The organism is Streptomyces sp. NPDC127197 (genome assembly GCF_042672405.1).
Classification (GTDB): domain Bacteria; phylum Actinomycetota; class Actinomycetes; order Streptomycetales; family Streptomycetaceae; genus Streptomyces; species Streptomyces flavusporus.
The window spans coordinates 1-175,878 of sequence record NZ_JBHXVG010000020.1 but is presented as its reverse complement, the minus strand read 5'-3'; the positions used below and the strand labels follow the sequence as shown (position 1 = coordinate 175,878).

The window sequence follows — 175,878 nt, the reverse complement described above, 5'->3', positions numbered from 1 at the left end:
GCTGGCGCAGATCGGGTTCCAGCAGTCGTACACGTACTTCACCTGGCGCACCGGCAAGCAGGAGCTGACGGAGTACCTGACGGAGCTGTCGGGCCAGGCGGCGGCCTACATGCGGCCGAACTTCTTCGTCAACACGCCCGACATCCTGCATGCCTACCTGCAGCACGGCGGCCGCCCGGCGTTCGAGGTCCGCGCGGTCCTCGCCGCGACCCTGTCGCCCACGTGGGGGGTGTACTCGGGCTACGAGCTGTGCGAGAACACGCCGCTGCGCGAGGGCAGCGAGGAGTACCTGGACTCGGAGAAGTACCAGCTCAGGCCCCGCGACTGGGAGGCCGCCGAACGCGAGGGACGCACCATCGCCCCCCTCATCACCAAGCTCAACACCATCCGCAGAGAGCACCCGGCGCTCCATCGGCTCAGGAACCTCCGCTTCCACCGGACCGACAACGATGCACTCATCGCGTACAGCAAACGCACGGGCACCGACATCGTTCTGGTGGTCGCGAACCTCGACCCCCACCACACCCAGGAGGCCACGGTCTCGTTGGACATGCCGCAACTCGGCCTGGACTGGCACGAGTCGGCGCCGGTGCGCGACGAGCTCACCGGCGAGACCTATCACTGGGGCAGCGCCAACTATGTGCGCCTGGAACCCGGCAGGGCCCCGGCCCACGTGTTCCACGTCCAGCGGTCGCCCGCCGCGCCGCAGAACGGAGGGCCTGCAGCGTCATGACTGTCAACGAGCCCGTCCCGGACACCTTCGAGGACACGCCCGCCAAGGACCGTGACCCGGAGTGGTTCAAGCGCGCCGTCTTCTACGAGGTCCTCGTCCGCTCCTTCCAGGACAGCAACGGCGACGGCATCGGCGACCTCAAGGGCCTGACCGCCAAACTCGACTATCTGCAGTGGCTCGGCGTGGACTGCCTGTGGCTCCCGCCGTTCTTCAAGTCGCCGCTGCGCGACGGCGGTTACGACGTGTCCGACTACACCGCCGTCCTGCCCGACTTCGGTGACCTGGCCGACTTCGTGGAGTTCGTCGACGCCGCCCACCAGCGCGGTATGCGCGTCATCATCGACTTCGTCATGAACCACACCAGCGACCAGCACCCGTGGTTCCAGGAGTCCCGCAAGGACCCCGACGGCCCCTACGGCGACTACTACATGTGGGCCGACGACGACAAGCAGTACCAGGACGCCCGCATCATCTTCGTCGACACCGAGTCCTCGAACTGGACGTACGACCCGGTCCGCGGTCAGTACTTCTTCCACCGGTTCTTCTCCCACCAGCCGGACCTCAACTACGAGAACCCGGCCGTCCAGGAAGAGATCCTGGCCGCTCTCCGCTTCTGGCTGGACCTGGGCATCGACGGCTACCGGCTGGACGCCGTGCCCTACCTGTACGCCGAGGAGGGCACCAACTGCGAGAACCTGCCGGCCACCCACGAGTTCCTCAGACGGGTCCGCCGCGAGATCGACGCGCTGTACCCGGACACGGTCCTGCTGGCGGAGGCCAACCAGTGGCCCGAGGACGTGGTCGACTACTTCGGCGACTTCCGCGCCGGCGGCGACGAATGCCATATGGCGTTCCACTTCCCGGTCATGCCGCGGATCTTCATGGCCGTCCGCCGGGAGTCCCGCTACCCGGTCTCGGAGATCCTGGCCAAGACCCCGGCCATCCCGTCCGGCTGCCAGTGGGGCATCTTCCTGCGCAACCACGACGAGCTCACGCTCGAGATGGTCACCGACGAAGAGCGCGACTACATGTACGCGGAGTACGCCAAGGACCCGCGCATGCGCGCCAACATCGGCATCCGCCGCCGACTCGCCCCCCTGCTGGACAACGACCGCCACACGATCGAACTGTTCGCCGCTCTGCTGCTGTCGCTGCCGGGCAGCCCGATCCTGTACTACGGCGACGAGATCGGCATGGGCGACAACATCTGGCTCGGCGACCGCGACGCGGTCCGCACCCCGATGCAGTGGACCCCGGACCGCAACGCGGGCTTCTCCACCTGCGATCCGGGCCGCCTCTACCTGCCCACGATCATGGATCCGGTCTACGGCTACCAGGTCACCAACGTCGAGGCGTCCATGGCGTCGCCGTCGTCGCTGCTGCACTGGACCCGCCGGATGATCGAGATCCGCAAACAGAACCCCGCCTTCGGTCTCGGCTCGTACACCGAACTCCAGTCCTCCAACCCCGCGGTGCTCGCCTTCCTGCGGGAGTACGAGGACGACCTGGTGCTATGTGTGAGCAACTTCGCCCGTTTCGCCCAGCCGACCGAGTTGGACCTGCGCGAGTTCAGCGGCCGCCATCCGGTCGAGCTGTTCGGCGGGGTCCGTTTTCCCGCCATCGGCGAACTGCCCTACCTGCTGACCCTGGGGGGCCACGGCTTCTACTGGTTCCGGCTCGTCCGCGTCGCATCTCGCATCGGCAGACGGCTGTGAGAGTGCGCCGACGAAAGGAGGCGTCACCATGACGAAGACCGCAACTCTCCGCCCCAGCAGGTATGAGCTCACACAGTCCATGGCCTCGCTGGACGGGCTGCTGCGCGAATGGCTGCCCCGGCAGCGCTGGTTCGCCGGCAAGGACCGGCCCGTCACCGACCTGCGCCTGCTGTCGCTGACGGAGCTGTTCCCGGGCTGTCTGCATCTTCTGGTGCACGCCGGTCACACGGGCGGCCACCCCGGTCTCGCGGGGGTGCCCGCCCCCGGCGGCACTCCCCCGCCCGGCGACTGCTACCAGCTGCTCCTCGGGATCCGCGAGCACGCCTCACCACGCCTCGGCCGGGCCCTGATCGGCCGCGTCCACCAGGGCTCGCTGGCCGACATGACGGTCTACGACGCCCTGCAGGACCCCCGGACGGCGCAGCTGCTCCTGGAGCGGCTGCGGCACCCCGGCACGGCGGGGCCCCTGCGCTTCGAGGCCGACCCGGCCAAGCCGGTCCCGGCCGGTCTGGTGCCCCGCGTGCTGGACGCCGAACAGTCGAACTCCTCACTGGTGTACGGCGACGAGTTCATCCTGAAGGTCTTCCGACGCATCCAGCCCGGCGTCAACCCCGATCTGGAGGTGCCGGGCGCGCTGGCCGGGCAGGGCTGCGACCGGGTCCCGGCTCCCGTGGCCTGGTTCCGGACGACCCAGCCGCAGAAGGCGACACTCGGTGTGCTGCAGCCCTTCCTGCGGGACGCCTCCGACGGCTGGACGCTGGCCCTGCACGCGCTCGGCACCGGCGACGACTTCACCGCCCAGGCCCGTGAGCTGGGCCGGGCCACCGCGGAGGTGCACCTCGCGCTGGCCGCGGCCTTCCCCTCCGGCGGGCGCTGCGAAAACGGCCGTACGGCGGCCGCGATGACCGACCGGCTGGACGACGCGGCGCACAGCGTCCCGGGGCTGCGGCCGTTCGTGCCCGGGCTGCGGTCCGCGTTCAGCGCCCTGCTGACCTGCGATCCGGGGCCGCCCGCCCAGCGGATCCACGGCGATCTGCACCTGGGGCAGGTGTTGCGGGCGGGCCGTGAGTGGTTCGTCATCGACTTCGAGGGCGAACCGTCCCGCCCGCTCGCCGAGCGGCGCAGCGCCCAGTCGCCCGTCCGGGACATCGCGGGAATGCTGCGCTCCTTCGACTACGCGGCCCGCCAGCGCCGCCCGTGGCGTCCGCGGTGGGCGCGCCGATGCCGGGAGGCCTACTGCGCGGGCTATGCCGCCCGGGCCGGCTGGGACCCGCGAAAGAAGCACGGCCTGCTCCGGGCCTACGAGACCGACCGGGCCGTTTACGAGGTGCTCTACGAAGCCAGGCACCGTCCGGACTGGCTCCCCGTACCGATGGCGGCGATCGAACGACTCGCCGTGAGAGGAGACTGAAGCCGTGGCGCTGCGCGACATCTCAATCCCGGAGCCCTCGGGCCCGCTCCCGCCCGCACGGAAGGCGGGCGGGAGCGCCCCGCCGCTGGACCCGGCCGACCGGGAGCGCCTGCTGGCCGGCTCCCACCACGACCCGCACGCCCTGCTCGGCGCGCACCCCGTCCCCGGCGGGATCGCCGTACGGGCGCTGCGGCCGTTCGCCCGCGCGGTGAGCGTGCTGGTCGACGGCAAGCGCATCGGCCTCGTCTCGGAGGGCGACGGCCTGTTCTCCGGCGTACTGCCGACGGAGACGATCCCCGACTACACGCTTCTGGTGGCGTACGAGGACGCCGAGCACGAGGTCCATGACCCGTACCGCTTCCTGCCCGCCCTGGGCGAGCTCGATCTGCATCTGATCAGGGAGGGCCGGCACGAGCAGCTGTGGCAGGCGCTCGGCGCCGAGCCGATGACTCATCAGGGCGTCACCGGCACCCGCTTCACCGTGTGGGCACCCAATGCCCGCGGCGTCCGCGTCACCGGGGACTTCTGCTGCTGGGACGGGACGGCGTTCCCGATGCGGTCGATGGGCGCGTCGGGTGTGTGGGAGCTCTTCCTGCCGGGCATCGGCGAGGGCACCCGCTACAAGTTCGAGATCACGTCCCAGTACGGCGGCCGGTTCCTGAAAGCCGACCCGATGGCGCGCCGCACCGAGGTGCCGCCCGCGACGGCGTCCGTCGTGACGGCCTCGCACTACGAGTGGGGCGACCAGGAGTGGCTGGCCCACCGCGCGGACACCCCGGTCCACGAGGCGCCGTTCTCCGTCTACGAGGTCCACCTCCCGTCCTGGCGGCCGGGGCTGACGTACCGCGAACTCGCCGAGCAGCTGCCGCCGTACGTCAAGGACCTCGGCTTCACGCATGTGGAGCTGATGCCGGTCGCCGAGCACCCCTTCGGCGGCTCCTGGGGCTACCAGGTCACCTCGTACTACGCGCCGACCGCGCGGCTCGGCAGCCCGGACGACTTCCGGTTCTTCGTCGACTCCCTGCACCGGGCGGGCATCGGCGTGATCATGGACTGGGTTCCGGCGCACTTCCCGAAGGACGACTGGGCGCTGGCCCGGTTCGACGGGGATCCGCTGTACGAGCCGGGGAACGCGCAGCGGGCCGAGCATCCGGACTGGGGGACGTACGAGTTCGACTTCGGGCGGACCGAGGTGCGCAACTTCCTGGTCGCCAACGCCGTGTACTGGTGCGAGGAGTTCCACATCGACGGGCTACGGGTGGACGCCGTCGCCTCGATGCTGTACCTCGACTACTCGCGCGAGCCCGGCCAGTGGACGCCGAACGAGCACGGCGGGCGGGAAGACCTGGACGCGATGGCGTTCCTGCAGGAGATGAACGCGACCGTGTACCGGCGGGCGCCGGGCGTGGTGACGATCGCGGAGGAGTCCACCGCCTGGGGCGGGGTGACCCGGCCGACCGACAGCGGCGGCCTGGGCTTCGGGCTGAAGTGGAACATGGGCTGGATGCACGACTCGCTGGAGTACATGAGCAAGGAGCCGATCCACCGCAAGTACCACCACCACGAGATGACCTTCTCGATGATCTACGCCTACAGCGAGAACTACGTGCTGCCCATCTCGCACGACGAGGTCGTCCACGGCAAGCAGGCCCTGGTGTCGAAGATGCCCGGCGACTGGTGGCAGCGGCGCGCCAACCACCGCGCGTATCTGGGCTTCATGTGGGCCCATCCGGGCAAGCAGCTGCTCTTCATGGGCCAGGAGTTCGCCCAGGGCGGGGAATGGTCCGAGGCCCATGGCCCGGAGTGGTGGCTCCTCGACCCGGACTACTGCGCCGCGGGTGATCACCGCGGGATCCAGGACCTGGTCCGCGACCTCAACGCGCGCTACCTGAGTATCCCGGCCCTCTGGCAGCGCGACACCGACCCGGCCGGTTTCCAGTGGGTGGAGTGCGAGGCGGCCGACGACAACGTCTTCGCGTTCCTGCGGTACGACGCCGCGGGCACGCCCCTGCTGGCGGTGTCGAACTTCTCCCCGGTCGTCCGCCACGACCACCGTCTCGGCGTCCCCGGCGACATCCCCGCCTGGCAGGAGATCCTCAACACCGACGCCGCCCGCTACGGCGGCAGCGACATCACCTGTCCCGACCCGGTCAAGGCGGAGGCGGAGGGCTCGCACGGCCGTCCGGCAAGCATCCGGCTGACCCTGCCGCCGCTGGCCACGGTCTGGCTGCGGCCGTCCTGACGGGGCGGTTTCCGGGCGTACAGGTGTCCGGTCGGCCTTCCGGGGCAGTCGGGGGACGTACGACGGGATGTCCCCCGTGGTCGTAGAGGGTCGTCGAAGGGCCGCTTGACGTGCGCACGGTCGGAGTGGAGGAGGAGCTCCTCCTGGTGGACCCGGAGACCGGAGAGCCACGGGCCCGGTCCGGCGCGGTGCTCGCCCGGGTCGCTCAGGACGACGTGGACCAGGACGTGTTCGAGAAGGAACTCCATGAGCAGATGCTGGAGTTCGCCACACACCCGCAGTCGGACATGGGCGACCTGGGCGCGGAGATCGTCCGCTGCCGCAAGGAGGCAGCCCGGCACGCCGGGAAGATCGGGTGCGCGGTCGCGGCGCTCGCCACGTCGCCGCTGCCGGTCAGCCCCGCCGTCGGCACCCACCGCCGCTACCAGTGGATGGAGGAGCAGTACGGGATCGCCACCCAGGAGCAGCTCGTCCTCGGCTGCCACGTCCATGTCTGCGTCGAGTCCGACGAGGAGGGCGTCGCGGTCGTCGACCGGGTGCGGCCCTGGCTCGCGGTGCTGTCGGCGCTGAGCGCCAACTCCCCTTTCTGGCAGGGCAAGGACACCAGCTACAGCAGTTATCGCAGCCGGGTCTGGCAGCGCTGGCCGTCGGCCGGACCGACCGAGATCTTCGGCTCGGCACAGCGGTATCACCAGCGGGTCGCGGACATGCTGGCCACCGGAACCATCCTCGACGAGGCGATGGCCTACTTCGACGCCCGCCTGTCCCGGAACTACCCCACGGTCGAGATCCGGGTCGCGGACGTCTGTCTGCACGCGGAGACCGCCGTCCTCGTCGCGACCCTCGCCCGAGGGCTCGTGGAGACGGCGGCGCGCGAGTGGCGGGCGGGCCGGGAACCGGCCGATCTCAGCGTGAGTCTGCTGCGGCTGGCCGCCTGGCGGGCCGCCCGCTCGGGGCTGACGGAGGTGCTGCTGCACCCGGCGGTGATGCGGCCGGCGCCCGCCGAGACGGTCGTACGGGCGCTGCTGGAACACGTCGGGGAGGCACTCGCCGACAGCGGTGACCTCGACCGGGCGCAGAAGTCCTGCGCCCGGCTGCTGCGGCGCGGCAACGGCGCCCGGGTGCAGCGTGAGCTGCTGAAGCGGACGGGCAGCCTGCGGGACGTCGTCGTCGAGTGCGTACGACACACGCAGGCGTGACAGGCCCTACAACATCAGCGCCAGGCCGTACGCCAGGAAGAAGGCCGCGACCAGCACGACGAGAACGATGATCAGTGTGAGCGGGCCCTTGGCCCAGCCCTTGGTCGGGTTGTGCGTCTCCCGGGGTCCCGCGCCGGGCATGCTGCTCTCCGCGGGTGGGGTTTCCCCTGGGGGTACGCCACCGCCCGGTTCCAGGCCTGTCGTGCGCTCGGGCTCCGGATCGGGATTGGTGTGAGTCATGCCCTCCGAGTCCCCCGAACACGCCGAGATCATCAGGACGGGTTCAGTTCTCCGTTCCCGGCACGAACCGGTCTCAGCTGGGCTAGATTCGACCAGCGTCGATAACAGTTCTCGTCGGCGAGGTCACAGCCCGTACACCTCAGGAGCAGCGCATGCGCGACTTCGCCCTCGCTCCCCCGAGCGTCTCGCCGCTGACCGGCGGGCTCGCCGACAGCCTCTTCGAGACGGCGGCCCGCAATCCGACCCTGCCGCTGATCGCACGCCGCCCCGACCCGGCCTCCGCGGTCTGGGAGGAGATCACCGCGGTCGAACTGCGGGACGAAGTGGTCGATGTGGCCAGGGGCCTGGTCGCGTCCGGCATCTCGCCGGGCCATCGCGTAGCCATCATGGCCCGGACCCGTTACGAGTGGACGGTCCTCAGCCACGCCCTGTGGGCGGTGGGCGCGGAGGTCGTGCCGATCTATCCGACGTCGTCGCGCGACCAGGTCGAGTGGATCCTCCGGGACGCGGGCTGCGTGGCCGTGGTGGTCGAGGACGAGCAGGGCGTGATGACCGTCGGGTCCGTGTGCGCGTCGCTCGGGTCGCTGCGGCACGTGTGGCAGCTGGACGCGGGCGCGCTGGAGGAGCTTGCCGCGCGCGGTGAGTTCATCCCCCCGGCGACGGTCGACTCCCTGCGCCGGATCGTACTGCCGGACTCCACCGCGGTGATCGCCTACACCTCGGGTACGTCGGGCCGCCAGCTGGGCTGTGCGCTGAGCCATCGGAACCTGGCCAGCCCCTGCGACACCCTCCTCGCAGGCTGGGGCCACACGGCGGCACCCCCCGGGGAGCAGGGACGGATCCTCGTCTTCCTCCCCTTCTCCCATGTGTACGGCCTGATGATCCAGGGCCTCTGCATGCGCGGGGGCCTGCTGATGGGCCATGAACCCGATGTGAGCCCTCAGTCGCTGTCGTCGGCGCTGCGCTCGTTCCGGCCCACGTACTTCTACGGCGTACCGTCGCTCTTCGAGAAGATCTACAAGAACTTCCTGCGAACGGCCCAGCAGGCGGGCCGCGGCGCGCTGTTCGAGCGGGCCGCGGAGACCGCCCGGGACTTCGCCGCGGCCACCGAGCGGCAGCGGCTGGGCCGGGGGTCGGGACCCGGTCTGGACCTACGGCTGCAGCACGCGCTGTACGAGCGGACGGTGTACCGCAGGCTGCGGGCCGCGCTGGGCGGAAGGGTGGTCCGGGCCACGTCGGGAGGCTCGCCGCTCAGCCGTGAACTGTCCCTCTTCTACGAGGGCATCGGCATGTACGTGCACGACGGGTACGGGCTGACCGAGACCAGCGCCGCGGTCACCATGCAGCCGCTGGGCCGGGAGAAGTCGGGCACGGTCGGGCAGGCGCTGCCGGGCATGGAGATCCAGGTGGCCGCGGACGGGGAGATCCTGGTGCGCGGGCCGTCGGTGTTCCAGGGCTACGTCAACGACCCGGCCGCGACGGCGGCTGCGCTGGCGAACGGCTGGCTGGCCACCGGCGACCTCGGACGGCTGGACTCCGAGGGCTATCTGACGATCACCGGCCGCAAGAAGGACGTCATCATCACCAGCAGCGGCAAGAGTGTCGCGCCGGCGGCGCTGGAGCAGCGGCTGCGGATGCATCCGCTCATCCACCAGGCGGTCGTCGTGGGCGACAACCGTCCGTGCGTGGGGGCTCTGATCACCCTGGACCCGGAGTTCCTCGTGCACTGGCGGGCCGGGCTGTTGTTGCAGGGCGACGCGCCGGTGCGGGAGGCCCGGGAGGAGAACGCGCTGCGCGAGGAGGTCGCGCGGGCGGTCGCCGCGGCGAACAGCACGGTGTCGCGCTCGGAGTCCATTCGGGTGTTCCGCGTGCTGCCGGAGCCGTTCGACGTGGCGAACGGGCTGCTGACGCCCTCGATGAAGCTGCGCAGGGACGCGATCGTGCAGCGCTACGCGGTGGAGATCGACGCGATGTACCAGGCGCGCTCGCGACCGCCCCGGCTGGGCACGGCAGACGATCTGTCGGCCTTGGACGACTCGGACAACGTCTTCCGATGAGTTCGCCGGTCGGCCCGCCGTCGGACGCGTAGGGTCGGCGCCCGCCGGGAACTCGCGGAGCTGGGGGCACAGGAGACACGGGGACAGCCCTGGAACGGGAAGGGCTGGAAAGGCGACATGGCAACCGAGCCGCGTTGGGACGACACACTGGCTGCCCAGGGCATCCCGAGCCGCACGACGGGCTTCGCGGGTGGGCCGCACGACGTCACGGGTGCGCGCCTGGCCGCGGAGAGGTTCCTGAGCGACCTCGCGCGTGTCGTGCCGCCGTCCTCCCGCGAGCAGTGGGACGACGTCCTGCTGGTGGTCACCGAGCTGGCCGCCAACGCGGTCCAGTACGCCCCGGGTCCGTTCCAGTTGCGGATGCGCCGCACCTACGACGGAGTGCATGTCACCCTGCACGACACCAGCACCACGCGGCCCGCTCCGCGTCCGTTCCGGCCGAGCCAGGGCGGCGGAGGCATCGGCTGGCATCTGATCCACGCGCTGTGCGACCAGGTCAGTGTGGTGACCGCCGATCAGGGCAAGGACGTGCACGCGTTTCTGCCCTGGTGAGCGTCCGCCCGGCGCGATTCACGGTCCGAACGGGCATGCTGGTCTCCAGCCGTTCGTCTGCCTGCTGCGCCCCACTGGCGCAGCGGCTGAGGGCACGGTGGGATCGATGAGGTGCGAAGCCACGATCCAGGGCACGCGCATGGCGTCGAGGCAGACCGCCCCGGAACCGCGGAAGGGATGGACATCGTGACACGACCCAGGATCCTGGTGGTGGGCGCGGGCTTCGCAGGAGTGGAGTGCGTACGGCGCCTGGAACGCCGGCTCTCCCCCGACGAGGCCGCCATCACCCTGGTGACACCGTCCGCCTACCAGCTGTATCTGCCGTTGCTGCCCCAGGTCGCCTCCGGTGTGCTGACCCCGCAGTCCATCGCCCTGTCCCTGCGCCGCAGCCGGAAGTACCGCACGCGGATCATCCCGGGCGGAGCGATCGGCGTGGACCTGAAGGCCAAGGTCTGCGTCATCCGCACTGTCACGGACGAGCTCGTCGACGAGCCGTACGACTACATCGTGCTGGCTCCCGGGAGCGTCACCCGCACGTTCGACATCCCGGGGCTCGTCGACAACGCCTTCGGCATGAAGTCGCTCGCCGAGGCCGCCTACATCCGCGACCACGTCATCTCCCAGCTCGACCTCGCCGACGCCAGCCATGACCCCGCCGAGCGGGCCTCCCGGCTGCAGTTCGTGGTCGTCGGCGGCGGTTACGCAGGCACCGAGACGGCCGCCTGCCTGCAGCGCCTCACCCACAACGCCGTCAAGCGCTACCCCCGGCTGGATCCGCACCTGATCAAGTGGCACCTGATCGACATCGCCCCCAGGCTGATGCCCGAGCTGGGCGAGAAGCTCGGCCGCAGCGCGCAGGAAGTGCTGCGCGGGCGCGGCATCGACATCTCCCTCGGCGTCTCGATCGCCAAGGCGGGCCCCGAGGAGGTGACCTTCACCAACGGGCGGGTGGTCCCCACCCACACACTGATCTGGACGGCGGGCGTCGTCGCGAGCCCGCTGATCGCCACGCTCGGTGCGGAGACGGTGCGCGGGCGGCTCGCCGTGACCGCCGAGATGAACCTGCCGGGACACGACGGCGTGTTCGCGCTCGGCGACGCCGCCGCGGTGCCCGACAAGGCCAAGGGCGAGGAGGGCGCGATCTGTCCGCCCACGGCCCAGCACGCCTTGCGCCAGGGCAAGAAGGTCGCCGACAACATCATCGCGACGCTGCGGGGCGAACCGATGCAGCCGTACGTCCACAAGGACCTGGGCCTGGTCGTCGACCTCGGCGGCCGCGACGCGGTCTCCAAGCCGCTCGGCGTCGAACTGCGCGGCCTGCCCGCCCAGGCCGTCGCCCGCGGCTACCACTGGTCGGCACTGCGCACCAACGTCGCCAAGACCCGCGTCATGACCAACTGGCTGCTCAACGCGGTGGCCGGCGACGATTTCGTCCGCACCGGTCTCACGGCCCACCGGTCCGCCAAGCTCAAGGACTTCGTGTACAGCGACTCGTATCTGACGCAGGAGCAGGTCCGGGCGCACCTCGAGGGGAAGGACACGGCGGCGGGGTGAGAGCCCGCCGCCGTTGCCTCGCGGGCGCCCGGCCGGCGACGCGTCGGTCAGGCCGCCGCCGCGGAGCGGTGACGGGTCCTGCGCCGGGGAGTCCCCCTCCGGTGCCCGAGGGCCTCGTTGCGCACGCGGGCGCAGCTGCGGCTGATCAGGCGTGAGACATGCATCTGGGAGATGCCCAGCCGGTCGGCGATACGGCTCTGCGTCATGTCCTCGAAGAAGCGCATGTAGAGGATGGCGCGCTCGCGTTCCGGCAGATTGCGCAGACTCTCCTTGGCCGACTCGCGGTCGACCACGACGTCGTACGAGCCGTCCGGCGCGCCGAGCGTGTCGGCGAGGCTGTAGCCGTCGTCCTCGGTGGAGAGTTCGGCGTCGAGCGAGAGGGTGCTGAAGCTCTCCAGCGCCTCCACTCCGGTGGAGACCTCGTCCTCGGTCAGCCCGCTGTGCGCCGCGATGTCGGCGACGGTGGGCTCGGGTGAGCCCGGGCTCTGGGCCAGTTCCCGGCGGGCGGCCCGTACCTTGTTGCGCAGTTCCTGGACCCGGCGGGGCACGCGCAGGGCCCACATCCGGTCCCGGAAGTGCCGCTTGACCTCGCCGGTGATGGTGGGCACGGCGTAGCTCTCGAAGGCGCCCCGGGCCGGGTCGTAGCGGTCGATGGCCTTGACCAGCCCGAGCGCGGCCACCTGGCGGAGGTCCTCGAGGGACTCACCGCGGTCGCGGAACCGGCCGGCGATGCGGTGGGCCATGGGCAGCCATGCGCTGACGAGTTCATCGCGGACGGCGTCCCGCTCGGGGCCGTCCTCCAGGGTGTGCAGTTGGGTGAAGAGGTGGGTGGTGTCGGGAGCGTCGTCATGGCGCCGCCGGTGGTGCTCGGCGGGGTGGTCGGACGTGCCAGAACGGCTTGTCGACATGTCTGTGAGCATGCGGAATCGCTCCTGAACGGTCTTTTCAGGGACTTCAGGGACTACCGCGGGAAGGGCGCCGACCCGGATCCCGGAGACCCGGGAGCGCATACCGCTCCCGCTGGTGCGCCTCCGGTCCGAAGCACGAGGATGCGTCTGCCCTGCCACCGCGAGAACAAACGCCACAGCGGCGAAGACCGGTCAGCCCAACGGCACCACAGCGGTGATGCGTTTACCGCCCGAGGGCAGTCCCGCCACCCGCACGTCCCGCGCCAGCCGACACACGATCGGCCAGCCACGGCCCCCTGACCGACGCCGTCCCTGCGCGTCGATCGGCGCCGTGACCACCGGCAGCCGGTCACTGCGGTCGCTGACGGAGACCCTCACCTCCCGCCCGTCCACATCGACGGCGACGCCGGTGACACCGCCGCCGTGCAGGATGGCGTTGGACGTCAGTTCCGACGCCACGAGCAGGGCGTCCTCGAGGGCGTCCTCGTCGCACGGGATGCCGGTGGCCCGGCAGCGACTCGCCACCGCATGCCGTACCGCCCGGCGGACATCGGCCGGACGGCACGTTGCGCTGCCTGCGGGCTCGGTCCAGTGCTGCGCGCTCACGTCTTCGCTCCCTGACTGATCGACCGGGAAGGACACCGCCGAGTCGAAGAAAACGGGCTTTCGTCCGGCCGCGTCGCCCACACTGTTCGGCTCACCGCAGAAGAGCCCGCCAAACCAGCCGGAACAAGTCGCCGAAGCCCGCACACCCGGCCATCGAAGCGGAACACGGGGGTACGCGGAGGGCATGACCGACGTCGTGGACTCAGACGAGCTGTTGCGGCGCATCCAGCGCGGCAGGGCCTGCGCGGAACAGGAGGAACGCGCGTGGCGGGCGCGCAGCGACGCCCTGGCGGCGCACGACCCGGACGGAGCCCGGGAGGCGGCCGTACGGCGGCTGGCGTACGAGGTGGTGCTCAGGGTGCTGGACGAGATCCTCACCCCCGGCAGGCACGCCGAGGCCGGCCGAGCGGGCACCGGGGCACGATCCGCGTCGTGACCTCACAGCAGCAGTGAGGGCGAAGTGAAACAGCTCACGGGACCCGGTCCCGTGTTCGGACAACGCCCGGTGATGGTTTATTGTTCATTCATACGTGGTGACGGAGTCGACCTCATCGTCCTCCGTACACCACCGCTTACGGCCCTGGCTGGCCTCCCCCGTCCAGCCAGGGCTCTTTCATGTCCGCGTCGCGGCCACCGCCGGACCGGGTGCGGAACCGACGGGATCGCCGAGGTGCTCCGCGCGCCCTCAGCGGCTGAAATGGGCATAGGAACAGCACCGGGACCGATCGCCGGCGAGGAGCTCCGCGCCATGACCAAAGCGACGAAACTGCTGACCGCCCTTCCCCCGCCCCAGCGCGGACGACTGATGGCGCTCGGCCGGGAGGTGTCCTTCCCCGAGGACACCCGGATCTTCGAGGCGGGCGGCACGGCCGACCGTTTCTGGGTCATCCGTTCCGGGGCGGTCTCGCTCGACCAGCAGGTGACGTCGCTGCAGCGGGTGACCGTCGCCACTCTCGGCTCGGGCGATCTGCTGGGCTGGTCCTGGCTGTTCCCGCCGCACCAGTGGGACTTCGGCGCGGTGGCCTTCAGCCCCGTACGCGCCTACGAGTTCGAGGCCCAGCCCGTGCTCGAGCTGTGCGAGGAGGATCCGCAGCTCGGCATGACGCTGGTGCGGATCGTCGCCGAGATCCTCGCGTACCGGCTGGAGATGACCCGCGGCCAGCTGATGGAGCAGTACTCGCTCCACCGGCGCAGCGGCGGCCTGTAGAGGGCCCGGGCGGTCAGCTGCCGGCGATGAGTGTGACGCCGAGGACGAGCATGGTTGCGGCGAGGAGTCCGTCCAGCACCCGCCAGGCGGCGGGCCGGGCCAGCCAGCGGCCGAGCAGCCGGGCCCCGAAGCCGAGCGCGGTGAACCAGCAGAGGCTGGCGACCGCGGCTCCGACACCGAACGTCCAGCGCAGCGGACCCTGGTCGGCGGCGACGGAGCCGAGCAGGAACACGGTGTCGAGGTAGACGTGCGGGTTGAGCCAGGTCATCGCCAGACAGGTGAGCACCGCCCGCCGACGCGACCCGGCGGCCTCGCCCTCCGCGCGCAGGGCCTCCGCCCCGGGCTTGAGGGCACGGCGGGCGGCGAGGGCTCCGTAGCCGAGCAGGAACGCCCCGCCGATCCAGCCCACCACGGTCAGCGCACCGGGCCAGGCCACCACCACCGCGCCGACACCGCCGACGCCCAGGGCGATCAGGAGGGCGTCGGACAGTGCGCAGATGGCGACGACGGCGAGGACCGCCTCCCGGCGCACGCCCTGGCGCAGGACGAAGGCGTTCTGGGCGCCGATGGCGACGATGAGCGAGAGGCCGGTGCCGAATCCGGCGGCCGCGGCGGTCAGGGTGTGGGGCATGGCATCGACGCTACGGAAGCGGCGTCTGAAGGTACAGCTAATGATTCTTACGTATCCTTAGCTCTCGTAATGCCTCGTACTGGCCCTCGTAATGGCCCTCAGGAGCGGAGCAGGCGATGACGGAGCTTCCTGTCGACCAGGTGCAGACCCTGCTCGCGGTCGTGGACGAGGGCACCTTCGACGCGGCGGCGGCCGCCCTGCATGTGACGCCGTCGGCGGTCAGTCAGCGGGTGAAGGCCCTGGAGCAGCGCACCGGACGGATCCTGCTGATGCGGACGAAGCCGGTGCGGCCCACGGAGTCGGGCGAGGTCGTGGTGCGGCTGGCCCGCCAGCTGGCCCGGCTGGAGCGGGACGCACGCGCCGAGCTCGGTCTGAGCGGCGCCGGGGAGGCGACCCGTGTGTCGATCGCGGTGAACTCCGACTCGCTGGCGACCTGGTTCCTGCCGGCGCTCACCCGCGTCCCCGAGAAGCTGCGGCTCTGCTTCGAACTGCGCCGCGAGGACCAGGACCACACCGCGGCGCTGCTGCGCGAGGGGCTGGTGATGGCGGCGGTGACATCGTCGTCGGTTCCCGTGACGGGGTGCTCCGTGCGCGCGCTCGGCACGATGCGCTATGTCGCCGTGGCCCGCCCGGACTTCGCCGGGCGGCATCTCGACGGAGAGCTGCGGGAGACGCTCGCTCAGGCGCCGGTCGTGGTCTTCGACCGGCGCGACGACCTCCAGGACGGTTTCGTCCGCCGGCTGCGGCGCGGCAGGGGCGGGGCGAGCCCGGTACGGCACTTCGTGCCCACCTCGGACGGCTTCGTCGAAGCCGTCGCCGCGGGCCTCGGCTGGGGTGTGGTGCCCGAGGTCCAGGCCGACCCGCTGCTGCGCTCCGGCCGCCTGGTCCAGCTCGCCCCCGACCGCGCGGTGGACGTCCCGCTGTACTGGCAGCAGTGGAAGCTGGACTCGCCCGCCCTGGCGGCGGTGGCGGACGCCGTGACGGCCACGGCTGCACAGACCCTGCGTTCGGGTCCAGTCGGGTGAGGCGGCCCCGGGTTCCACGGCTGCCTCCACCCGCCCGGCGTACGCTCCCGGCACGAGCCGCCACGAGAAAGGCCCGAACGTGAGTGTCCGTGTGCGCCGCATCTACGAACCGCCGGAAGCCGAGGACGGCGTGCGCGTCCTGGTCGACCGGCTCTGGCCGCGCGGTCTGGCGAAGGACGCGGCGCGGGTGGACGAGTGGCCGAAGGGCCTGACCCCGTCCACCGAGCTGCGCCGCTGGTACCACGCGGGCGAGGGGTCGTACGAGGAGTTCGCGCGCCGCTACGAGGCGGAGCTGGCCGAGCCCGAGGCGGCCGAACTCCTCGATCACGTACGTGACTTGGCCCGCAAGGGGACGGTGACGCTGCTGACCTCCGCCAAGTCGCCCGAGGAGAGCCACGCCGCCGTGCTGGCCCGCCTCCTTCAGGCGTGAGGAGACCTCACCCGGTCTGCCGCGCCGCCGCCCGGCCCGCCGCGCGCCCCGAGAAGAGGCAGCCACCGAGGAAGGTGCCCTCCAGCGCGTTGTAGCCGTGCACGCCGCCACCGCCGAAGCCGGCCACCTCACCCGCCGCGTACAGACCGTCGATCGGCCGGCCGTCGGTGCCGAGGGCGCGGGAGTCGAGGTCGGTCTGGATGCCGCCGAGGGTCTTGCGGGTCAGGACGTGCAGCTTGACGCCGATCAGCGGTCCGGCGGCCGGGTCGAGGATGTGGTGCGGGGTGGCGACCCGGCCGAGGCGGTCGCCGACGTAGCGGCGGGCGTTGCGCAGGCCCTGCACCTGGGCGTCCTTGCTGTAGGGGTTGGCGATCTGCAGATCGCGGGCCTCGATCTGGCGGCGGAGCGCGGCCGCGTCGAGGAGCGGTTTGTCGGTGAGGCCGTTCATCTTCTCCACGAGCTGGTCGAGGTTCGGCGCGGTGACGAAGTCGGCGCCGTTGCGCAGGAAGGCCGCCACCGGGCCGGGCGCGCCCTTGCCGAGCACCCGTTCGCGCAGGAACGCCTTGCGGTCCTTGGCGGTGATGTCGGGGTTCTGCTCTGAGCCCGACAGTGCGAACTCCTTCTCGATGATCTTCTGGGTGAGGATGAACCAGGAGTGGTCGTACCCGGCGATGTCCTGCGTGGTCCGCAGGTACTTCAGGGTGCTGAGGGTGTCGTATCCGGGCAGGCACGGTTCGGGCAGGCGGCGGCCGAGGGCGTCGAACCACATCGAGGACGGTCCGGGCAGGATGCGGATGCCGTGGCCGGGCCAGATCGGGTCCCAGTTCTGCAGGCCCTCGGTGTAGTGCCACATGCGGTCGCGGTTGACCAGCCGTACGCCCGCCTCCGCGCTGATGTCAAGCATCCGCCCGTCGACGTATGCGGGGACGCCGGTGACCATCTCGGCGGGCGGCGTGCCGAGGCGCTCGGGCCAGTAGCGGCGGACGATGTCGTGGTTGGCGCCGATGCCGCCGGTGGTGACGACCACGGCCTGGGCGGTGAGTTCGAACTCGCCGACACGGTCACGGTTGGAGGCGACGCCGCGGGGCGAGTCGTCGGCGGCGAGTACCGTGCCGCGCACCCCGCGTGCCGCGCCGTCCTCGATGACGAGCTCGTCCACGCGGTGCCGGTGGTGGAAGGTGAGCAGTCCGTCGCGCGCGGCCTGCTCGGCGTACCGGACGAACGGCTCGACGACCCCTGTGCCGGTGCCCCATGCGATGTGGAAGCGGGGTACGGAGTTGCCGTGTCCGTCGGCGCGCAGGTCGCCGCGCTCGGCCCAGCCGACCGTCGGCAGGAACTTGATGCCGTGCCCCTCCAACCAGGACCGCTTCTCGCCGGCCGCGAACTCGACGTAGGCGCGGGCCCAGCGCACCGCCCAGGAGTCCTCGTCGTCCACCCGGTCGAACCCGGCGCTGCCCTGCCAGTCGTTCCAGGCCAGCTCGAAGGAGTCCTTGACGCCGAGGCGCCGCTGCTCCGGGGAGTCGACGAGGAACAGCCCGCCGAAGGACCAGAAGGCCTGGCCGCCGAGGTTGGCGGCGTTCTCCTGGTCCACCAGGGCGACCCTGCGGCCCCGGCTGGTGAGTTCGTGCGCCGCGACCAGGCCTGCGAGACCGGCTCCGACGACGATGACGTCCGCGTCCGTGGCGTCCATGGGGACCGTTGCCCTTCTCATTGGGGTCTCAGTTCGGGTGTGCCGCTGCCGTCGGTCAGCAGCGCGGTGAGCAGTTGCTTGAGCCACGCGCGCGCGTGCTCGACGTCCTTGTCCAGCAGCAGTTGGGTGGTGACTCCGTCGTAGGCGGCGACCACCGCGTGGGCGGCGGCGTCGATGTCGCCCAGTACGGCGGGCAGCGCAGTGTGGCCCTGGACGGCGCGGGCGAGTCGCTGCGCGATGGCCCCGCGCAGCCGGGCCCGGTGTTCCAGGAGGGTCTGCGCCACGGCCGGGTCGCGGGCGGCGTGCACGAGGAAATCCGTCTTGACCAGGAGCCAGTCCAGGTCGAGCAGCAGCACCTCGGTGACCCGGTCGACGGCGGCGGGCACGTCGAGGTCCGGTCCGTCCAGGGCGAGCGCCCCGGAGACCTGCTCGGCGATGAGGTCGGCCCGCTGCCGGTAGAGGGCGAAGAACAGCTCGTCCAGGCTGGCGAAGTTCGAGTAGAAGGCACCGCGGCTGTAGCCGGCGGCCTCGCACACCTCCTCGATCGAGACCCGCCCGAATCCCTTGGCCGCGAACACCTCGAACGCGGCGTCCAGGAGGTTCGCGCGCGTGCGGACGCGGCGCCTGGTCACACGCCCGGTCGTTCCCTCCGCCACCATGTCCGCCCCTCCGTTCGATACGTGAATGTATCCGATACAGGAATGCATCCAAAGGGTCGGGACGGCGTCAGTTCAGCCCGCTACACCAATGGAACAAACATTCGAATCAACGGTACGCTGGATCCATGGCCGTGCACCTCCAGGGTTCGCTCTTCGACCAGACCGACGAGCTCCGGCTCGGCTCCCTCGACGGGCTGCGCCGCACCGCACTCGGTTCCCGCGCCTGGACCGACGTACTGCCCGGGTGGCTGAGCGGGTCCGACGCGCTGTTCGAACAGCTGGCGACCGAGGTGCCGTGGCGGGCCGAGCGCCGCACGATGTACGACCACGTGGTCGACGTACCCAGGCTGCTGGCGTACTACAAGGCGGGCGCCCCGCTGCCGCACCCGGTGCTCACCGAGGCGCGCGACGCACTCACCGCGCACTACGCCGACGAGCTGGGCGAGCCGTTCGCCACGGCCGGGCTCTGCTACTACCGCGACGGACGGGACAGTGTCGCCTGGCACGGTGACCGGATCGGCCGGGGCGCGCGCGAGGACACCATGGTCGCCATCCTGTCCGTGGGCGCTCCCCGGGACCTCCTGCTGCGTCCGATGCGGGACGGCGACACCGTGCGGCGCCCCCTGGGTCACGGCGACCTCATCGTGATGGGCGGTTCGTGTCAGCGGCGTGGGAGCACTGCGTGCCGAAGACCACGCGGGCCGCGGGGCCACGTATCAGCATCCAGTTCCGCCCGCACGGCGTGAACTGAGCACACGGCGCGCGGGCGGGCAGGCCCCGTGAGCAAGGGGCACCCTCCGAAGAAGGCGGTCTCGTGATCTGCTTTGCTGTCCCCGTCGGGCGCGGACCTCACCATGCGGGACGATCATGCGGGCAGATGTGCAGCAAGTCGCCGACGGCACCTACCTGGTGCACGGCAGCAACACCAACTGGGTGATCCTCCGCGAGGGGGACGCCGTCACACTGGTCGACACCGGGTACCCCGGGGACCGGCAGAAGGTCCTCGGCTCCCTTGCCGAGGTGGGGAGTTCGCCTCGGGCGGTGGCGGCCGTGCTCATCACCCACGCCCACAACGACCATCTGGGATCCGCTCAGTACCTGAGCACCACGTACGGCACGCCGGTGTACCTGCACGAGGCCGAAGTGCCGCACGCGCGCCGGGACTTCCAGCACCAGGTGTCCGTCGGCCGGGTGCTGCGCAACGGCTGGCGGCCGGGCGTGCTGCCGTGGGCGGTGCACGCGATCCGCTCCGGGGGCACCGCCCATAACCCGGTGACCTCGCCCCGGCCCTTCCCCACGGCGGGCCCGCTGGACCTGCCGGGGCGTCCCGTGCCCGTCCACACGCCCGGCCACACCCTCGGGCACTGCGCGTTCCACCTGCCGGACGCCGGAGTGCTGATCTCCGGTGACGCCCTGGTCAGCGGACACCCCACGGCACGGCCGAAGGGTCCGCAGCTGCTGCCCGACATGTTCCATCACGAGCGCACCCGGGCCCTGGCCTCGCTGGAGCTGTTCGACGGGCTGGACGCCGATGTGCTGGCGCCCGGGCACGGGCCGGTCCACCGAGGCCCGGTGCGGGACGCCGCCCGACAGGCCAGGGAACGGGCCGTCTAAGGTCGGGCCATGGCATTGCAGATCAGCGCCACCAACCCGGAGCACCCCGCCCTCCTGCTCGAGCTGCCGTGGCACCTGCCGCTGGAGGAATGGCCGGAGGACCACCTCGTCCCGCTGCCCCGCGGCATCTCCCGCCACGTCGTGCGCTACGCCCGGGCCGGCGGCGAGGTGGTCGCCGTCAAGGAGCTCGCCGAACGCCCCGCCCTGCGCGAGTACGAGCTGCTGCGCGACCTGGACCGCCTCGGTATCCCCGCGGTGGACCCACTGGCCGTGGTCACCGGTCGCAGCGACGCGGACGGCGGCCCGCTGGAGTCGGTGCTGATCACCCGGCACCTGAACGGCTCGATGCCGTACCGCTCGATGTTCGAGACGACCATGCGCCCGGCGACCATGCACCGGCTGATGGACGCACTGGCGGTGCTGCTGGTGCGGCTGCACCTGGCCGGGTTCGCCTGGGGCGACTGCTCGCTGTCGAACACGCTGTTCCGGCGGGACGCAGGCGCGTACGCCGCATATCTGGTCGACGCCGAGACCGGCGAACTGCACCCGCGGCTGAGCTCCGGGCAGCGCGACTACGACCTGGACCTCGCCCGCGTCAACATCAGCGGCGAACTGCTCGACCTGGAGGCGTCGGGGGCGCTGCACCCCTCCGTCGACCCGGTCGAGTTCGGCACCGAGATCTGCGCCCGCTACGACGACCTGTGGAAGGAGCTGACCCGCACCTCCGTCTACCCGGCGGGCAAGTACCACTACATAGAGCGCCGGATACGCCGCCTCAACGACCTCGGTTTCGACGTGGCCGAGATGCAGATCGAGCACTCCTCGAACGGCGACACGGTCACCTTCGTGCCCAAGGTCGTCGACGCGGGCCACCACCAGCGGCAGCTGCTGCGGCTGACCGGCCTGGACACCGAGGAGAACCAGGCCCGCCGGCTGCTGAACGACCTGGAGAGCTGGATGGCCACCCAGGACGACTACGCGCCGGGCGACCCCCTCGCAGCCCGCCCGGAGGTGCTCGCCCACCGCTGGGTGCGCGAGGTGTTCCGGCCCACCGTGCGTGCGGTGCCGCCGGAGCTGCGCGGCGGCATGGACCCCGCCGAGATCTACCACCAGCTGCTCGAACACCGCTGGTACCTGTCCGAGCGGGCCCAGCACGACATCGGCCTCGACACGGCCGTCGAGGACTACGTCAGGAACATCCTCCCCCACGCACGGCAGACGGTTCGGACCGCGTCGGCGGAGTGACTCAGGCGGGCGGGACCACGGCCACCGGGCAGTCCGCGTGGTGCAGGACGCCATGGGCGACCGAGCCGATCCGGGCACCGACGGCGGTACGGCGGGCACGGCGGCCGACGACCATCAGCTGGGCCCGCCCGGCCATCGACAGCAGCACCTGACCGGCGCTGCCCATCTCCACGTGCTCGACCACCGGAACGTCCGGGAACCGGTCCCGCCACGGCTGCACCGCCTCGGCCAGCGCCTTCTTCTCGAACGGCACGGGGCCGCCGGCCTCGTCGAGCAGGTGCAGCGAGCCGGGACTGTAGGCGAACGCGGGCGGCAGCGTCCAGGCCCGCACCGCGCGGACGGTCGCCCCGCGAGCCGCGGCCGTCTCGAACGCGAACCCCAGCGCGGCGGCGCTGTCCTCCGGGCCGCCCTCCTGACCGACGACGACCTCACGGCCGTCCACCTCGGCCGCGGGCCGGTCCCCGGACCTCACCAGCACCACCGGCCGCGTGGTCGCGGCGATCACCTGCTGGCCGACGGAGCCCAGCAGGAAGCCGACGACCCGGCCGTGGCCGCGCGAGCCGAGCACCAGCAGTTCGGCCTCGGCCGCCGCGGCGACCAGCGTGTCGACGGCGTCACCCTCCAGGACGTCGGCGGACACGTCCAGGCCGGGGTGCCGCTCGGTGACGGTCCGGACGGCGCCGGCCACGGTGCCACGCACCCACCGGTCCTGGGTGTCCCGGTCCCCCTCCACCGCCGCGTGCGGCTCGTACCGCCAGGCGTGCACCACGCGCAGCGCCAGCCCGCGGCGGACGGCTTCGCGTCCGGCCCAGGCCAGCGCCGCGAGGCTCTCCTCCGATCCGTCGACCCCTGCCGTGATCGGGCGCGTCATGCGGCTGCCTCCTCGTGTCGCGATCACATCGTCGGCTCTCAGTCTTCCCTACGCTGCCGGCATGGGCCTCGCAGGGGAGCACGTCGCGCTGACGAGCGGCCTGCCCGCGGCACAGCAGAGCGAAGCGGGGCGATCGAACATACGATGGGCGGAGCCGGCGCGGTGACGAAGGGGACGCCGTGCCCTGATTCCGACCGCTCGGGGTGGGAGACGTATGGCACAGACCGCCGACACAGCGCGGACCGTCATCATGACCGTGGACGACGACCCGGGTGTCTCCCGTGCCGTCGCCCGGGACCTGAGGCGGCGCTACGGCGAGTCGTACCGGATCGTGCGCGCGGAGTCCGGCGAGTCCGCGCTCGAGGCGCTGCGGGAGCTGAAGCTGCGCGGCGACCTGGTGGCCGTGATCCTGGCCGACTACCGCATGCCGCAGATGAACGGCATCGAGTTCCTCGAACAGGCCCTGGACGTGTATCCGGGCGCGCGGCGGGTGCTGCTGACCGCGTACGCGGACACGAACGCGGCGATCGACGCGATCAACGTCGTGGATCTCGACCACTATCTGCTCAAGCCATGGGATCCTCCCGAGGAGAAGCTGTACCCGGTGCTGGACGACCTGATCCAGGCGTGGCGCTGCAGCGACTTCCGGCCCGTGCCCAGCACGAAGGTCGTCGGGCACCGCTGGTCGGCGCGCTCGTCGGACGTCCGGGAGTTCCTGGCCCGCAACCAGGTGCCGTACCGCTGGTACTCGGCCGACGAGCCGGAGGGCCGGCGGCTGCTGGCCGCCGCCGGTGCGGACGGGCAGCGGCTGCCGCTGGTGATCACCCCGGACGGCACTCCGCTGGTCGCGCCCGAGGCGCCCGAGCTCGCCGCCCGGGTGGGGCTGGCGACGACTCCGACGGCTGACTTCTACGACCTGGTCGTCATCGGCGGCGGCCCGGCCGGTCTCGGCGCGGCCGTGTACGGGGCCTCGGAAGGGCTGCGGACGGTGCTCGTGGAGCGGTCCGCGACCGGCGGGCAGGCCGGCCAGAGCTCACGCATCGAGAACTACCTCGGCTTCCCCGACGGTGTGTCGGGCGCGCAGCTCACCGACCGGGCCCGGCGGCAGGCGGCGAGGTTCGGCGCCGAGATCCTCACCGCGCGCGAGGTGACCGGGCTGGAGGTCAACGGCGCCGCGCGGGTCGTACGGTTCTCCGACGGCTCGGCGATCGCCGCGCACAGCGTGATCCTGGCGACCGGTGTGTCCTACCGGGAGCTTCCCGCGCCGGGCGTGGACGAGCTGAGCGGCTGCGGGGTGTTCTACGGATCGGCGCTGACCGAGGCCGCCTCCTGCCAGGGCCACGACGTGTACATCGTGGGCGGCGCCAACTCCGCGGGGCAGGCGGCGATGTACCTGGCCCGGGGCGCCAAGTCGGTGACCCTCCTGGTGCGCGGGGAGTCGCTGTCGGCGTCGATGTCGTACTACCTGATCCAGCAGATCGAGGAGGCGCCGAACATCTCGGTGCGCTGCGGCACCGTCGTCGAGGCCGCGCACGGCTCCGACCACCTGGAGCAGCTGACGCTGCGCGACGCGGCGACCGGGCAGACCGAACTCGTCGACGCGCAGTGGCTGTTCGTGTTCATCGGCGCGGCCCCGCTGACCGACTGGCTGGACGGCACGGTGCTGCGCGACGAACGCGGGTTCATCCTGGCCGGCCCCGACCTCACGCCGGACGGGCGGCCGCCCGCGGACTGGGAGCTGGACCGGCCGCCGTACCACCTGGAGACCAACATTCCCGGCGTGTTCGTGGCGGGCGACGCGCGCGCCGAGTCCGCCAAGCGCGTCGCGTCCGCCGTCGGAGAGGGAGCCATGGCCGTGATGCTCGTCCACCGTTACCTGGAGCAGTCATGAGCGGGCAGCTCCTGCCGTGCAACCCCCAGGAGATCGGTTCACTGTTCCTGTTCGAGAAGCTGAGCCCCGAACAACTCGGACGGCTGTGCGCCGGGGGACGCGTGGAGGGGTTCGAACCCGGTCCGGTGTACACCGAGGGTGAGCCCGCCACCTGCTTCTACGTGATGATCGAGGGCACGGTCGTGCTGTCCCGGCGGGTCGGCGCCGACGACGTCGAGGTCACCCGGACCTCCCAGCCCGGGGTGTACGCCGGGGCCATGCAGGCGTATCTCGGCGACCGGGTGCGGCAGGTCTACAACAACTCGATGCGCGTGACGGAGCCGACACGGTTCTTCGTGGTGCCCGCGGACACGTTCGCGAGCATCATGCGGGAATGGTTCCCCATGGCGGTCCATCTCCTGGAGGGGCTGTTCTTCGGCTCGAAGAACACCCAGCGGATGATCGGGCAGCGGGAACGGCTGCTGGCGCTCGGCTCGTTGTCCGCCGGGCTCACCCACGAACTCAACAACCCCGCCGCGGCGGCCGTACGGGCGACCTCGACGCTGCGCGAGCGGGTGGCGAAGATGCGGCACAAGCTCAGCATCATCGCCTCGGGCCCGTTTCCGCGCGAACAGCTGGCGCACCTCATCGAGATCCAGGACCGCACGGCCGAACTGGTCGCCAAGGCACCGACACTGAGCCCGCTGGAGGCGGCGGACCGCGAGGACGCCCTCACCGACTGGCTCGACGACCACGGCATCCCGGACGGCTGGCGGCTCGCGCCCACCTTCGTGCAGGCCGGACTGGACATCGACTGGCTGGACCAGGTCGCGGCGGCCGTCGACGAGGAGATCCTCCCCGGAGCGGTCGGGTGGCTCAACTACACGGTCGAGACCGAGCTGCTGATGGACGAGATCGAGGACTCCACCACCCGCATCTCCCACCTCGTGGACGCGGCGAAGCAGTACTCGCAGCTCGACCGCGCCCCGTACCGGATGGCCGACGTGCACGAACTCCTCGACAGCACGCTGCTGATGCTGTCGGGAAAGATCGGACAGCAGATCAAGGTCGTCAAGGACTACGATCATACGCTCCCGAAGGTCCCCGCCTACCCGGCGGAGCTCAACCAGGTGTGGACCAACCTGATCGACAACGCGGTCTCCGCCATCAACAGCGCAGGCGGCGACGGGACGTTGACGGTGCGGACGGCGCTCGACCACGACCGGATGCTGGTGGAGTTCCGCGACACGGGGCCCGGGGTGCCGCCGGAGATCCGGAACCGTATCTTCGACCCCTTCTTCACCACCAAGCCGGTGGGCGAGGGCACCGGGCTCGGCCTGGACATCTCCTGGCGGATCGTCGTCAACAAGCACCACGGCAGCCTCCAGGTCGAGTCGGTGCCGGGCGACACGCGTTTCCAGGTGCTCCTTCCGCTCACCGCCACGGACGACGAAACGGCCCCCGAGGAGTCGGCATGACCAGTGACACCGGAATCGACCCGACCGTCCCGCCCAGCGGCACGGGCTGCGCGGAGTGCGACGAGGTCGGCGGGTGGTGGTTCCACCTGCGGCGCTGTGCCCAGTGCGGCCACATCGGCTGCTGCGACTCCTCTCCCGCCAAGCACGCCACCGCGCACTACGAGGCCACCGGGCACCCCGTGATGCGGAGCTTCGAGCCGGGCGAGGAGTGGTTCTGGAACTTCGCGACGAAGGAGATGTACGAGTCCGGCCCCGACCTGGCCCCGCCGGAGAGCCACCCCCTGGACCAGCCGGCGCCGGGTCCGGCGGGGCGGGTTCCGGCGGACTGGGCGAGGACGCTGCGCTGAGCGGGGCAGCCGACGGCCGTCCGTGAACTACCCGGATGCGCAGTCCAGGCTCTCGATGTCGACGGCGTCGGCGAGCGCCTGCATCCCCTTGTCGTTGGGGTGCAGGTGGTCGCCGTTGTCGAAGAACGGAAGGATGCGCTCGGGGTCGTAGGGGTTGCGCAGGATGCGGTCGAAGTCGGTGACCGCGTCGAACTCCCCGCTGTTCCGTATGAAGGCGTTGACCTCCTGACGTACGGCTTCGGCGGCCGGATCCCATTCGGACCAGCCCTTGAAGGGCCCGACGGTGGCGCCGACGACACACTTGCCCGCCGCGTGCGCCCGGTCGACGATCTCGCGGTAGCCGGCGATGAGATCCTCGGCGGTCACGCCGGTGTGGGCCTTGATGTCGTTGACGCCCTCGAAGAGGAACACGGTCCGGACGCCGGGGTGGGACAGGACGTCGCGGTCCAGCCGGTTGAGGGCGCTCTGCCCGGCGCCGTCGGCCAGGACCTTGTTGCCGGAGATCCCTTCGTTGGCCACGCCCTTGACGGTCGTACCGGTCGCGGCACGGAGTCGGCGGGCGAGGTAGTCGGGCCAGCGGCGGTTCAGGTCGGTGCTGGACTGCCAGCCGTCCGTGATGGAGTCGCCGAGCGCGACGACCGCGCCGGTCGACGCGCTCGTCCGGACGGTGACGGCGTCGAGGTAGAACCAGGAGCCCACGGTGTCCGTCCAGTTGGTGGCGCCCTCCTCCGCGGTGCGGTCGCCCTGGGCCGCGTACGACGTCTGCATGGCCATCCAGTGGCCGGTCGCCGGTCCCGCCGCGTCCGGACTGTGCAGGCTGATCACCAGGTCCGTCGCCGCGGGCAGCCGGCCGGGCAGCGGGTCGCTGTAGGCGGTGGCGCCCGCGGGGACGGTGACGGAGCGCGCGCCGTCGAAGGTCAGCCGCCGGTTGCTGCCGGGTACCAGTTCGGCGCCCGTCCGCCGCACACCGGCGTAGACGCTGTCGAAGGTCACCGGCCGGTCGCCGAAGGCGTTGGAGAGCCGGATGCGCAGGTCGTCGCCGCCGACGCTGGTGCGTACGACGAGCCGGTAGCTACGGTCGGGGATCCCGTCGCCCATGCGGTCGGCACTGGCGCCCCAGGTGATGACGTCGTGCCTGGCCGTCGCCGCCTGCGCCGACGTCGGCGTGCCCTGGAGGGCGAGGGCGACGGCCAGGACCGCGATCAGGCGGCCCGGTCGGGCGAACCGGGCGGTCATCGGACGAAGTCCCGGAGCGTGACGGACTCGCCGGGTTCGAGCGTGACCGTGTGGTGGACGCCCGCGTACGCCACGGTCGTGGTCCGGCCGCCGACGCTGCGGATCCGGGCCGAGGTCGGTTTCCCGTCCCGCCAGTCGAGGTCCACGACGAAGCCGCCTCGTGCGGCGACGCCCGTGACGTGACCGGACGCGGCCCAGGCGTCGGGGAGGGCGGGGAGGAGTTCCAGGTGGCCGGGGCGGGAGTGGAGGAGCATCTCGATCATGGCGGCCGGGGTGCCGAAGTTGGCGTCGATCTGAAAGATGCCGCGGCCCTGTTCCACCTCGTAGATGTCGAAGAGGTTGAACGCGGTGCCGTTGCTGCCGCCGGTCGACGGGCGGAGGTTGTTGACGATGAGCTGGTAGGCCCTGTCCGCGTTCTTCAGACGGGCCCAGCACAGGCTGCGCCAGGCGTTCGCCCAGCCGAAGCTCTCCATGCCGCGGGCGGTGAGCTGGGCGGTGGCGCCGTCGACGATGTCCTTCGGGGTGGAGCCGTCGGGGCGGATGCGGTCACCGGGGAACAGCCCGACCAGTCCGGACAGGTGCCGGTGGGTCGTCTCGCCCAGGTTGTCCGGCGACATCCACTCCTCGAGCCAGCCCGTCTTCGGACTCACCTGCGGCAGGTAGAGCTTCCTGCGCAGGCCGGCGATCGTGTCGGCATAGCCGGTGTCCTTCTTCAACTCGGCGGACGCGGCGCAGAAGTTGCCGAACAGCGACCACACCAGCTCCTGGGCGTAGGTGATGCCCTTGGCGTCGAGCGGGCCGTGCTCGGGCGACCAGTCGCTGTCGGCGATGAGCACCTCCGTCGAGGTGCCGGGGAGCGTTGTGGTGAGCAGCCGAGCCTCCCAGAACTCGCAGGCGCCCTTCAGGAGTGGGTAGATCCTCGCCAGGTGCTCCCGCGACTGGGTGTACTCGTAGTGCTCGTACAGGCTGTTGCAGAGCCAGGCGTTGCCCGCCGGGTGCCACCACCAGCCGTTGCCGCCGTAGGGGTTGGTGGAGATGGCGACGGTCCAGCCAGCGATCTTGCCGGTGGAGTTGCGGTAGCGGTTGCGCGGGTCGTTGAACAGGGTCTGGGTGAGCCTCGTCCAGGACGGGAGCTGGTCGACGCAGTAGTCGGTGAAGGCGTCGAAGCACTGGGACAGGCCCGCGCGGTCGGCCATCCAGTAGTTCATCTGGATGTTGATGTCGGTGTGATAGTCGCCCATCCAGTCCGGGTCGTTGCCGTCCAGCCACAGGCCCTGGAGGTTGAGGGGCAGGCTGCCGCGCGAGCCGGAGATCATCAGGTAGCGGCCGAACTGGAGGTAGGCAGCCTCCAGTTCGGGGTCGGGCATGCCGTCGCGGGCGCGGGCCTTGAGGCGTTCCCAGGTGTCCAGCTCGCGCTGGGCGGCCGTGGAGGCGCCGAGCGAGAGGCCGAACTGGTCATAAAGGGCACGGTAGTCGGCGACGTGCGTGCGCAGCAGGGTGTCGGCCGAGTGCCGGGCGGCGTTGCGGACCTTCGTGCGGGCCAGTTGCTCGGGGTCGAGGGACGGGTTGCGGTAGTTCGCCGCCGCGTCGGGCGCGTAATTTGTGCCGCCGCTGACCACCACCGTGAGGTTCCTGCACCCGGAGAAGTCGATCCGTGTGCCGTTCACGGCGACCTTGCCGCCGGCGCCGTAGGCCTTGACGGCGGCGCCGTAGCGTAGCCCGTTGACCAGGGAGGCTCCGAACGACTCGGCTTGCGAAGGCTTTTCGCCGTGTGTGCCGCCGAGGGTGACGGAGCCGGTGTACCGGCCGCCGCCGCTCTGCGTGAAGTGCAGGACGATCACGTCGTCGGGCCGGCTGGCGAAGATCTGCCGGCTGTAGGTGACGCCGGAGCGGACGTAGGAGCTGGTGACCAGGCCCTGGGAGAGGTCTAGGGTACGGCGGTAGCCGGAGACGGCGGACAGGTCGTGGTCGGGGATGTCGACCGTCAGCCGGGCGAGCAGGGTGAAGGAGCCGAAGTCGGCGCGGCTGTAGGGGAACTGGCCGTCCGCGTCCAGGGTGTCGTTGAGGCCGCCGGTCCACATGGTGGCGTCGGTGATGAGCAGCAGTTCGCGGCCGGGATCGTTGCTCGCGAGGGCGCCGAGGCGGCCGTTGCCGACCGGCAGGCCCTGTTCGATCAGCGAGCCCTCGTCGCTGGGGGCCTGCCACCACAGTTCGTTGCGGGCCGAACCGGTGAGGAGCGGCGAGGTTGCCGGGCGCTGCGGGGCTGCGGAGGCGGTGAAGGCGGGCAGGCCGCCGAGAGCGGCGGCGAGCGAGCCCGTCGTGGCGAGGGAGAGCAGGGTTCTTCTGCTGGGGTCGGGAGAGCGCGGGTTCATGTGCGGCTCCGGAGAACGTCGGGGCGGGGCCCGGCGCAGGGCCGGGCCCCCGGGGGAGGGTCAGGAGGAGGACTTCGGTACGTCGACCCGATCGATGTCCGGCGCATAGCCCGAACCGCTGTCGAAGGTGATCGTGTTGGTGCCCGCCTTGAGCGTCACGGGTACGTAGACGCTGTTCACCGTCCCCCAGTCGCCGGTGGACGGGAACTTGTGACGGGTGGCGCCGCCGCCATTGGCGGAGACGTCGGCCGAGCGGGAGTCGCCGCTGATGTAGGCGACCTTGATCTGGTAGGTGCCGGCCTTGTCGACGACGACGTTGTTGAGGGTGAGCTTGCCGCCGAGGTAAAGGTTGCCGACCTTGCGGCCGTCGGAGCAGGCGGAGCAGTCGGCGACCGAGGCGTTGCCGCTCAGGGTGTTTGCCGAGGCCTCGGCCTCGTAGGCGGTGGAGGTCAGGGCGGTGCCGCGCGGCGTGACGGTGAACAGGCGGGAGCCGTGGGCGGGCAGCGCCTGAGTGACCTTGTTGGTGTAGGTGCCGAGGTTCTCCTTGTTCCACAGGTCGCGCACCGAGGCCTTGCCGGTGAAGCCGAGGGTGGCCCAGTTCGCGCTCACCGAGGCCGGGGAGTCGGCCAGGTTGAACAGCGCGACCGTGTACGTCCCATTGGGGTTCTTCGCCGCCCACACCTGCTGCGGGTCGGACGGGGTGACCGGCTTCGCGGGCGGGGTGTTGCCCTGGTTGATCGCGATGACCTCGCGGTTGGTCAGCAGGGAGAGGCCGTAGGAGTCCAGCTTGGTGAGGTCGTCGCCGGTGTAGAGCGGGGACTTGGCGATCGCCCACAGGGTGGCATAGCTCTGCCGTTCGGCCTTGGTGAGGCCGTCCATCTCGCCGTTGCCGACGTTGAGGGTGTCGAGGTCGTTCCAGCCGCCGGGGCCGGCGTGCCGAGTCCAGGCCGGCGTGTCGTCCCAGCGGTCGTCGACGGAGTTCTCCCAGGTGACGAGGGTGTTGCAGTAGCACTCGACGTCGGTGTCGATGCGCCAGCCGTTGGAGTACTTCTTCCAGTCCTCGGCGTGTCCGATGTCCAGGGACCAGGACAGCTCCAGGTGGATCGGACGTCCGGTCGTGGCGATCGCCTTCTGCCAGGCGGCCACGTCGGCGACGTTGTTGTACTGGTCGCCGCTCTTGAAGGAGCCGGGGCCGACGCCGTCGAGCTTCAGGAAGTCGTAGCCCCAGTCGGCGAACAGCTGCGCCTGGGAGTCGATGTACTTCTGCGCGCAGGGGCCGGAGAAGTCGATCTTGTACGCGCTGTCCCAGCCGTTGGTGGTGCGCAGGTCGTCGTACACGATGTCGGCGGTGGTGCAGCCCTCGGCGTTCCGGATCGGTGTCTTGCCGTCGTTGTACGCCTCCTTCTCCAGACCGACGGGGAGGTAGATGCCGGCCTTGAGACCCTTGGCGTGGATGTCGTCGGCGACCGCCTTCATGCCCCTGGGGAAGCGGTCCGGGTCGGCCTTCTGACGGCCGTACTCGTCGAACCCGGGCTTCCAGGCCTGGTCGCGCCACCAACCGGCGTCGATGTTGACGTACTCGTAGCCGTACGGCTTCAGCTTCTTGGCGAGGGCGTCGGCCTGCTTCAGGACGTTCGCCTCGGTGAGGTAGCTGTAGTCGCCGTCCGGGTTGAGTCCCGGGTACTTGGACGACTGCATGCTCCAACTCGACCAGCCCATGTAGGGCTTGGCCGCGAGCGCCGGGCCGGCGTCGGTGTCCGGGGTCGCGTGCGCGGCCGGGGCGGCCGTCGCGAGGGCCGCGGTGACGGCCAGGACGACCACGGCTCTCAGACCGCGTTCGGGCAGGACGGAGTACGAGGATGACCGCATGGGTCGTGCCTCCTGGGGGTCGGTTCAGCTGCGAGTGGGGTAGGGCTGGTTCCGGTCCGTGGTGATGAAGCTCTGGATGGCGGTGGCCGCGGCGCCGCGGGCCCATTCCTCGAAGGGCAGCGGGCGGGTCCGTACGTCGCACCGGGCGGCGGAGCCGAACGCGGCCGCGGCGAAGGCGTCGCGGATCTGCTCGGCGAACAGGTCGTAGGCGGCCAGCCCCTCACCGGAGATGATCACCAGCTCGGGTCCGAGGAGGTTGGCCACCGTGGCGATGCCACGGCCGATCGCCTCCCCCGCGCGCGCGTACACCGCGCGGGCCCCGGCATCGCCGCGGTGGGCGAGGGCCAGTGCCTGCGCCGAGTCGGCGACCTGCACGCCGGTCGCCTCCCTGATCCCGGCGAGGATCGCCGTGTCCCCCGCGATCGCCTCCACGCAGCCCCGGTTGCCGCAGTGGCAGGGCGGCCCTGCCGGGTCGACGGCCACATGGCCGATCTCACCGGCCACACCGTGCGCGCCGGCGACCACCTGACCGTGCACGACCAGACCGCAGCCGATGCCCGCGCCGACGGTCACCACGGCGAAGTCCGACAGCCCCACTCCGGCCCCGAACCACTGCTCGGCGACGGTCAGGGCACGTACGTCGTTGTCGACGGTGACCGGCAACCCGGTCGTCATGGCGGCGAGTTCGGCGAGCGGCACGTCCCGCCACTCCAGGAAGGGCGAGTAACGGACGGTTCCTGCGGCCCGGTCGACGTCACCGGAGACGGCGAGGCCGAGGCCGAGGACCGGTACCCCGAAGCCGTCCGCCTCGGTGAGCAGTTCCCGTACCAGGTCCGCGATCGCCGCCAGCACCGGCTCGGGGGCACGGTCGGGCAGCGGCACGTGCCAGGCGACGCGGATGCGGCAGCACAGGTCCGTGAGGACGCCGATGAGTTCGTCGCCGGTCACCTTGACGCCGATGAACAGGGCCCGACCGCCTTCCACCCGCACCGGGTTCGCGGGCCGGCCGAGCGCGCGACGGGCCTCTTCGTCCGTGTCCTCGACCAGGTATCCGGCCTCGATCAGCGGCCGGACCGCCTTGGTCACCGCCGCCGCGGACAGCCCGGTCCGCTCGGCCATCTCCGAGCGGGTGAGAGGGCCGTGGGACAGGACGGTGGTGAAGATCTGCGAAGCGGCGGGCGTGGCGGCCGGGAACGTCTCGGCGGGAGAGGTCGAGCGCATGGCCGAGAACCTAGGGGCCTTATTTTCTACTGTCAATGAAAGAAGCAGAACTCGTCGGAGCATCGACGAGAAGAGCATTTACTCTTCAAATACGAGGCAAAATTAACGACATGTCGAATGATCTAAGGTGAGCAGCCTGTCGGGAACCGTCGTCCGACGATGGACGTTGTCCGAGCAACCCCACCAGACCTCGGCCTACAACAGGGCGGCACCATGAGCGAGTTGGTCCCCGGGGGCAATCTGCCCCTTCCGGGGGGCGCCCTGACCGTGCGGGTTCCCGGTCCCTTCGACGTGTCGGCACTCATCACGGACGACGGCGGCAAGGTCAGGGGCGACGGTGACTTCGTCTTCTACAACCAGCCGGCCGCCCCGGGAGCCCGGCTGCGCGGCGACACGCTCACCGTCGATCCGCCGCGGCTGCGCGCCGGGGCCACCCGGGTCACCGTGGTCGTCAGCCCCGCCGACCCCGGCACTGAGCTGGGCCGACTGCCCGCGCCCACGCTGTACGTCACGGATCCGGCCGGCCGCACGCTGGCCCGGTTCGCTCCTGCGCGCCCCGGCCAGGAGACCGTCCTGCTGCTCGCCGAGATATACCGGCGCGGTGCGGGCTGGAAGCTGCGAGCGCTCGGGCAGGGGTACTCCGACGGACTGGCGGGCCTGGCCCGCGACTTCGGTGTCGACGTGCTGGACGACACGCCACCCCACCCCGGACCACCCTCCGGCCCGGTGCGCGACGCCCCCGACCCGGACGGATTCCTCAGCCTGGTCAACTCCGCCCGCGCCCGCGTGGGTTCCCCGCCCGTCTCCCCGGACCCCCGCCTGACCACCGCGGCCCGTGAACACGCCGCGGCCATGGCGGCGGCGGGACGGCTCGGCGTGGAGAGCCGGGACGGCGTCTCGGTCCACCAGCGCGTCACCGCCGCCGGGTACGCGTACATCACCGTCGGCGAGCATCTCGTCTCCGGACCGCGCACGCCGGCGGAGTTCGTGGACTACTGCCTGCGCACGGACGGACCCAGCCGCACGCTGCACGACCCGGCCTTCATCCACACCGGCCTGGCGTACGTGGGCGGCGGCCGCTCCGGGGACACGTACTGGACCGCCCTGTGGGCCAGGCCCCTCACCCCGGCCGATCTGACCCGCACGGCGGCCGAGGTCGTCGAGCTCACCAACCGTGAACGCACCCGGGCCGGTCTGCCGCCGCTGACCGTCGACCCCGTGCTGACCACGGCCGCACAGGCGCACAGTGCGGACATGGTGACCCGGGACTTCTACTCCCACACCGCGCCCGACGGGAGCCAGCCCTGGGACCGGGCCGCCGCCGCGGGGTCCACCCGGCGCTCGATCGGCGAGAACATCGCCTGCGGTCAGCGCTCCCCCGCCGAAGTCGTGACCGGCTGGATGAACAGCCCCGGCCATCGCGCCAACATCCTCAAGCCCGGCTTCACCCACATCGGGATCGGCTTCGCCGGCGGCGGCCGGGCGGGGACGTACTGGACCCAGCTCTTCGGCGCATGACGACACACCACCCCGACCGGCCCGCGACCTTGGCGAAACCACATCCTCCGGACAGGATGCCCCCATGAAGGGTGACCTCTTTTCCAGCGAGCACATGGTGCAGCCGGCCACGGCGCCGGGCATGACTGTCGAGAACGCCAAGTGCATCAGATACGCGGTCGACAGCGAGATGTTCGCCCGCCAGGGCGCGATGATCGCCTACCGCGGCAACCTCGCGTTCGAGCGCAAGGGCCAGGGCGTGGGCGGCATGCTCAAGCGCGCGGTCACCGGCGAAGGGCTGCCCCTTATGGCGGTGCGCGGACAGGGCGAGGCCTGGTTCGCGCACGAGGCGCAGAACTGCTTCATCGTCGAGGTCGAGCCCGGCGACGAGTTCACCGTCAACGGCCGCAACGTCCTGTGCTTCGACGCCTCGTTGGCGTACCGGATCGCCACGGTGAAGGGCGCGGGGATCACCGGCGGCGGCCTGTTCAACAGCGTCTTCACGGGGCACGGCAGGCTCGGGCTGGTGTGTGACGGCAACCCGCTGGTCATCCCGGTCTCGGCGCAGTACCCGGTGTACGTCGACACGGACGCGGTGGTCGGCTGGTCCGCGGGGCTGCAGACCTCGCTGCACCGTTCCCAGTCCATCGGCTCGATGCTGCGCGGCGGTTCCGGGGAGGCCGTCCAGCTGATGCTGCAGGGCGAGGGGTACGTCGTGGTGCGACCGAGCGAAGCGACACCGCCCAAGGCGCAGCAGCACTGAGCGCCACTGACGTGATCTGCGCCTCACGGGCAACTTCGCCGCACGCGCCGACGTCTTGATCCACAGCAGGTGAGGCCCTGGCCCTCTCCGGGGGGCCAGGGCTTCTTTCCAAGGCGCTATACACGCCATGTATACACACAGTGTAGAGATGGTGTGTACAGCCGTGACGGCGAAGGGCATCCATGTACGGCAAGGCAGTCGCCCCGGAGTATCAGGGCGCACTCACCACCCTGTCCGTGAACTCCTCACTGGTCGACGTACTGGCCACCGGCACCGAGCAGTTGAGGGCCGCGGAACGGGCCGGGCAGCCGGGCGAAGTGGCCCGCTGCGGCCTCGCGGTCGCCGAGGCGCACCGGCGGCTGGGACAGGTGCGGGACGCGGACCGGGCATGGAAGGCGAGTTACCGCGCGGCCCGGGACGCCGGGGACACCGCCGCGATGGCCTGGGCGCTGTGGAGCGGCGGGACCCTGGCCCGGCAGCGCGGCGCGTTCGCCCTGGCCCGGCGGCTGCTGGGGCTCGCGGCCGAACTCGGTGAGCGGGGCGGCGACATCGTGGTGCGTGGTTACTCGCTGGCGGGCCTGGCCGAGACCGGCCGCATCCAGGGCGACTACGAGGCCGTCGGCAGGCTGCACGAGCAGCTTCTGGCGGAGGCCCGCAGGCGCGGCGAGGCGCGGCACACCGTGTGGGCGCTGGAGGGCATCGCGCAGATGCACCGCAACTCCGGTGCCTACGACCGGGCGTACGCCCTGTTCGAGGAGGCGGCACAGATCGCCGCGCGCGCCGACGACCGGCGCGGCCACGCCTGGGCACTGCGCGGACTCGCCGACGTCGTCTCCGTGCGGGACGGCGACACGGAGCGGGCGCTGGCCCTGCTGTCCGAGGCGGAGACGACCTGCCGCGCGATGAACCTGACGAGTGCGCTGGCGTACAACCACAAGATGCGCGGCAACGTCCACTACCGCGCCGGGCGGTACACCGAGGCCCGGGACCTGTACGAGCAGGCACTCGCCGAGTTCCGCGCCATGAGCGAACCGCGCGGGGAGGCGCTCGCCCGGCTGGGCCTGGCCAAGTCCCTGGCCCGGCTGGGCCGCGACCGCACCGAGACCGCGGCCGAACTGGCCGACCTGGCCCGGACGTTGGAGCGGATCGGGCTGCGGCATGCGCGGGAGATGGTGGCCCGGGCCGAGGAGGAGCTCGGTCTCGACACGCGCCGGGCGCTGGAGGCCGTACGGTGACGGCGCTGCACACGGCCGTCCAGGCGCCCGCCTCGGCTCCCGAAGTCCTCGTCCGCTGCCGGGAGTTGGTGCGGCCGGCACTGCAGGAGGCCGTCGGGCGGATGCATCCGTGGGTCGGCGAGATGGCCGCGTACTCCTTCGGCTGGTGCGAGGTGGGCGGCACTCCGGCCGGCGCACCGGGCGGCAAGGGGGTCCGGCAGGCCCTGGCCGTGCTCGGCGCCGAGGCCGCGGGCGCACCCGGGCTGTGCGGGGTGCCCGCGGCGGTCGCGGTGGAGCTGGTGCACGCCTTCTCGCTGCTGCACGACGACATCATGGACGGCGACGCGACCCGGCGCCGCCGCCCCGCGGTATGGAAGGCGTACGGCACGGGCCCCGCGGTCCTCGCGGGCGACGCGCTGTTCGCGCTGGCCGTCGAGACGCTCGCCGGGGCACCGGCCGGCCCGGACGCCCTGCGTCTGCTGTCCGGGGCGCTGGGCGATCTGGTGCGCGGCCAGGCCGACGACCTGCTGTTCGCCGAGCGGCCCTGGAGCGGTCCGCGGCGCGTGCGGCCCGCGGAGTACCGGGCGATGGCCGAGCACAAGACGGGCTCACTGCTCGGCGGCGCACTCGCCCTGGGTGCCCTCCTCGGCGGCGCGCCACCGGCCGCGGTGGCCACCCTCGACCGCGCCGGACGGCAGCTGGGCATCGCCTTCCAGGTCCTGGACGACGTGCTGGGCATCTGGGGCGACCCGGCCGTCACCGGCAAGCCGGTGCTCGCCGACCTGCGGGAGCGCAGGAAGACGTTCCCGGTGCTGCTCGCCCTGCAGTCCCCCGATCCGGCCGCCGCCCGCCTCGCCGCGCTGCTGGAATCGGCCGGGGACCCGGCCGAGGCGGCCGCGCTGATCGCCGAGGCGGGCGGCCGTACCTCAGCGCTGGCCGAGGCGCACCGGCACATCGCCGCAGCCGACGCGGCCCTCACGGGCATACCGCTTCAGCCGCGGGCCGTCGCCGAGCTGCGGGCGCTGCTGGACTTCCTGGTACGGCGCGATCTGTAGCAGGAGCCGTCCGGTCACCGAAACGCTGTTGACCAGCGGCCCCGGCCGCGTCAGGGTTCAGAACGGCGCGGCCCCACCACCGACGCTGCCGCGCCGGAAGGGTGAGCTCCTTGATCGGCATCTCGGACATCGAAGCCGCCGCCGAGCGGATCGCCGGACATGTCATTCACACCCCCACGGTGCCGAGCCCCGGCCTGTCCGGACTGCTCGGCGTCCCGGTGACCGCGAAACTGGAACTCCTGCAACGCACCGGCTCCTTCAAGGCGCGCGGGGCGGCGGCCAAGCTGCTGTCGCTGAGCGAGGCCGAGCGGGCCGCCGGCGTCGTGGCGGTCAGCGGCGGCAACCACGGGATCGCCCTCGCGGTCATGGCGGCCGCCCTCGACGTGAAGGCGACGGTGGTCATGCCGCGCTCGGCGCCCGCACGGGCGGTCGAGATCGCCCGCGACACCGGTGCGACGGTGCGCCTGACCGACGATATGGGCGGCGCGTTCAGCCTCGTGACCGAGCTGCGGGACGAGGGCCTGACGCTGGTGCACCCCTTCGACGACCCCGTGGTCGTCGCCGGACAGGGCACCGTGGGGCTGGAGTTCGCCGACGACGCGGACGAGGTCACCGACGTGCTGGTCAGCGTCGGGGGCGGCGGGCTGATCTCCGGTGTGGCGGCGGCCCTGCGCGCACGCCGCCCCGAGGTGCGGATCTGGGGCGTGGAGACCGAGGGCGCCGAGGCCATGTCCGAGGCACTGGCGGCGGGCGGCCCGGTGCCGGTCGCGCTGTCGTCGATCTCGTCCACGCTCAGCGCTCCGGCGGTCTCACAGCTGACGTACGACCATGTGTCCGCCCTGGTCACCGATGTCCTCGTGGTCCCCGACCGGGACGCCGTACGGGGCTGTCTGGACCTCGCCGAACACGCCAAGGTGTGGACGGAACCGGCCGCCGGCTGTCTGCTGCCCGCCGCCCGCCGGGTCGTGGAACGGATCGGCGACGGCTGCCGGCTCGGTCTGGTGGTGTGCGGGGGCAATGCGTCGACCGCGGACGTGATGACCTGGGCGGGCCGCTTCGGGCTTCTTTGACGCATCGTCAAAAGTTCCGGCCGGCGCAAATATGCGCCCGCCGCGTTGAACGCCTGCCGTCGCGCCCCGCGTACCAGTGGCCAAGGTGAGAGCCAGGCGTTCAACGAGGGATGACCATGGGCAAGGCGTACGTCTCCGCACACGAGTTGGTAGCCGGAAGGTACCGGCTCCTCGAGGCCGTCCATCGCGAAGCCAACCGGGTGTGCTGGTACGGGGAGGACGTCGAGGCCGGGCGGCCCTGTCTGGTGACACAGGTCGGGCTGCCGGACGAGCCCGGCGCCGAGAGGGCGCGCCGGACGGTCGGCCGCATCATGCGCACATCGGAGACGATGGGGCGACTGTGCCCCGGCCGGGTCGCGCCCGTCGTCGACGCCGTGGAGGAGGCGGGCGCGCTGTGGACGGTCACCGAGTGGGTGGGCGGCACGCCGCTCGGTGAACTCCTCACCGAGCAGGGCCCGTTCAACTATGTGCGGGCGGCGCGGATCGGGCTGGAGCTGCTCGAGGTGCTGGAAGCGGCGCACGGTCATGGCATCACACACGGCGAGCTGAGCCCCGGGCAGGTGTTCGTCCGCGAGGAGGGCCCGGTCGTCGTGGCGGGCTTCGGACTGGCCGGCGCGACGCTGGCACCGCGGCTCGCTGCACCCTCGTACGCCTCCCCCGAACAGGCCCGTGACGAGCGGATCGGCCCGGCGGCCGATCTGTGGGCGCTCGGCGCGATCCTCTACACCATGGTCGAGGGGCGCCCGCCGTTCCGGGACCGGGACCGGCCCGAGGCCACGCTGAAGGGCGTGGACCGGCTCCCGCTGCGCACACCGCAGCGCGCCGGACCCCTCACCCAGGCCGTGCAGGGGCTGCTGCGCAAGGACTCCCGGGAGCGGCTGACCCGGCCGGTGGTGCGCGAGGCCCTCACCCGGGTGGTGAACGAGGACCCCGACGCGGCCCTGCCGACGGCGCCGACGCCCCGTCTGCGCCGCGCTTACGCCGCCGCCCGCGAGGCCGCCGGACCGGGGTGGAGCAGACGAACCATGCTCGCCGGAACGGCGCTCGCCGTCGTCACCGTCACCGTCGCCGTCCTCGCGGTGACCCGCGACCTGCCCGGCGACGACACCTCCGCGTCCGGGGCACAGCCCAGTCCCCCCACCTCGGCCGCGCCCTCGCAGACGGACCGCCCGTCCGCGCCGTCGACACCGGCGCCGACCCCGACCCCGACGGCACCGCCCACCACCGCGACCCCGTCGGCCCCGGCGACGGCCCTCCCGCAGGGTTTCCGCCGTTACGACTCGCCCGAGGGCTTCTCCATCGCCCTCCCGGACGGCTGGCAGCCGCTGCGCACCAGCCGCGCGTCCGACCTGGCGTACCGCGTGGTCCTCGGCGCGCCGGACGACCCGCGCACGCTCGCGGTGACCTACAGCGAACGCGTGGGCGACGACCCGGTCGCCGTCTGGCGCGACGACGTCGAACCGGATCTGAAGCAGCAGGCCGACGACTACCGGCGGATCGGCGAGATCCAGGCGACGACCTACCAGGAGCGCGAGGCCGCCGACATGCAGTGGGTCGCCGAGGCCGACGGCACTGTGGTGCGCACCTTCGGACGCGGCTTCCTCATCGGAGCCGGCCGCGGCTACTCGCTGCGCTGGACCACGCCCGCCGACGACTGGGCGGACGCCGAGAACCAGCAGGCCCTGGACACCTTCCTGCGGACCTTCCGGACGCCCTCGGACTGAGCCCCCCGTTTCTGCCGACCCGACGCGGAAACTCGCCCTTCATGGTGCAAATCGGATACACGATGATGACCGAACAGGCCGGCCCCCGTGAGCTCGTCGACCATGTGGTGCGCGCCGAGGAGGCGGGCTTCGACTTCTCGGTGACCTCGGACCACTACTTTCCGTGGCTGCGCTCGCAGGGTCACTCCCCGTACGCGTGGAGTGTGCTGGGCGCGGCGGCGCAGGCGACGTCCCGCATCCCGCTGATGACGTACGTGACGTGCCCGACCTTCCGCTACCACCCGGCGGTGGTCGCGCAGAAGGCGGCGACCGTGCAGCTGTTGTCGCAGGGCCGGTTCCGGCTCGGCCTCGGGTCGGGTGAGAACCTCAACGAGCATGTGGTGGGCGGCGGTTGGCCGTCCGTGGACGTGCGGCACGAGATGCTCGAGGAAGCGGTCCACATCATCCGGGAGCTCTTCGCGGGCGGCCATGTGACCCATCGCGGCACGCACTTCGACGTGGAATCGGCCCGGCTCTGGGACCTGCCCGACGAGCCGCCGCCCATCGGCATCGCCGTCTCCGGAGAACGTTCCTGCGCGCTGGCCGGCAGGCTCGCCGACCTGGTCATCGCGACGGAACCGAAGCCGGGGCTGCTGGACGCCTTCGACCGGCACGGCGGTGCGGGCAAGCCGCGCGTGGGCCAGCTGCCCGTCTGCTACGACCCTGGCCGCAACACGGCGGTGAAGCGGGCACATGCGCAGTTCCGCTGGTTCGGCAGCGGCTGGAAGGTGAATTCGGAGCTGCCGCACCCGGACTCCTTCGAGTCGGCCACCCAGTTCGTCACACCGGACGACGTCGCCGACTCGATCCCCTGCGGTGACGACCCGGAGGACTTCGTCGCAGCCGTACGCCCGTACGCCGAGGCCGGGTTCACCGAGATCGCCCTGGTGCAGATCGGCGGCGAGTCGCAGCCGGACTACCTGGACTGGTCGGCGAAGACCCTGCTGCCCGCACTGCGCGACGCCCTTGACTGAGCATCACGCGTACAACGGGGTACCTGGGCTCTCCAGGACCGCTCTCCTCGGAGGCCCCTCGTGAACCCCTACGTGCACAGGACTCTGGTCATGCAACTGCAGGCGGGCGCCACAGACCGCTTCCCCGTGCTCGCCCACCTGAGCTACGACGCGGACGACCCGTTCGCCGTCACCGTGGTGTTCAGTCACGACGGCCAGGTGCTCGCCCGGTGGCGGCTGGACCGGGAGATGCTCCGGGACGGGCTGCGCCGGCCGGTCGGAACGGGCGACGTGCGGTTCCGTCCGGTGTCGACGGGGGCGTGGGAGGAACTGCGGATGGAGTTCTTCGGCGCCGCCCGGCCGGACGGCGGACGGCACCACGCGGTGGTGTTCGCCTGGGCCCCGGCGGTCGAGGCGTTCCTGCGCCGGACCCATGACGTGGTCGCGCCCGGTCAGGAGCGCTTCCGCGTCGACGACTTCCTGGCGGAGGTCATCGCCGAGGCGGAGCGGGGCGGTGGCTGAGCAGCCCCGGTCGGTGCCACCGCCTCGCTGTCCGTCACCGGCTCGTATGGTGGTGCCGCGTCCACAGCGGCAGGGCGTACCAGCACAGCAGGTACCACACGAGCACAGCGGTGACCAGCCACGGCACATAGGGGTTGTGGGTCGCCACCCTCAGGATGAGCAGCAGCGAGCAGGTCATGGTGGCGAGCAGCAGGACCAGCCCCACGAAGGTCAGCCGGGACGCCCACGTCACCGCCTGCGGTTTCACCCTTCGGCCGGAGACAAGGCGGTGCAGGGAGACCGGTCCGATCAGTGCGCCGGTCGCTGCGGCGCCCAGGACGACGGTCACGATGTAGATCGTCTGGTCCGTGTCCTCCAGGGTCCGGTACGTGGGGGTGAACACGACGGTGAGCAGGAAACCGAACAGAATCTGCACGCCCATCTGCGCAACGCGGACCTCCTGGATGAGCTCCCCCCACATGCGGTCGGCTCTCTCCTCCTCGGTCTCGTTGCGCCCCCTGGGCCTGCTCGGACTGCCTTCCGTGATCGACACTGTTCCTCCCGGTGCGAACGACCGACGTCCTTCCCACCCGGGTTCCCCGTGCGCGCCAGAAGTGTCCGGGCAACCGACGGTCCGCCGTGCGGTCACCCGGACACCCGCCGGACAGCGGCTACCAGCGGCCCTCCACCTGGTCCTTGATCCGCCGGTCGTAGAGGTCCTGGATCGCGGTGAGCGTGGCGTCGGGCAGGGCGGGCAGCCTGGCGGCGGCCGCGTTGGCGCGGGCCTGCTCCGGTGAGCGGGCCCCGGGGATCACCGTGGTCACGCCGGGCTGCTGGACGATCCAGCGCAGTGCCAGTTGGGCCGGGGTGTATCCGTCGGGGACGAGGGCGGCGAACTCGGCGGCGGCCTCGACGCCGGTGGCGTAGTCGACGCCGGAGAAGGTCTCGCCCTGGTCGAAGGACTCGCCGTGCCGGTTGAAGGTGCGGTGGTCGTTCTCGGGGAAGACGGTGTCCTTGGTGTACTTGCCCGACAGCAGGCCCGAGGCCAGCGGCACCCGGGCGATGATGCCGACGCCGGCCTCGCGGGCGGCCGGGAGCACCTCGCGCAGGGGCTTCATGCGAAACGGGTTGAGGATGATCTGCACGCTCGCCACGTTCGGGCGGGAGATCGCGGTCAGTGCCTCGGCGCAGGTCTCCACGCTGACGCCGTACGCGGCGATGCGCTCCTCCTCGACGAGGGTGTCCAGGGCGTCGAAGACCTCGTCCGAGGAGTAGAGGGGGGTGGGCGGGCAGTGCAGCTGGACCAGGTCGATGCGGTCCACGCCGAGGTTGCGCCGGGACCGGTCGTTCCAGGCGCGGAAGTTGTCGAGGACGTAGTTCTCGGGGATCTGGTCGACGCGGCGGCCCATCTTGGTCGCGACCAGCACGTGCAGATCCGGCCGGCTGCTCAGGAGCGTGGCGATGGTCTGCTCGCTGCGTCCGTCGCCGTAGACGTCGGCGGTGTCGAAGAAGGTCACTCCCGACTCCGCCGCGGCCTCCAGTACTGCGAGGGCTTCCTTGTCGTCGACGTCGCCCCAGTCGGCACCCAACTGCCAGGTGCCGAGGCCGACGACGGACGCATGCTGACCCGACCTGCCGAATTCACGTTCATCCATGGCGTCAGTCTGTCACCCGGCACACCCGCGCAGCTGACGTCACCGCACTTGGTTTCAACCGATACCGTATCGAATGAACAGATAGCTGTAGTGTGACCTCATGACCGCCGACGTCCCTCGCCGAACCACCGCCTCGAGTGCGACCGACCGCCCCGGGGATGCATCGCCTTTCGCGCTCGGGTTACTGCTGCGCCGGGCACACTGGCGCGCGGCCACGGTGATGACGGAGGCGCTCCGGCCGCTCGGCATCGAGTTGCGGCATTTCGCCGTGCTGATCGAACTGGTCAACCACGGACCCACGATGCAGCGAGACCTGGCGACGGTGACAGGGTCGGACAAGGCGGGAATCATGCGGGTCGTGGACGACCTGGAGCGCAGGGGGCTGGCCGTACGCAAGGCCGTTCCCGGGGACCGGCGGGCGCGGGCGGTGGAGATCACGCCTCAGGGACGCGAGCTTTTCGATGCAGCTCATGTGGCGGCGGAGCCGCTGGCTGAGCGTCTGGTTGCCGAACTGGGGCCGGGCGAGGCCGAGCAGCTGACGGATCTGCTGACCCGGTTCGCCCATCCCGCAGGCGGTGAGGCGTAAGCGCGCCCGCGCGACGGTTGCCTGTCGCGCGGGCGCGCTTGCGCCTCATGCGGCTTACGCGGCGAGACGCTCCGCGAGCTCCTTGGCCTTGGTGGCCGCGTCCTCGAAGGCGCGCTCGCGGGAGGCCTTGTAGAGGGGGACCAGTTCGGACATGGCCGGGTTGCGGGGGGCCAGGGTGAGTTCCGGGACGATGAAGTCGACGTCCAGGCCGAGCATGCCCTCGAGGACGGCCTCCAGGTAGTTCTGCACGTACTCGTAGGGCTCCTTCGGTGTGCCGGGCGCGTAGGAGCCGCCGCGGCTGGCGACGACGGTGACCGGGGTGCCCTTGGCAGAGGGGTTCTCGCCCGAGGTGCGGCCGACCATGATCACGTTGTCCAGCCACGCCTTGAGGGTCGACGGGATCGAGTAGTTGTACATGGGGGCGCCGATCAGGACGGCGTCCGCCTGCTCCAGCTCCTCGATGAGCCGCACCCGCGCGGCGAACGCGGCGGACTGCTCCGGGGTGTGCTCGGACGGGGCGGCGAAACCGGCGGACCAGGCGTCGGCGGTGATGTGCGGGACAGGGTCGGCGGCGAGGTCGCGGTAGATCACCGCGCCCTCGGTGTGCTGCTCCTCCCAGGCCTTACGGAAGGCGTCCGCGACCGATCGGGACGAGGACGCCCCGCCGGGGAACACGGACGAGTCGATGTGCAGCAGCGTGGCCATGGGCTTTCTCCAAAGAGCGGTGCCCCGGGCGGGGAACCAAGGGCTGGGGATTCGCACTCGACGATAGTTAAGCACGAGATGGTATTGAGTGATACTATCGCAGATGAAACGAAAACAAGAAGGGGAGGGGCGCGTTGAGCAGATGGGAGTTAGGCGATCATGGACGTTTATGAGGCGGTCACGAGCCGACGGGCAGTGCGCGGATTCACCGACCGACGTGTTCCGAGGGAGACGCTGGAGCGCGTGCTGTCCGCCGCGGCCTGGGCGCCGTCCGCATCGAACATCCAGCCGTGGCACGCCTACGTGCTGACCGGCGCGCCGCTGGCCGAACTCAAGAAGCTCGTCGGCGAGCGCCTGGCCGCAGGCGACCCCTGGGACGAGCCGGAGTACGAGCAGTACCCGCCCGCACTGAAGTCCCCCTACTGCGAGCGCCGATCCGCCTTCGGCGCTCAGCGCTACGGCGCACTCGGTATTGCGCGCGAGGACCTGGAGGCGCGCCAGAGGGCCGCGTCCGCGAACTGGGACTGTTTCGGCGCACCCGCCGCCCTGTTCTGCTACATCGACCGTGGCATGGGCCCGGCCCAATGGTCCGACGTCGGCATGTATCTGCAGACCGTCATGCTGCTGCTCCGCGGCGAAGGGCTGCACAGTTGCCCGCAGATGGCGTGGGCGAAGTACCGCAGGACCGTCGCGGAGGTCCTGTCACCCCCGGACGATCTCATCCTCTTCTGTGGCATGTCGATCGGGTTCGAGGACGTCACGGTGGATCATGCCCGTACAGGCCGGGCGCCGCTCGACGAGACGGTCACGTTCGTCGACGGTTACTGACACCGCCCGCCCTCAGCCGACGTGGCGAGACCCTTACAGCAACGGGTCGTCCGTCGCCGCCGTCGCGCCGTGGCGGGCGCGGATGAGCGCGATCACGGTGTCGGTGGTGCGGTCGAGGTAGCTGCGGCCGTCGGGCAGCCGGGCCTCCCGACTGATGTAGCTGCGCGGTCCGAGGTGAGTGGCCGGGTCGAGCCGATGCACGGTGATCTTCCCGGCGCGGCGGGCGCGGTTCCATCCGCTGCGGCGGAACAGCCGCCACCGCTGAGGGAACATCCAGGTGCCGACCCACTCGATCCGGTCACTCGCACTGGTGAGTTGGTGCACATGCTCGGCTTGAGTGACGTCGTTGGCGCCGTTGTGGAACCCACCGAGTGTGATCACCATGAGCGGGCAGCGCAGCAGCGTGTGCAGTTCGTCGACCGCGCCCGTGGCGACCTGGGCGCCGCCGCTGTAGCTGAGCAGCACCACCGGGATACCGCTGTCGGGCTGGTAGCCGGCGAGCCGGAGCTGCGTGGCGATCTGGGAGCCGACGGCCCGGTTGTACAGGGGCCGGTACCGGTGGTCGGCGGCGACGAAGATCTGCATGACGTTGTGCAGGAACAGCAGCAGCCCGATGTGACGGCGCAGCCACCCCCACACCGGCCGATCGGCGAGCGGGTCGGCCAGCGGCGAGTAGGGCTGCACCTGACCCAGCACCCGCAGCTCCGGCGCTCCGGCGATCACGGCCTTGACCAGCTGGCCGCCGTCCCGGGTGTCGCGGAAGCGGCGTTTGCCGATGCCGTCCAGGTAGACCAGGTAGGCATCCGGGGGACTGTCAGGGGCCGCACCCCGGGCATAGGGCAAGCCCTCCGGGAGCTCGGTGACAGGAGCCCGCCAGCCGGCGCTGTAGGCCAGGACCTCGTAGCGGGCCAGCAGTCCTTCGGCGAGCAGAACCGGCCCCAGCGCGCAGACCCAGAGCAGGAAATCATTCATGCGATCGACTCCGGTACCCGGGCCGCACTGATCCTCACGACCAGGCGGCGAACACCCTCCACAGCAACACCAAGACCAGCCCCGGCAACGGCCACGCAACCGGCGGCGCCCCACCAGCCGAGCCCGGTCGCCGCCCCGAGCGGGCCGGCCAGACTGGCCCCGACGCCCACAAGGAGCAGCAGGTGGAGCAGGGGCCCGAGCAACGGGAAGGCAAGGACGGCAGCGAGCACCAACGGGGCGACCAGGCCCGGCGTCCACTCCAACCCGGTGCCTGGCGGTGGGGAGGACAGCACCAGCTCGGCCAGGGTCCACGCGGTCAGCGGCCACAGCGCGAACACGGCACCCTCGACGAGACCGGCGGGCAGCAGCAACCCGGCCACGAACGTCCGGGACATGCCAGGCCGGCGCGCTACCAGCGGGAGGATGCGCCCGGCGGCCTCCGACAGCCCGGCGAACAGCAGCAGGACAACGACGAGGGGGGACATCGCTCAGCCTCGCTGTGACGGATCGACGGGAGCCGACCGACGGACCGAACCGGCCGCTTGCAGGTACCGCTCGAGTTCGTCGGCGGCGCGCTGATATCCCCCCGCCTCGTGCTGGGCGACCTTCAGGGTGGCCGCGGCTGCCCGGAACCCGGGGTCGTGCAGCAGGCGCCGGGCGAGGGCACGCACGGAGCCCCTGGCGACGTCCTGGGTACGGATCGACAGGCCGGCGCCGAGCTCGACGACCCGCCGGGCCACCATCGGCTGGTCGGCGCCCTGCGGGACCACCAACATCGGAACCCCGGCATGCATGGCCTCGTTGACGCTGTTCATCCCGCCATGGGTGATGAACAGCGCCGCGCGGGCCAGCACCTCCGGTTGCGGCACGAAGCGGCGGGTGAGCACGTTGGCCGGCAACGGACCCAGTGCGTCGGGATCGGTCTGCCCGGTGGAGACGATCACGGTGCCGCCCAGCGGGGCGAGCTCGGTGGCGAAAGTGCGCAGCAGCTGCGGGTCGGCGTTGAACACCGTGCCCAGCGAGGCGTACAGCACCGGGTCCTGGAGCCGGTCGGCCGGGAACGACGGGTCGACCGGCCGGGCGCCGATGCTCGGGCCGACGAACCGGTAGGACTGGTCGAAGTCCTCGACGGCGGGCTGGAACTCCCGCGACGTGTAGACCAGGTTGAGCGGCTGGCGGATGTTCGCCAGATCGAGCAGGGGCAGCCCACCCGTGTCGAAGCGTCGGCGCAGCTCCCAGCGGGACCGCAGATAGCCCTGGACGCTGCGGGGCCGGGCCGCAGCCGCGGCCAGCAGCTCCCAGGAGCCGCGGGTGGGGCTGGGGACATGCCGGTTGAAGGCGAAGGTGGTGAACGACGAGGCCGCCGGAACGCCGAGTTCGCGGGCGGCGACCGCGCCCCACAAACAGGCGTTGTCGTGGACGATCAGGTCGGGCCGGACGCGGCGCAGGTCGGCGAGCACGGCGGGCAGCAAGCCGACGGCGGTGCGCGCGAGCCCCTCCATCAGCGTGACCGGCGTCGGCGGATCGGGAAGCGGCTGGTCGCCCCCGGGGTAGAGGCACACGGTCGCGCCGGCGGCCTCGATCTCCGCACGGAACGCGGGCGAGGTGTGGTACGTGACGTTGTGGCCGCGCCGGACGAGCTCGGCCACGACCGGCAGCGTCGGGTTGACGTGCCCGTGCATGCCGATGTTGAGGAACGCGATGGTACTCACAGGTCGGTCTCCGATAGGGAAGAAGTCGACGCCTCGCCCGGGCCGGCGGATGTCGCCGAAGGGCCGTGAAGCCGATACAGGCCCGGCCCACTGATACGCAGCCCGTCGAGAAAGCGCCCCGCCGTGAGCTCCGCGGTGCTGATCAGCCGCTGGGAATGCCCGAAGTCCCACGGGGCGGGCCAGGCCTCGATGCCGGTGGGCAGCACGACGGTCGGGATGTGCCGGGACACCTCGTGCAGGTCACGCTCGATCTGATGGTGCAACAGCAACAGCCCGGCCCTGGCGGCGATCGCACCGGCACGTCGGCGCGGGACGACCGGGCTCAACGCCGAGCTCTCCGGCCCGGTCGACAGCACCACCACGCTGGCCGCCCCGGCCTGCTGGGCCGCCAGTACCGGGACATAGGCGATCACCCCGCCGTCGACGAGCGTGCGGCCGTCACGATCCACCGGGGGCAGGATCCCAGGAATGGCGGTGCTGGCCAGCAGCGCGGACTCGAGGTCTCCCTCATCGAGCAGCGCCGGAGCGCCGGTGACCAGGTCCATGGCCACCGCGGTGAACGGGACCGCCAGCTGCTCGATCCGCGACGGCAGCCCAGCCCGGGCGATCAGTCGGCGCAGGCCGCGATCGGTGAAGACGCTGGCCCGTGAGGACAGGTAGCCGAGCGGATACACCTCACGGCGACGCAACTGGGTCCACACGTTGTCCAGCCACGGCGCGGCCCTGTCGGGGTGGGCGGCCGCGATGGCCCCGTTGAGGGCACCCACCGAGGTTCCGATGATCATGTCCGGGTGGAATCCGCGCTGCTCCAGCGCGTACCCGACACCGACATGCGCCGCGCCGAACACTCCACCGGCGCCCACCACCGCGGCCACCGGACGGGGAAGGGCGCACAAGCCCACCGATGCCGGGTCCTCCTGGTCGCGCGTCACGGTTCGAGGCCGCCTCTCATGGCCACGACCACTCGCCGAGTGGCCCCCGCTGACGCCCAAGCGTGCCCATGAGACTGGCCCCCGACCGGTACCCCTCATGATGATCGACCTTTCTCACCACGGCACTGAATCGGATTGATCCCTCAACTAGGACCAGGCAGCCACCCGATCTGTGACACCGCAAGCGAAGATCAACGACACAGGCCCCGGCAGCGCCCCAAAGGGACGCGGGGTTGTATCGATATGCGGCTCCGCCGCGACCAGCCCCCACCGGCCCGCAGCGTCATCACCGCACTCCCAGCGGAGCGCTCAGGCGTCGACCGTCCGGCACTCCGGGTGGCCCCAGCCCTGGGCGTTCTTGGCGATGGGGTCGCCGGCCGCGTAGGGGCGACCGCAGACGCAGCGGCCCGGGAACCTGGCCTTGATCGTGCGGGCGGAGCCGGAGCGCGGCTTGGCCGTCGCGGACCGGCGGCGCGGCGCGGTCGGCGGGACGTCCGGCGCGGGCGGCGGCTCCGGTGAGCCGAGGCCGCTGCCCGCGGGCTCCTGCACGGTCGCCGCCTGGCTGGCGGCGCGGTCGGCGAAGTCGTTCAGCGGGTCGCCGTCGACCTGGTGGGCGGGTACGTAGCGGAACTCGACCGAGCGGCCGTCGAGCAGCTCGTCGATGCGCACCACCAGGTCCTGGTTGGCGACCGGCTTGCCGGCGGAGGTCTTCCAGCCGTTGCGCTTCCAGCCGGGCAGCCAGGTGGTGACGGCCTTCATGGCGTACTGCGAGTCCATCCGGATCTCGAGCGGCACTCCGGGATCGGTCGCCGCCAACAGCCGCTCCAGAGCGGTGAGTTCGGCGACATTGTTGGTGGCCCTGCCGAGCGGCCCCGCCTCCCAGCGGGTCGGCGTCTCGCTCTCGTCGGCGACGACCCAGGCCCAGCCCGCCGGTCCGGGGTTTCCCTTCGAAGCCCCGTCGCACGCGGCCACCACTCGTTCACCCATGGCCCGATCATGCCATGTACGGGCCGGTCGCCCGGTCGCCGGAGTCGGTCAGGAGATGTCGGTGAGCTTCGGCATCTCGCCCTCGGTCGTCGTGGTGTCGATCACCGAGAAGCTCGCGCCCTGCGGGTCGCTCAGCGCGGCGAACCGCCCGAACGGGCTGTCCATCGGCCCGAAGCGCAGGATGCCGCCGAGCTTGGTGGCCGTGGCGACGGCGTCGTCGCAGTTGGTGACGCTGAAGTAGAGGTTGATGTACGGCGGCACGTCGGGCGGGAAGTCCTCGGTCATCTTCATCCGGCCCAGGACCGGGTTCCCGCTGAGGTTGAAGATCCGGAAGTCGATGCCGTTGTCGTCCATCTGCTGCGCCGTGTACGGGAACACGGCGGGGAAGAACGCGTCCGATTTCTCCGGATCGCGGGTGAAGACCTCGGCCCAGCAGAACGCGCCCGGCTGTTCCATGGGCGCCTCGAACCCCTCGTGGCTGCCCGCCTGCCACACGCCGAACACGACGCCACCCGGGTCGCGGGCCAGGCACATGGTGCCGAAGTCGCCGACCTGCATCGGGTCCATCACCAGCTCACCGCCGTTGTCGCGGATCTTGCCCGCGGTGGCGGCGGCGTCCGGCGAGGCGAAGTAGAGGCACCACTGCGGCTGTTCCTCCTGGCCGGACATGGGCGGTACGACGGCGGCGACCGCCTTGCCGTTCACGTAGGCCTGGGTGTAGTTGCCGTACTCCGACGACGCCTCGCCGAAGGTCCAGCCGAGAACCTCGCCGTAGAAGGTCTTGGCTCCCTCGACGTCCGTGAACATCGCGTCGGCCCAACAGGGCATTCCCTCAGGTTTCACGGCCATGGCTGCGGCCCTTCCGGGATTGGTGGGGTTGTCCGCTTCCTCACGCTAGTCATCCGAAGGGCGGCCCGCGCGCCGAACATGCCCTTCCGTTTCAGACTGGAGAGCGGAAGGCGGGTGGGGGCCGGCGAAGCGGGGCGCGGGATGGCGAACGGGACGATGCGGGCATGGTCGGTGGTGGCGCCGGGGCCCGTGGAGGAGGGCTCCCTGAGGCTGCTGGGGAAGCCGGTGCCGGTGCCCGGGGACGATGAGCTGCTGGTGCATGTGCGGGCTTGCGGGGTGTGCCGTACCGACCTGCATGTGGCCGAGGGGGATCTGCCGGTGCACCGGCCGGGGGTCACGCCCGGGCACGAGGTGGTCGGCGTGGTGGCCGGGTTCGGGGCGTCGGTGCGCGATTTCCTGGTCGGCGAGCGGGTGGGCGTGGCCTGGCTGCGCCGCACCGACGGCAGTTGCGTCCACTGCACGCGCGGCGCCGAGAACCTGTGCCCGGCGTCGCAGTACACGGGCTGGGACGCCGACGGCGGTTACGCGCCGTACACGACCGTTCCGGCCGCGTTCGCTCACCGGCTGCCCGGCGGCCTCGACGACGTGGCGGCGGCGCCCCTGCTGTGCGCCGGCATCATCGGCTACCGGGCGCTGCGCCGGGCCGCGCTGCCGCCGGGCGGACGGCTCGGTCTGTACGGGTTCGGGGGGAGCGCCCACCTGTGTGCGCAGATCGCCCTGGCCGAGGGCGCCAGGGTGCACGTCCTGACCCGGGCCGCGGCGGCACGACGGCTCGCACTGGAGCTGGGGGCGACCTCTGCGCGGGACCCGAACGACCTCCCTCCGGAACCGCTGGACAGCGCGATCCTGTTCGCCCCGGTCGGCGACCTGGTCCCCGTGGCGCTGCGGGCGCTGGACCGGGGCGGGGTGCTGGCGATCGCCGGTATCCATCTGAGCGACGTGCCACCGCTGCGCTACGAGAGCGAGCTGTTCTACGAGAAGGAACTGCGCAGCGTCACCTCCAACACGCGTGAGGACGCCCGGGAGTTCCTGGCGCTCGCCGCCCGCCACGGGGTGCGCGCCACCACACACGCCTACCCGCTGTCGGAGGCGGCGCGGGCCCTCACCGATCTGAAGGCGGGCCGTTTCGACGGGGCGGCGGTGCTGGTGAACGACCTGTCCTGACCCTGCGGTGACCAACACGCCGACACCGGTGGACGATCCCGCACACACGTACGGCACGGACGGGCGTCCGCGGCTCCCGTGGCCGACGCGTGTCTTCCCCCTGCCGCCGGGGTGTGCTTGCCTGGGCAGCCCTGTCGGTGGCGGGGTGGGGGTGGCCGTATGCACAGGCGGTGGGTGGCCGGGCTGCTGGTGGTCGGCGTGGCGCTCCTCGGCGGCTGCGGGGATCCGGCGTCCGGGCCGGATGCCGCACCGCCCGCGCCCTCCGTACCCGGTGCCTCGCCCACCACGCACCAGCGGGCCGCCGCCTCCCCCACCGCGGCTGCGAAGGCGCCCACGGTGCTGTATCTCGGGGACTCGCTGGCGATGGAGAACCAGAAGGTCCTCGGCCGGGAGCTGCGCCGGGACCTGGGAGCGCGGTACACCAGCGCCCCGTACTCGGGCACCACCCTGTGCGACTACCTCGAGGGCACGGGCGAGCGGTCCCTCGTGCCGGACGCCGACAAGGCCGCCGCCCTGGTGCGCTCGGTGCGGCCGGACTTCGTGGTGCTGCAGTTCTGGGGGAACGCCTGGGGCTACACACCGTGCATGGACGGGATCACCTACGACGCCTCCCGCGCCCGGTACTTCGAGCGGTACGCCGCCGACGCGCGCCGGCTCGCCGAGCAGATCACCGCGGCCGGCGGTACCCGGCGCCCGCGGATCGTCTGGGTGCTGCAGGGCCCGGACCCGATCACCCCCGACCGGGTCCGGCGCGTGAACGCCCTCTACGAGGAACGGGCCGCGGCCTCCGGCGACCTGGTCGCCGACGCGGGGCGGGCGGTGAGCCCCGCATCGGCCCGCTACACCTGGACCCAGTACCTGCCGTGCACCGCGTACGAGCGCGCCCACCCCGACTACTGCACCCAGCCGGGCAGTGACCGCACCGCCCTCCACCGCGACGACGACTACCTGCACTTCTGTCTGGCGCCCACGACGTCCACCCCGAAACCGTGCCCGGTACGCTCGCCCGGCATCCTGCGCATCGCACGGGAGATCACGCGGGTGGTGGACGAAGGGACCCGCTCTCACTGACCCGGCGTCAAAATCGTTCGACAAAGGCCGGGCCGGGCCGCTGGGATGGCCCTCATGTGTGCCGTCAAGATGCATGCGGACGAGGTCGACGTCGACGCCTCGCTGGTCCGCCGGCTGATCGCCGGACAGTTCCCGCAGTGGGCTCGGCTGCCCGTGCGCCGGCTGCAGTCGTCGGGCACCGAGAACGCGATGTTCCGGCTCGGCGCCGACCTGGTGGTGCGGCTGCCGCGGCATCCCCGTGCCGTCGAGGGAGTGGAGCACGAGATGCGGTGGCTGCCCCGGCTGGGGCCGCTGCTGCCCCTCCGCACGCCCGAGCCGGTGGGGCAGGGCGAGGCTGGTGCGGGGTTTGCGTGGCCCTGGTCGGTGTACCGGTGGCTGGAGGGGCGCAATCCGGCCGTCGAAGCGCTCCAGGAGCCGGAGTTGCTCGCCAAGGACCTGGCCGAGTTCGTCGGTGCACTGCGCCGGATCGACCCCGTGGACGGGCCACCCGCCTCGCGGGGCGTCCCGCTCGCCACCCGGGACGCGCCGACCCGGTCGGCCATCGAGCAGCTGGCGGGAAGGACGGACACGGCCGCGCTGACGGCGCTGTGGGAGGAGGCCCTGCGGGTCCCGGCGCGGTCAGGGCCGCCCGTCTGGGTGCACGGCGACCTGTCGCCGGGGAACGTCCTGGTCACCGAGGGACGGCTGACCGCCGTGATCGACTTCGGCACGGTGGGCGTGGGAGATCCCGCAGTCGATCTGATCGTGGCCTGGAATCTCCTGCCCGCCTCGGCCCGCCCCGTCTTCCGTGACGCTCTGGGTGTCGACGACTCCGAGTGGGCGCGCGGGCGTGGCTGGGCGTTGTCGATCTCGCTGATCCAGCTGCCGTACTACTGGGAGACCAATCCGCCGCTGGCGGCGAACTCCCGGCATGTGATCAAGGAAATCCTGGCCGAGGCCGGGTAGGGCGTGTCCGGCCGCCGGGTCCGTGGCGGCCGGTCACCGCGAGGTGTGCCCTACTTGCCCGCGTACGCCTTCTCCAGGGCGGCGATGTCGAGCTTGTGCATCGACAGCATCGCCTGGGTCGCACGTGCCGCCTTCGCCGGGTCCGGGTCGCTCATCATGTCGTCGAGGCTGTCCGGGATGACCTGCCAGGACACCCCGTACTTGTCCTTGAGCCAGCCGCAGGGGCCGGGCTCGCCGCCGTTCTCGGTGAGCTTGGTCCAGTAGTAGTCGATCTCTTCCTGGTTCTCGCAGAAGATCATGAAGGAGATCGCCTCGTTGAACTTGAACTCGGGGCCGCCGTTGAGCGCCAGGAACTTGTGGCCGTTGGCCGTGAATTCCACGGTCAGCACGGTGCCGGCGGGGCGAGGGGCTCCCTCGGGGTAGCGGGCGACCTTGCCGACGCTGGAGTTCTTGAAGATCGAGACGTAGTAGTGGGCGGCTTCCTCGGCCTGGTCGTCGAACCAGAGACACGTGGTGAATCCGTCGGTGGCCATGAGTACCTCCTGGGGGCGCGGAACGCGGTCACCTGTATCGACCGATCCTCGCCCTGGAACTCATCGGCCGGGCCGCTGATTAATCCGGGTGGCCCCTGCACCGCCCCGGCATAGCATCGCGGCCATGACGTCCTCGCCCGCCGATGGCATCCGGCCCTTCCGCCTCGACATCCCGCAGAGCGACCTCGACGATCTCCACCACCGGCTCGACCGCACCCGGTGGCCGGACGCGCTGCCGGGGGTGGGCTGGTCGTACGGCGTTCCGCGCGACTATCTCCAGGAGCTCGTACGGTACTGGCGGCACGAGTACGACTGGCGTGCGGCCGAGGCGCAGCTCAACGAGTGGCCGCAGTTCACGACCACGATCGACGGGGCGAACGTGCACTTCGCGCACATCCGCTCCCCGGAACCGGACGCCACGCCGCTGATCATCACGCATGGCTGGCCGGGCTCGATCGTCGAGTTCCTGGACGTCGTCGGCCCGTTGACCGACCCGGCCGCCCACGGCGGCGATCCGGCCGACGCGTTCCATGTCGTCGTACCGAGCATTCCGGGCTTCGGACTGTCCGGGCCCACGTCCGACACCGGCTGGGAGGCGGGGCGCATCGCCGGCGCATGGGCCGAGCTGATGACGCGGCTCGGCTACGAGCGGTTCGGCGCGCAGGGCGGCGACTGGGGGGCGGCCGTCTCCCGCGAGCTGGGCCGCGCCTGTCCGCACCGGTTGATCGGCGTGCACCTCAACCTGCTGCCGGGCGCGCAGGCGACCCATGAACCGACGGATGAGGAGCTGGCCGAGCTGAGCCCCGAGGAGCGGGAGCGCACGCTCGCCTCCTGGCGCAGCTGGAGCGCGTGGTCGAGCGAAGGCATCGGGTACGCCGTCCTGCAGTCCACCAGGCCGCAGACCCTGGCGTACGGACTCACCGACTCGCCCGTCGGTCAACTCGCCTGGATCGTCGAGAAGTTCCAGGAGTGGACGGACTCGCGGGAGCTGCCCGAGGAGGCCGTCGACCGGAACCGGCTGCTGACCAACGTGATGCTGTACTGGCTGACCGGGACCGCCGGTTCGTCCGCCCGCGTCTACTACGAGCGGGCGCACGCCCCGGCCGACCGGGCCGGAGCGCCCAAGCAGCCGTCGACCGCGCCGACGGCGCTCGCTCTCTTCCCGGCCGAACCCCAGATCCCCTTGCGGCACAAGGCGGACCGCACGGAGAACATCGTGCGGTGGACGGAGTTCGACCGGGGTGGGCACTTCGCGGCGATGGAGGAGCCGGATCTGCTGGTCGAGGACGTACGGGCCTTCTTCCGGCAGCTGCGCGAGAAAGGCGCGGGGGTGAGGAACATCCGCGTCGGATGACCCTGCGGCGACGTCGGCGGGCCGCTGCGCGAAGTGGCCGCCGGACTGCTGCTGGTGGCGTTAGCTCTGCGGGACGTCCTTGACGAAGACGATGCCGTCGCTGTCCGCCAGATGGGCCGGGTCGAGCGGGGAGTAGCCGAACCAGGGGGATACGCGGGGCGCGGGCCGCGTGTCGCCGAGGGCGGTGGCCAGCCGCGGGGCGTCGATGACGCAGTGGTCCTCCGGGAGCGCGTACAGGAGTCCTTCGAGGGTGTCCGGCGGCGGCGTGTCCACTCCCTGGTGCCGGATCGTGCCGAGGGCCGTGGCCAGGAAGGCGTACCTCTCGCCGAGCTGGGCGCTCACGAGCGCGCCGGCGCTCCACCACTCCACCGGCCCCTGCCACATCTGCATCGTGCTCTTCTCCCGCTGGAGATGGGAGTTGTGGGCGTGGATGAGTGCCGGGCCCCGAGCGGCAACGGCGAGGAGGTTGTGGGCCATCATCAAGTCCCGCAGCGCGCACAGCCGGGTCATGCGGGCCGGTGAGGTGTCGGCCATCCAGTAGTGGTAGCGCAGCAGACCGGTGGCGGTGCGCCCGTACAGGCGCGCCCGGTCCCAGTCGTCCCGCGAGGTCGCCGCGAGCAGGTGTGGCGTCTGCGCGTCGAGCAGCGCCACCAGATCGTCGGCGAGCAGCCGCAGCTCCCCGGCCTCGGCCGACTGCCCCACGGACTGGGCCGGGTCCGTCATCGCGGCGGAATTGGTCCATCGGTCGTCGGTGCCGAGCAGGCGGTCGAGTGTTTCCGCGGTGCAGGGGAGCAGGTCCGCGTCCACCCGGGCCGCGAGGTAGCCGTGGAGTGCGGTGAGGGCCTGCCGGGGGCTCGCGGCGCCGGTGATCTCCAGCGGGCCGTCGAAACCGGCGAAGCGGAGCCGCTCGGACGCGGGTCGGCCGTCGTTGTCGGCGCGGACGTTGTAGGCGCGCATCCAGCGCACGAGCTCGCGGTTGGCCGCGGAGGTGCCCCAGCCGTGGCTGATTCCCTGCTCCATGACTTCGTCGAGGGTGCCCGTTCCCGAGGTGACGTAGTCGTCCACGACCAGGCCCATCATGCAGTCGCTCTCGATCGCGATCGTCCGGTAGCCCTCCTGCTCGACGAGCTGCCGGAACAGCTCGTTGCGCAGGTCGAGCAGAGTGTCCTCGCCGTGGGTGGGCTCGCCCAGGGCGAGCAGCCGAGGCCGGGCCGGGAGCAGCCTCATGACGGCGGCAGCCTCGACGGCATGGACGGTGTCCTTGATGTCAGTAGCCATGCCTTCAACGGTATCGTTGAACCTTCGGTTGAAACTTTTCCGCGGTATCGTCAGCCCCGTGGGACGAAACCTTCAAAACGGCGAGCGGCTCAGGCCGGTTGATCTGGCGCGCGGGCACGGTCTGTCCACGCAGGCGATCAGGAACTACGAGGAGGCCGGCATCCTTCCGGCCGCCGGTCGCACACCCCATGGCTACCGCACCTATACCTCGCTGCATGCGGGGGCCCTGCGCGCGTTTCTTGCCCTGGTGCCCGGCCACGGCCACCAGACGGCGACGTCGATCATGCGGGCTGTGAATCAGGGCGCGGTCGATGAGGCGTTCCGCCTCATCGACGAGAGCCACGCCCAGCTCCTCGACGACCGGCGGACCCTCCAGGCCGTGGAGAGCGCCCTCCGCGACCTGGAGTCCACCACGGCGCCCGAGCCCGGTGTGGGATCGGAGCCGGCCGCGGTGTCCGGGCCCGGCGGCACGTTCATCGGGCCGCTGGCAGACAAGCTCGGAATCCGGCCGGCGACGCTGCGCAAGTGGGAGCGCGCCGGGCTGGTGTGCCCGCGCCGCGACCCGCGGACCGGGTACCGCGTCTACGACGAGGCCGATGTACGGGACGCCCGGCTGGCCCACCAGCTCAGGCGGGGTGGCTACCTGCTGGAGCAGATCGCCCCGCTGATCGCCCAGGTGCGGGCGGCCGGCGGGCTGGAGCCGCTGGAGGCCGCACTGTGTGACTGGCGCGGTCGGCTGTCCGCCTGCGGGCGGGCGATGCTGACCGGGGCCGCAGAGCTGGAGGCGTACCTCCGCGAGCGCGGATGAGACTTCGGTCGCCGGCCGAGGAGAACAAGAGTCATCACAGGCGGGCTGAGCCTTACTCCACATCGACCGCAGCCGGATCACTCAGGGGCCGCAGGCCACCGGGCAGATCGGGATCCCGGTCCGCATCGTTCAGGAAGAAGAACCGCTCCAACTCCGCCCGCGACGGCGCCCCGCGAAACGACCCGTACCGCCGACCGCTCTGCCCATGGCGAATCTGCCGCGGGCAGAGAAAACACCTTCGACGACTGTTCCCGGCCCAGAGTGGAGATCGCGGCGATGCCGGCCGCGTCATGACGACTCACGACAACGACGACAAGGAGCGCCGATGTCTCCACTCACCGCCCTGCCGCCCCGGGCCGAGGAGGGCGACACCCCGCCCACCCGATTCGACGACCATCTGGCCGCCCAGCTGCTCGGGCAGCGGATCGTCCTGCTCGGCACCCAGGTCGACGAGGTCTCCGCGAACCGGGTCTGCTCGCAGCTGCTGATCCTGTCCGCGGAGGATCCGCGCACCGACATCAGCCTGTACATCAACAGCCCCGGCGGTTCGGTGCACGCGGGCCTCGCGATCTACGACACGATGCGTCTGATCCCGAACGACGTCTCGACGCTCGCCATGGGCTTCGCGGCCAGCATGGGCCAGTTCCTGCTCTGCGGCGGCACGCCCGGCAAGCGGTACGCCCTGCCGAACGCGCGGATCATGATGCACCAGGGGTCGGCGGGCATCGGCGGTACCACCGCCGACATCGAGATTCAGGCGGAGAACCTGGAGCACACCAAGCGGACGATGGAGCGGCTCATCGCCGAGAACACGGGCCAATCCCCGGAGACCATCGCCCGGGACGGCGACCGCGACCGCTGGTTCACGGCCGAGGAGGCCAGGGAGTACGGCATGGTGGACCGGGTCGTCGAGTCGCTGGCCGACGTCCGCCCGGCCGCCTCGAAGCGACGGATGGGGCTGTGACATGGGGAACTACACGATTCCGTACGTCGTCGAGCGGACCGCGCACGGCGAGCGCTCCTCCGACGTGTTCAGCCGGCTGCTGTCGGAGCGGATCATCTTCCTCGGCACCGAGATCGACGACGGCGTCGCCAATGTCGTCATCGCGCAACTCCTGCATCTGGAGTCGTCGGCCCCGGAGAACGAGATCGCGATCTACATCAACTCCCCCGGTGGCTCGTTCACTTCGCTCATGGCGATCTACGACACGATGACGTTCGTGCAGGCGCCGATCTCGACGTTCTGCGTCGGCCAGGCGGCCTCCACGGCAGCCGTGCTGCTGGCCGGCGGGGATCCTGGTCGGCGGTTCGTGCTGCAGCACGCGCGCGTGCTGCTCGGTCAGCCCGCCACCGGGGGCAGCCGGGGCATGATCTCCGACCTCGCCCTCCAGGCCAAGGAGATGGTCCGGATCCGCTCGCAGGTCGAGGAGGTGCTGGCCCAGCACACGCAGCACGACATCGCGACTCTGCGCGCGGACATGGACCGCGACAAGGTGTTCACGGCACCGGAGGCGGTGGCGTACGGGCTGGCCGACGAGGTGCTGAGCCGGCGTCTCGTGACGGTCTGAGACGCCGGGCCCGAGGGTGTCGTCAGGCGACCAGACAGAGCCCGTTGTACGGCGAAGTGGACGTGGCACGGCTGCGATTGGCGTGTCGCGTGAGCTCGCTCTGCGCCAGCGACAGCAGGTCGCCGAGGCCCAGGCCGAGGGCGTGGGCGGCGGCCGCGAGGACCTCCGAGGAGGCCTCCTTGCGGCCGCGCTCCACCTCCGACAGGTACGGCATGGAGATCCGCGCCGCGTCGGCGACGTCCTTGAGCGTGCGTTCCTGCGCGAGACGCTCACGGCGCAGGACGTCACCGACGAGGTCCCGCCAGAGCGGCTCCTTGGGAGCGGGGGCAGAGCGAAGCGGCTCGTGCGGAGCGGGTGCCGGCCGAAGGGGTTCGTGCGGAGCCGATCCGGGCCGGGGCGGCGAACCGGCGGGTCGCTCGGACGCTGGGCGGGCCGTCCCGGGGCGCGCGGCGGGCGGGCGCAGCGGGATGACGCGGGCTTCGTTCGGCGCTTGGTTGGTCACCGCTCCAGCCTAGGAGCGACCGCCGCCACGGGAAGGCCCCGACGTTCCGCCCTCGGTGGAATCGGACGAAACGCCCGGCCCGGTGACCCGCCCGGGAGAGACTGGTCGGGGATCCGAGGGGAAGGGATGCGGTGCCGTGCTGCGGGACACGTTCAACGAGGCCGCGGAGCTGTACGACAGGGCACGGCCGCGGTATCCCGGCGCCCTGGTCGAGGACTTGGCCCGAATGACAGGTCTGGGCCCGGCCGACCGGGTCCTGGAAGTGGGGCCCGGAACCGGCCAACTCACCGTCCCCCTCGCCACGTTCGGCTGCCGGATCACGGCCGTGGAGCTGGGACCCGCCCTGGCGGCCGTGGCCCGGCGTCGGCTGCGGGGGTTTCCGCTCGTGGACGTGGAGGTGGCGGAGTTCGAAGGATGGGAGCCGCCGCGGGAGCCGTACGACGTGGTGGTGAGCGCGACCGCGTTCCACTGGATCGATCCCGCCGTCCGCGTACAGAAGGCGGCGGACGTCCTGCGCCCCGGAGGAGGTCTCGCCCTCGTCACCACCCACCATGTGGCCGGCGGCAGCACGGACTTCTTCGCCCGAGCCCAGCGCTGCTACGAGCGCTGGGATCCGGCCACCCCACCCGGCCTGCGACTGCTCGACGAGACCGAAACCGCCTCGGACACGGATGAGTTGACCCGGTCCGCGCGCTTCGAGCACGTCACCGTGACACGTCACGCCCAGGAGATCACGTACTCCGCCGACCAGTACATCGATGTGCTGCTCACCTACTCGGGCCACCGCGCACTCGACGACCGCGCTCGGCACGGCCTGCTCGCGTGCATCCGGGAGTTGATCGACACGTATCACGGCGGCAGCGTCACCAAGCGATACCTCCACGAGCTCATCTCCGCGACCCGAACCGGCAATTGACGGCGCATGACCCGCTACGCCCCGGGTACCCGCCCGAAGAGGCAGACGTCGCACCGGACTTTCGTGGGAGAGGCAATGGACACCGCCGTGATCGTGGACCCCAGGACCGTGGCTCCGCGCGACGCGCGCGAGTTGTCCCGCCAGTTCTTCGAGCGGATGGCGGCTCTCGAGGAGGGCACGCACGCATACCAGTACGCGCGCAACACGCTGATCGAGATGAACATCTCGCTGGTGCGGTTCGCCGCCGGGCGGTTCCGCAACCGCGGGGACGACATGGAGGACATCGTCCAGACCGGGATGATCGGCCTGATCAAGGCCATCGACCGGTTCGACCCGGCCCGCGAGGTCGAGTTCACGTCGTTCGCGCTGCCGTACATCATGGGCGAGATCAAGCGGTTCTTCCGCGACACGACATGGGCGGTGCACGTCCCACGTCGCCTGCAGGAGCTGCGTGTGGAACTGGCCAAGGCGCGTGAGGAGCTCTCCAGCCGTCTGGACCGCGAACCGACGGTGGCGGAGCTCGCCACGCTGATGAACATCTCCGAGGACGAGGTGGTGGAGGGTCAGTTCGCCGCCAACGGCTACAACTCCGCGTCGCTGGACGCCGCGCTCACCGGCAACGGACCCGAGCACGGCGAGGCAGTGCTCGCCGACTACATCGGCGTCGAGGAGCACGGGCTGCGACTGGTCGAGGACTTCCAGTCGCTCGCCCCGCTCATGGCCGAGCTGGACGAACGCGACCGTCGGATCCTGCACCTGAGGTTTGTGGAGGAGGCCACTCAGGCCGAGATCGGCGAGCGGCTCGGCTGCTCGCAGATGCATGTCTCCCGGCTGCTCAAGCGGATCATCGTACGGCTGCGGCGGGGCATGCTCGGGGAGCTCGACTGCGCCTGACCGCGGCGTCACGACATCGCGTCCAGGGCGCGCTCAGCCGCTCAGCTCGACGACGGCGCTCACCCGCTTGCCGACCGGCACCCGTTCGACGGTCACCTTCGTCGCCAGCGCATGGACTATCTCCAGACCGTGCCTGCCGACCCGTGCGGGATCGCGGGGAAACCGCAGGGGCAGTGCGGCGCTGCTGTCGCAGACGCACACCGTCATGGAGCTGTCCGTGCCCTCCAGCTCCAGGATGTACGGACCGTTGCTGTGCCGGTCCGCGTTCGTCACGAGCTCGCTGACGACAAGGAGCACCGCCTGTTCGGCGCGGGAGCCGATCTCGGCGCACCACTCGGTCCTGAGCTGCTCGAGGAAGAGTGCGGCGAGGGAGCGTGCCTCGGCGATGCATCCCGGCTCGCCGGTGTAGTGCGCCGCCCGCCGCAGCGGTTCCACGGGCACGTCGAAACCAGTCGGTACGACGGACCCGTCCCGGTACTCGATCATGCGTGTCTCTCTCCGAAGCCGGCCGTGCCGGACGTTGCTGCACCAGTCCTCGTACCCCGAGCCGGGCGCCGCAGTCCATAGTGCAGGACGCGTCACACTGCCGGAGCGGGAGCGGGCGCCTCGGGAACACGGTCCGTGAACGACGACCGGGCGGTCGGCCCGGATGCAAGCGGGGGTTGCGGCGGCGAGGGCGCAGGGGACTCGGGGGCCTCAGGAGACTCTGGGGGCTCAAGGGGCTCAGGGGATTCCGGCGGTTCGGGGGACCTCGGGGACTGAGGGCTCTCCGGCTCCGGGGCCGGCGGTTCCGGCGCGGACGTCCGGGGCCTCGGGGACGGCGAGGGCGGAGAGTCCGGGGCCGGTGACGGCGGTGTGGACGGGGTGAGCGAGGGTGTGGGCCGGGTCGCCGGCGGCTCGGTCTTCTGGTCCTTCCCACCCGTGTCGCCGGGCCGGCGGGCGATCCACTCGCCGCGGTCGGGGTCGTAGAGAACGAAGACGTCGACGGCCTTCGGCGCGGGGGTGACCACAACGACGTTCGAGGAGCGATACGACGGCCAGGCCTCGCCGGTCGGTTTCGGCGTGGTCCGCTGGGCGACCGGCGGGGTCAGCGGGTTTCCGCAGGCGCACCGCACGCGGGGCACCCCGCGGTCGTCGACGAGGACGGCCGTACCCGCCTGCAGGACGGCCTGGTAGCTGGTGGCGGCGCCGGCGCGGTAGCCGTGGTTGGTGACGCGGGTGTCCATGCGGAGCTGTACAGGAGTGAGCGAGCGCAGGTGGGCCGGGACCTGGGACGGGGCGACGCCGGCCACCGAGGCGAAGGCCCTGTTCTTGGCCTCGTCCGCCTGGAGGAACCTGATCTGTTTCTCCACGTCGCACGTGGCGACGTTGCGGGTGCCGCCGTAGAGCCCGGGGGCGCCGCCGGCCACGCCCCGTACGGCGTTCGGCGGCGGCGACCCGGTCGCCGGACTCGGCGTGGCCGGTGGGGCGGAGCTGTCCGTCGCGGTGGACTCGGTGAAAGGGTCGGGGCCCGTGCTGCCCGCGGGCTGGAGGAAGACCTCGCCCTGTGAGCCGGTGCCCCCGCCGTCGGGCCGGGTCAGGACGACGGCGACGACCACGGCGGCCACCACGACGGCGGCGAGCACGGCGATCCGGGGTGCAGAACGCCACCACGGCGGGCGTGGCTCGGGGGGCTCGGCTCCCCCACTGGGCGGCTGGGAGGGCGGTCCCGGGGGCGGCTCGGGCGGTCCCGACAGCGGGCCGGAGGGTGGGCCGGCGGGACGGCCGGACGACGGCGGTTCGACGCTCACGAGCTCTGCTCCCGTTGTGGAGTGCCGGCGGCCCTCAAACTCACTTTCGCCGCTTTTCTCAGCTTTCTTCCGTGTTCCGGTCATTGTGCGCTTCGGTCGGGTACGGCCCGCAAGCCGACGCGGACGGACCTCCCGGCGCGCGCCCGGTGCCGGTGCTGCTTAGCGTGACAAGGTGAGCCCGCGCATCCCCTCCGAGCAGGCCGCCGCCCGCCACGGCTGGGTGCAGGCCGTCGCCGTCGTGCTGGCGGGAATGATCGCCATGGGGATCACCGCCACGCTGGGCCTGTGGGCGGCGGGGGCCGCCGACCTCCCGGACGGCGCGTTCCCGCGGGTGGCTGCCGCGACCGTCGTCACGGCGGTGGGCGGCGCCGTCGAGCTGTCGGGCGACGTCGGGGGCCTCGCCGAGACCGAGGCGGGGCTGACCGTGATTCCGCTGTCGGTGACGCTCGCCGGGGCCCTGGTGGTCGCCGTGGGATTTCTGCGACCGCTGCGGCACCGGGCGGTGGCCGGTGCCGGGGAGCTGGGCGGGTGGGCCGCCAGAATCGCCGTCCTGTGGCTGCTCGCGCTGCTCGGACTGGCCCTCGGGGCCCGGCAGACGTTCACCATCTCCGTCGGCGAGGACGCGATCAGCGACATCACCGATCTGTTCGGCGTCTCGCCCGAGGTGGGCTTCACCACGGACGTGCCGGTGACGCTGGTCTTCGGGCTGCTGTGGCTGGCCGGCGTGCTGGTGCTGGCACTGCTGGTGGCGCCCGGAGCTCCGCTGCCGGGCAGGCTGCTGCGGTTCCGGGAGTCGGTGCGCCCGGCCGCGTACGCCATGGTCGCTCTCCTCCTCACGTACGTCATGCTCGGCGTCGTCATCGGCCTGGTCGTCGCGGCGACGCGCAGGCACCCGGCCGAGACGTTCGCCGTGATCCTGCTGGGTCTGCCGAACCTGGTGTGGCTCGCGTTCACGATCGGCCTGGGCGCCACCTGGGACGGCCGCGTGGAGGGGCCGTTCGAGCTGCCGATGCCGCATGTCCTCGACGAGGTGCTGCGCTCCTCGGACGTCGCCGTGCTCAATGTGGGCACGCTCGCCGAGCACGACGGCCGGGTGTGGTGGCTGGTGGTGGCCGACGCGGTGCTGGTGCCGGCGGCCGCGTTCGTGATGGCGGCGCGTTCTCCGGCCCGGCTGCGGGCCTGGCGGCACGCCGTGCACATGGCGGTCGCGCTGGCCCTCACGGTGCTGATGATCTGCCTGGTCGGCCGGATCGTCGCGTCGTACGGCCTGTCCGTGCTCGGCATCGGCGACCTGGGCGGATTTCTCGCGGGAGAACTGTTTCTGCGGCCCCGGATCTGGACGGCGCTGGGCCTGGCCGTGCTGTGGGGTCTGGTGACCGGCTTCCTGGGCGCGCTTCTGGCCGCAAGGGTGCAGCGGCGGGGTGCGGCCACCCAGGCTCCGTCGTCACCTTCCCGTCGTCCGCCCTGAGGACGAGCCAGCCGGCGATGAGGGTTCCCTCGCCAGATGGCCACGGCCGACGACGGGCTCGGCCCAGCGCGGTGGCGGCTTCGGGGGGACCCTCAGGTCGACCTCTGTCTGCGGGTGGCCGCCGTTCCTGACACCGGCCAGGGCGGTGCGCAGGTCCGCGACGAAGGCGAGGCAGGAGTCGTACCGTTCGTCGGGGATCTTGGCCAGGGCGCGGCCGAAGACCGGGTCGACAGGTCCGGCGAGTTCGGGGCGGGCCCCGGTCAGGGGCGGCGGCGGGTCGTACTGGTGGGCCCACAGCAGCGCCATGTCGTCGTCACGGCGGAACGGCGGGTGGCCGGCCAGGCACTCGTAGACCACGCAGGCGAGGCCGTAGACGTCGCACCGGCCGTCGACGGGGCGGCCCGCGATCTGCTCGGGGGCGACGTAGTCGAGGGTGCCGACGAACTGTCCCACCGTGGTGAAGCCGGTCAGCGACAGCGACTTCTTCGTCAGACCGAAGTCGGTGAGGTAGACGTGCTCGGGGTGGTCGCTGTCGGTGCCGCGGGCCACCAGGATGTTGCCGGGTTTGACGTCCCGGTGGACCAGCCCGTGCTCGTGGGCGGCGTCCAGCGCGGAGGCGACCTGCGCCGCGATGCGCACGGCGGTCGCGGGCGGCAACGGGCCCTGCCGGTCGAGCAGATGGCGCAGGTCGCTGCCGGCGACATAGCGCATGGCGATGTACAGGATCCCGTCCGTCTCGCCCGCCTCGAAGACCGGCACGATGTGCGGATGGTCGATCGCGGCGGCCACCCGGGACTCATGGCTGAAGCGCCGCCGGAAGGTGTCGGTGCGGGCGAGTTCGGGGGCGAGCAGCTTGAGCGCGACGGTGCGGTCCAGGCGCAGGTCGCGGGCGCGGTAGACGACGGCCATGCCGCCGCGGCCCAGTTCGTGCTCGATCCGGTAGCCGGCGACCTGCCGTCCGATCAGTTCGGAGGGCCGCCCGGAGAACAGGCCGGTGTCGCCCACCATCAGGTCTCACCGTCGGGTGTCACGACCCGAGTGGGGACGTGGCCGGGATCCTCGGTGGCGCGCGGCGCCTCGTCCGCCGCGTAGGTGCTCAGCCGCGCCCCGTCGCTGTACGCCCACTGCCCGCCCTCGGCGTCGTACAGCCACACGGACTCCCCGTCGACGACCACTCCGATCCGCGCTCCCTGTGTCCGGTCGCGGAAGGACTCGCCGTCGAGCCCGCCGGCCGCCAGGTCCTCGACGGCCGCCCGGTAGCGGGCGAGTGCCCGCTCCGCGCGGGCGAGCAGTGGCCGGGGGTCGGCGGTGGTGGCGAGCGGCTCGTGCTCGGTGGGCGGGTCCTCGGGTACGGCGACCAGGTAACGGCCGTCGACCCAGGCGGACCAGCCGTTGGCGCACAGGATCCGCCCCCAGTCGCCGCGCCGCTCGACCAGCTGGACCGGCAGCAGCGGATCGAGGGGCACGGTGGGCCGGGCGGGTTCGGGCGACTCCCAGGCGGGCATCCCGTGCCGGGGGACGACGTGGGTGGGCCGGAACCCGGGGCTCGCCATGGCCGGAACCTACTTCCGCATCACGACGGGCTCGCGGCGGCGCAGCAGCCGGGACACCACGTAGCCGAACACCACCGACAGGACGACGAGCATGCCGATGTCGAGCAGCCACACTCCGACCGCATGCTCGAACAGGGGATCGCCGGTCAGGTCGCCGGGCGAGACGCGGGCCAGGTCGATGGTGGCGGCCATCGCGCCGAACGCCCAGCGCGCGGGCACCAGCCAGGCCACCTGCTCCAGTCCTGGCACACCGTCCAGCTGCAGCAGGGCACCGCAGAAGACGACCTGGACGAGGGCGAGCAGCACGAGCAGCGGCATCGTCACCTCCTCCTTGCGCACCAGCGCGGAGACCACCAGACCGAGCATCATCGCCGTGAAAGCCAGCAGGGCGACGGCGATGGTGATCTCCACAAGGGGCGGCATCACCACGCCCTGTCCGCCCGGTGCGTTGAGATCGACGCCGAGCAGGCCGACCAGGGTCAGCACGACGGCCTGCAGCACGGTGACCGTGCCGAGCACGACCACCTTGGACATCAGGTACGCCGATCTGGACAGCCCGACGGCCCGCTCGCGCTGGTAGATCACACGTTCCTTGACGATCTCGCGCACGGCGTTGGCCGCGCCGGTGAGCACGCCGCCGACGCAGAGGATGAGCAGGGCGTTCATCGCCGACCGCCGGGTCAGCTCACTGCCCGCCAGGGCGCGGGCCATGCCGCCCATGACGAAGGGCAGGGCGATCATGACGAGGAGGAAGGTGCGGTCGGCGCTGAGCGCGGCCGTGTAGCGGCGGACCAGCGTGATGAGTTGGGCGCCCCAGTGGCGCGGCCTGGGCGGCGGGCCGACGATGACCGGGCCCTCGCGGGGCCGCCGGGGCTGTGCGGTGGCGTCGGCGATGTACTGCCGGTGGAAGGGCGATGCGCGGTACTCCCCCGCCCAGTCCCGGTCACGGTCCCGCTCGAACGCCTCGAAGGCCTCCGGCCACTGGGTGAAGCCGAAGAAGGCGAGGGCGTCGCCGGGCGGGCCGAAGTAGGCCACCGTGCCGCCCGGCGCGAGAACGAGCAGCCGGTCGCAGACATCGAGGCTGAGGACGCTGTGCGTGACGACGATGACGGTCCGGCCGTCGTCGGCGAGGCCGCGCAGCATGTGCATCACCGAGCGGTCCATGCCGGGGTCCAGGCCGGAGGTCGGCTCGTCGAGGAAGAGCAGCGAGGGCTTGGTCAGCAGCTCGAGCGCCACGCTGACCCGTTTGCGCTGGCCGCCGGAGAGGCTGTGCACGGGCTGGTTCGCGCGCTGTTCCAGACCCAGTTCGCGGATCACCTCCTCGACCCGCGCGCGGCGCTCGGCCCTGGCGGTGTCCTGCGGGAAGCGCAGCTCGGCGGCGTAGGTCAGGGCGCTGCGGACGGTCAGCTGGGCATGCAGGATGTCGTCCTGCGGGACGAGACCGATGCGCTGCCGCAGCTCTGCGTAGTCGTGGTACAGGTCGCGTCCGTCGTACAGGACCGTGCCGTGGTCGGCGGGGCGCTGTCCGGTCAGGGCGTTCAGCAGCGTGGACTTTCCCGCGCCGCTCGGGCCGACGACCGCGAGCAGGCACTTCTCCCCCACCGGGAACGACACGTCGTCGAGGAGCGTCTTGCTGCCCCGGTCGACGGCGACGGTGAGGTCCTGTACGTCGAGGGAGATCTCGCCGGTGTCGACGTATTCCTGCAGCTGGTCGCCGACGAGGCAGAAGTCCGAGTGGCCGATGCCGACGATGTCGCCGGGGTTGATGAGGGCGGCGGTGACCTGCAGCCCGTTGAGGTACGTGCCGTTGTGGCTGCCGAGGTCGACGATCTCGTACGTCCCGTCGGTGTGCGCACGCAGCTCGGCGTGCCGGCGCGAGACGAGCAGGTCGTCGACGACCAGGTCGTTGTCCTCGTCGCGGCCGATGCGGACGGTCCGGTGGGGCAGCGGCCGCACGCTGGCGGGCTCCCGGAAGGTGTGGGTGAGGGCGGGGCGGGAGACCGCCGACGGGCGCTCCGGGGCCGGGTCGGCGAGGCCGACGAGGACGGCGCGCGGGCCGTCGGTGGGGTTGCCGAAGCGGATGACGCTGCCGGGGCCGACGTCCCATGCGTCAATGCGGCGGCCGTCGGCGTAGGTGCCGTTGGTGCTGTGCTCGTCCTTCAGGGTCCAGTGGCCGCCATTGGGCCGCAGCACCGCGTGGTGCCAAGAGACCCGGTCGTCGTCGAGGACGATGTCGCACAGCGGATCGCGTCCGACGCGGTAGTCGCGGACGGGGGTCATCACGGTGGAGCCCGTCTCGGTTTCCAGGACGAGTTCGGGCGCTGTCGACGCGACCGGCTGCTCCACCATGGCGGAAATTCTACCGATTCGTCCATATGTGCGCTGTCAGAGCGTCGTCCGCGCAGCCACCGGCACAGGTCAGGCGACGGGCACGACCAGCGCCGGAATCGTGCGCTGCATCCGCAGGGCGTCGACGGATTCGGCGAGCAGTTCGTACTCCGTGGTGTCGTCACTGGTGGCGATCCTGACCAGCCGCCCGGCCGCCAACTCCTCGGCGACCAGCTCCTGCCGGCGCACGTCCGCGCACCAGGCGCGGAGCACGGCGGGCACATCGGCCACGCCGTCGCCGACCGGGACGAGCGCGTGCGGCGGGTAGGGCCCGTCGCCGGGCTGCGGGTCCAGCCGCTCGGCGATCCAGGTGGCGCGGTCCCGCAGCCACCACAGCGCGAGGGCGAGGGTGGGGGCCCGGTAGGTGCCGAGCGGTACGCCGATGCGCCGGCCGCCGCAGGTGCCGTACGCCGTGACATGACACAGGAATTCGTCGTGCACGTCCGCCTCCCCCGTTGCATTGCTCGCTTGCCGGTGGCGCCTCGCTTTCGGTGCGGCTCTTGTGCTGGGAAACTGTCCCTGGCGTTCGAGTATCTTCACTCTTGAACCACTGTCACCATGCCTTTCCGGCCAGTCTCTTGGCATATTCACCGCGCGTATTGGCCGGAATGCGACGGGTGAGGGAGGGCAGGCCGCAGGGCCCGATCTTCGGCTGCAGCGGGGGCCGAACGGGTGACCGCGACGAGTTTTCCCGTTGACGAGGTCTCCGGCGGGAAGGCAGTGAGATCACCGCGAGCGGGGCACCACCGGAAACGTGGATGCGGAATTCGCCGCAGTCCTGTGTGAGCAGCCGATCGAAGGCGGCTGGACATATCTCGCCTGGCGCGAATCCGTCGCCCATTTCAGCATCCGCGGACGGGTCAAGATCCGCGGGACCATCGACGGGCACTCTTTCCGGAATTCCGTTACGGCAAGCCGGTGCCCGGAGGCGATGGGTCACCTCCGGGCGCCGGATCGGTGGGTCAGGCCTTGACGGCGGCGTCGATCCTGGCCAGTTCGTCCGCGTCGAAGTCGAGGTTACGGATCGCCGAGACGCTGTCCTCCAGCTGGCGCGGGCTGCTCGCACCGACCAGCGCGGAGGTGACCCGGCCGCCACGCAGGACCCAGGCCAGTGCCATCTGGGCGAGGGACTGTCCGCGGGACTTGGCGATGTCGTCCAGGGTGCGCAGCCGGCCCACGAGCTCCTCGGTCACCGCGTCGGAGTTCAGGAACGGGCTGTCGCTCGCGGCCCGCGAGTCCTCCGGGATGCCGTCGAGGTAGCGGGCGGTCAGCAGACCCTGCTCCAGCGGCGAGTAGGCGATGGAGCCGACCTGCAGCTCGTCCAGCGCGTCCAGGAGCCCCTCCTCGGGGCGCCGGTCGAGCATCGAGTAGCGCGGCTGGTGGATCAGCAGGGGGGTGCCCAGCTCGCCCAGGATCCGGGCGGCTTCCCGGGTCTGCTCCGGGAAGTAGTTCGAGACGCCGACGTAGAGCGCCTTGCCCTGCTGGACGGCCGAGTGCAGCGCGCCCATCGTCTCCTCCAGCGGAGTCGCGGGGTCGGGGCGGTGCGAGTAGAAGATGTCGACGTAGTCCAGGCCCATCCGCTTCAGGCTCTGGTCCAGCGAGGACAGCAGGTACTTGCGGGAGCCCCACTCGCCGTACGGGCCGGGCCACATCAGATAGCCGGCCTTGGTGGAGATGACCAGCTCGTCCCGGTACGGCGCGAAGTCGGCGCGCAGCGCCTCGCCGAGGGCGGACTCGGCCGCGCCGGGCGGCGGGCCGTAGTTGTTGGCCAGGTCGAAGTGGGTGACGCCGAGGTCGAAGGCGCGCCGCAGGATGGCCCGCTGGGTCTCGACCGGCCGGTCCGGGCCGAAGTTGTGCCACAGTCCGAGCGACAGCGCGGGGAGTTTCAGGCCGCTGCGTCCGGTGCGCCGATAGGGCATGTCCGCGTAGCGGTCGGGGTGTGCGGTGTACAACGCGACTCCAGAGGGGTTGGCCCACGAGGAAACGGTTCCGGAAAAAAACCGGTCTCCATCCTTCTCGGCCCAGGGGCAGCAGTCCAACAGAAGAGTCCGATGGAATTCAGCGAGTACGCTTCTCAATCATGGAACTGCGCCACCTCCAGCACTTCGTCGCGGTCGCCGAGGACCAGCACTTCACCCGGGCCGCGGAACGGCTGATGGTGTCCCAGTCGGGCCTGTCCGCCTCGATCCGGGCGCTGGAGCGGGAGTTGCAGACCCCGCTGTTCGTGCGGACGACCCGGCGGGTGACGCTCACGGAGGCGGGCCGTGCACTGCTCGGCGAGGCGGAACGGATCCTGGCACAGGTGCGCTCGGCACACGAGGCCGTGGCCGCCGTGCAGGGCGTGCTGCGCGGCACGCTCGCGCTGGGCACCGAGCAGTGCATCGCCGGGGTGGATGTCGCCGGGCTGCTCGCCACGTTCCGGCGCCGTCACCCGGACGTGGAGATCCGGTTGCGCCAGGCGGGTTCCGGAGCGCTGGCGGAGGAGGTCGACGCGGGGCGGCTGGACCTGGCGTTCGCGGTCCGTACGCAGCCGGACTCCGACCAGCTGCGCTCCGTACCGCTGACCAGCGAGCCAATGACCGTCCTGTGCCATCCGACCCACCGGCTGGCCACAGCCGGCGCGGCCGTCACTCCGGAGGAGCTGGGGGGCGAGGTGTTCGTCGACTTCCATCCCGACTGGGGGCCACGTCGCATCACCGACGCCGCCTTCACCGCGGCGGGCGTGCGGCGGACCGTGGCGCTGGAGGTCAACGAGGTGCACAGCCTCCTCGACCTGCTGGACGAGAACCTGGGCGTCGCCGTCGTACCGCACCACTTCCGGTACAAGCGGGAGTCGCTCACCGCCCTCCCCCTCAAGGGCACCGGCGAGGCGCTCTACGAGACGGTCGCCCTCCTCCCGCCCCCGCAGGCCACGAGCCCCGCAGCCCGAGCCCTGATGACACTGCTGGAGGCATGAACGCCACCGATGGGCGATGGTGGGACGTATGCATGCCAAGGACATCCTCAGCGACGGATACAGCCGCATCCAGGAAGAAGTCCACGCCGTCGTCGACGGTCTGAGCGCCGACGACCTCAACGCCCGCCCCTCCGCCCGCGCCAACTCGATCGCGTGGCTGGTCTGGCACCTCACCCGTGTCCAGGACGACCACATCGCCGACGCCTCGGGGCTCGACCAGGTCTGGCCGGCCCAGGGCTGGGACAAGCGCTTCGGGCTCGGCCTGCCGCGCGGCGACACGGGGTACGGGCACAGCTCGGCGAAGGTCGCCAAGGTGCGGGTCGACTCCGGTGACCTGCTGACCGGGTACTACGACGCCGTGCACGAGCAGACGCTCGACTTCGTGCGCGGGCTGACCGCAAAGGACCTCGAACGCATCGTGGACGAGCGCTGGGACCCGCCGGTCAGCCTCGGCGTACGGCTGGTGAGCGTCCTGTCCGACGATCTCCAGCACGTCGGACAGGCCGCCTATGTGCGGGGGCTGCTTCAGGCCGGGTAGCCCGGCAGGACGACGTCCCGAATGAGGGCGACCCGCTCGTCGAACGGGATGAAGGCGCTCTTGACGGCGTTCACGGTGACCGTACGCAGGTCCTCGACCGTCCAGCCCGCCTGCTCGACCAGCAGGAACATCTCCCGGGTCATCGTGGTGCCCGACACGAGCCGGTTGTCGGTGTTGAGGGTGACACGGAAGCCGAGGTCCTTCAGCGCGGTGATCGGGTGCTCGGCGATGGAGGTGGCGGCACCGGTCTGCAGGTTGGAGGTGGGGCACATCTCCAGCGCGATCCGGCGGTCGCGGACCCAGCCGGCGAGGCGGCCGAGCTTGCCGTCCACGATGTCGTCGGTGATGCGGACGCCGTGGCCGATGCGCTGGGCGCCGCACACCTGGAGGGCCTGGTGGATGCTGGGCAGACCGTGCGCCTCACCGGCGTGGATGGTGAACGGCACGTTCTCGCGGCGCAGGTGCTCGAAGGCGGCGAGATGGTCGGCGGGCGGGAAGCCGTCCTCGGCGCCCGCGATGTCGAAGCCGACGACACCGGCGTCCCGGAAGGCGACCGCCAGGTCGGCGATCTCCCGGCTGCGGTCGAACATCCGCATGCCGCACAGCAACGTGCCCACCCGGACCGGCGTCCCGGCGGCGGCCGCCTTGGCCATGCCCGCCGCCAGCCCCTCCTGCACGGTCTCGACGACCTCGGGCAGGGTCAGCCCGCCCTTGAGCATCAGCTCGGGCGCGTAGCGCACCTCGCCGTAGACGACACCGTCCGAGGCGAGGTCCAGGACGTACTCCTCGGCGGTGCGCAGCAGTCCCTCGCGGGTCTGCATCACGGCGAGGGTGTGCTCGAAGGTGGCGATGTAGCGGACCAGGTCACCGGAGTTCGCGGCGTCGTAGTACCAGGCGGCGAGCGCGTCGGGGTCGGTGGCGGGCAGGGTGTGGCCGACCGCGTCCGCGAGCTCCACGACGGTGGTGGGGCGCAGACCGCCGTCGAGGTGGTCGTGCAGCACGGCCTTGGGCAGCCGGCGGATGGTGTCTGCGTCTACGCGCGTAGCAGTCATGGCGGGTCTTTCCTTGGCGGGAGGTTCGAAGGGGCGCTCCGGAGGGAGGCGCAGGTCAGTCGACGGGCTGGAGCAGGTCCCAGCGGTTGCCGTACAGGTCCTGGAAGACGGCGACCGTGCCGTACGGCTCGTGCCGCGGCTGCTCCAGGAAGGTCACGCCCGCCGCGAGCATGCGGGCATGGTCGCGGGCGAAGTCGTCGGTGTGCAGGAAGAAGCCGACGCGCCCGCCGGTCTGGTCACCGACCCGGTCGCACTGCGCCTCGCCCTTGGCGCGGGCCAGCAGCAGGGCGGTGCCGGTTCCCTCCGCCCCGGGTCCGACGACGACCCAGCGGGAGCCGTCCGGGCGCGGCGCGTCCTCGACGAGCCGGAAACCGAGGGCCTCGGTGTAGAAGCGGATCGCCTCGTCGTAGTCGTCGACGACGAGGGTGACCAGGGCGATGCGTCTCATCGGGGCCTTTCCGGACGTGCGATTGACCGGAGAGGTTATACGTAAAACGCGACGCGCGCCAGTCGTGGCCGGGACCGGAGTCCTGCGGGTGCGGGCCCCGCCTGCCGGGACCCGCTCTCGCGTCACGGATACGCGTGTACGTTCAGGGCGTTGACCACGGAGGCCGGATCGCCGAGCTCGCTGCTGGCCAGGGCATGACACCAGCAGCGTCAGCAATAGAGATTGCCGCCCGGTGAAACCCCGAGAATCTGCGTGAACCGTTGGTAGTTGGACACGCGGCTCTGCACCTGCGCGGGGTTCTTGCCGTCGCATTCCAGGGCGCCGTTGATGCTGCGGATCGTCTGGCCGAAGCCCGCTTGGTTGACCATGGCGTGGTGGCCGGTCATGGTGCCGGGGCCGGTCTGGGTGTTCCAGTACCACAGGCCCGTCTTCCAGGCGACGGAGGCGTTGTTCTGCACCATCCAGGGGTCGTTCAGCAGGTTGAGGCCGAGCGCGTCACCCGCGGCCTTGTAGTTGAAGTTCCAGCTGAGCTGGATGGGACCGCGGCCGTAGTAGGCGGCCTGGCCGGCGGGGCAGCCGTACGACTGGCTCCAGTCGCAGTAGTGCGGGTAGTTGGCCTGGTTCTGCTCCACGATGTGCACCAGACCGCCGGTCTCGTGACTGACGTTGGCGAGGAAGGCGGCGGCCTCCTGCTTCTTCACCGTGTCGCTGCCCGAGTTCGCGAAGGCGGGATACGCGCTCAGGGCCGCGGTGAGGCCGCTGTAGGTGTAGAAGGAATTCCGGTTCGGGAACATCTGGTTGAACTGCGCCTCGCTGACGACGAATCCGGCGGCGGCCGCGGTCGGTGCCGGCTGGAGGGCGAGGGCGGTGCCCGCGAGGGCGAGCGAGCTCAGGACTGCGGAGATACGGCGCCTCGACACAGGGTCAACTCCTTTGCGGTGCACGGCCGCTCCCGGTCGAGGGCAGGGCGGAGCCGGTCCTCGTGCGCACATGCCGGTGATACCGGCCACGGCGTGGGGGCGGCCGTGGTGGGGGGTGTGGAGGCACACTCAACCGCGTTGGTCTGTACCAGTCAAGGGTGTAGACCAGTCAAGGAGTTTGGAGAATCAGAAGAGTTGACGTCCAATCAGATCAGGGACGTGTTGGTCACGCCGTCCGGCCCTTGCGCAGGAACCGTTGCAGTCGCGCCTGGGGCCAGGTATTGATCACGTCGTCCTTGGTGATCCACCCGCGTTGCGCCGTGCCCACGCCGTAGCGGAGGTGGGCCAGGTGGAGGACGGAGTGGGCGTCGCTGTCGATGGCGAACTTCACCCCGTGCCGCTTGGCCCACAGGATGTGTTCGTCGCACAGGTCGAGCCGGTCGGGATGGGAGTTGATCTCCAGGGCCGTGCCGGTGCGTGCGCAGGCGGCGAAGACCGCGTCGAGGTCGGCGTCGATGCCGGGCCGCTTGCCGATGATGCGGGTGGTGGGGTGGCCGATGATGTTGACGTACGGGTTCTCGCAGGCCCGGACGAGCCGGCGGGTGAGCGCCTCGCGCCCCTGGTTGAAGTGCGAGTGCACCGAGGCCACGCACAGATCGAATCCGGCCAGGAAGTCGTCGGGCCAGTCCACGCCGCCGTCGGGGTCGATGTTCAGCTCCACGCCGTGCAGCAGCCGCATGCCGCGGCGCTTGCCGTGCCGGCCGTACTCGCCGTCGAGCTCCCGTACGCGCTCGCGCTGGGCCAGCATCCGCTCGTCGGTCATCCGCTGCATGTAGAGGTTCGGCGCGTGATCGGTGATCGCGTAGTAGGAGTGTCCGCGTTCGGCGGCCGCGGCGACCATTTCCTCCAGCGGGGCAAGGCCGTCGGTGAGGTCGGTGTGGGTGTGCAGGTCGCCCCGGATGTCCGACTCCTCGATCAGGTCAGGGAGTTCGCCTTTCAGCCCGGCCTCGATCTCGCCTCGGTCCTCGCGCAGGGGCGGCGGGATCCAGGGCAGGCCGAGCCGGTCGTACACGTCCTCCTCCGTCTCGGAGACGATCTTCTCCCCGCTCTCGACGTCGAACAGCCCGTACTCGGAGAGCTTGAGTCCCTGGTGCACGGCCAGTTCCCGGGTGCGGATGTTGTGCGCTTTGGAGCCGGTGAAGTACTGGAGTGCCGCGCCCCAGGAGTCCGGGGGCACGACGCGCAGGTCGACGGCGAGGCCCTTGGTGGTGCGGATCGACGTCTTGGTCGTGCCCTGCGCGATGACCTCCATGACGTACGGCAGCTCGGTGAAGGCCCGCATCAGCGGCTCCGAGTCCTCGGCCGCGGTGAGGATGTCGATGTCGCCGATGGTCTCGCGGAGGCGGCGCAGCGAGCCGGCGTACGTGCACCGCCGGCAGCCGGTCACCCGGGACAGCTCCGCGACGACACCTTCGGCGACGTCCATGGCGGCGTCGATCAGCACGCGGTCCCCGGAGGACTGCAGGAGCGCGATACCGTGCAGGATCTTCTCCTCCGTCCTGGGGCCGAAGCCCTTCAGGTCCCGCAGCCGCTCCTCGTGGATGGCGTCGGTCAGTTCCTCGACGGAGGAGATGCCCAGCTCCTCGTAGAGTGCCAGGGCCTTCTTCGGGCCGAGCGTGGGGATGGCCGTCAGCCGCCGGACCCCGGCGGGGATCTTCGCGCGCAGTTCCTCGACCACGGAGACACGGCCGGTACGGAGGTACTCGACGACCTTCTCCGCGATCGACTTGCCGACGTTGGGGATCTCCTTGAGGCCCTTGGCGTCGAGCGTGGAGACATCGGCGTGGTAGCCGCCGATCGAGCGCGCGGCCTTCTCGTAGACGCGCGCCTTGAACGCGTCTCCTCCGGTGATCGAGATCAGGTCCGCATACTCGGCCAACAGCGCGGCGACCTCGTCGTTCGCACGAGCCACACCTCCAGGGTAGGCAAGGTCCGACGTCCGTGTGCTCGGCTCAGCGGCTTGCCCGAGGCCGCCTGGCTACGTGTCGTGACGCACCCGTCACACGCGGGACGCCTTCCGGTCCAGCTTGGAGGCGAGGCGCTCCAGCAGAGCGCGCAGCAGTTCCTCGTCGCCGTCCCCGAGTGACGGCCAGTCCGCGCGGACCGCCCGGTCGACGCGCCGCCAGTACTCCCGGCCGCGCGGGGTGAGGTGGGCGAGGATGCGGCGGCGGTCGAGGGGATCGACCCGACGGTGGACGAGGTTCTGGTCGACGAGGTGGTCGACGAGCTTGGTCAGGCTCGGCGCCGGCAGGAAGGCCGCCTCGGCTACGGCCGTCATGTGGTGCCCCGAGCCGTCGGAGAGCAGGGCGAGAACCCGCCAGGCCTCCACCGAGCAGCCCTCCTCCTCCAGGACGGCCTGGAGGCGGCGCGCGGCCAGCCGCTCGGCCCGCGTCAGGAGCTGCATCAGATCGTGGGGCCGACGCGAAGAGGTGGACATCCTGCTCCTAGTTCACCGGGTGTGCACATCGTATGAGACGGGCTGGAGTTCACCTGGTGGACCCGAAATCATGATGCCATGTTCCGGCACGATCCTCCCGCTCCCGAATGGTTCACGGCCGACGCCTCGGCGCTCGGGGTGGCCCTCGTGTTCCCCATGCAGGGACCGGCGGGGATCTTCGGTCCGGCCTGCGAGCTGTGCGCCCAACTGGCCGCGGAGCGGGTGAACCGCGCGGGCGGGGTCCTCGGCCGGGAGCTGCGGCTGGTCCCCGTCGACGGCGGCGTGTCGCCGCGGCAGATCGCCGACCATGTCGAGGCCTTGGTGGACCTGGGCGTGGTGCAGGGTGTCACGGGCTGGCACATCTCCTCGGTGCGACAGGCGCTGGCGCCGAGAATCGCCCATCGCGTGCCGTACGTCTACACCGCGCTGTACGAGGGCGGCGAGCACACCGCGGGCGTGTTCCTGACCAGCGAGACCCCTCGCGACCAACTGAGGCCTGCAATGGGCCTGTTGGCGCTCGAACGCCGGGTGCGCCGATGGTTCGTCGTCGGCAACGACTACGTCTGGCCGCGGCGCACGGCACGGGCGGCCCACTCGTTCGCCCGCGAGTCGGGCGGAAGCATCGCCGGTGAGGTGTATCTCCCGCTCGGCACCCACGACTTCGATCCCGTTCTGCGACACATCGAGCGGTCGGACGCCGACGCGGTGCTGATGCTGCTGGTCGGCAGCGACGCGGTGCGGTTCAACCGGGCGTTCGCGGCCTGCGGTCTGGACGCGCGCTGTCTGCGGCTGAGCACGCTGATGGACGAGAACATGCTGATGGCGAGCGGCCCTTCGGCCACCGCCGACCTGCACAGCACCGCCGGGTTCTTCGCCTCGCTCGCCAACCGGGACACGCTCGACTTCCACGGCGAGTACGCGGACCGCTACGGCATCGAGGCGCCCGCACTGGGCAGCCTCGGCGAATCCTGTTACGAAGGCGTGCTGTTGCTGGCCGCGCTCATCGGCCGGGCGGGAACGCTGGAGGTGTCGGCGATCGGGGCAGCGGCCGAAACAGTGTCGTACGAGGGGCCACGCGGGCTGCTGCATCTGCGGGGCAGCCATGTGCGGCAGCGGATCTACCTGGCGCGCGCGGACGGTTGCGACTTCGACGTTCTCACCGAGCTCGATCTTCACGGTTCCCGCCCTTGACATGCCTGCGGCGACCCCAAGATACTTCCCACAGAAAGTAACTAGAATGCCTCGGGCGCATTGTGAATTCGGTTTCCGAATGCAGGGAACAAGCCCCCGGGGCGTTTTTTGTTGCCTTGGGGAAAGTCGCGCGAAACACCCCGGAAACAGCGCGACTTGAGGCTGTGGACCGCACTTCAGGAGGTTGTCGTCCTCCACACCCGAGGGGGTCCATTTGTCCAGCGGTTCCAGTATTCTCCGTCGCCGTTTTCTGGTCGGCGGCGCCGCGCTCGCGGCGGTCGTGGCACTGTCCGCGTGCGGGGCGAAGACCGACGCGGCCGGCTCGTCCGACAAAGCCGCGAAGGCCGACGTCAGCGGTGACACGGTCAAGGTCGGTCTGCTCAACTCGCTGTCCGGCACCATGGCCATCAGCGAGGTGACCGTACGCGACTCGCTGAAGCTGGCGATCGACGAGATCAACGCCTCCGGCGGGGTGCTCGGCAAGAAGATCCAGCCGGTCAGCGAGGACGGCGCCTCCGACTGGCCGACGTTCGCCGAGAAGGCGCAGAAGCTGATCCAGGAGGACCGGGTCGCCGCCACGTTCGGCTGCTGGACCTCCGCCAGCCGCAAGGCCGTCAAGCCGGTGTTCGAGAAGAACAAGTCGCTGCTGTTCTACCCGGTGCAGTACGAGGGCCTGGAGCAGTCGCCGTACATCTTCTACACGGGCGCGACCACCAACCAGCAGATCGTCCCGGCGCTCGACTACCTCAAGAGCAAGGGACTGAAGAAGCTCTACCTGGTCGGCAGCGACTATGTCTTCCCGCGCACCGCCAACAAGATCATCCAGGCGTATGCGAAGGCCAACGGCATGACGATCCTCGGCGAGGACTACGCGCCGCTCGGTTCCACGGAGTTCAGCACCATCGCCAACAAGGTGAAGGCGTCGAAGGCGGACGCCGTCTTCAACACCCTCAACGGCGACTCGAACGTGGCGTTCTTCAAGGAGTACAAGTCGGCTGGACTGACCGCGAAGTCCATGCCGGTGGTGTCGGTGTCGATCGCCGAGGAGGAGGTCAAGTCGATCGGTTCGCAGTACCTGGCGGGCCAGTTGACGGCCTGGAACTACTACCAGACCACCGCGGGCGCCGCGAACGAGAAGTTCGTGAAGGCGTACAAGGCGAAGTACGGCGCGGACAAGCCGACCAGTGACCCGATGGAGGCCGCGTACACCTCGGTCCACCTGTGGAAGGCGATGGTCGAGAAGGCCGGCTCCTTCGACCCGGAGAAGGTGAAGGCCGCCTCCGACGGCATCACGTTCGAGGCGCCCGAGGGCAAGGTCACCGTCGACGGCACCACCCAGCACATCCACAAGACCGCCCGCATCGGTGAGATCGGCACCGACGGTCTGATCAAGGAGGTGTGGGACTCGGGCAAGCCCGTCGAGCCCGATCCTTACCTCAAGGGCTACTCCTGGGCCTCCGGCCTGTCCTGACCGACCGTCACCGCCCGTGGGCCCTGCGTGGCCCACGGCGGCCCCTCTCCCCGGAGCCGCCGTATGACCGTGATCCTCGGTCAGACCTTCACCGGCATCAGCATCGGTGCCGTCCTGCTGCTCATCGCGCTCGGCCTCTCGCTCACCTTCGGCCAGATGAACGTCATCAACATGGCCCACGGCGAGTTCATCATGGCGGGCGCCTACACCACATATGTCCTGCAGAAGTCCATTTCCGGCGCGGGAATTTCGCTGCTGGTCTCCCTGCCCGTCGCATTTCTCGTCTCGGGCGCCCTCGGCGCGCTGCTCGAATGGCTGCTGATACGACGTCTGTATCTGCGGCCACTTGACACGCTCCTCGTCACCTGGGGCGTCTCGTTGATGCTCCAGCAACTCGCCCGGGACATTTTCGGTGCGCCGAACGTGCAGACCCGGGCGCCCGACTGGCTCACCGGGAACGTCACGCTGATCGGCGGCGCGAACCCGCTCACCGTCGCCAACAGCCGGCTGTTCATCCTGGGCCTCGCCGTCGCGGCGGTGGTCGCGCTGACGCTGACGCTGCGGCTGACACCGCTCGGCCGCCGGATCCGGGCGGTCGTGCAGAACCGGGACCTCGCCGAGGTGTCCGGCATCTCGACGGCCCGCGTCGACCGCACCGCCTTCTTCCTCGGCTCCGGGCTCGCGGGCATCGCCGGGGTGGCGCTGACCCTGGTCGGTCCGATCGGGCCGACGATGGGCACCAACGTCATCATCGACGCCTTCCTGGTGATCGTGGTCGGCGGGATCGGGCAGCTCAAGGGCACGGTGATCGTCGCCTTCGTGCTGGGTGTGCTGCAGTCCGTCCTGGAGTACTCCACCACCGTCAGCGTCGCCAAGGTGCTGGTGCTCGTCGCCATCGTCGCGTTCCTCCAGTGGCGGCCCCAGGGGCTGTACACGCTGCGTACGAGGAGTCTCGTATGACCCTTCTCCACGGGCGCGCCCGGACTTGGGCCGGCTTCGCGGGCGCCGCCGTCCTGCTCTTCGCCCTCGCCCCGCTCGCGCTGACCGACTTCCGGCTCGGGCTGCTCGCCAAGTACCTGTGTACGGCGATGGTCGCGGTCGGCATCTGCCTGGCCTGGGGCCGCGGTGGCCTGCTGACCCTGGGCCAGGGCCTGTTCTTCGGGCTCGGCGGTTACGCCATGGCGATGCACCTGAAGATCACCGACGCCGGGCCGGGCAACCTGCCCGACTTCATGCAGCTGTACGGCACGGCCACCGAACTCCCTTGGTGGTGGCGGCCGTTCGCCGACCCCGTGTTCGCGCTTGCCGCCACCGTGCTGCTGCCGATGGCCGTCGCGGCGCTGCTCGGCTCGTTCATCTTCCGTCGCCGGGTCAAGGGTGCCTACTTCGCGATCCTCAGCCAGGCCCTCGCTGCCGCCTTCGCCATCTGGCTGATCGGCCAGCAGGCCACGACCGGCGGCACCAACGGGCTCACCGACATCCAGGGCTTCTTCGGCTACGACCTCGACGACCCGGTCAACCAGCGGACCGTGTACTTCGTCATCGCCGCCGCCCTGCTGCTCCTGATCGCCCTTGCCCGCCAGCTGATCCACAGCCGCTACGGCGAACTCCTCGTCGCCGTACGGGACTCGGAGGAACGGGTGCGCTTCCTCGGCTACGACCCGGCGAAGGTGAAGCTCGTCGCGTACGTCGTCGCCGCGGGCATGGCCGGGCTCGCGGGCGCACTGTTCGTACCGGCCGTCGGCATCATCTCCCCGGCGATGATCGGCATCGTGCCGTCCATCGAGTTCGTCATCGGCGCCGCGGTCGGCGGACGTGCCAGCCTGGTGGGCGCGGTGCTCGGCGCGATCGGCGTCGCCTGGGCGAAGACGGCGCTGTCGGAGGAGTTCCCGGCAGCCTGGACGTACTTCCAAGGGCTGCTGTTCATCGTGGCACTGGCGTTCCTGCCGGGCGGCCTGGCCTCGCTCGGTGGGGTCCTACGGCGGCGCAGGGCCCGACAGCGGAAAGCAGCCGTCGTTGCGGTGGGAGAAGCGGCATGAGTGAACCGGCAGGGCTCGAGATACGTCAACTGCGCGTGTCGTTCGACGGGTTCACCGCCGTCGACGGGGTGGACCTCGATGTGCGGCCCGGGGACCTGCGGTTCCTCATCGGGCCGAACGGCGCCGGCAAGACGACCCTCGTCGACGCCGTCACCGGTCTGGTGAAGGCGGAGGGCTCGGTGCGCTTCGGCGGCGCGGAGCTGCTCGGGCGGAGCGTGCACCGGATCGCCCGGTCGGGCATCGGACGGACGTTCCAGACGGCCACCGTCTTCGAGGAGTTGACGGTCCTGCAGAACCTGGACATCGCGGCGGGCGCCGGCCGGAGCGTGTGGACCATGCTGCGCCGCCGCAAGGACGTTCCCGAGCCGGTCGCCCGGGCCCTGGAGACGATCGGGCTCACGAAGCTCGCCGGCTCCCCCGCCGGGACGCTCGCGCACGGGCAGAAGCAGTGGCTGGAGATCGGCATGCTGCTGGTGCAGGACGTACGGCTGCTGCTGCTCGACGAACCGGTGGCCGGGATGAGCCACGACGAACGGCAGGCGACCGGTGAGCTGCTGGAGCGGATCAGCGCGGAGCGGACCGTCGTCGTCATCGAGCACGACATGGACTTCATGCGGTCCTTCGCGCGCAGCGTGAGCGTGCTGCACGCGGGCCGGCTGCTCAGCGAGGGAACGGTGGCCGAAGTACAGGCCGACCCGAAGGTGCAGGAGGTATACCTCGGGCACGCGGCCGCCGAGACAGTCACCGACGTGGCGGTACAGGAGGCGTGATGCTGGAGATCGAGGACATCCGCGTCGGTTACCACCGCAGCACCGTCCTGCACGGGGTGAGTGTCGACGTGCCGAAGGACGGGGTCGCCGCGGTGCTCGGGCACAACGGCGCGGGCAAGAGCACGCTGCTGCGTGCCGCCGTGGGGCTGCTGACGCCTCTGAGCGGAACGGTCCGCCTCGACGGCGAGGACATCACGCGCCGCAGGCCGCACGAGCGGGTGGCGCGCGGGATGGCGTACGTCCCACAGGGCCAGCAGGCGTTCCCCCACCTCACGACCGCCGAGAACCTCCAGCTCGTCGCCGACGGACGCCGACGTGGAAAGGCCGCGATCGACGAGGCGCTGGACCTCTTCCCGGCGCTGCGGGCCCTGTCGACCCGCCGCGCCGGGCTGCTCTCGGGCGGGCAGCGGCAGCAACTGGCCATCGCCCGCGCCCTGGTGACGGAGCCTCGGATCCTGCTCCTCGACGAGCCGACCGAGGGCATCCAGCCGTCGGTGGTGGCCGAGATCGAGGAGACGATCCTGGCGCTGGCCGCGCGCGGCGGGCTCTCGGTGCTGCTGGTCGAACAGCACGTCGGCTTCGCGATGCGGGCGGCGCAGCGGTACTACGTCCTGGAAGCCGGGCGGGTCACGTCCTCCGGCGCGGGCGGCAAGGAGTCGGAGCTCGCGGTGCGGGAAGCGCTCAGCGTGTGAGTTCCCGGTGGCGGCGTTCCAGGCAGGCGCGTTCTCGTACGGCCTCGGTGTGGCGGTCGTCGAGGGGGTCAGCCGCCGGTGGGCAGGACGAACTCGGGCTGGTCGAGCAGGCGCAGCCAGCTTCCATCAGGCTGGCGCCGGACGACCTGTGCCCGGGCGCCGGCACCGTCCTTCGGCGGGGTCGAGGTGAGGGCGATGTCCCCGCTGATCAGCGTCGGCAGTGGCTGTTCCGGCTCGAAGTGGGGACGGTTGGCCAGCACCTTTTCCCACAGCGCACGAATTGCCTCCCGGCCCACCGTCTGATCGCCGGGTGGGTAAGCCATCACCGCATCCTCCTCGTACAGTGCGGCGACCCCGGCCGCGTCACCGGCGTTGGACCGTTCGACGAACAAGCGGGTGATGTCTTCGGGCCGCATTGCCTTCTCGTACTCCGGCACGGGTTCCTCCTGACGTCGGACTTCAGCGCCTCCCAGCCTGGCCGTCCACTGATCAGAAGTCCAACAGATGTATCTGATGGAAACTAGAATTTCCAGTCATGGAACTGAGGCAGCTGGAATACTTCGTCGCAGTCGCCGAAGAGCAGAACTTCACCCGGGCAGCCGAGCGGGTGCACATCAGCCAGTCCGGCGTCAGTGCCCAGATCCGGCAGTTGGAACGTGAACTCGGTGCCGAGTTGTTCGACCGGTCGGCGCGCACCGCCACCCCTGACGGGCTGGACGCACTGACGATCATCAGGGAGCGGCTCGTCGTAGCAGTTCCGGCCGGGCACCCCTTGGCGAGACAGCGTCGGGTCACTCTGCGCGACCTGGTCGCCTACCCGATCGTGTGCATGCCACCCGGTACCGGCCTGCGCACGGTCTTCGACCACGCCTGCGCCGCACAGAGCCTCCAGCCCGCGATCACGCTGCAAGCCAGCGCCGCGGACGCTGTTGCCGACCTCGCCGCCCGCGGACTCGCCGTCGCCATCCTCAGCAACTCGATGGCCGCGAGCTACCGCGACCGGCTCACCGCCCGCACCATCGACGACATCGACACACCAGCGTTGCTCGCCCTGATCTGGAAGAGCACGCACAGCCCCGCCGTGCGCGAGTTGCTCGTACACAGCCGGCAAGCATTCACCGATCCCGACCCTGCTCAAGAGCTGTCCCGTGGCCGCTGGTCGCGGTGAGCCGTAACGCCGGCCATGGCAAGATATCGGCGCACCGGGCAGGCGTGAGGTCGGGGAACTGCGCTTCCCGTAGCCCGGGGTGAGCGGTCTCACCGCGACCGGGAGCGTTCAGTCCTCCTCGCCCGCCGGCACCACTACGAGGAACGCGTCAGACTTCAGGTCCATCACGACCGTCGCGGGCTCACCCTCGGCGCGCAGCGCCGCCGCGTACTCCTCGGCCGGCCACGATCCGCGCGGAGCCCCCGCCGGAAACCGCTCCAACACCTTCGCGCCCATAGCGGCAGGCACCTCCCAATTGGTTCATCCGGCTGGCTCATCCGGTTGTTCAACGTGAAGTTCTTGAAGGAACAACTCCCGTACGGTTCGCCTGCCCCGGATCCGCGCGCCCATGTGCAGACGGGCGGACTCCACGCCACCGGCTGTCGACGAGGGTGACGAGGCCGGACGCTTCCTCACCTCCCGGAGGATTTCTTCAAGGACAGCTCCTCGTTCATCGCCGCGAGGAAGCGCAGCGCCACCGCGAGTTCGGCCTCGCTGAAACGGGTCCGGGCGGCCGGCGTCGCCTCGGCGAGCGGGCGCAGGGAGGACCGGGCATGCGAGCGGGCGTCGACGGTTGATCTCGATGCTCATCCGCCGCAGTTGCACGGCGATGGTGTGTGGGTCGATGCTCGCGGGGCCCGCCGACGGCTTCCGTAGCAGCGCCGCCTGCCGCTGCCGGTCGTGTGCTGTGGTCACAAGATCAGCGTATGGATGTCTCCGGATCCGGCATCCGGGCCGCCGCCGAGCGGGGCAGCCGTGGCGGCCCTCCGACCTCTACACATAAAGACTGAATAAGCGCAAAATGAACTTACGTCGCGCTTACCGCATACCGCACCAGACGCGGTCAGGCCTGCACAGTCAAAGGAGACGAGTCATGGCCAACGTCTCGCCCACCAGAGGTGACATAACCGGCCACCCTGATGCATCCGAAATGCGGGCACGGTACGCCCGTATGCTCGGCGGTCGTGATGTGGCGCTCGTGGACGGACCGGTGTTCCTGCTCGGTCTGTACTGCGCCGCATCCCCGTGGATACTCCACTTCACCACCAGCCAGCCCGCGCTCGTGACCCACAATCTGATCGTCGGGATCGCGATCGCCCTGCTGGCTCTCGGGTTCACCAGGGCCCCCGAACGCATGTACGGCCTCAGCTGGGCCATGTGCGCGCTGGGCGTATGGATGATCATCTCGCCGTGGATCGTCGGCGAGAGCCCGGACGCCGGCGTCGTGTCGAGCAACGTCGTCATCGGGGCCCTGGCCGTGATCCTGGGACTCGTGTGCGCCGGTACGGCGGCGAGGAGCGCCCCCAGGCCGTAGACAACGTCGGGAAGGGAGAAACGGAACGGCCGGTCCGCAGCGTGGCGGACCGGCCGTTCCCCCGTTCGCTCAGCGGTTCGGCACCAGCCACGGCTCCTCGGGCAGCGGGCTGCCGGTCTCCAGGAGGGACTTGAGGTTGGACAGCACGGCCGCCCAGCCGGCCGCCGCGTCGGCGCGCTCGGCCTCGTCGGCGAGGTTCTCGTGGGTGACGGTGAGTCGGACGATGTCGCCGTGCGGCTGGATGTCGAAGGTGACGCGGGAGTGTTTGTCCGCGTCGGATTCGTCCTCGGGTGCAGCCCAGGTGGTGACCAGGCGGGTCGGACGCTCGCTCTCGGTGACGGTGCCGACCACGTCGGCGATGCCGGAGCCGTCCGTACGGACGTGCTCCCAGCGTGATCCCAGCTGCCAGTCGGAGACGTTGCTGTGGCCCCAGTAGGCGGCGGTGAGGTCGGCGTCGGTGAGCGCGTCCCAGACCTTCTCGGGCGTGCTCGCGATGTACGTGACGTACACGAATGTGGGCTTGTCGGTCATGGCTTCCTCGGCTCGTCGCTTCACGGCACCGAGCGCGCTGAGGCGTGGGCGCTCGAACTTGTCGATCCATCGCTCCTGGATCTCGTGGAGCGGGACCGGGTTGAGGTAGTGCAGCTTCTCCCGCCCCCGCCGCACCGTGCTGACCAGGTTGGCGGCCTCCAGGACGGCCAGATGCTGCGTCACCGACTGGCGTGCCATGTCGATGCGCTCGCAGAGCTCTCCCAGCGTCTGCCCGTTCTGCTCGTGCAGCCGGTCCAGCAGCCGTCTGCGGGTGTCGTCGGCCAACGCCTTGAAGACCCTGTCCATGCTCGAGTCGCCCTCTGATCGCACACTCAACGTTATGCAGGCAATTACCTGCATGTCAACGCCGGGCGGTCGCCGGCGATGGGGCCTCGAGCCTCAGCGCGGTGCTGACGGAGCGGAGTGGCTTCATCTCCAGCGGGCACATGGAGAGCAGCGGGGATCGCGACGAAGAGGGGCGGAGATGGAGATCTCGGGCATCATCAGTGCCATCGTCATCGGCATCATCATCGGTGTGCTGGGGCGGCTCGTCGTACCAGGCCGCCAGCGCATAGGAATCCTGTGGACGATCCTCGTCGGCATCGCGGCCGCACTCGTCGGCACGGCGATCGCCGGCGCCCTCGATGTCGCCGACACCGACGGCGTCGACTGGGTCGAGTGGCTCATCCAGATCGGCCTCGCCGCACTGGGCGTCGCCGCACTGGACCGGGCACGGGCACGTCGCTGACCCGGACCACGGGTGCGGACGCCGGTGGTCGGCCCCGCGGGCGAACGCAGGCTGCGAGCCGGCGATCATGTCGGCATGATGGCCGTACGCCGGAAGGAGGGCCGCACGTCATGGTGGAGGACGCCGAGCTGCCGTATCTGCGTCGCTGTGTGGAGCTGGCGACGGAGGCGCTCGAGGCCGGGGACGAGCCGTTCGGGTCGGTGCTGGTCGGCGCGGACGGCGCCGTGCTCGCCGAGGACCACAACCGGGTGGCCTCCGGTGACCGCACCCGCCACCCGGAGTTCGAGCTGGCGCGCTGGGCCGCGGCCCATATGACGCCGGAGCAGCGGGCGGCCGCGACCGTGTACACGTCCGGCGAGCACTGCCCGATGTGCGCGGCCGCCCACGCCTGGGTGGGCCTCGGCCGCATCGTGTACGTGGCGTCCTCGCAGCAACTCGCCTCCTGGTCGGACGAGTTGGGCGTGCCGGCGCCTCCGGTACGGACACTGCCGGTGAACGAGGTCGCGCCCGGTGTGCTGGTGGACGGCCCGGTACCGGAACTGGCCGACGAGGTGCAGGCGCTGCACCGGCGGTTCCATCGGCGCTGAGCATCGCGCCGGTCCGTGAGCCGGCGTTGCGTCTGCGGGCTCACGGACCGGGCGTGGGACGAGAACGCCCCGGTCAGCGCCCCCCTTGGACGCGGGAGCGCCGGTACAGCACCGCCCCGCCCAGGACCAGTGCCGCGGCTCCGACGGCGGCGGGCAGGGTCGCGTCCGCTCCCGTCTCGGCGAGGGCCGTGGTGGGCGGCGGGGCGTACGGCGCCGGCTTCGGTGCCGGGTGCGTCTTGGGCGGGGTGGACGGCCTCGGCTCGGGCGCCGGGCGGGCCGGCCGGTCGTCGGGCGTGTTCACGGACTCGTTGCCGACGGCCGAGTTGCCGACGCCGACGACGTTCACGGAGTTGCCGCTGACGTTGACCGGGAGGTCGACCGGCAGCTGCACGCCGTTGCCGGAGAGCACTCCCGGCGAATCGTTTGCGCTGCCCTCTGCGGTTGCACCGCCACTCTCTGTTTCCCCGCGCGTCGGGCTCTCCTCGTCCGCCCCGCCCTCGTTGGCGCAGCGGTTGCCCGCGGCGGGGTTGAGGAGGCCCACCACGTTCACCGTGTTCCCGCACACGTTCACCGGCGCATGCACCGGGAGCTGAACGGTGTTGCCGGCGATCAGGCCGGGCGAGCCGACCGTGGCGCCGTGCGCCCCGGAGTCGGCGTACGCCGGCAGCGTCACGGCCATCGCGCCCGAGGCGGCAGCGACGGCGATCACACCGTTTCGGGTAACCCGTCTCATAGGTTCCCTGCCTTCCAGACTTGGTCGCGGGCACTCGCCCGCATCGGATAAAACGCAGGCGAACCATCCGAGTTATGGCTTATCTGCCTTTCACCCCATCGAGTGGCAGGGTTGTCGAACTAGCAGTAAAACCGTCCGAAGCCTCCGTCGCCTCCGGCCCGGAACCGAGGCGGCGGAGGGTACGGCACTCCAGCCGGTCCCGCTCGTCCGGAGGCGTGTCCTCCGGCATCCGCCTATCGTGAGCGAGGGTGCCGTTCACCCGTCCGCAACGGGGCGCTCCTGGAGGCATCGATGCTGGCCAAGCTGTCACCGCGGCACACGGCCCGGCGCTGGACGCTCGCCGGCACGGTCGGCCTGGCACTGCTGGGCGCCGGGCTGCCGGCGACGACTGCCGAGGACCGCGCCCAGCCCGATCTGACCCGGTTCTACCGCCAGAAGATCGCCTGGACGGCGTGCGACGGCGCGGAGACGCCCACGGACCTGCAGTGCGGGAAGGTCACCGTGCCCCTCGACTACGCGCGCCCCGGCAAGGGAACACTCGAACTGGCCCTGGCCCGCTACCGGGCGACCGGCGACAAGCGCGGCTCGGTGGTGCTGAACTTCGGCGGTCCGGGCGGCGCGGGTGTCACCGAACTCGCCTACAGCGGCGACGACTTCATGGGCCTGAGCGACGGCTACGACGTGGTGAGCTTCGATCCGCGCGGCGTGGGCCGGTCCTCCCCGGTCAGCTGCGGCGACGGCTCGTACGAGGACTCCGCCGTCCTGCAGAAGACCGACGCGGCGCTGCGTGATCCGCAGTCCGTGCTACGGCAGTTGAAGAAGACGGCCGACGAGTGTGCCAAGCACTCCGGGCCCGTCCTCCCGTACATCGGCACGGTGAACGCCTCGCGGGACCTGGACGTCATACGCGACGCGCTCGGCGACAACAAGCTCAACTACCTGGGTTTCTCCTACGGAACCCGCCTGGGCGCGGTGTATGCGGCGCAGTTCCCCGACAAGGTGGGGCGGCTGGCGCTGGACGGGGTGGACACGCTGACCGAACCGCTGACCCAGCAGGGTGTGGCGGGTGCCAAGGGTCAGCAGACCGCACTGGAGGACTTCCTCGACTGGTGCGTGCAGGACATCGCCTGCCCGTTCGGGCAGGATCCGCGCCGTGCACGGGAGGACGTCGAGCGTCTCGTCCGCTCCGTGGACAAGGATCCCGTACCGAGCGCGTTCGGCGGCGAGTTCACCGGCCAGGACCTGGTGGTCGCCCTCAGCCAGGGGCTCTACAGCAGGAACCTGTGGCCGTCGCTGGAGCGTGCCCTCGCCTCGCTGGTCGAGGACGGCGAAACGCACGGTGTCGAGGCCTTCGCCACCGGCGGCTTCGCTCCTCCCGGCAGCCCGGAGCCGCGGCCGGAGACCACCCCGGCCGGCGACAGCGGCCTGGCCGACGAGGAGGACGTCCCACTCGACAACCTCCCGGCGGCGCTCATGGCGATCAACTGCGCGGACGATCCCGATCGTCCCACGGCCCAGCAGATCACCAGAGAGCTCGGCCGGCTGCGCGCCGCGTACGAGGAGGCATCCCCGGTCTTCGGCCGGCACCGGCTCACCCAGGTGCTCATGTGCTACGGCCGTCCCAAGGGCACCGACTTCATCCGCGACGAGGTCAAGGACGTCGACACGCCCAGGATGCTGCTCGTCGGCACGCGCGGCGACCCGGCGACGCCGTACCGCTGGACCACGCAGACGGCGAAACGGCTGGGCCCGTCGGCCGTGGTGCTCGACAACAAGGGCGAGGGCCACACCGGGTACGCGTCGTCCACCTGCGTGCAGCGCAAGGTCGATGCCTTCCTGCTGTACGGCTCTCTGCCGGCGAGCGGCAGCTCCTGCGGTCCCGAGAGCCCCGAGGCCCCCGAGGACGGCGAATGAGGGCCGCACAGCGCGACGTACTCACACCAAATGCCCGATACGTGAATCGGTCCTATGGTTCTGTCATGGAGCACGCACTCAGTCCCACGACCCTCGCCGAGCTGCGCCGCCCGCGCCCCTACCCGGCGGTGTCCGTGCTGACGCCGACGCACCGGCGCGAGCCCTACCACGAGCAGGACCGGGTCCGGCTGCGCAATGTGGTGGCCGAGGCCAAGAAGCAGCTGGAGTCCGATCCCGCGGTAACCCGGGAGCGGCGCGCCGATGTCGTGGCGCAGCTCGACCAGGCCCTCACGGAGGTCGACCTGACGTATGCCGACGACGGCCTGGTGATCTACGCCGCGCCGGGTGAGCACCAGGTGTGGTCGCTCACTCGCACCGTGCCCGAACGCGTGGTTCTCTCGGACACCTTCCTCACTCGCAACCTGGTCTCCGCACAGGCCTCCGAGCGGCCGTTCTGGGTGCTGTCGGTCTCGGCCGACCGCGCCAGGCTCTGGAACGGCGGCGGGGACCGCGTCACCGAGGCGCGCACCGGCGGTTTCCCGCTGACCAGGCGCGCCGACAACTTCGATCCCGAGCGGATGGAGCAGATCGGCGACATGCCGAGCACGTACCGCGACGAGGGCACCCGCCACTTCCTGCGCGATGTCGACACCGCGATGGGCGCGGTGCTGCGGGAAAGCCCGCGCCCGCTGTACGTGACCGGTGAGCAGGCCGCCCTGTCCTGTCTGGACGAGGTGGGCGACGTCGCCAGGCGCGGAGTGCACGTCCCGCACGGCGGCCTCACGCACGCCACCCCGGACGCCGTCTGGCAGGCCGTGCGGCCGGTGATCGATGCCGAGGCCCTGCGGACGGTCGAGGCCGTGACCAAGGAACTCGAAGCGGCCCGTGGGCGCAAGGAGTTCGCGGCCGGTGTCGACGAGGTCTGGCAGAACGCCCGGCAGGCCCGGGTGCGGCTGCTGGCCGTCGAGGAGAACTTCCGGGTGACCGTGCGCGACGACGGCGCCCACCTGGTTCCCGCGTCGAGCGACGACCTCGATGCCCGCGAGGACATCGTGGACGAGATCGTCGAGCAGTGTCTGGAGACCGGCGCCGAGGTCCGCTTCGTCCCCGACGGCGCGCTGGGCGACGCGAACGGGATCGCCGGCGTGCTGCGCTACTGACGGCACCCGCGGGCCGCCCCTTACGCTACGCCGGGACAGCCGGCGACGAGGGGGTGCGCACGTGGGTGACCTGCTGGGCGTGGCGGTACTGGGCGCGGGACGCATGGGAGCCGACCACATACGGCGGCTCGACCAGGTGGTGAGCGGCGCCAGGGTCGCCGCTGTGGCCGATCCCGACACCGCCCGGGCCAAGGAGGCGGCGGCCGGAATCGACGGGGTCTCGGTGCACGCGGAGGCGGAGGCCGCCCTGGACGCCCCTGGCGTCGCGGCCGTGCTGATCGCCTCCCCCGACCCGGCGCACGAGGAGGCCCTGCTCGCGGCCTACGCGCGCGGGCTTCCGGTGCTGTGCGAGAAGCCCCTGGTCCCCGACTCCGCGGGTGCGCTGCGCGTACTGGAGGCGGAGGCGCGGCTCGGGCGGCGGCTGGCGCAGACCGGGTTCATGCGGCGCTACGACGCCGAGTACCGGCAGCTGAAGTCCCTGCTGGACAGTGGCCGGTTGGGGCGTCCACTGATGCTGCACTGCACCCACCGCAACGTCTCCTCGCCGCCGGTCTTCACCAGCGCGATGCTGGTCAGCAGCTCCGTCTCGCACGAGATCGACGCGGCACGCTGGCTGCTCGGGCAGGAGGTGACGGCGGTGACCGTGCTGCGCCCCAGGTCCTCCGCACACGCCCCCGCCGGCCTGCTCGACCCGCAGTTCGTGCTGTTCGAGACCTCGGCCGGCGCCCTGGTCGACGTGGAGGTCTTCGTCAACTGCGGCTTCGGCTACCAGGTGCGCTGCGAGGCCGTGTGCGAGGCGGGCAGCGCCCGGATCGGCGACGGGCACACCATGGTCGTCACGGCGGAGGGCGGCGCCCGCGAGGAGGTGCCGCAGGACTACCTGGTGCGGTTCGCGGACGCCTATGACCGTGAGGTGCAGGCCTGGGTCGACGCCACCCGGCAGGGCCGGGTCACCGGCCCCGGCGCCTGGGACGGTTACGTCGCCTCCGCGGTCGCTGAGGCCGGCGTCCGGGCGCTGGAGAGCGGGCACCGCACGACGGTCGAGCTCGCCCCGCGCCCGGAGCTGTACGCGGGCGTCGATCGGCAGGCTCACCCACCTCGAACACATGCGCATCGAACGCGCGGATGACCGCGACAGGAAACGCCGGACGGTCCGTCAAGTCGCGTACGTGACCTACGACTTGCCCTATGCGGCGACGTACGCCCCACCTACGCCGGAACCACTCCGTGAAGACTGTGGCATATGCCGGAAGCACCACCGTATCGTGTGTTGCCAAATCCCTTACAGGGCGTCGCGGGCTGTGCAACAGTCATAACGGTCCCTCCGTCAGCCTTGGCCGTACCGTCCCCCTCATCGGAGTGCGTCATGCCGTCCCATCTCTCTGCGGACCGCCCCGCCGCCCAGCCGCCAGGACGCGGCCCGGTCGACGCGCTGATATCGCAGACGCGGCGGCTCAAGGGCGACATGGACGCCGTACGGCGGGAGGCGCAGAGCGACGGAACGGACCCGCAGGACCGCTGGCAGCGCGCGCTCTACGACCTCGCCCTGCACCAACTCAACGACCTCGACGAGCACCTGGCACAGCTGCGGGACGGCCCCCCGACCGCCGAACCGGCCGCCGCGGAGCCGCCTGCCGCCCCTGGGCGCGGCTCGCTGCTCAGCCGGGTCGGCAGTGCGGAGTGGAATCTACTGACCGACGAAGCCAGTTGGTCCTCAGAGCTGTACGAGATCCTCGGCCGCGACCCCGCTGCTCCCCCGCTCACCCTCGACGAGTTGCCCTCGCTGGTGCTCGACGCGGACCGGCCCAAGCTGACGGCGATGGTCACGGACTGTCTGGTCGACGCCAAGCGCATCGACGGCGAGTTCCGGATCGTGCGCCCGGACGGCGAGGTCCGGACCGTGCACATGATGGGCGAGCCCGTGCTCGACACTGACGGCAGCACCGCCTCGATGTGGGCCGTACTGCGGGACGTCAGCGAACTGCGCCGCAGCCAGCAGGCGGTCAGCGAGACCCGTGACTCGCTGCAGCGCCACCGGCACCGCGCACAGACCGAGCACCGGCTTGCGGTCGAGTTGCAGGAGGCCGTGCTACCGCCGTGGCGCGGCACCCTGCGGCTCCCGCACCAGGGCCCACGAAGCCTGGATCTGGCCGCCCGCTATCTGCCGTCGTCGACCAGCGCACTGGTGGGCGGCGACTGGTACGACGCACTCGAACTGCCGGGCGGCGAGACGCTGTTGAGCGTCGGCGACCTCACCGGACACGGAGTCACGGTGACATCGGGCATGGCGATGCTGCTCGGCGCGCTGCGCGGCATGGCGATGGCGGGCACCCGCCCGGGCCAGTTGATGGCCTGGCTCAACCAGCTGCTGGACACCACCGTCCAGCCGGCCCTGGGCAGCGCCGTCTGCTGCCGCTACCGCCCCGAGACCCGCACCCTGGTCTGGGCGCAGGCAGGACACCCCGCCCCGCTGCTGTTCCGCAACGGGACGGGGCGCAGGCTGAACACGCCGGACGGCGTCCTGCTCGGCGCGACCTCGGGTGCCACCTACGGCGAGGCCGAGGAAACCCTCGAGGCGGGCGACCTGATCGTGCTGCACACCGACGGGCTGGCGCCCGAGCGAGGGGAGTCGCCCGGAACGGCCGCCGTGCACCGCCTCCTCGACCTGGCCCCGCGCTTCGCCGAGGCGCACACCGCGCAGGACTGCGTACGGACGGTCGTGGAGGAGTTCGGCGAGTCGGAACGCGAGGACGACGCCTGCGTGCTCATCGCCAGGGTTACGTCATAAACGGCCGCCGGACTACACCTGTGAGCTGTTGCCGCCCTTGCCCTTCGTCTTGGGCAGCGCCAGTTTGATCTCCTCCCGCAGTTCCTGGATCTTCGGGTAGCCGGCGTACTCGGCGGTGAGCCGGTACATCTGGCGCAACCGGTCCCAGGTGCGGTGGGAGGAGTTCGACCCCATCGACACCAGGGCGAGGCGTGCGTACCGGTCCGCCTGTTCGGGATCGTCCGCGATGAAGCAGGCGGAGGCCATGGACAGGAAGTCGAAGATCTTCGAGCGCTGCCGCCCGTCGATCCTCAGGGCGAGGGCCTTCTCCGCGAAGTGCTGGGCGTGCACGGCCGCGCCCGGCTCGAACTCGGCCAGCGTGCGGTAGGCCAGGGCCTGCATGCCGTATAGGTCCTCCTCCTTGAACGTCTGCATCCAGCTCGGCGGTGGCACATCGCCCTTGTCGGAGACGAAGAGGTCCTCCGCCTGCCCCAGGGTGCGGCGCATGGCCTGCCCCTTGCCCATCGACGCCTGTGCCCAGGCCTCGATGGTGTGGAGCATCGCCTGCGTGCGGGGCAGCACCTGGTCGCCGGAGCCGGACTTGGCCAGCTTCATCAGGTCGAGCGCGTCGTCGGGCCGGCCCAGGTGCACCATCTGGCGGGCCGCTCGGGAGAGCGCCTCGCCGGCCCTGGGCCGGTCGCCGCCCTCTCGCGCGGCATGGGCGGCGATGACGAAGTACTTCTGGGCCGTGGGCTCCAGACCGACGTCGTGCGACATCCAGCCCGCGAGGACGGCGAGGTTGGCGGCGACGCCCCACAGGCGCCGCTGCAGATGGGGTGGGTGACGGTAGGCGAGCATGCCGCCCACCTCGTTGAGCTGGCCCACGACCGCCTTGCGTTGCAGCCCGCCGCCGCGGGCCGCGTCCCAGGCACGGAACACCTCGACCGAGCGCTCCAGTTCCTCGATCTCCTGGGACCCGATGGGGGCGGCCTCATAGCGGTCGAACCCGACGGGGTCGGCGTGCAGGGGGTCGGCGTGCAAGGGGTTGTCGAGGTGGGGAGCGTCGGCGGTCAGGGCCGGATCGGTGTGCAGCCACTCGTACATGGCGCTGCTGAGTGCGGATCCCGCGGCGAGCGCGGCACCCGCGCCCACCAAGCCGCGTCGGTTGAGCATGAGGTCCATTCCCGTGAATTCGGTGAGGACCGCGGCGGTCCGCTCGGGCGCCCACGGCACACCGTCGGGATGTTCCACACTCCCGCCGTCCTGCCGTTTCCCCGTACGCCCGTGCCGGACCAGACCGAGGTCCTCAATGGTCACGACACGGCCGAGACGCTCGGTGAACAGGGCCGCCAGCACCCGCGGCACGGGATCGCGCGGGATCTCTCCCATGTCGATCCACCGCCGCACCCGCGAGGTGTCGGTCGCCAGCTGGGGGTGGCCCATGGCCGCCGCCTGCTTGTTGACCAGCCTCGCGAGCTCTCCCTTGGACCAGCCGGCCAGGCCGAACAGGTCCGCAAGGCGGGTGTTGGGTTCTCCGCTCACATCAAGCCCCCAGGTTCTCGGCTGAGTTGACAGTAGCCCGGTGAGAGTTGCCGGGCGACTATTCGCCAGGGTTCGCCAGGGCACGCCAGATGGTGTGCCACTGCACATCGGGTGTCAGGTAGGAACGCGCCACCCCGACCCGGTCGCCTTCTAGATACGGCTGGTGCATTCCCCAGGGTGCACCCGGGCATCCGGGCCGGGTGGCGCAATGACGTCGCAGGCACACGAAGGGATCTGTCTCGCCCATGTACGCAGCATCGTCCTCCGTGTCCGCCCCGCCCCGGCCGCTGCGCCCGCGTCCCCCGGCTCCCGCCTCCCCCAGGCCGGGTGAGGCGCCCCTGTCGGGCGGCGGCGGCCCCTACCTCGCCCCGGCGCGCCCGTCGGCCCCCGCGCTCGGTGCCGGCCGGTCGCGGCGCCCGGCGGGGCCCGGCACCCAACCGCTCAGCGGGAGGCTCGACCTGTCCGGCCCTCAAGGCGCCCAGCTGCGTACGGCGATCGCCTCGGTGCACCGGATCTGCCCGGAGTTCGCGCCGGTGCAGGTGCTGCGGCGCAGCGGACGGTCGGTGCTGGTGGTCGGCACCACAGGACGCAGTACGGCCGTCGCCAAGTGTTTACTGGACCACTCCCCGGCCTGGGCCGATCGGATCCGGCACGAGATAGCGGCCTACCGCTCGTTCGTCCGGCACCGCCCACCGGTGCGGGTGCCGCGGCTGATCGCGGCGGACCCGGACAACTGCACGCTGGTGATCGAGCGGATGCCGGGACGGGCGGCGGCACTCCAGCGGCACCCGGCGGAGGCGCCACCGCGCGCCGACATCCGGGCGGCGCTGGGCGCGATCTGCCGACTGAACGCCTGGCGCCCGCCGGCCGGGACGTTCGACGCTCCGCTGGACTACGCAGCCCGCATCTCCCGGTACCACGAGCTGGGACTGCTCACCGACCGGGACATGGGTGACCTGCAGAAGCTGCTGCACGGCATCGCGCTCGCCGCGGGCCGGCAGGGCATGGGGCAGTTCTGCCACGGCGACGCGCTGCTGTCGAACATCCTGGTCTCCCCCGCGGGTCCGGTGCTGGTGGACTGGGAGCACGCGGGCTGGTATCTGCCGGGCTACGACCTGGCCGTCCTGTGGTCGGTGCTCGGCGACGCTCCGGTGGCGCGGCGGCACATCAGCCAGATCGCCCAGTCCGCGGGCCCCGCCTCACGGGACGCGTTCCTGGTGAACCTGATGCTCGTGCTGACCCGTGAGATCCGTACGTACGAGACGGCCGTGCAGCGTTCGATGCACGACGCGACCCCGGCGGCACCGGGAGTGGCCCAACCGGGTGCTGCGCCGTCCGGCGAGGAGCAGCGGCTGCTGCTGCGGCGGCTGCACGACGACTGCCAGCTGGCCCGGCGGGCCGTGCGCGCGGCCGTCGGCACTCGCTGACGGGGATGACGGACCGCGGCGCGCCGCAGACAGCGGCGCACCGCGGTCGTCGTCGTGCCGGGATCAGGACCATTGGTGTACGCCACTGACGCCCTGCAGGCCCGCACGCCCCCCGCCGCGAAACTCCTCGCGCCCCGCCCTGACATGGGAAATCTCCTCGTAGGCAGCATGATTGACGGATCGTCGGAGAGCCGGTACCACTGACACGCCCGGCCCCGCACGGCTCATCGCGCCCGACCGTCACAGGAGGCTGCTTTGCGAGGATCCGCCACCGCCCCCACCCGAGCCGCCGGGCCGAAACGCGTACGCCGGGTCGTCGGCGCCGTGGCCTCGGCGGCGCTGCTGCTGCCGCTGCTCGGCGCAGCCCCGTCCGAAGCCGGGTCGGCCGGCCGGCTGCAGCAGGCGTTCGCCGCGGCGGCCGCCGAGTACGACGTGCCGCAGAGCGTGCTGCTCGGCGTCTCCTATCTCCAGTCCCGTTGGGACGGGCACGGCGGTGCGGCGAGCGTGACCGGCGGCTACGGCCCGATGCATCTCACCGACGCCCGCACGGCCCTCGCCACGGCGCCACCGCATCACAGCGAGGGCACCGAGGACCCGCGCGGCGACAGCGCCCGCCCGCCGCTGCTCCCCGACGTGGAGCTGCCTCAGGACGCCGAACTCCCGGCCCGCCTGCGGACGTTGACCAGGGCGGCGGAGCTGACCGGTATGAGTGCCGAGGAGTTGCGCACCGACCCCGCGGCGAATGTGGCGGGCGGGGCCGCGCTGCTCGCCGCCGCGCAGCAGGACCTGGGCGAGCCGCTGAGCGAGGATCCGGCTCAGTGGTACGGGGCGGTGGCCCGTTTCTCGGGCGCGGACGACACCGCGACGGCGGCGGCGTACGCGGGCGACGTGTACGACGTCATCCGCACCGGCGGGGAACGCCTCACCGACTCCGGACAGCGCATCTCCCTGGCGGCGCAGCCGGACCTCGTCCCGGACACCGGGCAGTTGAGCCGGACGGGCCTGCGCCGGGCCGCCGCCGAGGGCACCGAGTGCCCGGCGACCGTGTCCTGTGAGTGGATCCCGGCGCCGTACGAGGAGTTCGGGGAGGGCGACTACGGCAACCACGACCTGGGTGAGCGACCGGCGTCGCAGAGCATCGAGTACATCGTCGTGCACGACACGGAGGGTGCCTGGGAGGGCGTCCTCGACCTGGTGCAGGATCCCACCTACGTCTCCTGGCAGTACTCCCTGCGCTCCACGGACGGCCACATCGCCCAGCACGTCAAGGCGAAGGACGTGGCGTGGCACGCGGGCAACTGGTACGTCAACGCCAAGTCGATCGGCCTGGAGCACGAGGGCTTCCTCGCCTCGCCGGACGCCTGGTACACGGAGGCGATGTACCGCTCGTCGGCCCGCCTGGTGAGGTACCTCGCCAGGAAGTACGGCATTCCGCTGGACCGGCAGCACATCCTCGGCCATGACAACGTGCCCGGCCCGACCACGTCGACGGTCCCGGGCATGCACACGGACCCGGGCCCGTACTGGGACTGGCAGCACTACTTCACGCTGCTCGGCCGGCCCTTCGGCCCCACCGCCGGGCCGGGCAGCGGCATGGTGACGATCCTTCCGGACTACGCCTCGAACCGGCCGGCGTTCACGGGCTGTGCGTCCGCGGGCACACCGTGCGCGGTGCACGGTTCGAGCGCGGTACGGCTGTACTCGGGGCCCGGCGAGGACTATCCGCTGATCAAGGACATCGGCCTGCGCCCGGGCGGCGGGGACTCGACGATCGGCGTCAACGACATCGGATCACGGGTCTCCACCGGCCAGCAGTACGCGGTGGCGGGCCGCGAGGGCGACTGGACGGCGATCTGGTACCTGGGCCAGAAGGCCTGGTTCAAGAACCCGGAGAAGGCCCCGACGGCAGTGCCCGCGAAGGGTCTCCTCGTCACGCCCAGGGACGGCCTGGAGAGCATTCCGGTGTACGGCCGCGCCTACCCGGAGGCGGCCGCCTACCCGGCGGGAGTGCCCGCCCAGGCGGTGTCCCCGCTGTCGTACCGGCTGCTCAAGGGCCAGAAGTACGTCGCCGGTGACAAGGTGCCCGGCGAGTACTACTACGCGGTCACCTTCACGACCGACGCGCACCAGGTCGTGGTGGGCGAGGACCTGTACTACGAGATCCAGTTCGGCCACCGGGTGGCGTTCGTGCGGGCCGCTGACGTGACGGTGTCGTCGGCGACGTCGTAAGGCCTCAGCCCTGCTGGAACAGTTCCGCGGGCAGCGGCTTCAGCAGGGCGTACAGGTCGTCGGTGATGGGGCGGTCCCAGGCGGCGATGGTGACCAGGACGTTGTCGCTGCGGTCGAACTGCACGCAGGAGATCCGGCTCTCGGAGAGCTTCACACGGCGCACGATGAGGAGGTTGTCGCCCTGCATCACCGGCACGTCCTCGGTCCCGACGACGGTCACCTCCTCGTCGTTCTCCAGGGCCAGCAGCAGCTGGGCCACCTCGAAGGGGATCTGCCCCTCGGCGATCTCGCGGGCCGGGGAGCCCTCCGGCAGATTGCCGATGATCATTGCGGGGCCGCGGCCGCCGAACAGGTCGTAGCGCAGGAACACGCCCTGGCAGGTGCCGTCGGGGGCGGGCAGCAGGCCCGCGCCCAGATTGCCGGGCCAGTCGCCCGGGTCCATGGCCAGCACGTCGAAGTCGGGCCCTGCGGGGGTGGCGCTGCGGCGGCGGAGGAACGACATGCCGCCATGGTACGTGCCCGCAGGTCGTCGGCGTCGGCCGGGCGGCCGCACGTGCGGCGTTCGGGCCGGCCTACGCGGGCTTCCGGTGCCGTTCGTGGTGTCGGGCGACGCGGGCGCGGTTGCCGCAGGACGGTGTGCACCATTCCTGGCGCGGGTGCTCCTTGAGGAAGTAGCGCACACAGCGCGGGGCGTGGCAGGCGCGCAGCCGCTGCCGGTCGGGGCTCGCGAGGAAAGCGACGGCGGCCTGCGCGAGCACCGCGGTGAGCTCCGGGTCGCCGTGCACGGCCTGCCGGTGCAGGGCGGGGTCGGCGTCGTCCGGCCAGTGCAGGACGGGGACGGCGGGCGTGCGGGCGGCCGCGGCGTTGAGGCGGGCGAGGGCTTCGGGCACGGGCAGCAGGCGGGCCGCGTCGGCCGGGCTCGGCGCGGCGGGGCGTACGGCGCGGGCGAAGAGGGCGCGGACGGCGGCGCGCAGCTCGCGGACGGCGGTCAGGGCCTCGGCGTCGGCGGTGTAGGCGGCGGCATCGGGGACGGTGTCGGGGTGGGCACGCACCCACGTGGTGAGGCCCGCCGGGTCGGTGAGGTCGTCGGCGACCCCGCCGTGTCCGTCGTGCCGGACGGTCAGGGCGAGATCCAGGGTGATCCGGGCGTCCCTGCTGAGCGAGTCCTGCATGGCGCTAATGATACGTTCGCGGGCATCCATTAACGAACGGGAGTGGTGAGGGTTCAGGGACGCGCGGGGGCCTGGTCATTCCTCCGGCGGCGCGGGGGGCACCACGGCCACGGGGCTCGCCGCGTGCAGGAGTACGGCGTGCGCGACCGAGCCCATCATGCGGGCGGGCGCGAGCAGCCGGCGGCGGTGCCGGCCCACGACGACCAGCTCGGCGTCCTTCGAGTTGGCGACGAGGTGGCCGGCCGCGTCGCCCGGGACCACGTACGGTTCGGCCCGGACCTCGGGGTGGCGCCCGCGGTGCGGGGCGAGGAAGCCCTCCGCGAGGGCCCGCGTCTCGTTCTCGACGGCGTCCTGGTCGATCCCGGTCGGGACCAGCTCACCGACGGCTCCCGCCCACAGCTGCACCGGCCACGGGTACGCGGCGATCACCTGGAGGCGGGCGTCGCGCAAGGCGGCCTCGGTGAAGGCGAAGGCGAGAGCGGCGTCGTCGGGTCCGTCCACGTTGAGGCCGACGACCACCCGGGGTCCCGGCTCCTGCGGCGGTGCGTCGTCGACCTCGCGGCCGGGCCGGGGCACCACGACGACCGGGCACTCGGCGTCGCGGGCGGCGGCCAGGCCGTTGGAGCCGAGCAGCAGCCGGGCGAAGCCGCCGCGGCCCCGGGAACCGAGCACCATCAGCTGGGCTTCGGCGCCCAGGCCGGGCAGTACGGCACTGGGGGTGCCCTCCGGACCGCGGTACTCCACGACCGGCCCGTCGGTGCGCCCGGCCAGGTGCGCACGGGCCCGGGCGAGCACCGGGTCGTCCTCCGGCTCCGGCAGCCGGGCGACCTCGACACCGGCGGGTACCCGTACGGCGTACTGCCGGACATGGACCACCCGCAGGGGTACCGCGCGTCTGCGGGCGGCGTCGAGGGCCCAGTCCAGGGCCCGCAGACTGTCGTCCGAACCGTCGAACGCCGCGATGACCGGCAGGGTGCTCATGGGGTCCTCACCTCCGGACGGCGACCCGCATCTTCCCGGGGCCAGCCTGGCTCAGGCGTGGGCCCTGTCCGGGTTCACCGGGCCGCGTGTCCGGAAACACGGGCGGAGCACCCCCGGTTCGGCCCGTCGACGTGGCTCCCGGGGTTCAGGTCAGGTCGAACTCGCCTTCCCGTGCCCCCGACACGAACGCACCCCACTCGGCGGGGGTGAAGATGAGGGAGGGGCTCTCCGGGCGGTCGCTGTTGCGCATGGCGATGAAACCCTCGACGAAAGCGATCTGGACATCCCCCAGGCCGCGGCTGCTGGACTGCCATTCGGCCTTGCTCAGGTCCAGTTCCGGCTTGTCCCAGCCCATGAGCGGCTTCTGCTGGGTGGTGGTCTCGGCCACGTCCGTGCTCCTCCCGACTCGTCGTCCGCGGCCAGCCTAGCGATCGGTTCCCATGGCCAACAGGCCACGTGAGGGGGACCTTTCAGGAGTGCGGGGGCGCGGATCCCACGAGCCACATGGAGAAGAACTGGGAGCCGCCGCCGTAGGCGTGCCCGAGCACCCTGCGGGCGCCCTCCACCTGGTGCTCGCCCGCCTGTCCGCGCACCTGGAGCGCGGCCTCGGCGAAGCGGATCATGCCGGAGGCGCCGATCGGGTTGGTGGACAGCACGCCGCCCGACATGTTGACGGGCAGGTCCCCGTCCAGTTCGGTCACCCCGGACTCGGTGAGCTTCCAGCCCTCGCCCTCCGCGGCGAAGCCGAGGTTCTCCAGCCACATCGGCTCGTACCAGGAGAACGGCACGTACATCTCGACGGCGTCGATGTCCCGGCGCGGGTCGGCGATCCCGGCCTGCCGGTACACGTCGGCGGCGCAGTCCTGGCCGGCCCGCGGCGACACGAAGTCCTTGCCGGCGAACAGGGTCGGTTCGCTGCGCATCGCCCCGCCCAGCATCCAGGCGGGCGGCCGGGGCGCGCGGGCCGCGCCGGCACGGTCGGTCAGGACCATGGCGCAGGCGCCGTCCGAAGAGGGGCAGGTCTCGGAGTAGCGGATCGGGTCCCAGAGCATGGGCGAGGCCTGGACCTTCTCCAGGGTGATGTCGTGCTCGTGAAGGTGGGCGTAGGGGTTCTTCAGGGCGTTGCGCCGGTCCTTGTAGGCGACCAGTGAGCCGATGGTGTCGGGCGCGCCGCTGCGCCGCATGTACGCACGCACATGGGGGGCGAAGAAGCCGCCCGCGCCGGCGAGCAGCGGCTGCTGGAAGGGGATCGGCAGGGACAGGCCCCACATGGCGTTGGACTCGGACTGCTTCTCGAAGGCGAGTGTGAGGACGGTGCCGTGCACACGGGCCGCGACCAGGTTCGCCGCGACGAGTGCGGTGGACCCGCCGACCGATCCGGCCGTGTGGACGCGCAGCATCGGCTTCCCGACCGCGCCGAGCGCGTCAGCGAGGTACAGCTCCGGCATCATGACGCCCTCGAAGAAGTCGGGCGCCTTGCCGATGACGACGGCGTCGATGTCGGCCCAGGTCAGCTCGGCATCGGTCAGGGCACGTCGGGCGGCCTCGCGGACGAGGCCCGCGATCGACACGTCCCGGCGGGCGGCGACGTGCTTGGTCTGGCCGATCCCGACGACGGCCACGGGCTCCTTGCTCATCGTGGATCCCCTTCGAGTACGGCGACCAGGTTCTGTTGCAGACAGGGACCGGACGTGGCGTGGGCGAGGGCCCGGTCGGACGCACCGCGGTGGATACGGGCGGCCGCCTCGCCGATGCGGATGAGCCCGGCGGCCATGATCGGATTGGCGGCGAGCGGTCCGCCGGACGGGTTGACGCGCACCGTGTCGTCGAGCCGCAGCGCCTTGCGCAGGACGATCTCCTGCGCGGTGAACGGCGCGTGCAGCTCGGCCGTGTCGACCGCCCGGTCGAAGGCGCCGGCCCGCTCGGCGGCCAGGCGGGTGGAGGGCGAGTCGGTCAGGTCGCGCACACCGAGGCCGTGTGCCTCGATGCGGTGGTCGATGCCGCGGATCCAGGCGGGCCGTGCGCACAGGGCGCGGGCCCGCTCCCCGGCGGCGAGGATCACGGCGGCGGCGCCGTCGCCGACGGGCGGGCAGTCGCCGGTGCGCAGGGGCCGTACGAGGTAGTCCCCGTGCGGCACCGAACCCTTCAGCTGGGCATGGGGGTTGTCCCGACCGGCCTCGCGGCTGCGGGCGGCGACGGCCGCGAGCGCGGGTTCGTCGGTCTCGCCGGCGTCGATGAGGGCCTGCGCCTGGAGGGCGGCGAGGGCCACGGAGTCGGGCCACAGGGGCGCGACGTAGTACGGGTCCAGCTGGCGGGTGAGCACGTCGCGCACCGAGCCCGGTGAGGACTTGCCGTACGCGTACACGAGGGCGGTGTCCGCCTCGCCGGTGAGCAGCTTGGTCCACGCCTCGTACAGCGCCCAGGCCCCGTCCGTCTCGACGTGCGACTCGGAGATCGGCGGCCAGGCGCCCACCCCGTCCAGGGCGAGTGTGAAGGAGAAGGCACGGCCGGCCAGGTAGTCGCTGGAGCCGGAGCAGGTGAAGCCGATGTCGGCGGTCTGCAGGCCGGTGTGGTCGAGCACCTCGTGCAGGACCGGCATGAGCATCTCCACCTCGGAGAGCTCGTCGCTGGTGCGCCGGTGGTCGGTCTGCGCGAAGGCGACGACGGCGATGTCCCGGGTCACAGCAACTCCTTGTACGTGTCGTAGTCCGCGTCGGGTTCGCCGGTGGGCCGGTAGTGATCGGGGTAGCGGGACCCTTGCGTCCACACGGGTTCGACGCGCAGCCCCATACGCACCTGGTCGTAGGGGATGCCGCCGATACGGCCGTGCAGGGCGAGATCGGCGCCGTCGAGGGCGATGTGGGCGTAGACGTACGGCACTTCGATGTCGAGGTTCTTCGCCTTGATGTTGACGATGCAGAAAGTGGTGACGGTGCCGCGCGGGCCGACCTCGACCTGTTCGCTGGTGGCGACGCCGCAGGTGGGGCAGGCGCCGCGGGGCGGCACGTACACTTTGCGGCAGGCCGGGCAGCGTTCGCCGACGGTGCGGTGCCCGGACAGCGCGTCGATGTACGCGGACTGGGCGCGGCCGGGGCTGTAGGTGTAGTCGAGGCGGGCGGGGGCGACGATGCCGGTGACGGCGTTGTCGAAGTGGCCGTCGTGACCGGTGAGTCGGGGTGCTGCGCCGTCGTACGGCTCGAAGCAGGTGATGTCGGTGATGGCGCCGGTGCGTTCCCCGGCCCAGCGGATGCGGACGCGCATGCCGGTGCGGACGGTGTCGGGGCCGGGGGCGTCGAGGGCGTGCAGGAGGGCGGTGTCGGCGCCGTCGAGGCGGACCAGGGCCCAGGCGAAGGGGGTGTCGAGGGGCTGGCCGCGGCGCGGGGCGTGGTTCCAGGCCCAGGTGGTGACCGTGCCCGTGGGGGCGACCTCGACGAGGTCGCGGAGTTCCTCGGCGGTGACGGGGTCGTACTCGACGGGCGGGACGAGGGTGCGTCCGTCGGACGTGCGGACGCCGAGGACGACACGTTGGCGCAGACCGGTCAGAAAGGCGCTCTGGACGGGGCCGAGGGAGCGGGTGAAGGGGAACTCGACGACGAGGGGGGCTTTGAGGACTTCAGGCACCGGGGCTCCTCAGGCTCGTTTGTAGACGGGCGGCCGCTTCTCCGCGAAGGCACGGGCGCCCTCCTTGGCGTCCGCCGTGTCGAAGATCGGCCAGCCGCGGGCGAGTTCCGCGGCAAGCCCGTCGGCCTCGGTCATCTCGGCCGTCTCGTAGACCGAGGCCTTGACGGCCTCGACGGCGAGCGGACCGCAGGCGTTGATCTGTGCGGCGATCTCCAGGGCTCTGCCGAGCGCCGTGCCGTCGGGGACGACCTGCCCGATCAGGCCGATGTCCGCGGCCTCCCGGGCACTGTACGGGCGTCCGGTGAGCAGCATCTCCAGGGCGTGGGTGCGCGGGATCTGGCGTTGCAGCCGGACCGTGGAGCCGCCGATCGGGAACAGCCCGCGCCGGACCTCGAACAGGCCGAAGGTCGCCGACTCGCCCGCGACCCGGATGTCGGTGCCCTGGAGGATCTCGGTGCCGCCCGCGACGCAGTGGCCCTCGACGGCGGCGATCACGGGTTTGCGGGGGCGGTGGTGCCGCAGCATCGCCTTCCAGTGCAGGTCGGGGTCGGCCTCGAGCCGGTCCCGGTACTGCTGCCCGGCCATGCCCTTCCCGGCCAGGGCCTTGAGGTCCATGCCCGCGCAGAACGCGCCGCCCGCTCCGGTCAGCACGATCGAGCGGACCGTCTCGTCCTCGTCGGCCTCGACCCAGCCGTCGTACAGGCCGACGAGCATCGGAAGCGAGAGCGCGTTCTTGGCGTCGGGCCGGTTGAGCGTGAGCACCAGCGTGGCGCCTTCGCGCTGCACGGTGAGGTGTTCGGTGCCACCCATGGGTGTCCTCCGTCCGCAGGAACGAGAACAGGTTGCAGGAGGCGGGGAAGCACTTCAAGGGTTTTCTGACAGTCAGTCAGATTTCTGTGCGCGGACCCTTCACAGTTGTGCCGCCCTTTGCTCTGATGACCGGCAACCGCGGGGCAGCGAGGTCAGGAGGAGCGGTGGAGTACAACCTTGCCGACCTGTTCGAGTCGGTCGTGGACGTGGTGCCGGACCGCGAGGCGCTCGTGTACCTCGACCATCCCGGCACGGGTGCGGAGCGCCGTCTGACGTACGCCGCACTGGACGCCGCCGCCAACCGCATCGGCCACCACCTGCTCGACAGCGGGATCCGCCCCGGCGAGCACCTCGGACTCCACCTGTACAACGGTGTCGAGTACCTCCAGACGGTGCTCGGCTGCCTCAAGGCTCGGATCGTGCCGGTCAACGTCAACTACCGCTACGTGGAAGAGGAGTTGGTCTACCTCTACCGGGACGCCGATCTGGTGGCCCTGGTCTTCGACGCGGAGTTCACGGACCGGGTGGCGGCGGCGTTGCCACGGGCGGAGAAGGTGCGGCATCTGGTGCGGGTGGGAACCGGGGGCTCGCTGGGGGTGCCGTTCACCGAGGCCGAGGCCGCCGGCTCACCGGAGCGCGGGTTCCCGGCGCGCTCGGGCGACGACCAGTTCATCATCTACACCGGCGGCACGACCGGGATGCCCAAGGGTGTGATGTGGCGGCAGGAGGACCTGTTCTTCTCCGGGCTGGGCGGCGGAGCGCCGACCGGTGAGCCGGTGAAGAAGCCGGAGGAGTTGGCCGAGCGCGTCGCGGCGGGCGGTTCAGGCATCACCTTCTTCCCCGCTCCTCCGCTGATGCACGGCACGTCCACCCTGACCGCGTTCATCGGCTTCAACTTCGGACAACGGGTCGTGCTGCACCGCAAGTTCGTGCCCGAGGAGGTGCTGCGGACCATCGAGCGGGAGAAGGTCACCAGCATGTCGCTGGTCGGCGACGCGATGCTGCGCCCGCTCATCGACGCGCTCGCCGGACCCATGAAGGGGACGGACTGTTCCTCGATGTTCAGCGTGTCGTCGTCCGGCGCGGTCATGTCGGAGACGGTCCGGCAGCAGTTCCTCACCCTCGTCCCGCAGGTGATGCTGCTGAACAACTTCGGCTCCTCGGAATCCGGCTTCAACGGCACGGCCACCGACGACTCCGGCCCCGAGCGCGGCTTCCGCATCCGCGTCAACTCCCGTACGCAGGTGGTCGATCCGGCCACGCACGAGCCGGTGGCCGTCGGCGAGGTGGGCCGGATCGCCCAGTGCGGCCATGTGCCGCTCGGCTACTACAACGACCCGGCGAAAACCGCCGAGACCTTCTTCGAGAAGGACGGCGAGCGATGGGTGCTCCTCGGCGACATGGCCACCGTCGACGAGGACGGCGTGGTGACCGTGCTGGGCCGTGGCTCGCAGTGCATCAACACCGGGGGCGAGAAGGTGTACCCGGAGGAGGTCGAGCAGGCCCTGAAGTCCCATCCGGACGTGTACGACGCGCTGGTGGCCGGCGTTCCGGACGCCCGGTGGGGCAGCCATGTCGCGGCGGTCGTCCAGCTGCGCGAGGGCGCGCCGACCCCGTCCCTGGAGGACATCCAGACCCACTGCCGGGACCATCTGGCCGGGTACAAGATCCCGCGTCAGCTGGTGATCACGGAGTCCATCCGCCGCTCACCGAGCGGCAAGGCGGACTACCGGTGGGCGCGCGAGGTGGCGGTGGCGGCGGACTGTTAGGGCGTCAGGCGCCGTCGAAGAAGGCGGCCGTGCGTCGGACGAACCGTTGCGGGTCGTCGAGCCACGGGAAGTGCCCCGCTCCCGGCTGGACGGTGAACTCGGCGTTCGGGAAGACGTCGGCGGCGCAGCGCGCCAGCTCGGGGCGGGGGCCGCCGTCGAGTTCACCGGCGTACACGAGAACGGGGGCGGTCACTGCGGCGAGGGCGGCGCGGGTGGCGGGCGGGTCGTAGGCACCGTCGGAGCCGTACGTCTCCCCTGCCTCGTCGTTGGTCTGCTCCTCCTCGAGCGCGGCGTGCGCGGCGGCCGTGTCGTCCCAACGGCCGTAGAAGAAGGGCAGGAACACCGGGTCGAAGTCGCCGTCGCCCGCCAGCCAGCGCTCGAACACCGGGAAGGCCTCCGCGAACCACGGCTCGCCCTTCCGCAGCCGCGCCGCGGTCAGCCGGTCCTCGTCCGTCGCGGGCAGGCCCAGTGCCCACGGCGTCGCGGTGATCAGCGCCAGCCGTGCCACCCGTTCGGGATGACGGGCCGCGTACAGCATCGCCAGGCTGCCGCCGGCCGAGTGGCCGAGCAGGTCCATCCGCTCCAGCCCCAGGTGGATCCGCAGCGCCTCCACGTCGCCCACCAGCCGGTCGCAGCGGTACGTCGCCGGATCCGCCGGCACCGCGGAGTCCCCGGTGCCGCGCAGGTCGAGCAGGACCAGCCGACGGTGCGCGGTGAGCCCGCCCAGGTCGCCGAGGTAGGTGGAGGCCCGCATGGGCCCGCCGGGCAGGACGACGAGCGGCTCGCCGTCACCGCGCGAGTGGTAGACGAGCCGGGTGCCGTCGGGTGCGGTGAAGGTGGGCATGGTGCCGATCATCCGGGCCTGGGACCGATCTCCGCAACACACTTCCGCTTCCGCCGCGACGCGCCACCGAGCGTGGCCCCGCGCTGAGCCTCAGTCGTCGGCGAGACGGTCCCGCAGGTCCCGCTTGAGGATCTTCCCGCTGGCGTTGCGTGGCAGGGCGTCCACGAACACCACGCGCTTCGGCGCCTTGAAGGAGGTGAGCCGCTCGCGGGCGTGGGCGATGAGTTCGGCCTCCGTGACCTCACTGCGGGGTACGACGACCGCGGTGACGGCCTCGACCCACTTCTCGTCGGGCAGGCCGACGACGGCGACCTCGGCGACGGACTCGTGGGTGTAGAGGGCGTCCTCGACCTGGCGTGAGGCAACCAGGACACCACCGGAGTTGATGACGTCCTTCACCCGGTCGACGATCGTGAAGTAGCCGTCCTGGTCGCGTACCGCGAGGTCGCCGGAGTGGAACCAGCCGTCGCGGAAGGCCTCGGCGGTCTCGTCCGGCTTGTTCCAGTAGCCCTCGCACAACTGCGGGGAGCGGTAGACGATTTCGCCCGGCGTGCCGTCGGGCACGTCCTTGCCGTTCTCGTCGACCACCCGGGCGTCCACGAAGAGCACCGGCCGACCGCAGGAGTCCATGCGGCCCTTGTGCTCGTCGGGGCCGAGGACGGTGGCGAGGGGGCCGATCTCGCTCTGGCCGAAGCAGTTGTAGAAGGCGAGCTTCGGGAGGCGTTCGCGCAGGCGTTCCAGGACGGGGACCGGCATGATCGAGGCGCCGTAGTACGCCTTGCGCAGCCCGCTCAGGTCGCGGGTGGCGAAGTCGGCACGGTTGGTCAGGCCGATCCACACGGTGGGCGGGGCGAACACACTGTCCACGCGCCCGGCCTCGATCAGGTCGAAGAGCCGGTCGCCGTCCGGCGCGTCGAGGATGATGTTCGTCGCACCGACCGCCAGGTAGGGCAGCAGGAAGACATGCATCTGCGCCGAGTGGTACAGCGGCAGCGCATGCACGGGCCGGTCGCCGGCGCTGAGGTCGAGGGCGGTGATCGCGCTGAGGTACTCGTGCACCAGGGCACGGTGCGTCATCATCGCGCCCTTAGGCAGGGCCGTCGTACCGGAGGTGTACAGCAGCTGCGTCAGGTCCTCGCTGCGCGGTTCCGGCCCGTCGTACGGCGCCGCCGCGGGCAGCAGGCTCAGCAGCGAGTCGTCCGCGTCCCGCAGCGGCAGCACGTCCACGGTGTCCGGCAGGCGGCCTGCCAGGTCGGGGTCGGCGAGGACCAGGGAGCTCTCCGACTGGCCGACGATGTACGCCAGGTCGTCGCCGGTCAGGTTCTGGTTCACCGGCACGTGCACCAGGCCCGCGCGGGCGCAGGCAAGGAAGGCGATGAGGTAGGCGTCGGAGTTGTGGCCGTAGGCGCCGACCCGGTCGCCGGGGGTGAGTCCCCGGTCGAGGAGGACGCTCGCCGCCCGGGAGACGGCGCCGTCGAGCTCCTCGTACGTCCAGCGGCGGTCGCGGAAGTCGACCGCGACGCGTGCCGGGGTGCGGTGGGCGCTGCGCCGCAGCACCCCGTCGACCGTGCTGCCGTGTCCGGGCGTCATGGCACCCGATCCTCGGGCGACCGCCGAGGGAGGTCAAGCCGCCCGCCCGTCGATTCTGCCCTCACGATGACTGCCGGCACCTTGATCGCTCACGGCCACGAGGCATGACCCGCGCCGTACGTGGGACACGTGGTGAGCATGAGCACCACCGAAGTACGGCGGGGCGAGCCGGTCACCACGGTCCTCACCTGGGAGGTGCGCCCCGGTCGGGAGCAGGAGTTCGAGGAGTGGGCGCACGGAATCACCCGCTGCGCCAGACGGTTCCCGGGCAACGAGGGCGTCTCGTGGCTGCGTCCCGAGAAGGGGCACCGCTTCCACGCGGTGCTGCGCTGGTCCGATCCGCATCGGCTGGCCGCGTGGCTGGGGTCGGACGAACGGGCGGAATGGCACGCACGGATCGCGGACGTCGCCACGGAGATCAGCAGCGAACGGCAGTCGACGTCCGGGATGGAGACCTGGTTCAGTCTGCCCGGTACCACCGTGCAGGCCCCGCCCCGCTGGAAGATGGTGCTCACCACGTTCCTGGGTGCCTATCCGTTCACAGTGCTGATCCAGTGGCTGGTGACGCCCCACACGGACGCCTGGCCCCTGCCACTGCGGGCCGCCGTCTTCCCGCTGGTGCTGCTGCCGACGCTGACGTACCTGGTGATGCCACGGCTGAGCCGCCTGCTGCGGCATTGGCTGTATCCTCCGCCGGATCAGTGAGTCCGCCCGGAGCCTTCTGCCACCGCTACTGGGATGCCGCTCCGCCGAGAAAAATGTCATCGACGATGACCCTGGCGCCTGCACGGGCCGTCGCCGTTCACACGGGACGCGTACGCCCCTCCCAGTACGGCTCCCGCAGCCGCCGTTTGTACAGCTTGCCGTTGGGGTCGCGGGGCATCTCGGCGATGAAGTCGACGCTCTTGGGCCGTTTGTAGCCGGCGAGGTGTGCGGCGCAGTGGTCGAGCAGGGCGGCGGCCAGGGCGGGGCCCGGCTCGTGGCCCGGGGCCGGTTCGACGACGGCCTTCACCTCCTCGCCCCAGTCGTCGTGCGGGATGCCGAAGGCGGCGGCGTCGGCGACGGCGGGGTGGGCGAGCAGGGCGGACTCGATCTCGGCGGGGTAGATGTTGACGCCGCCGGAGATGATGAGGTCGATCTTGCGGTCGCGGAGGAAGAGGTAGCCGTCCTCGTCGAGCACGCCGAGGTCGCCGACGGTGAAGAAGTCGCCGATGCGGTTCTTCCGCGTCTTCGCCTCGTCCTTGTGGTAGCTGAAGCCGCCCGTGGTCATCTTCATGTAGACGGTGCCGAGTTCACCGGGCGGGAGCCGGTTGCCGTCGTCGTCGAAGATCGCGAGTTCGCTGATGGGCCAGGCCTTGCCGACGGTGCCGGGTTTCTTCAGCCAGTCCTCGGTCGTGGCGAAGGCGCCGCCGCCCTCGCTGGCCGCGTAGTACTCCTCCACGCAGTCGCCCCACCAGTCGATCATGGCCCGTTTCACATGGTCGGGGCAGGGCGCGGCGCCGTGGATGGCGTGCCGCATGGCGGAGACGTCGTAGCGCGCCTTCACGTCCTCGGGGAGGGCCAGCAGCCGGTGGAACTGGGTCGGGACCATGTGGGTGTGCGTGCACCGGTGGGCGTCGATGAGGCGGAGCATCTCCTGCGGGGTCCACTTGTCCATGAGGACCAGCTGGTGCCCGATATGCAGGGACGCGCCCGCGAACTGGAGGACGGCCGTGTGGTAGAGCGGCGAGCAGACCAGGTGCACGTTGTCGTCGAAGGGCCTGATGCCGAAGATGCCGAGGAAGCCGCCGAGGTAGGCCTCTTCGGGGAGCTTGCCGGGCAGCGGGCGCCGGATGCCGCGCGGGCGGCCCGTCGTACCGGAGGTGTAGTTCATGACCCAGCCGAGGGTGCGGTCGGCGGGTGCCGACTCCGGTTGCCCCTCGAGGAGTCGGTCATACGGGAGGAAGCCCTCGACCTCGCCGACGGCGTACCGGTGGGTGGGCGGGAGGCCGGCCTCGTCGGCGGCGCGGCGGGCCTGTCCGGCGAAACGCTCGTGGGCGAGGAGGACCTTGGCGCCGGAGTCGGAGACGATCCAGGCGATCTCGGGGCCGACGAGGTGGTGGTTGACTGGGACGAGGTAGAAGCCGGCCTGGGTGGCGGCCAGGTACGCGGTGAAGAACTCGGCCGAGTTGGGGAGGACGACGGCGAAGGCGTCGCCGCGTTCCATCCCGGCCGCGCGCAGGCCGTGGACGAGGCGGTTGGCGGCGGCGTGCAGACGTCCGGCGGTCCACTGCTCGCCGTCCGGCGCGATCAGGACCGTGCGGCCGGGGTCCTGGGTGGCCTGGGCCCAGAAACCGGCAGGGGGTGTGCTCGTCACTGGCCGCTCCTTCCGGCGATGCGGTTGATGCGGTCCACGGCCTGCTCGAAGCCGCGGGTGAGGTCGTCGAAGACGGCCTGGACGCTGCGCTCGCTGGTCATCCGGCCGACGATCTGACCGACCGGCGTGCCGAGCAGCGGTTCCACCTCGTACCTCTGGATGCGCGACACCGCGTCGGCGACCAGCAGGCCCTGCAGCGGCATGGGCAAGGTGCCCGGTCCGGCGGGGTCGTCCCAGGCGTCGGTCCACTCGGTGCGCAGCTGGCGGGCGGGCTTTCCGGTCAGGGCGCGGGAGCGGACGGTGTCGCCGGACTCTGCGGCGAGCAGTTTGCGGGTCAGGGCGGGCGAGTGGAGGTCGGCCTCGGTGGTGGTCAGCCAGATGGAACCCGTCCACACTCCCTGGGCGCCGAGGGCGAGCGCTGCGGCCGCCTGCTGTCCGCTGCCGATGCCGCCGGCGGCCAGCACGGGCAGCGGGCCGACGGCGTCGACGACCTCGGGGGTGAGCACCATGGAGGCGATCTCGCCGGTGTGGCCGCCCGCCTCGTACCCCTGGGCCACGACGATGTCGATGCCGGCGTCCTTGTGCTTGCGTGCGTGCCGGGCGCTGCCCGCGAGCGCGGCGACCAGCACGCCCCGGTCGTGGGCGCGGGCGATGACGTCGGCGGGCGGTGAGCCGAGGGCGTTGGCGAGCAGCCTGATCGGGTAGTCGAAGGCGACGTCGAGCTGGGTGCGGGCGACCTGCTCCATCCAGCCGGTGATGCGCCATCCCGATGCCTCGCCGTCCGGGAGTTCCGGCACTCCGTACTTGGCGAGGGTGTCCGCCACGAACTGCCGGTGCCCCTGCGGGATCATCGCCTCGACGTCGGCCTCGGAGACGCCCTCCACCTTCTTCGCGGGCATGACCACGTCCAGGCCGTAGGGCCTGCCCTCGGCGTGGGCCTCGATCCAGTCGAGGTCGCGCTTGAGGTCGTCGGGGGCCGTGTAGCGGACCGCGCCGAGCACTCCGAAGCCGCCGGCCCGGCTGATGGCAGCGGCGACGGCGGGGAACGGCGTGAAGCCGAAGACGGCGTACTCGACTCCCAGTTTCTTGCTCAGCTCCGTCTGCATGGGCGCAGGATGCCGCAGCCCGGCGGACGACGGAAGAGGTTTTCTGACGTGGCGTCAGATTTCTGGTCACCCCACAGGGACCGCACGCCCCATTGACACATCCCGCGCCTGACAGGAAAGTTTCACTCCGCAAGGCGATCCCGGAAAGATACTTTCAGCCTGCGTACGGGAGGGTCCTCGATGGGCGAAGAGATGACGACCGGGCTCACGCGCCGTCAACTGGGAACGCAGGCCCTCGCCTTGGGCGGCGCCCTCGCCCTGGCACCCTTCCCGGCGGGACCGGCCGCGGCCGCCCTGGCGGGCTCGAGCCACCCGACCCTGCGCCACGGCTCGCCCGAACGCGCGGGGCTGCTGCCCGCCCACCTGCGCCAACTCGTCGCCGACGCCGAGAAGTCCCTCGGCCCCTCGCCCAAGTACCCCTGGTACGCCGGTGCCGTGCTGCTCGCCGGGCGCGGCGGGGTCGTGGCGCTGCACGAGCCGATCGGGATGGCGGTGCGCTATGCCGCGTACGACGAGAAGACCGACACCGGCGTCGAGTTCCCGGCCGGGGAGCAGATCCCGATGGCCGAGGACACCGTCTTCGACCTCGCGTCCGTGTCCAAGCTGTTCACCTCCATCCTCGCCGTGCAGCAGATCGAGCGGGGGACGCTGGAACTGGAGGCGGCGGTCGCCTCGTACCTGCCGGACTTCGCGGGCGGGGGCAAGCAGGACATCACGGTCCGTCAACTGCTCACGCACACCTCGGGATTCCGTGCGTGGATACCGCTGTACAACGCGCCGAGCTACGAGGAGAAGCTCCGGCTCATCTGGAACGAGGCGCCGCTCAGCGCACCGGGGACCACCTACCTCTACTCGGACCTCAACCTGATCTCCCTCCAGCTCGTCCTGGAGAAGATCACCGCTCGCACTCTGGATGCCCTGCTCCACGACGAGATCACCGCTCCACTCGGGATGCACCGCACTCGTTTCAACCCGCCCGCCTCCTGGAAGCCGAAGATCGCCGCCACGGAGGACGCCCGAAAGCCCTGGTCGGGGCTGGACCGTGGCCTGGTGTGGGGCGAGGTGCACGACGAGAACGCCTTCAGCCTCGGCGGTGTCGCGGGCCACGCGGGGGTGTTCTCCAACGCGTGGGACCTGGCCGTGCTGGGCCGCACGCTGCTCAACGGCGGCCGCTACGGCCGGGAGCGCATCCTGCAGCCGGAGTCCGTGGAGCTGATGTTCACCGACTTCAACACCGCCTTCCCCGGGGACGAGCACGGCCTCGGCTTCGAGCTCTACCAGCACTGGTACATGGGCGCGATGGCCACCCCGCGCACGGCGGGACACACCGGCTTCACCGGCACCTCACTCGTCCTCGACCCGACGACCGACTCGTTCCTCGTCGTCCTCGGCAACTCCGTGCACCCCGTGCGCAGTTGGCGCTCCGGTTCCGCGCCCCGGGTCGCCGCCGCGAACAACCTGGCGCGCGCCGTACCGGTCCGCCCGGCGCGGGGACGTACCGCCTGGTACTCCGGGATGGCGAGCGCGACCACCGCAACCCTCACGCTGCCCGCACTCGACACGTCCTTGGGCGGGGCACGGCTGCGCTGCGCCCTGTGGTGGGACACGGAACCTCGGGCCGACGCGCTCGTCCTCGAGTCCTCCGCGGACGACGGCGACACCTGGCAGCCGGTCCCGTTCACGACGGCACGCCACGGCGAGGAACCCGAGGCCCACCCGGCCGGGCTGGCCACCGGATGGTCGGGACGCGTCTGGCACCGGCTCACGGCGGACCTCCCGCCGGCCCCACGGCTCGCGCTGCGCTGGCGGTACACCACCGACCGGCTGTACGTCGGCCGTGGCGCCTACGTCGACGCCCTGCGGGTCGAGGCCGGCCGCACCGTCCTCTTCGACGAGGCGCGCCCTGCCGACGCGGCCCGCATCACGGCGACGGGCTGGGCCGCTTCCGCAGACTGACGGCCCGGGAAGGTCCCGGCTCACCCCGTCGGCAGTGCCTGTTCCGCCCAGATGGTCTTGCCCGTGCCGCTCGGGCGGGTGCCCCAGCGTTCGGTGAGCTGCGCGACCAGCAGCAGTCCTCGGCCGCCCTCGTCGTAGATGCGGGCCCTGCGCAGATGCGGTGAGGTGCTGCTCGCGTCGGAGACCTCGCAGATGAGCGTGCGGTCGCGGATGAGGCGCAGCTGGATGGGGGCGCCGCCGTAGCGGATGGCGTTGGTGACCAGTTCGCTGACCACCAGCTCCGTGACGAACGCGGTCTCGTCAAGCCCCCAGCGCGTCAGCTGTTCGGTGGCTCGCTGCCGCGCGGTGCCGACCTGAGCCGGGTCGGCCGGCAGGTCCCAGACGGCCACCTGGTCGGCGTCCAGGGCACGGGTGCGGGCGACCAGCAGGGCCACGTCGTCGACGGGGGTGTCGGGGAGGAGCGAGCGCAGCACGGTGTCGCAGACGTCCTCCAGACTGTCGGCCGGTGCCGCCAGCGCGGCGCACAGTTCGGCCGTGCCCGCGTCCACGTCGAAATCACGGGCCTCGACGAGCCCGTCCGTGTACAAGGCCAGGATGGCGCCTTCCGGCAGTTCCAGTTCGGTGGCCTCGAACGGCAGTCCGCCCACGCCGAGCATCGGCCCGGCCGACATCTCGATCACCTCGACGGTCCCGTCCGGGCACCGCAGGACGGGCGGCGGATGCCCGGCGGCGGCGACGGTGCAGCGCCGGGACACCGGGTCGTACACCGCGTACAGGCAGGTCGCCGCGATCTCTCCGGCGGCCTGGTGCTCGTCGCCCGCGAGATGGCCGACCAGGTCGTCCAGGTGGGTGAGGAGTTCGTCCGGCGGCAGATCGACGTCGGCCAGCGTCCACACCGCCGTACGGAGTCGTCCCATGGTCACGGAGGCGTGGATGCCGTGGCCGACGACGTCCCCGACGACCAGCGCGACCCGGGTCCCGGACAGCGGGATCACGTCGAACCAGTCCCCGCCGACGCCCGCCTGGGACAGCGCGGGCAGATAGCGGGAGGCGGCCTCGACCGCGGCCTGTCCCGTCACTACCTGCGGCAGCAGACTGCGTTGCAGCGCGAGCGCGGTGGTCCGCTCCCGGGTGTAGCGACGGGCGTTGTCCACGCACACGGCCGCGCGGCTGGCCAGCTCCTGCGCGAGCGACACGTCGTCGCGGTCGAAGGCGTCGGGAGCCTCCGGGGTCAGCGTGCGGACGAGGACGGCCACCCCCAGCGTCGTACCGCGGGCGACCAGCGGTACCGCCATCAGCGAGAACTCGGCGGTCCCCGCGTCCTGCAGGGCGGCGTGGCGTGCGTCGTGCCGCGCGAGCCATGCGTCGAGATCGCCCTCTCCGGTCCGGCTGACGACGGGGTCGCCCGTGGCGAGCGCACGAGCCGGAGGTGACTGCGGTGGATAGACGTCCACCGCGCCGAGGTGGATCACCGCCTCCGGCACCCCGGTGGTGAGGGAGTGGTGTGCGACCCGGCGCAACTCCACCGCGGAGTCCACCGCGCCCACGGCGGGTTCCTCGCCCTGGATCACCGAGTCCAGCAGGTCGACGCTGGCGAAGTCCGCGAGCCGGGGCACGACCAGTTCGGCCAGTTCGCGGGCGGTGTGGACGACGTCCAGTTTGGTGCCGATGCCGGCCGCGGCCTCGTTCAGCATGGCCAGCCGCTGTCGCGCCCAGTGCTGCTCACTGCTGTCCAACGCCGCGAGGGCGGTGCCGATCAGTTCACCGGAGTCATCCCGCACGGGCCACATTTCGATGTTCCACGCGTGCATGCGCCGTCCGGACGGAGCGCGCGTCCAGCTCTCGTAGTGGACCGGCTGTCCGGTGTCCACCACCTTCTTCAGATGGTGCAGGAATCCGCGGCTGTGCTCGGCGTCCTCGACGGTGTCCGGGAAGTAGCGGTGCAGGAACTCCGCCTCCGGCCTGCCCATGACCTGACAGGCCACGTCGTTCATCCGCAGGTACCGCTGCTGGGTGTCGAAGACGGACATCGACACGGACGCCTGCCGGAACACCAGCTCGCCCAGCGTCCGCGCCTGCTCGTCCGGCGTCGCGGTGATCACATGCTCCTGCGGCTGTCCGTCGGCTCCCGCCAGTGCACAGATGCGCAGCGCCAGCTCCGTGCGGCGCCCGTCCCGGTGCCGTACGGCCATCACGGCGGCGCCCGTGCGGCGCAGGTCGCGCCAGGCGGAGCCGGCGTCGCCGTCCACGAGGTCGGCGGCCGGCCGGCCGGTCACCTCCTCGGCGGTGTACCCGGTGAGCAGGCGTGCCCCTTCGCTCCAGCCCGTGACGATGCCGCGCGTATCGACCACCGCCATGGCGTCACCGGCTGTGGCCGCTCGCGCTTCGTCGCGCGGCGACGTCACCATGTGTACGAGCATCCCGCGCTCCGCGACCGCCATCAAGCCCGGTCCGTTCCGCCCCGTCCGCCCCGGGCATCACACAGCGCAGCCGTCGCGGCCCTCTCTGCATCGGGCGTCACCCGGCGAAGCCGTCGGCTCCCTCCAGCACCGCCATCGCCGCGTTGTGCCCGGGCACCCCGCTGACCCCGCCGCCGCGCACCGCGCCCGCCCCGCACAGCAGCACGTTGGCGTGCCGGGTCTCCACGCCCCAGCGGCCGGTGCCTTCCTGGGCGTACGGCCAGGACAGTTCGCGGTGGAAGATGTTGCCACCTGGCAGCCGCAGGTCACGTTCCAGGTCGAGCGGGGTCCTGGCCTCGATGCACGGCCGGCCGTCGGCGTCGGTGGCCAGGCAGTCGGCGAGGGGCTCGACCAGGTGGGCGTCGAGCTGGTCGACGGTCGCCTTCAGCAGCGCGTCGCGCACGGCGTCGTTGTCCCGGGCGAACAGGCGGGCGGGGGTGTGCAGGCCGAACAGGGTGAGGGTCTGGTAGCCCTGCTCGACCAGGTCCGGGGCGAGGATCGTCGGGTCGGTCAGGGAGTGGCAGTAGATCTCGGACGGCGGGGCGGCGGGCAGTTCACCGGCCGCGGCCTGGGCGTACGCGGTGGCCAGCTGCTCGTATCCCTCGGCGATGTGGAAGGTGCCGGCGAACGCCTCGCGCGGATCCACCGACGTGTCGCGCAGTCGTGGCAGCCGCTTGAGCAGCATGTTGACCTTCAGCTGGGCGCCCTCTGCGGGGGCGGGCGGGGTGTCGCCGGTGAGCGCGGCCAGTTCCTGCGGCGAGGCGTTCACCAGGACATGGCGGGCGACGGCGACGCCTTCCCCGTCGTGGGTGCGGTAGGTGACCTCGGCGGTGCTGCCGTCGGTGGCGATCCGCAGCGCCTCGTGCCCGGTGGCGATGACGGCGCCCGCCCCGCGGGCCGCGTCTGTCAGCGCGCCGGTCACGGCGCCCATGCCGCCGACCGGTACGTCCCAGTCGCCGGTGCCGCCGCCGATCACGTGGTACAGGAAGCAGCGGTTCTGCCGGAGTCCGGCGTCATGGGCGTCGGCGAAGGTGCCGATCAGTCCGTCGGTGAGGACCACGCCCCGGACCAGGTCGTCGGCGAAGTGGTCCTCGACGGCGACGCCGATCGGCTCCTCGAAGAGCATCCGCCAGGCATCCGCGTCGTCGATCCGGCGGCGCAGCTCGTCACGGGTGGGCAGCGGCTCGGTCAGCGTGGGGAACACGGCTCGGGCGACGCGTGCGGTCCTGCCGTAGAAGCGCTGCCAGGCCTCGTACTCGCGCTCGCCGCCGGTCAGCCGGGCGAAGGCCGCCCGGGTCCGCTGCTCGCCGCCGCCCACGAGCAGGCCGCTCGGGCGGCCGCCGCGCTCGACGGGCGTGTACGAGGAGATCGTGCGGGTACGCAGGCGGACGTCCAGGCCGAGGTCCCGGACGATCTTCTGCGGGAGCAGGCTGACCAGGTACGAGTAGCGCGACAGCCGGGCGTCGACGCCGGGGAAGGGGCGGGTGGAGACGGCGGCGCCCCCGGTGTGGTCCAGCCGTTCCAGCACCAGGACCGACCGGCCGGCCCGGGCCAGGTAGGCGGCGGCGACCAGGCCGTTGTGGCCGCCGCCGACGATGACGGCGTCGTATGCGCGATGTCCCTCGTGTGCAGGCATGGCTCTTCGTAACACGGGGTGATCCGCCTCGGCCAGAGCGGGCCAGAGCGGGCGGTGCGGATCAGGCGTCGCCGGCCGCCCCCTGTCGGCGCAGAACCGCGACCCTGCGGTACAGCTCGACCGCCTCCTGTCCGCGGCCGAGCTGTTCCAGGCAGTGGGCCTCGTCGTTGCGGCTGGCGAGGGTGTCGGGGTGGTCCGGGCCGAGGACGCGTTCGCGGGCGGCGGCCACCGCGCGGTACTCCGCCAGCGCGTCCGCCCAGCGGCCGAGCCAGCCCAGGCCGACCGCGACCTCACGGCGGCTGACCAGGGTGTCCGGGTGGTCCGGGCCGAGGACGCGTTCGCGGATCGCACACACGTCGCGGGACTCGGCGAGGGCCTCCTCCCAGCGTCCGAGGCGGCCGAGGTTGACGCCGAGGCCGTGCCGGGCGCGCAGGGTCTCGGGATGGTCGGGGCCGTGCACACGGGTGCGGTCGTCGATCAGGTCGCGGTACAGCTTCAGCGCGTCCGTGCTGCGGCCGAGGCGGCCGAGACTGATGCCGATCTCGTAGCGGGCGGCGAGGGTGTCGGGGTGGTCGGGGCCGAGGGCCTGGGCGCGGGCCTCGGCGACCTCGCGGTAGGTCTCCAGCGCCTCCGGCCAGCGGCCCAACTGGCCCAGTGCGTAGGCGACCTCGTAGCGGGTGACCAGGGTGTCGGGGTGGTCGGGGCCGAGGACCCGGGCGCGGGCGGCGGCGACATCCGACGCCATGCGGTACGAGTCCTCCAGGCGGCCCAGCCTGCTGAGGTTGAAGGCGAGGTTGTGCCGGCAGCGCAGGGTGTCGGGGTGGTCGGGGCCCATCGTGCGCTCCCGGGCGGCGAGCACCCGCGTGTACTCCTGGTGCGCGTCGAAGGGCCGCCCCAACTGGCCCAGTACGTAGGCCGTTTCCTGCCGGGCGGCGAGGGTGTCGGCGTGGTCGGCGCCGAGCACGCGTTCCCGGGCCCGGGCGACGTGCGTGTACTCGCGCAGCGCGTCCGCCGCGCGTCCGGTGCGGCTGAGGGCGAAGGCGATCTCGTAGCGGCTGGCGAGGGTGTCGGGGTGGTCCGGGCCGAGGAGGTGCTCGCGTTCGGCGGCGACCGCTCGGTGCACTTCGCCCGCCTCGGCCCAGCGGCCCAGCCGCCCCAGGCTCAGACCCGCGTTGTGCCGGCCGGCCAGCGCGGTGAGCACCTCGGTGGACGGGGTCGGTGGTGTGGCCGGGACGCGGGTGGGGATGCGCTCCGTGCCGGGGCGGGCGATCCACTCGCTGGTGAGCGCGGCACCGGCGTCCGGCGGTGTGGTGCGCAGCGCGGCGCCGGCCGCCTTGTGGCCGGTGGTCATGCCGCGGGTCCAGGACGGCAGCCGCGGTTCGGAGGCCGCCGGCTCGGGCTGCGCGGTGACGACCGTCGGCACGTAACCAGGCGTGCTACGGCCCGCGCTGATCCTGCGCCCCAGCTCGGCGGCGTCGCGCGGACGTTGCTCCGGAAGCTTGGCCAGCAGGTCCAGGATGATCTGCTCGAGGTAGGCCGGCAGCTCGGCACGGTGGGTGCGCGGTGGCGCGGGCGGCGTGTCGCGGTGGCCGACGAGGATCGCCCAGGCGTCGTCGAGGTCGAACGGCGGTACGCCGGTGGCGAGTTCGTACAGCACGCACCCCAGTGAGTACAGGTCGCTGCGCTGGTCGACCTCGTCCCCGCCGATCTGCTCCGGCGACATGTAGTGCGGGGTGCCCATCGCGACACCGGTGCCGGTCAGCCGGGAGGTGAAGCCGATGTCGGCCCCGAGGCGGGCGATGCCGAAGTCGCAGATCTTCACCGTGCCGTCGGTCAGGCGCACGATGTTGGCGGGTTTCAGATCCCGGTGCACGATGCCCTGCCGGTGCGTGTAGGCGAGGGCCGCGGCCACCTGATCGGCGATGTCGACGATGTCGGGTACGGGCAGCGGATGGTGCTTGTTGTCCTCCAGGAGCTGGCTGAGGTTGCGGCCCTGCAGCAGTTCCATGACGAGGAAGAGGACGCCGTCGGACTCGCCGAAGTCGTGGACGACGGTCACGCCGCGGTGCTGAAGCGCGGCGGCCACCCGGGCCTCGCGGCGAAACCTTTCCCGCAGCACCCGGGTGAAGGACTGGTCGTGGTGCGGGCCGAGGGGTTTGAGGCACTTCACGGCGACGTGCCGGCCGAGCGACTCGTCGCGCGCCCGCCACACCTCGCCCATGCCCCCGCGCCCGATCAGGTCCAGCAGCCGGTACCGGCCCTGGATCAGCCTGGTCTCCCCCATCGCGTGCCGTCGCCCCCGTCGCTGTCCGCCGCGCCCTCCCCTGGCCCGTCCAGTATGGCGACCTGTGGTTCGAGTTTGTACGGTGCCGGGCGGGCGTCGGGGCCGAGTCGCGCCATCGCCCGCAGGATGTGCTGGGGCGGGAGTTGCCAGCGCACCCGGGCGGGAATGGCACGCAGCAGGGTGCCGGTGAGCCGCAGGTGGCGGGTGACGGTCGCGGGTGCCGGGGCCGCACGCCCGTACAGCTCGTGGGCGTACGACGGCAGGGAGGCGTACGCCAGTCCGGCCACGCGCCGCCACAGCAGCTCGCGCGCCGGTACCAGCAGCGGGTGCGTCGGCGGCCGGCGCAGAAAGTCGTCGACGTCCCGCGCCTCGGGTCCGGCGGTGAGTTCGGGCCGCACCTTCACGAAGTAGGCGGCCATCTCCGCCCGGTCGGCGGGTACGGCGGCCGGGTCGAGGCCCACCAGGCGGGCGCTGACCCGGTGTTCGGCGATGTAGCGGTCGGCCTGGGCGTCGGTGAGCGGGTAGCCGGAGCGGCGCAGGACGTGCAGGTAGGAGTCGATCTCGGCGCAGTGCACCCACAGCAACAGGTCGGGTTCGTCGATCCCGTATTCCTGACCCGTCTCCGGATCGGTCGCCGTGAGCATGCTGTGGATCTTCCGGACCCGGGCGCCCGCCCGCTCGGCGGCCTCGGTGGTGCCGTACGTCGTGGTGCCGACGAAGTTCGCGGTGCGCATGAGCCGCCCCCAGGCGTCGCGCCGGAAGTCGGAGTTCTGCATGACGCCGCGCACCGCGCGCGGGTGCAGCGCCTGGAGGTAGAGCGCGCGGATTCCGGCGACCCACATCATGGGGTCGCCGTGCATCTGCCAGGTCACCGACCGTGGAGTGAACAGCCCCGGATCAGCCGCCATGCCGGCAGGTGTGACCACGGCCACTGGTTGTCACCTCTTGTTGCTGTCGACCTGTGCTTTTGCCAACCAGCGGCAGCATCACACTGAGCCGACTACCAAGCCTTCTACCAGTCCCTGCCCAGGTTGACAGTGGATCATTCACTCGAAACTGTGCTCAGTTGCAGACGCTGCACGACTTCACCCGCTGGAAGCGCGAGGGGCGGCTGCTGCAGTTCGGCGGCGACGACACGGAGCGCCGCCCCCCCCTGCTCGATCACGAGATTCGGTGAAGCCGACGCTCGTGCAGGGCCGCCGTGTACACATCCGCCGTCGCCGCTGCGGCCGTGGCCCAGCCGAAGGAACGGGCATGCCGGACCGCGGCCTCGCTCATGCGGGCGGAGCGGGCCGGGTCGTCGGCGAAGCCGCACAGCGCCCGCGCGTAGTGCGCTGGATCGTGCCCTGGTACGAGAACGCCGCTCACCCCGTTTCGTACTGCCACCGGCAGGCCACCGACCTCTGCGGCGATCACCGGGGTGCCGCAGGCCTGCGCCTCGACGGCCACCAGACCGAAGGACTCGCTGTGGGACGGCATGACCAGGACGGACGCCGCCCGGTACCAGTCGGCGAGCTGGTCTTGGACGACCGGTGGCCGGAACAGCACGACGTCCGAGATGCCGAGGCAGGCCGCCAGCTTCTGCAGCCCTTCCGGCTTGGCCAGGCCGCTGCCGCTCGGCCCTCCCACGACCGGCACCACGATCCGCTCACGCAGCCACGGCCGCTCCTCCAGCAGCCGGGCCACCGCGCGCAGCAGGACGTCCGGCGCCTTCAGCGGCTGTATGCGGCCCACGAACAGCGGTATGAGCGCGTCCTGCGGCAGCCCGAGGCGGGATCGGGCCGCGGACCGGCCGGCCTCGACACCACGGGCGTCGGGCCGGAAGCGCTCCAGGTCGACACCGGGGTGGACGACGGCGACCCGGCCGGTGTCGGCGTCGTAGTGCCGGAGCAGTTCGTCCGCTTCCTTCTCGGTGTTCGCTATCAACCGGTCGGCGGCCCGTACGACTTGTGTCTCGCCGAACACACGGGCCGTCGGCTCGAGGGTGTCGCCCTCGGCGAGGGAGGCGTTCTTGACCTTGGCCATGGTGTGCATGGCGTGGACGAGCGGGACGCCCCAGCGCTCGGCGGCGAGCCGGCCGACGTGGCCGGAGAGCCAGTAGTGGGAGTGGACCAGGTCGTAGTGGCCGGGGTGGTGGCCGGCCCAGGCCTGCGTCACGCCGTGGGTGAAGGCGCACAGCTGGGCGGGGAGGTCCTCCTTGGCGAGGCCCTCGTAGGGTCCGGCGTCCACGTGCCGTACCAGGACGCCGGGCGCGAGTTCGACGCTGGGCGGGAGCGCGGCCGAAGTGGCCCGGGTGAAGATCTCCACCTCGATGTCGATGGCGGCGAGGCGCTTGGCGAGCTCGACGATGTAGACGTTCATTCCGCCGGCGTCGCCGGTGCCGGGCTGGTGCAGCGGTGAGGTGTGCACGCTGAGCATCGCGACGCGGCGGGGGCGGCCGTGGGCGTCGGGTGGCCGCACCCGGGGCGGGCCGACGAGCGTGCTGCCGTGGGCACGGCTGTCCTGCAGCCCTTCGAGCCGGGTCATGTACTGGTTCACCTCGCCGGCCCTCCGGCCATGGGCTCGGCATGCAGGTCGAGGCGGTGCTCGCCCGCGTACACGTTCATGGAGCCGCCGCGCAGGAAGCCGACGAGCGTGAGCCCGGTCTCCGCCGCCAGGTCCACGGCGAGGGAGGACGGCGCCGAGACCGCCGCCAGCACCGGAATGCCCGCCATCACCGCCTTCTGCGCCAGCTCGAAGGACGCCCGCCCGGACACCAGCAGAATGCTCCGGGACAGCGGCAGTTCGCCGGACTGCAGCGCGCGGCCGATCAGCTTGTCGACGGCGTTGTGCCGACCGACGTCCTCCCGCAGGTCCAGCAGTTCGCCCTCGGGTGAGAACAGTCCGGCGGCGTGCAGCCCACCGGTGCGGTCGAACACCCGCTGCGCGGCCCGAAGTCGGTCGGGCAGGATCGCCAGCAGTTCGGGGGCGACTCGGACCGGGGGTGTGTCGGCGATCGGCCACCACGCCGTGGTCCGTACGGCGTCCAGGCTGGCCTTCCCGCACAGGCCGCACGACGACGTGGTGTACACGTTTCGCTCAAGCGTGATGTCAGGTACCGGCACGCCGGGGGCAAGCTGCACGTCGACGATGTTGTACGTGTTCGAGCCTCCCCCACTCTCGACTTCGCTCGAGCGGGAGGGACCCCCACGCGTGGCGCCCGCGCAGTACACGATGTTCGCCACATCCGAGGCCCGGCCCACGACGCCCTCGCTCACCAGGAATCCGGCGGCGAGCGCGAAGTCGTCCCCGGGCGTGCGCATGGTGATCGCCAGCGGCTTGCCGCCCAGCCGGATCTCCAGTGGCTCCTCCGCGACCAGCGTGTCGGGGCGCGTGCTCAGCGCACCGTCCCGGATCCGCAGCACGCGCCGTCGCTCGGTGACCCGCCCCATGGCCTCACTCCCGGTTCTGTCGGTGGACGTCGTTCCGCTCCTCGTCCGGCGCCCCGGAGCTCCGTCCGCCGCCTCAGCACTCGATGACGTTGACGGCGAGGCCGCCGCGGGCGGTCTCCTTGTACTTGACCTTCATGTCAGCGCCGGTCTCCTTCATGGTCTTGATGACCTTGTCGAGGGAGACGTGGTGACGGCCGTCGCCGCGCAGGGCCATACGGGCGGCGGTCACGGCCTTAACCGCGGCCATGCCGTTGCGCTCGATGCACGGGATCTGGACGAGGCCACCGACGGGGTCGCAGGTGAGACCGAGGTTGTGTTCCATGCCGATCTCGGCGGCGTTTTCCACCTGTTCGGGGCTGCCGCCGAGCACCTCGGCGAGACCACCGGCGGCCATGGAGCAGGCGGAGCCGACCTCGCCCTGGCAGCCGACCTCGGCGCCGGAGATGGAGGCGTTCTCCTTGAAGAGCATGCCGATGGCGCCCGCGGCGAGCAGGAAGCGGACGATGCCGTCCTCGTCGGCGCCCGGCACGAAGTCGAGGAAGTAGTGCAGTACGGCGGGGATGATGCCCGCCGCGCCGTTCGTGGGGGCCGTCACGACCCGGCCGCCCGCGGCGTTCTCCTCGTTCACCGCCATCGCATAGAGGGTCACCCACTCCATCGCGCGGCCCGCCGCATCGCCCTCGCTGCGCAGCGCCCGGGCCGCCGCCGCGGCCCGGCGACGGACCTTCAGTCCGCCGGGGAGGATGCCCTCGCGGCCCAGGCCTCGGGAGACGCAGGCCTCCATGACCCGCCAGATCTCCAGCAGACCCGCGCGGATCTCCTCCTCGGTTCGCCAGGCCTTCTCGTTCTCCAGCATCAGCGCCGAGATCGACAGACCGGTCTCCCGGGAGAGCCGCAGCAGCTCGTCACCCGTGCGGAACGGATGGGGCAGCACGGTGTCGTCGAGCTTGATCCGATCCGCGCCGACCGCGTCCTCGTCGACGACGAAGCCGCCACCCACCGAGTAGTACGTCTTCTCCAACAGCGGCACACCGTCGGCGTCGTACGCGAAGAGGATCATGCCGTTGGCGTGGTACGGCAGCGAGCGCCGGCGGTGGAGAACCAGCTGGGTCGAGACGTCGAAGTCGATCTCGTGGGCCGGGCCGATCTCGGCACCGAGGAGACGGATGCGCCCGGTGCTGCGGATCCGCTCGACGTCCAGGTCGGCCTGCGCGACGTCGACCGTGTGCGGTTCGTTGCCCTCAAGACCGAGCAGCACCGCCTTGGGGGTGCCGTGGCCGTGGCCGGTAGCACCGAGGGAGCCGAACAACTCCGCCCGCACCGCTGCGGTCTGGGCGAGCACGCCGTCCTGCTTCAGCCGGGCGACGAACATCCCGGCGGCACGCATCGGGCCGACGGTGTGCGAACTGGACGGGCCGATGCCAATGGAGAACAGGTCGAAGACGCTGATTGCCACGCCATACTCCGAGGGATTGGAGGGGCGTGCCGAGCGGTCACGGGCACGCCCCTGCGGGAGGTGTCGGTTACAGGCCGGGGTAGAGGGGGTGCTTGTCGGCCAGGGCCTTCACCCGGGCCTTCAGCGCCTCCGCGTCGTACGACGGCTTCAGCGCCTCGGCGATGACGTCCGCGACCTCGGCGAAGTCCTCGGCCTGGAAGCCGCGGGTGGCGAGGGCGGGCGTGCCGATGCGCAGGCCCGACGTGACCATCGGCGGGCGCGGGTCGTTCGGGACGGCGTTGCGGTTGACCGTGATGCCGACCTCGTGCAGGCGGTCCTCGGCCTGCCGGCCGTCCAGCTCGGACTCACGCAGGTCGACCAGGATCAGGTGGACGTCCGTGCCGCCGGACAGGACGTTCACGCCGGCCTCACGGGCGTCGGCGGCCGTCAGCCGCTCGGCGAGGCTCTTCGCGCCCTCGACCGTACGGCACTGACGCTCCTTGAACTCCTCCGAAGCGGCGACCTTGAAGGACACCGCCTTGGCCGCGATCACGTGCTCCAACGGGCCGCCCTGGAACCCCGGGAACACGGACGAGTTCAGCTTCTTCGCGAAGTCCTTGCTGCGGGCGAGGATGATGCCGCCGCGCGGCCCGCCCAGCGTCTTGTGCGTCGTGGACGTCACCACGTCCGCGTACTCGACCGGGTTCGGGTGCAGACCCGCCGCGACCAGACCCGCGAAGTGCGCCATGTCCACCCACAGGTACGCCTCGACCTCGTCGGCGATCCGGCGGAAGGCGGCGAAGTCCAGCTGCCGCGGGTACGCCGACCACCCGGCGATGATCACCTTCGGGCGGTGCTCCTTGGCCAGCCGCTCCAGCTCCGCCATGTCGACCAGACCCGTCTCGGAGTCCACGTGGTACGCGACCACGTTGAACTGCTTGCCCGAGAAATTGATCTTCATGCCGTGGGTGAGGTGGCCGCCGTGCGCCAGGTCCAGCCCCAGGATCGTGTCACCGGGCTGGGCCAGCGCGAACAGCGCGGCCTGGTTGGCCGAGGCGCCCGAGTGCGGCTGGACGTTGGCGTACTCGGCGCCGAACAGCTCCTTGAGGCGGTCGATGGCGATCTGCTCGGCGACGTCGACGTGCTCGCAGCCGCCGTAGTAGCGGCGGCCGGGGTAGCCCTCGGCGTACTTGTTGGTCAGGACCGAGCCCTGCGCCTCCAGAACCGCGACCGGCGCGAAGTTCTCGGAGGCGATCATCTCGAGGGTGGACTGCTGGCGCTCCAGCTCGGCGTCGACCGCGGCGGCGACCTCGGGGTCGAGCTCGTGCAGGGGCTGGTTGAACAGGGTCATCGGCGGTCTCCTTGTGTGTGGGCGCAGTGGGCGGCATAGGCATCTGCGGACAGTGCGCCGGCGATGTTCTCGACCCGTAGCCGGAACAGCCAGCCGACGGTGTAGGGAGCGGCCGTGACGATGCCGGGGTCGTCGGCCAGCGCGGCATTGACTTCCAGGACCCGGCCCGAGGCGGGGGCGTACAGGCCGCTGACGGCTGTCAGTGACTCGATCTCGCCACAGCTCTCCCCCGCCTCGACCCAGGTGCCGACTTCGGGCAGTCGGAGGTGGACGACGTCGCCGAGGGCCTGCGCCGCGAACGCGGTGATGCCGACGGTGGCGTTGCCCTCGTCCACGACCAGCCACTCGTGATCCCAGGTGTAACGCAAGTGCCGCGGAATGCTCATGGCGGTCTCCCATGCGGATTGCGTGAGGGGGAGTTGAGGCGGGGAACTCATGAGACGGCGGCCGCGGCGGCGGGGACGAGGGTGCGGCGGAGCCGGTTGAAGAACTTCGGCTGGTTGAGGGAGAGCACGGCGACGGGGGTGCCCTCGCGCCGGTAGACGGCCGTGAAGGTGCGGCTGTCGACGTCACCTTCGACAACTTCGGGCTCGGCGCCGGGGGCGACGTGTCCGGCGAGCTGGATGCGCACCTGGTACTGGTCGGACCAGAAGTACGGCGCGGTGAGCGGGGCGGGGGCCGACACACCGGTCAGCAGCGTACGGGCGGCGGTCTTCGCCTGCTCGGTGGCGTTGCTCCAGTGCTCGATGCGGGCGTGCCGTCCGGTGAACGGGTTGGGGCAGCGGGCGACGTCACCGACGGCGACCACGCCCGGGACACCGGTCGAGCAGCCGACGTCGCACACCACGCCGTCGTCCACCTGCACGCCGGAACCGGCGAGCCAGTCGGTGGCGGGCCTGACACCCACCCCGACCACCACGATGTCGGCGGGCAGCACCCGCCCGTCCGCCAGCCGTACGCCGGTAACCCGGCCCTCGCCGACGAGTCCCGCCACGCCGGTTCCGCACAGCAGGCGAACCCCGTGATCGTTGTGGAGCGAGGAGCACACCAGCCCCATCTCGCGCCCCAGTTGGCGTTCCAGCGGTACGTCGAGCGCCTCGACGACGGTGACGTGAAGCCCGAGCCGGTGGGCGGTGGCCGCCACCTCGGCGCCGATGAAGCCGGCACCGATGACGACGACCCTGGGCAGGCCTTCCAACAGCTCGGCGCGCAGGGCCTGGGCATCGTCCAGAGTGCGCAGGGTGTGGACACCGGCCAGCCCGTCCGTGCCGGGGAGCGTCCGGGGACTGGCGCCGGTCGCGACGACGACCCCGTCGGTGCGCACATGCCGTCCTCCGGCCAGGGTGACGGTCCGGGCGACGGGGTCGAGCCGCACCGCGCGCTCGCCGAGCAGCCACTGCACGTCCAAGTCCTCGTACTCGTCCGCGTCACCGAGCGCGAGCGCGTCGGCGTCGAGGCCCCCTTTGAGGAAGTCCTTGGACAGCGGCGGACGGTCGTAGGGAGTGTGGCGCTCCTCGCCGATGACGACTATTTCGCCGTCGTAGCCCTCTGCGCGCAGCGCGCGGACCGTACTCAGGCCTGCGAGGGACGCTCCGACGACGGTGATGCTCCTCATGTCGGCTCCAGACGGAGAGTTGTCTCACATGACACAACAATCATCGTTATACGCAACAAGCTTTCTGCGAGGTGCGTCGCTTGTCAAGGGAGGATTCGTAGATCAATTCCTGATGGCGCTCAATGTTGCGCATTTCGCAACGGAAGCCCCGTGGCCCGTCCACCTGCCGGAGGGGCCACAACAGCAGGTGGACGGGCGGTACCGGGGCGGGAGGGATCAGTGCGTGGGCCGCACCTCGAGCTTGTTCTGCAGCCAGGTGTGGAATTCGCCGATGTGGTGCTCGCTGGGCACCAGCACGCCACCCTTGGCGTACGCCTTCGAGCTCATTCCGGGCTGCGTGCGCTCGCAGGCGTCGAAGTCCTGCTGGTTGACCCGGTGGAAGAGTTCCACGGACCGGCTGACGTCCTTGCCGCTCTCGACGACGTGCGGGAGGTAGAGCCAGTCGCACTCGACGATCGTGCGGTCCACGGACACCGGATACATCCGGTGGAAGATCACGTGGTCGGGGACGAGGTTGATGAAGACCTGCGGCCGGACGGTGATGGCGTAATAGCGGCGGTCCTGGTCCTCGGCGACCCCGGGAATGCGGTCCAGGCCCTCGGAGCCGTCCACGGTGAAGCCGTGGACGTCCTCACCGAACTCGGCACCGTGGCCCACGTAGTACTGGGCCGCGTAGCCGTCCGCGAACTCAGGGAGCACTTCGGTGAGTTCGGGGTGGATCGTGGCGCAGTGGTAGCACTCCATGAAGTTCTCGATGATGAGCTTCCAGTTGGCCTTCACGTCGTAGGTGATACGGCGGCCCACCTGGAGGTTCTCGATGCCGTAGCGCTCGATCGACTCGACGTCGCCGAGACGGGCGACGACCTCACCGATGACGTCCTCCTCGAAGGAGGGCGAGTTCTCCGCCAGGCACACCCACACATACCCGAGCCACTCCCGCACATGGACGTTGATCAGGCCGTACTCGGTGCGGCCGACATCGGGCATCGACGTCAGGTTCGGCGCGGCGACGAGCTTGCCGTCCAGGCCGTAGGTCCAGGCGTGGTACGGGCACTGGAAGGCCCGCTTGACCTCGCCGGACTCCTCGGTGCACAGCTTGGCCCCGCGGTGCCGGCAGATGTTGAGGAACGCCTTGATCGAGCCGTCCCGCGAGCGGGAGATCAGCACGCTCTCCCGTCCGACCTGGTAGGTGCGGAAGGCGCCGGGCTTGGCCAGTTCGGCGGCGCGGGCCACGCAGAACCACATGGCCTCGAAGACCCGCTCCTGCTCCTGGGCGAAGACCTGGGGGTCGGTGTAGTACTCGCCGGACAGCGTGGGGATCAGGCTGGGCGGCAGATTTGTGATGGTCATCGTGTCACCTTCGGAAGACGTCAGACGCGCACGCGGCGGGGGTCGAACAGGGCAATGGGGTGGTCGGTGGTGCCTTCGGTGGCCAGGTCGGCGAGGATCTCCCCGATGACGGGGACGAACTTGAACCCGTGGCCGGAGAAGCCGCAGGCCACGGTCACCTGCGGGTGCTCGGGGTCCCGGGCGAGGACGAAGTGCTCGTCCGGGGTGTTGGCGTACATGCAGGCCGCGGCCTTGAGGAAGCGGCCGGGCAGGGTGGGGATGCGCGGGCGCAGATACTCGGCCATGACCGCGATCTCGTCCGGGTGGATCCGGCGGTCGAGGGTGTCGGGGTCGCTGGGGACGCCCTTGCGGAAGAAGGCGACCTTGGCGCCGCCGTCGGGGCCGTCGAGCGAGGGGAAGCCGTAGATCTGGGTTCCGTCCGGGTCCTCCCAGATGTAGACGGGGTGCCGGTCGGCGGTGAACGGGCCGGTTCCGCCCTCGGGCTGGAACCAGTACATGACCTGACGCTCCACCGTCACGCTCACGCCGAGGTCGGTCAGGAGCTTCGGCGCCCAGGCCCCGGGGGCGATGACCAGCCGGTCGGCGGTGTAGGCGCCGCGGTCGGTCACCACCCAGGCCCTGCCGCCCGGGCCGTCGGCCTCCCAGCCGAGGACCATTTCGGCGAAGTGCAGATCGGCGCCGTGGACCCGGGCCGGGTCCAGGTGGGCCGTGACGGTCGCCTCGGGCCGGGCGATGCCGGCCTTGCGCTCGTAGAAGGCGACGTCTTCCGCCGCCGGGTTGAAGGTGGGGAAGCGGCGCCGGATATCGGCCGCGGCAAGGACCTCGTGGTCCAGGCCCCACTCGTGGGCGCTGCGCAGCGTGCCGGCGAAGGCCGTGCTGTCCTCGCGGCCGATCATGAGAGCGCCGGTTTCGGTGAAGACCTCGCGTCCGGAGTCGGCGGCGAGCTTCTCCCACAGTTCGTGGGCGCGGAGGAGCAGTGGTACGTAGGCCGGGTCCTCGAAGTAGGCCTGCCGGTAGATCCGTGATCCGCCGTGGCTGGAGCCGAGGTTGTGGGCCGGGCCGAAGCGCTCCAGGCCGAGCACTCGCTGACCGCGGGCGGCGAGGTGATAGGCAGCTGCGCTGCCCATCCCGCCCAGGCCGACGACGATCACGTCGTACGAAGAGGCCATGTGTCCATCTCCTGGGAATCTTGCCGATGAGGGTGTGGTTCTGCTGGTGCTCGGGGCCGGTTCAGCGACGGATACGGAACATCTCGGGGTCGAACAGGGGCTCGGCGGCGGTGAGGGCCGCGACCTTGGCGCCGAAGTACTCGATCTCCACCGGGGTTCCGGGAGCGGCGTGTTCGGCGGGCAGCCAGGCGTAGGCGATCGGTGCGCCGATGGTGTAGCCGTAGGCAGCGCTGGTCACGTAGCCGACCGGCCGGCCGTCCACGTAGACGGGTTCGTGGCCCATCACCACGGACTGCTGGTCCTGGATGACCAGAGGGGTGAGCCGGCGGGTGACCGTCTCGTCGCTGATCCCCTCGAGCGCGGACTTGCCGGTGAAGTGCTCCTTGGTGCGTCGGACCGCGAAGCCGAGGCCGGCCTCGTATGGGTTGTGCTCAGTGGTCATGTCATGACCCCAGGAGCGGTAACCCTTCTCCAGACGCAGGCTGTTGAAGGCGCCGCGGCCGGCGGCGATGATCCCCAGCTCCTGCCCGGCCTCCCACAAGGTGTCCCACAGCTTGGCGCCGAGGTCGGCCGTGGTGTAGAGCTCCCAGCCGAGTTCGCCGACGTAACTCAGCCGCATCGCGGTGACCGGGACGTCGCCGAGGTAGGCCTGCTTGGCCTTGAAGTAGCCGAATCCCTGGTGCGAGAAGTCGGTGTCGGTCAGCGACTGTACGAGGTCGCGGGCGCGCGGGCCCCATACGCCCAGGCAGCAGGTGCCGGCGGTGATGTCGCGCACCTGCACCGAGCCGTCGCCCGGCAGGCGCCGGCGCAGCCAGTCCAGGTCGAGGTTGCCGTTGGCGCCGATCTGGAAGCGCTCGGCCTCCAGGCGGGCGATGGTCAGGTCGCTGCGGATGCCGCCGGCGGCGTCGAGCAGCAGAGTGTAGGTGACCGAGCCGACCGGCTTGTCGAGCTGATTGGTGGTCAGCTTCTGGAGGAAGGAGAGCGCTTCGGGGCCCGTGACCTCCAGCCGCTTCAGCGGGGTCATGTCGTACAGGGCCACGCGTTCGCGGGTGACGAGGGCCTCGGCGCCGGCGATCGGCGACCAGTAGCGGGACGCCCAGGCGGCCCGGCCGGGGATGCGGGCCACCTCGGGCAGGGCGGCGTTGGCCTCGTACCAGTGCGGGCGTTCCCAGCCGCCGCCCTCCAGGAAGACCGCGCCGAGGGCCTCCTGACGCGAGTGGAAGGGGCTGATCCGCAGGGGACGCGGGGACTCCATGGGCTGCAACGGGTGCAGGATGTCGTACACCTCGACGAAGTTCTGGCAGCTGCGCTCGTGTACGTAGGAGGGCGCCAGCTGCACCTCCTCGAAGCGGTTGACGTCGCACTCGTGGACGTCGGTGCCGGGCCGGCCGTCGACCAGCCACTCGGCCATGGCCTTGGCCACGCCGGCCGAGTGGGTGACCCACACGGCCTCCGCGAGCCAGAAGCCCTGCACCTTGGGCGACTCGCCCATCAGCGGCATGCCGTCGGAGGTGAAGGAGAAGATGCCGTTGAAGCCCTCCTCGATCTTCGCGTCGGCCAGGGACGGGAGCAGGGCGAGGGAGTCGGCCCAGGCGCCCTCGAAGTCGGCCTCGGTGAACTCCAGCGAGGACGGCATCACGGCGTCACGCGGGTGCGCCACGTCGTCCAGGCTGACGGGCATGGGCCGGTGGGCGTAGGAGCCGATGCCGATCCGGTCGACGAGTTCGCGGTAGTACAGGCCGGCGTCCTGGTTGCGCAGGATCGGCAGGGACGCCTCGGTGCGCTCGTCGTTCCGCCCGGCGAGCAGCGGGAGTTCGGTGGTGCGGGCGTACTGGTGGGCCAGGGGCACGAGCGGCACCGGCTGCCCGACCATGCGGCCGATCTTCGGGCCCCAGAAACCGGCGCAGGAGACCACGATGTCCGCCGGGAAGGTCCCCTGGTCCGTGACGACCGCGCTGACCCGGTCTCCGGTCGTCTCGATCCCGGTCACGGTGTGGTGGGCGTGGAAACGGGCTCCGCGGGCCGTTGCCAGGCGGGCCTGCGCCTCGCTCGCCCGCAGCGCCTTGGCCAGGCCGTCACTGGGGATGTGGAGGCCGCCGAGGATCCGCTCCGGGTCCAGCAGGGGGTGCAGTGCGGCGGACTCCTCGGGCGTCAGCAGGCGGCTGTCGACTCCCCAGGAGGTCAGCCAGCCGTGCCGGCGCTGGATCTCCGCGAGCCGTTCGGGGCTGGTGGCCACCTCCAGGCCGCCGACCTGCCGGAAGCACCACTGCCCGTCCAGGGTCAGCGCGCTGTACTTCTCCACCGTGTACCGGGCGAACTCGGTCATCGTCTTGGACCCGTTGGTCTGGAACACCAGACCGGGGGCGTGCGAGGTGGAGCCGCCCGTGGCGAAGAGCGGACCCTGCTCCAGGACGGTGACGTCCGTCCAGCCTCGTGCGGTCAGTTCGTCGCTGAGTGCGCACCCGACGATACCGGCGCCGATGATGACCACCTTCGACTGTGCCGCCATGGTCTTCCTCCAGATTCGTGTGCGGTGACGGGCGGGTCAGTGGCCTCGGGCGATCCAGTCGTTCACGTGGTCGTTGTGCGAGTGCGTGCACACGACGGCGACCAGGCGCCGGTTGCCGACGGCCGCGGCGATCGCCTCGGCGTCGCTCACGAGGACCTCGTCGTCGTTGCCGATCAGCCAGACGTTGTTGTCCACCTCCCACCTGCCGCCGTCCAGTTGGAAGGTTCCGGAGGTGACGAGGTGCTCGATCCGCGCGGTCACAGGACCACCACCGAGCGCAGGACCTCGCCGTGGTGCATCTTGGCGAACGCGGCCTCTACGTCGTCCAGGCCGATCGTCTCGCTGACGAAGTCGCCCAGGTCGAAGCGGCCCTGGAGGTAGAGGTCGATCAGGGCGGGGAAGTCCCGGGAGGGCAGGCAGTCGCCGTACCAGGAGGACTTCAGGGCCCCGCCGCGGCCGAACACGTCCAGCAGGGGCAGGTCGAGGGTCAGCTCCGGGGTGGGTACGCCCACCAGGACGGCGGTGCCGGCCAAGTCACGGGCGTAGAAGGCCTGCTTGAAGGTCTCGGGACGGCCCACCGCGTCCACGACGACGTCGGCGCCGAAGCTGCCGGTGAGGTCACGGATCGCCTCGACGGCGTCGGTCTTGGAGGAGTCGACGGTGTCGGTGGCGCCGAACTGCTCGGCCCACTTCAGCTTCCGCTCGTCGACATCGACGGCGATGATGCGGCCGGCGCCGGCCACCTTGGCACCCGCGATGGCGGCCATGCCCACCCCGCCGCAGCCGATCACCGCGATCGAGTCGCCGCGGCCGACGCCGCCGGTGTTGACCGCGGCGCCGAAGCCGGCCATGACGCCACAGCCGAGCAGGCCCGCCGCCGCGGGGGATGCTGTCGCGTCCACCTTGGTGCACTGGCCGGCGGCGACCAGGGTCTTCTCTGCGAAGGCACCGATACCGAGGGCCGGGGAGAGCGGGGTGCCGTCGGCCAGCGTCATCGGCTGGGTGGCGTTGTGGGTGGCGAAGCAGTACCACGGCTTGCCCTTGCGGCAGGCCCGGCACTGGCCGCCGCAGACCGCGCGCCAGTTGAGCACGACGAAGTCGCCGGGTGCCACCTCGGTGACGCCCTCGCCGACCGCCTCGACGACGCCTGCGGCCTCATGGCCGAGCAGGAAGGGGAACTCGTCGTTGATCCCGCCCTCCCGGTAGTGCAGGTCGGTGTGGCAGACGCCGCAGGCCTGTACCTGCACCAGCGCCTCACCGGGGCCGGGGTTCGGCACCAGGATGGTCTCCACCGAGACCGGTGCGCCCTTCTTCCGGGCGACGACGGCGCGTACCTCGTGTGTCACGGTCGATCTCCTCGTCGAGGGGAGGGAGAGGACTTCACTGGGGCCCGGGTGAGGACCGAGGCCGAGGCAGAATGTTGCATATTGCGCAACTTTCATCGCTATAAGCAACGACCGACCAAACTGTCTCCCTGCGGACACCCACTGTCAAGGGGTTGGCCGAGCGAACTCGCCATCCCGCTGGAAGTCGTCCGCCGGACACCCGCAGACACAGCGAGAGCCGTGTGCTGGTCAACGGGAACTGCACTATGGCCTTCCGCCGACGGGACGGGCCGTGCAACCATGCGGGCGGCCGGATCCCGCCATGGGGGTCGCCTTCCACGGCCCCTGCGGGACCCATGGACGTATAGTTGCGCTATGAGCAACTACACCGCAGATAGCGAAACAGCAGGTCCCGCGGTGAACGGAGTGCAGTCCGTCGACCGTGCCGTCAGCGTCCTGGAGATCCTGGCCCAGCGCGGCGAGGCGGGTGTCAGCGAGGTCGCCGCCGAGATCGACGTCCACAAGTCGACCGCGTTCCGTCTGCTCGGGGCACTGGAAGCACGTGGTCTGGTCGAGCAGACGGCCGAGCGGGGCAAGTACCGGCTGGGCTTCGGGCTCGTGCGTCTGGCCGGCGCGGTAACGGGCCGTCTCGACATCACCCAGCAGGGCAGGCCGGTGTGCGAGCGGCTCAGCGAGGAGATCGGCGAGACCGTCAACATCGCGGTCCTGCAGGAGCACTACGCGGTCAACCTCTACCAGGTACGCGGCCCGGGCGCGGTCGGCACCCACAACTGGGTCGGGCAGCTCACCCCGGTGCACGCCACGTCGAGCGGGAAGATCCTGCTGGCCCACCTGCCGGAGAAGGAGCGCGCCGACGTGCTCGCGGCATCCGGGATGCAGAAGCTTACGCCGCACACTCTGACCGCCAGTACGAGGCTGGAGAAGAACCTCGCCGAGACGCGGGAGCGCGGGTACGCGGTGACGCTGGAGGAATTCGAGATCGGCCTGCACGCCATGGCGGCCCCGATCCGGTCCCGCGACGGCGAGGTCATCGCCGCGCTCAGCGCCTCCGGCCCCGCGTACCGCTTCACCGAGGAGCGCATCCACGAGTTCGCACCAGTACTGATCAAGGGCGCGGAGGAGATCAGCCGCCGGATGGGCTATCTGGGCTGAGGCTCCACAGGGGCGCTCAGCGCAGCGGCGACCGTGCTGACGCTGCCGCCTCGACGCCCCAGCGAGCCGTCACCCGTACCGCGTCCAGCGTCGAGGCGACGTCGTGCACCCGCAGGCACCAGACGCCCTGCGCGGCGGCGAGGACGGACACGGCGGTCGTCGCGGCATCACGCAGCCGTGCTGGGCGCGGTTGTCCCGTCGTCCGGTCCGCCAGCAAATGGCCCAGGAACGACTTGCGTGACGCGCCCACGAGGACGGGGTGGCCCAGTGCACGGACCTCCTCCAGACGGCCCAGCAGCTCCCAGTTGTGCTCGGGCGCCTTGGCGAAGCCCAGCCCGGGGTCGATGATCAGGCAGCCGGGCGGGATCCCCGCCTCCAGCGCTGCCTCGATCCTCAGGCGGAGCTCGTCGAGCACGTCGGTGACGACGTCGTTGTAGACGGCGTTCGCCTGCATGCCGGCGGAGTGTCCACGCCAGTGCATCACCACGTACGGCGTGCCCGCCCGGGCCATCAGCGGCAGCATCGCGGGGTCGGCGAGGCCCCCTGAGACGTCGTTGATCAGTCGTGCACCCGCGTCCAGCGCGCGGGCGGCGACCTCGGCCCGCATGGTGTCGACACTGACGATCGCGCCCACCGCGGCGAGTTCCCGGACGACGGGCAGAACGCGTCGCAGCTCCTCCTCTACCGGCGGGCGTGTCGCGCCGGGGCGGGTCGACTCACCGCCGACGTCCACGATGTCCGCTCCCTGCGCGAGCAGGGCGAGTCCGTGCGCGACGGCCGCGTCCGCCGCGAACGACAGCCCGCCGTCGGAGAACGAGTCCGGGGTGACGTTCACCACGCCCATGACCAACGTCCGGCCGGGGCGTAGAAGCCCGTGCGGGTGGAGTTCCGGCGTTCCCGGGTGCGGAGCGGTGGTGGCGTGGGTCGTGGTGGTCACAGAGGTCCGACTTTCGATGCGAATCACGAAACGTCATGCAGAAGGCCCTGTGGGAGCCCTTCAGCAGAGCTCCCACAGAGGCGACGGGGGGCAACCCCGTCGTGGTCGCTCAGATGTACTCCGTCGCCGCGTCGAGCAACCAGTCCGCCAGATAGCTGGCGAAGGACGAGCGGACCAGCACCCAGAATCCGGCCCTGGGTTCGCCCCGGGCGACCAGGACCACCTGCGTGCGGCCCAGTGTCGTCTGGGCGCAGCGCCCGGACCCGAAGGCCCGCGGATGCAGGTCCAGCGGGCAGCCGTGGGCCAGCAGGTCGTGGGCGCGGGGGCCCGTGACGAGGAGCGTGGTGCGCTGGGCGGAGACGTCGGTGACGGAGACCGGCTCGTCTTCCGCGGCCTCCCGGATCCGGCTCTCCAGGTCCCGTTCGCTCCCCGGCGGTCCGACCAGCAGCCACTCGTCCGGACCGAGCCACAGCGCGGTCAACTCCCCCGCGCGTACGACGGTGTTCGGCTGGAGGGGCAGTTGGAGGTCCAGTGCGAGCCCGACGGCTTCCGCCGCCGCTCCCTTGGCGTCGAGGCGCACGTTGATCTGGGCCAGGAAGGGGAGTTCGGCCAGCCGGATCGCACCCCCGGACGTGCGTGTCGCGGCGGCCAGGCGCTCCGCGACGTGCGACAGGGGGCTGCGGAGCGGGGCGGTCAGGGCGTTGTCAGCCATCGCGGCGGGCTCCCTCGGGGTCGTAGAGGACGGGGCTTGCGACGGTCACCGGGACCAGTTGGTCGCCCACGGGGGCGTACAGCCGCTCGCCGATGCGGTCCCGGCCGCCCTTGATCAGGGCGAGCGCGAAGGTCCGGCCGAGGGCCGCGCTGCGGTAGCTGGAGGTGACGTGGCCGAGCATCGGGACGGGCGGCTCCGGCAGCACGCTGTCGGCGACCAGGTGGGTGCCCTCCGGGAGGAAGGTGCCCGGGTCCTCGGGGAGGAGGCCGACCAGGTGCTTGCGGTCGGGGCGGGTGGTGTCCGCACGGGCGTAGGACCGCTTGCCGATGAAGTCCGGCTTCTTCTTCGACACCACCCAGCTCATGCCGAGGTCCTGGGGAGTGACGGTGCCGTCGGTGTCCTGGCCGATGATCGGGTAGCCCTTCTCGGCCCGCAGGACGTGCATGGTCTCCGTGCCGTACGGGGTGATGCCGTACGGGGCACCGGCCTCGTACACGGCCTCCCAGAGGGCGAGGGCCTCCCACGGTGACACGTTGATCTCGTAGGCGAGTTCGCCGGAGAAGCTGATCCGGCACACCCTGGCCTCGATGCCCGCGGCGGTCGTCTCGCGCCATGCCATGAACGGGAAGTCGTCGTTGGCGACGGCGAGTCGGGGCGCGAGCGAGCCAAGCACCTCGCGGGACTTCGGACCGACCAGGGCGACCGTGGCCCACTGCTCGGTCACGGACGTGCAGTGGACCTTCAGCTCGGGCCACTCGGTCTGGAGCCACTCCTCCATCCAGTCGAGTACGGCGGCAGCGTTGCCCGTCGTCGTGGTGACCAGGAAGCGGTCCTGGGCGACGCGGATGACCGTGCCGTCGTCGAAGACCATGCCGTCCGGGCGGCACATGACGCCGTAGCGGATCATGCCGACCTTCAGGGTGCTCATCATGTTGGTGTAGAGCCGGTCGAGGAAGACACCGGCGTCCGGGCCCTGCACGTCGATCTTGCCGAGGGTGGAGGCGTCCATGAAGGCCACGTTCTCGCGGGCCGCCCGGCACTCGCGCAGTACGGCGGCTTCCATGTCCTCGCCGTCCTGCGGGTAGTACCAGGGGCGCTTCCACTGGCCGACGTTCTCGAAGAGGGCGCCGTGCGCGACATGCCACTCGTGGAGGGCGGTCGTGCGGATGGGGTCGTGCAGGGCGCCTCGGTCGCGGCCCGCGAGGGTGGCGAAGGAGACCGGGGTGTAGGGCGGGCGGAAGGTCGTCGTGCCGAGCGCCGAGATCTCCACGCCGAGCAGTTCGGCGACGACGCCGCTGGCCAGGACACCGGAGGTCTTGCCCTGGTCGTTGGCGGTGCCGGCCGTGGTGTAGCGCTTGGTGTGCTCGACCGAGCGCAGACCGGCGCCGGTCGCGCGGGCCAGGTCGTCCACGGTGACGTCGCGTTGGAGGTCGACGAAACGGGGGGCGTCCGAGGCACCCGGGACGACGTACACGTGCATGGAGGGCGTCGGCTGAGGCTGTGCGGCCACCGCTGCCGGGAGGCGGGGCGCCTCGGGGGTGTAGCCCTCGGCCTCGATGGCGCGGGCACCGGCGGCCGCGCCCTGTGCCAGGACCGCGGCCGGGTCGAGGACGCCGCTCGCGCTGCCCACGACCTCGACCGCCTGGCGGGTGGTGTCGGGGACGAAGGAGCCCAGCGTCTCTTCGTAGCGCAGCTTGCCGCCCGACTGGCTGAACAGGTGCGCCACCGGGTTCCAGCCGCCGGAGACCAACAGCAGGTCGGCGGCGAACTGCCGCTGCCCCGCGGACTCTCCGTACGGGGCGACGGTCACGGCCGTGAGGCGCGTGTCGCCTTCCGTGCCGGTGACGGCATGGCCGGGCAGGACTTCGATGCCGCCCGCCCTTGCGTGCGCCGCCCACTCCCCCGGTTCGGGGCGGGTGTCGACGATCGCCGTGACCTCCACGCCTGCCGCGGCCAGGTCCAGCGCTGCCGCGTAGGCGCTGTCGTTGGTGGTGAAGACGACCGCGTGGCGGCCGGGCAGGACGCCGTGGCGGTTGACGTGCGTGCGGGCCGAGGAGGCCAGCATCACTCCGGGGCGGTCGTTGTCCGCGAAGGCCAGCGAGCGCTCGTGGGCGCCGGTGGCGAGGACGACGCGGCGAGCGCGGATGCGCCAGACGCGTTCGCGGGAGACGTTCTCGGGGGCCTCGGCGCCGAGGTGGTTGGTACGGCGCTCGACGGCGAGGAGGTGGTTGTCGTCGTAATAGCCGAAGACAGTGGTACGGCGCAGGACGCGGACCTCGGGGGCGGTGTCGAGCTGCCCGGTGATCTCCCGCACCCAGTCGAGGTGTTCGGCCGTGCCCAGGAGGCTGCCGCCGAGTTCCGGGTGGTCGTCGGCGAGGATGACGCGCGCGCCGCTCTTCGCTGCCGCCGCCGCGGCCGCGAGGCCGGCCGGGCCCGCGCCTACGACCAGCAGGTCGCAGTGGGCGTGTACGGCGTCGTAGCGGGCGGGGTCCGGTTCGGTGGCGAGGCGGCCCTGGCCGGGGAGGCTGCTCGCGACCAGGCCGTCGTAGAGCTCGACCGTCGTCGCGGGGAGCATCGGCTCGGGGAACGGGGCCTCGATCTGGACGACCGCGTTGGGCTCCTCCACGCCGGCGGAGAAGATGCCACGGGGGCGGCCGAGCTTGATGCTGGTGCCGGCCTGGATGACTCCGTTGGCCAGGAGGGCAGAGGCGAGGGTGTCACCGCGGAAGCCCTGGTATTCGGTGCCGTCGAAGGTGAAGGTGAGGGGGGCGCCGCGGTCGATACGGCCGCGGGTGGGGTGGCGGAACGGATGGCCCGCGGCGGAGCCGCTGATGGATGCAGCACCCCCGCCGCCCCTACCCGTCCCGTCCTGAAGGGACTCCGCCCCTTCGACCCCGCTGGGGGCTGCGCCCCCAAGCCCCCGCTTCGGCTCTGAACCGGCCTCGTCCTCAATCGCCGGACGGGCTGGTGATGCCGGACGGGGCTGGGAGGTTGCCGTACGCCTCAGTTCATCAAAGTCCCGACGACCCTCCCCCGCTCGATACACCGCCAGAATCTCGTTCGTCGACGTGTCCCGCACCGCGTTGAACCAGCGGCGGCAGCCCGCCACGTGGCTCCAGCGCTCGGCGAAGGGGCCCTTCGGGTTGTCGCGGAAGAACAGGTACCGGGCCCACTCCTCGTCGCTGAGAGACGCCGGGTCCTCCGGATACGGCACGTGGGCCTGGCCGCCGTAGTGGAACTCGGCCTCGTCGCGGGGCCCGCACCACGGGCAGGGGATGAGCAGCATGGATCGGCTCCCTAGTGGGCCACCGCGGCCGCGCCGTGCTCGTCGACGAGCGCGCCGGTGGTGAAACGGTCGAGCGAGAAGGGGGCGTTGAGGGCGTGCGGGGTGTCGTGGGCGATGGTGTGGGCGTAAACCCAGCCGACGCCCGGGGTGGCCTTGAAACCGCCCGTTCCCCAGCCGCAGTTGAGGTAGAGGTTGTCGACGGGGGTGAGCCCGATGATCGGCGAGGCGTCGGGGCTGACGTCCACGATGCCGCCCCAGGTGCGCAGGACGTGGGCGCGGGCGAAGACGGGGAACAGCTCCAGGGCCGCCGACATCTGCTCTTCGATGATGTGGAAGGCGCCGCGCTGGGTGTAGGAGTTGTAGGCGTCGATGCCCGCACCCATGACCAGCTCGCCCTTGTGGGCCTGGCTGACGTACACGTGGACCGCGTTGGACATGACGACGGTCGGGTGCACGGGCTCCAGCAGCTCCGACACGAGCGCCTGCAACGGGTGGCTCTGGAGGGGGAGTTCGATGCCCGCCATCGCGGCGAGGACCGAGGTGTGGCCCGCCGAGCAGAGCGCCACCTTGCCGGCCGCGATCGAGCCGAGGTTCGTCTGGGCGCCCACCACTCGGTTGCCGACCACGTCCAGGCCGGTGACCTCGCAGTTCTGGATGATGTCGATGCCCGCGGCGTCCGCCGAGCGGGCCAGGCCCCAGGCCACGTGATCGTGCTTGGCGATGCCGGCGCGCGGCTGGTAGGTGGCGCCCAAGACCGGGTAGCGCACGTCCGGGGAGATGTTGACGATCGGGCAGACTTCCTTGACCCCGTCAGCGTCGAGCCACTCCGCGTCCACGCCGTTGAGGCGGTTCGCCTCCACGCGGCGCACACTGTCACGTACGTCCTGCAGGCTGTGCGCGAGGTTCAGCACACCGCGCTGGGAGAAGAGGATCGGGTAGTCGAGCTCCTCCGCCAGGCCCTCCCACAGCTTGAGCGCGTGCTCGTAGATGCCGGCGCTCTCGTCCCACAGGTAGTTGGAGCGGATGATCGTGGTGTTGCGGGCCATGTTGCCGCCCGCGAGCCAGCCCTTCTCCAGTACGGCGACGTTCGTGATGCCGTGGTTCTTCGCCAGGTAGTGGGCGGTGGCCAGGCCGTGTCCGCCGCCGCCGACGATCACTACGTCGTACGACCGCTTGGGCTCGGGCGTACGCCACAGCCAGTCGGGGTGGTCGGGGAGGTCGGCGCCGGGAGTGCGGGGGCTCATCGGACGTCTCCGTCTTCTGAAAGGTCTTCTGAAAGGTGCGGATACTGCGGGTACTTGGGGACTGGAGCGTTCATACGGCGGTGGCGTTCCTCTCGGCGGCCTCGACGACGTTGGCGAGCAACATCGCTCGGGTCATGGGGCCCACTCCCCCGGGCATGGGCGCGAGCCATCCGGCGACCTGGGCGGCGTCCGGGTGCACATCGCCGACCAGCCCCTGGTCGGTGCGGGTGATGCCGACGTCCAGGACCGCCGCGCCGGGGCGCAGCATGTCCTTGGTGACCAGGCCGGGCGAGCCGGCGGCCGCGATGACGATGTCCGCCTCGCGTGCGTGCCAGGCCAGGCCCTTGGTGCCGGTGTGGCAGAGGGTCACGGTGGCGTTCTCGGAGCGGCGGGTGAGCAGGAGGCCGATGGGGCGTCCGACCGTGATGCCCCGGCCGATCACGCACACCCGCGCTCCGGCGAGGGGCACGTCGTGGCGGCGGAGCAGTTCGACGATGCCGCGCGGGGTGCACGGCAGCGGTGCCTCGACGCCCAGGACGAGTCGGCCGAGGTTCACGGGGTGCAGGCCGTCGGCGTCCTTGGCCGGGTCCATGCGTTCCAGTACGGCGCCCGCGTCCAGGTGGCGCGGGAGCGGGAGCTGGACGATGTAGCCGGTGCAGGCCGGGTCGGTGTTGAGCTCGTCGATCGTCTCCTCGACCTGCTGCTGCGACGCGTCGGCGGGCAGGTCCCGGCGGATGGAGGCGATGCCCACCTGGGCGCAGTCGCGGTGCTTTCCGGCGACGTAGGCGTGACTGCCCGGGTCGTCGCCGACCAGCACGGTGCCCAGGCCCGGCGGGCGGCCGACGGTGGTCGTCAACTTGGCTACGCGCTCCCCGAGTTCGCGGCGGATGTCGGCGGCGGTCGCCTTGCCGTCGAGCAGCTGTGCGTTCACCGGCGGTGTTCCTTCCCTCGGAGTCGACTCTGGGTGTCAGCCACGGAGGCGGGACATGGTGGGGTCGAACAGGGGCTCCTCGGCGACGACCGCCTCGACGCGCTGGTCGAAGTAGCCGATGTGCACGGTCGTGCCGGGGGCGGTGAGCTCGGCCGGGAGCCAGGCGTAGGCGATGCCCTTGCCGATCGTGTAGCCATAGGCGGCGCTGGTGACGTAGCCGACCGCACGGTTCCCGTCGTACACCGGCTCCTTTCCCATGACGACCGACTGCGGGTCGTCGATGGTGAGGCAGGTGAGCTTGCGTCGCACGTTTTCCTTACGGCGCTCCAGCGCGGCCTTGCCGATGAAGTCGTTCTTGTCGAGCTTCACGGCGAAGCCGACGCCGGCCTCGTAGGGGTCGTGCTCGTAGGTCATGTCGGTGCCGAAGGAGCGGTAGCCCTTCTCCAGCCGGAGGCTGTTGAAGGCGCCGCGGCCGGCGATGACGCCGCCGAGGGGCCCCGCCGCCTGCCACAGGGTGTCCCACAGCTTCAGGCCCTGGTCGGCGGTGGTGTAGAGCTCCCAGCCGAGCTCACCGACGTAACTCAGGCGCATTGCGGTGACGGGCACCGAGCCGATGTAGGCGCGCTTGGCGCGGAAGTACTTCAGGCCGTCGCCCGAGAAGTCCTCGTCCGTCAGGGGTTGCAGGACCTTGCGGGCGAGCGGGCCCCACAGGCCGATGCAGCAGGTGCCGGGGGTGATGTCACGTACCTGGACCGTGCCGTCGGCGGGGAGGTGGCGGGTGAACCAGTCGAGGTCCAGGTTGCCGTTGGCGCCGACCTGGAAGAGGTCGCGGGCCAGGCGGGCGACGGTGATGTCGCTGCGGATGCCGCCGTCGTGGTCGAGGAGCAGGGTGTAGGTGACCGAGCCGACGGACTTGGCGACCTTGCCGGTGCACAGACGCTCCAGGAAGGCGGAGGCGCCTGGGCCGCTCACCTCCAGGCGCTTGAGGGCCGTCATGTCGTACATCGCGACGGTCTCGCGGGTGACCTGCGCCTCGGCGCCGACGATGGGCGACCAGTACTGGGCTGCCCAGTCGTTGGGGGTGGGAATGCTGCGGCCTTCGACCAGGGACGCGTTGGCCTCGTACCACTGCGGGCGCTCCCAGCCGTTCGCCTCCAGGAAGAAGGCGCCGTGCTCCTGCTGGCGAGGGTGGAAGGGGCTGGTGCGGATCGGGCGCGGGTCACCCGAGGGCTGGAGGGGGTGGAGGATGTCGTAGACCTCCACGAAGTTCTGGCAGTCGCGGGCCAGGACGTACTCCGGGGACAGCTGGTGCGGCTCGAAGCGGTTGACGTCGCACTCGTGCAGGTCGAAGGACGAGCAGTGGCCGTCGACCAGCCATTCGGCCATCGCCCGCCCCACGCCCGCGGAGTGGGTGACCCACACGGCCTCGGCGACCCAGAAGCCCTTGACGTCCGGGGACTCGCCGAGGAGCGGGAAGTTGTCGGTGGTGAAGGAGAACAGGCCGTTGATGCCCTCCTCGACCTTCGCTTCCCTGGTCGCGGGGAGCAGGGACTGGGTCTCGGTCCAGGCGTCCTCGAAATCCTCCTCGGTGAACTTCAGGACCGACGGCATCTGGTCGGCCTCGTCCACGGAAAGGATGTCGTCGGCGGAGATCGGCATCGCGCGGTGGCCGTAGTAGCCGATGCCCAGGCCGTCGAAACGGTCGCGGTAGTAGAGGTCGGCGTCCTGGTGGCGCAGGATCGGGCGGACCGCTTCCTCGGTCTGGCCGACCAGGGCCGGGACGGGGCCGGTCCAGGCCAGTTGGTGGGCGAGCGGCGTGAGCGGCAGGTTCATGCCGACCATGCGGGCGATCTTCGGGCCCCAGATGCCGGCGCAGCACACGACGATGTCGGCGGGGATCTCGCCCTGGTCGGTCAGGACGCCGGTCACCTTGCCGTCGGCCCGCAGTATGTCGAGGACCTCGTGGCGGGCCAGGAAGCGCACGCCGCGCTCGGTTGCCCGGCGGATCTGCGCCTCGACGGCGAGGACGGCCTTGGCGAGGCCGTCCGTCGGGACGAGGAGGCCGCCGAGGACCTTGTCGCGGTTGACCAGCGGGTGCTGCTCGACGCACTCGCCGGAGGTCAGGATCCGTGACTCGATGCCCCAGGCGGAGATCCAGCCGTGGCGGCGGTGCAGTTCCGCGAGGCGCTCCGGGGTCGTCGCCACTTCCAAGCCGCCGACCTGCAGGAAGCAGGGCTTGCCGTCGACGTCTAGGGAGCAGAACTTCTCGACGGTGTAGCGGGCCAGCTCGGTCATGGTCTTGGAGGAGTTCGTCTGGAAGACCAGGCCCGGGGCGTGCGAGGTGGAGCCCCCGGTGGCGGGGAGCGGGCCCTGGTCGACCACGGTCACTTCGGTCCAGCCTCGCGCGGAGATCTCGTCCGCGAGTGCCGCGCCAACGACGCCCGCTCCGATGATGACCACTCGCGGTCCCGCCATCGCCGCACCTCCGGTTTGATAACCAGTCGAGCCGATCCGGTTGCTGTTTACGCAACTTGATTCAGGTTGCGCAACTCAATGTGCCTTCCGTGCAGGTGGGTGTCAAGGGGTCCGCGACCTCGGAAAACCGGCCGGAACACGGCAATGCCCGGTGGGCGGTGCGCACCCCGCGCGCACCGCCCACCGGGCATGTTCCGACCGGCTTCCGACTCCCGGCTTCCGGCGCTACTTGAGCCAGGCGTCCACCTTGTCGCGGTTGGCCTCGACCCATTTCTCCGCCGCCGCCTCGGGGGTCATCTTGTCCACCGCGATGTACTTCGCCACGACGTTCTGGTCGTCGTTCGCCCAGGTGAAGTTCTTCACCAGGTCATAGGCCGGGCTGCCCGACTTGGCGAACTCCGCGCTGACGATCTTGTCCAGCTTGTACACGGGGTAGTCGCAGTCGACCTTCTCGGCGTCGGCGTCGCAGCCCGCCTTGTACTCGGGCAGCTTGACCTTCACCAGCGGTACCTCGGACATGAACCACTGCGGCTCGTAGAAGTAGCCGATCACCCATTCCTTGTCCTTCTCCGCCTTGCGGAAGGCCTGGATGAGGGCGGTCTCGCTGCCCGCGTACACGACCTTGTAGTTCAGCTTCAGGTTCTTCACCAGGGCCTCGTCGTTGGTCACGAACGACGGGTCGCCGTCGAGGAGTTGGCCCTTGCCGCCGGACTCGGACGTCTTGAACTCGGCCGCGTACTTGTTGAGGTTGTTCCAGTCGGTGATGTCCGGGTGTTCCTTGGCCAGCCACGGCGGCACGTACCAGCCGATGAGGCCTTCGTTGCCGGTCGGGCCGGCGTCGACGGCGGTCTTCTGGTCGGTGATGTACTTCTTCTTCAGGTCGTCGTGGCCCCAGTTCTCGACGACGGCGTCGACCTCGCCCGTCCCGAAGCCCTGCCAGGCGATCTCTTCCTTCAGGTCCTTCTTGGTGACCTTGCAGCCGAGGTCGTTCTCCGCGACGTAGGCGATGACCGCCGCGTTGGCCTCGTACCCCACCCACGGGTTGACCGCGAGGTTGAAGGTGCCGCACTTGCCGGAGCTGCCCGAGCCGCCGGCCTCCGAGGAGCTGTCACCGACCTTCGCACCGCCGCAGGCGGTGAGGGTGAGGCCGAGGACCGCCAGGCCGGCCGCGCCGACTCTCCACTGTCTTGCTTGCCTTGCCATGGTCAGTTGCTCCTTACGCGCTGGTACGCCGCGCCGCTGCCTGAGTGATCCGGTCGAACATGACTCCGAGAAGGACGATGGCCAGCCCCGCGGCGAGCCCCTTCCCGTACAGCTGTCCCTGCGAGAAGCCGGCCACGACGTCGTAGCCGAGGGCACCCGCGCCCACCAGGCCGCCCACCACAACCATCGACAGCACGTAGATCAGGCCCTGGTTGGTCGCAAGAGTCAGGGCGCCGCGCGCCATCGGCAGTTGGACCTTGGTGATGATCTGCCAGGTGTTGCACCCGGCGGAGGTGGCCGCCTCCACGGTGGTGGCGGGCACGTTCCGTACGCCGTCCGCGATGATCTTCATGGCGACGGGAGCCGCGTAGACGACGGCGGCGACGATCGCCGTGAAGCGGGTCGCGCCGAACAGCGCGAGGAACGGCACGAGATAGACGAACGGCGGCATGACCTGTGCCGCGTCCAGGCTGGGCCTGAGCAGCCGGTCCACGAGCGCGCTGCGTCCCATCCACACGCCGAAGACCATGCCGAGCAGCATCACGAGCACCGTGGCGACGACGGTCGACGCCAGCGTCGTCATGCTGTCCGACCACACCCCGGTGCCGACCAGCAGGCCCACGCACACCGCCGTGGTGATGCCGGCGCGCCAGCCGCCGAGGACGACGCCGAGGCCGATCAGGGCCGCGCCGACGAGCCACCACGGGGAGTCCGTGAGCAGTGTCTGGAACGGGTTGAGCAGACCGTTGGTGATGGCGTCGCGGAAGGCGTTGGTGATGCCCGACAGGTTGTCCTGCGCCCAGGTGGTCACGGTGTCGGCCCCGCTCGAGATGGCACTGCCGGTGCTTCCCTCGCCGGGGAACTCCGCCGCCCATACATAGGTGTGCGACAGGTAGATCAGGACAGCCGTGACCGCCGCGCCCACGCCCAGCAGCGGGCGTCGCCAGGTCAGGAAGCGGTTCTTCGAACGCCGGGCCGCCTCCTCGCGTCCGCTCGCCGCCGTGGTGACCCGGTCCAGCACGATGGCCATGACCACGATGGCCAGACCCGCGTTGAAGGCCGTGCCGACGTCGAGCGACTGCAGCGCCTGGACGACGGTCTTGCCGAGGCCGGGCGCGTCGATCAGGGCGGCGATGGTCACCATGGCCAGAGCGGCCATGATGGTCTGGTTCACACCCATCACCACGGTCCGCTTGGACATCGGCAGCAGCACCTTCGTCAGGGCCTGCCGTCGCGTGGCACCCAGCGAGTCGGCCGCCTCGACCGTGGTCTTCGGTACGGAACGGATGGCGTGCGCGGTGATGCGGATCGCGGGCGGCGCCGCGTAGATCAGCGTGGCGATGGTGGCGGACGCCGGGCCGATGAGGAAGAAGAGGGTCAGCGGGGCCAGGTAGACGAAGGTCGGCATCGTCTGCATGAAGTCCAGGAAGGGCGTCACGATCCGGTTGAACCGGTCGGACAGCCCCGCCCACACACCCAGCGGGATCGCGAACAGCAGCGCCACGAACACCGCGGAGACGGTGAGCGCCAGGGTGTCCATGCTCTCCTGCCACAGGCCCTGCAGGCCCAGGAAGGTGAAGCCGGCCACCGCCAGCAGCGCGACCCGCCAGTTGCCCACGGCCCAGGAGACATAGCCGGCGATGCCGACGACACCCAGCCAGCCGATCTGCGGGACGGGGCGGTCGACGGAGGGCTGCGAGATCAGCTCCTGGACGAAGGTCACCAGGGAGTCGATGACCAGGCGGATCTCGTTGAAGAAGTACAGGAAGAGCGGGTTGGAGTTGCGGTTCGCGCCGATCGAGTCGTTGACGTCGTTGAACCACCGGTGCAGATCGGTCAGGTCCGCCGCGGCCAGGGCCAGGGTCTGCTTTCCGCGCAGCACGAGGAACAGCACCAGCCAGACGACGAGGATCGCCGCCACCACCATGGACCGGCTGACCTTGCGCACGCTCTCGGCGGGAGCGGCCTGCTCCACGGCCTGAGTCTTCTCCGGTTTCTCTGTTTTCTCCACGGCGACGGTCATCACGCGCCGCCTTCCTGCCCGGCGACCACCGCGAGGATCTCCTCGTCGCCGACAATGCCGAGCAGCTTGCCGTTCTCGACGACCTTGACCGGCTTGTCGGCCGCGAGCACCGCCCGGGTGGCCTCCTTCACCACGACGTCCGGGCCCAGCTCGGGACCGTCCAGTTCGTCGCCGTCCTCCGGCGGGCGCATGATCCACCGCAGAGTGAGCACGTCGCCGCGAGGCACGTCCTTCACGAACTCGCGCACGTAGTCGTCCGCCGGGGCGCCCACCAGCTCGTCGCCGGTGCCGCACTGGACCATCTTGCCGTCGCGCATGATCAGGATGCGGTCGCCCAGCTTGAGGGCCTCGGAGAGGTCGTGGGTGATGAACACCATCGTCTTGCCGACCTCGTGGTGCAGGCGGATGACCTCGTTCTGCATGTCACGCCGGATCAGCGGGTCGAGGGCCGAGAACGGCTCGTCGAAGAAGAGCACGTCCGGATCACCGGCCAGCGCACGGGCCAGACCGACGCGCTGCTGCATACCGCCGGACAGCTGGTCGGGGTAGGAGTTCTCATAGCCCGCGAGGCCGACCAGCTCGACGACCTCCTGGGCCCGCCTGGTGCGCTCGGCCTTGCCCATGCCGCGGATCTCCAGACCGAACGCCACGTTGTCGACGACGCGGCGGTGGGGCAGCAGACCGAAGTGCTGGAACACCATGGAGAACTTCCGGCGCCGCAAGTCGCGCAGGCGCTTGTCGTCCGCCTCGCGGATGTCCTCGCCTTCGAACACGACCTCACCGGCGGTGGGTTCGATCAGCCGGGTCAGACATCGCACCAGCGTGGACTTGCCGGAGCCGGACAGGCCCATGACAACGAAGACCTCGCCAGGCGAGACGTCGAAGTGGACGTCGCGTACGGCGGCAGTGCATCCGGTGCGGTCCATGAGCTCGCGGCGGGTGAGCCCGCACAGCTCCTCGGAGTCCGGGACCTGGTCGGCCTTCGGCCCGAACACCTTCCACAGCCTGCGCACGGATATGACCGGGGTGGAGCCCGAGTCCTGGGGCGTGACGCGCCGCTGCGGCACCTCGGTCTGTGTGGTCACGTTCGACCTTCTTTCGGCGTTCAGCCGCGGAACCAGTGCTGCGGCCGGGGTTGGATGTTCTGCCAGATGTGTTTGGGCTCTCGGTACTCGTTCAGGCCGGTCGGTCCCAACTCCCGGCCCACACCCGAATGCCCGAAGCCACCCCATTCCGCTTGCGGCACATAGGGGTGGTAGTCGTTGATCCACACCGTGCCGTGGCGCAGCCGCCGGGCGACCCGCTGGGCCTTGCCGGCGTCCTGCGTCCACACGGCTCCGGCGAGTCCGTACTCGGTGTCGTTGGCGATGCGTACGGCGTCGTCCTCGTCGGTGAAGCGCTCCACGGTGAGCACGGGCCCGAAGGACTCCTCGTGCACCACCCGCATGTCCTGTCGGCACTCGTCGAGCACGGTGGGCAGGTAGTAGTGGCCGTTCGCCAGCGCGGGGTCGTCGGGCCGTGCGCCGCCGCAGCGCAGTACGGCGCCTTCGGCGAGGCCGGACACGACGTACGCCTCGACCTTCTCCCGGTGCTGTGCGGAGATCAGCGCTCCGGTCTCGGCCTCGGGGGCGAAGGGCCCGCCGAGGCGGATCCGCCGGGCCCGGCGGACGACCTCGTCGACGAAGCGGTCGTGCAGCGAGTCCTCGACGATCAGCCGTGCACCGGCCGAGCAGACCTGCCCCGAGTGCAGGAAGACGGCCGTGAGGGCGAAGTCCACGGCCGTCTCGAAGTCGGCGTCGGCGAAAACGACGTTCGGGTTCTTGCCGCCGAGCTCCAGCGCGATCTTCTTCACGGTCGCGGCGGCGGTGGCCATGATGCGCTTGCCCGTCTCCAGGCCTCCGGTGAAGGAGACCATGTCCACGGCCGGGTCATCGGAGAGCGGCGCGCCCACCTCGGGCCCGGTACCCAGGACGAGGTTCGCGGCGCCGGCCGGGAGCCCTGCCTCCTCCAGTGCCTTCATCAGCAGGATCGAGGTGGAGGGGGTGAGCTCGCTGGGCTTGAGGACGATCGTGTTGCCGGCGAGGAGTGCGGGGGCCACCTTCCAACTCGCCTGCAACAGCGGGTAGTTCCAAGGAGTGATCAGTCCGCACACGCCAACCGGCTCGTACACCACGCGACTTACGGCGTCATCGCGGCCGGTGTCGATGACGCGGCCGGCGCCGGTGCCTCCGAGGCCGCCGTAGTAGCGGAAGCAGGAGACGACATCGGCGATGTCGTACTCGCTCTCCACCAGCCGCTTGCCGGTGTCCAGGGACTCCGCGCGGGCGAATTCCTTGGCGTCGCGCTCGATGAGGTCGGCAGTGCGCAGCAGCAGCGCGCCGCGCTCTCGATCGGAGGTGCTCGGCCAGGGCCCCTCGTCGAAGGCGCGGCGGGCCGCGGCGATCGCCGCCTCGGTGTCGGTGCGTGTCGCTTCCGAGACGGTCGCCGCGAGCGTGCCGTCAGCGGGACATCGGATGTCCCGGTGCCCACCGGCCACCGGGTCCCGCCATTCGCCATCCACATACAGGTCTGCCACGCGCCGAGCCTTTCAACCGAAATTCGTTGCGCATCGTGCACCCGATTGCTTGTGGTGGAACACCCTGGCGAACATCCGGACAGACGTCAAGAGGTTGGCCGATGACGATTTGGCCATGCGATCACTTATCCGGCCACCCTTGACCGCAAGCAACACCAAGCCGACCATGTTGCGTATCGCTCACCATGTTGTGCAATACGCACCGACGGAGGCCGACGTGTCCCCTAAGTTCCCTAGACCGCAACCTGGCCGTGAGTACGTTCTCACCCTCTCCTGTCCGGACAGCGCCGGACTGGTCCACGCCGTGAGCGGCTTTCTCGTCAGGAACTCCGGCAACATCCTGGAAAGCCAGCAGTTCGACGATCGGCTCCAGGGCCGTTTCTTCATGAGGGTCCACTTCGACGTTTCCGATCCAAACGCCGAGCTGGAACAACTGCGTTACCGGTTCGGTCCCGTGGCCCAGGCCTACGGCATCTCCTGGACCCTGAGCGACGCGGCCACGCCGACCCGGACACTGATCATGGTGTCCAAGTTCGGCCACTGCCTGAACGACCTGCTCTTCCGCCGGCGCACCGGCGCCCTCAACATCGAGATCCCCGCGATCGTCTCCAACCACCGGGACTTCGAGGGACTCGCTCAGACGTACGGCATCCCCTTCCACCACATCCCGGTGACCAAGGAGACCAAGGCGGACGCCGAGGCGCGGCTGCTGGAGCTCGTGCGTGAGCTGGACATCGACCTGGTGGTGCTGGCCCGCTACATGCAGATCCTCTCCGACGACCTGTGCAAGGAACTGGAGGGCCGCGCCATCAATATCCACCACTCCTTCCTCCCCAGTTTCAAGGGCGCGCGCCCCTACGAGCAGGCCTACGCGCGCGGAGTGAAGCTCGTCGGCGCGACGGCGCACTATGTGACGCCGGACCTGGACGAGGGCCAGATCATCGAGCAGGACGTGGTCAGGGTGGACCACTCGCTCGGCCCCGGCGAGCTGGTCACGGTCGGGCGGGACGTGGAAGCACAGGTGCTCGCGCACGCGGTGAAGTGGCACAGCGAGAGCCGCGTGATGGTGGACGGCAACCGCACGGTGGTCTTCCGCTGAGCTGCAGTCACAGGGGGCGGGACCGGATTCCGGTGCCGCCCTCTTCGTATACGGACCCGGGCGCGCCCCCGGTCACAACGGCTGCTGGAGGAACGCGATGAGCACGGCTATGAGTTCCGCGGGGGCGTCCTCCTGGACGAGGTGGCCCGCGCCGGCGATCGGTTCGAATCGCGCGCCGGGGATGAGAGCGACGAGCTCGCGCCCCTTCGCCACCGGGATCCAGCTGTCGTCCTCGCCCCAGCAGACGAGCGTGGGGATGCCGATCCCGCTGTACCGGCCCTGGATCTCGTCGGTGTAACGCTGGTCGGACTGGGCGATCTGCCGGTGGAAGGCCGCTTGGCCGGGGCCGTCCAGCCAGGGCTCGACGAGCCGGTCGAGGACCGCGGGGCGCAGGCCGGGGCTGCTGGCGGAAGCGACGTACTCACGCACCAGGGCGCCGTGCAGTGCGGGCGGTAGCCGCTCGAACACGTCGGAGTGCTCGCCGACCAGCCGGAAGAACGGGGACCCCCACGGTGCCAGGGCGACCGGATCGACCAGGGCGAAGGCCGGGTAGCGGGCGCCGTGCAGCAGGTGCGCCCGCAGGGCGACGGCACCGCAAAGTCATGGGCGACCACGAGCGGTTCCTCCAGGCCCCAGTGGCTCAGGAGTTCGGTGAAGACGCGGCCCTGCGCGGCCAGGGACACGTCCTGGCCCGCTGCCTTCTCGGAGGTCCCGTAGCGGGGCATGTCCCAGACGAGCACCTGATGGGCTGTTGAAGGTTCGGGTCAGCTTCCAATCGGTGTCCGTTGCCATCCTTCTTCTGGTTCAGCCGCTCAGCCGGTCCAGCAGCGCGCGGCGCCACCGCTCCGTTTCGGCGATCTGATTGAACGTGAACAGGTGCAGACCGGCCACTCCCGCCGAGGGGGCGGTGAGGGCCTCCTCCGTGCGGGCCAGCAGCCTCTCGGGCGCATACCCTCCGGGGGCCGCGAAACGCACGAACCACGAGGCGTGCTTCGTCAGGAAGCGCGTCGACTCCCCCACCCCGATCTTCGTGGCCATCGCCAGCAGCTTCGCCCGCTGCACGGGCCCCGCGATCCCCACATGGACCGGCAGGGTGACGTCCCGGCGCCGTATACGAGCGATCCACTCCCCCAGCACCCGCGGGTCGAAGCAGAGGTTGCTCACGATGTACGTGGCGTGCTCGCGCTTGTCCCACATCGCCTGGATGGTGACGTCGTCGTGGATGAGCGGATGGCTCTCGGGGTAGCCGGTGACGCCGACGTGAGCGAAGGGCCTGCCCAGCTCGTTCAGCTTGCGCAGCACCGGCAGTGCCCCGTCGTAGACCCCGGCAGGCGGGTCGGCGTCGCCGGCCGGGACGAAGACGTCGTCCACGCCCGCCTCGCGCAGCCGGCCCGTGACCTCCTTCAGGTGCAGGTCGTCCCGCAGCAGCCGCGCCGGCACGTGCGGGACGACCCGGTAGCCGTGCGCCGCGAGCCGGCTGGCGAGGTCGAGGGTCGGTTCCAGGCCCTTGACCGGCGACGCCGTCACGGTGACGACGACGTCGCGCGGGACATGGGCGAGGACCTTGTCCTCGGTCGCCTTTGCGGGCAGCACCTCGTAGCGGACGCTGTCCAGCAGCGCCCGGAGCCCTGCGGTGCCCAACGCCTACTCCGCCTGCTTCTGGACGTCGCGGTGGCGGTAGTACGCGGCCTTCGACGGCGCCGGCGGCTCCTTGCCGAGGATCAGATCGGCGGCCTTCTCGGCGATCATCATCACCGGGGCGTAGATGTTGCCGTTGGTGACGTAAGGCATCACCGACGCGTCCACCACACGCAGACCCTTCACGCCGTGCACCCGCATGCTCGTGGGATCGACGACGGACATCCCGTCGGTGCCCATCTTGCAGGTGCAGGACGGGTGCAGGGCGGTCTCGCCCTCCTTCGCGACCCAGGCGAGGATCTCCTCGTCCGTCTCCACCGACGGTCCCGGCGAGATCTCCCCACCGTTGTAGGGGGCGAGCGCGGGCTGGTTGAGGAGCTTGCGGGCCACGCGGATCGCCTCGACCCATTCGCGGCGGTCCTGCTCGGTGGAGAGGTAGTTGAAGCGCAGCGCCGGGTGCTCGCGCGGGTCCTTGCTCTTGATCTTCACCGAGCCGATGGCGTCCGAGTACATGGGTCCGACGTGCACCTGGTAGCCATGGCCACCGGTGGACGAGGAGCCGTCGTAGCGGACCGCGACCGGCAGGAAGTGGAACATCAGGTTGGGGTAGTCGACGTCCTCGTTGCTGCGGGCGAAGCCGCCTGCCTCGAAGTGATTGGTGGCAGCCGGGCCCTTGCGGAAGAGCCACTGCAGTCCGATGAAGGGGGCGCGCCACTTCGCCATGTACGGCTGCATGGAGACCGGCTGCCTGCAGGCGTACTGGACGTAGACCTCCAGGTGGTCCTGCATGTTCTCGCCGACGCCCGGGAGGTGGTGGACGACGTCGATGCCGAGGGCGCGCAGTTCCTCGGCGTTGCCGACGCCGGAGAGCTGGAGCAGCTGCGGGGAGTTGATGGCGCCGCCGCAGAGAATGACTTCCCTGGCGCGGACCTGCTGGAGCGCTCCCCAGCCGCGCTGGAACTCGACACCGACGGCGCGCTTGCCTTCGAAGAGGACGCGGGTGACGAAGGCCCGGGTCTTGACGGTGAGGTTCGGCCGCCTCATCGCGGGCTTGAGGTACGCCTTCGAGGCCGACAGGCGGCGTCCGCGATGGATATTTCGGTCGAACTTGGCGAAACCTTCCTGCCGATAGCCGTTGACGTCGTCGGTGGGGGCGTGACCCGCCTCCTGGGTGGCCTTCAGAAAGGCGCCGAAGAGGGGGTTGGTCGCCGGGCCGCGCTCCAGGACGAGGGGGCCGTCGTGGCCGCGGAACTCGTCGTCCGGGTCGGCCACCAGACAGTTCTCCATCCGCCGGAAGTACGGCAGACAGTGTGCGTAGTCCCAGGTCTCCATGCCCGGGTCGGCGGCCCAGCGCTCGTAGTCCATGGGGTTGCCGCGCTGGAAGATCATGCCGTTGATGCTGCTGGAGCCACCCAGCACCTTGCCGCGCGCGTGATAGATGCGCCTGCCGCCCATGTGAGGTTCGGGCTCGGACTCGTACTTCCAGTCGTAGAACCGGCTGCCGATCGGGTAGGTCAGCGCCGCCGGCATGTGGATGAAGACATCCCACGGGTAGTCCGATCGGCCCGCCTCCAGGACCAGCACCCGGTTGGCCGGGTCAGCGGAGAGTCTGTTCGCCAGTGCACTGCCGGCCGAACCGCCACCGACGATGACGAAGTCGTATTGCAGGGGAGCCATGGTGCCTCGTCTCGCTCGCGCCGTAGATATGCGAGGCATGCTAAACCCGGTCGCGTTATACGCACTAGGTTGCGAACAGCGCAACTTCCAACGTCTTCGTTTCGGTACGGTTACTTGCAAGGGCGTTGTTTACTACGCGTATAGTTTCACTGTGAGCAACTACAGCCCTGACACAGAAACGTCGAATTCGCAAACCGGCGGCGTGCAGTCGGTGGACCGCGCCATCAGCGTCCTGGAGATCCTCGCCCAGCGCGGCGAAGCGGGCGTCAGTGAGGTGGCGGGCGAGATCGATGTGCACAAGTCCACCGCCTTCCGCCTTCTCGGCGCCCTGGAGGCGCGCGGCCTGGTGGAGCAGGCCGGCGAGCGCGGCAAGTACCGGCTCGGCTTCGGCATCGTCCGCTTGGCCGGCGCGGTCACGGGCCGTATCGACATCACCCAGCAGGGCCGCCCGGTCTGCGAACGCCTCGCCGCGGAGATCGGCGAAACAGTCAACATCGCCGTCATGCAGGAGCACTACGCGATCAACCTCTATCAGGTGCGCGGCCCGGGCGCGGTCACCGCGCACAACTGGGTCGGCCAGCTGACGCCGCTGCACGCCACGTCGAGCGGCAAGATCCTGCTGGCCCACCTGCCCGCGAAGGAGCGCGCCGCGCTGCTGTCCGCCGCCGGTATGAAGAAGGTCACCCCGCACACCATCACCGCGAAGACGAAGCTCGAGAAGAACCTCGCCGAGGCGCGGGAGCGGGGCTACGCCTTCACCCTGGAAGAGCTGGAGATCGGTCTGCACGCCATGGCCGCGCCGGTCCGCAACCGGGACGGCGAGGTCATCGCGGCGCTCAGCGCCTCCGGGCCCTCCTACCGGTTCACCGAGGAGCGCCTGCACGAGCTCTCCCCGGTGCTGATCAAAGGCGCCGAGGAGATCAGCCACCGCATGGGCTACCTGGGCTGAATCACCCCTGAGGCGTGCCCAGGCGCTCGTTCACCCAGTTGTGGAATTCGCCGATGTGGTGCTCGCTGGGCACCAGCACGCCACCCTTGGCGTACGCCTTCGAGCTCATTCCGGGCTGCGTGCGCTCGCAGGCGTCGAAGTCCTGCTGGTTGACCCGGTGGAAGAGTTCCACGGACCGGCTGACGTCCTTGCCGCTCTCGACGACGTGCGGGAGGTAGAGCCAGTCGCACTCGACGATCGTGCGGTCCACGGACACCGGATACATCCGGTGGAAGATCACGTGGTCGGGGACGAGGTTGATGAAGACCTGCGGCCGGACGGTGATGGCGTAATAGCGGCGGTCCTGGTCCTCGGCGACCCCGGGAATGCGGTCCAGGCCCTCGGAGCCGTCCACGGTGAAGCCGTGGACGTCCTCACCGAACTCGGCACCGTGGCCCACGTAGTACTGGGCCGCGTAGCCGTCCGCGAACTCAGGGAGCACTTCGGTGAGTTCGGGGTGGATCGTGGCGCAGTGGTAGCACTCCATGAAGTTCTCGATGATGAGCTTCCAGTTGGCCTTCACGTCGTAGGTGATACGGCGGCCCACCTGGAGGTTCTCGATGCCGTAGCGCTCGATCGACTCGACGTCGCCGAGACGGGCGACGACCTCACCGATGACGTCCTCCTCGAAGGAGGGCGAGTTCTCCGCCAGGCACACCCACACATACCCGAGCCACTCCCGCACATGGACGTTGATCAGGCCGTACTCGGTGCGGCCGACATCGGGCATCGACGTCAGGTTCGGCGCGGCGACGAGCTTGCCGTCCAGGCCGTAGGTCCAGGCGTGGTACGGGCACTGGAAGGCCCGCTTGACCTCGCCGGACTCCTCGGTGCACAGCTTGGCTCCACGGTGCCGGCACACGTTGAAGTACGCACGGATGGAGTTGTCACGCGCCCGGGTGACGAGGATGCTCTCGCGGCCCACGTCCACGGTGCGGAAGGCGCCGGGCTTCGCCAGCTCTGAGGCGCGCGCGACGCAGAACCACATGGTCTCGAATATGCGCTCCTGCTCCTGCGCGAAGATCTGCGGATCCGTGTAGGAGGAGCCGGGGAGAGTGGCGATCAGGCTGTCCGGCAGGCTGGTCGAGGTCACGGTGCACTCCTCGGGAGAACGTCGTGGAGGGGTCATTCACGCGCCGGGAAGAGCGACTCCGGACGGCGTTGTGTATGGAGCAACGCTGCGTGCTATGCGCAACCGCAGCATGGGATGCCGCTGGGGCGGTGTCAAGATGCGGTGGCGGCGAGTTGCTTGCGCCAGCGCATGAACAGACGCGGCTGGTTCAGCGCGAGCACAGCGACCGGGTTCCCGGCCCGCCGGTAGACGGCCAGGACGTCGCGGTCGTCCGCGGCGCCCGCCTCGATGGTCACACTGTCCGCGCCGGCCGCGTGACCGGCGAACTGGATCTTCACGCCGTACTGGTCGGACCAGAAGTACGGCGGCCTGGGCACACCCGGTTCCACCGCACCCCCCGCCAGCAGCGTGGCGACCGCGGCGTCGGGGCGCTCGCGCGCACCGGTCCAGTGCTCGACACGGCGATGGAGGCCCGCGCGCGGATCGTACCAGTTGGCGCAGTCACCGACCGCGACCACACCGGCCAGGCTGGTGCGGCCGTCCGCGCCGCACTTGACGCCGTTGTCAAGAACGATGCCGGAACCTTCCAGCCACTCGACGCACGGGCGTGCACCCACACCGACCACGACGATGTCGGCGGGGATGCCGCGGCCGTCCTCGAGCAGGACGGCGTCGACGCGAGTCTCCCCGCTCAGCCCCTTGACGCCCACGCCGCACAAGAGCCGTACGCCGTGGTCGGCGTGGAGGGCGGAGACGATGGCGCCCATGGTCTCGCCGAGCGGTCCGGCGAGCGGTGTCGGGGCCGCCTCCACGACGGTCACCTCGAGCCCGCGGGCGTACGCGGTGGAGGCGACTTCGGCTCCGATGAAGCCTCCGCCGATCACCACCAGCCGTCCGCCGCGGGCCAGTTCGTCCCGCAGGGCTCGGGCGTCGTCCAGGGTGCGCAGGGTGTGGACTCCGGCCAGGCCTTCGGAGCCGGGGAGGCTGCGCGCTGCGGCGCCGGTCGCGATGACGATGCCGTCGGCGTGCACCTCCCGCCCGTCCGCGAGTCGGACGGCGCGCTCCGCGTGGTCGAGTCCGGTGGCATGGACGCCCAGCAGCCACTCCGCCTGGAGGTCCTCGTCGTCCGCCTCCAGGGCGAGTTCGGCCTCGCCGAGAGTGCCGGCCAGGAACTCCTTGGACAGCGGGGGCCTGTCGTACGGGCGGTGGAGCTCGTCTCCGATGATGACGAGCCGACCGCCGTAGCCCTGCTTCCGCAGTGAGCGCGCCGCCGACAGACCGGCCAGCGAGGCGCCGACCACGGCGACGGTCCTCACGCGGGACCCCCGGCGAGCCGGGCTGCGACGCAGGGCGGCAGGTTGGGCGCCTCCGTGGACAGCCGGACGTAGATCATGCCGTCCTCGACGACGACCTCGTGCGTCCGGACCGGAAGCTTGGCCGGCGGGGCGTCGACCGCACCGGTTCTCAGGTCGAACTTCGAAGCATGCAGTGGGCATTCCACCTCGCAGCCCTCCAGCCAGCCGTCGGCGAGCGAGGCGTCCTGGTGGGTGCAGGTGTCGTCGATGGCGAAGAGTTCGCCGTCGTCGGTGTGGAACACCGAGACCGGCGGATCGATGTCGAGCCGGTGGGCCTCGCCTCGCGGGAGATCCTCGAGACGGCACGCGGGAATCATCATGACACCTCGGTGCGTATAACGAAACGGATTGCGGTAAGCGCAACATCAGTCTGAGGTCGCCCAGAACCCTTGTCAAGGCATTCAGAGGGCACCCTGAGTCGCCCATCGTGTTGCGCGATTCAGAACATGATTCACATAGAACAACAGCAGCCCGCCGCATCGGCTCGCGATGGCAGCGAGCCGAGGGCGGGCGCGTGAGGGTCGCCGGTGGGCGTCAGAAACCGCGGTCGATCCACTCCTGGAGGTGCGGAGCCTCGGCGGCGACGGTCGTCGTCTCCCCGTGTCCGGTGCGCACGACGGTGTCGCCCGGCAGCGTCAGCAGCCGGTCCCGGATCGAGTCGATGATGGTCGGGAAGTGGCTGTACGACCTTCCTGTCGCCCCCGGCCCACCGGCGAACAGCGTGTCGCCACTGAAGAGGGCCGTCAGGGCCGGCGCATGCAGGCAGACCGCGCCGGGGGCGTGGCCGGGCGTGTGCAGCACGGTCAGCTCGATGCCGGCCACCGCAAGGGTCTGGCCGTCGGCCAGTTCGGCGTCCGGCGCCTTGTCGGGGTGGGTCTGCTTCCACAGCGGCAGGTCGTCCGGGTGGAGGAGGATCGGGGCACCCGTGCGCGCCGCGAGTTCGGGCGCGGCGTCGATGTGGTCGTTGTGTGCATGCGTGCACACGATGGCCCGCACGGTGCGCCCGCCGACGGCCTGGGCGATCGCGTCGGCGTCATGCGCGGCGTCGATGACGATCGCCTCGGTGTCGTCGCCGACGATCCACACGTTGTTGTCGACGTCCCAGGTGCCGCCGTCCAGGGAGAACGTCCCCGAGGTGACGAGGCGTTCGATGCGGGCGGTCATCAGAGGACCACCACCGAGCGCAGCACGTCACCGTGGTGCATCCGCTCGAAGGCCTTCTCGACCTCGTCCAGCGCGATGGTCTCGGTGACGAAGGCGTCCAGGTCCAGGCGGCCCTGCAGATACAGGTCGATGAGCATCGGGAAGTCCCTGCTCGGCAGGCAGTCGCCGTACCAGGAGGACTTCAGCGCGCCGCCGCGTCCGAAGACGTCCAGCAGCGGCAGTTCCAGCTTCATCTCCGGGGTCGGCACACCGACCAGGACGACCGTGCCGGCGAGGTCGCGGGCGTAGAACGCCTGCTTGTACGTCTCCGGGCGGCCGACCGCCTCGATGACGACGTCGGCGCCGAAGCCGCCGGTCAGTTCGCGGATCGCCTCGACCGCGTCGGCGTCCTTGGAGTTGACGGTGTGGGTCGCGCCTAGCTTCTTGGCCGTCTCCAGCTTGCGGTCGTCGATGTCCACCGCGATGACCTTCGCCGCGCCCGCCAGGTTCGACCCGGCGATCGCCGCGGCCCCGACACCGCCGCAGCCGATGACGGCGACCGAGTCGCCCCGTCCGACGTTCCCGGTGTTGATGGCCGCGCCGATACCGGCCATCACGCCACACCCCAGCAGACCGGCGGCGGCCGCCGACGCGGTCTGGTCGACCTTCGTGCACTGCCCGGCCGCGACCAGCGTCTTCTCCGCGAACGCACCGATGCCCAGTGCCGGCGAGAGCTCGGTGCCGTCGGTCAAGGTCATCTTCTGCTTCGCGTTGTGGGTGTTGAAGCAGTACCACGGCCGTCCGCGCAGACAGGCCCGGCACTGGCCGCACACCGCACGCCAGTTGAGGATGACGAAGTCTCCGGGGGCGACGTCGGTGACCCCCTCCCCCACCGACTCCACGACACCCGCGGCCTCGTGGCCCAGCAGGAACGGGAAGTCGTCGTTGATGCCGCCCTCGCGATAGTGCAGATCGGTGTGGCAGACCCCGCAGGCCTCGATCTTCACCAGCGCCTCACCCGGACCCGGGTCGGGCACGATGATCGTTTCCAGGCTGACGGGGGCTCCCTTGCCCCGCGCGACGACAGCACGGACCTGGTGCGTCATGGCCACTCCTCGGCTGGTCGAGACTTGAATCAGATGTTGCTCATTGCGGCACATATCTCATGTACCGCAACAAAGCATCGTGGAGTGCCGACCGGGGGTCAAGGAGCTCGACGGGGTTCCCTCAGTCGGCCAGGATCGCGGCGCAGCAGCGCGAACGCCCGGCGGGGTCGTGGTTCCACGACCCCCGGGCATGGATTCCTCCGGCCTCAGCGGGCGGAGGAGGATGTGGACTCCCTGGGCTGCTCGGGCTCCTTGGGCTCCGTGCCGTTGGTGGACGTGGCGGGTCCGATGCGGAGCTCGAAGTCGCCGTCGTACTTCTCATGGCCGGCGATGACGGCCGTTTCGATGGCTTCCTTGCATTCCCGCCCACGGATGATGAGCGGGTCGTGCCGCAGGTCGCGGGTGAGGGCGACACACAGCCCGACCATCACCACGGTGAAGGGGGCCGCCACGAGAATGGTGAGGTTCTGCAGTCCGGTGAGCGCGTCGCCCTTGCCGCCTCCGATGAGCAGCATGATCGCCGCGACCGCACCGGTCAGCACACCCCAGAACACCACCATGGCCCGGGTCGGCTCCAGGGATCCGCGCTGCGAGAGCGTCCCCATCACGATCGAGGCGGCGTCGGCGCCGGACACGAAGAAGATCCCGACGAGGATCATCACCACAATGCTCGTCACCGTGGCGATCGGGTACTGCTGGAGCACGTCGAAGAGCTGGCCCTGGGCTGTCGCGGCGTCGCTGAGGCGGCCTTCGTCCTGCAGATGCATCGCTGAGCCGCCGAGGATCGCGAACCACAGCAGGCTGACGGTGCTGGGTACCAGGATGACCCCGCCCACGAACTGCCGGATGGTCCGGCCGCGGCTGATGCGCGCGATGAACATGCCGACGAACGGCGTCCAGGAGATCCACCAGGCCCAGTAGAAGACCGTCCAGCCGGCCAGCCAGTCGGCGACTCCCTCACCGCTCGATGCCTCGGTACGTCCTGCCATCTGGGTCAGGTCGCCGAGGAAGGCGCCGATGGAGGTGGGCAGCAGGTCAAGGATGAAGATGGTCGGCCCGACGACGAACACGAAGACCGCCAGCGTCACCGCCAGCACCATGTTGATGTTGGACAGCCACTGGATGCCCTTGGCGATCCCGGACACCGCCGAGGCGACGAACGCCGCGGTCAGCACCGCGATCACGGCGACCAGCAGGCCGGTACCGACAGATCCCATCCATCCCAGTCCGGTGATGCCGCTGCCGATCTGCAGGGCGCCGAGCCCCAGAGAGGCCGCAGAGCCGAAGAGGGTGGCGAAAATGGCGAGGATGTCGATGACCCTGCCGCCCCAGCCGTTCGCCCGCTTCTCGCCGATCAGCGGGGTGAACACGGCGCTGATCAGCTGTCGGCGTCCGCGCCGGAAGGTGCTGTAGGCGATGGCAAGGCCGACGACCGCATACATCGCCCACGGGTGGAGCGTCCAGTGGAAGAGGGTGGTGGCCATGGCGGTCTCCATGGCCTGGGCGGCGTCGGCCGGGTCGGTGCCCGGCGGTGGCGTGGTGAAGTGGGACAGCGGTTCGCTCACGCCGTAGAACATCAGGCCGATGCCCATGCCCGCGCTGAACATCATGGCGATCCAGGAGACGGTGCGGAACTCGGGCTGCTCGCCCTCCCCGCCCAGGGTGATCCGCCCGTAACGGCTCATCGCCAGCCAGAGGGCGAAGACGACGAAGCCCGAAGCGGCGAGGACGAATGCCCAGCCGCCGTTTCGGATGGTCCCGTCCAGCAGCTTCCCGGACACGCTCTCCAGCGTGTCGGTCGCCGTGGCTCCCCACACGACGAAGGCGAGGGTGAGGACCGCGGCGACGCCGAAGACGACAAGGTCGGTCCGGGGACCGACGGATGCCGGCGGGCTTCCCGGCAGATCCGCCCCGACGGGATGGCTTCGGCTCCCGTTCCTTTCGCGGGTTTTGTTCATCAGCTCGTCCTTTCCGCAGACGGCGGTGCACTCTCTGTCGCGGACGACGGATGCGCGACCGAGCAAGAGGGGAATTCGTCGGTGATTCCGCCGTGCCCCATGGACACACCGGATCGGGTGGGAGATCGGCGAGGGAAGGGGAGGTGGAGCGGCTACCACCCGGATACCGTTGCGAATAATGCACGACTATTCACTATGAGCAACAACAATCTGACGCCTCAGAGAGGCTGTCAAGGGGCACGTCGAGGAGAGTTGCCCGACCGCGATCAACCGGTCAGCTGGTACGCAGCCGACGCCACCCCGAGCAGTCGGCGCGCCTTCAGCTCCGTCTCGGCCCACTCGCGCTCGGCATGGGAGTCCCAGGTGATTCCGGCCCCCGTCCCGAAGCGCAGTAACGGGCCTCCGGGAGCGGTGCGGTCGATCCAGAACGTGCGGATGCCGACCGCGAGTTCACCCGTGCCGCGGTCGGCGTCGACCCGGCCGATGCCACCGCAGTACGGGCCGCGGGGCGCGGTCTCCAGCGCCGCGATGATCCGCAGCGCGCTGGACTTGGGGGGCGCCCGTGACCGACGCGGGTGGGAAGGTTCCGGCCAGCAGCTCCGGCCATCCGGCGCCTTCGGCAAGCTCGCCACGCCTCGTGGACACCAGGTGCACCAAGCCGGAGTGTTCCTCGACCGCGCACACCTCGGGGACGGTCACGGAGCCGGTGGCGCAGACGCGTCCCAGGTCGTTGCGGACCAGGTCCACGATCATGACGTTCTCGACGTGGTCCTTTTCGAGGAGGTCCACGGCGGTCCGGCCGGTGCCCTTGATGGGGCCGGACTTCACCGTACGGCCGTCGCGGCGGAGGAAGAGCTCGGGCGAGGGCGTGGCGATCTCCACACCGTGCGCGGGAAGACGTCCCTCGAAGTCGGCGACCACGGCCCAGAAACCGGTGGAGTCCGGGGCAGCGGGATCACTGGTCACGTCCCGGAGGTCGGTGGCGACGAGGCCGCCGAAGCGGGCCAGAGGGGCGAGGCGGTGCTCGGCTCTGCTCATCGAAGTCAAGCACTCGCGTCCGCTCCGGCGAAGACCGGTTCCAACCGAACGACGATCGACTTCGACGTGGGGGTGTTGCTGATGGCTGCGGTGGAGTCCAGGGGTACCAGGACGTTGGTCTCGGGGAAGTAAGCGGCGCAGCATCCGCGGGGCGTCGGGTACGGCACCGCCCGGAAGGCCGGCGCCCTCCGCTCCACGCCGTCCCCGTACTCACTGACGATGTCGACGAGGTCCCCATCGGCCAGACCTCGCTCGGTGAGGTCGTCGGGGTGCAGGAAGAGGACCCGGCGGCCCTGGTGGATGCCGCGGTAGCGGTCGTCCAGGCCGTAGATGGTGGTGTTGTACTGATCGTGGGAGCGGAGCGTCTGCAGCAGCAGCCGGCCCGGCGGGACGTGGGGGCTCTCCAGCAGGTTGACGGTGAAGTTGGCCAGGCCGGTGGCGGTGGTGAACCGGCGCTCGTCGCGGGGCGGGTGGGGCAGGGCGAAGCCGCCCGGCTGCCGTACCCGGGCGTTGAAGTCCTCGAAGCCGGGGATCACGCGTTCGATGCGGTCGCGGATGCGGTCGTAATCCGACTCGAAGTCGTCCCACGGCACCTGCGGGCCTGCTTCCCCAAGGGCGGCCCGTGCCATCCGACAGATGATCGCGACCTCGCTCAGCAGGTGCTCGGACGCGGGGGCCAGCCGCCCCTGCGAGAGGTGCACCATGCCCATGGAGTCCTCCACCGTGACCGGTTGGGGGCCGGTCGGCCGCAGGTCGGCCTCGGTTCGGCCGAGACACGGGAGGATGAGTGCCTGCTCCCCGGCGATGACATGTGATCGATTGAGCTTGGTCGAGATCTGCACGGTGAGGCGGCACCTGCGCAACGCCTGCTCGGTCAGTTCGGTGTCGGGGGCCGCGGCGACGAAGTTGCCGCCCAGCGCGACGAAGACCCGTACGTCACCGTCGCGCATGGCGCGGATGCTGTCGACCGCGTCGTGCCCGTGGTGCCGCGGGGGTGTGAAGTCGAACTCGGCGCCAAGCCTGTCCAGGAACGCGTCGTCCGGCTTCTCGTAGATGCCCATCGTCCGGTCGCCCTGCACGTTGGAATGGCCGCGTACCGGGCAGAGGCCGGCGCCCGGGCGGCCGACGTTGCCGCGCAGCAGAAGAAAGTTGACGACGTCTCGGATGGTGGGTACCGAGTGGCGGTGCTGGGTGAGTCCCATCGCCCAGCAGACGACGATCTTCTCGGCGGCCAGCACCTGGCGGAACGCGGCCCGGATCTCTTCCTCGGACAGGCCCGTGGCTTTCAGGATGTCGTCCCACGACGCCTTGCGGGCGTGCTCGGCGAACTCCTGGAAGCCATGCGTGTACTGGTCGATGAAAGACGTGTCCAGGCAGGTGCCGGGTGCTTCGTCCTCCGCCTCCAGCAGCATGCGGTTGAAGGCCTGGAACAACGCCTGGTCTCCGCCCAGCCTGATCTGCAGGAACTGGTCCGCCAACCGCGTACCGCCACCGACGATGCCGGAGGGCCGCTGGGGGTTCTTGAACCGGAGCAGCCCGGCCTCGGGGAGGGGATTGACCGCGATGACGCGAGCGCCCCGACGCTTGGCCTGTTCCAGTGCGGAGAGCATGCGGGGGTGGTTGGTGCCGGGGTTCTGGCCGACGACGAGGATGAGGTCGGCCTCGTAGAGGTCGTCCAGGCTGACGCTGCCCTTGCCGATGCCGATGGTCTCCGTCAGGGCCGAACCGCTGGACTCGTGGCACATGTTGGAGCAGTCCGGCAGGTTGTTGGTGCCGAGCATCCGGACGAAGAGCTGATAGACGAACGCGGCCTCGTTGCTCGCCCGTCCGGAGGTGTAGAAGGCGGCCTGGTCCGGGTGATCGAGTGCGGCGAGTTCGCGGGCGATCACGGCGAACGCGTCGTCCCAGGAGATCGGTCGGTAGCGGTTGCTGTCGGCCGGGCGGTACATGGGGTGGGTGAGGCGTCCCTGCTGCCCGAGCCAGTAGTCGGTGTGGGGCAAGAGATCCTCGAGGGTGTGCTCGGCGAAGAAATCCGGGGTGACCCGGCGGAGGGTGGCCTCCTCGGCCACGGCCTTGGCCCCGTTCTCGCAGAACTCCGCTCGGTGCCGGTGTTCCGGCTCGGGCCAGGCGCAACCGGGGCAGTCGAAGCCCTCTTTCTGGTTGACCTGGAGAAGAGTGAGCATGCTGCGGCGGGCCCCCATCTGCTCGCCGGCGTGCCGGAGCGAGGAGGTGACCGCTGGGATGCCGGCGGCGTACTCCTTCGGGGGGCCGACCCGCAGACGGGCGTCGCCGGGATCCTCAGCAGGTGCCTTGCGAGTCATCTGAAGCGCTACTCCGCGGTGTAGGGGAATCAGAGCCATTCCATCGCCGGGCATCGCGGCCCGCCGTACGGGGAGCCGCCACCGGAGACCAGATCAGTTGCGAATTGCACAACAGTATCGTTATACGCAACGCGTCTAAGGAAGCCCGACTTGCGACCTCCTGTCAAGGCCGCTGCTCTGCCGATTCGAGGCCGGGCCCGGCCTGCGCGGTGACTCCCGGTCTCCCCAACAGCTGCGGATCAGGCGTCGGACGAGGAGGCAAGGGCCGGCCTGCTGCGCCCCCCGAAAAGGGTTACGGCGAAAGACGGCCGACCAGGGAAGATGCCGGTCAGCCGCCCTTCCTCGCACAGCCGGGACAGGCGCCCGCGTCAAGGGCACGGGATGCTGGATCAGAAGCGCCCCGGCGAGGACGGCCAGGAAATGATGGCGGTGATCGCTGTCAAAGATCGTCGGCGGACTGCTCTGGTCGCAGAGTCTCGTCCTGGCCGGGCACACCTGGCCCGCGCCTCATGCGTCGAATGATGCCGCCACCACTGCGGACTGATGGTGATCTTGGCGCCAAGTACCCCTGTTTTGTGCCAACTGAAGATCGTGATCGCAGCAGTGTGACCAGGATCGCTAGTTGGCACCAGGCAACGTTCATGCCCTGTGCTGATGCCAACCAGGTGTAGCGACTGAAGGTACGGAATCAGAGAGATAGTTGGCACTTTGGTACAGCGCAGGTCGCAAGGTGTACCAACGCTGGCGCGGCCCGAGGCACTGAGCATCACGACACGCCGTGTGCGGCAGCAGTACACAGCCGAGTTACTGAATGACGTCACTGAACGACGCGCTCGCCCGGCGTGCCGCCAGGAGCGCGACGCGGATGTCCGCCGCCGCCCGTGGATCGGACAGCGAGCGGGCCGTGAGCTCCTCGACGCGCCGCAGCCGGTAGCGGACGGTGTTGGGGTGGACGAACAGGCTGCGCGCCGCGTCCATGGCGGAGCCGGCGGCGGCGAACCAGTGCTCCATGGTCTCCAGGAGCCGGGCACGCTCGGCGGCCGGGAGATCGAGCAGGGGCTGGAGGACCACCTCCACCAGGTGCGCCGCCTCGGCCGGGGCGGCGGCAACCACCATCGCCAGCGGGTCGTCGTCGAACCGCGCGACGCCGGGGCCGGTGCCGGGGAGGCCGGCCAGAGCAAGACGGGCGAAGCGCAGAGCCTGTGGGGTGTCCCGCAGCGAGTGGAAGCACGGGCTGACGCCTACGCGGGCGCCCGCGCGGCGCAGGATGCGCAGGCAGGTGCCCTCCGCGGTCGCGGTGGGCAGGGCGGCCAGACCGATCTGCTGGTCGGGCAGCAGCCGCCAGGCGAAGCGGACCTGGGCCTGACGCAGCGCCGCTTCCGTCCCCGCCAGCGGCTCCTCGCCGGGGGCGTCGGCGGCAGCCGCTGCGACCACGTAGGGCCCGCGGTCGGGCAGTCCCAGCTCGCGGGCGGCCTCCCACAGCGTGCGGTCGGCGATGACGCCGGTGAACAGCGCCTCCACCAGGGCCGAGCGGCGGGCCTGACGCCGCAAGGTCAGTTCGGCGGTGGTCTCCCGGTAGGCCGCCGCCACCGCCTCCGCGTAGCGGCCGAACAGGGCCCAGATCTCCGCCGACTGGGAGACCAACTGGGCGTCGGTGACCTCGGGATGGGTGCGTGCCTCGGCGAGGATGTCCGTCCACAGGAGCTCGAAGCCGATCCGGTACGCGTGCAGGGTGTCCGCCAGCGGCACACCCTGCTCGGCGCGCAGGCGGCCGGTCTCCCGGGCCGGGCTCGGGTCCTGTGCGCCCGCGCGGCCGAGCTGGTCCAGGAGCAGGTCCGCGTTGGCGGTGCACGAGCGGCGCAGCGAGTCGAAGGGGATCAGCGCCTCGTCCTTGTAGGCGTCGACGTCCGAGCGGATGCGCTGCGCCATCCGCTCGCCCAGTTCCGGCAGCCTCGCATGCAGCGCCGAGACCACCCCTGAGAGGTTCATTCCCGCAGCGTAACGCCCCTGTTTTGTTCTCGGGAACAATCCGGGAGGCCAGACGCTGTCGTACCGCACATAGGCCGTCGCCACGGACATCTGCACGATGTCGTCAGCGTGAACGGCGGATTTCGACGGCGACTTTCGTGGAGGCGGTCATGGCCAATCTGGCTCAGTTCCTGGTGGAGACGGCACGGCGGCAGCCGGAACGCCCCGCCCTGCGACTGGGGGGCCAGGTCACCAGCTACGCGGAGCTCGACGAGCGCAGCGCCCGCGCCGCCGCGCTGCTGCGGGCCGAGGGCGTACGACCGGGAGACCGGGTCGCTCTGATGCTGCCCAACGTTCCCGAGTTCGTCGTCCTGTACTACGGCGTGCTGCGCGCCGGGGCGGTCGTCGTACCGATGAACCCGCTGCTGAAGACCCGGGAGACCGAGTACCACCTGCGCGACTCCGGCGCGGTGCTGCTCTTCGAGTGGCACCAGGCGCCGGGCGAGGGCGCGCAGGGCGCGGCCGCCGCCGGAGTGCGGCACATGGCCGTCGAGCCCGCAGCCTTCGCGGGCCTGCTGGCCGGTCACGAGCCGCTGGCGGAGGTGAGCGAGCCGGACGGTGAGGACGTGGCCGTGCTGCTGTACACCTCGGGCACCACCGGCCGTCCCAAGGGCGCCACGCTCACCCACACCGGGCTGCGGCACAACACCGAGGTCAACGCGGTGCATGTGCAGCAGATGACGGCGGAGGACGTGGTCGTGGGCTGTCTGCCGCTGTTCCACATCTTCGGCCAGATCTGCACGATGAGCGTGACCGTCCGCGCCGGTGCCTCGCTCACCCTGATCCCCCGCTTCGACTCGCAGACCGTGCTGGACGCCATCGCCCGCGACCGGGCGACGATCTTCGAGGGTGTGCCGACCATGTATGCGGCGCTGCTCCAGCACCCGTCGGAGGCGGACGTGTCCACGCTGCGCATGTGCGTCTCCGGCGGGGCCTCGCTGCCGGTGGAGATCCTGCACGGCTTCGAGCGTCGCTTCGGCTGCGTGGTGCTGGAGGGCTTCGGCATGTCCGAGACGAGTCCGGTGGTCACCTTCAACCACCCCGACCGGCCGCGCAAGGCCGGGTCCATCGGCACCCCGATCAAGGACGTGGAGGTGCGGCTCCTCGACGACAAGGGCCAGGACGTGGCCCAGGGCGAGATCGGCGAACTGGCCGTCCGCGGGCCGAACGTGATGAAGGGTTACTGGAACCGCCCCGAGGAGACGGCGGCCACCATCCCGGACGGCTGGCTGCGCAGCGGCGACCTCGCGCGCCAGGACGAGGACGGCTACCTGTACATCGTCGACCGCAAGAAGGACATGATCATCCGCGGCGGCTACAACGTCTACCCGCGCGAGATCGAGGAGGTCCTCCACGAGCACCCGGCCGTTGCGCTGGCCGCGGTGGTGGGCGTGGCCGACGCACATCTGGGCGAGGAGATCGCGGCCGCGGTGGTGCTGCGCCCGAAGGCGCAGGTCACGCCCGACGAGCTCCAGCAGTTCGTCAAGGAGCGCGTGGCGGCGTACAAGTACCCGCGCCAGGTGTGGCTCGTGGACACACTGCCCACGGGCCCCAGCGGCAAGATCCTTAAAAGGGAGATCACCGCGCCGACCCACCGGACGGGCTCTGTCACTTTGACCGACCCGGTGGGATGATCTTCTGGTTGATCAAGGTGGGAGGGGAGGGCAGCTCCCGGCTGCCCTTGAGGGACGTCGACACGTTCTTGCTCTGGGGCCATACGACCGGCTCGCTCGCACTCCCCCGCGTGCCGGGATGACTTGTAGCGCAGCGGCAATTCGTAGGACACACCGTGGGCGAATGAATCAGGGTGGTGCTCAGGGGCGCCCCGAGGGAGGCCGGTCGCGGCTCTCGGCGTCCGCGACCGGCCTACGGGCGTGCCCCGTGGGGATTTCCGCTAGCTGGTCTTCCACTTCTGGTTGTCGCCGCCCCAGCAGGACCAGAGCTGGACCTTGGAGGTGGCCAGGTCCTTGTCCAGGCACAGACCGGACTTCACTGAGCGGATCGTGCCGTCGGAGTAGAACATCCATTTCTGGTTGTTCTGCCCGTTGCAGTCGTAGGTGCCGACCTCGGTGGCGTTGCTCGTGCCTTCACGGTAGGCGTCCAGGCACTTCGTGCCGCCATAGACGGTGAGCTGTCCGGAGGGCGTCAGGGTCCACTGCTGGTTGGCGCCGCCCGAGCACTGGTCATAGACCTGGACCTGGACGTTGTCGTGGCTGACATAGGGGACGTCGAGGCAGCCGTTGCCGTCGGCGTTGCGCAGGATGCTCGTGTGTGAGCCGGGGTCGGCACCCCAGGCACGCTTGACGGCGTCGATACCGCTGATGTTGCGGATGCCCAGCGTCAGGTTGGCACCGCTGCCCTCGAGGTCGAAGAGCGAGTAGTAGTCGTGGTCGGGGTACTCCTGGTACTTGCCGCCGATGGCCGGCCAGTAGACCGCGCCCATGCCGAGTTCGTGGACGGTGTCGGTGTCGGCGCGCAGGTACCGCACGAAGTTGTCGGTGCTGTTGGCGTCGTTGTAGTCCTTGCCGGCGTCTGCCCCTGCGCCGCCCATCGGTGCGCCGAACTCGTCCAGGATGGTGCGCTTGGCACAGGTGCCGACCTTGCTCTTGAAGTCGGTGACCCACTCGCCATAGGTCCTCGCCGGCTTACCGAAGGCGTAGTGGTGCAGCGAGAGGTAGGTCCCGTCGAGGCGGGAGTCGGCGCACACGCTCGTGACGTAGTCGTTGTAGCCGGGTCCGCTCACGATGATCCGGTTCCCGGGGACCGACGGGTGGTCGGCGATCCACTTGGCGGCGATGTCCGCCCACTCGGTGGCACTGTGTCCATGGGGCTCGTTGAACGGCTCGAAGTAGACCAGGCCGTTGGACCCGTACTTGTCCGTCACGGCCTTCCACATCGACTTGAACGCATCCGCGTCGACGACCTTGCCGTTCCAGCCGGGCCCGTCCGGCTTCCCGTCGTTGTTCTTGTCCTCGCCGTCCCCTTCCCAGTAGGAGAGGATGACCTTGAAGCCCTTGGCTGTCGCGGCATCGATGGCGCCGGCGTACCTGTCGCCCCACGTCGTGCCCGGGACGGAGTGGCTGTTGATCGGCAGCCGTACGGTGTTGGCGCCGAGCGTGCTCCGGAACCCGCTGAGGATGGCGTTGGCCTTGACCTTGACGGCCTCGTAGCTGTCGGATTCGTTCAGCCCCTCGGGGACAACGGCGCCGTAGGTGAAGTTGTCCCCCACCCTGGCCCAGTTCACGCCTTGGAACTGGCCGGCGTCCAGCGTGGGCTCTTCGGCGGCGGCCGGTGATGCCCCTGACACGGCACTGATCGACACGGTGATCAGCCCGGCCAGCAGACCATCTGCCGCGCGGCGCAGGGAGCGGGTACCCGCGGGAGGGGGTGCAGTGGAGTGAGGACTGGGTCGGGTGCGCTGGTAGTTGAGCATGTCGTGTCCCTTCTGTGCTTGCGGCTCTGTACATACGGCTTTGTGCCGGCCGCCGATCGAAGTGGCGCGGACGGGCTCCGAGGCCGAGGGTCGACTTCGTTCGAGCCGTGGCAGCTGTCGGCTCAAGGTGAGTCCGCTGGAGTCGGCTTCGCCTGTGGTGCCCGCGTGGTGTGAAGTGGCGGAGACGCCGGTGTCCGAGTTGGCAGGCTGATCACGCAAATGTCGCAGAGACTGCGGAAGGTCCTTCATCAGCCCGGCCTCGGGCTCCTTCTTCGCTGTCTCCAGGAGTCGAGCCAGCAAGGCTTCGCCTGCCGAGCGGTCCATCTCATGGACTTGTTCGGACGGCGCCACGCGCGCCGCCGCTGCCTCTCGGCGTAGTCGTCCGCCACTCGCGGATGGGTGGATCGGTGCTGGGTACCGGAGGCAGGAGCGCGCAGCGAACAACTCCTGCCTCCGGCAGACTTGTGTGTTCGGTCCTCAACGGCTCGGACCGGCCTCTGACAACCGCTGAGTCAGCCCTTGTTGGCGCCGAGCGTCAGGCCGCTGACGAACTGCCGCTGGAGCACGAAGTAGACGATCAGCGTGGGGATCGCGGGCGCCCAGCCCCCGCGACAGCGCGCGGCGGTCGGGGCCGGGAGAGGAAAGACCGGAGGAAGAAAGTTGCATGACGACTCCTGGGGCAGAGCAGCGGGCCCTTGGGGTGCAGCCCACGAGGACACAACTTCAATCAGAAGCAAACGAGACCGAACGGCGCGCCCATGAGATCCGTTCGGCCTGCCGAACGTCAAGAGTCGTGCATCCGCTTCTTCTGACCCTTACGAAAACCGGTGAGCTGGAGAACTCGCTTTCCCTGGGCGGTCATTGATGGATTTCCGCAGGCCGGGAGTGATGGGCACGCTCCCATGGCGTGAATCCGCCTGCTGACACTCGCAGTCGCAGGGCCATCGAGCGACAGGGCGTCACAGGCGCGACTCCCGCACGCAGCTCCGAGAGCTTGGAAGAGACTTCCTCTAACCCCTTGCAGAAGCCCTGTGGAACTCCTAAGTTTCCGGGCGCAGCACCGTTGGAGCCATCTCATGTCGAGCCGTAAGCGCGGCAGCCGAACATCGGGCAGGGGTGTCAGCATGTCGGCGACGAAGAACCGGGAACGCCAATCACTCCCAAAACCGCCGCGAACCCGACCCACGGGCAACAACCTCAACAAGACTCGCACTCAGCCCTGCGAGCCAAGGAGGCGTCCGACTGCCGCAGCACGCACCCGACCTCGATGCTGCGTACCGGCCGCCCTGGAACGTTGCCGATCCACAGAAGAAGACGCGGGCAGTGAATGGACACGCTCCGAGCGGATCCGGGCAGCATCCTTGCCCCCGCCTCGGCTGAAAACCCCTCTGCCTCCAGAAATGCGCAAGTCGACATGGGCTCAACCGGCTCGGAACGCATGACGCACTCGCCTGGTCATGCGACTGAGAATGCCTGTAGAAAACCTACATAAAACGAACCTACCGGGCTCCGTCACCACCCAGCCGGAGCAGGAACTCGTGAGGGAGCCCACAAGCGGGTCGATAAGTGGCGCGCGGATGCCAAGAGGGCTATCGTCGAGAGGTAGAAAGACCGGTCTTCCTGCCTCTTGGGGACGGTCGCTCGGACTTCCTAGCCGGGCTGCCCCCAGGCCGGGACATGCCAGTAGGTCGCCGGTGCACGTCG

The 175,878-nt window shown here is 70.8% G+C and carries 149 protein-coding genes and 7 pseudogenes; 64 read left to right on the top strand and 92 right to left on the bottom strand.

Annotation, left to right across the window (positions count from 1 at the left end):
• From ACFVJQ_RS28235 to ACFVJQ_RS28215, 5 genes and pseudogenes are all read left to right on the top strand, one after another.
• Positions 1–733 (top strand): annotated as a pseudogene (locus tag ACFVJQ_RS28235) (alpha-1,4-glucan--maltose-1-phosphate maltosyltransferase); the annotation flags it as partial.
• Positions 730–2,448, top strand: a complete 1,719-nt coding sequence (gene treS / locus ACFVJQ_RS28230) for a maltose alpha-D-glucosyltransferase (protein ID WP_385788111.1) — start codon at positions 730–732, stop codon at positions 2,446–2,448. The pseudogene ACFVJQ_RS28235 and the gene treS, both read left to right, overlap by 4 nt.
• A 28-nt stretch (positions 2,449–2,476) precedes the next feature.
• Positions 2,477–3,859, top strand: coding sequence for a maltokinase (locus ACFVJQ_RS28225; protein ID WP_385516505.1), 1,383 nt, complete (start codon positions 2,477–2,479; stop codon positions 3,857–3,859).
• Positions 3,860–3,863: 4 nt separating this feature from the next.
• Entirely contained in the window at positions 3,864–6,101 is a 2,238-nt protein-coding gene (glgB, locus tag ACFVJQ_RS28220) for a 1,4-alpha-glucan branching enzyme (RefSeq protein WP_385516504.1), read from the top strand.
• A 110-nt stretch (positions 6,102–6,211) separates the two neighbouring features.
• The gene (locus ACFVJQ_RS28215) at positions 6,212–7,300 is read left to right on the top strand and encodes a glutamate--cysteine ligase (RefSeq protein ID WP_385516502.1); all 1,089 of its coding nucleotides are present in this window, start codon (positions 6,212–6,214) and stop codon (positions 7,298–7,300) included.
• 6 nt (positions 7,301–7,306) lie between these two features.
• Here ACFVJQ_RS28215 and ACFVJQ_RS28210 read toward each other — a convergent pair whose 3' ends face one another.
• Positions 7,307–7,540 carry a DUF6480 family protein gene (locus ACFVJQ_RS28210; protein WP_385516501.1) on the bottom strand — a complete coding sequence of 78 codons (234 nt, stop codon included), beginning with the start codon at positions 7,538–7,540 and terminating at the stop codon, positions 7,307–7,309.
• Between the two features lie 152 nt (positions 7,541–7,692).
• On the opposite strand from ACFVJQ_RS28210, the gene ACFVJQ_RS28205 reads away from it, so the two are divergent.
• The 3 genes from ACFVJQ_RS28205 to ACFVJQ_RS28195 all read left to right on the top strand — a co-directional run bounded on the left by ACFVJQ_RS28205 (position 7,693) and on the right by ACFVJQ_RS28195 (position 11,703).
• Positions 7,693–9,597, top strand: a complete 1,905-nt coding sequence (locus ACFVJQ_RS28205; protein WP_385788106.1) for an AMP-dependent synthetase/ligase — start codon at positions 7,693–7,695, stop codon at positions 9,595–9,597.
• A 117-nt stretch (positions 9,598–9,714) separates the two neighbouring features.
• Entirely contained in the window at positions 9,715–10,149 is a 435-nt protein-coding gene (locus tag ACFVJQ_RS28200; RefSeq protein ID WP_224736644.1) for an ATP-binding protein, read from the top strand.
• Positions 10,150–10,326: 177 nt separating this feature from the next.
• Positions 10,327–11,703 carry an NAD(P)/FAD-dependent oxidoreductase gene (locus tag ACFVJQ_RS28195; RefSeq protein ID WP_385516497.1) on the top strand — a complete coding sequence of 459 codons (1,377 nt, stop codon included), beginning with the start codon at positions 10,327–10,329 and terminating at the stop codon, positions 11,701–11,703.
• 47 nt (positions 11,704–11,750) lie between these two features.
• On the opposite strand, the gene ACFVJQ_RS28190 is transcribed toward ACFVJQ_RS28195, so the two are convergent.
• Together ACFVJQ_RS28190 and ACFVJQ_RS28185 are read right to left on the bottom strand one after the other, a co-directional pair.
• Positions 11,751–12,623, bottom strand: coding sequence for a SigB/SigF/SigG family RNA polymerase sigma factor (locus tag ACFVJQ_RS28190; protein ID WP_385516495.1), 873 nt, complete (start codon positions 12,621–12,623; stop codon positions 11,751–11,753).
• Between the two features lie 180 nt (positions 12,624–12,803).
• The gene (locus tag ACFVJQ_RS28185; protein ID WP_385516493.1) at positions 12,804–13,217 is read right to left on the bottom strand and encodes an ATP-binding protein; all 414 of its coding nucleotides are present in this window, start codon (positions 13,215–13,217) and stop codon (positions 12,804–12,806) included.
• A gap of 184 nt (positions 13,218–13,401) precedes the next feature.
• Between ACFVJQ_RS28185 and ACFVJQ_RS28180 the strand changes: the two genes are divergently transcribed.
• Together ACFVJQ_RS28180 and ACFVJQ_RS28175 are read left to right on the top strand one after the other, a co-directional pair.
• Positions 13,402–13,653 carry a hypothetical protein gene (locus ACFVJQ_RS28180; protein WP_385516491.1) on the top strand — a complete coding sequence of 84 codons (252 nt, stop codon included), beginning with the start codon at positions 13,402–13,404 and terminating at the stop codon, positions 13,651–13,653.
• A gap of 312 nt (positions 13,654–13,965) precedes the next feature.
• On the top strand, positions 13,966–14,424 hold the full coding sequence (locus ACFVJQ_RS28175; protein WP_224738582.1) for a cyclic nucleotide-binding domain-containing protein: 459 nt from the start codon (positions 13,966–13,968) through the stop codon (positions 14,422–14,424).
• A 13-nt stretch (positions 14,425–14,437) separates the two neighbouring features.
• Here the strand turns inward: ACFVJQ_RS28175 and ACFVJQ_RS28170 are convergent, their stop codons facing one another.
• Positions 14,438–15,055, bottom strand: coding sequence for a LysE/ArgO family amino acid transporter (locus tag ACFVJQ_RS28170; protein ID WP_385516489.1), 618 nt, complete (start codon positions 15,053–15,055; stop codon positions 14,438–14,440).
• Positions 15,056–15,171: 116 nt separating this feature from the next.
• Here ACFVJQ_RS28170 and ACFVJQ_RS28165 point away from each other — a divergent pair, with 116 nt between their 5' ends.
• Complete coding sequence (locus tag ACFVJQ_RS28165) at positions 15,172–16,080, top strand: LysR family transcriptional regulator ArgP (protein ID WP_385516487.1); 909 nt, start codon at positions 15,172–15,174, stop codon at positions 16,078–16,080.
• Positions 16,081–16,159: 79 nt separating this feature from the next.
• The gene (locus ACFVJQ_RS28160) at positions 16,160–16,510 is read left to right on the top strand and encodes a DUF488 domain-containing protein (protein ID WP_385516485.1); all 351 of its coding nucleotides are present in this window, start codon (positions 16,160–16,162) and stop codon (positions 16,508–16,510) included.
• Positions 16,511–16,517: 7 nt separating this feature from the next.
• On the opposite strand, the gene ACFVJQ_RS28155 is transcribed toward ACFVJQ_RS28160, so the two are convergent.
• Complete coding sequence (locus ACFVJQ_RS28155) at positions 16,518–18,200, bottom strand: FAD-binding dehydrogenase (RefSeq protein WP_385788099.1); 1,683 nt, start codon at positions 18,198–18,200, stop codon at positions 16,518–16,520.
• A 17-nt stretch (positions 18,201–18,217) separates the two neighbouring features.
• The gene (locus tag ACFVJQ_RS28150) at positions 18,218–18,859 is read right to left on the bottom strand and encodes a TetR/AcrR family transcriptional regulator (protein WP_224736135.1); all 642 of its coding nucleotides are present in this window, start codon (positions 18,857–18,859) and stop codon (positions 18,218–18,220) included.
• A 125-nt stretch (positions 18,860–18,984) separates the two neighbouring features.
• Between ACFVJQ_RS28150 and ACFVJQ_RS28145 the strand changes: the two are divergent.
• The 3 genes and pseudogenes from ACFVJQ_RS28145 (at position 18,985) to ACFVJQ_RS28135 (ending at position 21,718) form a co-directional block, all read left to right on the top strand.
• Positions 18,985–19,610: pseudogene (locus ACFVJQ_RS28145) on the top strand (alpha-ketoglutarate-dependent dioxygenase AlkB).
• Positions 19,611–19,726: 116 nt separating this feature from the next.
• Positions 19,727–20,473, top strand: a complete 747-nt coding sequence (locus tag ACFVJQ_RS28140) for an MBL fold metallo-hydrolase (protein WP_385516480.1) — start codon at positions 19,727–19,729, stop codon at positions 20,471–20,473.
• Positions 20,474–20,482: 9 nt separating this feature from the next.
• Entirely contained in the window at positions 20,483–21,718 is a 1,236-nt protein-coding gene (locus ACFVJQ_RS28135) for a DUF4032 domain-containing protein (RefSeq protein ID WP_385788095.1), read from the top strand.
• Position 21,719: 1 nt separating this feature from the next.
• On the opposite strand, the gene ACFVJQ_RS28130 is transcribed toward ACFVJQ_RS28135, so the two are convergent.
• Positions 21,720–22,589, bottom strand: coding sequence for a universal stress protein (locus tag ACFVJQ_RS28130; RefSeq protein WP_385516477.1), 870 nt, complete (start codon positions 22,587–22,589; stop codon positions 21,720–21,722).
• 214 nt (positions 22,590–22,803) lie between these two features.
• Between ACFVJQ_RS28130 and ACFVJQ_RS28125 the strand changes: the two genes are divergently transcribed.
• From ACFVJQ_RS28125 to ACFVJQ_RS28115, 3 genes are read left to right on the top strand one after another with little or no spacing between them, the layout of a single operon-like run.
• Positions 22,804–24,480 (top strand): FAD-dependent oxidoreductase, encoded by a 1,677-nt coding sequence (locus ACFVJQ_RS28125; RefSeq protein ID WP_385516475.1) that lies wholly within the window; start codon positions 22,804–22,806, stop codon positions 24,478–24,480.
• On the top strand, positions 24,477–25,937 hold the full coding sequence (locus tag ACFVJQ_RS28120) for an ATP-binding protein (protein ID WP_385788092.1): 1,461 nt from the start codon (positions 24,477–24,479) through the stop codon (positions 25,935–25,937). The genes ACFVJQ_RS28125 and ACFVJQ_RS28120 overlap by 4 nt, the downstream gene beginning before the upstream one ends.
• Positions 25,934–26,284 carry a UBP-type zinc finger domain-containing protein gene (locus tag ACFVJQ_RS28115; protein ID WP_224736142.1) on the top strand — a complete coding sequence of 117 codons (351 nt, stop codon included), beginning with the start codon at positions 25,934–25,936 and terminating at the stop codon, positions 26,282–26,284. The genes ACFVJQ_RS28120 and ACFVJQ_RS28115 overlap by 4 nt, the downstream gene beginning before the upstream one ends.
• 27 nt (positions 26,285–26,311) lie before the next feature.
• Here ACFVJQ_RS28115 and ACFVJQ_RS28110 read toward each other — a convergent pair whose 3' ends face one another.
• From ACFVJQ_RS28110 to ACFVJQ_RS28095, 4 genes are read right to left on the bottom strand one after another with little or no spacing between them, the layout of a single operon-like run.
• Positions 26,312–27,520: an SGNH/GDSL hydrolase family protein gene (locus ACFVJQ_RS28110; protein WP_385788089.1), complete on the bottom strand. Its 1,209-nt coding sequence runs from the start codon at positions 27,518–27,520 to the stop codon at positions 26,312–26,314.
• Positions 27,517–29,892 (bottom strand): glycoside hydrolase N-terminal domain-containing protein, encoded by a 2,376-nt coding sequence (locus ACFVJQ_RS28105; protein ID WP_385788086.1) that lies wholly within the window; start codon positions 29,890–29,892, stop codon positions 27,517–27,519. The genes ACFVJQ_RS28110 and ACFVJQ_RS28105 overlap by 4 nt, the downstream gene beginning before the upstream one ends.
• Positions 29,893–29,952: 60 nt before the next feature.
• On the bottom strand, positions 29,953–31,761 hold the full coding sequence (locus ACFVJQ_RS28100; protein WP_385788083.1) for an alpha-galactosidase D: 1,809 nt from the start codon (positions 31,759–31,761) through the stop codon (positions 29,953–29,955).
• 24 nt (positions 31,762–31,785) lie between these two features.
• Positions 31,786–32,982, bottom strand: a complete 1,197-nt coding sequence (locus ACFVJQ_RS28095) for an ROK family protein (RefSeq protein WP_385788080.1) — start codon at positions 32,980–32,982, stop codon at positions 31,786–31,788.
• A 213-nt stretch (positions 32,983–33,195) separates the two neighbouring features.
• Here ACFVJQ_RS28095 and ACFVJQ_RS28090 point away from each other — a divergent pair, with 213 nt between their 5' ends.
• The 8 genes from ACFVJQ_RS28090 to ACFVJQ_RS28055 all read left to right on the top strand — a co-directional run bounded on the left by ACFVJQ_RS28090 (position 33,196) and on the right by ACFVJQ_RS28055 (position 41,819).
• Entirely contained in the window at positions 33,196–34,500 is a 1,305-nt protein-coding gene (locus ACFVJQ_RS28090) for a CAP domain-containing protein (protein ID WP_385516468.1), read from the top strand.
• 64 nt (positions 34,501–34,564) lie between these two features.
• Positions 34,565–35,242 carry an AIM24 family protein gene (locus tag ACFVJQ_RS28085; RefSeq protein ID WP_385788076.1) on the top strand — a complete coding sequence of 226 codons (678 nt, stop codon included), beginning with the start codon at positions 34,565–34,567 and terminating at the stop codon, positions 35,240–35,242.
• Between the two features lie 182 nt (positions 35,243–35,424).
• Positions 35,425–36,477, top strand: a complete 1,053-nt coding sequence (locus ACFVJQ_RS28080; protein WP_385788073.1) for a tetratricopeptide repeat protein — start codon at positions 35,425–35,427, stop codon at positions 36,475–36,477.
• Positions 36,474–37,511 (top strand): polyprenyl synthetase family protein, encoded by a 1,038-nt coding sequence (locus tag ACFVJQ_RS28075; RefSeq protein WP_385788069.1) that lies wholly within the window; start codon positions 36,474–36,476, stop codon positions 37,509–37,511. Before ACFVJQ_RS28080 ends, ACFVJQ_RS28075 begins: the two co-directional genes overlap by 4 nt.
• A 110-nt stretch (positions 37,512–37,621) precedes the next feature.
• The gene (locus ACFVJQ_RS28070) at positions 37,622–38,581 is read left to right on the top strand and encodes a threonine/serine dehydratase (RefSeq protein ID WP_385516461.1); all 960 of its coding nucleotides are present in this window, start codon (positions 37,622–37,624) and stop codon (positions 38,579–38,581) included.
• 110 nt (positions 38,582–38,691) lie between these two features.
• A complete protein-coding gene (locus tag ACFVJQ_RS28065) occupies positions 38,692–40,305 on the top strand; it encodes a serine/threonine protein kinase (RefSeq protein ID WP_385788066.1) in 1,614 nt (537 codons plus the stop codon).
• Positions 40,306–40,346: 41 nt separating this feature from the next.
• The gene (locus ACFVJQ_RS28060) at positions 40,347–41,318 is read left to right on the top strand and encodes an LLM class F420-dependent oxidoreductase (RefSeq protein ID WP_385788063.1); all 972 of its coding nucleotides are present in this window, start codon (positions 40,347–40,349) and stop codon (positions 41,316–41,318) included.
• A gap of 60 nt (positions 41,319–41,378) precedes the next feature.
• Complete coding sequence (locus tag ACFVJQ_RS28055; protein WP_385788060.1) at positions 41,379–41,819, top strand: SsgA family sporulation/cell division regulator; 441 nt, start codon at positions 41,379–41,381, stop codon at positions 41,817–41,819.
• 34 nt (positions 41,820–41,853) lie between these two features.
• Here ACFVJQ_RS28055 and ACFVJQ_RS28050 read toward each other — a convergent pair whose 3' ends face one another.
• Positions 41,854–42,351 (bottom strand): DUF6328 family protein, encoded by a 498-nt coding sequence (locus ACFVJQ_RS28050; RefSeq protein WP_385788057.1) that lies wholly within the window; start codon positions 42,349–42,351, stop codon positions 41,854–41,856.
• Between the two features lie 118 nt (positions 42,352–42,469).
• Positions 42,470–43,453 carry an aldo/keto reductase gene (locus ACFVJQ_RS28045; protein WP_385788055.1) on the bottom strand — a complete coding sequence of 328 codons (984 nt, stop codon included), beginning with the start codon at positions 43,451–43,453 and terminating at the stop codon, positions 42,470–42,472.
• Positions 43,454–43,553: 100 nt separating this feature from the next.
• Here ACFVJQ_RS28045 and ACFVJQ_RS28040 point away from each other — a divergent pair, with 100 nt between their 5' ends.
• Positions 43,554–44,039 carry a MarR family winged helix-turn-helix transcriptional regulator gene (locus ACFVJQ_RS28040; RefSeq protein WP_385788052.1) on the top strand — a complete coding sequence of 162 codons (486 nt, stop codon included), beginning with the start codon at positions 43,554–43,556 and terminating at the stop codon, positions 44,037–44,039.
• A 54-nt stretch (positions 44,040–44,093) separates the two neighbouring features.
• Here the strand turns inward: ACFVJQ_RS28040 and ACFVJQ_RS28035 are convergent, their stop codons facing one another.
• A complete protein-coding gene (locus ACFVJQ_RS28035; RefSeq protein WP_385514917.1) occupies positions 44,094–44,744 on the bottom strand; it encodes an FMN-dependent NADH-azoreductase in 651 nt (216 codons plus the stop codon).
• A gap of 159 nt (positions 44,745–44,903) precedes the next feature.
• On the opposite strand from ACFVJQ_RS28035, the gene ACFVJQ_RS28030 reads away from it, so the two are divergent.
• The gene (locus ACFVJQ_RS28030; RefSeq protein WP_385788049.1) at positions 44,904–45,572 is read left to right on the top strand and encodes a nitroreductase; all 669 of its coding nucleotides are present in this window, start codon (positions 44,904–44,906) and stop codon (positions 45,570–45,572) included.
• Positions 45,573–45,605: 33 nt separating this feature from the next.
• Here ACFVJQ_RS28030 and ACFVJQ_RS28025 read toward each other — a convergent pair whose 3' ends face one another.
• The 6 genes from ACFVJQ_RS28025 to ACFVJQ_RS28000 form a co-directional block, all read right to left on the bottom strand.
• A complete protein-coding gene (locus tag ACFVJQ_RS28025) occupies positions 45,606–46,544 on the bottom strand; it encodes a hypothetical protein (protein ID WP_385514919.1) in 939 nt (312 codons plus the stop codon).
• Positions 46,541–47,029: a hypothetical protein gene (locus ACFVJQ_RS28020; protein WP_385514920.1), complete on the bottom strand. Its 489-nt coding sequence runs from the start codon at positions 47,027–47,029 to the stop codon at positions 46,541–46,543. Before ACFVJQ_RS28020 ends, ACFVJQ_RS28025 begins: the two co-directional genes overlap by 4 nt.
• A 3-nt stretch (positions 47,030–47,032) precedes the next feature.
• Positions 47,033–48,256, bottom strand: a complete 1,224-nt coding sequence (locus ACFVJQ_RS28015) for a macrolide family glycosyltransferase (RefSeq protein ID WP_385788046.1) — start codon at positions 48,254–48,256, stop codon at positions 47,033–47,035.
• Positions 48,253–49,188: a patatin-like phospholipase family protein gene (locus ACFVJQ_RS28010; RefSeq protein ID WP_385514922.1), complete on the bottom strand. Its 936-nt coding sequence runs from the start codon at positions 49,186–49,188 to the stop codon at positions 48,253–48,255. The genes ACFVJQ_RS28015 and ACFVJQ_RS28010 overlap by 4 nt, the downstream gene beginning before the upstream one ends.
• Positions 49,189–49,497: 309 nt before the next feature.
• Complete coding sequence (locus ACFVJQ_RS28005; RefSeq protein ID WP_385514923.1) at positions 49,498–50,175, bottom strand: ribonuclease H; 678 nt, start codon at positions 50,173–50,175, stop codon at positions 49,498–49,500.
• 48 nt (positions 50,176–50,223) lie between these two features.
• Positions 50,224–51,024, bottom strand: coding sequence for a VOC family protein (locus ACFVJQ_RS28000; protein WP_385514924.1), 801 nt, complete (start codon positions 51,022–51,024; stop codon positions 50,224–50,226).
• 156 nt (positions 51,025–51,180) lie between these two features.
• On the opposite strand from ACFVJQ_RS28000, the gene ACFVJQ_RS27995 reads away from it, so the two are divergent.
• From ACFVJQ_RS27995 to ACFVJQ_RS27985, 3 genes are all read left to right on the top strand, one after another.
• The gene (locus ACFVJQ_RS27995; RefSeq protein ID WP_385514994.1) at positions 51,181–52,188 is read left to right on the top strand and encodes a zinc-binding alcohol dehydrogenase family protein; all 1,008 of its coding nucleotides are present in this window, start codon (positions 51,181–51,183) and stop codon (positions 52,186–52,188) included.
• A 159-nt stretch (positions 52,189–52,347) separates the two neighbouring features.
• Entirely contained in the window at positions 52,348–53,259 is a 912-nt protein-coding gene (locus ACFVJQ_RS27990; protein ID WP_385514925.1) for an SGNH/GDSL hydrolase family protein, read from the top strand.
• Positions 53,260–53,313: 54 nt separating this feature from the next.
• Positions 53,314–54,204, top strand: a complete 891-nt coding sequence (locus ACFVJQ_RS27985; RefSeq protein ID WP_385788041.1) for an aminoglycoside phosphotransferase family protein — start codon at positions 53,314–53,316, stop codon at positions 54,202–54,204.
• A 50-nt stretch (positions 54,205–54,254) separates the two neighbouring features.
• Here ACFVJQ_RS27985 and ACFVJQ_RS27980 read toward each other — a convergent pair whose 3' ends face one another.
• Positions 54,255–54,737 (bottom strand): VOC family protein, encoded by a 483-nt coding sequence (locus ACFVJQ_RS27980; RefSeq protein ID WP_385514927.1) that lies wholly within the window; start codon positions 54,735–54,737, stop codon positions 54,255–54,257.
• Between the two features lie 124 nt (positions 54,738–54,861).
• Between ACFVJQ_RS27980 and ACFVJQ_RS27975 the strand changes: the two genes are divergently transcribed.
• A complete protein-coding gene (locus ACFVJQ_RS27975) occupies positions 54,862–56,091 on the top strand; it encodes an epoxide hydrolase family protein (RefSeq protein WP_385788037.1) in 1,230 nt (409 codons plus the stop codon).
• Between the two features lie 60 nt (positions 56,092–56,151).
• Here the strand turns inward: ACFVJQ_RS27975 and ACFVJQ_RS27970 are convergent, their stop codons facing one another.
• The gene (locus tag ACFVJQ_RS27970) at positions 56,152–57,369 is read right to left on the bottom strand and encodes an erythromycin esterase family protein (RefSeq protein WP_385788034.1); all 1,218 of its coding nucleotides are present in this window, start codon (positions 57,367–57,369) and stop codon (positions 56,152–56,154) included.
• 58 nt (positions 57,370–57,427) lie between these two features.
• Here ACFVJQ_RS27970 and ACFVJQ_RS27965 point away from each other — a divergent pair, with 58 nt between their 5' ends.
• From ACFVJQ_RS27965 to ACFVJQ_RS27955, 3 genes are all read left to right on the top strand, one after another.
• Complete coding sequence (locus ACFVJQ_RS27965) at positions 57,428–58,177, top strand: TioE family transcriptional regulator (protein WP_385788032.1); 750 nt, start codon at positions 57,428–57,430, stop codon at positions 58,175–58,177.
• A gap of 325 nt (positions 58,178–58,502) precedes the next feature.
• Positions 58,503–59,141 (top strand): ClpP family protease, encoded by a 639-nt coding sequence (locus ACFVJQ_RS27960; RefSeq protein ID WP_385514931.1) that lies wholly within the window; start codon positions 58,503–58,505, stop codon positions 59,139–59,141.
• A 1-nt stretch (position 59,142) separates the two neighbouring features.
• Complete coding sequence (locus ACFVJQ_RS27955) at positions 59,143–59,745, top strand: ClpP family protease (protein WP_385514932.1); 603 nt, start codon at positions 59,143–59,145, stop codon at positions 59,743–59,745.
• Positions 59,746–59,767: 22 nt separating this feature from the next.
• On the opposite strand, the gene ACFVJQ_RS27950 is transcribed toward ACFVJQ_RS27955, so the two are convergent.
• Positions 59,768–60,247: a helix-turn-helix domain-containing protein gene (locus ACFVJQ_RS27950; RefSeq protein WP_385788027.1), complete on the bottom strand. Its 480-nt coding sequence runs from the start codon at positions 60,245–60,247 to the stop codon at positions 59,768–59,770.
• A gap of 136 nt (positions 60,248–60,383) precedes the next feature.
• Here ACFVJQ_RS27950 and ACFVJQ_RS27945 point away from each other — a divergent pair, with 136 nt between their 5' ends.
• Entirely contained in the window at positions 60,384–61,163 is a 780-nt protein-coding gene (locus ACFVJQ_RS27945) for a class I SAM-dependent methyltransferase (protein ID WP_385514934.1), read from the top strand.
• Positions 61,164–61,238: 75 nt separating this feature from the next.
• Positions 61,239–62,057, top strand: coding sequence for an RNA polymerase sigma factor SigF (locus ACFVJQ_RS27940; RefSeq protein WP_385788024.1), 819 nt, complete (start codon positions 61,239–61,241; stop codon positions 62,055–62,057).
• Positions 62,058–62,090: 33 nt separating this feature from the next.
• Here the strand turns inward: ACFVJQ_RS27940 and ACFVJQ_RS27935 are convergent, their stop codons facing one another.
• Both ACFVJQ_RS27935 and ACFVJQ_RS27930 read right to left on the bottom strand, forming a co-directional pair.
• Entirely contained in the window at positions 62,091–62,543 is a 453-nt protein-coding gene (locus ACFVJQ_RS27935) for an ATP-binding protein (protein ID WP_385788021.1), read from the bottom strand.
• Between the two features lie 92 nt (positions 62,544–62,635).
• Complete coding sequence (locus ACFVJQ_RS27930) at positions 62,636–63,847, bottom strand: DUF6777 domain-containing protein (protein WP_385788018.1); 1,212 nt, start codon at positions 63,845–63,847, stop codon at positions 62,636–62,638.
• Between the two features lie 172 nt (positions 63,848–64,019).
• Between ACFVJQ_RS27930 and ACFVJQ_RS27925 the strand changes: the two genes are divergently transcribed.
• Positions 64,020–65,315, top strand: a complete 1,296-nt coding sequence (locus ACFVJQ_RS27925; protein WP_385788015.1) for a streptophobe family protein — start codon at positions 64,020–64,022, stop codon at positions 65,313–65,315.
• On the opposite strand, the gene ACFVJQ_RS27920 is transcribed toward ACFVJQ_RS27925, so the two are convergent.
• The 4 genes from ACFVJQ_RS27920 to ACFVJQ_RS27905 all read right to left on the bottom strand — a co-directional run bounded on the left by ACFVJQ_RS27920 (position 65,292) and on the right by ACFVJQ_RS27905 (position 69,697).
• On the bottom strand, positions 65,292–66,323 hold the full coding sequence (locus ACFVJQ_RS27920) for a serine/threonine-protein kinase (protein WP_385514938.1): 1,032 nt from the start codon (positions 66,321–66,323) through the stop codon (positions 65,292–65,294). The two genes, ACFVJQ_RS27925 and ACFVJQ_RS27920, sit on opposite strands and share 24 nt — an antisense overlap.
• Complete coding sequence (locus ACFVJQ_RS27915; protein ID WP_385514939.1) at positions 66,323–66,868, bottom strand: hypothetical protein; 546 nt, start codon at positions 66,866–66,868, stop codon at positions 66,323–66,325. Before ACFVJQ_RS27915 ends, ACFVJQ_RS27920 begins: the two co-directional genes overlap by 1 nt.
• A 9-nt stretch (positions 66,869–66,877) precedes the next feature.
• Complete coding sequence (locus ACFVJQ_RS27910; protein ID WP_385514940.1) at positions 66,878–69,217, bottom strand: FHA domain-containing protein; 2,340 nt, start codon at positions 69,215–69,217, stop codon at positions 66,878–66,880.
• Between the two features lie 69 nt (positions 69,218–69,286).
• Positions 69,287–69,697, bottom strand: coding sequence for a hypothetical protein (locus ACFVJQ_RS27905; RefSeq protein ID WP_224735942.1), 411 nt, complete (start codon positions 69,695–69,697; stop codon positions 69,287–69,289).
• 313 nt (positions 69,698–70,010) lie between these two features.
• On the opposite strand from ACFVJQ_RS27905, the gene ACFVJQ_RS27900 reads away from it, so the two are divergent.
• The gene (locus ACFVJQ_RS27900; RefSeq protein ID WP_385514941.1) at positions 70,011–70,229 is read left to right on the top strand and encodes a DUF1905 domain-containing protein; all 219 of its coding nucleotides are present in this window, start codon (positions 70,011–70,013) and stop codon (positions 70,227–70,229) included.
• On the opposite strand, the gene mgrA is transcribed toward ACFVJQ_RS27900, so the two are convergent.
• Positions 70,219–71,208, bottom strand: a complete 990-nt coding sequence (gene mgrA / locus ACFVJQ_RS27895; protein WP_385788009.1) for an L-glyceraldehyde 3-phosphate reductase — start codon at positions 71,206–71,208, stop codon at positions 70,219–70,221. The two genes, ACFVJQ_RS27900 and mgrA, sit on opposite strands and share 11 nt — an antisense overlap.
• A gap of 128 nt (positions 71,209–71,336) precedes the next feature.
• Between mgrA and ACFVJQ_RS27890 the strand changes: the two genes are divergently transcribed.
• Both ACFVJQ_RS27890 and ACFVJQ_RS27885 read left to right on the top strand, forming a co-directional pair.
• A complete protein-coding gene (locus tag ACFVJQ_RS27890) occupies positions 71,337–72,212 on the top strand; it encodes a LysR substrate-binding domain-containing protein (RefSeq protein WP_385788006.1) in 876 nt (291 codons plus the stop codon).
• Positions 72,213–72,240: 28 nt separating this feature from the next.
• Positions 72,241–72,750: a DinB family protein gene (locus ACFVJQ_RS27885; protein WP_385514944.1), complete on the top strand. Its 510-nt coding sequence runs from the start codon at positions 72,241–72,243 to the stop codon at positions 72,748–72,750.
• On the opposite strand, the gene ACFVJQ_RS27880 is transcribed toward ACFVJQ_RS27885, so the two are convergent.
• From ACFVJQ_RS27880 to ACFVJQ_RS27860, 5 genes are all read right to left on the bottom strand, one after another.
• The gene (locus tag ACFVJQ_RS27880) at positions 72,738–73,802 is read right to left on the bottom strand and encodes an adenosine deaminase (RefSeq protein WP_385788003.1); all 1,065 of its coding nucleotides are present in this window, start codon (positions 73,800–73,802) and stop codon (positions 72,738–72,740) included. The two genes, ACFVJQ_RS27885 and ACFVJQ_RS27880, sit on opposite strands and share 13 nt — an antisense overlap.
• A 55-nt stretch (positions 73,803–73,857) precedes the next feature.
• Positions 73,858–74,250, bottom strand: coding sequence for a VOC family protein (locus ACFVJQ_RS27875; RefSeq protein WP_385788000.1), 393 nt, complete (start codon positions 74,248–74,250; stop codon positions 73,858–73,860).
• A 209-nt stretch (positions 74,251–74,459) separates the two neighbouring features.
• Positions 74,460–75,170 carry a chitinase gene (locus tag ACFVJQ_RS27870; protein ID WP_385514947.1) on the bottom strand — a complete coding sequence of 237 codons (711 nt, stop codon included), beginning with the start codon at positions 75,168–75,170 and terminating at the stop codon, positions 74,460–74,462.
• 226 nt (positions 75,171–75,396) lie between these two features.
• On the bottom strand, positions 75,397–77,142 hold the full coding sequence (gene polX / locus ACFVJQ_RS27865; protein ID WP_385787997.1) for a DNA polymerase/3'-5' exonuclease PolX: 1,746 nt from the start codon (positions 77,140–77,142) through the stop codon (positions 75,397–75,399).
• An 87-nt stretch (positions 77,143–77,229) separates the two neighbouring features.
• Positions 77,230–77,667, bottom strand: coding sequence for a MarR family winged helix-turn-helix transcriptional regulator (locus ACFVJQ_RS27860; RefSeq protein WP_385787994.1), 438 nt, complete (start codon positions 77,665–77,667; stop codon positions 77,230–77,232).
• Positions 77,668–77,745: 78 nt separating this feature from the next.
• On the opposite strand from ACFVJQ_RS27860, the gene ACFVJQ_RS27855 reads away from it, so the two are divergent.
• From ACFVJQ_RS27855 to urtE, 6 genes are all read left to right on the top strand, one after another.
• Positions 77,746–78,858 carry a substrate-binding domain-containing protein gene (locus tag ACFVJQ_RS27855; RefSeq protein WP_385787991.1) on the top strand — a complete coding sequence of 371 codons (1,113 nt, stop codon included), beginning with the start codon at positions 77,746–77,748 and terminating at the stop codon, positions 78,856–78,858.
• Between the two features lie 214 nt (positions 78,859–79,072).
• The gene (urtA, locus tag ACFVJQ_RS27850; RefSeq protein ID WP_385787988.1) at positions 79,073–80,329 is read left to right on the top strand and encodes an urea ABC transporter substrate-binding protein; all 1,257 of its coding nucleotides are present in this window, start codon (positions 79,073–79,075) and stop codon (positions 80,327–80,329) included.
• 63 nt (positions 80,330–80,392) lie between these two features.
• Positions 80,393–81,289 carry an urea ABC transporter permease subunit UrtB gene (urtB, locus tag ACFVJQ_RS27845; RefSeq protein ID WP_385787985.1) on the top strand — a complete coding sequence of 299 codons (897 nt, stop codon included), beginning with the start codon at positions 80,393–80,395 and terminating at the stop codon, positions 81,287–81,289.
• Positions 81,286–82,368 carry an urea ABC transporter permease subunit UrtC gene (gene urtC, locus ACFVJQ_RS27840; RefSeq protein WP_385787982.1) on the top strand — a complete coding sequence of 361 codons (1,083 nt, stop codon included), beginning with the start codon at positions 81,286–81,288 and terminating at the stop codon, positions 82,366–82,368. Before urtB ends, urtC begins: the two co-directional genes overlap by 4 nt.
• On the top strand, positions 82,365–83,138 hold the full coding sequence (urtD, locus tag ACFVJQ_RS27835) for an urea ABC transporter ATP-binding protein UrtD (protein ID WP_385787979.1): 774 nt from the start codon (positions 82,365–82,367) through the stop codon (positions 83,136–83,138). Before urtC ends, urtD begins: the two co-directional genes overlap by 4 nt.
• Positions 83,138–83,830, top strand: coding sequence for an urea ABC transporter ATP-binding subunit UrtE (gene urtE / locus ACFVJQ_RS27830; protein ID WP_385514955.1), 693 nt, complete (start codon positions 83,138–83,140; stop codon positions 83,828–83,830). The genes urtD and urtE overlap by 1 nt, the downstream gene beginning before the upstream one ends.
• Positions 83,831–83,898: 68 nt before the next feature.
• Here the strand turns inward: urtE and ACFVJQ_RS27825 are convergent, their stop codons facing one another.
• Positions 83,899–84,267, bottom strand: a complete 369-nt coding sequence (locus tag ACFVJQ_RS27825; RefSeq protein ID WP_385514956.1) for a YybH family protein — start codon at positions 84,265–84,267, stop codon at positions 83,899–83,901.
• Between the two features lie 98 nt (positions 84,268–84,365).
• Between ACFVJQ_RS27825 and ACFVJQ_RS27820 the strand changes: the two genes are divergently transcribed.
• The gene (locus ACFVJQ_RS27820) at positions 84,366–84,998 is read left to right on the top strand and encodes a LysR family transcriptional regulator (protein ID WP_385787976.1); all 633 of its coding nucleotides are present in this window, start codon (positions 84,366–84,368) and stop codon (positions 84,996–84,998) included.
• Between the two features lie 108 nt (positions 84,999–85,106).
• On the opposite strand, the gene ACFVJQ_RS27815 is transcribed toward ACFVJQ_RS27820, so the two are convergent.
• On the bottom strand, positions 85,107–85,274 hold the full coding sequence (locus ACFVJQ_RS27815) for a hypothetical protein (RefSeq protein WP_224735432.1): 168 nt from the start codon (positions 85,272–85,274) through the stop codon (positions 85,107–85,109).
• 637 nt (positions 85,275–85,911) lie between these two features.
• Between ACFVJQ_RS27815 and ACFVJQ_RS27810 the strand changes: the two genes are divergently transcribed.
• Complete coding sequence (locus ACFVJQ_RS27810; protein WP_385514958.1) at positions 85,912–86,352, top strand: SPW repeat protein; 441 nt, start codon at positions 85,912–85,914, stop codon at positions 86,350–86,352.
• A 69-nt stretch (positions 86,353–86,421) separates the two neighbouring features.
• On the opposite strand, the gene ACFVJQ_RS27805 is transcribed toward ACFVJQ_RS27810, so the two are convergent.
• Positions 86,422–87,189, bottom strand: a complete 768-nt coding sequence (locus ACFVJQ_RS27805; RefSeq protein WP_385514959.1) for an ArsR/SmtB family transcription factor — start codon at positions 87,187–87,189, stop codon at positions 86,422–86,424.
• A gap of 178 nt (positions 87,190–87,367) precedes the next feature.
• On the opposite strand from ACFVJQ_RS27805, the gene ACFVJQ_RS27800 reads away from it, so the two are divergent.
• Positions 87,368–87,631 carry a GlsB/YeaQ/YmgE family stress response membrane protein gene (locus tag ACFVJQ_RS27800; protein ID WP_385514960.1) on the top strand — a complete coding sequence of 88 codons (264 nt, stop codon included), beginning with the start codon at positions 87,368–87,370 and terminating at the stop codon, positions 87,629–87,631.
• Positions 87,632–87,741: 110 nt separating this feature from the next.
• Entirely contained in the window at positions 87,742–88,218 is a 477-nt protein-coding gene (locus ACFVJQ_RS27795; RefSeq protein ID WP_385787972.1) for a nucleoside deaminase, read from the top strand.
• Positions 88,219–88,291: 73 nt separating this feature from the next.
• On the opposite strand, the gene ACFVJQ_RS27790 is transcribed toward ACFVJQ_RS27795, so the two are convergent.
• Positions 88,292–88,951 (bottom strand): chaplin, encoded by a 660-nt coding sequence (locus ACFVJQ_RS27790; protein WP_385514962.1) that lies wholly within the window; start codon positions 88,949–88,951, stop codon positions 88,292–88,294.
• Positions 88,952–89,242: 291 nt separating this feature from the next.
• Here ACFVJQ_RS27790 and ACFVJQ_RS27785 point away from each other — a divergent pair, with 291 nt between their 5' ends.
• From ACFVJQ_RS27785 to ACFVJQ_RS27770, 4 genes are all read left to right on the top strand, one after another.
• Complete coding sequence (locus ACFVJQ_RS27785; RefSeq protein ID WP_385787969.1) at positions 89,243–90,865, top strand: alpha/beta hydrolase; 1,623 nt, start codon at positions 89,243–89,245, stop codon at positions 90,863–90,865.
• Positions 90,866–90,930: 65 nt separating this feature from the next.
• The gene (locus tag ACFVJQ_RS27780) at positions 90,931–92,025 is read left to right on the top strand and encodes a chemotaxis protein (RefSeq protein ID WP_385787966.1); all 1,095 of its coding nucleotides are present in this window, start codon (positions 90,931–90,933) and stop codon (positions 92,023–92,025) included.
• A 61-nt stretch (positions 92,026–92,086) separates the two neighbouring features.
• The gene (locus tag ACFVJQ_RS27775) at positions 92,087–93,154 is read left to right on the top strand and encodes a Gfo/Idh/MocA family protein (RefSeq protein ID WP_385787963.1); all 1,068 of its coding nucleotides are present in this window, start codon (positions 92,087–92,089) and stop codon (positions 93,152–93,154) included.
• A gap of 237 nt (positions 93,155–93,391) precedes the next feature.
• The gene (locus ACFVJQ_RS27770) at positions 93,392–94,813 is read left to right on the top strand and encodes a PP2C family protein-serine/threonine phosphatase (protein ID WP_385787960.1); all 1,422 of its coding nucleotides are present in this window, start codon (positions 93,392–93,394) and stop codon (positions 94,811–94,813) included.
• A gap of 12 nt (positions 94,814–94,825) precedes the next feature.
• Here ACFVJQ_RS27770 and ACFVJQ_RS27765 read toward each other — a convergent pair whose 3' ends face one another.
• Positions 94,826–96,334 carry a hypothetical protein gene (locus ACFVJQ_RS27765; RefSeq protein ID WP_385514967.1) on the bottom strand — a complete coding sequence of 503 codons (1,509 nt, stop codon included), beginning with the start codon at positions 96,332–96,334 and terminating at the stop codon, positions 94,826–94,828.
• A gap of 245 nt (positions 96,335–96,579) precedes the next feature.
• Between ACFVJQ_RS27765 and ACFVJQ_RS27760 the strand changes: the two genes are divergently transcribed.
• Positions 96,580–97,761 carry an aminoglycoside phosphotransferase family protein gene (locus ACFVJQ_RS27760; RefSeq protein ID WP_385514968.1) on the top strand — a complete coding sequence of 394 codons (1,182 nt, stop codon included), beginning with the start codon at positions 96,580–96,582 and terminating at the stop codon, positions 97,759–97,761.
• 255 nt (positions 97,762–98,016) lie between these two features.
• Positions 98,017–99,990, top strand: coding sequence for an N-acetylmuramoyl-L-alanine amidase (locus tag ACFVJQ_RS27755; protein ID WP_385787956.1), 1,974 nt, complete (start codon positions 98,017–98,019; stop codon positions 99,988–99,990).
• Positions 99,991–99,994: 4 nt separating this feature from the next.
• Here ACFVJQ_RS27755 and ACFVJQ_RS27750 read toward each other — a convergent pair whose 3' ends face one another.
• The 8 genes from ACFVJQ_RS27750 to ACFVJQ_RS27715 form a co-directional block, all read right to left on the bottom strand.
• Positions 99,995–100,492, bottom strand: coding sequence for a hypothetical protein (locus ACFVJQ_RS27750; RefSeq protein WP_385514970.1), 498 nt, complete (start codon positions 100,490–100,492; stop codon positions 99,995–99,997).
• Positions 100,493–100,562: 70 nt separating this feature from the next.
• Complete coding sequence (locus ACFVJQ_RS27745; RefSeq protein WP_385787953.1) at positions 100,563–101,162, bottom strand: CGNR zinc finger domain-containing protein; 600 nt, start codon at positions 101,160–101,162, stop codon at positions 100,563–100,565.
• A 75-nt stretch (positions 101,163–101,237) separates the two neighbouring features.
• Complete coding sequence (locus ACFVJQ_RS27740; RefSeq protein WP_385514972.1) at positions 101,238–102,143, bottom strand: universal stress protein; 906 nt, start codon at positions 102,141–102,143, stop codon at positions 101,238–101,240.
• A 145-nt stretch (positions 102,144–102,288) separates the two neighbouring features.
• Positions 102,289–102,531, bottom strand: a complete 243-nt coding sequence (locus ACFVJQ_RS27735; protein ID WP_129797712.1) for a DUF397 domain-containing protein — start codon at positions 102,529–102,531, stop codon at positions 102,289–102,291.
• Between the two features lie 82 nt (positions 102,532–102,613).
• Complete coding sequence (locus ACFVJQ_RS27730) at positions 102,614–103,780, bottom strand: thiolase domain-containing protein (RefSeq protein ID WP_385514973.1); 1,167 nt, start codon at positions 103,778–103,780, stop codon at positions 102,614–102,616.
• Positions 103,777–104,826 carry a thiolase domain-containing protein gene (locus tag ACFVJQ_RS27725; protein WP_385787949.1) on the bottom strand — a complete coding sequence of 350 codons (1,050 nt, stop codon included), beginning with the start codon at positions 104,824–104,826 and terminating at the stop codon, positions 103,777–103,779. Before ACFVJQ_RS27725 ends, ACFVJQ_RS27730 begins: the two co-directional genes overlap by 4 nt.
• A complete protein-coding gene (locus ACFVJQ_RS27720; protein ID WP_385514975.1) occupies positions 104,823–105,764 on the bottom strand; it encodes a Zn-ribbon domain-containing OB-fold protein in 942 nt (313 codons plus the stop codon). The genes ACFVJQ_RS27725 and ACFVJQ_RS27720 overlap by 4 nt, the downstream gene beginning before the upstream one ends.
• 9 nt (positions 105,765–105,773) lie before the next feature.
• Positions 105,774–106,574: a crotonase/enoyl-CoA hydratase family protein gene (locus tag ACFVJQ_RS27715; protein WP_385787946.1), complete on the bottom strand. Its 801-nt coding sequence runs from the start codon at positions 106,572–106,574 to the stop codon at positions 105,774–105,776.
• Positions 106,575–106,738: 164 nt separating this feature from the next.
• Here ACFVJQ_RS27715 and ACFVJQ_RS27710 point away from each other — a divergent pair, with 164 nt between their 5' ends.
• The gene (locus tag ACFVJQ_RS27710; RefSeq protein ID WP_385514977.1) at positions 106,739–108,343 is read left to right on the top strand and encodes an acyl-CoA synthetase; all 1,605 of its coding nucleotides are present in this window, start codon (positions 106,739–106,741) and stop codon (positions 108,341–108,343) included.
• Between the two features lie 4 nt (positions 108,344–108,347).
• On the opposite strand, the gene ACFVJQ_RS27705 is transcribed toward ACFVJQ_RS27710, so the two are convergent.
• Both ACFVJQ_RS27705 and ACFVJQ_RS27700 read right to left on the bottom strand, forming a co-directional pair.
• Complete coding sequence (locus ACFVJQ_RS27705) at positions 108,348–109,187, bottom strand: alpha/beta fold hydrolase (RefSeq protein WP_385787943.1); 840 nt, start codon at positions 109,185–109,187, stop codon at positions 108,348–108,350.
• 90 nt (positions 109,188–109,277) lie between these two features.
• Positions 109,278–110,777: an acyl-CoA synthetase gene (locus ACFVJQ_RS27700; protein ID WP_385787940.1), complete on the bottom strand. Its 1,500-nt coding sequence runs from the start codon at positions 110,775–110,777 to the stop codon at positions 109,278–109,280.
• Between the two features lie 138 nt (positions 110,778–110,915).
• Between ACFVJQ_RS27700 and ACFVJQ_RS27695 the strand changes: the two genes are divergently transcribed.
• Positions 110,916–111,482: an antibiotic biosynthesis monooxygenase gene (locus ACFVJQ_RS27695; protein WP_385787937.1), complete on the top strand. Its 567-nt coding sequence runs from the start codon at positions 110,916–110,918 to the stop codon at positions 111,480–111,482.
• A 28-nt stretch (positions 111,483–111,510) separates the two neighbouring features.
• On the opposite strand, the pseudogene ACFVJQ_RS27690 reads toward ACFVJQ_RS27695, so the two are convergent.
• The 3 genes and pseudogenes from ACFVJQ_RS27690 to ACFVJQ_RS27680 form a co-directional block, all read right to left on the bottom strand.
• A pseudogene (locus ACFVJQ_RS27690) lies at positions 111,511–111,576 on the bottom strand (chloramphenicol phosphotransferase); the annotation flags it as partial.
• Between the two features lie 3 nt (positions 111,577–111,579).
• Positions 111,580–113,133: an acyl-CoA synthetase gene (locus ACFVJQ_RS27685; RefSeq protein ID WP_385787934.1), complete on the bottom strand. Its 1,554-nt coding sequence runs from the start codon at positions 113,131–113,133 to the stop codon at positions 111,580–111,582.
• On the bottom strand, positions 113,130–114,239 hold the full coding sequence (locus ACFVJQ_RS27680; protein WP_385514982.1) for a nitronate monooxygenase: 1,110 nt from the start codon (positions 114,237–114,239) through the stop codon (positions 113,130–113,132). Before ACFVJQ_RS27680 ends, ACFVJQ_RS27685 begins: the two co-directional genes overlap by 4 nt.
• 180 nt (positions 114,240–114,419) lie before the next feature.
• On the opposite strand from ACFVJQ_RS27680, the gene ACFVJQ_RS27675 reads away from it, so the two are divergent.
• Positions 114,420–116,195, top strand: a complete 1,776-nt coding sequence (locus ACFVJQ_RS27675) for a serine hydrolase (RefSeq protein ID WP_385787931.1) — start codon at positions 114,420–114,422, stop codon at positions 116,193–116,195.
• 20 nt (positions 116,196–116,215) lie between these two features.
• Here ACFVJQ_RS27675 and ACFVJQ_RS27670 read toward each other — a convergent pair whose 3' ends face one another.
• The 15 genes and pseudogenes from ACFVJQ_RS27670 to ACFVJQ_RS27600 form a co-directional block, all read right to left on the bottom strand.
• Entirely contained in the window at positions 116,216–118,603 is a 2,388-nt protein-coding gene (locus ACFVJQ_RS27670) for a SpoIIE family protein phosphatase (RefSeq protein ID WP_385787928.1), read from the bottom strand.
• A gap of 109 nt (positions 118,604–118,712) precedes the next feature.
• Positions 118,713–120,290: a phytoene desaturase family protein gene (locus ACFVJQ_RS27665; RefSeq protein WP_385787925.1), complete on the bottom strand. Its 1,578-nt coding sequence runs from the start codon at positions 120,288–120,290 to the stop codon at positions 118,713–118,715.
• A gap of 61 nt (positions 120,291–120,351) precedes the next feature.
• On the bottom strand, positions 120,352–122,574 hold the full coding sequence (locus tag ACFVJQ_RS27660; protein WP_385787922.1) for a tetratricopeptide repeat protein: 2,223 nt from the start codon (positions 122,572–122,574) through the stop codon (positions 120,352–120,354).
• On the bottom strand, positions 122,556–123,482 hold the full coding sequence (locus ACFVJQ_RS27655) for an oxygenase MpaB family protein (RefSeq protein WP_385787919.1): 927 nt from the start codon (positions 123,480–123,482) through the stop codon (positions 122,556–122,558). Before ACFVJQ_RS27655 ends, ACFVJQ_RS27660 begins: the two co-directional genes overlap by 19 nt.
• Positions 123,483–123,735: 253 nt before the next feature.
• Positions 123,736–125,100: a D-inositol-3-phosphate glycosyltransferase gene (mshA, locus tag ACFVJQ_RS27650; protein ID WP_385514988.1), complete on the bottom strand. Its 1,365-nt coding sequence runs from the start codon at positions 125,098–125,100 to the stop codon at positions 123,736–123,738.
• An 8-nt stretch (positions 125,101–125,108) separates the two neighbouring features.
• Positions 125,109–126,005, bottom strand: coding sequence for a formate dehydrogenase accessory sulfurtransferase FdhD (gene fdhD / locus ACFVJQ_RS27645; RefSeq protein WP_385787915.1), 897 nt, complete (start codon positions 126,003–126,005; stop codon positions 125,109–125,111).
• A gap of 73 nt (positions 126,006–126,078) precedes the next feature.
• Positions 126,079–127,461 (bottom strand): L-serine ammonia-lyase, encoded by a 1,383-nt coding sequence (locus ACFVJQ_RS27640; RefSeq protein ID WP_385514990.1) that lies wholly within the window; start codon positions 127,459–127,461, stop codon positions 126,079–126,081.
• A gap of 67 nt (positions 127,462–127,528) precedes the next feature.
• Positions 127,529–128,791 (bottom strand): serine hydroxymethyltransferase, encoded by a 1,263-nt coding sequence (gene glyA / locus ACFVJQ_RS27635; protein WP_385514991.1) that lies wholly within the window; start codon positions 128,789–128,791, stop codon positions 127,529–127,531.
• Complete coding sequence (gene gcvH, locus ACFVJQ_RS27630) at positions 128,788–129,177, bottom strand: glycine cleavage system protein GcvH (protein WP_385514992.1); 390 nt, start codon at positions 129,175–129,177, stop codon at positions 128,788–128,790. The genes glyA and gcvH overlap by 4 nt, the downstream gene beginning before the upstream one ends.
• Positions 129,178–129,224: 47 nt before the next feature.
• A complete protein-coding gene (locus ACFVJQ_RS27625) occupies positions 129,225–130,406 on the bottom strand; it encodes an NAD(P)/FAD-dependent oxidoreductase (RefSeq protein ID WP_385514993.1) in 1,182 nt (393 codons plus the stop codon).
• A gap of 216 nt (positions 130,407–130,622) precedes the next feature.
• Positions 130,623–131,756, bottom strand: coding sequence for an aromatic ring-hydroxylating dioxygenase subunit alpha (locus ACFVJQ_RS27620; protein WP_385787910.1), 1,134 nt, complete (start codon positions 131,754–131,756; stop codon positions 130,623–130,625).
• A 20-nt stretch (positions 131,757–131,776) separates the two neighbouring features.
• On the bottom strand, positions 131,777–132,925 hold the full coding sequence (gene solA, locus ACFVJQ_RS27615; RefSeq protein ID WP_385787907.1) for an N-methyl-L-tryptophan oxidase: 1,149 nt from the start codon (positions 132,923–132,925) through the stop codon (positions 131,777–131,779).
• A gap of 61 nt (positions 132,926–132,986) precedes the next feature.
• Positions 132,987–135,434: an FAD-dependent oxidoreductase gene (locus ACFVJQ_RS27610; RefSeq protein WP_385787904.1), complete on the bottom strand. Its 2,448-nt coding sequence runs from the start codon at positions 135,432–135,434 to the stop codon at positions 132,987–132,989.
• 60 nt (positions 135,435–135,494) lie between these two features.
• Positions 135,495–135,695: pseudogene (locus ACFVJQ_RS27605) on the bottom strand (MBL fold metallo-hydrolase); the annotation flags it as partial.
• On the bottom strand, positions 135,692–136,780 hold the full coding sequence (locus tag ACFVJQ_RS27600) for an S-(hydroxymethyl)mycothiol dehydrogenase (protein WP_385516306.1): 1,089 nt from the start codon (positions 136,778–136,780) through the stop codon (positions 135,692–135,694). The pseudogene ACFVJQ_RS27605 and the gene ACFVJQ_RS27600, both read right to left, overlap by 4 nt.
• A gap of 354 nt (positions 136,781–137,134) precedes the next feature.
• On the opposite strand from ACFVJQ_RS27600, the gene ACFVJQ_RS27595 reads away from it, so the two are divergent.
• Entirely contained in the window at positions 137,135–137,932 is a 798-nt protein-coding gene (locus tag ACFVJQ_RS27595; RefSeq protein ID WP_385516305.1) for an IclR family transcriptional regulator, read from the top strand.
• Positions 137,933–137,948: 16 nt separating this feature from the next.
• Here ACFVJQ_RS27595 and folP read toward each other — a convergent pair whose 3' ends face one another.
• The 10 genes from folP to ACFVJQ_RS27545 form a co-directional block, all read right to left on the bottom strand.
• Positions 137,949–138,776 (bottom strand): dihydropteroate synthase, encoded by an 828-nt coding sequence (gene folP, locus ACFVJQ_RS27590; protein ID WP_385788114.1) that lies wholly within the window; start codon positions 138,774–138,776, stop codon positions 137,949–137,951.
• 202 nt (positions 138,777–138,978) lie between these two features.
• Positions 138,979–139,581: a sarcosine oxidase subunit gamma gene (locus tag ACFVJQ_RS27585; RefSeq protein ID WP_385516303.1), complete on the bottom strand. Its 603-nt coding sequence runs from the start codon at positions 139,579–139,581 to the stop codon at positions 138,979–138,981.
• On the bottom strand, positions 139,574–142,867 hold the full coding sequence (locus ACFVJQ_RS27580; protein ID WP_385787900.1) for a sarcosine oxidase subunit alpha family protein: 3,294 nt from the start codon (positions 142,865–142,867) through the stop codon (positions 139,574–139,576). Before ACFVJQ_RS27580 ends, ACFVJQ_RS27585 begins: the two co-directional genes overlap by 8 nt.
• Before the next feature lie 11 nt (positions 142,868–142,878).
• On the bottom strand, positions 142,879–144,111 hold the full coding sequence (locus ACFVJQ_RS27575) for a sarcosine oxidase subunit beta family protein (protein ID WP_385516301.1): 1,233 nt from the start codon (positions 144,109–144,111) through the stop codon (positions 142,879–142,881).
• A 70-nt stretch (positions 144,112–144,181) separates the two neighbouring features.
• Positions 144,182–145,042, bottom strand: a complete 861-nt coding sequence (locus ACFVJQ_RS27570; RefSeq protein WP_385787896.1) for a bifunctional methylenetetrahydrofolate dehydrogenase/methenyltetrahydrofolate cyclohydrolase — start codon at positions 145,040–145,042, stop codon at positions 144,182–144,184.
• 36 nt (positions 145,043–145,078) lie between these two features.
• Positions 145,079–147,517, bottom strand: coding sequence for an FAD-dependent oxidoreductase (locus tag ACFVJQ_RS27565; protein WP_385516299.1), 2,439 nt, complete (start codon positions 147,515–147,517; stop codon positions 145,079–145,081).
• A 225-nt stretch (positions 147,518–147,742) separates the two neighbouring features.
• Positions 147,743–148,720, bottom strand: coding sequence for an ABC transporter substrate-binding protein (locus ACFVJQ_RS27560; protein ID WP_385787892.1), 978 nt, complete (start codon positions 148,718–148,720; stop codon positions 147,743–147,745).
• Positions 148,721–148,733: 13 nt separating this feature from the next.
• Positions 148,734–150,743, bottom strand: a complete 2,010-nt coding sequence (locus tag ACFVJQ_RS27555; RefSeq protein WP_385787889.1) for an ABC transporter permease — start codon at positions 150,741–150,743, stop codon at positions 148,734–148,736.
• A complete protein-coding gene (locus ACFVJQ_RS27550; RefSeq protein ID WP_385516296.1) occupies positions 150,743–151,828 on the bottom strand; it encodes a glycine betaine/L-proline ABC transporter ATP-binding protein in 1,086 nt (361 codons plus the stop codon). Before ACFVJQ_RS27550 ends, ACFVJQ_RS27555 begins: the two co-directional genes overlap by 1 nt.
• Positions 151,829–151,848: 20 nt before the next feature.
• Entirely contained in the window at positions 151,849–153,318 is a 1,470-nt protein-coding gene (locus ACFVJQ_RS27545) for an aldehyde dehydrogenase family protein (protein WP_385787886.1), read from the bottom strand.
• Between the two features lie 217 nt (positions 153,319–153,535).
• On the opposite strand from ACFVJQ_RS27545, the gene purU reads away from it, so the two are divergent.
• Positions 153,536–154,417, top strand: a complete 882-nt coding sequence (gene purU, locus ACFVJQ_RS27540; protein WP_385516311.1) for a formyltetrahydrofolate deformylase — start codon at positions 153,536–153,538, stop codon at positions 154,415–154,417.
• A 72-nt stretch (positions 154,418–154,489) separates the two neighbouring features.
• On the opposite strand, the pseudogene ACFVJQ_RS27535 reads toward purU, so the two are convergent.
• From ACFVJQ_RS27535 to betA, 3 genes and pseudogenes are all read right to left on the bottom strand, one after another.
• A pseudogene (locus ACFVJQ_RS27535) lies at positions 154,490–155,163 on the bottom strand (alpha/beta fold hydrolase); the annotation flags it as partial.
• Positions 155,164–155,221: 58 nt separating this feature from the next.
• Positions 155,222–156,058, bottom strand: coding sequence for a 5,10-methylenetetrahydrofolate reductase (locus ACFVJQ_RS27530; protein WP_385787884.1), 837 nt, complete (start codon positions 156,056–156,058; stop codon positions 155,222–155,224).
• A gap of 3 nt (positions 156,059–156,061) precedes the next feature.
• Positions 156,062–157,732, bottom strand: a complete 1,671-nt coding sequence (betA, locus tag ACFVJQ_RS27525) for a choline dehydrogenase (RefSeq protein ID WP_385787882.1) — start codon at positions 157,730–157,732, stop codon at positions 156,062–156,064.
• Positions 157,733–157,934: 202 nt separating this feature from the next.
• On the opposite strand from betA, the gene ACFVJQ_RS27520 reads away from it, so the two are divergent.
• Positions 157,935–158,681, top strand: a complete 747-nt coding sequence (locus ACFVJQ_RS27520; RefSeq protein ID WP_385516292.1) for an IclR family transcriptional regulator — start codon at positions 157,935–157,937, stop codon at positions 158,679–158,681.
• Between the two features lies 1 nt (position 158,682).
• On the opposite strand, the gene ACFVJQ_RS27515 is transcribed toward ACFVJQ_RS27520, so the two are convergent.
• From ACFVJQ_RS27515 to ACFVJQ_RS27475, 9 genes and pseudogenes are all read right to left on the bottom strand, one after another.
• Positions 158,683–159,813 carry an aromatic ring-hydroxylating dioxygenase subunit alpha gene (locus ACFVJQ_RS27515; protein ID WP_385787879.1) on the bottom strand — a complete coding sequence of 377 codons (1,131 nt, stop codon included), beginning with the start codon at positions 159,811–159,813 and terminating at the stop codon, positions 158,683–158,685.
• Positions 159,814–159,944: 131 nt separating this feature from the next.
• Complete coding sequence (locus ACFVJQ_RS27510) at positions 159,945–161,108, bottom strand: NAD(P)/FAD-dependent oxidoreductase (RefSeq protein ID WP_385516290.1); 1,164 nt, start codon at positions 161,106–161,108, stop codon at positions 159,945–159,947.
• Positions 161,105–161,467 (bottom strand): bifunctional 3-phenylpropionate/cinnamic acid dioxygenase ferredoxin subunit, encoded by a 363-nt coding sequence (locus ACFVJQ_RS27505; protein WP_067276415.1) that lies wholly within the window; start codon positions 161,465–161,467, stop codon positions 161,105–161,107. Before ACFVJQ_RS27505 ends, ACFVJQ_RS27510 begins: the two co-directional genes overlap by 4 nt.
• A gap of 214 nt (positions 161,468–161,681) precedes the next feature.
• Complete coding sequence (locus ACFVJQ_RS27500) at positions 161,682–162,311, bottom strand: MBL fold metallo-hydrolase (RefSeq protein ID WP_385516289.1); 630 nt, start codon at positions 162,309–162,311, stop codon at positions 161,682–161,684.
• A complete protein-coding gene (locus ACFVJQ_RS27495; protein WP_385516288.1) occupies positions 162,311–163,396 on the bottom strand; it encodes an S-(hydroxymethyl)mycothiol dehydrogenase in 1,086 nt (361 codons plus the stop codon). Before ACFVJQ_RS27495 ends, ACFVJQ_RS27500 begins: the two co-directional genes overlap by 1 nt.
• 206 nt (positions 163,397–163,602) lie before the next feature.
• Positions 163,603–165,354 (bottom strand): BCCT family transporter, encoded by a 1,752-nt coding sequence (locus ACFVJQ_RS27490; RefSeq protein WP_385787874.1) that lies wholly within the window; start codon positions 165,352–165,354, stop codon positions 163,603–163,605.
• A gap of 266 nt (positions 165,355–165,620) precedes the next feature.
• Positions 165,621–166,392: pseudogene (locus ACFVJQ_RS27485) on the bottom strand (chorismate-binding protein).
• 5 nt (positions 166,393–166,397) lie between these two features.
• Positions 166,398–168,713 carry an FdhF/YdeP family oxidoreductase gene (locus tag ACFVJQ_RS27480; protein ID WP_385787871.1) on the bottom strand — a complete coding sequence of 772 codons (2,316 nt, stop codon included), beginning with the start codon at positions 168,711–168,713 and terminating at the stop codon, positions 166,398–166,400.
• Between the two features lie 804 nt (positions 168,714–169,517).
• Entirely contained in the window at positions 169,518–170,687 is a 1,170-nt protein-coding gene (locus ACFVJQ_RS27475) for a PucR family transcriptional regulator (protein WP_385516310.1), read from the bottom strand.
• Positions 170,688–170,851: 164 nt separating this feature from the next.
• On the opposite strand from ACFVJQ_RS27475, the gene ACFVJQ_RS27470 reads away from it, so the two are divergent.
• On the top strand, positions 170,852–172,375 hold the full coding sequence (locus ACFVJQ_RS27470) for a long-chain fatty acid--CoA ligase (protein ID WP_385787868.1): 1,524 nt from the start codon (positions 170,852–170,854) through the stop codon (positions 172,373–172,375).
• A 260-nt stretch (positions 172,376–172,635) separates the two neighbouring features.
• On the opposite strand, the gene ACFVJQ_RS27465 is transcribed toward ACFVJQ_RS27470, so the two are convergent.
• Positions 172,636–174,174 carry a ricin-type beta-trefoil lectin domain protein gene (locus ACFVJQ_RS27465; protein ID WP_385516284.1) on the bottom strand — a complete coding sequence of 513 codons (1,539 nt, stop codon included), beginning with the start codon at positions 174,172–174,174 and terminating at the stop codon, positions 172,636–172,638.
• A gap of 512 nt (positions 174,175–174,686) precedes the next feature.
• Positions 174,687–174,782: pseudogene (locus tag ACFVJQ_RS27460) on the bottom strand (carbohydrate ABC transporter permease); the annotation flags it as partial.
• Positions 174,783–175,878: the final 1,096 nt, after the last annotated feature.

What these genes read in the sequence shown, in the direction of transcription:
- treS (WP_385788111.1), top strand. Translation starts at nt 730, where the DNA reads ATGACTGTCAACGAGCCCGTCCCGGACACCTTCGAGGACACGCCCGCC.
- ACFVJQ_RS28225 (WP_385516505.1), top strand. Translation starts at nt 2,477, where the DNA reads ATGACGAAGACCGCAACTCTCCGCCCCAGCAGGTATGAGCTCACACAG.
- ACFVJQ_RS28210 (WP_385516501.1), bottom strand. Translation starts at nt 7,540, where the DNA reads ATGACTCACACCAATCCCGATCCGGAGCCCGAGCGCACGACAGGCCTG.
- ACFVJQ_RS28205 (WP_385788106.1), top strand. Translation starts at nt 7,693, where the DNA reads ATGCGCGACTTCGCCCTCGCTCCCCCGAGCGTCTCGCCGCTGACCGGC.
- ACFVJQ_RS28200 (WP_224736644.1), top strand. Translation starts at nt 9,715, where the DNA reads ATGGCAACCGAGCCGCGTTGGGACGACACACTGGCTGCCCAGGGCATC.
- ACFVJQ_RS28195 (WP_385516497.1), top strand. Translation starts at nt 10,327, where the DNA reads ATGGACATCGTGACACGACCCAGGATCCTGGTGGTGGGCGCGGGCTTC.
- ACFVJQ_RS28190 (WP_385516495.1), bottom strand. Translation starts at nt 12,623, where the DNA reads ATGCTCACAGACATGTCGACAAGCCGTTCTGGCACGTCCGACCACCCC.
- ACFVJQ_RS28180 (WP_385516491.1), top strand. Translation starts at nt 13,402, where the DNA reads ATGACCGACGTCGTGGACTCAGACGAGCTGTTGCGGCGCATCCAGCGC.
- ACFVJQ_RS28175 (WP_224738582.1), top strand. Translation starts at nt 13,966, where the DNA reads ATGACCAAAGCGACGAAACTGCTGACCGCCCTTCCCCCGCCCCAGCGC.
- ACFVJQ_RS28170 (WP_385516489.1), bottom strand. Translation starts at nt 15,055, where the DNA reads ATGCCCCACACCCTGACCGCCGCGGCCGCCGGATTCGGCACCGGCCTC.
- ACFVJQ_RS28165 (WP_385516487.1), top strand. Translation starts at nt 15,172, where the DNA reads ATGACGGAGCTTCCTGTCGACCAGGTGCAGACCCTGCTCGCGGTCGTG.
- ACFVJQ_RS28155 (WP_385788099.1), bottom strand. Translation starts at nt 18,200, where the DNA reads ATGGACGCCACGGACGCGGACGTCATCGTCGTCGGAGCCGGTCTCGCA.
- ACFVJQ_RS28150 (WP_224736135.1), bottom strand. Translation starts at nt 18,859, where the DNA reads ATGGTGGCGGAGGGAACGACCGGGCGTGTGACCAGGCGCCGCGTCCGC.
- ACFVJQ_RS28140 (WP_385516480.1), top strand. Translation starts at nt 19,727, where the DNA reads ATGCGGGCAGATGTGCAGCAAGTCGCCGACGGCACCTACCTGGTGCAC.
- ACFVJQ_RS28135 (WP_385788095.1), top strand. Translation starts at nt 20,483, where the DNA reads ATGGCATTGCAGATCAGCGCCACCAACCCGGAGCACCCCGCCCTCCTG.
- ACFVJQ_RS28130 (WP_385516477.1), bottom strand. Translation starts at nt 22,589, where the DNA reads ATGACGCGCCCGATCACGGCAGGGGTCGACGGATCGGAGGAGAGCCTC.
- ACFVJQ_RS28125 (WP_385516475.1), top strand. Translation starts at nt 22,804, where the DNA reads ATGGCACAGACCGCCGACACAGCGCGGACCGTCATCATGACCGTGGAC.
- ACFVJQ_RS28120 (WP_385788092.1), top strand. Translation starts at nt 24,477, where the DNA reads ATGAGCGGGCAGCTCCTGCCGTGCAACCCCCAGGAGATCGGTTCACTG.
- ACFVJQ_RS28115 (WP_224736142.1), top strand. Translation starts at nt 25,934, where the DNA reads ATGACCAGTGACACCGGAATCGACCCGACCGTCCCGCCCAGCGGCACG.
- ACFVJQ_RS28110 (WP_385788089.1), bottom strand. Translation starts at nt 27,520, where the DNA reads ATGACCGCCCGGTTCGCCCGACCGGGCCGCCTGATCGCGGTCCTGGCC.
- ACFVJQ_RS28105 (WP_385788086.1), bottom strand. Translation starts at nt 29,892, where the DNA reads ATGAACCCGCGCTCTCCCGACCCCAGCAGAAGAACCCTGCTCTCCCTC.
- ACFVJQ_RS28100 (WP_385788083.1), bottom strand. Translation starts at nt 31,761, where the DNA reads ATGCGGTCATCCTCGTACTCCGTCCTGCCCGAACGCGGTCTGAGAGCC.
- ACFVJQ_RS28095 (WP_385788080.1), bottom strand. Translation starts at nt 32,982, where the DNA reads ATGCGCTCGACCTCTCCCGCCGAGACGTTCCCGGCCGCCACGCCCGCC.
- ACFVJQ_RS28090 (WP_385516468.1), top strand. Translation starts at nt 33,196, where the DNA reads ATGAGCGAGTTGGTCCCCGGGGGCAATCTGCCCCTTCCGGGGGGCGCC.
- ACFVJQ_RS28085 (WP_385788076.1), top strand. Translation starts at nt 34,565, where the DNA reads ATGAAGGGTGACCTCTTTTCCAGCGAGCACATGGTGCAGCCGGCCACG.
- ACFVJQ_RS28080 (WP_385788073.1), top strand. Translation starts at nt 35,425, where the DNA reads ATGTACGGCAAGGCAGTCGCCCCGGAGTATCAGGGCGCACTCACCACC.
- ACFVJQ_RS28065 (WP_385788066.1), top strand. Translation starts at nt 38,692, where the DNA reads ATGACCATGGGCAAGGCGTACGTCTCCGCACACGAGTTGGTAGCCGGA.
- ACFVJQ_RS28060 (WP_385788063.1), top strand. Translation starts at nt 40,347, where the DNA reads ATGGTGCAAATCGGATACACGATGATGACCGAACAGGCCGGCCCCCGT.
- ACFVJQ_RS28045 (WP_385788055.1), bottom strand. Translation starts at nt 43,453, where the DNA reads ATGGATGAACGTGAATTCGGCAGGTCGGGTCAGCATGCGTCCGTCGTC.
- ACFVJQ_RS28040 (WP_385788052.1), top strand. Translation starts at nt 43,554, where the DNA reads ATGACCGCCGACGTCCCTCGCCGAACCACCGCCTCGAGTGCGACCGAC.
- ACFVJQ_RS28035 (WP_385514917.1), bottom strand. Translation starts at nt 44,744, where the DNA reads ATGGCCACGCTGCTGCACATCGACTCGTCCGTGTTCCCCGGCGGGGCG.
- ACFVJQ_RS28030 (WP_385788049.1), top strand. Translation starts at nt 44,904, where the DNA reads ATGGACGTTTATGAGGCGGTCACGAGCCGACGGGCAGTGCGCGGATTC.
- ACFVJQ_RS28025 (WP_385514919.1), bottom strand. Translation starts at nt 46,544, where the DNA reads ATGAATGATTTCCTGCTCTGGGTCTGCGCGCTGGGGCCGGTTCTGCTC.
- ACFVJQ_RS28020 (WP_385514920.1), bottom strand. Translation starts at nt 47,029, where the DNA reads ATGTCCCCCCTCGTCGTTGTCCTGCTGCTGTTCGCCGGGCTGTCGGAG.
- ACFVJQ_RS28005 (WP_385514923.1), bottom strand. Translation starts at nt 50,175, where the DNA reads ATGGGTGAACGAGTGGTGGCCGCGTGCGACGGGGCTTCGAAGGGAAAC.
- ACFVJQ_RS28000 (WP_385514924.1), bottom strand. Translation starts at nt 51,024, where the DNA reads ATGGCCGTGAAACCTGAGGGAATGCCCTGTTGGGCCGACGCGATGTTC.
- ACFVJQ_RS27995 (WP_385514994.1), top strand. Translation starts at nt 51,181, where the DNA reads ATGCGGGCATGGTCGGTGGTGGCGCCGGGGCCCGTGGAGGAGGGCTCC.
- ACFVJQ_RS27990 (WP_385514925.1), top strand. Translation starts at nt 52,348, where the DNA reads ATGCACAGGCGGTGGGTGGCCGGGCTGCTGGTGGTCGGCGTGGCGCTC.
- ACFVJQ_RS27985 (WP_385788041.1), top strand. Translation starts at nt 53,314, where the DNA reads ATGTGTGCCGTCAAGATGCATGCGGACGAGGTCGACGTCGACGCCTCG.
- ACFVJQ_RS27980 (WP_385514927.1), bottom strand. Translation starts at nt 54,737, where the DNA reads ATGGCCACCGACGGATTCACCACGTGTCTCTGGTTCGACGACCAGGCC.
- ACFVJQ_RS27975 (WP_385788037.1), top strand. Translation starts at nt 54,862, where the DNA reads ATGACGTCCTCGCCCGCCGATGGCATCCGGCCCTTCCGCCTCGACATC.
- ACFVJQ_RS27970 (WP_385788034.1), bottom strand. Translation starts at nt 57,369, where the DNA reads ATGGCTACTGACATCAAGGACACCGTCCATGCCGTCGAGGCTGCCGCC.
- ACFVJQ_RS27960 (WP_385514931.1), top strand. Translation starts at nt 58,503, where the DNA reads ATGTCTCCACTCACCGCCCTGCCGCCCCGGGCCGAGGAGGGCGACACC.
- ACFVJQ_RS27955 (WP_385514932.1), top strand. Translation starts at nt 59,143, where the DNA reads ATGGGGAACTACACGATTCCGTACGTCGTCGAGCGGACCGCGCACGGC.
- ACFVJQ_RS27940 (WP_385788024.1), top strand. Translation starts at nt 61,239, where the DNA reads ATGGACACCGCCGTGATCGTGGACCCCAGGACCGTGGCTCCGCGCGAC.
- ACFVJQ_RS27935 (WP_385788021.1), bottom strand. Translation starts at nt 62,543, where the DNA reads ATGATCGAGTACCGGGACGGGTCCGTCGTACCGACTGGTTTCGACGTG.
- ACFVJQ_RS27920 (WP_385514938.1), bottom strand. Translation starts at nt 66,323, where the DNA reads ATGGTGGGCGACACCGGCCTGTTCTCCGGGCGGCCCTCCGAACTGATC.
- ACFVJQ_RS27915 (WP_385514939.1), bottom strand. Translation starts at nt 66,868, where the DNA reads ATGGCGAGCCCCGGGTTCCGGCCCACCCACGTCGTCCCCCGGCACGGG.
- ACFVJQ_RS27910 (WP_385514940.1), bottom strand. Translation starts at nt 69,217, where the DNA reads ATGGTGGAGCAGCCGGTCGCGTCGACAGCGCCCGAACTCGTCCTGGAA.
- ACFVJQ_RS27890 (WP_385788006.1), top strand. Translation starts at nt 71,337, where the DNA reads ATGGAACTGCGCCACCTCCAGCACTTCGTCGCGGTCGCCGAGGACCAG.
- ACFVJQ_RS27885 (WP_385514944.1), top strand. Translation starts at nt 72,241, where the DNA reads ATGCATGCCAAGGACATCCTCAGCGACGGATACAGCCGCATCCAGGAA.
- ACFVJQ_RS27880 (WP_385788003.1), bottom strand. Translation starts at nt 73,802, where the DNA reads ATGACTGCTACGCGCGTAGACGCAGACACCATCCGCCGGCTGCCCAAG.
- ACFVJQ_RS27875 (WP_385788000.1), bottom strand. Translation starts at nt 74,250, where the DNA reads ATGAGACGCATCGCCCTGGTCACCCTCGTCGTCGACGACTACGACGAG.
- ACFVJQ_RS27860 (WP_385787994.1), bottom strand. Translation starts at nt 77,667, where the DNA reads ATGTCCACCTCTTCGCGTCGGCCCCACGATCTGATGCAGCTCCTGACG.
- ACFVJQ_RS27855 (WP_385787991.1), top strand. Translation starts at nt 77,746, where the DNA reads ATGTTCCGGCACGATCCTCCCGCTCCCGAATGGTTCACGGCCGACGCC.
- urtB (WP_385787985.1), top strand. Translation starts at nt 80,393, where the DNA reads ATGACCGTGATCCTCGGTCAGACCTTCACCGGCATCAGCATCGGTGCC.
- urtC (WP_385787982.1), top strand. Translation starts at nt 81,286, where the DNA reads ATGACCCTTCTCCACGGGCGCGCCCGGACTTGGGCCGGCTTCGCGGGC.
- urtD (WP_385787979.1), top strand. Translation starts at nt 82,365, where the DNA reads ATGAGTGAACCGGCAGGGCTCGAGATACGTCAACTGCGCGTGTCGTTC.
- urtE (WP_385514955.1), top strand. Translation starts at nt 83,138, where the DNA reads ATGCTGGAGATCGAGGACATCCGCGTCGGTTACCACCGCAGCACCGTC.
- ACFVJQ_RS27820 (WP_385787976.1), top strand. Translation starts at nt 84,366, where the DNA reads ATGGAACTGAGGCAGCTGGAATACTTCGTCGCAGTCGCCGAAGAGCAG.
- ACFVJQ_RS27815 (WP_224735432.1), bottom strand. Translation starts at nt 85,274, where the DNA reads ATGGGCGCGAAGGTGTTGGAGCGGTTTCCGGCGGGGGCTCCGCGCGGA.
- ACFVJQ_RS27810 (WP_385514958.1), top strand. Translation starts at nt 85,912, where the DNA reads ATGGCCAACGTCTCGCCCACCAGAGGTGACATAACCGGCCACCCTGAT.
- ACFVJQ_RS27805 (WP_385514959.1), bottom strand. Translation starts at nt 87,189, where the DNA reads ATGGACAGGGTCTTCAAGGCGTTGGCCGACGACACCCGCAGACGGCTG.
- ACFVJQ_RS27800 (WP_385514960.1), top strand. Translation starts at nt 87,368, where the DNA reads ATGGAGATCTCGGGCATCATCAGTGCCATCGTCATCGGCATCATCATC.
- ACFVJQ_RS27795 (WP_385787972.1), top strand. Translation starts at nt 87,742, where the DNA reads ATGGTGGAGGACGCCGAGCTGCCGTATCTGCGTCGCTGTGTGGAGCTG.
- ACFVJQ_RS27790 (WP_385514962.1), bottom strand. Translation starts at nt 88,951, where the DNA reads ATGAGACGGGTTACCCGAAACGGTGTGATCGCCGTCGCTGCCGCCTCG.
- ACFVJQ_RS27785 (WP_385787969.1), top strand. Translation starts at nt 89,243, where the DNA reads ATGCTGGCCAAGCTGTCACCGCGGCACACGGCCCGGCGCTGGACGCTC.
- ACFVJQ_RS27780 (WP_385787966.1), top strand. Translation starts at nt 90,931, where the DNA reads ATGGAGCACGCACTCAGTCCCACGACCCTCGCCGAGCTGCGCCGCCCG.
- ACFVJQ_RS27770 (WP_385787960.1), top strand. Translation starts at nt 93,392, where the DNA reads ATGCCGTCCCATCTCTCTGCGGACCGCCCCGCCGCCCAGCCGCCAGGA.
- ACFVJQ_RS27760 (WP_385514968.1), top strand. Translation starts at nt 96,580, where the DNA reads ATGTACGCAGCATCGTCCTCCGTGTCCGCCCCGCCCCGGCCGCTGCGC.
- ACFVJQ_RS27750 (WP_385514970.1), bottom strand. Translation starts at nt 100,492, where the DNA reads ATGTCGTTCCTCCGCCGCCGCAGCGCCACCCCCGCAGGGCCCGACTTC.
- ACFVJQ_RS27745 (WP_385787953.1), bottom strand. Translation starts at nt 101,162, where the DNA reads ATGCAGGACTCGCTCAGCAGGGACGCCCGGATCACCCTGGATCTCGCC.
- ACFVJQ_RS27740 (WP_385514972.1), bottom strand. Translation starts at nt 102,143, where the DNA reads ATGAGCACCCTGCCGGTCATCGCGGCGTTCGACGGTTCGGACGACAGT.
- ACFVJQ_RS27730 (WP_385514973.1), bottom strand. Translation starts at nt 103,780, where the DNA reads ATGAGCAAGGAGCCCGTGGCCGTCGTCGGGATCGGCCAGACCAAGCAC.
- ACFVJQ_RS27715 (WP_385787946.1), bottom strand. Translation starts at nt 106,574, where the DNA reads ATGGGTGGCACCGAACACCTCACCGTGCAGCGCGAAGGCGCCACGCTG.
- ACFVJQ_RS27705 (WP_385787943.1), bottom strand. Translation starts at nt 109,187, where the DNA reads ATGCCCACCTTCACCGCACCCGACGGCACCCGGCTCGTCTACCACTCG.
- ACFVJQ_RS27700 (WP_385787940.1), bottom strand. Translation starts at nt 110,777, where the DNA reads ATGACGCCCGGACACGGCAGCACGGTCGACGGGGTGCTGCGGCGCAGC.
- ACFVJQ_RS27695 (WP_385787937.1), top strand. Translation starts at nt 110,916, where the DNA reads ATGAGCACCACCGAAGTACGGCGGGGCGAGCCGGTCACCACGGTCCTC.
- ACFVJQ_RS27680 (WP_385514982.1), bottom strand. Translation starts at nt 114,239, where the DNA reads ATGCAGACGGAGCTGAGCAAGAAACTGGGAGTCGAGTACGCCGTCTTC.
- ACFVJQ_RS27675 (WP_385787931.1), top strand. Translation starts at nt 114,420, where the DNA reads ATGGGCGAAGAGATGACGACCGGGCTCACGCGCCGTCAACTGGGAACG.
- ACFVJQ_RS27670 (WP_385787928.1), bottom strand. Translation starts at nt 118,603, where the DNA reads ATGGTGACGTCGCCGCGCGACGAAGCGCGAGCGGCCACAGCCGGTGAC.
- ACFVJQ_RS27665 (WP_385787925.1), bottom strand. Translation starts at nt 120,290, where the DNA reads ATGCCTGCACACGAGGGACATCGCGCATACGACGCCGTCATCGTCGGC.
- ACFVJQ_RS27660 (WP_385787922.1), bottom strand. Translation starts at nt 122,574, where the DNA reads ATGGGGGAGACCAGGCTGATCCAGGGCCGGTACCGGCTGCTGGACCTG.
- ACFVJQ_RS27655 (WP_385787919.1), bottom strand. Translation starts at nt 123,482, where the DNA reads ATGGCGGCTGATCCGGGGCTGTTCACTCCACGGTCGGTGACCTGGCAG.
- mshA (WP_385514988.1), bottom strand. Translation starts at nt 125,100, where the DNA reads ATGACCCGGCTCGAAGGGCTGCAGGACAGCCGTGCCCACGGCAGCACG.
- fdhD (WP_385787915.1), bottom strand. Translation starts at nt 126,005, where the DNA reads ATGGGGCGGGTCACCGAGCGACGGCGCGTGCTGCGGATCCGGGACGGT.
- glyA (WP_385514991.1), bottom strand. Translation starts at nt 128,791, where the DNA reads ATGACCCTGTTCAACCAGCCCCTGCACGAGCTCGACCCCGAGGTCGCC.
- gcvH (WP_385514992.1), bottom strand. Translation starts at nt 129,177, where the DNA reads ATGAGCATTCCGCGGCACTTGCGTTACACCTGGGATCACGAGTGGCTG.
- ACFVJQ_RS27625 (WP_385514993.1), bottom strand. Translation starts at nt 130,406, where the DNA reads ATGAGGAGCATCACCGTCGTCGGAGCGTCCCTCGCAGGCCTGAGTACG.
- ACFVJQ_RS27620 (WP_385787910.1), bottom strand. Translation starts at nt 131,756, where the DNA reads ATGACCATCACAAATCTGCCGCCCAGCCTGATCCCCACGCTGTCCGGC.
- solA (WP_385787907.1), bottom strand. Translation starts at nt 132,925, where the DNA reads ATGGCCTCTTCGTACGACGTGATCGTCGTCGGCCTGGGCGGGATGGGC.
- ACFVJQ_RS27610 (WP_385787904.1), bottom strand. Translation starts at nt 135,434, where the DNA reads ATGGCGGCACAGTCGAAGGTGGTCATCATCGGCGCCGGTATCGTCGGG.
- ACFVJQ_RS27595 (WP_385516305.1), top strand. Translation starts at nt 137,135, where the DNA reads ATGAGCAACTACACCGCAGATAGCGAAACAGCAGGTCCCGCGGTGAAC.
- folP (WP_385788114.1), bottom strand. Translation starts at nt 138,776, where the DNA reads ATGGGCGTGGTGAACGTCACCCCGGACTCGTTCTCCGACGGCGGGCTG.
- ACFVJQ_RS27585 (WP_385516303.1), bottom strand. Translation starts at nt 139,581, where the DNA reads ATGGCTGACAACGCCCTGACCGCCCCGCTCCGCAGCCCCCTGTCGCAC.
- ACFVJQ_RS27580 (WP_385787900.1), bottom strand. Translation starts at nt 142,867, where the DNA reads ATGCTGCTCATCCCCTGCCCGTGGTGCGGGCCCCGCGACGAGGCCGAG.
- ACFVJQ_RS27575 (WP_385516301.1), bottom strand. Translation starts at nt 144,111, where the DNA reads ATGAGCCCCCGCACTCCCGGCGCCGACCTCCCCGACCACCCCGACTGG.
- ACFVJQ_RS27565 (WP_385516299.1), bottom strand. Translation starts at nt 147,517, where the DNA reads ATGGCGGGACCGCGAGTGGTCATCATCGGAGCGGGCGTCGTTGGCGCG.
- ACFVJQ_RS27560 (WP_385787892.1), bottom strand. Translation starts at nt 148,720, where the DNA reads ATGGCAAGGCAAGCAAGACAGTGGAGAGTCGGCGCGGCCGGCCTGGCG.
- ACFVJQ_RS27555 (WP_385787889.1), bottom strand. Translation starts at nt 150,743, where the DNA reads ATGACCGTCGCCGTGGAGAAAACAGAGAAACCGGAGAAGACTCAGGCC.
- betA (WP_385787882.1), bottom strand. Translation starts at nt 157,732, where the DNA reads ATGGCTCCCCTGCAATACGACTTCGTCATCGTCGGTGGCGGTTCGGCC.
- ACFVJQ_RS27505 (WP_067276415.1), bottom strand. Translation starts at nt 161,467, where the DNA reads ATGATGATTCCCGCGTGCCGTCTCGAGGATCTCCCGCGAGGCGAGGCC.
- ACFVJQ_RS27500 (WP_385516289.1), bottom strand. Translation starts at nt 162,311, where the DNA reads ATGACCGCCCGCATCGAACGCCTCGTCACCTCGGGGACGTTCTCCCTG.
- ACFVJQ_RS27495 (WP_385516288.1), bottom strand. Translation starts at nt 163,396, where the DNA reads ATGACGCACCAGGTCCGTGCTGTCGTCGCGCGGGGCAAGGGAGCCCCC.
- ACFVJQ_RS27490 (WP_385787874.1), bottom strand. Translation starts at nt 165,354, where the DNA reads ATGAACAAAACCCGCGAAAGGAACGGGAGCCGAAGCCATCCCGTCGGG.
- ACFVJQ_RS27480 (WP_385787871.1), bottom strand. Translation starts at nt 168,713, where the DNA reads ATGACTCGCAAGGCACCTGCTGAGGATCCCGGCGACGCCCGTCTGCGG.
- ACFVJQ_RS27470 (WP_385787868.1), top strand. Translation starts at nt 170,852, where the DNA reads ATGGCCAATCTGGCTCAGTTCCTGGTGGAGACGGCACGGCGGCAGCCG.
- ACFVJQ_RS27465 (WP_385516284.1), bottom strand. Translation starts at nt 174,174, where the DNA reads ATGCTCAACTACCAGCGCACCCGACCCAGTCCTCACTCCACTGCACCC.